Below are 230,686 nucleotides of genomic sequence, written 5' to 3' on the forward strand. Positions count from 1 at the left end.
CCGGAGGCGGCGTTTGCACAACCGCTTTTTTGGTTTTGCAGGCTTGGGTAGTGATAGCTAAAACAGCTATTGCAAGAGCTAATAAAGGTGTTTTTAGAGTTTTCATATCTAATGATTTGCGTAAACATAAAAAACGTTGGCATAATGTTTATAGTGCCTAACCATAATTTTATGGCTGAATAACGCTTTTTACATACTGATGTAGATTATTTAATCAATAGTTATGCCATTTGCCAATTATTGAGTTGAAACTTTATTCCCTTTACCTGGATTTAGATTGTTGTTAAGTATATTGTTAAACTTATCTGCACATTATAACGAGTTATTATGACCAAAGCAATCTATCTTTTTGAATCAATATCCGATGTTATCAATTATTTGAAAAGCCATTTAGATGAAACCGACATTACGTTATATGAGGGTGCAACCGATCACCAGATAGCAGAGCTTGAAAATAGTGCAGGTGTTAAGTTGCCCAACGATATTAAACAATTTTATAAGTTTAGTAATGGTTTTATATCTGACGAGGACCAGTTTCGTATCGTTCCGCTCAATGAACTTTTATCTCACGACAGAGGGCAAAATATACTATACATTGGCGAATATTTGTGTTATTGTGACACGTGGGCATTGATCATCAATCCTGAAAACAATTGTTATCAAATAAACTATCCGGACGAAAGGGGGTTTGTGTTAACCAATTCTTTTTCCGAATTTCTTTCAAGGTTTTTTATAGGAGGCATATTTGAACAGAATGGCCTTTATGATTGGCGGGATAAGATAAAATCAAAAGAAACTGAATAGCGCCCCCTTCAAATCCCCTACACTTCAAAAACAGCTACCCAATTTCATTGCCTATCGTTATCTTGTCGGCACCATTATAAACCATCGCCATGAAAAAATTATTTGCTGCAATTTTAATTGCTGTTACAACCTTAACGCAATTTGCTTTTACGCCCGTACAATCAAAACCAGATAAATCACCTGTAGAAAAAACTGCCGAACAAATCCTTAAAAAGCAAATAATGACCGAGGCCGCCTGGGCCATGCAGCAACAGCCGGTTACAGTTACAGCGTCATCTTCACCCAGGAGTGCGGGTGGTAAACACGACTTTTTTTCGGAAGCCGATTATTTCTGGCCGGATCCTAAGAACCCCGATGGCCCTTACATCAACCGCGATGGCATGACCAACCCGGATAACTTTGTAGAACACCGCAAAGCAATGATCCGCTTTAGCAAGATCATCGGCGCCCTGGCATCGGCCTATAAAATAACCGGAAATGTAAAATATGTTAACCAGGCTGTAATCCACCTTAAAGCCTGGTTTATTGATCCCGAAACGTTCATGAACCCAAGTCTTTGGTTTGCCCAGGCAGTTAAAGGACAGTTTACCGGCCGTAATTATGGTATCATCGACACCATTCATCTCATGGAAGTTGCGCAAGGCATTATCGTGATGGAAAAAGCTATGGACGCCGAAACTACAGCCGCCGTTAAAAAATGGTTTACCGATTATACCAACTGGCTCATGACCAGTAAACCCGGTATGCAGGAAAGGGATGTTAAAAATAACCATGCCACCTGCTGGGCTATGCAGGTAGCCTCCTTTGCCAAACTTTGCAAAAATGAAGTAGTACTTGATTCGGTACGCGTGCGATACAAAACTATATTGCTCCCCCGCCAAATGGGCACCGACGGCAGCTTCCCCTTAGAGATGGCACGTACCAAACCCTATGGCTACTCTATTTTTAACCTCGATGCCATGACCACGCTATGCCAGATCCTTTCAAGCCCGCAGGATAATTTATGGAACTTTGAAACACCGGATGGCAAATCCATCAAAAAAGGAATAAGTTATCTATATCCATTCGTGGCAGATAAAAGTAAATGGACTTTAAAACCCGACGTAATGTACTGGGACAACTGGCCAATTGCGCAGCCTTTCCTGCTGTTTGGCGCTAATGCCTACCATGAAAAAGTGTGGTTAACAACCTGGCAAAAACTGGATCATAACCCTCAGGTTGAAGAAGTTATCCGGAATTTACCCATCAGGCACCCGCTTATCTGGTTTTAAACCGGGTAAGCGATTTCCCCACTCAACGCTTTTCTCCGTCTATAATAATATGTAAACTGTGAGCTAAGCGTATCATCAAAATATTTTTTTGTCGGGAAGGCGGGTTTTCTCCGTATGCAATCACACTACAAAAGCACTACTACGCTTGTGATGGAATCGTATTGAAGTTATTATAAGGTATTTATAATAAGATGTTTATATAATTTTACCAATACAAAAACATCTATTACACCTATTAACGCGCCTTTCCTGGTATTAGTATATGATATTCATAAGTATCATGAATTTGGTTAACAGGTTTGTGTTTTATTGCCCGGCTTATTTATAAACCAAATAATACATCTAAAACCACTTAACAAATTTAACTTATGAGATCGAAACTTAACCCTTACCTCCTTGGCCTTTTTCTGGTCGCAATCGCAGCACTATCATCCTGTAAAAAGGATAACATGAACCAGTTTAAAACCGGCAGCGATTCAAACACTGATAACAGCAGCAAGCCGGTTACTGTTAACAATGCCGTACCTATTACCTCCTTTAAAGTAATAGGTTACCTGCCCAGCTGGCAGGGCGATGTGAATACAGTACAATACAGCAAACTAACCCATATTAATTATGCTTTTCTTACCCCCAACAACACCGGGGGGCTGAACCCGCTTGATAACCTTTCAAAATTCACCAGCCTGGTATCAAACGCACACAGCCATAATGTTAAAGTAATGATATCTGTCGGTGGCGGTGGTGGCGGCGATGCCTTCCATCCTATTGTAGCCAATGCCGGTTACCGTACCACTTTTGTTAATAATATGGTCAACTTTTGTAACCAGTACAATGTTGATGGTGTGGATATCGACTGGGAGTTCCCATCGGAAGGTACCGAAACCAATAACTTTTATTTATTACTGCAGGAACTATCAACTGCCATGCATAACAGCGGCAGGTTATGTACCATCGCCTCCATCTCGGTTGGGGCTACTTACGTTACCAACAATATGTTCTCTATCCTTGATTGGATCAACATCATGGATTATGACGACAACAACTTCCAGCACTCTACCTACCAATCGGCTGTTGATTGTTTAAGCTATTGGGCAAACCGTGGTTTACCTGCAGCCAAAACTATTCTGGGGGTTCCGTTTTATGCCAGGGATAACCGGTACGATTATTCGACCATGAACTATGTTGATGTTTTAGCGATAGGCGGTAGCCCCAACTCGGATACCTTTCAAACTTTTGGCTATAACGGTATCCCAACTATTAAAAGCAAAACCACCCTGGCCCTTAACCAGGCAGGCGGCATGATGATCTGGGATTTGGGCGGCGACGCTTCGGGTGCCAACTCCCTGCTTTCGGCCATGAACACTATTATTACCGGCGGAACTACCAATCCTCCGCCAGCTCCTCCAATAGGCACTGTAATATCGCTTAAAGGCTTTAATGGTAAATATGTAAGCGGCGAAAACGGCACGCAGGCTATGACCTGCACCCGCACCGTCGCCGGCGACTGGGAACATTTCACCGTTCTTGACGCAGGCAACGGCAAAATCTACCTGCGCAGCATGGGTAAATATGTTTCGTCCGAAAACGGCACACAAGCCATCACCTGTAACCGCACCACGCCAAGCGACTGGGAAACATTTGACTGGATAGTTACCACCGACGGAAAAATAACGTTGCGCGGCAACAACGGCAAATTCATTTCCAGTGAAAACGGTACGCAAGCCATGACCTGTAACCGGGCTACCGCATCGGGATGGGAAGCATTTGGGTTGAATCAGTAAACTATTAACTGCTTATACCAAAGGCCGGGGCTATGATTTTAGTATCATAGCCCCGGCTGTTTTTCAAGAGGATTGGTATATTCTTTTAATGTATTTTACTTTGCAAACCTGGGCAGCAGGTTAGTCGCGGCACCCATCATTTTTATTTTGTAGCGATAACCTCCTCCAAAAGAATCCTCCTCTTTTAAAAACTCATGATTCTTTTTACTGATCCAGTAGGTTTCGGTAAAATGGCGGCCATTGTAATCGCTTTCGTTATATAGCTTCCAGCAATCAACTTTGTTACCATCCAATGTAGTAATTAACTCGCTGCCGGTTACTTTGTATAAAACATAAAGCGGTGCAGGGATCCCGGCCTCATAAAAGGGGATAGCAAAACTTTTGCCTTCGGCAAGCGGTAACATCTCGAAGGTTTCAATGTCTAAATTCCAATTAAAGTTGGCGAAGGTAAAATCAAGCTTAAAATTCTTAGCCTCATTATTGGCAACGGTGTCGGCACTTATCACTTTATCGGCAGCCCAGTTAAAGGCTTTTGTTTTTTTGCCGATGGTTTCTGAATGATAAATCGGCGCGAAATCAGGCACTTTATTAATGGAATAAATGGAACGGTATGATAAGCTATCGCTGCCATACCAGTGCTGGGTTATAGTAAATACCTTTTCACCGTTACGGGTTTCGAGGTTTATATCACGCAGCCAAAGCCAAAATTTCAGGCTCCTGTTGTCCTTTGTATTTTGAAAATACACAAGGTATTGCTTTAGCCCGGGTTTAAGCGCCGATGTAAGCAGGCGTTTGTCTTTTACTCGGATGGTATCAGTTTGAGCAAATACTTTAGGCGTATGCGATAGCAGCAGCAACAAGCTAAGGCTTACAGCTACTAATTTTTCGGCTAATTGTTCGGTTTTCATGATAATCTGATGGTTTGATAAGGATACTTTTCTGTTAACAATTCAAAACTGCCTTTTATCAACCATCCTATCAAACCGGTTAAACCACTGCCGCGTTCTTTTTAGCCTACTACTGTATTTATTCAATAATATACCTGCAGACCAACTTATTGAACATTTAGTGCCATTTATTGAATAAATGCCGGCAACTATTTAAAACCGGCATCCACAAACAAAAAGCTTAGTAATTTTAAAAATGCAACTATTTAAAACCCGCCCTTCCATTACACAACTCCAGCTCTTGATATGGTTAGCGGTGTCGCTGTTACTGTTTTTTTCTTATCTGCCGATGGATGGAGCAGGCCAATCGGCTGTTTATACCATTGTTAACACTACGTTTTACGCGGCTATCATATATGGTAACATCCTCTTCCTGTATCCTGTATTTTACCAAAAGGAAAAATATGTTTGGTATGTATTACTTGTCATCATTTTTTTAGTGGCAACGGGTGTGCTCCGGGGTTATTCAACCCTGCTTATTTATAATACCTTTTTTGCAAAAACACCAGAGCATATCAGTCAAAAAGCCATCATTAATTATGTTTCGGGCGGAGTGCTCATTTTCATTATGAGCCTGATCTTTCGTATAGCAATAGCTTATTTTAAGCTAAAGCAGCAAACGGAAGAGATTATGATTCAAAAAAGCCAGGCGGAACTGAACCTGCTTAAATCACAAGTGCAACCGCACTTTTTGTTCAATACACTTAATAATATTTATTACGAAGCTTACCGTGAGGCCCCCCGTACCGCGGCATTAATTGAGCGGCTTTCGGACATTATGCGCTATTTTGTTGATGAAAGCCCCAAGGATGATGTAGCCATCGGTACCGAAGTACAGTTCATTGAAAACTACATCGCATTAGAAAAAATCAGGATCAGGCATGAGATGGTTGTTTTTTTTGAAAAAAACTTCAATTCAGATCTCCGCATCCCGCCTATGCTGCTCATGACCTTTGTGGAGAATATTTTCAAACACGGCATCGACAAATCGAGCGAACAAAACCTTATTGGTATATCTTTGGTTCAGCAGGGTGATTATCTCTTTTTTAAAACCAACAATGCTATCCATACCGAAGTAGCAAGCAAACGCGCTGCCGGTTTCGGCATTGTCAACTTAACCAAAAGGCTAACCATGCTGTACGGATCAAATTTTGACCTGAAAATTGATAAAAGCAACAACACCTTTGCCGCGTTTTTAAAGATCCCGATAGCATGAATTTAAGCTGTATCATAATTGATGACGAACCTAACGCGGTTAACCTGCTGGAGATGCTGGTGCAGCAAAGTACGCAGTGGCAGCTTAAAGCCAAATGTTATAATGCGCTTGAGGCACTGGCCTTTTTAAAAAACAATAAGGTTGATTTTATTTTCCTGGATATCAACATGCCGCAATTAACGGGTATGGAGTTGGCAGGCTTGCTTCCACCGCAAACCAAAATTGTGTTTACCACTGCTTATTCGGAGTATGCTGCCGAAAGCTATACCTATCAAACTATTGATTATCTGCTGAAACCAATCACACTGAAACGTTTCCTGGCAGCCATGCAAAAAATTGAAGCGTATTTTGGCAAGTCCGAACCGGTGATGCAACAAACCCCGGTTAATGATGAGGGCTATTTCTTTATAAAATCGGGCAAAGTATTACGCAGGATCCTACTGGACGAGATCTTATACTTTGAAGGCGAAAAGGAATATGTACGGCTTGTTACCAGTCAGGAACAGCTATTAATTTATCGCCGGCTAAAGGATATTGAAGACCAGCTTTCGCCCCCTTTTGTGCGGGTACACAACTCCTATATTGTAAATACCAAACAACTGGTAAAAATCCAGGATAATCATATCTATATTGCTGAAAAACACATCCCTGTAAGCGAAAAATTTAAAGATGGTTTTATGAAGCTTATTAATAGAAGGATATTTTAAGGTAAAAAACACTTGCTTTAATAGCGGATATACTTAATCTTTAAAAATCTTACCGGCAATCATATTTTCTCTTTTTAAAGCCAGATTATGCTCGCCATCCCAATAATAGTATTCGCTATCGCGATATTCGCCTAAATTTAGCGCATCAAACTCATCCATTTCCATATTGCGCTTCACGCCTATTCCGGCCAAAGCGATATTAATGCTATGCCCATGCCAGCAACAGAACCCGTTTTTATATAATGATGCATATTGTTCACCATTTCCGGCAAAATAATCTGTTTTGATCAGGACATAATCAGTAAAATTCAATTGGCTTGCAAAATAATGAATCAACTCACAATCCCAATCAAGGTCCTCGATGGTTGAATCACAACTCAAATTCAATTTCGTCGACCAATAAAAAACGGAATCCCAGTCAAGTATTACAATAACATAGCCTGCTTCATATACTAAAGCCAGACCATAAGTTTTAGCCTGTTCTTCATTGATAGGCGCCCTGCCAATAATTGCGTTTATGTGATGTCCCATGATTCCTAAAATACGCGTGTAAAAAATTACCAGGTAGCGCATTCTTTGGTTTAATATAAAAAATTAAAATATCCCAATAAGTAAATAAACATTTACATATAATATGGTATTCTAATTCAAATTAACCAATCCAGACTTACGAAGTTTTTGAAACTTCGTAAGTCTGGATTGGCCTCGCGTTAAAATCTGTCAAATTTTCATATTCGGTACAACACTAACCGATGAATTTACGATACCGTAATCTCGCCTCTCAAATCCGTTTCCAGCCATTCTTTTACCTGCAAGGGATCATCGCTTTGGCCCAGCAGGTACATCATTTTGGTAACAGCCGATTCAAAGGTCATGTCATAGCCGTTGGCTACGCCGATATCTTTGAGGTGTTTGCTGGTTTCGTAACGGCCGAGTTCAACCGTACCTACCTTACACTGTGAAATATCAAGGATTACCTTACCGCTGTCGATAGCGTTTTTAAGCAGATCGATAAACCAACTGTCGGTTGTGGTATTACCGGCCCCGAAGGTTTCCATTACTATACCCCGCACGTCGGCGCTTAAAATGTTCTCAACCACTTTAGGGCTTATGCCCGGGTATAACTTCAATACGCCAACATCATTCACCAGGTTGTTGTGTACAATTAACGAGCTTTCGTCTTCTGGCAGTCTGATATCGTTCGCGCTAAAGCGTAAATGAACACCCGATTCGGCCAATATAGGATAGTTTGGCGAGCGAAAAGCCTCAAACTTTGATGAATTATATTTAAAAGCCCTGTTACCACGGAACAGTTTATAATCAAAATAGATACAAACCTCGGGCACGCGGGCACGGTCATTCTTTTTGGCTTTGGCTATTTCAATAGCCGTCATCAGGTTTTCCTTTGCATCAGTACGGATGGCGCTTATCGGCAATTGCGAGCCCGTGAAAATAATGGGCTTGCCTAAGTTTTCTAACATAAAACTTAATGCAGATGCGGTATATGCCATTGTATCCGAGCCGTGTAAAATCACAAAACCATCATTATCATGATAGTTTGACTGGATCAAACCGGCCAGCTCGCTCCAGATTTCAGGGTTCATGTTTGATGAATCAATGATCTCATCAAACGAATGTACTTTGATACGGCAGTTAAGCTTTTCAAGCTCGGGCACGTTATCCATTATTTGCTCAAAGTTGATAGGCTTGAGCACCTTTGTAACCGGATCACTCATCATACCTATTGTCCCTCCGGTATAGATGATCAAAATTTGGCTCATTAATTAAGTTTATGCTGTATATAAATATTAAACAATTTTAAATTCCGAATACAAGCCTGGAATTTTCGGTAGTGACCTCTGCCACTTTTTCAATGCTTGTTTGGTGAAGCTCAGCCACCTTTTGGGCTATATATACCAGGTACGAGCTTTCGTTAGGTTTACCCCTGAACGGAACAGGTGTAAGGTACGGAGAATCTGTTTCTAAAACGATACGTTTAAGGTCAATTTCCGGTATTACTTTATCAAGCCCTGAGTTTTTGTAGGTAACTACCCCACCTATGCCCAGGTAAAAATTAAGGTCGATCACTTTTTGGGCTTGCTCAACAGTACCTCCAAAACAATGAAAAATACCCCGTAACTTTTCATCAGCTTCCTGCTTCAGCACCTCATATACCTCATCAAATGCATCGCGACAGTGGATCACAATAGCCAGATCAAGGCTTTTGGCCCAGTTGATCTGTTTCACAAACGCATCTACCTGTTCTTTTAAATGCGTTTTATCCCAATACAGGTCAATACCTATCTCACCTATGGCATAGATCCTGTTTTGCTGATGGGCATTCATGATGGCCGAAAGTTCTTCTTCCCAATTCTCCTTTACATCACAAGGGTGTAAGCCCAGCATCGGGTAGCAATATTGAGGATACTCATTCGCCAAACTATAAACCAGCGGAACGGAAGCCGCATCAACGTTGGGTAAAAACAAACGGGTAATGTTATTATCGATACAACGCTGCATTAACGCCGCGCGTTTTTCAGGAATGGTTTCGTAGTATTGATGGGTGTGCGTGTCGGTTAAAACCATGCTGCAAAAATAAACCTTGAATACTTAATAACGAATTTATAGCGGTAAAGTATCGATACTTTCAATTAATTACCTGACGACTACCAACAAAAAACCTCCTGTTTTTTCGCAGGAGGTTTTTTCCATCAGTTCTTTTTAGCGGCAGGTTTCTTTGCTCCGGCTTTTTTTAACGGGGCCTTACCAGCGGCCGGTTTCGGGGTAACCGCGGCATGTTTGCCTGGTTTTACTTTTACCAGTTCGATATCGAACACCAATGTGCTGTATCCGGGGATTTCCGATCCGTAAGGACGTTCGCCGTAGGCAAGGTTTGAAGGGATGATAAATGTTGCTTTTGAACCTTCATTTAATAAAAGCAAACCTTCATCCCAACCTGATATTACCCTATGCTCGCCCAAAACAACGCTTATAGGCTCATACGGACGGCCTGGTTGTTGTATACCTGCCGCTTTGGCGTTAGCTTCAATGCTGGTATCAAACAGTTTCCCGTTAAGCAACTTTCCGGTATAATTTACCAGCACGGTATCGCCATTAAGCGGCTTTCTTTTTGTTGTTGGGCTGGTTATCACGTATTTTAAGCCTGATGCTGTAGTAACAGGTTTAAGACCATGTGCCGTAATATAGCTTTCTCTGTCGGCTGTTTCAGCTTGTTTTAGTTTTTCAAGGCCCGCATTCCTTTCGGCAATGGCATCATTTAACGATTGCACCTTCTCTATCTTTAAAATAAAAGTAAGAAAGCTGCCTTTAGGCAAAAAAGGGGGACGGGCTTCTTCATGACCAACAAATACTGAATCGGTTGGAATTTTAACCAGGGCACTGTCTTTAGCTGCAAGCAGCGGGAATATTTCCATCAGGTCGCCTACATTTTGCGAGGCCTGTACCTGGGCTTGTACGGGATGCCCTGCCTTATAACTACTGAACAGTACTGAATCTTTATCTGTTTTTTGAATAAAGTTAAAAGTAAGTACATCGTTGATCTTAGCTTTGTTGCCCGGGTTAGCAGTATAGATCTGGTAAAGCGCGCCTTTAGCGGTTTTCTGCAAACCAGCCGTTTGCGCACCTGCATTTAAAGCAAGCGCGGAAAGCGCCGGCAATAAAAAAGAAAAAATATGTTTTTTCATAAGTTATAAATAAAAAAGCCTTTCCTGTTTTAAGCAGGAAAGGCCTTGTAAAACATAATAATTATTTCGTTGTCGGAGTTGGCATTTGCATTTGCGGCATAACCGGTTTTGGTGCATTTGGATTTGGGTGGACAATATTTACCAGCTCAACTTCAAATACAAGCGGCGTATAAGGCTGCATTTGCTGGCTTCCCTGATCGCCATAACCTAACGATGATGGAATAACCAACATCGCTTTAGTCCCTTTATTAAACAATTGAAAAGCTTCGTCCCAGCCTTTGATCACTTTACCTTCACCCACCGGAATACGGATTGGCTGATAAGGGTTCATCGGGTTGATCTGCATCTTTTCTTTTACAGCTACCGCTTTAACACTTGTTTCCAAAACTTTGCCAGTAACAAGCCTTAAAGTATAATTAATTACTGCTGTATCACCTACTGCTACGTTAGCACCACTGCCGGGTGTAGTAACTGCGTAATTTAAGCCTGATGCAGTTTTTACAAATTTCAGGTCTTTATGTGCATCCAGGTAACCCTGGATCTTAGCAGGCTCTTTACCTTTAAGGGCGTCGGTTTGACCTTTCATGTATTGGGTAACGCGATCGCGGAAAACTTGCTCGGTAAGTGCACCTTTAGCAACTACCTTTTCAATTTTAATAGTATAAACCAGGTATTTACCTTTAAAGCCCGGCGGGCGTTGCTGACCGCCTTTAAATACCGAATCGGCAGCTATTTTAAATGTGGCACTATCACCTTCGCCCAATAATGCTAAGCCAGAAACAATATCACCTTTCGTTTGGGGTTTAGGCATCAGCGTTGGTATAGGCTGGCCGTTATCATAAGAATTATTGATAATTGAATCCTTATCGGTTTTGAGGATCATGTTCAGTGTCAAAAAGTCACCTTCCTTAACTTTAGGATTGCCTTTTGAGGTGTGGATATTATAAAGCAAGCCGCCTTCGCCCTGCTTAAACCCACCGTTACAACTTGCAAATCCAATAGCCGCAAGTGACAGAAACATCAGTTTTCTTTTCATCATTACTTTTTTACTGTATTAATAGTTTTTTATATTCGGGTAAAATTTGTTTAAATTGTTGTATAACCTGTTCAAGGCTACCGTCAGAATGGCCGCCGGCTGCATTGCGGTGACCGCCGCCATTGAAGTATTTTTTGCAAATCTCGTTGGCCGGGAACTCGCCTTTTGAGCGTAATGAAAGTTTCACCCTGTCGCTTCGTTCAACTATGAAAGCAGCCAAACGGATGCTTGCAATCGATAATGCATAATTTACCACACCTTCCGTGTCGCCTGTTTCAACATCAAAACGCTCCAGGTCATGTTTGTTAACTGCAATTATAGCTGTATTAAACTCAGGCAATACCTCCAGGCAATTAGCCAGGCAATGACCTAAAAAGCGCAGCCTGTTTTCAGATGCGCTATTATACACCAGCTCATGAATGCGCCAGTTAACCGCACCGGCATCTATCAAATCGGCAACTATGCGGTGAACTCCGGATGTAGTGTTGGGAAGCCTGAATGAAGCCGAATCGGTCATAATGCCTGTATAAAGACAGGTTGCCACATTTTTATTTACAAGTTCTTTGTGGTGAAGCTCGTTTACTATAAAATCATATACCAACTGCGCAGTAGCACAGGCATTGATATCCCAGTGCCTGTAATCGTCAAAATCGGCAGGCTCCAGATGATGATCGATCATGATTTTATAGGCATTACTCTCGCCAACCAGCTCGCCCATATCATTGATACGGCTCAGCGCATTAAAGTCGAGGCAAAATATAAGTTTCGCATCTGCTATCAGGGCGGCAGCTTCTTCGCGGTGCTCGGTATAAATAATAACATTCTCGTTACCCGGCAGCCAGCTTAAAAAGTCAGGATAATCTGTAGGGGCAATAACCCTGGCATGATGGCCCTGCTGTATCAAATAATTATATAAGCCTAATGACGACCCCATAGCATCACCATCGGGTTTATGATGGGTAGTGATCACTATTTTTTGAGGTTTCGTTAAAAGGTCAGTAAGCGAAGCTAAATCTAACATCAATTCTTAAAAAAAGAGTTGCAAAGCTAAATAAATAAATGAAATACAAACCATCTAATTTAATTCAAAAAGCTTTATCTTACAGTTACAAAAGCCTATTTTTGCCGCAAATTTTAAATGTTATCATAAGCATCAGTAAGCTTATGTTTTAAAACCAACGTAACAAAGGCATTTAATCTATTAATAACCCAAAAAAGAAACAATTATTTCAATGAAAAACAACAGAACATTTACCATGATAAAGCCTGATGCCGTTGCAGACGGGCATATCGGTGCTATTTTAGACATTATTACAAAAAACGGCTTTAAAATCGTGGCGCTTAAATACACCAAATTATCTGCCGAAAAAGCGGGCCAGTTTTATGAAGTGCACAAAGAACGCCCTTTTTATAACGGATTAGTTGAATTTATGTCATCGGGACCTATTGTAGCAGCTATTCTTGAAAAAGACAACGCTATTGCCGAATTCCGTAAACTGATCGGGGCCACTAACCCGGCCGATGCCGCCGAAGGTACCATCCGTAACCTGTATGCAAGATCAATTGGTGAAAATGCCGTTCATGGCTCAGACTCTGACGAGAATGCCGACATTGAAGGAAACTTCTTTTTCTCGGCTTTTGAAAGGTTTTAAGTAACCTATTTCGGGTGTAATTATATAAACCAAAAGTTACACCCGAATTTTTTACGTTTTTTTTGTAATTATGGTTACGTTTTTTGTAACTTTACATTATCCGCCTAAACAATATTACATAATTTAATCAACCAATAATATCACAAAACATGAAACCATTATTCAAATACATCTTTTACGTACTTATACTGGTGATGTTGGTTATTGGATCGCTAATGCTTTACAGAACACACCCCGAAGCCCAGCTTGCGCTTACCATTCCCGGCCTGTTCATTCTTGCTTATTCAAAGCTTACGGATGATATCAAATTAAAGCATAACAGCTTACGTATGCTTAGAGGAAGATAATTTCCTCAACAAGCACACTTTTAGCTTCGTTATTAATCTTTTCAATTATCTGGCTGCGCATCAGCATCAATTCACTTTTTATTACTGATGATTCTATCCGCAGAAATAATTTCTTATCGCGCACAAATAACTCTTTGGTGCGATTGGCTACTGATTTGCCTACCAGGTTGGGCCAGGCAGTAATAACACCGGTTTCGTCAAAACGCCGCTTAATCTTATATACATTAAGCATTTGCTCAATAGCTTCTTTCAGTGTTTTGTCGTTGGTTTTACGCATCAATCGCTCCTCCTTTTACTTTAAATAGTTTAACAGGTATCCCTATTTTATTAAAAACGGTTTCAACCCGCTCAACCCCGGTATCGGTTATAAAAACCTGACCAAAATCATTGTTCGATACCATCTGCATTAATTTGGTAACCCGGCCGTCATCAAGCTTGTCAAAAATATCATCAAGCAAAAGCAAGGGTTTAAATCCTTTTTGCTGGTATAAAAAAGTATATTGTGCAAGCTTGAGTGCAATTAAAAATGACTTTTGTTGCCCCTGCGATCCAAACTTTTTCATGGCCATACCATGGATATTGAATTGCAGATCATCTTTGTGAATGCCGGCCGTGGTACGCTCCAACGCCCTGTCACGGTCAAAACTCTTTTTCAATAAATTATTTAAATCATCGGCAAGCAGTTGCGATTCATACACGAGGTCGACATGCTCGGCATTATCGCTCAAAAAACTGTAATGCTTGTTAAATATAGTAACAAAACCCTCCATAAAGGCCCGGCGCCTTTCAAAAATACGATTGCCCGAAGCGTTCAATTGCTCATCAATCACTTCAAATAAGCCGGCATCATATCGCCCTGTATCCGCTACCTGTTTTAAAAGCGCGTTACGATTGGTAAGGATTTTATTATAGGTGATCAACTCATCTAAATAATGGTTATCTGTTTGCGATATCACATTATCAATAAACTTGCGGCGTTCTTCGCTCCCTTCGGTTATGATACTGGTATCATTTGGTGATATCATTACAAGCGGTAACAATCCGATATGATCGGCCAGGCGCTGGTAATCTTTTTTATTGCGCTTAAACTGTTTCTTTTGATTGCGCTTTACAGAGCAGGCAACAGCTTCGGGCTGATTGTTTTTATTAAAGACGCCGGTGATGATAAAAAAATCGGCACCCTGCTTAATCTGCTGGCTGTCTATCGGGTTAAAATAGCTTTTGCATAAGGACAGGTAATGAATAGCATCAAGCAAATTGGTTTTGCCGGCGCCATTATTACCTGTAAAAGCGTTAACCCCCTCGCTGAAAACCAGTTCGGCCTCATCGTAATTTTTAAAGTTAATAACTGACAGCTGTTGCAGGTGCATGAGATGGCAAAGTTAATGTTTTTTGGTGAGTGGTTGATGGTTCATGGTTGATAGGCCATAGTCATTTATAAACAAAATTGCTCTTCCCTAAATCCTTAAAACTACAAACCCAAGACCATGAACCATAAACTATCAACTATGAACTACCCCTCGTTAAAGATTTAATACAAAAGGTATTGCCAGTAAATTTGAAAACCGTATTTTTGCAAACTTAATTTTAGAACAACAATGTCAAAAACCCAGGCGAACACCAAAGTTGCAGCACCAGAAAACAATTTTGGTCAGAGTGGCAAATTTGTACGCGAGAACCAGAAAAGCTTACTATTTATTGTAGGGGCCATTATTGCCCTTATTGCTATCTATTTCATTTACATTAAATTATACTTAGGCCCACGTGAAGTTACTGCCGCTAACCAAATGTACAAAGCGCAGGATTTTTGGCAGCAAAAAAACTGGGACAAAGCCATTAAAGGCGATGCCGGCTTCCCTGGTTTTGAAAAGATCATCAGCGATTACAGCAATACCAAAGCTGCTAACCTTGCTTATTTTTACCTGGGCACTGCTTATTTAAATAAAGGTGACTACCGTAAAGCCATTGATAACCTAACCAATTACCGCGGTGACGACAACATGGTAGCAGCCGAAGCTTTTGGTAGCACAGGCGACGCATATGTTGAACTGAAAGATTACGAAAAAGCAGAAACTTACTTCAGCAAAGCTGCTGATAAAGCAAAGAATAAATTTTTATCGCCGCTTTATCTTAAAAAGTTAGGTTTAACTTATGAGGCTCAAAAAAACAGTAAAGAAGCTGCTGAAGCTTATAAAAGAATAAAAACTGAATATCCTAAAAGCGATGAAGCTCAAAATATCGACGAGTATATAGCCCGCGCCGAAGCGAAACAATAATTTTAATTTCGGATTTGAGGATTTCGATTTCGGATTTATCAGGTAGCTAAATACCTTTAAATTCGGAATCGATTTTTTTTATAGGCAGATTTTGATCGCTGATCACAACACTTAACAAAATCCGAAATCGAACATCCGAAATTCGAAATAAAAACATCCGAAATCAAATGGCGACCCATCTTAAAAACCTTTCCGATTTTTCAAATACCGAAATACCATCAGCAGCACCGTACCGCTTCGGTATAGTTGTAGCCGAGTGGAATGCCGAAATTACCAATGCGCTTTACCAGGGTTCATACCAAAGCCTGATAAGCAATGGCGCACTGGCCGAAAACATTTTTTCATACCAGGTACCGGGCAGCTTTGAGCTTACATCGGGAGCAGATCTGTTATTAAAAAAAGGCAACCTTGACGCGGTAATTTGCCTTGGATGTGTAATACAGGGCGAAACAAGACATTTTGATTTTATTTGCGATGCAGTGGCAAACGGCGTAAGCAACGTTGCCATAAAGTACTCAAAACCTGTTATATTTGGGGTATTAACTACAGATAATCAGCAACAGGCTATTGACAGGGCTGGCGGTAAGCATGGTAATAAAGGCGACGAAGCAGCTATCACAGCCATTAAAATGGCAGCCCTTGCTGAAACATTAAACAGTTAAAACCCGTTAAAGCAATTAATTTTAGCTCAACATGAAAAAATTAGTTTACATAGCACTTATAGCCGCGGCAGTTGCAACAGCATCATCCTGCTCAAATAAATTATGCCCGGCTTATGGTTCATATCCTAAAACAGGCCGTTAACAGTTAATTGTCATTTTTAAACCTGTTTAAACACACTACACAGTTTTTGTGTTATAATTACGTTATAGCATTTTAACTATTAATAATATGAACTGGATTTCGTTGGAGACGGCCGATCAGCTAATGGCGATCAAACAACAAGAAGGATATAGCCTTATATTTAAACATAGCACGCGCTGCTCCATCAGCATGATGGCCAAAAGGCGTTTTGAGCTTGACTGGGATAATCTTCCCGAAAATATGCCCCTTTACTTTTTAGACCTGATCAAATACCGTGACCTGTCAAACCAGGTAGCGCAATTGTTCGAGGTACACCACGAATCGCCCCAACTGTTACTCATTAAAAATGGCGAATGCATCCTTGACCAGTCTCACAGCGGCATCTCTGTTGATGAAACTTTAGAGGTGCTGAATTAGATTTGATGACGATAGTCCATAGACCATGGTCGATGATTTCATTCTGGCGTATAGATATTCATCTTTTTTATCAAGAATATATCATATCTTCTATAGGCTATGGACCATCGTCCATGGACTAACAACTATAATCAGTTTTTAACTACATTTGTACCATGATTGAATTGCCGGTAGTTCCTGCTGTTAGCCAGCCTGTACGTAAGCCTGATTGGCTTAGGGTTAAGCTTCCTACAGGAAAAGAATATGCTCACGTACGCAGCCTTGTTGATACCCATAAACTGCATACCATATGCGAAAGCGGTAACTGCCCTAATATGGGCGAGTGCTGGGGTGCCGGCACAGCCACTTTCATGATCCTTGGTAATATTTGCACCCGTTCGTGTTCGTTTTGTGCAGTTGCAACCGGCAGGCCTTTAGCTGTTGATGTTGATGAGCCCAACCGCGTAGCAACTTCTGTAAAACTAATGCAGGTAAAACATTGCGTTATTACCTCTGTCGATCGTGATGATTTGAAAGACGGCGGCTCCATTATCTGGGCCGAAACCATCAATGCCATTCGCAGTGAAAGCCCCGATACTACTTTAGAAACCCTGCTGCCCGATTTTAAAGGCAACTGGGATAACCTTGCCCGCGTTTTGGAAACCAGGCCCGAAGTTGTATCACACAACCTGGAAACTGTAAGGCGCCTTACCAAAGAGGTGCGGATCCAGGCAAAATATGACCGCAGTCTTGAAGCCCTGAAACATATTTCAGAAGCGGGTTTGCGTACAAAATCAGGCATTATGCTTGGCTTGGGCGAAACCGAGGAGGACGTTTTAGAAGCAATGGATGATTTGCTGACAGCAGGTGTTCATATACTTACACTGGGGCAGTATTTACAGCCTACACGTAACCATCATCCGGTGATTGACTGGATCCATCCCGATCAGTTTGCACGTTATAAGGAATTGGGTCTTCAAAAAGGATTCAGGTATGTTGAAAGTGGGCCGCTGGTACGCTCATCTTACCATGCAGAAAAACACTTGTTTGAAATGTGATAATTCCTTTATATCTTCATCGGGTTGAGTAAGAAACGAAAAATATCGATGTCAGAAGAAGAACTGGTGTTGTCATTACGGCACCGGGAAAAAATTGCCGTCGAAGCTTTATATGATATGTATTCGGCCTCGTTATTCGGGGTTATATCACGCATTATAAATGACACCGCTATAGCCGAAGATGTTTTACAGGAAACTTTTGTAAAAATCTGGCATTCCTTTTCAAGCTACAGTACGGAAAAAGGCCGTTTATTTACCTGGATGGTTAATATCGCGCGCAACCTTGCAATTGATAAGACCAGATCGAAAGATTTTAAGAATCAGAATAAAAACCAGGATATTGAAAATAACGTAACTTTCATTGACGAGCAACGAAACACGGTTTACAAACCTGAGTTAATGGGGGTTAAAAATTTAGTGCAAACACTAAAACCTGAGCAAAGACTGATCATCGAGCTGGTTTATTTTAAAGGCTATACTCATGTGGAAGCTGCCGAAGAATTGGGCATTCCGTTGGGTACCATTAAAACCCGGTTAAGAATGGCTATACAGGAACTCAGAAAACATTTTAATTGAAGTGGAAGATTTAAAAGCATATATTGAAACAGGGATACTGGAGCTTTACGTATTAGGGGATGTTACCCCTGCCGAAAAGCTACAGGTTGAAGAACTGGCTTCAAAGCACCCTGCTATTAAGGCAGAGCTTGCCGAAATTGAACGCTCAATGGAATTGTATGCCGGAGAAAACGCGATTGAACCATCTGAATATTTACGTAGCCGCATATTGGGAAGTTTACTAACTAATTTTGGCGACGATAATGACTTTCCTACACAAACCCATACAGAAAGGGAAAGCGTTGTGGTTACACGGCCCTATAAAGAAAAAGAAATTAATTTTTATAAATACGCATTTGCCGCATGCCTTGTTTTATTGTTAGCAAGCGCAGCGGCTTTGTATAACCTTTACAACCGCCTTAATGATACCAATACCCGGCTAAATGCCATGCAGTTGCAAAACCAGCATTTTAGCACCACGGTTAGCGCAAAGGACAGCGAGCTGAACCTTTTAAGGGATACCTCATTTAAACTGATCCGTCTGAAAGGAACAGAAAAATCGTCTGAGTCGGTGATGACCGTAGCCTTTAGCCCATCCAAACAAAAAGTGGTGATTGACATGGAAGGCCTTAAATTGCCTGCAAATGACCAAGCGCATCAATACCAGCTTTGGGCACTGGTGGCCGGCAAACCTGTTGATTTGGGTGTATTTGACGCCACAGCAGATTCAAGCGGATTCAAAAATATGAAAGCGATAGCCTCGGCCGATGCCTTCGCGGTAACGCTTGAGCCAAGAGGCGGTAGTGAAAGTCCAACACTATCACAAATGGTGGTAATGGGTAAATATTAAAGCGAAACACCCTCCCAGAGCTTAATAATGATTAAAAGCTTACATTTTTTCGGATTTATTCCGAAATGATGTAAGCTTTTCGATTTTTATACGTTAATTACTTGTATTTTGTGTAAACCTAAACTACACTGGGTTAATAATTTAACATTTTTTTAACGAAAACCAAAACCAATTATTAGTTTTTTTGTAACTAATAGGAACATGTAAACGTCTTATGATTAGTTAGGACATAAACGAGAAACAGTGAACCTGATAACCCTAACCCCCAGATTTGAGTATTTAGTTCTTTATAAGATCAGTTAATAGTTAATTAAAACGGCTGTATGATACTTGCAGCCGTTTTTTTATGCCCTTAACTTTGCCATGGTAACGGGCAATTGCGCAATGAGCTTACTGGGCAAAACTACATGCATCCGGTTTGGCAATGCAAGTTCATCGCCGGCCTTACCGTGAATATAGGCACCAATGATGCAGGCTTGATCCGGCGGATGCTTTTGCCCAAGCAAAGCAGCTATTACGCCGGTAAGTACATCGCCCATACCTCCGCTTGCCATAGCAGCATTTCCTGATGAGTTAAAATATACTTTGCCATTGGGTGCTGCGATAATGGTATAATCATTTTTCAACAGGATACACAGGTTTAACTCCTTTGCCTTTTTTATAGCGGTTTGCAGCCGTTGCCACCAACTGGTATGTTCACCAAAAAGCCTGTCAAACTCTTTCATGTGCGGGGTTAAGATGCTCCCCGCAGGTAGCTGGGTTAATAATGCCTTATTTTCTGCAAGCAGGTTCAATGCGTCGGCATCAATAACCAGCGGTTGTTTATAGTTTTTGATGATTGCTTTTAATAATGTTAAGGCCTCGGCATCCTTGCCTAAACCAGGCCCCACAGCTATCGAGCTAAATTTATCCCATTCAATATCAGGCAGTTTATCACCGTTCCTGACTATGGCCATAATTTCGGGCTGATAACTGTTTAGTGCGGTTAAGCCACTTTCGGGGATACAGGCAGTCGTCAGCCCGGCACCTGCGTGTGCTGCAGCTGATGAGCTTAATAGCGCCGCTCCCATGGTTTTTGCCTGCCCTGCAATAATCAGCACATGACCAAATGTGCCTTTATTGCTGAAACGACGACGTGGTTTTAGTATTTGTCTCACATCTTTTTCTTCAACAAGCTGATACGGTGAACTTAACGACTGGATAAACTTTTCATCTATGCCAATATTCACAGCTTCCCAGCAATTGATATAAGGTGCCGATTCCGGTAACAGGAAATTGATTTTAGGCTGCTGAAAAGTAATTACAAGGTCGGCTTTTATAGCAATAGTATCCCTGACTACTTCCCCTTCCGAAAAAAAACCTGTGGGTACATCAACAGCAACAACTGTTCGGCCCAAATCATTAATGAACATAACAAGCCGTTCATAATCGCCGGTGAGCGGTTTGTTCAAGCCGCTGCCGAGCAGGGCGTCAATAATTACCGGGCTGCTATCCGCCGGGATCTCTTCATCCTTGGCAAGTTCTTTTATAGATACGCAAGTTTGTTTTAGCCTTTCAAAATTGATGTTAAAATCCTCCGATGTCTTATCAGAAAACCGGGCTATTACAACGTTGAGCTTATTATAATGATGATCACATAAAATACGCGCAATGGCAAGCCCGTCGCCGCCGTTATTCCCTGTACCACAGTAAAAAGTTATCGGCTCGTTTTTATCGGGGAAACGGTTAACGAACCAACCCACAAAAGCTTTTGAGGCGCGTTCCATCAAATCAATAGAAGCAACAGGTTCATTAGCGATAGTATAAGCATCGCCCTCGCGAATTTGTTCGGCAATTAATAAAGGAAGCATATATCCTAAAGTAAGGATTTAATGGTTTTGTTTTAAGAGAAATTATTGGCAGATCAACCGAACTGCACAACAAATAATAATATCCAAAAATCCGGCAGAAAAATTTATTTTAACAGACGGACAGGCAAGCTGTTTTACAATATTTAAGCGGTCGTTTCACGGGACTTTAGTTTGTTAGAAATACCGGTATTTAACCTTCTTCTTTGTTTTCATATTAGTTGCTTTTATAATCCAGCCCTTGCGAAATATTTGAATAGATAAAATCAATATTTATTACCTTTACATAGCATTTATCTATATTACATGACTATCACACAACTGGAGTATATTGTGGCTGTTGATATCTATCGCAGCTTTGTTTTGGCAGCCGAGAAATGTTTTGTTACCCAACCAACATTAAGCATGCAGGTACAAAAACTGGAGGACACGCTTGGCGTTAAGATCTTCGACCGCAGCAAACAGCCCGTTGTGCCTACCGAAATAGGGATTGAAATAATTACCCAGGCACGTGTAATGCTGTCTGAGAGCGAAAAGATCAAAGAAATTATATCCGACAGGCAAAAGGAACTTTCGGGCGAATTACGGGTAGGCATCATCCCTACCGTTTCGCCCTATATATTACCTAAAATCATCCATGGCTTTATTGAAAAATATCCACAGGTAAAATTGATTGTATGGGAACAAACTACCGAAGAGATCATTCAACAGCTAAAACTCGGTATGCTTGACTGCGGCATCCTTTCTACCCCGCTTCATGAAAACAACCTTACCGAAATCCCTGTATTTTATGAAAATTTTGTAGCCTATGTATCCAAAAACAGCAAACTTTCTAAAAAGAAGAATATTGTGCCGGATGATATAGATATGGAGGAGATCTGGATCCTGAACGAAGGCCATTGCATGCGCGAGCAGGTTTTGAATATTTGCCAGCGACGGAAATCAACCCGTGGCTTTCAGCATTTTGAATACAATACCGGCAGCGTTGAAACCCTAAAACGCATGGTCGACCAAAATAACGGGGCTACCATCCTACCCGAGTTGGCCCTGTCTGAGCTTAGCGAGAAACAACTGGATAAGGTACGCTATTTTAAATCGCCCGAACCTGCCCGTGAGGTAAGCATTGTGATACAGCGCAACTTTTTAAAACGCCGCATGATTGAAGCGCTGAAAGCTGAAATACTGGAATTTGTGCCAAAGCGGATGAAAAGCAAAAAGAAAAAGGAAGTGATGGATATTTAGTAATTGCCTATCTATCTACCAGCCTTACGAAGTTTGGGGGACTTCGCAAGTCTTCATCAGGTGATGACAGCCTTCAGGATTATAGAAGGCCCCCGTTTACATGATTCTTAAATTTAACTACTCTTTTTCTGAATAATTTCGGTGGTATTGCTTTCACAATCCCTTACCGGATTAGCAATCTTCCATTATTACATCCACAAGTACCTGAACAACAAGTACATTAAGTGCACTATTCAGATTTATTATAAATAATTTGCATCGTAACACCTGCCTGACTACTTTTGCACAGTTATTTATATTTAGTCTAAATAAAATGAATTATCCCAAACCATCTTTCTCAAAAATCTTTTCACTTTCATTTATACTGCTACTTATCGGCACCATCCCGGCCCTTGCTCAACAAGCCAGGGGAATCCTTAAGGGTAAAATTGTCACTATAAAAAATGGCCCCGCCGAAAACGTTTCAGCAGTACTTAAAGGCACCAGGTATGGTACCATAACCGATGAAAACGGCTTATTTGAAATTAAAGCCCCGCAAGGAGATTATACACTTGTAATATCTGAAGTTGGCTCAAAAGGACAGGAAAGATCAGTAACCGTAACAGCCGGGCAAACAACTGTACTGCCTGTTATTACTGTTGATCATACTATTCATGGTTTGCAGGAAGTAAATATAAATGCCAATAAAACCAATAAATTTAAACGCTCACGAAGCGAGGATGTTGCCAAAATGCCTTTGGGCAACCTCGAAAACCCACAGGTTTATAATACCATAAGCAGCCAGCTGATGCAGGAACAATTGATATTTTCTGTTGATGACGCAATTAAAAATGCCCCAGGGATCCAAAAAATGTGGGAAGCTACCGGTCGTGGCGGCGATGGCGGCGCTTATTATAACAGCAGGGGCTTTATTGTGCAAAGTACCATGCGTAACGGCATTGCAGGGATTATAACTAATGGCATTGACGCGGCTAACATCGACCGGATTGAGGTTATTAAAGGCCCCTCTGCCACTTTATTCGGAAGTTCTTTAACCTCATATGGCGGCCTGATCAACCGTGTTACCAAGAAACCTTATGATATATTTGGCGGAGAAGTAAGCTTATCTGGCGGCAATTTTGGTTTTTACCGGGGTAGCGCCGATATTAACACCCCGCTCGATAAAGATAAAAAGGTACTCTTCCGTTTAAATACCGCTTTTAATCATGACGGCAGTTTCCAGAACAACGGCTTTTCACGGAATGTGATTATTGACCCAAGCATTGTTTATAAGCCTACCGACAGGTTAACCATTAGTGCCGATGCTGAATTATCATATGGTACCAATATCGGAAAATCTATTTTCTTTTTCCCTTACGGACAAACCATTGATGCCCTGGGCTACAGTCGTGCCGATCAGCTCCAGCTTGACTACAAACAAAGTTATCATGGAGATGACCTGACTCAAACGTCACAAAACAGGAATTTTTATGGCGAAGTAAAATACAAGATCTCCAACGTTTGGACAACGCGTACCAGCCTGAGCCTCACCCATAGCTATTCGGACGGTTTTGGCCCTTACTATTACCTGTTGCCAGGTGATTCTATTTCCCGTAACGATCAGTCAACCCGTAAAAGTAAAGATGACATGATCGAGATCCAGCAGAACTTTAACGGCGACTTCAAAATAGGTAAATTCCGTAACCGGTTTGTAGGCGGCCTGGATTTCTTCAGGGAAAACTCGCAGCAATATTTTTTTGGCAGTACACTCGATACTGTATCTGTGACCGGCAATCAAAACTATAGCAATTTCAACAAAGCGGCGATGGACGCCCTGTATGCTACCGGCATTTATGGTTTTACCTACCCTTCCATGTTTAAACGGAATACCTACAGCGCTTATCTCTCTGATGTGTTTAATATTACGGATCAACTGATAGCATCGGCAGGTTTACGCGTAGACAGGTTTGACAACAAAGGCAACTATGACCCAACAACTCAAACCACATCTGGGGCATATAAGCAAACCGCCTTTTCGCCAAAATTTGGTTTGGTTTACCAACCCGTTAAAGACCACATATCGCTGTTTGCCAATTATCAAAACAGCTTTAACAACAAAACCGGTACTACCGAAAACAACCAACCGCTTAAACCCGAGCAAGCCAATCAAATTGAAGGTGGCGTAAAACTTGACCTGTTCGATGGTAAATTGAGCGGTACGGTAAGCTATTATGATATCAAAGTAAAAAATATCGTACGCCCTTCCACCATAAATCCCATTCTTTCGGTACAGGATGGAACCCAATACAGCAAAGGCTTTGAAGCTGAAGTAATAGCCAACCCAATAATCGGCCTTAACATCGTAGCAGGTTTTTCATACAATGATTCAAAGCTTACCAAAAGCGCCGATGCCAGCATTGAAGGTCTTCGGCCAGCAACCGCCTCATCGCCATATCTGGCAAACTTTTGGGTAAGCTACAAATTTCATCAAGGTGCGGTGAAAGGTTTTGGTTTGGGTTTCGGCGGCAACTATGCCAGCGATAACAAGATCGTAAACAGCCGGACCATTGGCGTATTTACCCTCCCGGCTTACACTGTATTAGGAGCATCAGCATTTTATGATACTAATAAATACCGGTTTGGTGCTAAGCTTGACAACCTTACCAATGAAAAATACTGGATAGGTTACACCACCATTAACCCTCAAAAATTAAGAAGTTTTGCATTAAGCGCAACCTATAAATTTTAAAACAGCCATTAAATAAAAAGCAGGAGTGTATTACAGTTCCGGCTTTAAGTTAACAACCAAATCATTCCTGTTAATCCTGAATAAAATGTCAAAATCCATACACTCTTTCTGTAAACTTCCTCCTCTTTTATTATGGGCAGTTTTGCTGCTCTTCAATATAAAACCCGCGCTGGCCGAGGTAAAACCCGGCACCATAACAGGCACAATCACGACTGCCGATGGCCAAACCGTTCCCGGTGTAACCGTAAGCCTTAACGGTAATGGGATATCTGCCGGCACAGTTACCAGCGAAAGCGGAAGGTTTACTTTCAACAAAGTAAAACCGGGCAGCTACACCATCAAAGTGACGTTTGTAGGCCTTGCTCCTGAAGAAAAAGCAGTTGAACTGGCCGATGGACAACGCGTTACCGTAAACTTTATGCTGCGCGAAAACGCCAACCAGATTGGTGAGGTCTTAATTTCGGGCAGGAAACAAAAATATAAGATCGATGCACCCTCACCCAGCCTGAGGCTAAACGAGCCTTTACTTGAAGTGGCACAAAATATCCAGGTGGTATCTTCCGACCAGATTAAGGACCAGCAGATCTTTAACATGCTCGAAGGCGTATCGCGCAACGTGAGCGGCTTAACCATGCAGGAGCATTGGGGCAATTATGCCCGTGTAAATGCCCGCGGCGACAGGCTTGCACCTTTCCGCAACGGTATGAACATCGAAGCTACCTGGGGCCCGCTAACCGAGGATATGTCATTTGTTGACAGGATTGAATTTGTAAAAGGCCCAGCTGCATTCATGCTGGCCAACGGTAACCCATCGGGCTTTTATAATGTAGTTACCAAAAAGCCCACAGGCACTACCAGCCGGGCATTCAGTTTTACTACAGGCAGTTTTAACAGCTACCGTGCCACTGCCGATTTTGACGGCGTACTTACTAAAGACGGTAAACTGCAATACCGCCTCAACCTGATGGGCCAGCTTTCAAAATCATGGCGCCCGTATGATTTTACTAACCGTACGGCTATCGCTCCCGTATTACGCTATAAATTCAACAGCAAAAATACCCTCACTGCCGAGTATACCTACCAGTACCAGCGCATGAATGCCTTCGGTACCGCGTACCTGTTCTCCACTGATGGCTATGCAACACTGCCGCGCAACTTTACTAATGCGCCTTCAAATTCGCCATCATCGGGCATCCGGGACCAAAGTGCGTTTTTAACTTATGAGCATACCTTTAACAGCAAGTGGAAAGTTACCGCGCAGGGTGCTTATTTTTATTATAAGCAAACGGCATATAGCTATTGGATAAACAGCATCAACAGCAACGGCGATGTTGACCGTAACCTTGGTTTATGGGATGCTGTTAACAAAAACAAATTTGCCCAGGCCTTTTTAAACGGCGAATTTAATACAGGCAAAGTTGTTCACCGCCTGTTAAGCGGCCTTGATATTGGCGACAAGTACTACATTCCGGATTATTTTCAATCAGGTTCGCTTGATCCTGATCCTGCAAACCCTTTCAATATCCACAATCCAAATAATGCCCCTGTTACTTTACCTGTGTTTGATAGATCGGTGCCGCTTAGCGAACGTGGTAAAAACGCTGTAAATACCGAAAAATATCAATCATTTTATGTACAGGATGAGTTGGGCTTTTTTGATCAGAAATTGCGTTTAACTGTAGCCGGTCGTTACACCCATGCCACTACTACCGATCCTTATGCCGGCGATACCAAAGGGCATAAATTTACGCCCCGTTTTGGGTTAAGTGTCAACATTGATCCTACTACAACTGCTTATGCGGTATATGATCAATCATTTGTGCCGCAAACAGGTAAAATATACGGCGGCCAAAAAGTTAAGCCCATTACAGGCAACAACATGGAGCTCGGTTTAAAACGCGACTGGTTTGATGGAAAGTGGAATACTACCTTATCTGCTTACCAGATCCTTAAAAACAACCAGTTGGTAACCGACCCCGACAAACATGGTGAATCTGCAGCAAATTACGTTTTGCAATTAGGTCAAACTAAAACAAAAGGTGTTGAATTTGATACCCGCGGCGAAATCATAACCGGCCTGAGCCTCATGGTTAACTATGCTTATACCGATTCGAAGATCTCTAAAGATACCGACCCCGCAAATGTTGGCAATCCTGTTCCCGGCTTTGCAAAACATGTTACCAATGCCTGGTTAACATACCGTTTACAGCATGGCAGCTTAAAAGGTTTGGGCTTTTCAACCGGCTATCAGTGGCAGCTTGACCGCCTGCCATGGAGCCTCGGCACAGGTACTTCTGATCTGCCAAACTACTTCCGTTTAGACGCAGGCGCATCCTACCAGATCAAGAAGATGAGTTTTGCGTTAAATGTAAATAACGTGCTTAACAAATACCTTTATTCAGGTGGTCATGAGGGGTTGAGCACCGACGGCAAAACTGTTTACAGCTGGCAGGCAGAAGCACCAACAAACGTACGTTTAAGTATCGGCTACAAATTTTAATGAATGACACCTTTTAAAAAAACACTGTTGTTTATACATCGCTGGCTCGGATTTATATCCGGGCTGGTAGTATTTATAGTGAGTATAACCGGCTGTATCTTTTGCTTTCAGGACGAGATCCAGGATGCGATACACAGTTACCGTAAGGTTGAAGTACAAAACAAACCCTACATAGCACCATCAATACTTAAAGCCGAAGCACTGAAAGGCCGTAAAGGTGCTATCGCCAGTTATGTTTACTATTACGGTATCGGTCGCCCTGCAGGGGTATTGGTAACGGACAAGAAAGAGGGCCTCCTTTTTGTATATCTGAATCCTTATACAGGTAAGATCACCCATATCGAAAGCCCCACCACGAACTTTTTTATTATCGTTGAATATATTCACCTGTACCTGTTGCTCCCGGCTAATATAGGTACCCTGATAGCAGGCATATCGGTAATAGTTTTTGTGGTGCTGATGATCACCGGCATAATACTCTGGTGGCCCAAACGTAAAAGCGACCGTAAACGCAGCTTCACTATTAAGTGGGGTGGCCGCTGGCGCCGTATTAATTACGACTTGCATAATGTTTTGGGCTTTTACGCCACCAGCGTGGCTATCATATTGGCCATAACAGGTCTATCAATATCATTTGACTGGATGCGTGAAGCTATTTACACAGCCGCTAATTGGGGCAAAGCACATCCCGAAGAAAAGGTAGTTTTCAAGTCCGATTCGTTGTTGAATGGTAAAATGGATACCACCCAGGTTATCAACAAAGCATATTTATCAGCCAAAGCCGCCTCGCCAAATGCCGAAATGTTTTTAATTTATGACGATGCTGCTAAAGCCGGTACCATAGGCGTAACCGCATACGCACAAGCCCTGCACTACTATAAAAGTGATAGCTATTCCTTCGATAAATACACCGGCAAATTATTGAACCGTACCGCGCATGAACAAAAAAGTACCGGCATGAAAATGAATAACATGAATTATGATATTCACGTAGGCCAAATATTAGGCCTTCCCGGTAAGATCATCGCTTTCCTGGCCAGTTTGATTTGTGCAAGCTTGCCAATCACCGGCTTTATCATCTGGCTCGGCAAACGCAAAAAATCCAAATCAAAAAAAGTAAAATCGGTGGCACACAGAAGGACGGCAAGGCAGCATTTGCCAACCGACCGTTGATTATTCTTTCGCTTCCTGGTATAACTCCCCCTTTTAGGGGGTTGGGGGGCCAATAACCACCTCATCATCCAACGGATGCCCGGTGCAGGTCAAAATCCATCCTTGTGCAAGATCCGCTTCAGTAAGTACATCATTCTTCACCATTTCAACTTTGCCGCCGGTGCATTTAAGCATGCAGGTAGAGCATATTCCTCCCCGGCAGCTATAAGGTAAGGGGATATTGTTTTGCAGGGCAGCCTGCAGTATGGATTGGTTTTCGCCTACTACAATATCGTGCAGCTCGCCCCGGTATTTTATTTTGATGTTTTTGGGTGGAAAATTAGTAAAGCTGCTTGTTACGGCAACTGTTTCGAGCACAAAATTTTCGCGGCGGATCTTTGCCTGATCAATCCCCATATACACCAGGTCGAACCGGATCATTCGCATAAAAGCAAACGGGCCGCAAAGATAAAACTCAGCATTTGCCAGATTAAAACTGGTGTATTGCTTAACCAGCTTTTCTACCTTATCGGGGTTGAGGCGGTTACCTTCGCTGCTAAGCAGGTGAATGATCGTCAACCTTTCGGGGTGTTCGGCTGCCAGTTTATCCAGCTCATTTCTAAACAAAATGGAGGCCGCATTTTGATTACTATAAATGAGGGTTAGCCTGCTTTTACCCTCCCGGTTCAAAATATATTTCAGTTGCGAAAATATAGGGGTAATGCCGCTGCCGCCCGCAAATAAAAACAGATCCTTTTCCTGCTGATGGTCACTGATGATAAAACGGCCAGCAGGGGTTAATGCTGTTAACTCATCGCCTTCCTTTATTTTAGTGAGCATAAACCTGGAGATTTCACCGTTGGTAATGCGCTTAATAGTTATTGCAGGGTATTGTTCATCGGGCGATGAGCTTAACGAATACGAGCGCCTGATCTCTTCCTGCCTGTGGTTAAATATCAGTGTGATGAACTGTCCTGCGGTATAAGGGATAAGATTACCATCAATACTGCTCAAATAAAAAGTAGCAGTATCTGAGGTTTCCCATTTTATGTGTTCAACTTTTAGTTTTAAAATCTCTTCGGTCATCAATTGATGGCGTTATTGTTTATCTGCATTTTGCGGATAACGCTGTTCTTTTTGCCGTAAGTATAGTAGATAACCAAACCAATTGCAAGCCAAATGACCAAACGCAACCAGGTATCGCCGGGTAGAAACGTCATCATGGCAAAACAGGTCAGGATACCCAGCACCGGCACCAATGGCACAAGGGGTGTTTTAAACGGCCGGTGAATATCAGGCTGCTGCTTTCGTAAAATAAGTACACCGGCGCAAACCATAACAAATGCAAGCAGGGTACCAATACTGGTCATTTCACCAACCACGCGTATCGGAACAAATGCGGCAAAGAGGGCTATAAAAGCGCAAAGCATAATATTCGATTTCCAGGGTGTGCGAAATTTGGGATGCACTTCCGAAAAAACCTTCGGCAGCAAACCATCTTTCGACATAGAGAAAAACACACGCGATTGGCCTAACAGGTCCACCAAAATCACCGAGGTATAACCTATTAAAATAGCCAGCACAATAGCTTTGCTCAACCACTGGTAATGCGTTTTTTCAATGGCGATGGCAACCGGTGCGCCCGAACCTATAAATTCCTTATAGTTGGCCATGCCGGTCATTACGTGTGCAAATACAATAAAGAGTACCGTACAGATCAGCAGCGAGCCGATGATCCCGATAGGCATATTTCGCTGTGGGTTTTTGGCCTCCTGCGCCGCGGTTGATACAGCATCAAACCCAATAAATACAAAAAACACTAACCCCGCCCCTCTCAATATGCCCGACCAGCCATAATCACCCCAAAAACCGGTATTTTGCGGGATATAGGGATGATAGTTTTGCGGGTTAATAAATGACCACCCAACCGCGATAAACACCAACACCACGCCCACTTTCAAAGTTACAATAATGGCATTAACCAATGCCGAACCTTTTGTGCCCCGGATAATGATACTGGTAACCAAAATCACAATGAGCGCAGCAGGCAAATTAATGATCCCGTTAATAATATTGCCATTGGCAGCCTTAGCTGTTTCAAAAGGCGAAAGCGTAAGCTGTGGAGGCAAATACAGGTCAAACCAGGATAAAAATTTAGTAAGGTATTGCGACCAGCTGATGGCCACTGTTGCTGCGCCAACGGCATATTCAAGCGCAAGGTCCCAGCCTATGATCCATGCAAAAAGCTCGCCCATGGTAGCATACGAATAGGTGTAAGCGCTCCCCGCAACAGGTATCATAGCCGAAAACTCGGCATAGCAAAGGGCAGCGAAAGCGCAGCCAACAGCAGCAATTAAAAAAGAAATAGTTACCGCGGGCCCCGAATGCTGGCCCGCCGCTATACCGGTTAACGAAAATAAACCGGCCCCTATAATGATGCCTATCCCAATTAAAATAAGGTTAACGGGCCCAAGCGAGCGTTTTAATGAATGTTCCCCTTCCTCCTTCGATTCGCGGAGCAGGGTTTCTATGGGCTTTTTGATCATAATATAAAAAAGTCCACAAAGTTAGTAGATTATTGCAGGGATTAAGCGTGGGTGTATAATTGGGAGGTAAATAAACAAACTTCTCGGGCTCGTTTACAAACGGGCGCAAGATTTATGACGTAAAACAGAAGCGGCAGGACCATCAGATCCTGCCGCTTTTGTTTATGAGCTTAAATAATATTAAGCGGTTGCTTTTGCGTAAAGCTCGGCAACGTGGTTCCAGTTGATCACATTCCAGATAGCTGCTAAGTAATCCGGACGACGGTTTTGATATTTCAGGTAGTAAGCATGCTCCCAAACATCGATACCTAAAATTGGGGTACCTTTAACTTCAGCGATGTCCATTAATGGGTTGTCCTGGTTAGGAGTTGAAGTTATAGCTAATTTTTTATCAGCAGTAACAATTAACCATGCCCAGCCAGAACCAAAACGGGTTGCACCTGCTTCAGATACTTTAGTTTTGAAATCGGCAAATGAACCGAAAGTGCTTTTGATAGCATCAGCTAAAGCGCCTGTAGGCTCGCCGCCACCGTTTGGTGATAACAGGGTCCAGAACAAGGTATGGTTGTAGTGGCCACCGCCATTGTTACGCACAGCAGCGGGGAATTTAGAGATATTTTTAATGATATCGTCGATATTGCTTTCAGCCTCAGGCTTACCTTCCAAAGCTTTGTTTAAGTTGGTAACATAAGCCTGGTGGTGTTTGCCATGGTGAATTTCCATGGTCAGTTTATCAATGTGCGGTTCCAGAGCATCAGTAGCGTAGGATAACGCCGGTAGGGTAAATGCCATAATTTTAGTTGTTTATTTTAAAGTTTACTGTTTGTTGTGACGTAACAAATATAAGCGTTGACGGAACTATTTGTTCTAAATAATTGTCATGTTTTCTTTAGTTCATAGTCGATAGCCCATGGACCATAGAAAACAATACTACTTTCATGGCCATGGTCTATGGACTATCGGCCATGGACTTATTTTTTTCTCTTCTCCTTAAAAAAATCTTTCACCAACTGGCTGCATTCAGCTTCGCGGATACCGCCGGTGATCACTGTTTTGGGATGGGTTATTTTTTGGTTGATGCGGCCGAACCCGAGTTTGTTATCATAGGCCCCAAAAACGATCTTACTCACCTGGAACCAGTACGAAGCCCCGGCACACATTACACAGGGCTCCATAGTAACGTACAGCGTACAGCCTTGCAGGTATTTGCCTCCAATTAAATTAGCGGCCGCAGTAAGGGCCTGCATTTCGGCATGGGCCGATACATCGTTAAGCCGTTCGGTAAGATTGTGCCCTTTTCCTATAATGCGGCCATTGTAAACCACAATTGCCCCTATCGGGATCTCATCCTCCTCCAATGCATAGCGGGCTTCTTTTAACGCTTCGCCCATAAAATATTCATCGGGCGATATAGAGGCCTCATCCTCGAAACTGATATATCTCATTTAAATAAGTTTGCTGCCGTTTGGCACAGGCTTTTCAACAGCGGTTAACACAATGTCTCCGTTCTCATCGGCAAAGCCGGTAACCAGGAACTCCGACATGAAATTGGCGATCTGCTTTTTAGGGAAATTTGTTACACCCACTATCTGCCGGCCAACCAATTCTTCTTTGGTGTAATGCTTCGTGATTTGCGCGCTCGACCACCGGATGCCGAAAGCGCCAAAATCAACCCTCACTTTAAAAGCCGGCTTACGGGCCTCGGGGAAATCAATTGCCTCCAATACAGTGCCTACACGCAGTTCTACTTTTTCAAAATCATGCCAGGTGATGGTTTCCATACGGGCAAAGGTAAAAAAATATGTCTCTCCCTCTCTCCCAAAAGCTACCCTTGCCTCAATTTTAAATAAAGGGTTTGATATGGACATTAGTGACCAAAATCAATGCGTCATGTATCATGAACTGATGAGTTATAACAATAAAACGTGACAATTCTGCTCATGGGGCCGGATGCAAAAGTCCTGTTCCAAGCCGCGTAGGCTTAGCCATTGCCTCTAACACCGTCAATTAATATCCGCTCCGTCCTTCACCTCATCGCTGGCATTTTTAAGAATGATATCGTTGGCCTTCAGGTTCCCAAACACTTCGGTTGAATCATGTCTGGATAATCCTTCCTTTATATCAATTAATGCTGCCTTGCCGTCTTTTACGGCTATTACATATTCCCTCTCGGTTGACCGAATGATGGCATTGTTGGGCACTAACAACGATTTGGCGCCCGAAAGCATCGGGATCTTTACTTCGGCATACATCCCCGGTTTTAGTATTCCATTTTGGTTTTGTATGTCTATTTCTATAGCTTCAGAACGCATACTCCCTAAAGCATTGGCCGAGCGACTGATTTTGGCTGTTTGTTCCTGCCCCGGCATAGCATTAAAAGTGAATTTTACCTGCTGCTTTAAGTCAACTTTGTCTACGAAATCTTCGGGGATGTAAACCTCTAAACGCAGCTTGCGGGTATCCTGCAAAATAAGCATAGGCAGGTCTGTACCTTTACCCGGGGCTACCAAAGCTCCCGGAGATACGTTACGCTGAATGATCATGCCATCAAACGGTGCACGAATGTTAAGGTAATCCTGCATGGTGCGAACAGATGCTACGATCGAGCTTTCTGAGCGGGCCATTGCGTCATCAGCTTTCATTTTTGCTAAAGCGTTATCCAATTCAAGCGGAGAAACCGATCCAGGTTCTTTTGCAGCCTCTTTTAAACGCTGATACTTTTCTTTACTGGCAACAGCATTTTCCTTAGCCTGCATATACCGCGAATCGGCGGCCTGCAGTTGCGATTCCATTTCCGGCGCTTCTAAGGTTACCAGTAATTGTCCCTTTTTAACCAAAGTACCACGATCAACAAAAACGGTTTTTACAAACCCGTTTACTTTCGGAAACAGGTTTACCTCGTTATAGGGCTTTAACTGGCCCGGAAGGCGGGCTTCGCTTGACAGAGCTTTTTCCGACACTTTGCCGGTTTCATATCCGCTTGCTTTTTGGGTGGTTTTTTGGGTTTCTGTAAGGTCCACAGGCTTTTGATTGCCTGCACATGCGGCCATCAGGCTGATACTGCTTAGCAGTACAATATATTTTAGTTTCATAATATTAGCTATTGGAGGTTTCAAGTTGTTGAGGTTCAGTAACATTTACGTCCTTCATTAAGGACGGTGAATCATAAGTGGTTTTCTGCTGTACCCAGGCAAATACTTGCGGTAGTATAAACAGGGCAGCTAATGTTGAGGCAAATAAGCCGCCTATCACAGCGCGGCCCAAAGGTGCGGTTTGCTCGCCGGCTTCACCCATCCCGGATGCCATCGGGATCATACCTGCCATCATGGCCAAACTGGTCATGAGGATTGGCCTTAACCTGATGGACGCACTGGTAACGGCTGCCCTTGTAGAGTCTTTATAATCCAGTCTCAGGGTTTCAGCATTGGTTACGATCAGGATGGCGTTTGCCACCGATACCCCTGTAGACATGATCATACCCATATAGCTCTGCAGGTTAAGTGTTGAACCGGTAAGCAGTAATACTGTTAGCGATCCCAATATTACTGCCGGTACGGTAGATAGTACTGTAAGGGATAATTTAAACGACTGGTAATTGGCGGCCAGCAATAAAAAGATCACCAAAATGGCGAACATCAAACCGTTCTGTAAGCTGTCGAGCGTTTCTGTCAATAAGCTCGACATACCCTTAACTTCAGCAATTAGGCCTTTAGGCGGTGCCCCGACAGATTTGATTACCTGCTGCACCGCGGCAGTAGCAGTGCCCAAATCCTTCTTGTAAATATTGGCGCTCACGGTTAAGAAGCGGCGCGGACCAGTACGGTCATATTCACCAGGAACGTAATTAACCTTAAAGCTGGCGATATCACCCAGTACAGGTGTACTTTGGCCTTTCACCAGTGGGATCTCTTTCAACTCATCCATTGTATTCATCACATACTCTGGAATTTGCACCTGTACCTGGTAGGTATAGGCCGATTTATCATCCAACCAAAGGTTTTTCTCAGTAAAACGGCTTGATGATGTACTTGCTGTAACCGAGCGGGCAACATCCTTAATATCCAGGCCTAATTGAGCAGCTTTCAACCTGTCGAGCGTTATTGCCACCACAGGAAACTTCAAAGGCTGACTGATCTGCACATCCCTCAGGTAGCTGATCTTTTTAAGTCCGGCCAAAACTTTGTTCGAGTAGCCTTCTATCTGCGCCATATCCTTACCCGCTACCCTTATTTCGATAGGTGTAGATGCACCCTGGCTCATGATCTTTTCGGTCATGTCGATAGGTTCAAAAGTGATGCGGAGATCGGGCATGCGCGATGCTATGTTTTTACGGAGCGCATCTTTAAGCTCATCCATATTGATGTGGTAATCTTCATCAAGGTTAACCTGTAATACCGCTTCATGTGTACCGGTATTAAATACATAAAGGTTGCTGGTGCCATAGCTGCTTGGCACAATGCCTACGTAAGCCGATGTAATAGCTACATGATGGTTCACCGTGCTGTCAATGATTTGCAAAACCTGTTTCAGCCCGTCTTCCGTACGTTCAAGTCTTGTGCCATCCGGCTCTTTGATCCTGATCTGAAACTGGCCGTTGTCGAGCTTCGGCATCATATCTTTTCCAATGGTGACAAAACACACACCGGCCAATCCCAAAACAACCACGAGATAAACAGGCACAATTAGTTTTTTGTTATGCATCCAGCGTTCAATGATGTGTATAAAACGGATCTTTATCCGTTCAAACAGATCATTCTTTTCGGGATGTTTTTGCTCCTGTTGCAGGTGATGGTTTACCTGCCCTTCTTGGGGCCGGTCTAAAGCTTCGCCGGCATGGGCATGCAATTTCCCATGTTCATAATGCTGATAGGTTTCGGCTTTGATAAGCCAGTTTGATAAAATAGGCACCAGTGTTTGCGCTATGATGTACGATACGATCATCGTTAAGCCAATAGATAGCGACAGGGGTAAAAACATCGCTTTAGGCACGCCGTTCATCATAAACGATGGCGCGAATACCGCAAGGATACACAGCAGGATGAGCAATAGGGGAAACGAGATTTCCTGGCAAGCATCATAAATAGCCTGTGCTTTGCTTTTGCCCATCTCCAGGTGCTGGTGAATATTTTCGATAGTTACTGTCGCCTGGTCAACCAAAATGCCTATGGCGAGGGCAAGCCCGCTCAATGTCATGATATTGATGGTTTGGCCGAATAAGCCTAAAAGTAATACACCTAACAAAATAGATACCGGGATAGTAATCACCACGATCAAACTGCTTCGCCAGTCGCGCAAAAACAATAATACCATCAGGCCGGTGAGCAATGCGCCCAGACCGCCTTCTGTCATAAGGCTTTTTACTGCGTTTATCACAAATATGGATTGATCAAACTCATATGAGATTTTAACGTCGTCGGGTAAAAGGCCCTGAATTTCCGGAATCTTCTTTTTCAAAGCCTGTACCACGCTCCAGGTACTGGCATCGGCGGTTTTTACTACCGGCAAATAAACAGAGCGCTTGCCATTAATCAATGCATAATCAACCGTAACATCGGTAGCATCGGCAACACGGGCAACATCTTTTACCAAAATGGGTACGCCGTTTTTGGTAACTACGGGGATATTGCCAAATTCATCTGTTTGGTTAATCAGCGTATTAACCGTAGTTACAAACATCGTGTTGCCTAACCTTAAATTACCCGAAGGCGACATCACATTGAACTTAGCCAACGCACTTACTACCTCATCGGGCGTCAAGCCGTAACTTCTTAATTTATTTGGATCAACGTTTAAGGTGATGGACCTGGCGTTTGAACCAAACGGCGGCGGGGCCGATAAGCCGGGAACAGTAGCAAACATCGGCCTTACTTTAGTAGCAGCCATATCATAAATATCCTTCAGGCTGCGATTGGGGGCGGATAGTACCAATTGTCCAACAGGCAACGATGAAGCATCAAACCTTACAACCTGCGGCGGCAGCGCTCCCGGCGGGAAAAAGCTCATTACGCGGCTTACCTGCAAAGCCACCTGGGCCTGTGCTTCGGCCATGTCTGTACTCTCATAAAAACTCAGCTTAACCATAGTTAAACCCTGGATGTTTTTACTGGTAACGCTTTTGATGCCGTTCACATACAGAAACTGGTCTTGCAAACGGGTTGAAAAGAAACCCTCCATTTGCTGCGGCGACATACCGCCATATGATTCAATAACATAAATGGTGGGCAGGTTTAATTTGGGGAAAATATCTATCGGTATTTTTATAGCACTAAGCACTGCAAAGATGAGCAGGCTCAAGGTAACCACCACCGTTGTGATGGGCCGTTTAAGTGCGGATGTGACCATTGACATAGCTAAATTATTTTAAAAGGTTTAATACAGTGTTTACCTGGTTGCCGGTAACGGCCTGCTGGAACAGGGCATTTGAATAGGCATATTTGGCCTGTACATAGTCAGTTTCGGCGCGGTAAAGGATATTGAGCGCGGCGTTAAGCTCAATGATATCGGTTAGCCCATTTTTGTATAATGACAGCTTTTGCCGGTACCCGTCAGAAGCCGCTTTAAGCTGATTGGGGATCTCAACCAGGCGTTCGCGGGCGGTTTGCAGCTCCACGCCCGACCGGTTTGCATTGACCGCCAGCAATTGCTTTTGCTCATCCAGCTTTTTCCGGGAGTAATCGGTATTGGCACGTTGTGTCCGTAATTTTAACTGGCGGCGACGGATATCAAACAGGTTATAGGAAACACCTATACCTACCAGGTAATTATTCCTGTCGAACCCCCATCCGCTGCTGAGGCTGTTAAAATGGTCGTTAGCATCAACACTTGATCCCCTGCCCCAAACGGCGCCTTCCAATAATATTTTAGGATTGTAGCTTTTTTTGACGAGTGTTTCCCGCTGCAAACTGTTTTGATATACCGATTTATAATAATTGATCAAGGGATGATTGGTGGTGTCGATAACCAAAGGGTCGAGGCCGGTTGCGGTATTGATAAGATTTGTTTCGGCAGCGGTATCGGGTACTATTGTCTGATAGGGTAAGCCGCTGACAGCCGAAAGCTGTAACTGTACCTGCTTCACCTGGTTGTTAAGTTCGATATAGTTCAAACGGGCTTTTGACAGTTCGGCCTCGGCAATGCTGGTATCAACGCCTGCCCTTACCCCACTTTTGGCGAGCGACTGTACCGACCGGCGGATCTCCTGATTGCGTTTTATGTTCCGCGCCTGGATGGTGAGGAAGTTTTCCAGTTCCGTCAGGAGCAGGTAATTGCCAATGGCATAAGCCTGCAACTGATATTTGGAATCAGCAAACTGGTTTTGCTGTACCTGAATATCAGAGTTGGCTACTTTATTTTGAGCGCTATAGGCACCAAAATTATAGATCTCCCAGTCGAGCGCGGCTACCCCAACGTTGGCTGAAACGGTGGTGGTATTGCTTTCCGGCCGTACCCCCCTGGAGTTTGAAGGAATGATACCAAAGCCAAAATACGGGCCGGCAACATTGTTGTTAGTGCCATAATCTGCCTGGTAATTTAGTTTCAGGTTAGGGAGCCAGCTGCTCCTGGTTTCAGCGGCCTGGGCTTGCCTAACCGCTATAGCTGCCGAATCGGTTAGCAATGTGGGTGCGTTTCGGTTCACGCTGTTGAGCAGCGTTTTTAAACTAACCGGTGTGTTACCTTGTTGCTGCGCATAAGTACAGGCTGTTATTAGCAAGCCTATAAACAGGCAGCAGGACTTCTTTGAAATTCGCATATCTTGATGTACGGAATATGCTTACCGGGAAATGCCCGCACACTGATCGCTACAGATCAGTAAGTACTGCAAAAAATGCCGGTAAACGATGGATAATTAATTGAAAAAATGATCGATGATGTATCTAAAGGCAGAGCGCCTTTAATCAGTCAAATCAAATGCGAAAAGTGCAAAGGGAAAGATAGGAGTATCGATACCCGGGTATAATCCTGAAGTTTCGGATTAATTGCTTCGGATTTAATTTCCATAGCTCCAATGCAAAAAACAGCAGGATAAAACTGCCTACAACAGCGCTGATCAAATCGGTAACAGACTTTTTCTCCTCAAGGGTTGATTTGTCTGGTCTTTGAACGTAGCTTGATTCGCTGAAGCTGCTGTGCAGGTTCTCCATCTTTCGTTTAAAAACCGAATTGAATCCTGTTGAACGTGTACGGCCCGACTGCGTTAAGCGGGGAAGAAAAAAAACATGACTGCTCGCGATGACCAAATAAAAGGCCATTACCGATAATATCCGCAACGATCTCAAAAATTCAGTATTTCGCTTATTCAACATATTGCTTATGCTGTACAAAAATGAAAAAAATAACTTAATTGTTTTGCAAAAGTATTGTTGCATTTATATTCTGCATACCGGGATGAGGAAACTTCACTACTATTAAGTTTAGGCAGGCCCCCCGCCAGGTCATTATCCTACCCTTGATGGCGAACCAAGCCTCAAACTTATTGCAGGAATGCGGTTGCATCAACCCTGACGAATTGCGGCTTTATTAACTACAGTGTGCCATTTCGAAAGCTTATTCATCAGTTCATCAAGCTTTACAGGCTTACTCAGGTAATCATTCATACCGGCCTGCAAGCAATCCTGTTCATCGCCGGCCATGGCGTTGGCTGTTAATGCAATGATAACAGGCTGCTTAATGTTTTCTTTACGGATTACACGGGTAGCCTCAAGCCCATCCATAACAGGCATCTGCATGTCCATTAAAATAAGCTCGTAATCGTTTTGGTACAGGGCCTCTATTGCTTCGAGCCCGTTTTGGGCCATACCCGGCTTATAGCCCATTTTGTTTAAAATGTGTTTAATAACGTGCCGGTTAACCTCATTATCTTCGGCAATGAGGATATTGAAGGGATATTTATCACTAAAATCAACCGAAAGCTTGCTCTTAATTTGTTTATCATCGTTTTGGACCGATTTATTCCTGAGTGCCATAAAAACCTGTTTGCCCAGCACCTGTTGTTTTATCGGCTTGCTCATAACAGAGGTAAACAGCATTCGCTGATCTTTTATAAATTCTTCGCCAACCGAGCTTAGCAGTATAATAGGAATGTGGCTGTACCCTTCCCTGATGATGCGGGCCAGCATAACCCCATCCATTACGGGCATATTCATGTCGGTAATAACCAGGTCAATGTCTTTGTTTCTCTGCAGGATCACTAAAGCCTCGGCGGCAGACTCTGCCGGTACCGATTTAAGGCTCCAGTTTTCAAACTGGCGGTTTAAAATAGACAGGTTGGTATGGTTGTCATCAACTATAAGAATCTTTTTGCCGCGCAGTTCCTCAAGATCAAAACTGGCAGGCTGCCGGTGGGAAATCTCGCCGGGATAGGCGTTTATGGTAAAGAAAAACCTGGTACCGGCACCAGGCTCGCTTTCAACGCCTATACTGCCCCCCATTAGCGCTACAAGCTTTTGGCAAATGGCCAAACCTAAACCGGTACCTCCGTATTTGCGTGTAGTAGATGAATCGACCTGCGAAAATGCCTTGAACAGCCGGTGCAGCTTATCATGCGGAATGCCTATACCTGTATCCCAAACATCAAATCTTAATTTCAGCAAGCCATCAGATTGTTTGTCAACACAGCTAACCTTAATACCAACCTCACCTTTCTCCGTAAATTTTATGGCGTTGCTTACCAGGTTTATAAGCACCTGTTTAAGCCGCAGCGGATCGCCGATGATACCCGGCGATATATCTTCGGCAATTTCATAAACCAGGTCGAGCCCCATTTGTCCGCCTTTAATGGCAAACATATCCATCACATCTTCAATACATTGCCTTAGGTTAAAATCATCCTGTTCAAGATCAAGACTACCTGCTTCTATCTTTGAAAAATCAAGAATATTATTGATCACATGGATAAGCGTTTCGCCGCAGCTGATGATGGTTTCGTTAAACATACGCTGCTCATCACTAAGCTCAGTTTCATTCAATAAAGCCGACATCCCGATAACCCCGTTCATAGGCGTACGGATTTCGTGGCTCATGGTGGCCAGGAAAATACTTTTTTCCTGGTTAGCCTGATCAGCCGCGAGGCGTGCCTTTTGAAGTTCCTGGTTTGAATAGTTTAATTCCTGGTTTGCAGCTGCCAAAACCTCCTCATTATGTTTGCGCTCGAGCGATAACTGGGCTTCCCGCTGCAGATCGGCCATTTGCAGGGTTTGTACTATTCTTAGTTCATTATACTTGCGCAACTGATAGGCCCAAAGTCCGCATATGAACATGATAACCCCGGTAAGCAACACATGTATTATAAACGTTTGAAGGTCAAAGTAATTGAGCTGGGTAAAAAATATGCCGCCATAACCAATATCCTGCAAATAACTAAAAACAGCATGGTGTACAATAACAACTAAAAGCAATGGCAATTGTAGCCTCCAGTTTTGGTAGGTGATCAGCAGCGCACTCGAAATAAAAGCAAAAAAGTGCATCTCAAACAAGCCGTGCATCTGGTAAATATACTGGGCCATAAAAATACCTAATACAGCTGCCAGCACATATTGGTATAAGGAAGAATTAGGCAGGGCTATTTTAGCAGTATAGTACGCCAACAGGCACAGGCCGCCAACGCCAAGGGCAATGAGCCATGTATCATAAAAATAGGCCAATGCTAAACCAACTACAAAATGCACAGGCAGGAAATAATCCATCAACCTGTCTGAGCGGTCTTTGATCTCGGTTTGAAAATTAATGTTTTGAACTATGTCTGCGGTCACTATGATTGATATTTAGGGGTAATATTAATTATGACAGTCGGGCAGTCGACAGCCGTATGAGGTTAATGCAAGTTTATTAAATGTTAAGCGTGTATTGTTGTTCAATAAACCGTTGATAGCTACTTTGGCGAAGCTTGTTTTTTCGTCGGTACAGTAACGGCTTACGTTATAATTGCCGCGGTAATACAGCTTGCTGCCTGTATCAATAAGGGCAGCCTGGGGTGTAGAGTAAACCCCGCAGGCTTGAGCAACCGAGGGATCAAATATCACGGGGAGTTTCATCCCAAACTTGTCCTGGATTTCGCTTTCAGTGAAGTGTTTATTGCTCATAATCACAATGGCAAAATTCACCTGTCTGCGATATTGCTGGGCAATAGCCTTAAACTGTTTGACATTAAATCTCGAACAGGGACAATCCGGATTAAAAAAGTGCAGAAACAGCGGTTTACTACGATCCTGATAGTGCCTGGGATTGATGGATACTACCGTACCCCGCTTTACTACTTTATAGTTTTTTGGTACAGGAGTAGGCAACTGGTATTGCAGCTCATTATACCAAAATAAAGCGCCAACAGCGATTAAAAGTATCATGAGCCAACCAATAACTAACGTTTTTTTCATTGTACCAAAGGTTGGCATACTTCAACAGAACAACTGAAAATCAGCACAAAACCATCTGTAAAAATAATTGTTTTTAGTGTATAAAAAACACTTTTTCAGTATTTTAAACATACAGGTTTTAATTTAACCGTTGGGTAAATCCTTCCTTAATCTTTAATTAAGCAAACGAATAGCCATTCAGTTATTTGACAGCCTGTTTTTTTCTTCTTTCGGTTAGGTAACGACGCAGGGGGATATCGTAACCTATCATAACCAGGTAAGCAAATGTAACTAATACAACTAATCCGGGTATAATGATATACGCCAGGTGAACAGCATCGGGTTTATTTGCCGCATAATAATTACCAAACATCCACATTACTGCATAATGGGTCATGTATAAAGGATAGGAGATATTCCCCGAAAAAACACATATTTTACGTAAGCTGTTGTTAAGAACAGCACCTGCTCCCAGCGAAACCATTAACGGGAAATAAATGATAACTATAAAAGGCTCGGAAAGCCAGTTCCATATTGAGAACGGAGACAAGAAAGCCAGCATCAATAAAATAGAAAGACCGATAAAACCAAGCTTATTTTTGACGATAAGGTTATAACGGTAAACCAGCAAACCAGCAGTAAAAGAATAAGCTATACGTACACCTCCATCCCAGAAAGTTCCGCCGCTCCAGCCACCCATTAAATTACCTGAGTGAGCTGCCACATAGCAAATACCTACAGCAGAAATTGCAGCAAGGACAATCAGGTAGCGTCGCTGAAGGCGACAAAGCACAAGTGCATAAACAATGTTAGCTACATATTCCCAAAACAATGACCAAGCAGGTGCATTAAACCCAAACAAGTTAAAATACCGTTCATTCATAGTCGGGTTAGGAATCATTAATATGGAGCTGAGAAATAATAGTAGTATACTGCCCGCACTACGGGCTATGGGTTGGGCATTAAATGGATCAAATATAAACCCTAACAAGCCCAATACCGAGCCAAAAACAACCAACGGGTGCAGCCTGATCAACCTCGATTTGAAAAATTCCTTTATGCCCATTTTACCGACCCTGTCGTCATAAGCATAGCCAATAACAAAGCCCGACAGGCAAAAGAAAAAATCAACCGCTAAAAAGCCATGACCTATAAAATCCTTACTGTAATCGGAATAAGCAATCTCCATAAAATGGAAAGTAACAACTGCTATAGCAGCTATGCCCCGCATGCCGTCAAGAATTTCAAAATGCTGTTTGGTTTTAAGGATGGCGGGATTTAGTTTTTCCATGCGCTATATCGATTTATCTGGTATCCAGGTAAAGAAAGGAAAATTTAACCGTATGTTCAAACTATGCGCTTAACAGCCAAACTGGGTGAGGTGATGGTCAATATGTTTATAAAACATATTGCTCCATTCGGTAATGGTTAAGGAGCCAAACGAATGCGACTCGCGGCCATCAAAAGCTTTTTCGCCCAGCTGCTGTGTTTTTTGGATGTAGGCTATCAACCTGTTTTTTTCGGTATTGAAACCCCTTTCGCCGGTAATGAGAAATGCAGGCGCTGTAGGGTTGTTGTGTTGATATGGTGTTTCGCTCACCACCTTGTTTTTAACCACCGTTTTCAGGATGAGTTTCATGAACAAGCCGGGTTTGGGGTGCTTATCTTCATACACCATTTCGTACGTTACACAGCAGTGTGCCAACATTTGTGCCACGTTCATTTTACCCCACCCCGGTGAGGTTTGAGGCGTGAGCTTGTTGATCCGGCTGATTACATCATCAGCTACCTGTGCAGTGAAAATATTGGGTAAGGCCATGAGAGAAAGATAGGTATTTTTATACAGAGACCTATTACATGTATATGTAGTTTAAACCGGAAAATCTGCGAAGCGGGCGATGCATTAGATGCCGCCCAACAAAAATTCCCGATATGAATTCCGATCTTAAAAAAAAATAAAAAATATTTTTTTCATTTTGTCCAATCTGCTAAGCACGGTTGTCATTGGGTTTTAACAACATAAATTTAAAACAAAATGGAACAGAGAATCAGCATGTGGGAAAAAGGCCAAAATGCCTTAAAACCATTATTTGGTATTAATACCTATCTTAAAAAGTCACCCCTTGAATTATCTCTTCGTGAGTTGGTAAATTTCAGGGTATCGCAGATCAATAAATGCGCTTATTGTCTTGACATGCACTATAAGGATGCACGTGCCAAAGGCGAAACCGAACAACGTTTATATGGCCTGAGCGCCTGGGAAGAATCACCTTATTATACCGACCGTGAAAGGGCCGCCTTCGCCTGGGCCGAAGCCGTTACCGCCTGCCATGTAACCGACGAGGTATACAACATAGCCAAGGCGCAGTTTAGTGATGAAGAACTGATAGACCTTACGCTGTCCGTTACCACCATTAACACCTGGAACCGCATCAACCTATCGTTCCCAAATACGCCCGGCACATACCAGGTTGGCCAGTTTGCATAAACAGCTTATATTAACGCCATTAAAACATAGCCTTATGAATGAGTTTTTGTTAGTGATCCACAGGGATCTGAAAAGTAAAGATGCCAGTCCCTCGCCCGAACAAATGCAGGCAGCTATAAAACCTTTCCAGGATTGGATAGGCGGCATCGCGGCCCAAAACAAACTGGTTGGTGCTCCCAAACGCTGGGATGGCGATGGCCGGACAATTAAGCAAAATACCGTGATCAATGGTCCTTATGCCGAAATTAAGGAATCGATAGGCGGGTTGTTTATAATCAGGGCCGAAGATTACGATGAGGCAGTTGAAATTGCCAAAGGCTGCCCCATATTGCAATGGGGGGCCACCGTTGAAGTACGAATGGCTGTGCCTGCCGTATAAAATAAAATGCCTTTGTACTTTTGCAAAGGCATTTTTATTTTAACCTATGCAACCCCAAGAACTTTTACCTCACCTGTTCCGCACCGAGTACCGGAAAATTGCAGCAGTGCTTTGCCGCCTTTTTGGTATTGAACATATTGAAATTGCCGAAGATATTGTGAGCGACACCTTCCTTTCAGCCACTGAAAATTGGAGCCTGAAAGGTTTACCTGATAATCCGACGGCATGGCTTTATACCGTTGCAAAAAATAAAACCAAAAATTACCTGAAACGGGATACGATTTTTAAGCAAAAGCTTTTGCCCGAAATAAAATATACTACCGACAGCACAGGCGAAATAGAGATCGACCTGTCTGCCAAAAACATAGCTGATAGCCAGTTGGCCATGATCTTTACGGTTTGCAACCCGGTTATTTCGGCCGAGTCGCAGGTAGCGCTTGCCCTTAACCTGCTTTGCGGTTTTGGCGTACAGGAAATTACCGATGCTTTTTTAGCAAACAAGGAGGTGATATACAAACGGATAAACCGCGCAAAGGAAAAACTGAAAGAAGCCGGAATCCAGATCCAACAGCCAAACCTTAGCGAGATCGGCAACCGGCTGGAAACTGTTTTAACAACCATTTACCTGCTGTTTTCTGAGGGATATTACTCAATCTCCCAAAATGTCACCCTCCGTCGTGATCTTTGTGCAGAAGCTATGCGGCTTAATTACCTGCTTATTGAAAATCCGGCCACCAATACCCCTGCCGTAAATGCACTTTTTGCGCTGATGTGTTTCCACGCGTCGCGGTTTGAGGCCCGCACCAATGATCATAGTGAAATGATCCTTTATGATGATCAGGATGAATCACTTTGGGACAGGGACCTGATCAACAAAGGTATCCATTACCTGAACCAGGCTTCAACCGGAACTTCAATAACTAAATATCACCTCGAAGCCGGCATTGCTTATTGGCATACCTTTAAGGAAGATGCTGCCGAAAAATGGGAAAATATATTACAGCTATACAATAGCCTCCTCATGCTGGAGTATTCGCCCATCGCCGCGCTGAACCGGACATTTGCCCTTGCCAAAGCCAATGGAAAACCGGCTGCAATAGCCGAAGCCGAAAAACTGAACCTAAGCAATAACCACTTTTATTTTTCGCTGCTGGGCAACCTGTATACCGGCATAGATAATCAAAAAGCCTTACAGCATTACGAAACAGCTATGAACCTGGCTACTTCTGCAAATGATAAGGCAACTATGGCGGAAAATGTTGAGCGGTTAAAAAACTTGCAGGAATAGCCTTTTCACAATAGTTGAAAGGGTATTGGTTCATGCATACCGCAAAGCTATTGGCATATTTACAACGATAGTGAATTTAAAGCCGACCGGACACCGAATGAATAATTGTCGTCATTTATGAGCTTTTAAAAACACACAATCCTTTTACAAAACAAACTTTGGTAAAATTCAATTAATCACCTATTTTTGCTGCAATCATATACATAACATCATGGGACACCATAAAGAAGAAAAAGAAAACTTTGATTACATATACTATTTGGTAGGATTAATCTCTGGCTTATTTGTAGGCGGTATTATTGAAAAAGGCTTTACCTGGATTTTTGTAGGTGGTGTTTTAGGGTTGTTAACTGCTGCTGCATATATCGCCGTGTTAGTTCGTGGCCGTAATGAAGAGGCCTGATCCTGACCTCCCTTCATTCATAAAAAATTGGAACCAGTTTTACGGCATTGTTGCCGCGTGGCTGGTTTTTTTAGTTTTAGTATTCTGGCTCATTACCAAATTCTTTGAATGAGTTTAACCGACTGGATTGTTTTAGGCCTTACCATATTTTCTATAGTGCTTTATGGCATATGGAAAAGCGGCAATAATAAAAATATCGACCAGTTTTTGATGGGCAGCCGCTCATTGCCCTGGTACCATGTAGGCTTATCGGTAATGGCTACCCAGGCAAGTGCTATTACCTTTCTTTCGGCGCCGGGCCAGGCTTATTCAGACGGAATGCGTTTTGTGCAGTTCTACTTCGGGCTGCCCCTGGCCATGATCGTACTTTGCATCACCTTTGTCCCCATTTTCCATCGCCTTAAGGTTTATACTGCTTACGAATTTTTGGAACAGCGTTTTGATCTGAAAACCCGTGCACTCACATCGTTCCTCTTCCTGGTTCAGCGCGGCCTTTCAACCGGCATTACCATTTATGCTCCGTCTATCATCCTCTCAACAATATTAAATATTAATACGGTTTACACTACACTGTTTATAGGCGGGCTGGTAATTGTTTATACCGTTTATGGCGGTAGTAAGGCTGTGTCATATACGCAGCTATTACAAATGAGCATTATTTTTACGGGGATGTTTTTGGCAGGAGTATTGGTTGTTTACCTGTTGCCCGGCAATGTAAGCTTCATGAGCTCGCTCAAAATGGCAGGTAAAATGGGCCGCATGAACGTGATAGATTGGAAATTCGACCCCAATAACCGTTATACCGTTTGGAGCGGATTGATCGGGGGCTTCTTTTTACAGCTTTCCTATTTTGGTACAGATCAAAGCCAGGTTGGCCGTTATTTAACCGGCAGCTCGGTAGGGCAAAGCCGCCTCGGGCTAATCATGAATGGCCTGATCAAGATCCCGATGCAATTCCTGATCCTGCTGATAGGGGTGCTGGTTTTTGCGTTTTACCAGTTTAACCGCCCGCCAATGTTTTTTAACCAGTATGAGGTTAAACAAATTCGAAAAAGCGTTTACGCTGCGGAATACGACCATCTCAATCAGCAATATGACCAGGCTTTTGAGCAAAAAAAGATCAAGGCTAACGAGTTGATAAAAGCCATCGACAGCAAAAATGAAGACCGGATCAGTTATGCCAAAGATCAATTAAAGGTGGCCGACACTAAGGCCCGCCTCATCAGGCAAAACGCCATTGAACTGATGAAAAAAAATAACCCCAAGGCCGATGATAACGATACCAACTACGTATTCCTTAGCTTTGTTACCCAGTATCTGCCTAAAGGCTTGATAGGATTACTGATAGCCATTATTTTTCTCGCATCTATGGGCTCAACCGCCAGTGCTTTGAATTCCCTGGCTTCAACAAGCGTGGTTGATATTTACAAACGAATTGTTAATCCCAACGCCACAGATAAGAATTATTTAAATGCATCGCGCCTGGCAACGGTGTTCTGGGGCCTGGTTTGCATTGGGATGGCCCTTTACGCCAGCCGCATAGGTAATCTGTTAGAAGCCGTAAACCAATTGGGCTCTTATATTTACGGAACCATCCTTGGAGTGTTCATAGTAGCCTTCTATCTTAAAAAAATAAAAGGGACTGCGGTATTTATAGCGGCAGTTATAACGGAAGCTATTATTTGTATCCTGGGCTATTTTGATGTAATCGCTTATTTGTGGCTCAATGCTATCGGTGCTGTTTTATTGATTGTGATTGCACTGTTAATTAGTGCAGGAGCCCCCTCTAAATCCCCCCCGGTTGGGGAGACTTTCTGAATATTATCAATTCATAAAAGAAAATCGCCATTTCGTATAAAAAACAGCGATTTTCTTTTTAAAGCCCTCCCTTCCGGGGAGGGTTGGGTGGGGCTTAGGGCTATCGCTTAGCCTGATCCAGGGCTTCCTGGTTTAAGCGGGCGTATTCTTCATCTTTGTCGGCGTTGGCCAAAGCGATACCGGCTTCGGCAGCGGCAATTGCGCCAGCTTTATCGCCTTTACGCAGTAACAAACGCGATTCCCAAAGCTTATACCATGGGCCTTTAGGCTCAATTTTTTCAGCTTCGTAAACCCAGCCAAGGGCTTTATCAACGTCTTTATGGTTTTCGTAGTAGTATTGTATGGCGTTGAAATAGTATGGTTTGCGGTCGCCTTTCATCAGCTCATCAATATTGGCTGTGATTTTGGCGTCGTCATCAGTTTCCATGTGGATATAGGCCGCGGTTTTGTCCCAAACCAAAACAAGGTCGGTTGATTTGGTAGTTGTATTAACAAAAGCCATAGTAAATGTTTCGCGTTTTTCGCTCACGCGGATTGGCTTGATATTAAAACGCAGAAAATCCTGGTCTTGCTTGTAGCTGTATGCACCCCATTGTTTTACAACTTTGTTTAAGATGATAGTCCATTCGCCTTTAGTTGGGATGCTGAATAGCGAATAAGTGCCTGCAGGTACAGGGTTACCTTCAATTACAACTTTTTCGGTAAAGGTAATGGTAGTAGCAGCGTTGGCACCGGTGCGCCAAACTTCGCCGTAAGGGATAATGCCCCCGAATATTTTGCGGTCTTTAACATTTGGACGGGAATAAGTGATGGTTATTTTCCCTAATCCGAAATCCTGGATGATGGTTTGAGTTGAGCTGGCCTCAGGTATGCGGGGAATCTGGGCGTATGATTTTGAGCTAAAACAACAGCACGCTATCAGCATACTGAACAGGAGTACGTAGGTTTTTTTCATGATTATAGTTTTCGAATCTAAGATACCAAATGTTTTAATGCAGATATTATTGTGTATGACGTAAAAATATTTTCAAGGTTTAGGCACCTTCAATGTAAATACGGAATAAATGAAGGCCGCGTTGCTGTAAAGCTAAAATTGCCAGCGCTTTATTACCTTTGCACTCATGATTGACGTTATATTAAAGAAGGGTAAAGAAAAAGCCGTACTTCAAAGGCATCCCTGGGTATTTTCAGGGGCGATTGAAAAAGTAAAGGGCAAGCCTGCCAATGGCGATGTGGTTCGCCTCATGAATACACAAGGCGAATTTATGGCCTATGGCTTTTATAACGACCAGTCGAGGGTGACTTTACGTTTACTGGAGTGGAATAAGGATGTGCAGGTAAATGAAGCCTGGTTTCGCGAAAAAGTAGCAACCGCGGTTAAAAGCCGTAATAACATATTGGCTAACGGTACCAATACCTGTCGCTTAATTTTTAGTGAATCGGATTATCTGCCGGGGCTAATCGTTGATAAATATGCCGGCCATTTGGCAGTGCAGGTACTTACCTCGGGTATTCAAAATGTAATGCCCGTTATTATTGATGAACTAAAAAAATTGCTCAATCCCGAAAGTATTTCGGATAAAAGTGATAATGCTTCACGTGCCCACGAAGGGCTGGCCGAAGCTGAAAATAAAGTACTTGCTGGCAGTCCGCCGCCTGAGCTGGTTGAGGTGTTAGAAAACAACGTTATTTACGGTATCAATATCACCGAAGGCCAAAAATCCGGCTTTTATTGCGATCAGCGCGATAATCGTCATGTGTTGGCTGTACATACTAAAGATAAAAAGGTACTGGACTGCTTTTGTTATACCGGCGGCTTTACGTTGAACAGCCTTAAAGAAGGCGCCGCATCAGTAACCAGTGTAGACAGCTCGGCGTTAGCTATTGAAACGCTGGCCGAAAATATCAGGCTAAATAAACTGGATGCAACCAAACACACGGCTATTAAATCCGACGTGAATGTACAGTTGCGCAAATTCAGGGATGAGGGCGAAAAGTTTGATGTTATCGTGCTCGATCCTCCTAAATATGCGCCATCGCGCTCGGCACTCACCAGGGCTTCGCGTGCTTATAAAGATTTGAACCGTTTGGGTATGCTGCTGCTTAACGAAGGTGGCTTGCTGGCAACCTATTCCTGCTCGGGTGCTATGGATATGGAAACCTTTAAACAGGTAATTGCCTGGGCCGCGCTTGATGCGGGTAAACAGGTTCAGTTTATCTACCAGTTCCATCAACCCGAAGACCACCCGGTACGTGCTTCCTTCCCCGAAGGCGAGTATCTGAAAGGTTTGCTTTGCAGGGTGTTTTAGTCGCCCCCTAACCCCCTAAAGGGGGAACTTTTGTGGAAGGCCTGTTTTGCTATGCAAAACAGGCCTTCGGCGTTTAACGCTGCCGCGGGCTTTTAAGTGCGAAAAATAAACCATGTCATTGCGAGGCGCGGAACGGGAATGAGCGAGGGTGCGACGTGGCAATCGCATGCTATACAGGGCGGCCTTGCTTTCGTGCGATTGCCGCGCTATCGCTCGCAATGACATGTTTTTTGTTCATTTCATAAACCGGTCATTATGCGCGCCACAGGCTACGCTATCGCTAAACCAGCGACAGTTTTCCTTTAGTTAACCTTCCAACCGCTTAAAAAAGCGGTTAATTTTTGTGCGGTTAATAAAATTTTAGCCCTATTAACCCCTTTTTTAACCCTTGTTTTAATACCACCCGCTATATCATTGCTGTGCCAAATGGAAAGCATGATATGTATTGAACGGGTTTAACCATCCCTGTTTAATGCTTTTGCTTCCCTTTTTGGCAAGAGTTATAAACCCATTAACCAATTATTTATGTACGAAAATTTTACCAATTATGATGGGTGCCATCGCATCCGTTATCGTGCTAAAATCAAAGGAGTATTGCAGTGCTGCATTACCGCACTTTTGTTTTTAGCCATGTGTACTTCGGCTTTTGCTCAGGGCAGCAAAATAACCGGTGTAGTAAATGACGAGCATGGGCAGCCCCTGCCCGGCGTAAGCATTAAGCTTAAAGGTACGCCTAATGGTACAACTACCAACGTTAACGGCCAGTTTAACATCAATGCCGAACCAAGCCAAACGCTGGTTTTCACTTTCCTGGGTTACGTTGCACAGGAAGTAAATGTAGGTAATCAGAAAAGCATCACCATTAAGCTTCAGCCAAACGCCACCAACATGAACGAGGTGGTTGTGGTAGGCTATGGCACCCAGCGTAAAGCAACGGTGACCGGATCGGTTGCATCGGTTACCAACAGCGAAATCGTAACTACTAAAAACGAGAACGTGCTGAATATGCTTGCCGGTAAAGTGGCTGGTGTTCGTATTACTCAGAACACGTCTGAGCCGGGATCATTCAGCAATGCCTTTGATATCCGTGGTTTTGGTAACCCGCTGGTAGTTATTGACGGTATCCCCCGCGATAATATCAGCCGCCTTGACCCCAACGATATCGAAAGTGTTTCGGTATTGAAGGATGCATCGGCCGCTATCTATGGTGTGCGTGCTGCAAACGGCGTGGTTATCGTAACTACCAAAAAAGGTAAAAAAGGCGCAGTTGACCTTAACTACTCTGGTACGTATGGCTGGCAGATCCCATCGTATATGCCAAAGCCTGTTGGCGCTGTTGATTTTATGACATTGGTTAATGAGCAGCTTTTGCACAACGTTAACGGCGGACAGGTAAAATATACCGATGCTGATTTTGCAGCTTACAAAAACGGCACAAAAACCAGCACCGATTGGTATAGCCCTGTTTTTGCTAATAGCGCTCCCCAGCAACAGCATAACCTGAATGCAACTGGCGGTACCGATAACAGCAGCTATTTTGTTAGTATGGGTATCAATGATCAGGACGGCTTTTTCAAAAGCGGCGACCTGAACTACAAGAAATACAACCTGCGCTCAAACCTTACCACCAAAATCAATAAAAACCTAACCATTGATGTAAACCTGAGCGGTACGCTTGAACAAAAAAATCAACCTTACCAGGATGCATGGTGGATCATACGCTCCTTTTGGAGGCAAGTACCTACTCAAAGCATCTATGCCAACAACAATCCGGCGTACCTGAATAATGGTGAAGTTGATGGTTCAAACCCTGTTGCAATGGCCGATGCTAATGTTGATGGTTACAAACAAATTGCCAATAAATGGTTACAGTCTTCGGTATCTGCAACGTACAATGTGCCTTTTGTACCGGGTTTAAGTGCTAAGGGCTTGTATAACTATGATTACTATTTCTCAAGTAATAAAATTTATCAGCGCTCATATAACCAGTATAATTATGATGCTAACAGCAATTCTTATCAGGCTATAGCTAACCAAACACCGGGCTCGCTTACCCGCCAGTTTTATGAAAAGCCAAGCACTTTAATGCAGCTTTCGTTAAACTATGCCAAGCAGTTTAAAGGTGGCCACAACATTAGTGCATTAGCACTTTATGAAGAAGGTGAACAAAAAGGCGATAACTTTAATGCGCAACGTCAACTATCGCTTCCTGTTGATCAGCTATCGGCAGGTAATGCCTTAAATCAAACTGCAACGGTTGATGGCGGCTGGCCTTATGATTATGTGAACAAATCATTTGTTGGTCGTGTAAACTACGATTACAAATCTAAATACCTGGTTGAGTTTAGCTTCAGGGATGATGGCAGTTCCAAAAATTCTCCCCTTAAGCGTTGGGGCTTTTTCCCGGGTGCATCGGCAGGTTGGAGAATCTCACAGGAAAACTTCTGGAAGAATACATCAGCCCTTTCTTTTATCGACGACCTGAAGATCCGTTTATCATATGCTAAACTGGGTGATGACGCCGGTCTTAACGCTTACCAATACCTTACCGGTTATAACTACCCTGCCACAGGTGACAATAACAGGTTGCCTCCGGGGTCGGTATTTGACGGTACTTTTGTTAACGGCGCACAAAGCCGTGGCATCGCCAATCCTTACATTTTCTGGTATGTTGCTAAAACTTATAACGCAGGTATCGACTTACAAGCATGGAACGGGTTATTAGGCTTAACTGTTGATGCTTTCAGGCGCGATAGAAGCGGCTTGCTTGATACCCGTGCCGATAACCTGCCGGGTGTAGTAGGCGCAGGTTTACCACAGGAAAATCTTAACAGCGACCGTGCTCAGGGTTTCGATATCGAGATAAACCATCGTTACCATATAGGCAGCTTTAACTATTTTGTTAAAGGCACATTCGGGTATACCCGTACACAATGGATTAGCAAGGTTCACTCTGCTTACGGTAACTCACAACTTAACTGGCATAACAACAACGACAATCGTTACAATAACATATTCTGGGGTTTTGGTGCCAACGGCCAGTTTCAAAACTACCAGCAAATCCTGAACAGTCCGCAGTTTGTATCACGCAACGCAGTAGTTGGTGATTATATTTTGCAGGACTGGAACGGTGATGGTGTAATCAACGATCAGGACGTGCACCCGATAGCACAAAACGTAAGTAACAATAACTACAGCGTACCTTCAACTACATTTGGTTTAACGCTGGGCGGTTCATACAAAGGTTTTGATATCAATACCGTATGGCAGGGAGCTGCGGGTATTAACGTATCCTACATCGAACAGTTGAACATCCCGCTATGGGGTGGCGGCAGTGCCCTATCTATGTTCATGGACAGGTATCACCCAACCGATCCTAAAGCCGACCCCTATAATCCTAACACCGTATGGACCCCGGGCACTTTTGCCCTTACCGGTACAACAGCTAACACCAACTCACTGTCAAATATCCACAGTGCGGCTTATGTGAGGTTAAAATCTGCTGAGATTGGCTACAGCATTCCTGCAGCAGCTGCCAAAAAGGTGGGTATTAAAGGTGCAAGGATCTTTGTTAACGGGTACAATATTTTAACCATTACAGGCTTGAAATATCTTGACCCTGAACACCCATCGGCCAACTATGGCTATTTATACCCCTTAGATAAAATTTATTCAATCGGTGTAAATGTTAAACTATAATCCATTACAGATCATGAAAAAATACACATATACAATATTGGCTTTTTTACTTTGCTGGACAACGGCATGTAAAAAGCTGGATACCCTGCCCCCAAGTATTGTTAAAGACGATGACGTTTTTGCAACAGCCGCGGGAATTCAGGCCTACATGTCAAGGCTGTACAGCGAATTGCCTATTGAAGACTTCAGATATTCGCCCGAAAGAGGTTTAAATATGTTCTGGATCATCAGCCCTACAAGCGCCACCACCGACGAGGCTTTAAGCCGTGATCAGAACGGGTCAATGCAGGAAAACACAGGCCTTTCAACCTGGGGCGATTGTTACAGGGTTATCAGGGATGCTAACTATTTTGCTGAAACCTTGCCTAAATATGCAAGCAACTTTACCAGCGATCAGGTAAATAACTGGTTAGGTGAAGCAAGGTTTGTGCGTGCTGCTACATACTTTGCATTGGTTAAACGTTACGGTGGTGTGCCGCTTGTTGATAAAGTGCTTAACTATCCGGAGCAAAGCATCGAAGAACTGAAAATACCTCGTTCGTCTGAAGAAAAGATCTATGACTTTATCGGTACTGATCTGGATTATGCTTATACCAATCTACCTGAAACTAACCAGACAGGCAGGGCCAGCAAGTATGCGGCTGCCGGCTTCAAATCAAGGGCAATGCTTTACGCCGGTACAGTAGCTAAATACAACCAGATTACATTGGTTGATGGCAGCGGCAACAGGCTTTGTGGTATCCCGGTTGCAAAAGCGGTTACTTACTTTAAAGCAGCTTATGACGCGGCGGCATTGCTTGATGGCAAATACAGCTTATACAAAAAAGCATGGGCTGCGGGCGATAAAAACGCGCAGTACCTAAACTACGTGAATATGTTTTTTGATGCATCAAGCCCTGAAAACATATTTGTTCGCCAGTATCACTATCCTGAATCGGTACATGGTTATGATGCCTACAACGTACCCCGCCAGTTAATGGGCGCTAATGGTTACTCGTCTGAAGTTAACCCTACGCTGGATTTTGTGGAGATGTTTGACGGTTTTCCTAAAAATGCTGATGGTACTATCAAAACTACAACCGGTGGCAAATACGATTTGTACACCAACACCATGGATATATTTGCCAATGCCGAGCCAAGGTTAAGGGCAACCGTGGTTTTGCCGGGTGATGTAATGAAAGGTGTAAGCATCGAAATCCGCAGGGGTATTTATACCGGTAGTTCAGCAGGTGGTATCAGTCCGCTGTTGCCTGCAGGCTCAACTGCTCATTATCCTACTGATAATATTGTTCAATCGGCCAACGCCAGCCAAACTCCGTATAAACTGCCAAATGGTACAACCATGAACCCTGCCGGTTTAAGCGGTTATTTCACCGGCGATGGTACCAATTCTGTTTCCGGGTTCTCTATCCGTAAATACATCGTACCGGATAAGCCAACATCTGAAGTATTGGAAAACCGTTCTGATCAAACCTGGATTGAGTTGCGTTACGCGGAAGTATTGCTTAACCGTGCCGAGGCTGCTGTAGAGTTAAACGCATTAGGCCAATCGGATAAAAGCTATTTACAGGATGCCTTTACCCAGATTAACGCTATCCGTGAACGTGGTGGTGCCGACCTGTTAACCGGTACAGCCAATTTAACTATCGACGTAGTTCGTAAAGAGCGTAAAAAAGAGCTTGGTTTTGAAAACAAACAATACTGGGATATGCGCCGCTGGCGGGTTGCCGATAAAGAGCAAAACAGTACAATATATCGTACGTTGATGCCTTTCTATTCGGCTAATGATGGTAAGTATTTCTTTGATGCCCGTTTAGACGAACGTAATTCAAGGTACACTTTTGACGTGCGCTGGTACTACGAGCAGATTCCACAGGGCGAGATCCAGAAAAGCCAGAATTTAATTCAAAATCCGGGTTATTAATTTAAAGAGAGAGATGAAAAAACTATTTTATAGCATAGCATTAAGTGTATTGGTTGCTGCAGGCAGCTCATGCAAAAAGGTTGATAATTATGCCGCTCCCAATGTTACCCTAAAGGGTACCGTAACCGATGCTGGTAATGGTAAAAGCCTGCAAACAGAGCAGGGTTCCGGCACCCGGATCAAATTATTGGAGATAAGCTGGAGCGCTAACCCAACCCCTTTTTATATATCCTCTTTTCAGGATGGTACTTATCAAAACACCAAACTATTTGCAGGTAAAAATGTAATTTCGGCCGAGGGCGCTTTTGTGCCATTGGTGCAGGTTGATAATACCGGCAAAACCATTGTTGATAAAAGCCAAACGATTGATGTTAAGGATGTAACTACCGTAAACTTTTCGGTTGAACCATTTTTACGGATAGAGTGGGTTGGCGATCCCGTTTTAAATGCTGATGGCACCATAACCACCAGCTTTAAAGTTACCCGCGGTACTGCCGATCCCAATTTTCAGCAAAACGTAAGTGATGTGGCTGTATTTGTTAATTCAAACAACTACGTAGGCAATAATAACTACGATAACCGCTACACACCTAAGCTGAGCGGTAATGATGCAAATAACTCGGTTGGTAAAACTCTTAGTCTTACCACACTTGGTGGCGCATTGCCGGGTAAAAGGAGTTATTTCATCCGCGTAGGTGCAAGGGTTTCCTATGGCCTTAATTACTATAATTATACCGACGTTAAAGAGGTAAAGGTTCCGTAAAAAGAAATAAATACCTGTGTGAGGGGGGATCCGGCAACGGTTCCTTCCAACACAGTTTTATAAAATATAACTATGAAAAACACGCTACTTTTTTATTGCGGACTTGCCTTTGCTACCGGTGCTTATGCGCAGGATACTAACCCAAAACCGGCTTCCCTGAAAGAGAAAACTGCTTTTCAAACCAGCAGTCCCTGGAGGCCCGAAATTGATGTACGATCGGACATTGCCATTGTTTATGGTACCAACGATCATCCAAACATGACCTTTGAGCAACGCGTTAAATCATGGCGCGACCGTGGTTATGATGTAAACTTCATGACCGGTATTGCCTGGGGCGATTATAAAGACTACTTTTTGGGTAAATGGGACGGTAAAAACCACCTTGGCGTAGGGCAGGTAACACAAAAAGGCGATACTATTTTCCACGGCAGGGATATGCCTTACGTGGTGCCCGATGATTCCTTTATTGAGTACATGAAAACCGCAGTGGTTAAGCGTGTGATAGATGTAGGTATCACCAACATTTTTTTAGAGGAACCTGAGTTTTGGGCACGTGCTGGTTATAGCGCAGGCTTTAAAAACCAATGGCAAAAATATTACGGCTTCCCATGGAAACCGCAGGATGCATCTCCTGAAAATACTTACTTATCAAACAAGCTAAAGTACAATCTGTATTATGAAACTATAAAACAGGTATCATCATACGCCAAAGAGTACGGCAAAAGCAAAGGCATGAACATTAAGGTGTTCATTGCTACACACTCACTGGTAAACTATTCATCATGGCAAATTGTAAGCCCGGAGGCCAGCCTGGCATCTTTACCGGGTATCGACGGATATATTGCCCAGGTATGGACAGGTACTTCGCGTGAGCCTACTTATTTTAATGGCAAGGAAAAGGAACGGGTATTCGAGAATGCATTTCTGGAATACGGTTCGGTAGTATCCATGACGGCCCCAACCGGGAGGAAAGTATTTTTCCTTACCGACCCGATTGAAGACCGTGTACACGACTGGAGCGATTACAAACGTAACTACCAGGCTACTTTTACCGCCAAACTGTTGTACCCGATGGTTGCCGATTACGAGGTAATGCCATGGCCCGAAAGAATCTATACGCACCCCTACCCGGTATTGGGTACTAATGAAAAAACACTGATCCCCCAGTTTTATTCAACGCAGATGCAGATCATGGTAAACGCGCTGAATGATATGCCTGTTTCAACCAACAAAGTATCTGGTGTTAATGGAATCGGTGTGCTGATGAGCAATACCCTGATGTTCCAGCGTTTCCCTACACATAACGGCTTTGAAGATCCGCAGTTCTCTAACTTCTATGGTCAAACGCTGCCACTGGTAAAGCGCGGTGTGCCGGTACAAACCGTACACATGGAAAACCTGGGTTATGCCGCATCGCTTAAGGATATTAAGGTTTTGGTGATGAGCTACTCCAACATGAAACCGGTATCAGCAGAAGTTCATGAGCATTTGGCCGAATGGATTAAAAATGGCGGTGTACTGATCTACACCGGTCGCGATGATGATCCCTATCAATCGGTAATGGAATGGTGGGATACCAAAGGCAATAATTTTAAAGCGCCATCACAGCACCTGTTTAAACTGCTGGGTATAAACTCAACCGGGAATGATCAGCGTTTTGCTGTTGGCAAAGGTACGGTTTATGTGTTGAGGCAAAACCCCAAAGAGTATGTAATGCAGGCTAATAATGATGATAATTTCATCAAAACTGTAAAGCAAGCTTATGAAAAAGATGCCGATGGTGGTAAGCTAAAATTTAAAAATAGCATGTACCTGGAGCGTGGCCCGTATGATATTATTTCGGTAATGGATGAAAATGCCGATAGCAAGCCATATATGGTAAAGGGCCCGGTTATCGACCTTTTTGATCCGCAATTACCTGTGTTGGATAAAAAAATCATCAATCCTAATGAGCAGGCCTTGTTATACGTAGTTAAACGTGTTGCGGATAAGAAACAGCCAAAAGTATTGGCATCGGCCTCAAGGGTTTATGATGAAGCTATAACAGAAAACAGCTACACTTTTGTAGCCAAAAGCCCGATCAACACATTAAACAGCGCCCGGATCTTATTACCGGCGCAACCGAAAGAAACAGTAGTTACCGATAATACAGGAAAAACCATTGCTGATGTAAAATCCTCGTGGGATAAATCATCAAAAACCCTGTACCTGGGCTTTGCCAACAGCCCCGATGGTATTAAGGTGAGCATTAAATGGTAAAAAGAGTCTTTTTTGAGAGAGAGTTGATTTATGCTTCCGTACGCGAAATTTCACGTGCGGAAGTTTTTTTGAAAAGAGATTCCGTAATTCGCGGGGAGGGGTTTGTAGGCTTTGCTAATGAATATGCATGGTGTTGAACCCCTCCCTACACCCTCCCGAGGGAGGGAATCGCGCAATCCCCGTTTTAAATTTCTTTGAGTACCGATAATACTGTATTGATTTGAAAATAAAGTCCCCAAATAATAAATGAAAAAATTACTTCTCCTGGCGTTTGCCTTTTTACCGGCAGCACTTTCGGCACAAGAAAAGGTGTCGTCACCTGTCGATCTGATCAATCCGCTCATGGGCACGCAATCAAAGCCATCCCTCTCCAACGGGAATACTTACCCGGCAGTAGCCCTGCCATGGGGTATGAACTTCTGGACACCGCAAACCGGTAAAATGGGTGACGGGTGGCAGTATACTTACGACGCCGATAAGATCCTCGGTTTTAAACAAACCCACCAGCCATCGCCATGGATGAATGACTACGGGATGTTTTCTGTTTTTCCGGAAACCGGTACGTTAAAATTGGACGAAAAAGATCGCGCCAGCTGGTTTTCGCATAAAGCGGAAGTATCTAAACCGTACTATTATAGTGTTTACCTCGCCGATTATGACGTAACAACTGAAATTACACCAACCGAACGCGCTGCCAGCTTCCAGTTCACTTTCCCTAAAAGTGAGAGTTCGCACATTGTAATCGATGCTTTTGACAAAGGCTCATACGTAAAGATCATTCCCGGTGAGCAAAAGATCATTGGCTACAGCACTAAAAACAGCGGTGCGGTACCTGCCAATTTCAAAAACTACTTTGTTATTTATGTAGATAAACCCTTTGCGCTAGCCTCTACATGGCACGATTGGAAACAGGATGCCGGACAACTGGAATACACCGGCGATCATGCAGGAGCGGTAATCACCCTAAAAACTGCTAAGGGCGAAAAAGTTCATTTAAAAGTAGCTTCGTCATTCATCAGCATTGAACAAGCTGAACTGAACCTGAAACGCGAGTTGGGTAATGATGATTTTGCAACAACCTGCCAAAAAGCAAAAGACACCTGGAACAAAACACTGAGCCGTTTAAATGTTGAAGGTGGTACTATCGATCAAACCCGTACTTTTTACAGCAGCCTTTACCGTATGCTGTTTTTCCCAAACAAAATGTATGAAGTGGATGCCAGCGGTCAAAATGTACACTACAGCCCATTCAATGGTAAAGTTGTTCCGGGTTATTTATTTGCCGGTACCGGTTTCTGGGATACCTTTAGGGCACTTTATCCGTTCCTGAATTTGATTTACCCGTCTATCAACAAAGAAATGCAGGAAGGCCTGATCAATGATTACAAAGAAGGTGGCTGGCTGCCTGAATGGTCGAGCCCGGGTTATGCGGATTGTATGATTGGTAACAACTCTGCATCGGTAGTTTCTGAAGCTTACCTGAAAGGCCTGCGCGGTTACGATATCGAGACTTTATACCAGGCCCTTAAACACGGTGCCAACAACGAAGGGCCTAATGCTACCGGTCGCCGGGGTGTGCAGTATTATAACACTTTAGGCTATGTGCCATACAACGTAAAGATCAACGAAAATGCTGCCCGTACCCTCGAGTATGCTTATGACGATTTTGCTATTTACCAGTTGGGTAAGGCTTTGGGCAAACCTAAAAAGGAAATAGAGATCTACAAAAAACGCAGCCAAAACTACCGTAATATCTTCGACCCGCAAACTAAACTGATGCGCGGTAAAAATCAGGATGGCACTTTTGAAACACCATTCAATCCATTTAAATGGGGCGATGCCTTTACCGAAGGTAACAGCTGGCACTATAGCTGGGGCGTGTTCCATGATATTCAGGGTTTAATAAACCTGATGGGCGGCAAGCAGCAATTTGCAGCCAAGTTGGATTCGGTGTTTGAAATGCCGCCCATGTTTGATGATAGCTACTATGGTGGTGTGATCCATGAGATCCGTGAAATGCAGATTGCAGGTATGGGCCAATACGCGCACGGTAACCAGCCTATCCAGCACATGATCTATCTTTACAATCACGCAAATCAGCCATGGAAAACCCAGTACTGGGTTCGTGAAGCAATGAACAGGCTTTACCGGGCAACTCCTGATGGTTACTGCGGCGACGAGGATAACGGTCAAACCTCTGCATGGTACATTTTCTCGGCTATGGGCTTTTACCCGGTTACCCCGGCCAGCGATCAGTACGTGTTAGGTGCACCGCTGTTTAAAAAAGTAACAGTTAATTTAGAGAACGGCAAAACCATCACTATCAATGCGCCAAAAAACAGCGACGATAACAGGTATGTAAACACACTAACTGTTGATGGCAAACCATACACCAACAATTGGTTAAGTCACAAAGGTTTGTTAAACGGAGCTGTGCTTGATTTTGACATGCAGGCAACTCCGAATAAAGACCGCGGTACAAAAGATGCCGATGTACCTTATTCAATGAGTAACGAGAAGTAAACACCCCTCCCAACCCTCCCCAATAGGGAGGGCTTTTTTGTAGGGACGCATCACATGCGTCTCCCGCCATGCTGATCAATTAGCTATGATAGGAGATACGGGTGATGCGTTTCTTATTTTAGATATTTTATCCGACGTGCTTTTTTGCCTACATTTAGCAATCAGCACTAAACCATGAAATATCTTTTACTTTTCATATTTATCACAACTACCTGTATTGTTAAAGCGCAGGATTTTCCGGCTTTAAAGGCGGGACAATCAAAGGCCGAACAGATCATATTGAATGGTGAAGACGAGAAGGTGATGATGGCATTTTATGATCCCAGCGCCAATAAAACTCAAAATAAACTTATTGCCTCTGTGCAGGCCAGCGCCAATAAACATATCCCTCCGGTATTATTTACTATGGCTATGGTTTTATTTGGGCAGGAAAAATATAGTGATGCCTGTTTTTGGTTTTATGTAGCGCAATTAAGGTCAAGATACGATGTAAACCGCAGTGTAGATAAAACGGTATCGGCAGCCAATTGGAACGGCCCAATCGGGATGTCGATAAACCAATATGCCTTTGAGCATCTGGATACCTTAGAAAAGGTTGTTCCCCAGGTTGTAGCCTATGTAACTGCAAATGACGAGTTATATGATCAGCGATGGATCAACGTTTTAACAGCACATGATAAGGTAAAAGACGAAGACATAGATAAGTTAAGCGTTGATAAAAGCCTTTGGCCCGGTATCAAGAAAGAAACAATAGATTCTTATTATGCCGATTTTAAAGAGGTTGTGAATAAAGCCAGGCAAAAGCAATAAAGAATATGGTTTTAAGCAGCTATTTAGGGTTTGTTTACGTTTGATTGGTGAATTTACTTTTATCTTTTTTGTAACTTGCCTTATCAATGAAAGGGCAAAAAACACATCATTCAGTACTACTCATATGTCTTTTGGTACTGCCTATGGTCTTTGCTTTTTCCATGCGTCCTTCAGGCAAATACAATCTTGATTTTTTTACTACCCATAACCAATTTTACCTGTGCGATTCGGCCTTTACCGGTACCACAGGTGATACAACTTTTTGGAACAGCGACGCCCAAAATGCGCGCTTAGGAACTACCGAAGATATCATCGGCATAAAAACAGCCAGTTATGGCCATATACGGGCCGAACTTAATGTGCTCAACACAGCCGACGCCGAGAAAGATTTCAGCAACTACGACCATGTTGTTGAGGGTAGTGTAAAACTAAGTTCGGGCATTATGGAAGTCCTGAATTTTCCGGATACAAAAATTATCTTAAAAGCCATTGTTACTCCGGCAAGATATCGCATACGCATTTATTCATATGCTGTAAAAAACGTGAATCCCGAAGAAGACGAAGGTACCGATCATTATAAGATCACCCTTTGGCCCGGGGAAGGCAGGGAAAGGAAAATACTGAAAGCCTACAGGGCGGACTAATCCATTTATGCCCGCCCAAAACAAGGTACATTAATCACGCACTATTTATCGCTGATCATTATCGGGTTGCCTCCCTTCCCGCCGCCAATAATAATCACCTTGGCATTGGGCGAAAGCGCTATTTCTTTTTGTGCTTTTATGGCTTCGTATTGCAGTTGCTTATCCGACAATCCCGTTGAAAGGATGCGCTGATAATCGGCAATACCCTGCGCTTCCACTCGTTTCCGCTCAGCTTCCTGGCGTTCCTTTTGCAATACGAACTCCATTTTTTGGGCGTCCTGCTCGGCGTTGATCTTTGATTCGATGCTGGCGCGTACCGAGGCGGGCAGGGTAATGTTGCGCACCAGGATCTGCTGCAGTTCGAGTCCGCGTTTTTCAAAACTGGCGGTAATGTAACGGTTTATTTTATCCTGGAACTCCTGCCGCTTGGTCGAATACAGGTCGACAGCGGCATAAGCAACCGCGTTATCGCGGATGGCCGTGCGCGAAACAGGGCGAACGATCTTATCCACATAGTTTTCGCCTATGTTCTGCATTATATAAGGGGCTTTGTCGGGCTTCACCTTATAAAGTACTGACAGGTCAATAGTAACCTCAAGCCCATCTGATGAAAGCACCCGGATAGCATCATCGCCTTCCTTTTGGCCTTCATTATTAACCGCACTCATGGTATAGGTTTGGGTCTGCACATCGAAAGTGGTGATCTCTACAACAGGGTTTATAATGTGTAAACCACTTTCAAGCACCTGGTCCTGCACCTTGCCAAAAAGGGTTTGAACTCCTACCTTGCCCGGCTCAATAACTTTAAATATATTGAGTAATAAGCCAAGTACCACCATGGCTATACCCACCGCCGTTACAACGCCGTTAAAGCGGCCGGCCGGTTCGGGCGAACGTTTGAGCACTATACCCACAATGAGTACAATCACTCCTAATACTGCTATAAACATGCAATGAAGTTAAGCTTTTTTTGCATGCTGCAAGCTTATTATAAAAGAATGTTTTTTAGGGGATTAAGGCTGTTATTGCCGGAATTAGATGGATGCGAAAGGGGGGGGGATTTTTTTTGCCGACAGCATAACGGCACAAGTTAGCCGGCGCTTGTTCCCTTTACACAAAACTTGCGCCATTAGAATTAGGTTCCAGACTTACGAAGTTTTGAAAACTTCGTAAGTCTGGAACCTAATTAATATCGGGTTACTTAGTCCCTTTGCCTTTTTTATTTTGCGGGGCTTGCTGGGTCTCTTTAACCTGTTTCAAAAGCCTCAGCTTCATGAAAATCACAACTACGCCAACAACCATGGCACCGGCCATGATCAGGTAGTTTTTTTCGGAGAACATTTTATAAGCAACAATAAAGCACAAAGCTACACCCATGGTGTAAAGCACATTGAGCACCAGTTTAAAGCCCATTATTAGTATACGTTTAATTCAGGGTCAATTTCGGCCTGCCATGCAAGGATCCCTCCTCTTAGGTTTGACAGATTGGTAAAACCCTGCTGTTCCAGTTGCATAATAGCAGCCGCGCTGCGTTTACCACTGCGGCACATTACTACTACCGGCTTATCTTTACTTATCTTTTCCGATTCTATCAGTACCCCGCCAAGCGGTATAAGCACACCGCCAAGGTTTGAAGTTTCGTATTCAAAATCTTCTCTAACGTCAATCAGTTGAAAGTCTTCGCCTTTGTCAATTTTTTCTTTTAGTTCCTGTACGGTTATCTCGTTCATGTTAAATGTAATTATAATTCAAAGGTAGTTTTTTTCTTAATCAAATATTTAGGCTTGTTATTTGTAACAATCAAAGTATATGAGCGTTTCATATATGTTTACACAATAATTACTTAATGAAAAAAGTTACACGCTTTTTCTGGTTCTGTTCAGGAGCACATATCGATACCTTAAAAAAGTACCCAATTGAGCATAATAAGTATGTTGGTATTGGGGCAACTATATTTTTCACGGCACTGTTCGCCGCGTTATCCGGCGGTTATGCCATGTACTTTGTTTTTAATGGCGATGCCTTTGCTGTAGGTTTTGCTATACTATTTGGTTTACTGTGGGGAACGGCCATTTTTAACATGGACCGCTACATTGTATCCAGTATCAACAAAGAAGGCACAACCAACCAGCAGATCCTGCAGGCATCGCCCCGTATTTTGCTGGCCATTATGATAGGTATTGTGATATCGCGCCCACTTGAACTCAAGATTTTTGATAAAGAAATTCGCCAGAAACTAAAAACCGCCTATTTAAAGGGGCAACGCAGTAAAATTGATACCCTCGAAAAAACCTACATGCAGAAGTATGCCATGGAACTGGGTAAAAACACCGATTTGAAAAAGGAGAAAGATTCATTGGAGCGGGATATTAACCGCTCACGTTATCAGCTTAACCAGGAAGTTTTCGGTGATAAAACCAACCAAACATCGGGCATTACCGGTTATGGCACTTATGCAAAGCAAAAGCAGGCCATACTGGAAGAAAAGGAAGCCCGGCTTAAATCCGTTACTGATAATTTAGGGCAGATGGACCAATACCTGAGTGCCCGTAAAGATTATGAGGGACTGAACAGCACCCGTTTGTTTACAGAGCATCAACTGGACAGCCTGGCCAGCATAGCCGGCTTCTCCGACCGTAACTGGGCATTAGGCCAGCTCACCTACACTGAAAACGGCAAGCGCGACCTCGATACCTATCTCGCTATTTCGTTTATCGGCTACCTGTTCATTTTGTTTGAATGTTTGCCGGTATTTGTAAAGCTGATGTCGCCCAAAGGGCCTTATGATACGGCTATCGCCAAAACAGCCGAAGCCAATATCCACCTTGCCGAACGGGATAAGGAACGGGATATAGCGGTTACGGATAATATTTACGATCACAACCTGGATACTGATATCGAGCGGCGAAAAAAGATCATTACCTCGCAATCTGATTATGATTTTGAACGGCATAGTTACGAGTAAAACCCTGCATTTTTCCCGTAGAGACGCATAATTGCGTCTCCCAACTATGCAGGGCCGATTTATAGGCGAAGACGCAATTATGCGTCTCTACAGTGGAATATTTTGCAATTACCAACCCAATCTCCCATCTTGCAAAACATAATATCAACCTATGTTTGAGCAATTTTCACATTCAAACTATCATTCCATTTGTGATCATCTTGCAGCTAATGATCCTGATCTGGCCCTGATTATTAAAAACCATGGTCATCCGCCTTTATGGTCAAGGCCCAATAGTTTTGAAACACTGGTGCATATTATCTTAGAGCAGCAGGTGTCCCTGGCTTCGGCACTATCGGCCTTAAATAAATTGCGCGAGCGGGTACAGCAAATTACCCCTGCACGGGTACTACTGCTTACTGATGAAGAATTCAGGGCATGTTATGTAAGTCGCCAAAAAAACATCTATATAAAATACCTTGCCGAAGCCATTGTAAGCGGGCAGATCAACCTTGCCGAAATGGAACAAATGCCGGATGATGTTATCCGTACCAAACTAACCGCCCTCAAAGGCATTGGCAACTGGACTGTTGATGTTTACCTGATGTTTGTATTACAGCACACCGATGTTTTCCCTATCGGGGATCTTGCCGCAGTGAATGCCCTTAAACGGGTAAAAAATCTGCCAAAAGATATTACCAAAGAAGAGTTGTTAACGGTGACCGAACAATGGAAACCATACCGAACGGTAGCGGCGATGATTTTGTGGCATTATTATCTGAGCCAAAGAGTACCGGCCCCACCCAAACCCTCTAAGCAAGGCGTTAAAAAATAAAGATCTTCGGAGGCTTAAATTTAATAACACCTCCCATAAGCTGAATATCTTTATCAGATCCTTCGCGCAACCCCTCCATTTTATTAAACAATTGGTATTCAGACTATTATACTGAAACATTCAAAATTGTGTTAACCCTGTTAACCCCTGTTGGTGCTGTCCATGGTAGGTGTTATTACACTTTAACCTACAAAAGTATATAAACAAAAAATGCGCTGGCTTCGCCAACGCATTCAAAATATGCTCATCAAAAGCCCCACTTTAGGGCTGTCAAACATTAAATAGTCCGTTCCTCTCCTGCTCCTGGTAATCCTGTACGGTTTCAATGGCATTATCAACCACATCGCTCAGGGCGGTAATGAATGTTCCGGGTCGGGCCAGGCTCATGGCGTGTTTAATAGCATCAACTTCTTTAGGCACTACCTCAACCTGCTTGTCAGGATCAACTGATTCAATTCCCTCTTTGAGTAAACCAATAATATTTTCGGCGGTGCGGCCGCGCAGGTGTTTTTCCTGGCGCAGGATGATATAATCAAACATTTCGGCCGATATTTTACCCAGTTCGCGGATATCGTCATCCCTCCTGTCGCCGGTGCCGGCTATGATACCAATTTTAAGCGGCGAATCGATATGTCTTAAAAACTCCTTGATGCCAGTGTATCCATCCGGATTGTGGGCAAAATCAATCATGAACCGGAAATCTTTAAACTCAAAAATATTCATGCGGCCAGGCGTTTGTGAGGCCGATGGAATAAAAGTTTCGAGCGAGATCTTGATATCTTCTGTCTTAAATCCCCATAAAAACGTAGCCAGTGTAGCGGCCAGCACATTCTCGATCATAAAGGGCACAGTACCGCCAAACGTAAGCGGAATCAGGATGGTACGCTGTACGCGGATCTTCCAGTCGCCTTTTAAAATGGTGATAAACCCGTTTTCGCAAATAGCGGCAATGCCTCCTTTTTTGCAATGTGATTTAATGATGGGATTATTTTCGTTCCGGCTGAAATAAGCGATATTACATTCGGCCTTTTTGCCAATGCGTACGCAATACTCGTTATCGGCATTCAAAACGCCCCAGCCATCCTTCTTAACCGAGTTAAGCACTACGCTTTTTACGCGCGATAGGTCTTCCAATGAATGAATGTCCGATAAGCCAAGGTGATCTTCCTGGATATTGGTAACTACCCCTATATCGCAAAAGCCAAAACCGAGGCCCGAGCGCAGGATCCCCCCGCGGGCTGTTTCCAATACCGCAAAATCAACTGTTGGGTCTTTCAGTATAAACTCCGAGCTTACAGGGCCGGTTGTATCGCCCTTCAGCATCATATTGTTTTGTACGTAGATCCCATCCGAGGTGGTGAAACCTACCCGGTGACCGTTATTTTTAACAATGTGTGCTATCAAACGGGTGGTAGTGGTTTTACCGTTAGTCCCGGTAATAGCTATGATAGGGATGCGGGCCGATTTACCGGCCGGGTAAAGCATATCAATCACATGTCCGGCTACGTTGCGGGGCAAGCCTTCGCTCGGAGCAATATGCATCCTGAAGCCCGGTGCGGCATTAACTTCCAGTATCACTCCCCCTGTATCAGTAAGCGGCTCGGTAAGGTTTTGCGCCATGATGTCGATGCCGCAAATATCCAGACCAATGATTTTAGAGATGCGTTCGCAAATGAAAATATTTTGCGGGTGTACATGGTCGGTAACATCAACCGATGTACCGCCGGTGCTTAGATTAGCTGTTGATTTTACATAAACCACCTCATCTTTTTCGGGCACGGTTTCAAGCGTATAACCTTTCTTGGCCAGCAGATCGAGAGTATCCCTATCTATTGTTATCTCTGTAAGCACATTCTCATGCCCGTAGCCGCGGCGCGGATCGGAGTTTTCAAGGTCTATCAATTCCTGGATATTCAGCCTGCCATCGCCGGTAACATGTGCCGGTTTACGAAGGGCAGCAGCAACCATTTTATTATCAATCACCAACACCCTGAAGTCGAAGCCTGTAACATAACGCTCCACAATTACGCGGCGCGAAATTTTGGCAGCGTGCTCATAAGCTTCAATAGCCTCTTCTTCAGTTTTTATGTTGATAGAAATGCCGCGGCCGTGGTTGCCATCAAGCGGTTTAAACACCAGCGGGAAGCCCACTTTGCGGATAGCATCCGGCACAGCCGATGCCGATGAAATAGTTACGCCTTTAGCAACAGGGATGGCCTGCTCCTGTAAAAGTCGTTTGGTTTCTTCCTTGTTGCTGGCAATATCAACGGCAATGCTGCTGGTTTTTTCGGTCATGGTAGCGCGGAAACGTACCTGGTTTTTGCCGTAACCCAACTGCACTAACGATTGGTTGTTGAGCCTGATCCATGGGATATCCCTCGCGATCGCTTCTTCCACAATTGACCCGGTACTTGGTCCCAGGCGGGTATTTTCCCTAATCTCGCGCATTTGCTGAATATCAGCATCCAGGTTGTAATCCTCGCCTTTTATCAAAGCTTCGGTTATGCGCACGGCCGATTCGGCTGCAAAAACGCCAACTTTTTCTTCCAGATAAGCAAATACTACATTGTATACGCCTTTTGTTTTGGTTTCTCGGGTGCGGCCAAAGCCGGTATCCATACCGGCAAGGGTTTGAATCTCTAAGGCTATGTGCTCAATAACGTGTCCCATCCAGGTGCCGGCAATCACCCGCTGAAAAAAACCGCCGGGTACACCGGGCGAGCAGCGGTGGCTATATAACGACGGCAGCAGCTTTTCAAGCCGTTCATAAAAGCCATCTATTTCGTTGGAGGGGCGGTGCTCCATCTCCTGCAGATCAAGCCGCATTTGTATTAATTTTTTGCGTCTGATGCTCCAAATGTTGGGTCCGCGTAGTACCTGAATATTCTCGATCTTCATTATGTAGGATGCTATTTTTTTGTCAGTCTAATTTTCCCCTTAAAACTATAAAACATAACACGGGAATAAAATTTTTGATGGCGAAAAGCCATTATTTATTATTAGTTCCTGTGTTTGTGCAGGTTTTTGTCGTAATTTGTATATAGTTGTATTAAGATATTGTGAAATAATCATGATTGTCCCGAAAGGTAAACTAATAATTATAGGTGGCGCAGTTGATATGGGGAGTAATGTTACTCTTCAGGAACACATTTTGCAACCAGATTATATCAAATTTTTTGAACAAGGCATATTAAGGCGCATTATTAATGAATCGACAAAGCATGAAGGCTCACAAATTGAAGTGATCACCACAGCTTCACAGATTCCGGAGCTTGTAGGCGCTGAGTATATCAAGGCGTTTGGCCAGCTCAACGTTACCAATGTTAACGTACTGCACATCAAAAGCCGCGAAGATGCGGGGAACAAGGCATACTTAGACAGGATCCGCAAAGCCGATGTAGTGATGTTCAGCGGCGGCGACCAGCTCAGGCTAACAGCCATTTTTGGCGGCACCGAATTTTTACAGATCCTTAAGCAGCGTTACCAAAAAGAGAATTTCGTTATTGCCGGAACATCGGCAGGCGCTGCAGCGGCTTCAACTCACATGATCTACCGCGGGCAAAGTAATGAAGCCCTTGTGAAAGGCGAAGTGCAGATAACCGCCGGCCTTGGCTTTATCGACTCGGTGATTGTTGACACTCACTTTGTACAGCGTGGCCGCATAGGCCGGTTAATGTATGCCGTTGCAACTAACCCCGGCATTTTGGGGATAGGTTTGGGCGAAGATACAGGCTTACTTATTACCGAAGGTTATATGATGGAAGCTATCGGCTCGGGCCTCATCATTTTGGTTGATGGGCGCAACATCGTATCAACCAATATTTATGATGTGGAGCTCGGCTCGCCAATATCTATCGAAAACCTGAGAGTGCACGTCATGTCGATATTTGATAAGTACGACCTGATACAACACCGTTTACTCATAAAAAAGAGCGTAAAAGTTGAAGAAGGTGTTTTTATACATGCACCCGGTAGCAATCTATTACAATAATTTAAACTGCATAAAGTTCTTATAAATAGCCTGGCCTTATTTATGCAGGTACATCTACTTTAATTTATAATTATGAAAATAATTATTCACGGCGGTTTTTTTAGCGAATCGCATACCAACCAGGAAGTAAAGCTGGCCAAACAGGAAGCCCTGAACGGCATAGTGCAGTTAGGATACAAACACCTGCAACATCACACTGCTGCCGAAACGGCCGTTTATACCGTAAGGCTGCTTGAAGATTGCGAACTTTTTAATGCCGGAACGGGATCACAGATCCAGAGCGATGGCAAGATTCGCCTCAGTGCCTCTTTGATGGATGGCAAAACCCAACGCTTTTCGGGCGTCATCAACATTGAAGACGTTAAAAACCCTATCTGTGTTGCCGAAAAACTTCAAGCCTATGATGATCGTGTATTGAGCGGCAAAGGAGCATGCGATTTTGCTATAGAAAACGGTCATAAATATTATAACCCCGAAATCCCGCAGCGACGTCACGAATACGAACAAAAACTAAGCGATTCTATCAGGCTGGGCACCGTGGGCTGCGTTGCATTGGACGTGCATGGAAACCTGGCGGCCGCAACGAGTACCGGGGGCAAAGGTTTTGAAATTCCCGGCCGTGTTAGTGATTCGGCCACTACTGCAGGAAATTATGCCAATGAGTTTGCCGGCGTTTCATGTACCGGCGTAGGTGAAGATATTGTAAGTGGCTCGGTAGCTGTTAAAATTGTTACGCGAGTAACCGATGGCATGCCCCTTATGGCCGCTACCGAAAAAACCCTCGATGAAATGAAACCTTACGATGGCTTTGCCGGTGTGATAGGCATTACTACTGATGGGCAGATCTATCACTCAGACACCCACCCTTACATGGTATGGGCCCTGCATGACGGAGATATTGAAGTTTTTAACTAAAACCTAAATTTATTTTTCCCGTAGAAAGGGTATAAGTTAAGCACCTATAAAATAACGGTGGCCTTTAGGCGTTTACGTATTTACTGCATTTTACGGGTATTGTTTTCCCGTTAACAAATAATTACATTTGTTAAGCTGATTAATTTAAAATAAACAGTTTAAACCCAGGAAAAAGATTAGATGAGATATTTCCTACTTATTATTTTATGCGCTGTTGGGTTCGATGCATCAGCGCAATGGTATTACAAGCCTTTCAATAAGCGTACCCGGTCTCCGCAAATGGCCTATGCACAAAGCCACTCTATTAAAAGACTGCCCGCTCCTGCATTGGCTAAAGTAAAGATTCGCCCGTTTACTATTGAACATACCCCATATGTACTGGCCATGATCGAGGAATCGGTTATGAAAACCGCGCAGCACAATATGCGTTTTCATGTGTACAATGCCGCCAGCTACAACTTTAGCGACCTGGCCCAGATGTATATGAAACAAAACCGCCTGGCCGAGGCCAAATGGTTCCTGCTGCAAAGTATCACCATATCGCGCCAGCAAAACGACGACAGGCATACCATAGCAAACCTGCTTGACCTTGCGACTGTAAAAGCTGATTACGGCGATTATACACAGGCTAAACAAGACCTGGCCGAAGCCCGACAACTGGCTGTTGCCCGCGGTTTAACTTTTGACCTGGCTACTGTAGAGAAAAAAACGCGCTATTTACAGGACAATAAATTCAACACGCTGCATACCGAAACCCATTTTGCCGAAACCGCCGATGCAGGTACAATTACCAAACCGGTTAACAAATAGTGTTTTTTTGTAACAAAAACGTAAAATGGTGCTGCCTGCATACTATTAGTAAAACATAATCGTATTATTGTTATTAGTAATTAAGAGACAGCATATTGACTGTCTCTTTTTTATTTTACATTAGCAAATTAATAATAGGCACAAGTATTGATGTTTTACACCAACCCCGATTTAACTACAGTAAAAGATATGTTTAAGAAAGTATATTTGTTATTGGTGCTGGGCGCAGCCCTCGCCTGTAAAGCATCACCATCCAAACCTGTTAAAGTAGCAGGTTCAAATGATTTACAGCCCGATGAACAGCAAAGCCTTGTTTGTAAACAGGTAGCATCATTAATCTCTAACTACAACTATAAAAAAGTTCCGCTGAACGATTCAGTATCCGCCATCATTTACGACCGGTATATCAAATCGCTCGACGAGAACCACAGCTATTTTTTAGCATCTGATATCAAAGATTTTGAAAAATATAAAACCGTACTTGATGATGATATTAAAGCCGGCAACCTGGCCGATGCTTTTTATATCTTCAACGTTTTTCAGAAAAGATATATCGAGCATGTAAAATATTCGCTTGAGCAGATCAATAAAAATTTCGATTTCAATAAAACTGAAACCTTTGTTTATGATCGCGATAAATTGCCATGGATTGCTTCGCAAAGCGAAATGGATGCGATGTGGACCAAGCGCGTAAAATACGATTTGCTAAACCTGAAACTGGCCAATGCAGATATGGCCAAAAACAAGGAAACACTTAAGAAACGTTACGAAAACCTGTTAACACAAACCAACAAGCTATCAAACCAGGACGTTTTTCAATACTTTATGGACGCCTTTACAGAGGCTATCGATCCGCACACCAACTACTTTAACCCGTCAAACGCAGCTAATTTCAATATCGAAATGTCGCGCCAGGTTGAAGGGATCGGTGCTTCACTACAGGTGGAAAACGAGTATGTAACCATTAAAACCATTGTACCGGGCGGCCCTGCAGATAAAAGCCACCAGATAAGTGTCGACGACCGTATCGTTGCAGTAGCACAGGGTAAAACCGGCGAATTCCAGAACGTGGTGGGATGGCGTGTTGATAATGCCATCGCTATCATCCGCGGTACTAAAGGCACAACGGTAAGGCTTGAAATATTGCCTGCCGGTGCAAATGCATCAAGCAAACCCAAAGTGGTTGAAATGGTACGTGAGAAGATCATCCTGAAAGACCAATCGGCCAAAAAAGAGATCCGCACTTATAACAGCAATGGTAAAACGGTTAGGATAGGTGTAATATCTATCCCTGCCTTCTACATTGATTTTAATGATTATAAAGCAGGTAATCCTAACTACAAAAGCACCACCCACGATGTTAAGGCAATCCTTGACTCGTTAAAGAAAGAAAATGTAGATGGCCTGGTGATCGACCTTCGTGAAAACGGTGGTGGTTCATTGATGGAAGCTATTGAGCTTACCGGTCTGTTCATTAAAACCGGCCCTGTAGTACAGGTGCGTGACACTAAAGACCAGGTGGAAATTGATAAAGACGAAGATGCGGACATCACCTATAGCGGCCCTATGGCGGTACTGGTTGACCGTTTTAGCGCTTCGGCCTCTGAAATTTTCTCAGGCGCTATCCAGGATTACGGCCGCGGTTTGATATTGGGTACCCAAACTTATGGTAAAGGCTCGGTACAAAGCGCTATCGATCTTGACCGGGTGATTGGTTCTTCACTTCGTGAAAAAATTGCAGGCGTTGTTGGCGGTGCCAAAAAAACAACCTCAACGGGTAGCCAAAGCACTTACGGGCAACTTAATCTTACCATAGCCAAGTTCTATCGTATCAGTGGTAATTCAACCCAGCACAAAGGGGTAACACCTGATATTTCATTCCCGTCGGTTATTCCACTGGATAAATATGGCGAAGATACCGAACCATCAGCAATGCCTTTTGACATCATTGCCAAAACAGATTATACCAAAACAGGCGATTTTACCGGCGTACTGCCACAGCTAAAAAAACTGCACGACCAACGCATGTCCGGCAGCGACAGCTATAAATACCTGCTTGAAGATATTGCTGATTTCAAAAAACATGATGCCGATGACAGCGTATCGTTAAAAGAGTCGGACTTGAAGAAACAGCGTGACGACGATGAAACCAAAGCGTTTGAACGTAACAATCTGCGTCGGGTAGCATTAGGTTTGCCAGCCCTTAAAAAGGGTCAAACCAAACCTAAAAACGAAGACCTTGACTTTGTAAAACGCGAAGCCGGCCAAATCATGACCGATTATATCAGCCTCGATAATAAGTATACAAGCGTATCGCAACCGGCTAACTAAGCAAATTATTAATAATATTGAGCGCCCGGTATCGAAAGATGCCGGGCGTTTTTATTTAAACACGAATGCTTTGCATGTGAAGAAATTAAATCGAATTACACGAATTTGTATTTAGAAACCTTACAGAGAAAATAAAACTTATGTGATTCGATTTAATTCGAGGAATTAGTGTCATATTATAAAACCCTCTCGGCTAATAACCTTGCATTTTGTAAATTTGGCCTCTTATTAAAAATCAATTCAAGTTGAAAAATAATATTCTAATTGTTGATGATGTGCATGCCATTTTCATGGAGATGGCCGAGGCCAAGGGTTACACCTGCGATTACCGTCCGCTGATTAAGGTTGACGAAGCCATGCAAATCATAGGCGACTATGCAGGCCTGGTGATCCGCTCAAAATTCAGGGTGGATAAAGCTGTGCTTGATGCTGCCACCAACTTACAGTTCATAGCCCGCGCCGGCGCTGGTATGGATAATATTGATGAAGATTATGCTACTCAAAAAGGTATAAAACTCATCAACGCACCCGAAGGCAATTCGGATGCCGTAGGCGAACATGCCATAGGTTTACTGCTGTCATTAATGAACAACCTAAACCGCGGCGACGCCGAAATTCGCGGGGGGAAGTGGCAGCGCGAGGCTAACCGGGGTTACGAGCTAAAAGGTAAAACAGTGGGTATTATTGGCTACGGCCATATGGGCAGCAGCTTTGCCAGGAAACTTTCGGGCTTCCAGGTAAATGTTATTGCTTACGATAAATACAAAACCGGCTTCAGTGATAAATATGCGCGCGAGGTAAGCATGGAAGAAATTGTAAAGCACAGCGATGTACTGAGCTTACATATCCCTTTAACTCCAGAAACCAACGGACTGGTGGATGATGAATACCTGTTCCATTTTAAAAAGCCTATCTTTTTCTTAAACACCTCACGCGGCAAAACTGCTAAAGTAAGTGCCGTGCTAAACGCCATACGCGAAGGCAAAATTTTAGGGGCAGGGTTGGATGTATTGGAGGTTGAAAAATTCCCGGCCCTTGCCGAACAACAATGGTTTGAGGAATTAAAACAAAGCGGCAAAGTGCTGTTAAGCCCTCACGTTGCCGGCTGGACATTTGATTCATACCGGAAGATCAGCGAGGTAATGGCCGAAAAGCTGGCTGATTTGAAAGGATAGGCAGATTATCGGAACCACACATATCTTTAATAATTACGACAGTGTAAGGAATGCCCCTTGTAAGTCACATGAAAGAGAAATCTCCTGCGCCATACATATTTTATAAGGCATGGTGCAGGAGATTTCTGTTTAGATACATTTCCGGGCTGGGTTGGCAGAAATGATAACTGATTTAATATATTCGTTACGCCGTTTCCTTGTACAATACCATGCCGGCATGGTAAAACACCCCGTCCCTGAAATCACCTTCGGCGGTAAAGCCTGTATCGTCAAGATATTCAACGTGGTTCCCTAATACGCTGTAATAACCTGTGTAGGCATTTTGTTTGTCGCCTCGGGCTTCGGTATAACGGCCGTTAGGCAAAAATTCGTGACGTATAAACCCATCGCGGGTAACCCATACACCTATATAATGATGAGCATTTATTGTTGTATTGCTGTTGAAAGTGTTAAATCTTTCCATGTTGCTAATTCGTTTTGAACGAAGGCAAGCTTCTTTTCAACCAGACCGTAAGCATCCTCGCCCAAAAATAAATTTAGCGGTGGGTTAGCTTCGTTAGTTATGCTGATCATAGCCTCGGCTGCTTTTTCAGGGTCGCCGGCTTGTTGCTTGTCCATGTCGTTTTGGTGAAAATTTACTGCATCGCGAACGTTTTGATAGTCGGCTATCTGGTTTTGAGGTACCGCCAATGAACCGGCCGACAGGAAGTTGGTCCTGAAATAACCCGGCTGTACAATGGTAACCTTTATGCCAAACGGTGCAACTTCGGCCGATAGGGTTTCAGAAAAACCATTAACGGCAAACTTGGTGGCGCAATAAATACCTCCGCCTGCAAACGCGCCGGTGAAACCACCTATCGACGACACATTTAAAATATGTCCGGATTTTTGAGCGCGCAGATAAGGCAACGCCTTACGGATCACATTCAACGATCCAAATACGTTGATCTCAAAGTTATCACGGGCCTCGCGGTCGGTCAATTCTTCAATACCGCCTAATAATCCGTAACCGGCGTTGTTGACAATAACGTCAATTTTTCCGAAAGTTTTTACAGTAAGCTCAACGGCTTCCTGCACACTGTCTTCGCTGGTCAAGTTAACAGAGAGGGGTAAAAACTGCTCGTTTTGCGTGTCAACTGCTTTGGTCAAATCGCTTAAATTGCGCGATGTAGCGGCTACTTTATAGCCTTCATTCAATAGTTTTTTTACTAAGGCAAGTCCCAGTCCTTTTGAAGCACCAGTTACAAACCATACTTTGTTGTTTTCCATATGTTGTATTTGATAGATTTTGATTTTACTTGTTACTATTTCAATGATTGTTTATGATTTTCACCTATTTTGTCTTTTGGGATTTCACCGATAGGCTATGATTCCACCGATTTATGATGAATTCAACCTGCTCTATCGTGTTTGTCCGAGCGGCCGTACCACCACCTCGTTAACGGAGATATTATCCGGCTGGCTTATAGCGTAAATCACCGCGTTGGCTATAGCCTCCTCATCAAGTTTTGGCATGTTGGCAAGGTTGCCGTACAAGCCCTTAATCTTAGGGCTGGTAATATCATGTCCTAATTCGGATTTAGTTGCGCCGGGGTAAATGGTGGTTACCTTAATGTTTTGGGCAACTTCCTCGCGCAGGGTTTCCATAATAGCCTTGACCGCGAACTTGGTACCGCTGTAAACGCCAATGCCCGGCGACGTTTTTAAACCACCAACCGATGACGTGGAGAGGATATGCCCCTGGCCGCGTTCAAGCATGCGGGGCAGCACAGCATTAATCCCGTACAATACACCCTTAATATTAATGTCGATCATTTTGTCCCATTCATCAACATGACCTTCTTCAAAAAAAGAGATGGGCATGATGCCGGCATTGTTCCACATTACGTCAACTCGGCCAAATTTGGCTATGGTCTGCAGAATGAGGTTATCCAGATCAGTTCGCCTGGCAACATCGGTTACTACATAAATTGCATTTTCGCCAATTTCCTGTGCCAGGTTTTTCAACTGATCTTCTCGGCGGGCAGCTAAAACCACTTTAGCGCCAAGTTGTGCCAGTTTGCGGGCAGCAGATGCGCCGATGCCACTGCTGGCACCGGTTATTACAATCACTTTATCCTTGATACTTTCCATTTGGTGTTTATATAGGTAGATATAGGGTAAACGGAATAAATTTAGAAATCAGTTGAGCAGGTTACATCCTCCCACTGCCTGATTTCATTGTGTAAAGTATCAAGCTTTGCCAAAGCACGATTGTACGCATCGCCACCTAATAAAAGGTATAACGGCGGGTTTTCTTCATAAACTGTGTTGATAATAGCAGTTGCAGCCTTTTCCGGGTCACCGGCTTGCTTGCCGTCCATTTTGAGGTATTTGTTATGAATGGCACGCACTTCTGTATAATCATCAATTTGGTTGTCAGTAATTGAAAGCGATCCTGCAGTAAGAAAACTGGTGCGGAAAGCGCCGGGAGCGACCACGGTTACCTTAATGCCCAATTCCTTAACATCCGCAGCAAGCACTTCCGAAATACCGATCACGGCATATTTGGCTCCTGCATAAACTGCCCAGCCGGTATTAGCTGTAATACCTGCGATAGATGAAATATTGATAATATGGCCTGAGCGCTGTTTGCGCAGGTATGGCATTGCCGCACGGATTACGTTCAGCGTACCAAATACGTTTACATCAAATGCCATACGGGTTTCGGCATCGCTAAGTTCTTCAATAGCTCCACCAATGCCATAGCCGGCATTGTTGATCACTACATCGATACGGCCAAAAGCCTCATAAGTGTGTTGCAATGCAAGCGATACACTGCTATCGTTTACCAGATCGACTTGTAGGGGTAAAAAATTATTGCTTGTTGTATTAACCGCAGCGGTTAATTCCTGTAAATTTCTGGAAGTAGCGGCAACAAGCTGTCCTGCATCCAGTAGTTGTTTTACTAAGCTGAGGCCAAAACCTTTCGAAGCCCCGGTAATAAACCATACTTTGTTGTTGTCCATAAAAATTGTTTGCTTTGTTTATTTGAGATAAAACAAAGTTACAGCAGCAACAAAGGGGGCACATTACATTAATCAAACCAAAGGTTACAAAATTCAAACATTTCGGAACGAGCTTGGCGTTTGTTGGGTTTGTTTCTTGAAAAAGTTATTAAAATGTGTCGGCTCCTCAAAGCCCAGGCAATAACCAATTTCAGAAATGTTCCAGTCTGTATGCCTTAATAATGATTTGGCTTCGCTCAGCAGCCTGTCGGCAATATGATCGGTAGTGGTTTTGCCGGTAGTTTCGCGGATTGCCCTGTTCAGATGGTTTACATGCACCGAAAGCCGTTGTGCAAAATCATTGGCGGATCGCAATACAAACCGCTGTGAAGGGGTTTCAATAGGGAACTGCCTTTCAAGCAGCTCGGTAAATACTGATGTTATACGCGATTTGGCATCAACATGTTTATAAACATTTTCGGATGGTTCCGTTTTAAGCGCATAATAAATTACTTCCGTAACATAATTACGTAACAGATCATACTTAAATGCATACTCGGTATTGATCTCGGATAGCATTTTCTGAAAAAGAGCGGTTACATAAGCGTCCTGTTCATCATTTAAGGCATAAACCGGCTTGGCATTAAGGCCAAACATCGGAAACTCGCTTAAGCCTGTCCTGAATTTCTCCAGAAAAAACTCCTCAGTAAATATACAGAAGAAGCCTGTGCGATCATCAGACATGTGCTCAAATGTGTAAGGCACCATGGCGCTGAAGAACATCAGCGTTGAGCCCGAAAGCTTGATACTTTTATCGGCATAATGAATGATATTATCGCCGCGCATAAGGCTGATCTTATAAAAGGTACGGCGGCTGTAGGTTACTTGCTTTGCGTTAGGGCCAATACAATCCTCAATCCTGAATACATTAAAGTGACCGATGCTTTGCTGAAGGTTACCGGGCAGCCAGTTAACCTTTCTTTGATAAAAATCTTGAAGTGTTTCTGCTTTCGACATAAAACAAAGTTACAAAAATCAAACCAAGGCTTCAAAACAGGGATAATTTAATATTTTGAGGCAAACAAAAAAACCTTTAAATCATATGATTTAAAGGTTTTTGAACATTTTTAAAATGTTTCTTAGCGGAATGGACGGGTCCGTCATCCCATATGCTTAATGCCTTATATTCAACGGTTTGGCGTTGTTTTATATGAACAGGTAACCGATAAGGTAACCGAACAAATTGATACGAATTAATCGCATTTGATTTGTTAAATCAAAGATATGATTTTGTCGTCATATCACAAAACGGAATCTTTGGTATGATACCGTGCTCCTAAGAAACACTCGCAGAGAAGATATAGTCGTTTCCCCTTACGCTTAAAAGTGCCTTATTCATTGTCTCCTATTGGGATATGATGTTCATGTTAATCATCAAACGTTTGACACTATCTAACATTAGGAGTATTATGTTTAGAATGACGAGGAAGAATAACAGGATAAGCAAACAGAAGAACAAGAACAGGAAGAGCAGCAAGAGCAGCAATAAGAATACAATAATGTCAAGTATACTGCGCAAGATACTTGACAACAACAAGAAAACAAGTTACATTTGTATAAATAGCAGCAGGAACAATAACAAACGTAGCACAACGAAACGTAGGAGCAGCAGGAACAATACCAATGAACGTAGCACAAAGAATAGAAAAAACAATAGCAGGAATGCCCGATGGTGCCGTGTTCAAGTACCAGGAACTGGGTATTGCGGCTACCGAATATGGTGCTGCGGCTAAGGCAATGGAAAGGCTCAAGAAGAAAGGGGTCGTAGACAGTGCCTCAGCCGGGGTCTTCTATAAACCAAAGAAAACGCTTTTCGGAACGCTTAAACCTTCGGAAGAAGAACTCATCAAGCCTTATTTATACGAAAACAACCAACGCATCGCTTATATAACCGGCACTGCTTTATATAACCGGATGGGACTGACCACCCAGGTACCGCAGAATATCAGTATTGCCAGTCGGGACAAGCGCATCGTTACGCGTATAGGGAATATACAGGTGAGGGCTGTAAAAAGCTACGCTGATGTGACCGATGACAACTTTACGATACTGGAAATATTGGATGCCATCAAAGATTTGAAGATCATCCCCGATGTTGACCGCAACCGCGCGGTCGAAAATTTGCTCCGGCAACTCACAAACGTTTCAGATAAAGCAAGCCTGGTCAAACTCGCGCTGAAATACCCACCCAGGGTGCGGGCACTGACCGGCGCTTTATTAGAGCAATTAAACGAAACAGCAATTGCCGCGCCGCTCCGCAAAAGCATCAACCCGCTATCAGCATACAGCTACGGAATCAGCGCAGAGGCTTTACCATCTTGCACGAACTGGAACATTGTATGATGCACCTGCATGAAAACCCCGAACTTTTCCGTGATGCTGTATTGGCTACTGCCCAACAAATAGGCATACCCGAAATTTATGTTGAGAAAGACTATTGGGTAACCGTAGCCCTGGAGGCTATCTTCAGATCAGGCATGGCCGGTGAAGCCGTTTTCAAAGGCGGCACAGCTTTATCCAAATGTCACCGGTTGATTGAAAGATTTTCGGAAGATATTGACATCGTGGTCCTTCGTCATGACGCTGAAGCCGACAACCAGCTTAAAAGCAAGATCACCAAAATATCAAAACTGGTCAGTGAAATAATTCCCGAGACTGACCTGCCTGGTGTCACTAACAAAAAGGGACAAATACGGAAAACCGTACACTATTATAACAGGGGGGAATTTAACGGGCTGTTCGGCCAAGTGAGGGAATATCTCGCCCTCGAAGTCACTTGGTTCGGTAATTTCGAACCGTTTGTTATCAGCGAGGTAGAGTGTTACCTGGCTCAAATGATGAAAAGAACCGGGCAGGAAGGCCTTGTCGAACAATATGAGTTGCAACCTTTTCAAGTCCAGGTACTGACCAAGGAAAGGACGCTTTGCGAAAAGATCATGAGTTTGGTGCGCTTTTCCACAACAGATCAACCCTATGAAGACCTTGCGAATAAGATCAGGCATATCTATGATATCTATATGCTATTAAGGGATGGGGAAGTTCAAGCGTTTTTCATGGATGGTGAGCGCTTCGGGGCTATGCTGAATCAGGTAGGCTTTGACGACATCAAAAGTTTTAAAAACAACAACGCCTGGTTAGCGACCTACCCGGCCGAGGCGGTCATATTTTCAAATTTTCCTGCAACCTGGGAAAAGATCAAAACACCTTACCGGACCACATTCCGAGATCTAGTTACCGGTCCCCTGCCGGATGAGTCTGATCTGATCGAGATAATGCAAATGATAACCGGCCGTCTGAGATCGATTAAGTGGGCCGTTATTCCTGAGCTGATCAAAAGCTGATTAGCATTCGTAAATAACAGCGAGGCGCTCATTTTGGAGCTAGGTCATCAAAGTCGAGTTAAAACTACTATAATTCCTGTGTAAGATCGGCTTGGCCGTATATAAACGTTCAATTAATATAAATCTAAATTTTATTCCTGCCTCCTAAGGTGCGTCCGGCCATTAGAATAGCTGAAGTCGTCACATTTGTATAAACATTTATCATATGGCGACAGAAATAATAACCAAGGAAGACCTAAACGAATTCCGGGAATTGCTTTTAGAGGACATTAAACAATTGTTGGGTTCTACAAATGCTACGCCTCAGGGCAAGTGGCTAAAAAGTTACCAGGTCAGAAATCTTCTGAAGATATCAGCGGGGACATTGCAGAACTTGAGGGTCAACGGTACTATCCCTTATACGCAAATCGGCAGCATTATCTATTATAAGTCAGAGGATATCAACCGCGTGTTACAGGACGGCTTTAAAACAAAACGTAGTAAGTGACCTACCGCATTTGGGTGCCTCATTGCAATAAGTTTCCTATTCATTTTTTGACTGTTCATGAAACATGAACAGTCAAAAAAAACGAACAAGCAGCTTTACTCTTTTAATTACCTTCTTATTTTTCAATCGTGGCTGGCAAATCGCCAACTTTTACCTATTAAGCATCTGCGTTGTACCCTTTTAGAACGGTACTATATTATTTTCCTATTCGTAATATTGCTATAAGGAAGTTTTAACCTACTTGCCTATATCGGAATACATTTAATATCACAGTTATCATAAACCTAAGCTGACATGAAAAAAGATGACCACTTAATGCGGGTAGAGCCCGTACATGCTTCTATCGGCAGTTTTTTCGGCCATAAGCCGATGTATCGAATTCCTAAATATCAAAGATCGTATGCTTGGGAACCCGAGCAAATTGAAGATTTCCTGCAAGACTTGGAATTATGCTATCAAAAACGAGAAAACCACACACCCATAAATCACTTCTTTGGTGGTATCGTAAGTGTCTTTAGCAGCGTGCCTGGCGTGGTTAATCAAAATGTTTATGAACTGGTAGACGGGCAGCAAAGAATGGCTACGTTCGTTCTGTTAATGTCTTGTGTAATTGCGGTTTACAAGGAACTTGACGCGGAAGCAAAAAGCTCGGGCGATGCTGCTAATCAAAGGATCGTAGAAAATAGAATAAGTGAGCTTAGCATAAGGTTCATCGAATTCGAACAAGAAGTCATGCGTGTGACTAATACTGTTGAAGTACTGATTCTTTCCAGGGCTGACCACCCCTTTTTCAGGGATCTAATTCGGCAGTTAAATCCTACGCCTGTAAGAGATTCGCATCATAAACTGTCCGCTGCATACAATACCATTTTGAAGAAAGTAAAAGCCTTAACGGGCACTTCAAGTCTGGTCGATAAATTAGATCGGCTTGAAATATTTGAGCAACTCATTGACGGCGATTTGTCATTAATTCATATCGTTACCTACAATAAACATGAGGCTTATACTTTGTTCCGGGTTTTAAATGATCGAGGGAAAAGCCTAACGGACGGCGACCTGCTGCGAGCAAGAGTATTGGAATTATTGGAGAACCATGCAACGCAACAACAATCCGCCGAGGCTATCTGGGATAATATATTAGCTGACCTTCCAAATGTAACAGAAGAGTACTTGCGCTGGGTTTATGCTTCTTACCAAGGTTCAAAGCCTGGAACCAACACATTATTTGACGATTTTCTGGACAAATTTTTCCCGGAGCATAAGAATGCTACCATATCGGCAACCGACGCTAATAAGATATTGCAAACAACTCAACAATTGTTAAACGACATAAAGACCTGTAAAACAATTAATGATGGCGCATGGCCATTTCAGTTAAGGTCGCCCGTGGTGCAATGGGATGCAAATCGCTTAGCATTGTTAGTTAAAGAATTAAGGATTACAGTGACCAACCCATTATTATTGGCTGCATGTAAACTGACACAGCAACAATTTTCCGAGGTTGTACAAATGCTTGAGCGGTTCATGTTTCGATTCAAAATCATCGGTAATCAACATGTTACCCCACTGATCAGCATCATACATGCACAGTCTTTGCAAATAAGGCTCAACCCGGGTGCATACAATGTTAATAGCCTGCAAACTGCTTTACATAACCTTCAAATTGCTAAAGTGCCTGATGCCATGTTTACCAATCTTTTGGATAGCATGAACTATAAAGAAGGTGGAAATAATCAGGCCATCAAGTACTTCCTGATTACGATCGAACATTACATTCGCTGGTATACTGCGGGGGCAACCGGGAAACCGGTTTGCATGGATAAAACCCGCTTGTACGATTTTACCAGCACAACGATTGAACATATTTATCCGCGAAATGCTCAACCTGGTAATATTGACAATAATATTGAACCTCTGAAAAATTCACTGGGTAATCTGACATTTATGGGCCCAGGTGATAATGGACTGGGGGGCAACGAAAATTTCGCATTTAAAAAACCATTATTTCAAGCGTCCTCCGTGAATATGAATCAAGAGATCGGTAAAAAAACACAATGGACTATTACCGAAGTTAACGCATGGTTGAATGAATTAAAGACAATAGCCGTTAAGGTGTTTGATATATAAAGATTGACTCACCGATCTGGTGCAACTGATTGTTTACAAAAGCGATGTTTTATCAATATCCTCCAATCGGCGATGAGCATGTATTTGAAGAGTTCTGTAAAGATCTGTTCAACACCATTTATAATACGACGCATTTTCAAACTTATAAAACTAAGGGCGCCAAACAGCACGGTATAGATATTTACTCTTTACCGGATCGTATTGTTATTCAGTCCAAAAAGAAAAAGCTTCTCAGATCTGACTATGAGATACAGAAGGAACTTGCGACTGAATTGGAAGAATCGATCAATTTAGCTTCGGGGTTACCCTTTACTTTCAAAAAATTCATATTAGCGACTACATCCAAAAAATATGGCGTCGTTGAAAATCTGGCCATTGAACTTACAAGAAAAACGGGGTTTGATATTTCCTTTTTATCATGGGAAGATATAGACCCGCTTATCACTCAATATCCAAACATCAGAAAAAAATACTTCTCTTCGCTTTTTCAGGAAACAGACGAATATCCTAAGATAATCACCTACATCCCAACCGTTGATTCTCAAACAATCATCGGGAGAGAAGATGACTATTTCAATCTCTCAACCAGTTTGGCAGAGACGTCTAAAATACTCTTACTAAACGGCATGGGTGGCGTTGGCAAGAGTACATTGGCGAAGCTGTTTGTTACCAAGACGATCGATACTTACACGCATATTTTATGGGTCGATTATGTAGATATAGCGCCAGACGCGCATGACGATGAAATGTTGTACCGACCTTTTACATCAAATGTCAACGTGTTTCGGAACCTTAAGATCGGCGAGATAACCGACTTTAATGAGAAAGAGCGATTTCACCTGATAACTAATAAATTAAGCAATCTTCCCGGACACAATTTATTAATCATTGATAACGTACCGAAAAGCTTTGCGTCCATAGAAGGTTTCTTGCCCGGTTCGCCCAATTGGAGAGTCATCGTTACTTCACGTCACCGGATTGGAGATCTTCCAACTATTGAGTTAACGGTTTTAAATATAGATGATGCGATAACTCTTTTTTATCAATATTACCGAATCGAAAGAAATGATCAATTGATTCGTGACATCTTGTCGCTGATCGGCAACCATACTTTAACAATTGAACTTTTATCTAAAACGGCAAATAAAAGACGGTTCGGCTTAATGAAATTAAGAGATGACTTAAATATTTATGGTCTAAATATTCCGAACTATGCGAAGGTGACAAGCGATCACGATCAGGCCAGGCTTCCCGTCAATCATTTTGAATATCTGTTAAAGATATTCTCCCTTGCTGAGCTGGACCACAATGAAAAGGAAATTTTGTCGTGTCTGTCCGTTCTTCCGTCAGAATCAATTGGTTATTCGAACTTGAAACTGCTATTTGGCATCCAGCAAGACGATAATGCCTTCTTTGAATCGATTACGAGTTTGGCTGAATCAGGCTGGCTTAAGCAAGTTGATGATTTATATCAAATGCATCAGGTTATTCAGGATGTGGTAAGGACAAAACTAAGGCCATCATTAAAATCTTCCCGAATAGTTTTTGAGCAATTGCATCAAATTCTTTCAATAGAATTTCATGAAAATCATGTAAAAATAAAAGCATTCCTAAATTATGCCGAAAGTTATTTATCCTTCATTGTAGAAGACTCCTTTCAGTTTGGTTTGTTTTTTAACATTGTCGGATTGCGCCACGAAGATTTTAATCATTTCGAGCGAGCGATTTACTATTATCATAAAGCTGAAGCCATTTTTGAAAAGCACGGTGCGGCAGCGTTACTTGATCTGTCGTTCTGTTATAACAATTTGCAGTCGGTTTTAAAAACTATCGGAAAGATAGATGAGGCTTTTCAGTATCAGTTTAAGGCAATTGGAATCCAAGAAAAGATCTACCCGTTTTTCCACCCCGACCTGGCCAGTTCCTACAACAATCTGGCTTTACTTTATGATATTTCGGACGATTACGCCAATGCGATAGAATATATGAAACGCTCCTTGGAGATCTGTGAGGCCACCCTGCCAGACGATCATCCGCATTTAGCTTCTACTTATGGTAACCTTTCGTTAGCCCTGCATCGAATCGGCGACCACCGGTCAGCGTTGGCATACCAGGAGAAATCATTCGCAATTCGATTAAAAACTCTGGAAAGCAATCATCCCGAGTTAGCTGAATCTTACAACAATCTTTCAGTAATGTACCAAGAAAACGGGCAATTGTCGCGTGCGGAAGAATTATTGTTAAAGTCGATTGAAATTAAAGAATTGATACACGGGCCAGAAGCGTACCAGTTAGGGACTGCGTACAGTAACTTAGGTGCCCTTTATATCAAAAAGGGGGATTACACACAAGCGGAAAAGTTTCAGCTAAAGGCAATCGAAATTGAAACCAAAGCGCTTGGCCAGGATCACCATGAAGTGGCTACTTCGTACGGTTCGCTGGCTGTTATCAAGTGTAATCAAGGGCATTATCAAGAAGCGATCCAATGTTGCCGCACTGCATACTCAATTACTGCCAAAAGTTTTCCGCAAGGTCATCCTAGCCTGGCCATGTATGTTGAATTTGAAAAAGTTATTAGGGGCAAAATGCCCTATGTGGTCAATAAGCCGGGACGGAATTCATTATGCAGCTGCGGGAGTAATAAAAAATTTAAATATTGTTGCGGCAAAGAATAGCAAAGCCTGATCATGTTACATAATTAAAATGAAGGCTTTTAAAGCAATCGAATAATTTGACAGTTCTATATTCATCCTTCTCTTCGTCGTACTCATCAGCCTCAACGTTTGCATCTTTAAAGGTTGCAAGCATCAAAAACTGTGCAGTAACTATGGTTATGTACGATGCGACTCTGATCATCTTATCTTCAATGACCCGCTTCATACTCCATTCTTCAGGGTCCGGAAACGAAAAAGAACCATGCGCGAAATTATTGCGTACCTGATAAACCAATTGAATTCCTTCACCTAATATTGAAAATGCTTCTTTGTTCTTAAATGGCGGAATGGACATTTCACTTTCGTCCAAGTATTCTTTAAAGTACTTACCAAGTTGAGATAAGCACACTTACAAAATTTTTCAGTTTCCAGTTTTTCCTTCAAAAGGTATGTAGCGGCATTGATCTTTCCTGCAAATTTAGGATGCTTGGGGATATTCATTCCCGTGATCAACGCCTCCAGACCAGACCAAATCAGCGTAAATGAAACAATATTTTCAACGACCGCCTGGTCTACCTTACCTTTCTCTTCATCGTATTCGTCAGCGCACTCGCATAAGGCCATGGAATCATTGTATTTCCAGATGTTATAATCAACAACCTGAATACGGGAAGCGATTGAAAACCAATCAAAAGCAGGAGCAAATTGATATAGTCCGAACTTTCCACATGCTTCACTAAAGGCGTTGCATAAGTCATCGAGTTTTACATATTTGTACTTTCTTCTTTTTTCTGCGCTCATTGTTAATGATCATTAAACTTCCTTTATAATCGTAGCCTGTCAAGTCGATATAAGTTTCCAAAACGGGTAGTCTTCGATCAGAATAGGCTTGGATCCCGCCAGATTCACTGCGCTATGATGCTTTTCCAGCTTCTTGATCAGTTGAGCCAGCTGTTCCTTTTGCTCTTTCTCAAAGACCGGAAATAAGGCCTCCACATCCTTGATCTTGATATCGTTCACGCGATGCACGATCCAGGTGAGGATGTATTGCGCGTATTCATTGTCCCCCGTCGAGAAATGATTCAGGAATTGTGTCGACAGTAGCGTGCCCACACCGAATTCGCGGCCTTCCTTCAGGATCTTTCTGATCGACATAAAATTCTTGCTCAGAAAATTATCCGCTTCGTCGACCAGGATCATCTTCGTGAGCTGGCGATAATTCCGGTCGATCCTGCTGTGCCCTTTCTTTTGCATTTGGGAATAAAAAGCGTCAAGTGTGATCGCCACTACCAGGTTTTGCAGGTCCGCGCTGTAGCCGGAAAGATTGATCACCGTCACCCCGTCGATTAGCTCGTAGAGGGATTTGGTTTTACTGCCGTCGGGCTGGAATATCTGGTACTCATAAAGCTGATTTAGCGCGGCATGCAGGCTGTCGGTGGTCATCCGCTCATCCTCCATATATTTTTCATAGACATCAGCGATCGTGGGAGCTGTTTTTGTCCAGCTTTCCCGCAGATGTTTGAAAATACCCTTGTCCTCGTAGGCCAGCATGATCATTTCCTTTAGCAGCGCCTTTTGCTTATTACCCAGATTGAAAGCCAAAGAAATGGTTTCCTGAAGGGTCGAGGCGATATGCAGCGGCAGCAGAGGAACAGATCGCGGCGTCACATCCACCGACAGGGGATTGTACGGCAGATCATATAAGGTGTAAACCTTGGCATCTGTCGCCTTTACAAATTCCTCGTTGATGTAATCACCCTTATAGTCAAAGATCAGGATGCCTATCGGTTTACCGGCAACATTATGCCGGCTTTCCTGATGGAGCTGCGTGACGAGCGACTTGGTAAACTGGGTTTTGCCGGTTCCCATGGTTCCGATGATACCGGTGTTGCTATGCATGACCTGGGTGGTATCGGTCGGGAACCAGTAAACTGGCTGACCGTTATTGATGTCATCACCGAAATAGATACGTACGGGTTGATTTTCAGTCACCTCAGTTTCGGGTTCCAGTTCAGTTTCGGCAGCCAGCAGTTCCGGGATCGGGATCGGCTCCGGTTCTGGCACTGATGCTAATGGAAATGGCTCGGTCTCGGTGGGCAGATCCGCTAGTTCCGGAACCTTTTTTACCAGCAATTCTGCGGTCTTTATTGAGTTGGGCATATCGAGCAGCCAATTCTTTATTTTAGGGACATCCTGGACCAGGTATTGGTAAGCATCTTCTTCAAAATGAGTGATCAGCACGCCATCCTCTTCCAATTCGTAAGAACGGATGATCGGCGATTGGGAGAATGCTACGACGCCATAATCCTTTATAACAGGACTGAGTGAACGGGTGATCACGAAATCATCGTTTAACAGCCGGCTCCGGTATTCCGCGGTCACAATCGACCAGTTCTTTTCCGGCCATACTTCATAAAGCTCCATTTTGCTGGCGTTCATGATCGCCAGCTTGGCGAAGAAGCCGCGGTAAAATGCAGCCTCGAATGGGTGGTCAGCCGAGGTGAGGTGTTCCCATACCAGGTCAAACGTCTTTTTGGCCTGCTTACGCGCCTTATCGAGCACATCGGACTTATTGAGCCCGATCTTTACTTCTACCGGATAAAGTTGAACCTGGAGGCGGCCCGCCCGTTCGAAAAGCCCGATCATTAACAGGTCGTCCGAGTGTTCATTTTTAGCGCCCAGGTTGGCCGTTGAGAAAAGCCCTTCGGAGCGGCTTAGTCCCGCACCGCCGGAAATCCGCAGGATCTCCTCCAATGATACCGGTACCCAGGTCACTTCGGGATGGTCGTAATAAGCCAGGAAAACTTTGGCCGCGGCAGGGATACTTATTTTTTCTTTGCGTGTACGTTCATCCTTTTTACCGATCATCTTGATAAGCCACTGCCCGTTGATGGCATTGTAAAGATTGATCAGCCGAGGAATATCCGGCGATGTGTAGGTAACACCTTTGGCGGTGAGGATCGTTTCCAAAAGGTGCCGGTATTGCACCGATTTGCGGCTGACGGTGATGGCATCAAAGCCGCTGGCGTTGCTGTACTGATCACTGTAATGGATGATGATCAGGTCGGTATCTTCCTTAAAGAAACTCAGATCGAAGTGCGGATCGACAAACACTACCCATTGTGAACGGTCATAAAGTTTATTGAGGCTTAGCTTGATCTCACTGTTTATGGTTGTACAAATGACCTTTTCTGCTTCGAAAGGGTCTTTGGAGAACGCCACTTTGGCCAGGCTGTTATAGCCCTTCGCAATCCTGATCAACGTATTTTCCTCCGCTGTGTGTTCCGTGCCGAAACCGGTAACATAAGTGCGGTCATGGTAATACGAAGGAAGATCGGACAGCAGCCCGTTCATCGACAACCCTGAAGGTATACGTGCATGGTCACGGTAGGTGACACTGGTAAATTGATTATCGAACTGATAGAAGGTGAGGTGCGCATATTGCGTTCCCTGTCCCGACTCGATCGCGAAATATTTGACTTTGCTGCGGAAAGCATTGATCAGATCCTCAAAATCTACCCTTTTACTATTGTTGAGCAGGTCGAAGGAACGTTCAATATCTTCCTGTTCGATCAGATGAGACATCCGCTCAAAGGTGGTCACATAATGGTCCGACCCGTGCAGGTAAAGATCGATCGGGCGAAGGTCATGCATCGCTGTTCCCTGGAGCACGCGCTCTTTATAGTAATCAAAGATCCCCTGCATGACCTGGAGACAATCGCCCATGTTGTAAACATTGATTTTGATGGGCGCACGCAGGTCGTAGGCAAAAAGGAAGGAAAAGTTCGTGATAAAATCGTGCAGCTTTTCGCTGACCAGACCGCGGATGAACTCCCGTCCGGAAAAGCGTTTGAAATGCAGGTCATGGCTATAATACAACCATTCCGGTGAGTGGCTGTTTTCTTTACTGGCATACAGCTGCCGTCCCTGCCCGGCCAGGCCGCCGCTCCAGAACATATAAGGCAATAGGTTAAGCGGGGTCAGCTTTTTCAGCATCGCCTCGTATAAGACATTTTCCTTTAACTGGTGATAGATCTCCAGCTGATAGGCGACCATCAGCGGATGCAGCGGTGTTATCTTGACGATCTGGTCCTTGTCTGCCTCGGTAATCGTACCTAAAAGCAGCAGGTCCGCCTTGCTGTCCTCGCTCAGCAGCTCATTGTTCCCGATGTTGCCGATCTCACGAAGGAAAGCAGCCACATATTCGCCGGCAATGGCCTTTGCCTCATCATCGTGGTAGTAAAGGCTGGGGAGATTACCCCGCGTCCGAATATGGCCGGCGTACCGGTCGTAGGCCGCCGTCATAGCGGCAGCGATACGCAGGGGGCGCACGGTCAGTTCACCTGATTCCTGCTGGAACCAGGCCGGGGCCGGCGTAGCCATCATTTGGATCTCGAGCAGTAAATTCTGCCGGTATTCCTGTTTAACGCCATATTCCTCATTTCCGAAAAGCAGCCGGAGCGCGTCCGTCTCGGCATTGTAAATGTGCTCAAAGCTTCTTCTTCCGACACGCTTGTTCTGCCAGATATCCCATCCTTTGATGGTTCTGGAGGTCCCTATCTGCTGCTTTACCGAAATATGCAAGGCTTGCCCGTCCTTGATCAGGGTAAAGGGAAAGATCTCCTCGTCTTCGTCGCGGATATGCAACAACAGTCCGCGGTCATGCTGCAGCGTATATTCCGCTTCCGGCAGCAGCTCATATTCATCCGCTTCCGGTGCGCCCGGGTCGATCCTGACCAGTTCTTCCACGTCCAGCAGGAGTTGCCCATCGGTACCGATACTGTAATTAGCGCGGAAATCACTGAGGAACGCCGGCGAGCTGTCAATCACCCAAACGCGAAACCGGAATTTTGCGCTTGTGACCTTTTGGTCAACATATTCGAAATATAAAGTATCGTCATTGCTGGCCGGGCCCTGGACGGTCAGCTGGATTTGTTTCCCGATCCGTTCCACTTTAGTTCCGCCTGTACCGAGCCTGGTCGCATTGAGCTGGCCCCGCAGCGTAGCGTTGAAAGCGAACTGTTGGGTAAACGGATAAACGGCATTCCTGTTGAAAATGATCACATGAAAAAGTCGCCGGTTATTCGTGTCCTTGCGTTCCCAAACCTCCAGATTAGCACCAAGCAGGTCCATTTCCGCTCCCTTATACTCGACCGGTTTCTCCTTATCGGGTTTGATGATCATTCGGGCCAGTTCCGCATAATCGATCAATTTCCAGGTCCCGTCAGCTAATCCGGCCTCAACGGCCTGAATACCGGCAGGCGTTAACAATTTGTCAAGGTCACTTTGAACATTGCCGTAATTGACCGCATATTCGATCGTCTCGAATACGCCATGGTTCTGTTCCAGCTTCTCGGTAATGCGGTTGACATCCATAATCGTCTCCAGCTCCCGGTGCGGGAAAAGGCCGAGTAGCTGGGAATCATCGCGGTCAAACCGCCGGCCCTGGACCACGGCAATGATGTGATTGAAGTCAAATATACTCAGATCACCTGCCGGAAATTCGCCGATCTTATTCTTTAAAGCCAGTTCCAGGATCGTCCGCTTATCGGTCTGCCCGGCGAAGTTCGCTGTGATCTTATCCAGGATATCGGTGTAAAAACTATCAAAACTTAAAGGCATACCTGATTTGGTCAGGTCCCCGCTGCCGCCGATCAAACTGTCGAGCTGCCCGTTGAATAAGATCAGGATGGCTGTATTCTTAAAAACACCTTCCTGCGCGGCGACCTGGTTGCGGAGCAGCGTCAGATAGTTCTCCGTCGCGTCTTTGTGGGAGGCGAGGATGAGCCGGATATCACCAAAGCGGATCACTTTGGTACTGAACAGCCCGGTCCCGTCATCGAAGCGGTAAGCGAAATCTTCGACCTGTTCGGCACGGTAACCAGCCAGTTGCGAAAAGCATTGCGTTACGTCTTCTTCGTTCTCGAAATGAATATAATAGCGGTCGCCGGGCTGGATCGGATTGATCGCCGTGAAATAACGGAACAGTACTTCCGCCAGGTAATTAAAGAACTTGTCTAATGTATTGTGCATCGCCGCTATCGCTTTTTTTCTCTATCAGGTTGATCTTTTCATAAATTTCAAGTATCACGCGCTTGCTCGCTTCATCGAACTGCAGCCCCCGTTCACGGAAAGCCTGCATCAGGTCATTTAGCCGGATCTTCGGCCGCTCACCGATACAGATCTTAGTGAGAAAGATGAGCATCTCATGGGAGAGGTTCAGTGAGTAACCGTTCCGGCCGCGGTTCTTGAGGAAGTTCTCCTTGCAGAAAAAGAGGAACCAATTGGCGAAAGATTGCCGCTTGGACTTCCTGCTGGAGTAATCGAACTGATATTCTATACGGTGGAATAGTTCAAATACTTTTCGTTCCTGCTCATTGCCGAACTGCCGGTAACGCGTTTTGCGTTCGAAGTCTTCGTCAAAGTCATCCCAGCTTGCTTTTTCCACGGGTACAACGCTGGTGTAAAAGGCATTAAGGACGCCGATATGGCTGGCCAGCGCTGCTGCTTCCTCCGGTGCCTGGCCCTGGAAAAGCTTTTTCAGGTCGAGGTAATCGTAGCCACCGGTCTTTGCAGGAAGCGGTAAGCGGTTCAGCATATCAAGGTTCACGGAGTGCGACATGAGGTTGACCAGCTTAGGTTCCAGCATTTTCCAGCCTTGTCTGATCGTCTTGCGGTTCTCGGATACCGTCTCACTCTCGATCGTAAAATACACTGGCGCAATGGCCTCGCCGGCGTCAAAGAACATATTGACCGTGAAGGCCAGCTGCGTAACGTAGAAAAAGTAATAGTATTTGAACAGCAGGTCGCTTTGCGCCAGAAAGCCCCGCTTGTCCTTATTCAGAAACTCGAAGTCTTTCCGGAAAAGCTCCACCACCTTTGGGTTGATCACATGGTATTCGGGATCTTTGGGGTCGTCAGGCTTCCGTTCACGCGGCGGCTTATCTTTCAGCCGCGGCAGCGACTGGTTGAGCAGCTGCTGAAAGATGTTCTCGGGTATGCCCTTTTTATCCTGCCAAAGCGCGGCGATATGCTCATTGACGAATATCTTGCAAATGAAGTCCGCAATGTTTTCAAGCCCTGAGTCTTTACGCTTCCAGTACAGGTAGGCCTGAGACTCCACACTGAATTTGATTAGCTCCTGGCCGTTGAAGAACAGCGACTCGGCAATATGAATGAATTTATCGCGCAGGTCCGCGCTGGTTTTTACCTCTTCCCGCAGATACCGGAGCACTGCTGCTTTCAGACCGGTTTTGAAGTGGGCGTCCTCCAGATCGGAAGGCAGGTCCTTTTGGATCATTTGACGGTAACAGTGCCCCATATAACCTTCAAAGGATCTGAAATCAAGCTTTTCGATATCCTTTGCTTCCAGTTTGGTGATAAACGGGACCAGGGGTAACCGGGTGGCCTTGTTATGCTTGAATTCATAGCCCTTTTTGGATCGGCTCACATAATATTTAAGGGCGGTCTCTACATCAAAGCTCATGCGCGGTGTAATTTTGAAAAGGTGAACTCCTGGTACTCTTCGTTAAATTCGAACTTATAGTCGAGCGGGAAGCCGAAGTTGATCTCGTCGATATATAAGGTTTGGCCCTGTATGTCAGCGAAGGTGACCTGCTCCACAAAGCGTGCGAAATTGATATAGGTATGCCGGTCGATCTTATTGGGGCGATAACCAGCGTTCACGTTCTGCAGCAGGACATAAAGCGAATAATCTATCGTGATCACAAAACTTTGATCCGGCGGGATCCCGAATTTCAAGGTGATCTCCTGGCTGAACTCATTGACGACCACCCGGTCCTTCTTATCCTCGCGGCGTGGAAGGACGGCCCGCAGGCCGAGCTGTTTAAATACGCGGTAGGAAGTATTTTTGACTGTTCCAGGCACGATCGCTTTGTTTTTTTCTGATGTACCACCGTTCCAGCTATAGGCGGCTTTCTTCACGAGTTCGATCATATTCCGCAAACCGGCCGCATCGTTATTGTTATAGGTGAATAACGCTTGGGTATATTCCAGGAAGTGGTCGTCGTGATATACAGGAGACGACGGATATTTGAAATAATTAAGCCGCAGGAAAGTCTTGATGATCAGTTCGTGCCGGATGCGCTCATTCGGTTTTAACTGCACGGGGCGGCCAAGCCATGGGGCAAACTCCGCATTTAACCATTCCAGCGGGTCGGCGTCGGTGAAGAGCATCACGGCGCGTTCGTCGAGCGCCTCATACCGCCTGACAGCAGGATCGAGCTGATGAAGGTTATAGAATATCTTGGACAGGTTGGGGTTCTCGAATAAATAATAAGGCGACAGGTATTGCAGACGATCTTCTTCGCTCAATTGCTGGATCAGCGCAAGATATTTGACAACATCCGGCTGGCTAAGCGGGTAAGGGACCAGCAAATCGTGCACGAAATTGAGCAGCTGACGGAAGGAAATGATCTGCTTTTCCTTGATCAGGCAGGCGACCAGCAAATTGGCGATCACTTTCTGGGTACTTTCATTCCGCAAAAGCTCGAAGTTCGTCTTGATCGGGCAAAGGGCCGACCATGGTTGTTCACAAACCCAATGGTAGGCCCTGGCAATGGGATTTCTGGGCGATTCATCAACGATCCGGTTGAGCAAGGTCTCGATCAGGTCTGTCTGGGGGCCGTCGGCGCGGAGACTGTAAAAGTGGTAGTTGGTAAAGTTAACATACCTGAATATATGATCATCACTGCCTGCCCCTTCCTCCAGGCCATCGGCTTCAATGATCCGGTGGCGCTCTACAAAACGCTTTAACCGGCTGAAATCTCCCTTTCGTTCTTCCAGAAAATTACTCAGGGTGCCCAGGTTGATCGCCAGGATGACCTTTTGATCTGTCGTTCCGAGAAAAGCGTCGCTGAAAGGACGGAGCACCTGACTCAGCGTGTCGTTGCATGTTTCTTCAGGGCTGTAGCTTTCGGTTGCATCGTTGTGAATGTGGAACCGGCTGAAATCCATGGCGGTCATTTCATTGCCCCGGAGCCGTGCCAACAAGTGCGATTTCCCGTCGCCTACGTTGCCGCAAACCAGGACGAGCGCAGAGCCCGCAGCACTCGCCGCCTCGCTGATGAGCGTGGTCAGTACCTGCTCCACCGGCCGGCTGATATGCAGGTAATTTTTGAGGTCGTCATCGATCGGCGTATTCGCGTTGGCGATGGCTTCCTTGGCAGACTCTTTAAGTTTGCCCAGTTGGGTGATCAGTTGATGTGTCTGCATAGGATCAATGGTCAAAGCCCTCGGCAAAGAATTCTGAAGCCGGAATATCCAGGGTCTTCAGCACCTTCATGAGTGTCAGGAATTTTAAGTTATCGCCGGTCTCGTATTTCCCATATTGCGTGCGCGAAATGCCGCTTTCATAAGCGAAATGCTCATAATTGGAAAAACCTTTCTGAATACGCAGTGTCTTAATGCGTTTACCGAGCTGCTCTAAAAGCTGGATCTCTTCGGCGCTGAATTTTTCATTCTGAGTTTTAGGCATTAGCAAAGCTTGCTAATAGAAAGCGCTTTTAGTACCTGTTTAAAACGGTACTTTTAAAAAGGCATCCGTGTCTTACGCCCATTGATGTTAGGCCGGCTGGCGCGAGAAAAACACTTACAATGCAAATTGCAATCCCTGGTCGATCTTGGTAGCGATGAAATCGAAGCCTGTGGTGCTTATGTTTCCTGCAAACTCCTTGTTAAGCAATTCCAGGCCGTCGTCAATATGCATCTTAATATAACGGCTAATGTCCTTATCCGTCTTATAAACCTGGTAATGGACGCAGATCAGTGCAATGTAGTAGTCGGTATAGTCGCCGAAAAGCACTTTGGCGCTATATTCCTTGCCGCCCGAATCCTGGATCTTGGCCAGTTCCATTTTCCGGTCCAGGTTGATCGAGTAGGCCAGGGCCAGGCGTGCGATTATATTCTCCGCGCCGAGGTTCAGTTTGCTCGTGAGGCCGCTTACGATATCTTTGTTCGCTTTCGAGGTTTTGATATTACTGAACATAGGTTTGGCTAAGGTTATAATTAATAAATAATTGGTCCGCCCGGACTGGCTGGAACACCGAATGGTATTTACCATTCTGGCTGATCAGGTAAGCTTTGCCCACACGCGGGCGCATCCACTCATATTCCTGCTCATTCAGTTCCTTTTGCAACAGCGGGAACAATACGACCTGGCCGGAAAGGAACGGATAGAATTCCTGGATAATGTTACGGGAATGCTGTTTGTCGAACTTCTGGAGCGGGCTGTCTATAAATACCGGGAAGCGGATATTCGACTCGTCGACCAGCGCTTTCAGCATGGCTGTGGCATAGAGCTGCTGCTCTCCTTTAGAAAGCAGTTCCTTGTCGATGAACTGCTTTTGGTGGTCGTACAGTTCGATATCGATCAGGTCGCCGGAGATGACCACGTTGACCTTGCTGACAAAATCATCCTTGTGCATAAGCCGGTTAAGCTCCCGAAGGATGCTTTTTTCCAGGTTGATCTTCTTTTTAAGCTTCAGCTGGTTGATGAATTTATCCAGCTTTTCGATAAGCCTTTCGGCCATCACATCTTTTTCTTTATCGGTATCTTCAAGATCCACCTTCTTGCTCAATTCCGAGATCTTACGGGAAAGGACCTGTATCTCCGTTTCGGCCGTTTGTTTTTTTGCCGTGATACCCGCGATCTCGCTTTCCAGAGATCTGATCTCTTCATCGATACGGTCTTTAGACTGGCGGATCTCCATAATCACCGGATCCCGTTCTTTTGATTCCGCATCCGAAAGTTTGCGCTGCACATTGCTGTACATGGTCTGAAGCCGCTTTTGCTCCATCACTAATTGGCGGAATGTTTTGCTATAGGCGTTCTTCAAGTTATCGTAGATCGCAAAAAAGCGGTTTTGCTGGTCCAGGGTAAAGTCAAGCAGCGTTTTCACCTCTTGCAGGCGATCCGGCAACAATTCGGCCCGGATCAGTCCGAGCAAGGTTTCCTCGGTTTCCCCGGTGAAATTGAACCTGGACCTGAAGCTTTCCATAGCGGCGCTGATCGCAGAGAATTTGTCCTGCAGCAAAGCCCGGGAAGCAACACTGTTGTTCATCTCTGCTTCCAGTTGCTGCTTTACCTGTGCAACCTTTCCGGCCAGCATCGCGAACGGCGCCAGTTCCAGCAGTTCGTTAAAACGGCTTTTCGTTTTGAGCAGATCATTGGTATATTGTATCTGTTGTTCCTTCAGCCTTTTTAATTCTTCCAGGGTGATCGAACTGCCTTCGCGGATCAGCTGTTCCTGGTATTTATCCGAAGCCACTTTTTTAGAGTGGATGATCTCTGCACGTTCTTCGAGCTGCTGGATGTAATGCTGCCCCAGCTTTTTGTTCTGGAGATGTTGCTTACCAAGCTTTTCCAGCAGATCGCGATCGCTCTTTACCGCGGACTTCTGTCTCAAGCGCAACCGCAGGTTTTGGAGGTTGCTCTTCAGGTCGGTGTATTTTTTGATCCCCAATACTTCGGCATATGCCTGGCTCAGGTATCTTTTTTCTTCGGCGGTGTTGATGTCGGCCAGGGCAACGATCTTTTCCGCATCGAAAAAGAAAAATTTGGCGATCTCTTTGGGCAGGATAAAATCGTTGATAAAGATCTCCGGGCCGACCCCTTTGGTCAGTTCATTGGCCTTGCCGTCGATCAGTATCTCTACGTTTTCCTGATGGGATTTAATATCATAGGTCCTTTTGACTTCCACAAATTCACAAGGCACTGAAGGGATCATCAGCCCGGAGAGCTGCAATCCTACACTGAAAGAAGATAAGCCGGCCAACTGCTTTTTGAGCGCCAGTTTTGCCGCCGAGTTCGGTGTATCAGCGATCTCCTCCTGAACGGCGGCGATCTTTTCCACTGATTCGCTCAAGGCAAGACGGTTCATCAATTTTTCGCAGTAACGTTTGTACCCGCCCGATTCCATAATATCCTGCCGGTAACGCTCATCCACATCCGTCATTAACTTACCATACAACCCCCAGACCAGGGCGGTTAAAAATGAAGTCTTACCAAAGCCATTGTTTCCGGCGATCACCGAGATATTATTATTGATATCCGTGGCCAGTTCGAGCTCATTGCTCCCGTAGTATACCCGAAAATTAGTTAAAGATATCTTATTAATGAACATCCTGTTTTCTGTTTTTAATATGGTATTCCAGGTGATTTTCAATGTCACTCTGTAACCCGTAATTGTTCACCATAATATATCTTGATTTTTGGATCTCCAGCAATTCGTTGATCAGTCCGAATTCGGTATCATCATGGCAGGCTTCCTGCAAGATCTCTTTTTCGAATATGGTATTGTCGCTAAAATCCGTCTTATTCAATTCTGTTCCATAGACCTCGTTATAGATCTCGGCTACGCTGTATTTAAAGATCGAATCCCGGTGCCAGGTTACCTGTATGGCCACCAATTCCTGGTAGTTGATCAGGACCAGGTCAGGTTCCGTGCGCTGGATCTCCCGCTGGGCTTCCAGCAGTACCTTTAGCATATAAGCGCGTTTTTCCGGGTAATAGGGCCCCCAAACATCCTCACCGGTGATATCGCTGTTGCGGCGGCGCTTCTCGCGCCAGTCGCGGTTGTTTCGTTCTTCCTGGAGCATATCCCGAAATTCCGAAAGGGGCTCCATCCATTCTTCGCCATTATCGATCAGCGCTTCCATGGATTTGTCTTTATTGACTACTGTACAAACCCAGCAGCCAAAACGGCTGTTCCCGCAGGATGGCGTCGTGTCATCGATCACCAGCGGGCAGTCGCCCCCATTAGCATTACGATATAAGGTAACCAGATCGCGGTTCGTGCCGCCCCAGGGTGGGTCGACCTGCAAAAGATAGGTCCAAACCTCATCGGTCAGGACATCTTTGATCAGGGCAAATACATAAGCGCTGGGTAAAATATGTTTGCGCAACCTTTCCCCTTTTACCTCGTAACGTTTAATGCTTCGTGCGCGGTTCGTGCTTTCTGCCGACCGGGTACCCAGCAGGATGATGACCTCCCCGGTCTCGCTGATCTTAGATTTGATAAACTCGGTGGTCGGATTGATCTTCAGGCGCTCGGTGCACCAGCGGAACATATTATTGGGGGCCGGATAACCTTTACCCAACAGGTTAACCCAAAAGGTCTCTTCCAGTGAAGGGGTCGTTTCGTGAACGGTGATGGGCATACTCTGGGCAGCGGCGGCCACCTGAAGCCGGTCCAGTGTACGGTGGACGAACTGAGCGATCTTGGGGTTTTCGACCAGGGTATCGTTACACACGACGTAGATATGCCGTGTACGCAGTTCAGCAGGTATTTTTTTGATCGCGATCCACACGAGCTGAAGCAGCATGGTCGAATCTTTGCCCCCGCTGAATCCAATGATCCAGGGCCGGTCGCTGTGATCGTTCAGGTACTGATCCTGTATCTCAGATTCTAAATATTTAATATCTAATGCCATAGATGATCGGGGTAAAAACAGATATTCACACTAATATAGCCTTTTGTCCGGCATTCGCCGAATCGGTTCAAAATTAACTTAATGTGGAAAATTTTGACGTATATTTTATGTCATACCCGCAAATATTACTTAACGATCAGGTACTCACGGCATAAAGGTTGCAGGGAGAGCAGGTGCAGGTTAAAGCCGCTTGCGCAGCAGCCAGCGGAAAAACAATACCCAGGCTGTGCCGCCCGCACCGATGAGGTTCACCGTTAGCGGGTTGGTCGGGTTCAATAAAGTTTTATCTACGAAATGAGCGGGCGTTTTCATCCTAATAGTTGTTTAAGGGTAAATGGAGTGGGTTTGAGTATATCCAGTGGAAAGGCGGTGTCGCTGCCGACCAATTTTTGCCATAACTGGACGATACATGGATATACCAATGATATTGATCCCTCTTCGCCAATCTAAAGTGACCCCTCTGAGTTAGGGTTTGAAAGAGAGTAAAGTGTTGTACGGATAGGCTCCTGAGAGCGGATGTTTTTGTCCGGTTTAACAACTATTATTTTTACAAAAATACATTTTCTGATTTAGAGTTTCTTCTCCTTAGTGATTCGCCGTACAATTCGACCCTTAGAGAGTGGTGAACAATGCGGTCAAGGATAGCATCAGCGATGGTTTTCTCGCCAATAATATCATACCATTCCTTGACCGGTATCTGCGAAGTGACTACCGTAGAGCGCTTCTGGTGCCGGTCTTCTATGATATCCAGCAAAGAGGCCCTGCTCTGCGCATCAAAAGGCTGTAAGCCGAAGTCGTCCAATATCAACAGATCGGCCCGTTCTATTCTTTTCAGTTCCGCCAGAATGGTACCCTTTGCTTTGGCCAGCTTCAGCTGGCCCATAAGCTTAGCGATATTAACGTACAAGACCTTGTACCCATTCTGACAGGCCTGATAGCCAAGCGCCGTTGCCAGGTAGCTTTTACCGGTACCGGTGGAACCTGTAATGAACAGGTCCTTATGTTCCTTAACAAAGTCCAGTGCGGCAAGCCTGTGGACCTGGTTCTTTTCCAGTCCGCGATCAATAGCATAGTCGATCTGTTCAAGCGAAGCTTTATACCTAAAGCCAGCACCCTTAACAGCTCGTTCTACGTTACGGTTTCGTCTGTCATCCCATTCGCTGGCGACCAGTAAGGCGATGAATTGATCGGCTGTAAGCGACTCTTTTACTGAAGTCTCCAGATTGGTTTTGAAGGCATCATACATGCCGTAAAGGCGAAGCTGACGCATCTTGTCTAATGTTTCATTATTCATTTGTTCTATGTTTTATGGGGTTTACTGGTAATATTCTTTGCCTCTGATGTTGTTATGGGCGGGGATCGACACGGGTTCGTCTTCGTGCTGTAACTGGTCCAGGCGTTTCTTAAGGATCTCTTCGATAACCGGGTAGTTGTACTGGCCGAGATTGTCGGCCCAGCGACAGGCATCAGCCAACCTTCCGGCACCGACACGCCGGGCAAAGCTCAAGATACCGGAACATGACTTGTAGGCCTGTTCCGGGTAAACCTTATGTTCGAGAACTTTGGTGATATAACGGGCCACATCATCGTGAATGGCCTCTGCCTGCTGGATAAACTTCTCCGGCGACCATTCGGTAAGGAAACGGTGCTGCGAGGCCAGATGGTTCTCGTCTGTAGTGTAGCGGTATTTGATGCGGATACGGCGATGAGAAGCGATCAGGGTGTATTGGTAATAGACCTTCACCGCCATAGAGGTATATAAGACCTTTACTTTCTTACCGATGTAATTGTAAGGCACACTGTAATAGTGAATGTCTTCTCCCAAACGGATATAACCGTTCTTCATCACGGTAACCATGACCTGTTTATTGACCTCATAACGTAATGGGTTAAGCGGGCCCAGTGCTTCGCGTTCAACTTCTTCGAACTGTTCCCTTCGGGAATAAGTGCGCCCGGAGAAAGGTTTGTTGTTATGGATCTCCAGAGCAGGACGTATAGCCGAGTTCAGTGATTCCAGATCACCGAACTTCCGGCCTTCCAGCCTGGCGTATATGCTGCGGTAGATCAGTTTGACCGCACCTTCCACTAAAGACTTGTCACGCGGCTTATAAACACGTGCAGGGATAACAGTAACCGAGTAATACTCCGCAAAAGATGCGAACTCATCGTTCAGGATAGCTTCGTACTTATTCCCCCTGGTCACCGCAGACCGAAGGTTATCCGGAACTATGGCGCCAGGTACACCGCCAAAGTAATGCAGCGCGTTCTCACAGGCTTTGATCAGGTCTTCTTTTCGCTGGCTTTCTACTGCTTCCACATACGTAAGCTGGCTACAGCCCAGAATAGCCACAAATACCTCCACATCATGTGCCGTATCATCCTGGGAGGTGGTCAGTTGCAGCTTACTTCCCGTAAAGTCAATATACATCTTATCTCCGGCCTTATGATCTACATGCATAACAGGCTTGGATAACTGAAGATAGGTATGCACTGCGTTATTGAACCGAGAGCGGCCATAGCCATCAGGATGCTTTGCTATATACTCCGCATGCAGCATCTCACGGGTCACGCCCTTCTTTTTAAGTCGTTTACTGATCTCGGGAAGCATTCCCTCCAATACCTGCATCCGTGGGCTGCCTGCGGTCTTGGCTACTGTAGTGGTGAACAGGATAGCGAGCTCACTGTCGCTTTTGGCGCAAAACTCTTCGTGTGTGATACCCAGCGTATGCCACACACGCACATACTTTTTAATGGTGTTTCGGGAGATCCCTACCATCCCATGGATCGTTTTGATCCCTGTACCCTGGCAGTACAGGCGGATGATCTGTCGTAATCTATTCATCTTGATCGGTTTATTGGACATGTATTCGCTGGTTTTGTTTATCTAAAAAGCTAAACAAAAACCTTGTCCGCAGAAACCTACAAGTACATTACTTTAATCTCTTTTAAGGGGTCACTTTCACGTGGCGAAGAGGGGTCACTTTGCTTTGGTGAACGTGGTCACTTTCAACTGGCAAAAGGGGTCTTTTTGAGCTGGCCGGATAGGGTCATTTTCATGTGTTTTATCCACATACAAGCGGGGGGCATCAATTTCGGGTATGAAATAATTATTCACTTAATTCATTAAGCTATGCGAGGTGACGAACATTATGTACCATGGGAGAACTATCCTAAATTCCTACTATTTAATGAAATCTGCGATCCCTATCGCGCGCTACGCGACGCTTTTTGGGGCGAACCCGAAAGGAATAAACGTCTGCTGGAACAATTAAAAACATTTGCGCTAAGCGATACGCATTACCAGTGCGGCAAAGAAAGCCCTGCTAAAATGGTTCAGGCGGTAAACGAGTGGGTTTGGATGATTGAAATCTGCTATATTTTGTGGCTCGACAGAAAAACGCCGGATGATTGGGATAAGGCTGAACTTGTTGAGGGTTGGGAATTGCGGTTTGCCAGAAATACCTGGGAATATTTTCCAGATGATTTGTCATTTTGTGCTGCTTCTCCAAGATTCATCGACTTTTAGCGATTTGACCGATGAGGGCCAATGGTGATATTTGTACAATCTGGACTACTACAACGATAAGCTACTCGTTGCGCTAATAATAATTTAGTACTGTTGCTGAAATTATCTCTGTTTGAAGCCATATAATTAGGCTAAAATAAATAGAAGAAGTATTGGCTGAAAGTAAAAAGTAGCATAGGCTAAGCTGGTAAAAACAGGTCCACAGTCATATCCGTAAATAAAGTCTTCATAATGTTGGAATCAGTTTGAATTGTCAACTAAGGTACTGGCTTTGGGGAAAGGCGAATAGAGTCATTTTTTCCATCAACTGCCTTACCCTCGATGTCATATGATTGCCAATAATGAGAATGCTAAAGTATAAGATCTCTTTAGATGATAATTTCAAAAAATGTTTATTTATTTTTCTGACGTTTTGTTAATCACTGTATATTAGCATCATTATACTTTGTATAGTTAAAAATATAAGCTATTTAATACAACCTTATCACTTCATAATGAAACGCATCCTATTGACGTTGTCGTCGCTGTTTTTGTATACTATTTGTTCAGCGCAATCATCCGCTCGTGAATTTCAAAATCTAATCAATGTTGCTACTGTTTCCCCTGATGTGGCGAGCCTTGGTAAATTCGGTAATATACCGGTAAGCTATCCAACAGGGGTCCCAAGCATTACAATACCGTTGTATGAAATTCACGCAGGTAAGATAGACCTACCGTTGTCTCTTGATTATAACTCAGCAGGTATCCGGGTGGACGAAATTGCGTCCGGTGTAGGGTTAGGTTGGGCGCTTAATGGCATTGGGGCAGTATCGAGGAACATGGTAGGTTTGCCTGATGAAGGTACCGGAGGATATCTAAGTGCCCCTCCTGTCAACCAGTTGTACAATTATTGGTGGGGACAAGCCTACGGTCCCACTACCGATATGGCATATGCCAGTTTCTACAGGGACATAATGATGAATCAAAGGGAAACGGAGCCGGATATATTCTCTTATTCGACTATCGGTAGTGGAGGCAAATTTATATACAGGCAAAACGGCACATTTATGCAAACTCCTGTAACCAGTAATCGGATTGAAAAAGTTGGGGCTGATTTTAAAATTACGGATGAAAGCGGTATGGTTTTCATTTTTGATCAGCAAGAGCTTACGCAGGCTATAAGCGGTTCGTCGAGCAGTTACACCAGTTCCTGGAGGTTGTCAAAAATCATAGATCCAAGTACGGCAGATACGGTGTACATAAAATACACTTCTCATAGTGGCACACTGGAAAGGACGTGGAATTATAGTTATACATCTGGTACCGCCTGCTCAGCGCCTGGTAGCAACGTCGATGTTACCGGCGAACATTCGATGGTTACAACAACGTCCCATTCTATAGAACTTACTCCATCGGAAATTAACTGGCGTGGTGGAAAAGTTGTGTTTGTCAATGCTTCAGACCGGACAGACCGGCAACAGGAACTCCGGCTTGACAGCGTGAAAGTGTATGCCAAGCTTAATAATGCTTATACCCTTGTAAAGAAAGTCAAGCTCCACCAGTCAAATTTTTTCAGCAATCCCATCCCTGGACAAACTGCCGATTACCGGAACTATCGCTTGCGTTTAGATTCTGTAAAGTTTTTGCCGATCAATACGACAGACCAACCGCAGGTGTTTAAAATGACCTATGATAACAGTAATATGGCACCTAATGAATCGTATGCACAGGATCAGTGGGGATTTAACAACGGCAAATTCAATAATACCTCTTTAATGCCAGTACAGACTATCCTTTATAATGGTGCATATATAACATTTGGCGAGGCAAACCTGGATCCGGATTCAACGGCAATGGGAGCTTGGATGATTAGATCGATTGAATATCCGACAAAGGGGAAATCAGTGTTCGAATTTGAGCCACATAAATACAAATACAACACTAATGCGTCTGAGATTCAACCGGTTTTGATAAGCCAGAATGTTGATCTCCATGACGGCGTGCATCAAACCATATCATCAACATTTACAATACCAAGCACAGCTTCAGCGTTTCGGTATTCAGTTGATATCTCGACATACACCGCCCAGCAAGGTGTTACCGACTACCCCCGAGCAATATTGACAGATCAGACATCGGGACAGGAAGCATTAAGGGTTACAAACATCAATGGTAGCCAGCAAGTATCTACCGGTACCAATCAGATAACGTTAACACCTGGCCACACCTATCAGTTAACAGCAAGTACTTATACGTTAAATCAGTCGGTTCGCGTAAATGCAACTATTTCGTGGTTGCAACCGCCTGATAGTGCGTCGCTTCCTAAATTTAAAATCGGAGCAGGAATGCGGGTGAAATCAATCACTAACTATGACAACAACGGCACGTTTATTAGCAAAGATTCCTATGAATACGGTTCGAATGGGATTGGAGACATGATCACTTATCCAGCTTATTTGCTGTTAAACTACGAGGATGTATTTTATCGTTGTTCCTCCGCTTATCCGGGATCTCCGACGGGTTGTATTGTAGGAGGCAGCGATTACGTTAGAACATATCATAGCAGAAGTATCTATCCCGCAACACAATTTAGCGGTAGCCCGGTAGTATACGGAGCTGTTACAAAATACAATGTTGCTGCAAATGGGCAAACGGGTAATGGAAAATCTCTTTTTCAATACGAAGTTGTTAACGACAATTCGGCATATGCATCTACGGACTATGGGATTGTCGGCGCTGTATTGGTAAATAATGGCTGGCTAAATGGTTTCCTCAAACGGGAATCGGTCTATAAATCGACGGGCAGTGGTTACACTTTGATAAGTGCGAAGGAAAATAATTACACTATTCGTCGGCAGGATACATTAGTCGGCCTTAAGATAAAAGTCAAATACCAGGACGTCGGCGGTTGCCAGGGCATGGCTGATACAGTTTTCTTCAGGTACAATATTGGACTTTCTAAACAGTATTTTGCTCCAGTTCAGATGCCGGTATATACGGGAGCAAAATTGCTGCAAAGTGAATCGGATACAACATGGGATGATGCCGGGCGAAAATTGGTTATGGTGAAGAATTTTTATTACGAGGATCCTACACACAATTTTCCGACGAAAAAAGAAACATTCAATAGCGGTAGCGATAACCTGACCGACGTGATAAGCTATCCTCATAGTCTTGCGTCTCCTGGCAATGTTTATCAAAAAATGGTCGACCGTAATATTCTTTCTCCAATTGTACGGTTTCAGCAATTAAAGAACGGCAATCAGATCGCTCTGGCTAATATTAATTATTATGATTGGTTCGGTAACAGTAAATTGCTGCTCCCCCAAACCGTAGATCAGCAGGTTCAGACCAATCCCATTATCACACGAGTCCGTTTCAATAGCTATGATGCCTATGGTAATATACTTCAGCAACAGAAAGTAAATGGGCCTTACCAAAGTTACCAATGGGGATATAATAAGCAATACCCGGTGACAATAATATCCAATGCAGCAAATAATGAGTTTTATGCCGAAAACTTTGAGGAAAGCACCATCACCAATGTAATTACGGGAACAGGCCACACCGGCACAAAATATTACAATGGCAGTTATACCGTTAACTGGACGCGTCCTAACAGCCGGAGTTATGTGATCAGTTATTGGTATCTCAGCAACGGCTCCTGGTTGCTCCAAAACGCCGTGCCCTACACAGGCAGTTCTTATGCGCTCACAGGAGGATCAGCTTATGATGACATCCGGATTTATCCGGTCGACTCACAAATGAGCACCTACACCTATTCGCCGCTGATCGGTATGACCAGCGCTACAGATGCCAAAAACCAGACTACTTATTACGACTATGATGGACTTCAGCGCTTAAAGAATGTCAAGGACAAAGACGGAAATATTGTTAAACATGCTGAATACCACTACAAAGCACAATAAAAGAAATCGCTGAATGAAAAGAATGATAATAGTCATCATAATGATGGCGGCAAGTATAGTGAAGAGCCATGCGCAACAAGCTGACAGTGTTAAAATAAACCGGATAGGTTTTATCAGGAACTTATTGAAAACGGATACTTCGACAGCGCGGAAGGCCAGTGATATCCAGGATAATTACAAGCAGGCTGTAAAGCTGGTGTTGGGCAATGGGGCATTAAGCGACCCGCAGAAACGTGCTGCTATTGACTCGCTGATGAATGAGAAGAACAGGCAACTGAAAGAATTGTTACCAGAGGCACAGCGGAGCCTGCTAATCCCGACGACGGAACGGAAGCGTAACTGGAAACGGGACACAACCGCGAAGGCAAACCAATAACATCATATAGTTACATTTCAAACTTATCAGAATGAGAAAGATATTTTGCCTGCTGCTGTTATTGGCGGGTATAACTAACCGGACCCTTGCCCAAGGAACTACGATGGGCACCGCTATTAATGCAGGCAGCTACAGTACATCAGGTAATTATTCGGATACAAAAAACAATTCAACGGGCTTTGTAAATAATTATGGCCAGGCATCGAACGATGTATGGTACACGTTTACAATTAGCGGGGCTACGAATACGGTACTTGTGTCGCTCTGTGGCAGCAGCTTTGATACTTATTTACATGTGCTAAACAGCGGCGGTACAGAGATCGCTACTAATGACGACAATGGTCCGTTATGTACCGGCACACAGTCCTCCCTGAGCCTTTCGAACCTGGCACCAGGCACCTATTATGTAGATGCTGAGGGGTATTCGAACAACACAGGCGCTATTGCTTTTTCCCTGAATGTGACAATTGTTACCCCGCTGTCAATTAGCTATGCAAGTCCGCAAACCTATTCTGTAGGCACGGCGATCACAACCCTAAGCCCATCGCTAAGCGGCGGTACTGTACCAGCGGCAGGTCAGACATCTACATTTGCAGGCATTACCGATAACTTCAACCAGCCGCTTGGCGCTACTGTTGATGCATCAGGCAATGTCTATATCGCAGAAGGAGGTTCACATGTTATTCGGAAGATAACACCCGCAGGACAGGTTAGTGTATTCGCAGGGAGCTATTCCCAGGGATTTACCAATGGAACCGGGACATCCGCGAGTTTCTATCACCCGGTAGGTCTTTCAGCAGATGCTTCCGGGAATATATACGTAGCCGACGAGGATAATAATGCCATCCGTAAGATAACGCCGGCAGGAGTAGTAACCACATTTGCCGGCAATGGGGCACAGGGCAGTGCAGATGGCGCAGCCGCATCAGCGACTTTTTATTATCCTTGCGGTGTAGCAGTAGACGGTTCAGGCAACGTGTATGTGGCCGATGCATTTAATAATAAGATTCGCAAGATTACGTCTGCAGGGGTGGTAAGCACACTTGCGGGCAGCGGTACAGCAAGTTCGGTAGATGGCACCGGTACAAGCGCTACATTCAACCAGCCCTTCAGTGTAGTGACAGATGCGTCAGGGAATATTTATGTGACAGACCGGGTCGGCGCAAAAATCAGGAAAGTCACCCCGGCAGGTGTCGTAACAACGCTTGCAGGTAGTGGTACGGCCGGTTTCGTAGATGGTACAGGGAGCGCAGCAAGTTTTAATGCACCGACGGGTCTTGCAATTGATAAGGCGGGGAACCTGTATGTTGCGGATGAGACAAATAACCGGATTAGGAAAATTACACCAGCGGGCGTTGTAACGACGTTGTCGGGCACAGGTGCCCAGGGCAGCAATAACGATGTGGGAACGGCTTCTACGTTTAATCTGCCTTTTGCAATAGCTGCAGATGCTGGAGGCCTGGTATATGTAGGAGACTTTACGACAAATCTGATTCGCAAGATCGTGGCCACGCCGTATACAGTGAGCCCTGCATTGCCTGCAGGACTATCGCTGAACAACGCAACCGGCGTAATCAGCGGTACTCCCTCAGCAGCGAAGGCACAAGCGACCTATACGGTCACCGCCAATAATAACAACAATTCTGCTACTGTGCCGTTGGTGATCACGGTCAATGCAGCACCAACACCAAGTCTAAGCCAGGATCAGAACTATGTTGTGACCTATATACCGAATAGATCTGGGATTAACACAGACGCAAGGCTTGACGGGCTAAAAACAAATAAAGATTCGGTACAAACAACTATACAATATCTGGACGGCTTAGGCAGGCCGTTGCAAACAGTACGACGGCAAGCTTCCCCAACAGCAAGGGATATCGTTCAACCTTTTGTATATGATCAATACGAAAGGGAAGCATTCAAGTACTTGCCATATGCTGCATCTTCGACAGCTTATGGAACATATAGAACAGATGCGCTGGCCACCGGAGCGGGCGATGCACAGTTCTACAATCCCTCAGGAAATCCAGCCACAACTGTAACCCAGCAAACGAATGGAGTGGTTAACACTGCTTATCCCTTCACGCAATCAATATTCGACGCGTCGCCGGAAAATCGTGTCATTGAAGAGGGAGCACCAGGAACTGCCTGGCAATTGAGCAGTACACCTGGCACCGGTAGCAGCAATCATTCCGTAAAAGTGGTGATCTCTAATAATACTGACAGCACTTTTACTACTTCCATCACCAACAATAACGGCAGCAGGCGGGTGGCGTTTTATACCGCTGCAATCAATACCAATCAAAGCCGAAAACTTGGACGGACAAATAACACAGCAGTCTATGACAATAACCAGCTAATGGTAACCATTACCCGGAATGAGAATTGGAAACCGGGTGACGGCTGCTTCAATACTATGGAAGAGTACAAGGACAAAGAAGGCCATCTGGTATTGAAACGCACTTATAACTTAAAGGTAACAGGCACAACAGCAGCCCCGGTTAAAACAGCAGAAATGTTGTCCACCTATTATGTATACGACGACCTGGGCAACTTGTCATTTGTATTGCCTCCAGGGGCGAACCCGGATGCTACAGCATCCCTGAGCCAGGCAACAATTGATAATGCTTGTTATCAGTACCGTTATGATACCAGGAACAGGTTGGTTCAAAAAAAGATACCAGGCAAAGGTTGGGAATACATCATTTACAACACGCTTGATCTGCCCGTTGCCACGCAAGATTCGGTACAGCGGATGAAGTCGCCGCAGGAATGGACAATCACAAAGTATGATGCTATGGGTAGAACAGTGTTGATCGGCCTATATCAGTATGGTTCTACAGCTGGCATGGACAATCATGCCACCATCCAAGGCTTCGCAGATGTACAAAGTGCACAATGGGAAACGCCGGTAGCTACCGGCAACGGCTATACGACGAATACGTGGCCTACAACATGGACTACAACCCTGGGCTTAAACTATTACGATAGCTATGCGGGGATACCCAGCTTTCCGGGCACTTACGACCAGACTGCCAATCCGACGTTTAGCAAGCAGACAAACGGTCTTTTGACTGCGTCCAAAACGCTGGTGCTGAATACTTCTGGCGACTATCTGTGGCACGTTCCGTATTATGACAACGAAGGACAGGTAATCAAGTCATTCACTCAGCACTACGTGGGCGGCGGTTCGGCGCTAAGTCTGTATAACTACGATGCCGATACCACGACATATAACTATCTAAAGCTGCCTACCCAGATAAAACGGTCACATTATCTGAAGAATACCGGCGGAACTACCGGGGTACTGACACTGACAGAGACAAATTACTATAGCTATGACCATGTAGGGCGTAAGCTGGGCACCAGTCACCAGATGAGGGACGGAAGCAATGCCTCGCAGGCAACTATTATACTGGCCAGGAGCGACTATAATGAAGTGGGACAGTTCCGGTATAAGCGCCTGCATTCCGTTAATAGCGGTGCAAACTGGCTGCAAACGATAGATTACCGTTACAATGCGAGGGGCTGGCTGAGCAGTATCAACAATGCTAATTTAAATAGTGATGGGGGACTGACGAACAATGACACGAACGACAAATTCGGAGAGGAGTTGAGCTATGACGCGACAACATCTGTAACAAAACAATACAACGGGAATATTGCAACGGCCGTGTGGAAATCTGCCCCTATTATTATTGGAGGGACAACTATAACACCTGTAAAACAAACTTATGATTATGGGTATGACAACCTGAACAGACTACGATCTGCCGTATCAACCAGCAGTACCACTGCCAAGGACAACCTGTATGGTGAAAATGTGACCTATGATAATATGGGTAACATTACAGGCCTGGGCAGGTATGACAATATCAGCGGCAAAACGCAGATTGATACGCTGACCTACACCTATAGTAATTATAAGGTGACCCAGGTTGACGATGCATCGTCTTATGCAGGGACAGCCGGTTTCCAGGACCCGGTAAAGCAGGCTAATGAATATACGTACGATGGTAATGGTAATGAGCTGAAAGATATGAACAAAAGTATCAGCAGCATTACCTATAACACACTGAACCTGCCGCAAACGATCACTAAAGCCGACGGCAGTACGATAACTTATGTTTATAGCGCATCGGGCAACAAGCTCAGGAAAATATTGACCGCAGGTGGTAATACAACAATCACAGAGTATGACAATGGGATACAATATGACAACAGCACTACGACGGTCGCATTTATTCAAACCGAAGAAGGCCGGGCAAGGAAAAGTGGTTCTGCCTATGTGTATGAATATGATCTAAAAGACCATCTGGGCAATACCAGGGTAATATTAACACCTGACCCGGCGGATGGCACACAGCAAACAGCGAAATTATTGCAAGAGAATGATTACTACGCATTTGGGTATGGCATTCAATCAACGCAGCAAACTATATCTCCTAAAAATGAATACCTCTATAATCATAAGGAATTACAAGAGGAAACGGGCCTGTATGATTATGGCGCAAGGTTCTATGATCCGGTGATAGGTAGGTTTATCAGTGTTGATCCGTTAGCTGAGAAAATGCGAAGATTCAGTACTTATGATTATGCTGACGATAATCCGATACGAAATATTGATCCGGATGGCAGACGTACAACCACACCCTCGAATCCTGGACCGGATAACTCCAAGGCCAAAATAATAAGGGAAATCTTACAGGACCAGGATTTGAGTGAAACATATTATGTCAATAGTAAAGGGAGGCTTTACATAAAAAAAGCTTGGAATCTTTTTTCATATCTTAGTAAAATAACAAGCACAGCAGCATTAGTTTTCTTGCCGCTCGAAACATCAGACCATGATGATATTCCAAAGGAGGCAACGCAAAACAGAATGGATGATGAGGCAGATCAAAAGGACTACAAAGCCAATCCGAAGGTCGCGACGGATGACGATGGATCAGGTCGTAAATATCTGACTTATACAAAGAAGAGGCTGAATGCGGACGGGTCGATAACAGTATATAGTGGCCGTACGTCCGGGAGGGCGGATGAAACAGATGATGCAATTTTAAGAAGACGGGACGCTACGCATCATATGAATGGTTTTGGAGATGCGGTTATAGACAGAAGTTCAAAAAATAGGTTCGCCATTCGTGGCAGGGAGCAACAACTGATCGATTTTTTTGGAAGAGCTCAATCAGATGGAGGAACTTCTGGCAATAGAATTCGCGGTGTTTCTAAGGTTAATCCATTGGGGCGAATATATCACGCGGCCGCTAATGCGAAATTTGGACAATTGAGTAAATTCACAGGTTATTAATAAAGTATAAAATGAGACAAAAAGAAGCAGTCGGAGCGTTTTTCAAGGTTCCTATTGACCATACTTACCATACTTATGGGCGAATAATAATGGATAACAAATTCGCTTTCTATGACTATAAAACGGATAAGGACGAGCTTGATTTAGATAAGATTGAACAAGCTAAAGTCCTTTTTAAAATCCTTGTTTCTGAAATTCCTATAAAAAAGGGTATTTGGAAAATAATTGGTATCAAAGAGCTTCCTGAAGATTTAAAAGAACCGGTACCTCTTTTTATCCAGGAAATCGGAAATCCAAAGGTTTGCTACATTGATCTAAGAGGAGATCGCAGACAAGTCAGCCCTGAGGAATGCATCGGGGTTGAACGTTTTGCGGCCTGGTCATATCAGAATGTTGAACAACGATTGGCTGATCATTATAATGGCGTGCCTAATGTTAGCTCTCGGCTATTACAGGTTGAATTGTAATTTGCTTCTAACGGATTAAACTAATTCAAAAATGAAATAGTCTGAAATATCTTTGGAGAGGCTTTTAACGTAAATGTGCCAGGACACAGCTATATCAATAATTTGTTAATAAAAACGGGTAATCCAGCTGCACCGGATTACCCGTTTTTATTAAATCTGCTGTGTGATCTTAGTAAGTTTGCTACTGTGGGTATCAATGATTATCTGGACAACTTTATGATTGTTCTTTCGGAGGCTCCATTAAATCAAAGGTAATTGTCCCAAATTTACCATTCTTCACGCCATTCTTCAGTTACATCTCCGTCATAAAATAATCCCGCCGCTTCTGCAGCCTTTTGAATGTATTCCGCTAATTCTTCTCTCTCAGTTGTCTCTATAAAATACTCGTGATTTAAATTCAATTGATTAAAGCCTTTTACAACGTTTTCAATTGCTTTCCAAACGGCAGTGTCGTTCTTTGAAGTTTGCAAAGCAGAAATATAGTCATCTAAAAGTTTGTCACTTTCAGCGATAGCTTCACTGGTAAAGAAATCACTGCCTTCATCTAATTGCTCCTGCCAATAAATAGTCGGTCTTGGTATTTTGATTGTCTCCATTATGGGTTGTTATATTCTTTCTTTTGTACAAGTATAAAACTACAAATTATAAGATAATTTGCCTATTGAAAGAGTAATAATGTGTATGTTATGGAGATGTTGACCACCCTGTTCCGGGCCAAATTGACCACCGGGTTAGCTGACTTTTGAGTTGCAGCAAATGCTATAAAAGCATGTACAAAAATAGTTATTTAAAAGGTAATTCCATTAGTGGCTGTTTTCCGGTTCAACACTACGTTTTCTTCTCATAGATTCTCCCTTCAGTTCGATACGGTGTGCATCATGAACGATCCTGTCCAGGATCGCATCAGCAATCGTTTTTTCACCAATTACTTCAAACCATTTACTGACCGGCAATTGTGAGGTGATGATCAGCGATGTCTTTCCATGCCGGTCCTCAATGATCTCCATCAGGGCAGCTCTGCTTTGTGCATCAAAAGGCTGTATACCGAAGTCATCCAGTATCAGTAGTTGCTGCCGTTCGAGTTTGGCGATCTCCTTGATATAAGAGCCATCTGCCTTTGCCATCTTCAGTTTAGCGAACAGTTTGGGCGTACTGGTATATAATACCCGGTAACCCAATATGCAGGCCTGGTGGCCTATAGCAGAAGCCACGTAGCTTTTACCGATACCTGTGCTGCCAGTGATCAGCAGGTTCTCGAAGCGGTCAATAAACGTACAGTCCGCCAGGCGCATGATCTGGTTGCGGTCGATGCTTCGGTCGGCATGATAATGAACGTCTTCTATAGCCGCTTTATAGCGGAACTTGGCATAAAGGATCGTGCGTTCGATACGCCTGTTTTGCCGGTCATCCCATTCGGCTTCTACCAGGTGGGCCAACAGTTCGTCCGCTGTATAATCATTCGTTTTACCGGTTTCTATGCTGCTTTTAAAGGCATGGAACATGCCGAAGAACTTCATCTTCCGCAGTTTGTCTAAGGTGCTTGTATTCATGTTATTGTTGTTTTAAATGGTTATTTGTAATAGTCTTCTCCCCGGATATTACCGTGATCTGGCATTGGCAACTCATTGGCAAATAAGCTTTCCTCATAGTTATCCATCTTGTTTTCGAGTATGGTTTGTATCGTTTTATAGTTATAGACGCCATAACTCAATGCCCGCTGACAGGCCACTGTTAATCGTTCATTCCCTGCTTTTTTAGCAAAGCCAAGTACCCCCAGGCAGGACTTGTAAGCCTGTTCAGGGTGTTGTTTACGCTCCAGTATTTGGAGGATATACAGCCTTACATCCTCGTGAATGGAGGCTGCCCAATCCAGGAACATATCTGGTGTCCAGTCACTTTTAAAGCGGTGGGTGCTGGCCATGTGCTCTTTGTCTGTGGTATAGCCATAAGGGTTTTTATTGCGCTTGTGCAAGGCGATACGCTCATAATTGGAGTAGATCTCTACGGTAGTGCGGGAGTATAACAGTTTGACCCGCTTGCCGATATAGCGATAAGGGACGCTGTAATAATGCTTGTCCGGGCCGAGGCTAACGTGGCCATTCTTAATTACCCTGGCCTGGAACTGCTTTTTGAACTGGTAGCGCAGGACAGGCAGTGGTGCCAGGGTTTGGCGCTCTATCTCTTCAAACTGTAGCCTGCGGCTATAGTTGCGGCCCTTGAGCATCTGTGTGTTGTGAACCTCCAGGGCCTGCCAGATCGCTGTATTGAGTTCTGTTAAAGAGTGGTAAACATGCTTGTTTAAAGGTGCATAGATCTTGGTATAAATGATCTTAACGGCACCTTCTACCAACGCCTTGTCACGCGGGCGGTACGCCCGCGCTGGTAGAATAGTTGTGCCATAATGGTCTGCAAAGTCTTCAAATGTTTCATTCAGTGTAGGTTCATAGCGGCTGCTTTTGGTTACTGCAGCCTTCAGGTTATCCGGTACAATGGCGGCAGGAACGCCGCCGATAAAGTGCAGGGTATTCTCGTAGGCCGCTATAAAGTCTTCCTTTTGCTGGCTCATAACGGCCTCTACATACGTTAACTGGCTGGCACCCAGAATAGCTACAAAAACCTCTACAGCCATGATCTCACCGGTTTCCTTGTCCGTATAGCTCATCTTTTCACCGGCAAAATCAACATATAGTTTATCACCGACCTTGTGGTCCATGTGCATGGTCGGATTTACCCTGGCCTTCCATTGGTTATAATAAAAGCAAAACTGGCTGTATTGGTAGCCGTCAGGAAACTCTTTAAAGTAAGCTTCCCATAGCATCTGCCGGTTAACGCCAGTTCGTTTGAGTTCTTTATCGACGTGGGGAAAGCAGCGCAGCATGGACTGCATACGTGCGTTAGGCGGGTGTTCTTTGCTCTTGCCGAACAAATCTTCCAGCTCTTTGTCGTTCAGTGCGTTAACCTCTTCAAAGGTAAAGCCGCTGTCATTAAAAGCTGCGATGTACTTTTTTACTGTGTTTCTTGATGCATCGGCCTGGGCAGCTATGGTCATTAGGGGCCGCTGCTGGCTGTACATCTTTAGTATCTTTCTGATCTTACTCATGCTGATTGTTAAGTTGGCCATGCTTTACGAAGGTGTCTTTGCCCTCAAAAGATGGTTACTTCTACAGCATTTGCTACGCGTTTGGGGTGGTCAATTTCCCCCGGAATGCACTGGTCAGTTTCGCCCGGAATGGGTGGTCAGCTTGCGCCGGAATGGAGTGGTCACATTCATCAGAATCTCCAAGAAAGCCGCAGAATGGTTTAGCAATTTTCCGTTGATGACATTTGCGCTATTAGAGAAACATAATATTAACGAACGCTGAAGATTAGCTACGCGATTTCTGATGAAAATAATATAAGGTTGACAGCCAGAGAGGCCGCGGCGAAAGTCGGGCCTTTTCTTTTTTGACCACTTTTTCATTAAAAAATGTTGCGACCTGACCTGTGAAATAGATACTGTAAATAAGGTATTCGATCATTGAGGATGCTTTAGAAATGCAAAGAATAGGTTAGCATTTTTTTCCTTTGGAGATTTGTATCGTCGGCCAATCAAGACCGGTATAAAGCAATTGAGTATGTATTGCGGTAAATATGCCCCATGGGAACACTACCCCAAAAATCTGCGTTTTTCTGAAGTACAGTACCCATTAACTGTGGTCAATCAGTTTTTTGATCTTGACTGGCCCAAAGGACATTTCGAAGGCCTTAAAACCTGGCGATATTATGTGATAAATTACGAAAGCTTTAAACATGAAAGATTTGGGCCAGGTAAATTATTTGACACCTACGAGGCTACACTAAAACTACTTGAAGCCCTCCATTTATTATATCTTGATAACGAGGATGACGACCGTTCGGTTGCAACCAGTGATAAGCAACTAAATGAAGAAAAACAGCTATGGCACTGGTTCCCAGAAAAGCTGTCACCGGAGGAATTGATGAATCCTTATATAGCAGTGAAACGCGTTTTTAAGGAGATCAAGCCTCAACAATTCAGAGATTACCTGAATGAATGGATACACTTTGCTCTTTCCACACATGCCGTTGAGGATAGTATGTCGATGAACGAAATTATACTCGTTTACAAATCGGTAAAAAAGCTATACTCCGCAGCGTGGATTATTAGGCAACGGGAAAGTGATAAACCCACTTTAAAAAAAGGGCCGGTCAATGAAGCTGACATCCGTCAAGCAGGTGGGACAATGATCGTGAAAAAAACAGAAGAGGGCATCATTCGTATAGAACAAACAGTAGCGGAAAAGTTGGCATTGAAAGAAGTAGCCGATGCCATACAAAAAGCTGTACCATCCATAAAAGCCGTCATCCATATCAAAAGCTTTAAGGATCCTGACACCTTCATGCTTTACATTTTAATAGATGATACTGGAACGCCAATAAACGAGGATCTTAATAAAGCAATTGAAAAAGCTGCCGAGCCGCTCATTCATATTATTACCGTAATCGAAAGCGAGTCAATTCTACGGTCGCAAAATGATGATGATAAAGCCTTCTTAAGATATGTTTTGGCCAGGGGCATGATCGTACAGAAAGGTGAAGGTGTAAAATTGAAAGAACAATTAAAGGTAAATCTTCAGCAGCCTGAGGACGTAGGCACACCGTATTTTGAGCAAAAATTAGCAGAGTCGAAAATGCTTTATGATAAAATCGACGATGAAATAGAAAAGGAGAATTTGCGTGAGGCTGTCAAGTTAATAACCAGTTCTTTAACCGCGTTACTTGAAGCGCTGTTATCCTATAAAACCGGGTACAAGACAGCAAATCCCGACATTGATCGATTATCCTGGTTAACCCAACTTTTTACTAATGAAATTGAAAGACGCTTTGACCATCTGGCTAATGCAGAACCTGAATTGTATGAGTTAATTATAAGTGGTCAACCAGATTATTCGGATGCGCCACTCGATGCTACCCTTCCTGAATTGCTCAATGAACTGGTCAACCAGCGTATGATCGTGCGCACCTTAATGTCTGGAATAAAAGCAAATGATGCATTAGAAAAAAGTAAATGATTGCAAAATGAATACTATACAAATCAAACTCACGGATATTCAGTATAAAGAATTGCAGGAGATAGCGAAAGCTTTAACCAATCAATATAAAATCGAAAAGATCATTTGTTTTGCTGCAATAAACAGATCAAGCGAGGAAACAACTGTTTTTGATCGTTCAAAAGTTGTTTCTGAAACCAACTACTATTTACTGGTAATAACTACTGACGTTACCCGCATAGAGCATGCAATGCAGGATTATATCAGTAAATTATTCCCAGGTACATTTGTGATCGCACACGGCCTTGAAACAGTGATGAACCTTGTTTACAAATACGACACTTTTTTTTGAATGCCTGTTTAAACGGCTCGTTAATTTATACATCCGACGGCTTTACGATGATTCCTGATTTTGACGAAGCGAAAGCTGAAGATGCCATTTTAAAAGATCGTGAAGCTTTCAAAAGGATCTACAACTTCGCATTGGGGTTTTTGGAAAGTGCTTGGATATGCCAGGAAAACGACTTTGACAATAATGTAATCTTTTTACTTCATCAGGCCGTTGAGCAAGGTTGCCGGGCATTAATCAGGTTATTTACGGGATACCGTTCTGATATCCATAATATCAACCGGTTAATTGATTTCTGCAATTGCTTTTCACCGGAACCGTCAGCATTGTTCCGGCGACATTTTGCAAAAGAGAAGCATCTGTTTAAGGTACTTTCCGCAAGCTACTCGGATGCCCGATATAAAGATAACTATCAAGTAGTTGACCATGAAGCTGATCTATTATGTACACAAGTGCAAGCCTTTCTTGATCTAATACTAGAACTGGCAAAAAAAGAGACCGCACCGGGTACTGCTAGGACCACAGTTGAGGCATCGGCAGAGGTCGTGGATTATTCCCCGGCCCTGCCTGCTTCGCTGTGATTATCGTTTTGCCGTTCGGTGAAAGATTTTTACCCGATGAACGAAAAATTAAAAATGATTCAATTGGCCTTCTATTCCAGCAGGCATTGGATAGAAAGCTAGCATCTGACCTGAGCAAGCATCACAAAAACAATTTGCGCTATGCTTTTAACCATTTCATGGATTTTCTCGGAGAAAGCGGGCGTGAAATGTCAATCAGGGAGTTAACCACCTCCAAGATCGAAGATTCACTATTTGCCATTGTCGTCTTTAAATTATCAGAACCTTATTATGAATTAAGAAACACGGGATAGCAGACTACCCCGTGTTCGATCACGTAGTCAACTTGCAGCTAATTTTTGCTTCAGCAGACTCATGTCTTCACTGATCTTATGATCCATTACCTTAGCATAGATCTGCGTGGTTTTGATACTGGTATGCCCCATCATTTTAGCAACGCTTTCTATCGGCACCCCGTTATTTAGCGTGATGGTAGTAGCAAACGTGTGCCTGGCAATATGGAAAGTAAGTACTTTGCTTATACCAGATAGATCAGCTATTTCCTTGAGGTAGGCGTTCATCTTCTGATTGCTTAATACCGGCAATACCCTGTCATCGCATTGACATTGCGGGTTTTCGTGGTATCGTTCCATAATTTCGAGTGCGGAAGGAAGCAAGGGGATGCGGGATAGCGTATCGTTTTTTTGCGGTTTGTGTAAATCCAACTTTCGCCGTCAATCCCCCTTAGTACTTCAGAACGTTTAAGCTTACTTACGTCTACATACGCAAGGCCGGTGTAGCAGCTAAACAGGAAAATATCCTTCACCAATTTCAGCCGCTCCATCGGCATCTCCTTTTCCGAGAGGGCTTTCAGCTCGTCTTTTGTTAGCGCTATTCGGTTAACCTTAGAAGTCTTCGGTTTGTAGTTGAGATAAGGATCGACGGTCAACCATCCATTGCCGAGGCATATTCTCACAATCTTTCCAAAATTTTTGATGTATTTGATCGCAGAGTTATTACCGCATTTGCGAATACTTCTCAGATAGTATTCAAAATCATTTAAAAAGGAAAAGCTAATTTTGGTAACAGGCAGGTCCGATACGTTGAATTGCCATTGCATAAAATCTTTGATATGCATCAGGCAAGTTTCATAGCGCTGCAAAGTGCTTTTCTCAAATTCCTGCCCTACCAGGTTTTGCATCTTTTGATTATGATCTGCGAATACTGCTGTAATTGTTCTTACCCTATCTGCCTTGCCGATAAATTTATTCCTCAAGGTTTCAGCAGTAATTAATTCATCGTGCAGAGTCATGATCCGGTGGCAATCAAATGCTTTGGATTGTAATCCATCGAGATAATTGTTTAAGGCGCGGACATCTTCTTTCGTTCCTGTAAGTCTTCCGGCTTTATTATTCCAGCGGGACGGCTCACAGACTCTGCCGGTAGTGGCTTCTGATCGTTTACCGTCAACAGTAAACCGGAGATAAACGGGCATTGGGCCTGATTGATAGTTCTTTGGCTTTTTCAAATAGAAAAGCAGATTGACGTTTGTTCTCATAGAAATGAGGATTAATAGTGAAACAAAATTAATTTTCTCATCACTTGAGCGCAAGAAGTTCATACACTGAACCGCTTGCATATCAAACAGTTGCAAAAGAATTGGTGAGTCGTTGAGCTACTTTGATTGACTCACCGCATTACTCACCAGAATTATGATTTCAGATGAATAATTTGGTGAGGTTTGAAAACAAAAAACCCTTCAAATGATATCATTTGAAGGGTTTTGCTCAATTTTAATATTGATTTAGCGGAATGGACGGCTCCGTAACCCTATCCACTTATATGCTGTTATTTAGTATTTTACCAATTTTCAACTACTGTACTCCCGAATTTTTTCTGAGCGATGACAATAGCATTCAATATCAAATGACACTAACAAAAATAAAAAAAACTGGCAAATATTAGCTATGGTAAAATTTCATCCTAACTGTTAAATGAAAGAGTACTTGCAAAAATTTCACCCTATCTACTTCTCCTCTACAAAAATTTCCCCCTAATTGTCATTTCTCTACAAAAAATTCATCCTAATTATGGATTTATGTCTTTATGCTTTTAATGAGATAGGGGCTTCAAATTAATTGACTTCTTCTTACTTGCCGCCATGCTATTGAACTCACCATTCCTTATTCAACACTTAAGCAACCAACAGCGCGAGCCGGGTAAAATGTCAAGGCCGGGGCGCAACCGCTGAAAGCGGACAACCCGCGCCGCGCTTGTGTAGCCTTGAAGTTTTATCCTGGCGGTGGGCTATTTTTGCGTTGGTGGTGAATAAGGAATATAGAATATAAAAAGTCGCGAAGGAAGGTATTTTGCAGGTTATTTGTTAATAGCCCTTGCCAATAAAAATGCGGCCCCGGCTGCCAAAGCACCAATCACAACCACTTTAATCGCACCGCTAACTGGTGGCTGCCCTGTTAGTTTGCTCTTGAAATAACCGAAAATAAATAAAGCAATCAGCGTAATTATGCATGAGCCTGTTAACGCTTCGGTTGCATTATGGATAAAAATATAGGGCGATAACGGTATAATGCCGCCAACGATGTAAGATACCCCAATGGTTAGCGCGCTTTTCTTGGCCCGTTTAGGATCTGGCCTTTCTAAACCAAGTTCATAGCGCATCATAAATTCCACCCACTTATCCTTGTCTTTCGACATCTCGTTGGCAATTTGCTGTTGCAGATCAGGTGATAAGCCAAAATCGGCAAATACCTGCTTAACTTCCTCTTTTTCCTGTTCGGGTACGCGTTCAACTTCATCATACTCTCTTTTCAGTTCGGAATGATAATGATCGGCATCCGTCTTTCCGGCTAAAAAGCCGCCGAGTCCCATCGCTATAGAACCTGCTACAATTTCGGCCATGCCTGCGGTAACTACAATCCCGGAGGCATTGACGGCACCGCTTAGTCCGGCGGCCAAGGCAAAGGGTACAGTTAATCCGTCAGACATACCAATTACAATGTCCCTAATAGTTTCCGAGCTGTTGATGTGGTGTTCGCGATGCATCTTCAAAAGTACCCGGTATGATGTGAAGTCCTTAAAATCATCGCAATTTATGATTGGTCTTAATATGCTGAACAAAACACACCGGCTTTGGTTATTGAATAATGAAACCTGACGACTTAGCAAACAAAACCATCAATCCCAGCGATCATCTGGCCAATGAACGCACTTTTTTGGCCTGGATAAGAACGAGTATTGCGTTGATGGGTTTTGGTTTCGTGGTTGTAAAATTCAGTTTGTTCGTTAAGCAGCTTTCTTTGGTTATTTCCACTAAAGTTCCAGTTTCGGGTAAAGGGTTTTCAGCGGCTATTGGCGTTACACTGGTTGCGATTGGGGCAGCAATCGCTTTGCTGGGCTATGTAAGGTATCGGCATATCGACAAGCAACTATTAAGTAAGGCTTATTATCCATCATTTCTTTTATTGTTATTACTTACAGTTGCCATTGTTTTAGTGAGCATTTTGTTGCTATGGTATTTACTTCCCAATATTTAAATCTGCAATTTCATAACTATAGGTTATCAATCATCACAAGTGATGATAAAACTTGCGCGTATTTCATCTGTACTTTTGGAGTATCAATCACCGAGCAGTATGAAACAGCAAGACGAAAATAAAGAATTAATTAACGCTTTGGTCCAAGTATCAAGAGCACTGATAGCCGTAAGTATTTTGTTTGCGGTTTGTGTAGCAATAGTGATCTTTACGTTACTTACACCAGCAGGTCATAAATTCGCTGATACGCCGAAGCAGGCAAGCGCCAAGCCTAATCAAATGGCTATCGTCCCATCCACTGAAGCCTCCGCCGGTACTACGCCGCGCCGTGTTCCGGCCGATGCCTGGAAAGCGCCTGAAGAAAGCACCATTCCGGTAGGTAAAGCAGGTGATGCCATTCGGTATGGCCGGGAGCTCATCGCGCATACCGCCCAATACTTCGGGCCTAAAGGAAGCGTAGCCATGATCACCAACGGGATGAATTGCCAGAATTGCCATTTGGCAGGCGGTACAAAAATCTTCGGTAATGATTATGCCGGGTTCATCAGCAGCTACCCCAAGATGAGCGGACGTAGCGGTAAGGTAGAACCAGCGTCAGAGCGTATTGCAGAATGTTTTGAGCGCAGTTTAGCGGGCAAGGTGCCCGATACCGCGGGTAAAGAAGTACAAGCTATTCTGGCCTATATGAAATGGATCGGAAAGGATGTAAAGAAAGGTCAGAAGCTATTTGGCAGTGCAACTGAAAAAATTGCTTTTATGGATCATGCGGCTGACCCTGAAAAAGGTAAAGAGGTATTTGTAATGAAATGCCAAAGTTGTCATGGCTCTAACGGTGAAGGCCTTTTAAACGCGGATCAAAAGACCTATGCTAACCCGCCACTCTGGGGAAAGCATAGCTATAATGATGGTGCCGGGATGTACCGTTTAACTAACCTGGCCGGATTCGTCAAAAACAACATGCCTTTTGGGGCAACCTATCAAAGCCCGCAGTTGACAGATGAAGAAGCTTGGAACGTAGCTGCCTTTATTAATACACAACCGCGGCCCCATAAAGATCAGCACAAGGATTGGACGAACCTGAAGAAAAAACCGATCGATTTTCCATTTGGCCCTTATGCCGATGGCTTCAGCGAGAAACAGCATAAACTCGGACCCTTTAAACCAATCAAAGACGCACAAAAAGAATTAACCAGTAAAAAATCATAAACAAATAGAAACCATGAAAAAGTACACTTTTCTTTTAGCAGCTTTCGCCCTGATGGCGTTTGTGAAACCTGCCATAGCGCAACAAAAAGATCCGGCCACCTTTACCGGTGCCGAAGCTAAACTTAAACATTATAATGCTTTATACATCCTTAACTCTAATGATGATAAAAAGATCAAAGGGACCCTGCGTAATATCGACAACGCGATTGAAGATCCACGGCTGAAAGGTAAACTGCATGTCGAATTGGTCGCTTTTGGCGATGGGGTAGCAGTTTTTATGAAAAACGGCGCTTACGAGCAGGCTTTAAAAGACTTGCAGGCTAAAGGGGTAGTTTTAGCGCAATGCAGCAACACGATCAGGGAACGAAAGATAGACAAAGCTGATCTGTTCCCTTTTATCTCTTATGTGCCCAGCGGGAATGGTGAGATCATTATCCGCCAATATGAGGGCTGGGCAACCGTACACCCGTAATTCTTATCACAACTTAAATTCAAAATAACAGATCATGAAATATCTTCATAAAATAGCATTTGCAATAGCAGCAATAACCGCCCTGGGCAGCCAGGTTAAAGCACAGGATCACCGATTTGATCCGCCATGGAATACGCCGCCGGAAAGTAAGGTCATGTTTACCGTGCCCGGCGTAGATAACGTACCCGATCTGTTTGGCGACATTAACGATCCGCAGTTAGTGGTATTCTTTGCCGGCAACCAGTTCATGTGCATAGATGACCTGATGGCAGCTTTTAAAAAGGAACACCCGCAATACCAGCGCATTTTCGCGGAAACCTTGCCGCCGGGCATATTAGCCAAACAGATTATGGGCAGCTCTATTACCATTGGGAACATGCGTATTACGCTTAAGCCTGATGTATATACCGCAGGAAAAAACCGCACGGATCAAATGCCGGAATATTTCAGCAAAACCGAAGCCTATGCTTATAACCGTTTGGCCATAATGGTGCAGAAAGGAAATCCGAAAAATATAAAAGGGTTAAAAGATTTGGGACAATCCGCTATCCGTGTTAGCATGCCGAATCCGGACTTTGAAGGAATAGGCAAGCGCATTGAGCAGGCCTACGTATTGGCCGGCACGGAATCTTTGCGTAAAACCATTATGGAAGATAAGGTAAAGGATAGTACCACTTACCTGACCCAGATCCACCACCGTCAATCACCGATGCGTATCATGTATAGTCAATCAGATGCAGCCCCGGTTTGGTATAGTGAAGCCTTTTACCAGGTGATGATCAAACACCCTGTTGAGATGGTAGAGATCCCATCCGATCAGAATATCAATGCGACTTACGTTGCAGGGCAACTAAAAAACGCGCCCCATGCTCAGGCCGCTAAAGATTTTATGGACTTCTTAGTTAGTCCAACAGCTAAAGCGATATACCGCAAATACGGTTTTACAACTAAATAATAAACTCATATTAAAATTAAAGATATGTCATTGCATTTAGGAGATTTAGCTCCAAACTTTACCGCACAAACCACCATCGGGGAAATTGATTTTTACGAGTACCTGGGCGACAGCTGGGGCGTTTTATTTTCTCACCCTGCCGACTATACCCCCGTATGTACTACCGAATTGGGTAAGACAGCCCTATTAAAAGGCGAATTTGATAAACGTAATGTAAAAGCGCTTGCTTTAAGTATAGACCCGCTTGATAAACATCTTGCCTGGATCAGCGATATTAATGAAACCCAAAATTGTAGTGTCGAGTTTCCGTTAATCGCAGATGAGGATCGAAAAGTGTCATTGCTATATGACATGATACATCCAAATGCGTCGGCAACAGCTACCGTTCGTTCCTTATTTATCATCGGGCCTGATAAAAAGGTTAAACTCATGATCACCTATCCGGCATCCACCGGTCGTAACTTCAACGAAGTATTAAGAGTGATCGATTCTCTACAGTTGACCGACGAATATAGCGTAGCCACGCCAGCGAATTGGGAAGCAGGCGATGATGTGATTATTGGCCTGGGTATTAAAACGGAGGATATCGCTGCCAAATTTCCGGGGGGCCACCGTATCATCAAACCTTATTTACGTTACACACCACAACCTGCCAAAAAATGAAATTTTTGATCACCACAATAATCGTTTTACAGGCAACCGTATCCTTTGCACAAACAAAGGATACGGTTTATGTTTATGGTCCAGGTGGCCCTTTATCAGCCATGCAGGATTGCGCGAAAGCATTCACCGCTAAAACAGGAATTCCGGTAAAAGTGACCGGTGGCCCCGAGTCTAAGTGGATTTCGCAGGCCCAGGCCAATGCCGACGTGATCTACGGCGGGGCGGAATATATGCTTACGCAGTTCATGCAAACCCATCCAGGGGTGATTGATGTTTCCACACGTGTCGAACTTTTTAAAAGGCGTGCGGCTATTCTCGTCAGACCGGGAAATCCAAAACAGATTACGAGTTTGAAAGATCTTGCCAAAACCGGCGTTAAAGTGCTTGATGTAAATGGGGCGGGTCAGTTGGGCTTGTGGGAAGACATTGCCGGTACGGAAAACCTGATCGGGGGCATTCAGAAAAATATCGGCGGCTCATTCGCCAATACCGCGCTGGGCATCGATGCCTGGAAGAAAGACCAAAGCTATGATGCTTGGATCACCTATGCATCGTGGCATGAAAACCTGAAAGATGTTACGCAGTTGGTGGAATTGCCTTTGTCATCGCGCTTGTATCGAGGTACACCGATAGCACTCACATCCAATACCAAACACGCTGCGCAAGCCAAACAATTCATTCAATTCTTGCAAAGTGCCGATGGCCACATGATATTTAAGAAATGGGGATGGGAATAAATTGTTCAACAACTTGTTTCTAAATATTAAACAGGCCGTTTGTACTGGCCTGTTTACGTTGGATACTTGAAACAAAAAGCATTTTTTCATAACTTTAGACTATCAACCATCTATTTTGATGATGAAAATGACTTGGTTTTATGATTGATCTTTGAGGTATAAACAAATAAGATCATGAAAACTATTCAACGTTACGTCCATTATGAATTTGATGACCAAACAATAATTATTGGCGACAAAGTTCTAAAAATCGCTGTACCTGTTATCGTATTGACAGCAGCTACTTTTCCATTTTTGTTGTTACTTTTCCGACTTAGCTAATAACCCTTTATCAATATGTTCGATTTCCGCTTACAGGTTTTTCATACGGTAGCCAAGAGGCTGAATTTTACCAAAGCTTCTGCTGAGTTGTATATCAGCCAGCCTGCGGTAACCAAGCATATTAAAGAGTTGGAAGAACAGTTCAAAACGACGCTGATAGAACGCAGTGGCAACAAAAAAATATCGCTCACGCCTGCTGGCGCAATGCTGCTGGCCTATGCAGATAAATTGGCGGCTGTCTATAACGAGTTGGACTTTGATATGAACCTGTTGGTTAAAAAACATTCCGGCATTTTGCGCATCGGCGGCAGTAATACGGTAGCACAATACGTTATCCCGCCGGTACTGGCAAGGTTTCATGAAAAGTTTAAAGACGTTCAAGTGAACCTGGTGCCAGGTAATACGGAGCAGGTGGAGCAGGCCTTACTGAATAAAGAGATCGACCTGGGCATTGTAGAGGGCATCCTCCGTAATCCGCAGCTCAGCTACCAGGAATTTTTGAGCGATGAACTGGTACTGATCTGTAGTGCCTCTAATACTTTTAAAAAAGACAGCATTAAACCGGAGGAATTAATAGAACTGCCTTTATTGCTCCGTGAACCCGGTTCGGGAACGTTGGACGTTATTGCTCACGCTTTAAAGCCTTTCAATATCAATTTATCAGATCTGAAAATAGAAATGCAGTTAGGCGGCACGGAAAGTATAAAGTCTTATTTGTTACACAGCAAATGTTTTGCATTTGTATCGGTGCAGTCGATCTTGAAAGAGCTGAAGTATAACGAATGCCGGATCATCGACATTAAAGACCTGACTATTGAGCGGCCATTTTATTTTATCCTGCCACACGGTCAACCTTCATCATTAGCAGAAATATTTATGCGATTCGCTAAAAGCTATAAGAGCCTATAAGCATCTGATATGACTGAAAAGAAGAAAAAAGTCATTATCATGTTTATTGCCGAAGCACCTGGCTCTACCAACAACCATTTTTATTTAAAAAACACCAATTTATTCCGGGCAATGCGCGCGGCCTTTGAACAGGCTTTTGGTAAATTTAGTTCTGCTGACGATTTTCTTGATTTTTTTAACAAGTCCGGCAGCGTCCTGGATCATCTATATCCTCTGGGTAAAGAAACCTCAGTTAACTTAACGCCTTATGCTGCCAGACAGTTGGCAGATCGTATGCGTTTGATTCAACCTAAACACGTTATCATTTTAATGAAGCGAATTGCTCCCGATGTCAAGAAAGCAGCTATCGATGCCGGGGCATCCCCCTCTGAAATTCTGACCACCGCATATCCCGCAGGAAGTGAAAGGAACAGGCAAGTCTTTATCAACGATATATCAACCTGGTTAAGACACATGATCGATAACCTTTAGCTATCGTTAAGTCGATTTTGTGATAAAAATATAGCCCAAAAGCTATCGATATTTGAATAATAAAATCAAATATCATGAAAACGTATCAATTGGTTATCGCCCCCAAATTCAAAGAAAACGGCAAGCAATGTAAATTCGATCACAGCCCTAAAAATGCTGTGGAGCACACCGCAGTAGAAGATATACCCGTGATCGGTGTCAAAACAAAGAAAGGTTGGTTCGACAAAGATGCTCCTCAAAACTTAACAAGCGAAGGTGCAGCTATCAGGGGAATTTTGGTAGTTTGCATGCCGCCATTATCTGCTATTGACTGGTACTGTGGGACGCATACCATGATCTTCATAGCCCCGCTCATTATGTATTTAGCAGTTACTGCACTGACAATGACATGCCCTATCAAATCATTATTTAGTAAATACAGACATACGAATTTTGCCTGAATTGTAATTTATAGTTAAATTCCATCACACTCAGCTTAACACAACATGAAACATACTGTTGAAATAATTTCTGTTAAACAGATCACTCACGATGTTAAAAGGTTCAGGCTAACAAAGCCAGCCGGTTATCGGTTTAACCCGGGGCAAGCCACCGAACTTTCGATCAACAGACCGGAATGGACAGATGTCCTCCGCCCGTTTACTTTTACAAGTTTAAACTCAGAGAACTTTCTTGAATTTACCATCAAGATCTATCCGGATCATCATGGTATGACCGAACAATTAGACAAATTGGGAAAAGGTGATGAGTTGATCATTAATGATCCATGGGGGTCAATTGAATATAAAGGCCCCGGATATTTTATCGCGGGTGGCGCAGGGATCACGCCTTTTTTAGCCATTTTAAAACAACTCCATCAATTTGGCCAGCTAAATGGGAACACTTTATTCTTTGCGAACAAGTCAAAGGGTGATATTATTCTTGAGGATGATCTTAAAGATATGTTGTGCAGCAAAGTGATATTTCTTATTAGCGGGAAAACAGAAGATTTATATTTGAATAAAAGAATCGGGTATGCATTTCTCAAAGAAAACGTCAATGACCTTAAGCAATATTTTTATATATGCGGGCCGGAGCAAATGGTGAACGATGTAAACGACATCTTATTAAGTATGGGCGTATCACCAGATAGATTGGTTTACGAGAAGTAAACATGGTGCATTCAACAGTAATACACAACTCTCTAAGATTTTATAATACGCCGCAAGCCTGCTAAATTTACCGCATGATACAGTTTGGGCCAGCATTGCAATCAGCGTTAGAAGAAAACAGCCAGCGTAAACAGTTGCCTGCCGGTACGGTGTTGATGTCGTCCAATAGTTATGTGCGATCATTACCGGTGCTTTTATCCGGCAGTATGCGGGTTATCCGGCAGGATGAGGACGGCCGCGAGATCCTTTTATATTATATCAAACCCGGCGAAAGCTGTATCATGTCATTCCTGGCCGGGATACATGAGGATACCTCGAAAGTGCGACTGGAGGTAGAAGAAGATGCCGACGTCTTGATGCTGCCCATTACCAAAGCCAGCGAATGGGTAAAAAGTTATCCCGAATGGGCCGACTTTATTTTTAAACTTTACCACCAGCGTTTCGAAGAATTGCTTACTGTGATCAATGAAGTTGCCTTTCAAAAATTGGATGACCGTATTGTAGAACTGCTCAAGAAGAAAGCCGCAGTATTCAATTCCCATGAATTTCAGATCACTCACCAGCAACTGGCAGAAGAGTTGGGCACAACGCGCGAAGTAGTATCACGCTTGCTTAAGCAAATGGAAAAAAAGGAAATGATCTCCCTTTCCCGCAATAAGATCACTTTAAATTTCTCTGTGTAACATAAGTCACCAATTGCCGGGCTGAAAGCGGATAGCTTTGTTCCATCAATCATCAGGTTTTGGAAATAGCAGGTTACGCAGCTTCGGTTTTAATTGGTTTGTCCCTTGGGTTAATAGGCGGGGGAGGCTCCATCCTAACCGTACCTATTCTCGTTTATTTTTTTGCTATCGACCCAGTGTTGGCGACCACTTACTCTTTATTTGTAGTTGGACTAACCAGTACCGCAGGTGCGGCCAGCCATTACCTAAAAGGCAATGTGGATGTTAAGACCGCGTTGATCTTTGGTTTACCATCCTTGGCCGCCGTATTTATCATGCGGAGATGGGTAATGCCAGTGATACCAATTCACTTATTTACGCTCGGACACTGGACTGTTACCAAAAGCATGCTGCTGATGCTTGTTTTTGCCGGTCTGATGCTGGCAGCATCCCTTTCCATGATCCGGAATAAAAAGGAAGATCGTGGTAGTTCCCAAGAGCTTAGTTATCCAAGATTAATTTTGCAGGCCATAGCTGTTGGCCTTATCACTGGTTTTGTAGGTGTTGGCGGTGGTTTTCTTATTATTCCATCGCTGGTATTGCTCGCAGGTTTACCGATGAAAAAAGCAGTGGGTACTTCGCTTATGGTAATGACTATTAGCTCGCTGCTGGGTGTATTGGGTGATATCACCGGGCATGTAGTAATAAATTATGAGTTTTTAGCCGTCTTTTCGGGTTTTGCCATTGCCGGTATCATCCTCGGCAGTTACCTCACGCGGTTCATCAGCGATACTCGCCTGAAGCCTGCCTTTGGCTGGTTTGTATTGGCTATGGGTATCTTTGTTTTAATAAGCACTTTAACTAACTCACATGGACATCATTAAACAACCGTGGCCCTGGTATGTAGCCGGGCCGTTGATAGGGCTCATCGTGCCGGCACTATTAATATTGGGTAACAAAACATTCGGTATCTCATCTACTTTGCGGCAGATATGCGCGGCTTGTATCCCGGCAAATATTTCCTTTTTTAAATACGACTGGAAGAAGGACACATGGAATTTGTTTTTTATTGCAGGCATCGTTATAGGCGGATCCATCGCCGCACATTTATTGTCCAATCCCGGGCCGGTGGGCATCAATCCTAAAACCATTGTTGCCTTGCAGCAGCAGGGCATTAAAGATTTCAGCGGTTTACTGCCACGGGATATTTTTAGTTTCAAGGCGCTTACCACTTTAAAAGGGTTTGTGTTTATTGTAATCGGCGGTTTCCTGGTTGGCTTTGGTACGCGCTATGCCGGTGGCTGTACTTCCGGCCATGCCATTATGGGTATTTCCTCTTTACAGTGGCCTTCCCTGGTAGCCACCTGCTGCTTTATGATCGGCGGCTTCGTCATGACCTGGTTGATCTTACCTTATTTATTACAGCTATGAAGAATCTGAAGTTTATACTGGTAGGGATGTGTTTCGGTATCATCCTGATCAAATCCGAGGTGATCTCATGGTTCCGCATACAGGAAATGTTCCGTTTGCAATCCTTTCATATGTATGGCATCATCGGCAGCGCCATTGTAGTAGCCATGATCTCCATATTATTAATTAAGCGCTTTAATATCAAAACGATCTATCAGGAACCTATTGTTATCCCAGACAAGAAATTTAACTGGGGATACGTTTATGGCGGATTGATCTTTGGATTAGGCTGGGCGCTTACCGGCGCATGCCCCGGCCCATTGTTTGCGCAGATCGGCAGCGGTATTTTGGTTACAACTGTAACGCTGCTGAGCGCTATTGCAGGAACCTGGGTTTATGGTTTATTACGTGAAAAACTCCCTCTTTAATATGAAGATCGAACAATTTGAAGATAAAGGCCTGTCGCATTATTCCTATGCGATATTAAGCGAATGCGAAAAAAAGATCGTGCTGATCGACCCTTCAAGGGATATTACGTCATACCTCTCTTACGCAAAAGCGCACGATGCAACAATAATTGGCATTATTGAAACCCATCCGCATGCCGATTTTGTAAGCGGGCACCTGGAGTTGCAGCAGGTTACCGGAGCGGTCATTTATTGCTCCAAATTATTGGGCGCTGAATATGCCCATCAAACATTTGACGATGGTAATGAGATATCCTTCGGTAAAATAAAATTAAAAGCCTTAAACACGCCAGGCCATTCGCCGGATAGTATCAGCATTGTTTTGGAGCATAATGGTCAGGATAAAGCCGTATTTACCGGTGACACTTTATTCATCGGCGATTGCGGCCGTCCTGATCTGCGGGAGCAAGCCGGAAACCTCACCGCCAAGCGTGAAGAATTAGCCAAACAAATGTATCATTCGCTTCGCGACAAATTGTTGCTGTTGGATGATGCGGTTTGGGTTTACCCGGCACATGGTGCAGGTACCCTATGCGGCAAAGCGCTGAGCGAAGCTAATCGCAGCATTATCGGCGCGGAAAAAGCAGGCAACTGGTCGTTAAAGGAAATTAGCGAAACTGAATTTGTGCAGGCTTTGTTGGCAGATCAGCCATTTATACCAAAATACTTTGCTTATGATGTTGCCCTGAACAAGCATGGTGCTATGGCATTGAATACTGTCCTGGCCGATGTCCCGACTGAGAAACCCGTTAAGCTGAATAGCAAACTGTTTATTATTGATGCAAGGCCTGAAGTCCAATTTAAAAAGGGACACCTACCAGGATCGATCAACATCCAGGATGGCGGTAAGTTTGAGACCTGGCTGGGCAGCATTATTGCTCCTGAAGAAGCATTCTACCTCGTAGCTGAAAACGAGGAGAAACTAAAGCAACTGATCAGCAAAACTGCAAAAATTGGTTACGAAGCTTTTATAGAAGCAGCATTTGTTGTTGAAACGGGTAATGAAAAGATGGCCGCACTAAATATTAACCAATTTAATAACGCAACCGATGATTTTACAATAGTTGATATTCGTAATATAGCCGAAATAAAAGCAAAGCCTATTTTTCAAAATGCGATCCATATACCTTTGTATGAACTACGAGAGCGCCTGGGCGAACTGCCTTATAACAAACCTATTGTTGTACATTGCGCCGGTGGCTACCGAAGCGCCGCCGGAAGCAGTATTGTTGCGAATGCTTTCGGCTCAAAAACGCAGATATATGATATGGGAGATAACATTAAGCAATTTATTCCGGCATGAGGAAACGGGTATTTACCTTTCGTAATATCTCCAACGTATTATTTTTTGGAGTGATCTTATTGGTATTATTTAATCCGGCTACGAAGGTGTTTTTTATACAAAGCCTGATGAAAATCGGTTTGTTTCAACCTGATATATCTGTTGATAAAGCTAAAGGTGATGCCGTTCCCGATATGGTCTTTTCGGATATCCATGGCAAAACGATCAGTCTCTCATCCCTAAAAGGAAAAGTTGTTTTTATTAACTTTTGGGCAACATGGTGCCCGCCCTGCCGCGCTGAAATGCCCGGCATTAGCCAACTTCATCAGCAATTGGCTTCTCAAAAAAATATCGTTTTCATAATGATTGATGCAGATGATTTTTCAAAAGGAGCGGAAGCTTTTGTAAGCCAGCATCATTACAGCTTGCCGCTATACAAATTATCCGCTTCGGTTCCGCAGGACATATTTAATGGCACTTTGCCGACGACAGTAATAATCGACCAGCAAGGCAACATGATATTCCATCATGAAGGAATAGCCGATTATAGCAATTCGAAATTTCAATCTTACCTGGTCAAATTAGCAAACCAGTAGCCTACCTATGGAAAATAAAAAGGAACACTGGGAAAACGTATATGCCCAAAAAAAATTAATCGAGGTAAGCTGGTATGAGCATACGCCAGAAACTTCTCTGTCTATTATATCAAACTTCAATTTACCAAATGAGGCCGCCATTATTGATATCGGAGGCGGCGACAGTTTACTGGTTGACCATTTGCTTGATCTTGGTTACTCGGACATTACCGTACTGGATATTTCAGATAATGCACTTGAACGGGCGAAGTTTAGATTAGGAAACAGCGCATCATTTGTTAACTGGATTACCAGTGATATTCTCGAACTGTCAAATGATGTTCAGTACGATCTTTGGCATGATCGCGCTGCTTTTCATTTTCTGACAGACGAAGCCGATCAAAAAAAGTACGCAGCTATAGCGGCTAATCATTTACATACGGGTGGCCTAATGCTCATCAGTACCTTTGCGTTAAACGGCCCTGAAAAATGCAGCGGCCTGCCGGTCGCCCGGCATTCGGAAACATCTTTAACAGACCTGTTTCTGTCCCGGTTTCAGTGGATAGGCAGTACAAATCATTCCCATTTAACACCATTTAGCACAGAACAAGTCTTTACCTACAATTGGTTTCGCAAAATTTGATAACATCAGGTTATGAACGATTGGCAATTGTGATAAAAAACATCTAAATAATTGATGGAAATTTGTGGTATCAAAATCAAAAGAACATGGATACCCAACATCAGTTAACCGCCCAAAAAAGCACTTTACTCAATCTGAACGATAATACACGTAAGGTAATTTTCATACTATGCGTTGTCCTTTGCCTAACACCATTTATTAGCCCTGCAATAGCCTTGTTGCTTGGATTGATCATAGCACAAGTACTAGGGCATCCATATCTGCATCTAAATCACAAAGCCACTCACCTTTTATTGCAAGTTTCTGTTGTTGGCTTGGGTTTCGGTATGAACGTGCATAGCGCTATGCAGGCAGGTAAAGAAGGTGTATTGTTCACCATCGCCTCTATAACCAGTACGTTGGTGTTCGGTTTTTTGATAGGCAAATGGCTGAAGATCGAGAAGAAAACATCTTACCTTATTTCAAACGGTACGGCTATCTGCGGCGGTAGTGCAATCGCTGCTATCTCGCCGGTTATCAAAGCTGAAGAAAAACAAATCTCTGTCGCTTTGGGCTGTGTGTTTATCCTCAATTCCATAGCGCTTTTTATTTTCCCGGTTATCGGTCATTATTTCAACCTGTCACAAACCCAGTTCGGTTTATGGTGCGCTATTGCTATTCATGATACCAGCTCAGTTGTTGGTGCTGCCAGCAAATATGGGGCACACGCATTAGAGGTAGCTACAACTGTAAAACTGGCAAGAGCATTATGGATCATTCCTGTAGCATTTCTTTCTACCTTTTTGTTCAAAAACAAATCTAAAAAAATAGCCATCCCTTATTTCATCGGATTATTCATACTGGCTATGATCGCTAATACTTATTTCCCCGCTGTTAAGCTTATCAGCCCTTATATGGTAAATATTGCCAAAGCAGGATTAACGCTAACACTGTTTCTAATTGGTTCAGGGTTATCGCGCCAGGTACTGGTTTCAGTAGGCTTCAAGCCATTAGTACAGGGCGTTGCACTTTGGATACTGATCTCTGTAAGTGCTTTGTATGCGGTGATGCATTTAGCGTAATTTCATAAAATAATCGCAGAATCAAATAATAGCTTGCTACTGCTGCAAGCTATTTTTGTATTTAAGCATATGTCAAATAATCACTGTACTAACTATTAAAATGCAAACTTTAAAATTCAAAACAAATATCAATTGCAGTGGCTGTATCGCTGCGGTTACCCCGGCGCTCATGTTTTGGTAATGCCCATTATTTGTATCGCAATGTTGCGATTAATTTTTAACCAGCAAGTTTTTTCAAAAGATAAATTTATTTCAATCAGGAGCATACTTTAATAACTATAACCTTGTCCTTTTTTCTTTTTCTTTTTTGGCCGGTCTGGATGTGGGGCGGCGGCAATAGGCGTTTGCTCCAGCAATACATCTAAAAACTTTCCGATGGTAGTACCAGTAGATGCCATCATTTTTTGTGGCGTGGCATATTGTTGCTTTGCAATTCCTTCGGCTAATTCCTTAACTTGATCTTTATTTGGGGCAAAGTATTCTCCCGCAGAGAGTATATCCATTTGGCGCCTTTGTTCAAGGCTGCCGTTTTTTATTACGTTGGCATACGCCATAGTATCATGTAAGTCACGGTCAAATTTAAAATGTTGATCAAAAATATGCTCGCCACATTGCTTGAAGGCTACCCTGTCAAATTCGCCCATCTTTTTAGAATGTTCGACATTTCGCCCTCGTGAATTGTTCATCGGGCTGAGCTTTACGGTATTACTGGCGTCCTTTCGACTGACAATTATTTGAATATGCATCTGTTCTCCCGGCTTTCGTTCTCCCCGCTTTTTAAAACCTTGTTTTACTTCCTTATCGTCATAGCTGTAATAGCGGTGGTTTTCCAGTTTGGCAAACCATATCAAGTCATTGCTATCCTTAATATTTGGCCGGTTAAAATTGTGCGCGTATTCATCCATCACCAAAACTGCATAATCCTTTAATAGTTCTTTAACTTGTTCCCGATTATGTTCTGCGAGTAGGTGATTGAGTTCCTTTTGACTTGGGCTGATATTTATGAGGAAAAATTTTGCATCATTGCGACCGAGTTTAGCGACATTACTATCAATCTTTTGCCTTACTTCATACGCGGCAAAACGATTATCTGTCTGATTAAACCAATATTCATGCTCAGCATTATCCAAACGGTTTTCCTTTTCCAGATAGTTAACTAAACCTCCCGCACTGCCTTTGTTGTCGGCAGTTTTACTGTCTGTTATGTTGATAAACATACCTTATCTTAATATTTCTATTTGTGCTTTTGTATTTGCTAACAGTTCTTCCTTTTCCCGACTGGTATTGAAACCACTGATATTTTCCCTGGCTTTGGCATAGCCGTCAAGTATGAGCGCGAATTGCTTTTTCAACTGTTCCTTACCCATTTGCTGAAGTTCTAAACGCTTTATAACATCAGCAATTAGTTTAAACCTGTCTGATTCTGTTTGCTGCCCGGCCAGTACTGCATTTAAACCTGGCGACAACGTTTCGTTAAAAAAATTTATCACATTCCTAAAAGCTTTTACCATGCGGTCTACTTCTCTACTCGTTGGTATCAGCAGATCATTTTCCTGGGTTTTAATAAATCCTATCAAATCCTTATGGTTCTTTACAAGTGCGTTCTTCAGCATTTCATCATTCAGGTCCATAGGGTCTTTCTTGCTTTTGTAGAAATAATCTACCATCTGAATAAATATTTGTCGTTTTGTCCTTCCTAGTTTCAAGGCGATCTTCTCAAACTTTTGATCAACCGCTTCGGGATACCTTACCGACCGTGTGTTAATATCTTGCATACATCACAATTTTATTTGTTAAAACTCTGCTGGTATATAACTTTATATCCAGATACATAGTTATATAGATAGCCAGTTATATGGAATACCCTGAAGTATCCTGAAAACGCCCATTTTACAGCCGTAGGCGCAGGTAAGTATCCCCGGAGGATACTTAAAACCCTTTTTGCAGCGCAAAAAGCAAGCAAAGTAGGGCTCTGCCCAACTTCCGCTTGCTCCCTTACGGGACAAGCCAGGTCGCCATCCATATTTGTACTGTTGATGTTTGAAGCGGTTGTCGCACTTCGCGCGAAAACCGCTGTTAATGGCCAAGAGAAATATTTGGGGGCGTGGGACTGGACTGGTGGATAATATCATTCTTGAGACAATTGAGTAATAAATTGATACACCGCTATATTGGTACACTGATATATGTTTATGCGGTTATCCCGATATAAAATAACTGGATAACTTTATATCCAGTTATAGGGTTATACTGTTACCAACATGGCTTGCAGTGTCATTTACTTTCCAGTTTTCCGGCCAGTCAACCGTACTTGCTTTTGTTGGGTGATAGGATGGTTGGTAAATGATATAGCCAAAGTCCCGTAACTCTTTAATGCACTTTTGATAAGTGGCGGTAGATGCAATTCTTGACGTCGCCATCAAGCCGCTTCTGCTTATTTTAAATGGACGTTGATAGCCTGAGCGCTGCCAAAAAATGAAAAGCCCTGAGAAAAGGCTGACGTGTGTTGGAAACAACCGCTCATCCTTACCCAACGATCTGAATAATTTTGAATAGCCCTTTAAATCCGGGGAGTATGACAATGCTTTCATTTTGTTCCCCCTTCTAATAATTTGTGAATGTCTTCCAGCTTGTAATAAAGTATTCCGCCTATTTTAGTAAACCTTAATGTACCATTGATACGCAGGTTTTGTAAGGTGCCTGGTGATATGTTCAAAAGCTTTCGTACCTCTATACTTTTAAGCCACTTTTTCCCCTGGCCTTCTTCAGGCCGTATCATTTGCCTGATCTCCTGGAGCAGGTCTTTTTTAAAATCGTTCAAATCATCTTTCGTGATCACTTCAATTGCCGTCATATTTGATTTGTTTAAATTGCAAACAGTAAAAATTATTTATCCATGCTCCCAACGACAAATCCTAACTTGCGTGGGAATAGTAAAACCCCTAAAATGAGGAAAAACAAAATTAAGAAATGTTTTGATAAAATAAAATAATATCAAAACATTTCCTAATTTTGTATCACTTCTTAATGAAGTTTAATTTACGGGGACATATAAATTACATTTGAAAATCATCATTTGGCAGATATTTAATAATGGGGAAGATTGCGTATAAAACATATTTGAATGACAGGCTTAAACAAGTAGATTTTCATGGTACGCCTACATTTCCCCTGTATATACAGATCACCTACGAGCGAAAAAGCATTTTTTTTAAAAGCTATTATTTCCAGTTACTCTCAAAGCGTAAGTACTTAATCGTTGTCCCAGGTATTGGTTCGAGGGGGCCGTCTTTAGAATTTGTAAAGAGCAGGGAAGAAGTGGTTATTGATTATTGTATCGACAAACTTGGTATTAACTTTTCACTCGATACTTTCAAAGAATTATATGATGGGATGAGCACTGATTTGTGTGATATGCTGGAAGGTGGTTTTTTTGAATACCTGTTTAATTTCTTTTGGGACGAGGGAAACCCGTCCATGCGGGATGCTATTCATAATGCAATATCTACAGTGAACCCGTATGACTTGCTTCATGATTTTAAACGCATGTTTAAAGCCGATTTTTATAATAAGTTGATAGAAAATTCCTTTTATTATGCGCCCCCATATTTGCCGCTATATGGTTTTAAAGATGGCCCGCAAAAAGGCGACCCAATCATTTTTTCTGTTATGGATTGGCAGGACAGCTCCATTAAAGAGAAATTTCAAATTTACGTGGAGAACACTTACCCGTTTGCGAAGGCTAATGATGTTGTAAAAGCTGTAGATACCTGGGCAGGAAAATATTTGTCCGTATCCGATGGGGAATAAAAAAGCCGCTTCATTTGAAGCGGCTAAAAGGATTTATTTTAACGACTGGGGCCTCTATAAGGTCGTAATTCTTGTGTAGGCGAAGGTGGTATGAATTTCTCGACTATAGCATTTATCCGATTGACAAACTTTTCAGGTATATTACTACTTTGATAAACAAGGCTCCGATTTTGTATGCTAAGCAAGGAACGTAAATGCTGATTACTTTTGGAAGCATCAGCGACCTCTACATTGTCAAAGTGATCGGCAAAACGTTCGATATACTCCAACCCTAAATCGTAGTTCTGTTGAATGTTTTTAATATCTACAAAATGTCCACCGTCCTTAACTCTTTCATTCACACGGAAAACAGATTGCTCGATACTCTCTAATGTCAAATAAATCAGGTGGGTAGCATAACCATGCGCTTTAAAATGAGCGACAACATCCATCAATGATTCATCTCTAAAATTAGTTTCTAAAGTAAAGTGCAGTCTATCTTTAACTGCGGCGTTCACCTGTTTAAAAAAATCTTTAGTCGCTTCCTCATATATGCTTCGTTTAGGCATACGGGGTGATTGGGCCTCTATCTGTGCAACAACTTTGTCAACATCAAAAATAATGGCACCGGGTTTCGACAAGTCTTTAGAGAAAGTCGATTTTCCCGCTCCATTTGGCCCCGCGACAAATAATAGTTGCGGGTTATTTGACATAAGATCAAAGGGTTTTTATGAAGTGTTCCTGATATTTATCGTCCATCCACATCAAGTCCTTGCGGTCGGCGTATTCGTGTACTGCATGGGACGTAGTTGGGCAAACTGAGGGATCGTAATAGGTAATGTAACCGCCTTTAGCAAATTTTTCCTTTTTCATGGCCTCATACGTTGGCCTAAGACGTTCTTGCAATTCTTCGTCTGTTAGATCAAAGACTGATTTTAAACGTAGGTCGATGGTGGTTGCGTTGCTCATGGTTTGATGAAATGCTCTCATACAAATATAAAGATTGAAATATTAAGAATTATGAATGTTGATATTTAGGCGGTCTTGGCTACACGCTTCTTTGGTACCAGTTTTGCCTCTAATTGCGACATGTCTTCACTGATCTTATGATCTAAAACTTTAGCATATATCTGCGTGGTCTTGATGCTGGTATGCCCCATCATCTTAGATACCGTTTCAATGGGCACGCCATTATTTAATGTAACAGTAGTGGCAAATGTGTGGCGTGCAATATGAAAAGTGAGTTCCTTTTCAATATCACAAATACCTGCAAGTTCCTTTAAGTAAGCGTTCATTTTTTGATTACTCATAACAGGCAATAACAGGTTTTCAGCGATACATTGCGGATGCTTATCGTAGGCACGAATAATACCTGCTGCCACAGGTAATACAGGGATACGGGAAAGTGTATCTGTTTTTTGGCGCTGAGTGTATATCCAGGTCTTGTTGTCGATTCCTTTTACCAGTTCGGAACGCTTAAGCTTTCGTGCATCAACATAAGCCAGTCCCGTGTAACAACTGAAAACAAAAATATCCCTTACCGTACGTAAACGTGCGTTCGGGATTTTCTTTTTTGTCAGCCGGTCAAGCTCTTCGGTGTCGAGTACCTGCCGGTAAACCTTTTGGGTACGTGGCTTATAATTCAGATATGGATCGATTGTCAGCCAGCCATTACCCATACAGATCCGCACGATCTTACCGAGGTTCTTGATATATTTTATGGCAGAATTATTGGCGCATTTACGGACAGTCCGGAGATAATATTCAAAGTCGTTTAGAAATGCAAAATTGATCTTACTAACCGGTATGTCACTGGTATTGTATTGCCATTGCATAAAATCTTTGGTGTGCATCAGAGCGGTTTCATAACGCTGCCAGGTGCTTTTTTCAAACTCCTGCCCAACCAAAGCTTTCATCTTTTCATTATGATCTTCAAAAATGGCCACAAGCGTTCTTGCGCGTTCCAACTTACCGGTATAGCGGTTCTTTATAGTTTCTACGGTTACCGTTTCATCGGCAGCAGTCATCTGCCTATGGATCTCGTAAAGCTGATGTTCAATACTGCTCATGAAAGCGTTAAGGGAGCGGGCATCTTCTTTATTACCGGTCGCTCGGCCGGTATCAATATCCCAGCGGTCAGGATCACATTTCCTGCCAATGGAAACTTCGGTACGTTTGCCATCTACTGTGATGCGCAAATAAATAGGGGCTGAACCTGATTCATAATTCTTTGGCTTTCTCAGGCAAAAAAGCACGGTGAGCATAGTTCTCATGTTGTTTTAACTTGCTTTTTAAGTGAACAAAATTGTTAATTAAGTCACTTGAAATCAAGATGCGCAATCATTGAACAGGTTGATATACAGATATATATCAGTTAATTCGGGAGTTGTTTTGCGGATCGGGAATTAACTCCCGAATTATTGTCATTTTCCTTGCGAAAACTTGAATAATTTGGTTTGGCCGTAAAACAAAAAACCCTTCAAATGATATCATTTGAAGGGTTTTGCTTGGTAATGTTACCTTTTTAGCGGAATGGACGGGTCATGAACATCGTTCATAACTGCCTATATTTCAAATAATTATATTTTCAAAAAATCAACTACTTTACGAATCACGCAATGGATAAATGATTCTAAATCGTTGGTTAAATATAGTAAATATTAGGATATAAACGAAAGGTTTAATAGCCTTCTAAATAATTATAAGAAGGGCTTGATGTTGTCGAATTTTTGATTTGCATTTTACTACGGATAGTGTAGTGTTATGCAAACTTAGTATTAAGATTGAATTTGCAATAGGTTATCGTTTATTTGCGAACAGCTACGGTTTTCGTAGTGGTTCGCAAATAAATAGCAGTTTTGCAATTATAAAACATATAAAAATGGGTTATTAAGCGATAGGGAGTATGGAAAGTTACGGCGATAAAGACTTCCATTAACAATGTCCTGGCTAACAGTTAATTGTGTGTCTTGGCCGTTATATAATAAATTAACAACCTTTTAAACCCACCGTCCCATATATTGAAACGCCTATGTCAACAAGGCGCTTTGAAATAAAACCAAATTAGCTGAATTGAGGAGCTGACATACCTGCTACGCAATATTGGCCTACAGATTTTAACACCTTTAAGGCTAATAAATTTTGTTAGATCTAAATTTGACTTCGATAAGTTATATTTGTGTTGTGAAAAACAGAGTGTTTAGCTTCTTTCTACTCCTGGCTGGTATTATTTACCTGTCATCTGTATTAGAATTTGACCATGAAGAAAGCAAAGCCAATTTTAAACAGGAACAACAATTTAAAATTGCAATAGAAAAGCCAAATGATGTTCAAGTCCTTGTTCATTTAGCTCTCCTACCTTTGTTATTTGCATTTAGCATCATTTCATTACACTACTGCACAGAAACTAATCCTAAAAAAATCTTTAATCTTTCCCGGTTTCTACCACCCGAAAGGTTGTTTCTGCAATACTCCGTTTTCCGTATCTGATTTTTGATTTCCTGCTATAATATGCGCTTGCCGTTCATACGGCAGGTATCTTCTGGAAATCTTAAAATCATCCTCTATGTCAGATTCAATATTTCTGCAATTATCTGCTGACGCGGGTATTGCAGCTACAATCATATTTACCGTCAATTACCTGTTCGGTATATTGATCAGTACTTCTTATCAACGGGCAACTCTTTATCAAAAACTACCAAAGGCCTTAAAAAGCATCAGTATTTATAACTGGCATAATTGGACAGCCTACATCGCATTATCCATTGTATTACTGCACCCGGTTTTATTGCTCTTTGACCCGGCAACAAAATTTTCGTTTGTTAATATTGTTTTTCCTATTCATGCGCCAACACAAAGGTTATATGTGGCGTTAGGCACTATCTCCATGTTTGCTATTGTTCTGGTTATTTTGACTACGCAAAAAGCTATCAAAAACCGGCTTGGTTTTCGCGCCTGGAAAAACATCCATTTAATATCTTATGCAACCGGGTTGCTTTTTATTATACACGGTATCGTGATGGACCCGGAATTAAAGAATAGGCCGGTTGATTATTTGGATGCGGAAAAATTGGCCAGTGAGGCCTGCTTTTTAATTTTATTGGCGGCAGTCTATTTCAGGGTTCGTTACGTGATCAAAAAAAGACAAACATCAAAATTTTATAAGCTGCGCATTTCAAAAGTAATTAGCGAAACAACCGATGCAAAAACATTTGTTTTGGAGATACCTGAGAACCTAAAAAATGTATTCAACTATATCCCAGGTCAATTTATACAGTTAGAATTAACAGTGAACGGTGACGAGTATAAAAGAGCTTATTCGCTTTCAAGTTCTCCTTTCACCGATGACGGCCTTTACTTTACGATCAAACGGGTTAAAGATGGCATCGTTTCTAATTTTTTAAACGATACTATTACGCCTGGCGATGAACTTCTTGTGCTTCCGCCATCAGGTAATTTTTTTAAAGAATATTCTTTAATCGCCCCAACCCATTTTGTATTTTTTGCTGGCGGAAGCGGTATTACGCCCATATACAGCATTATCAAATCTCTGTTACATCAACAGCCCGATTCCCACATATCCCTGATTTATGCAAACCGGGATTTAGATTCTATTATATTCCAAAGAGAACTTGAACTGTTAGAAGCGTCTTATCAGGAAAGATTGACTATCACCCATGTTTTAAGTGCCGCCTCTGTGGGATGGAGTGCACTAACGGGTAGGCTTGACCAGGATAAAATAGTTCAATTTATGCATAAATGGAAAATCATGCCGGTTGCGAATACCGTCTATTATGTGTGCGGGCCTTCGCCATTTATGGAATTAGTTGAACAGGAATTAGCTTACCATAAAATACAGCCCTCTAAAATTCATTTGGAAAAATTCATATCCATCAGTAATGCCGAAGATCTGTTAAAGGCAGGTACCGGCTTAGAAGATATTGATACCGTCGGAGCCAGTTTAAACGCGCAGTTAGATGGAAGCAACCATAAAACCAGTTGTAAAAAAGATCAAATCCTATTAGATGTATTATTAGCGAACGGGATCAACGCGCCATATTCCTGTAGAGAGGGTATTTGTTCAAGCTGTAAGGCAAAGCTCGTTGAAGGGATGGTTATGATGAAAAAGCACACATCTCTAAGCGATACAGATATTAAAAACGATCAAATTTTGACTTGCCAGGCCTTTCCACTGTCTGCAAAGATCAGGATTGATTATGACAACCTAAAATAATGGGAAGGTTCAAATATTGGATAGCAGTTGTGCTTTCGGTCCCCTTGCTATTTTTTAGTCTGCTGCTTCATGCGCAAACGGCAGATACTACTAAAAAAGTTACTTTTACTGATAGCGCAACCCGGCCACATCCTTTTCAATACGATAAGGATTCCGGTTTGCAGTATAAACAGGGGGATTTTACTTTAACAACCTGGGCTTATGCTGAAAGTTTGTTTTCACCTGGTGATTATCCCGCATTCAGGCGGGTAAGACAGGGTATGGAGTTTAAACTTCCGGCTTATAACTTTCGGATCAATGGCGAGAAGTATAGAACGGTATTATTTTATGAGGTGGACTTTACCGACAATAAGTTCTTCCAGGCGACCAAACGTTTTAAGGATTGGGAAAATTTATTTATTTCTTTTCAAAATGCGGACGACCCCAATAAATTCAGAATACTTTTTGGTGAAAACACGCACATCCTTTCTCGTGAAGATAACCTCTCGTCAGGCAATCTTCCCACCATTAATAGAAGTCTGATCTTAGAAGAACATGGCTCCGTAAATAATTTCGGCGTGCAGTGGGGCTTGCAAATACAAAAGCAAATTAATCCTACTATGCTTCTGCAATTTGCCATGCAGGATAACCGGGGTTCAATGAACACGGATACGCCACGGTACCAGTTTTGGAAAGATATAGCCGTTAAGGTAACAAAAACCTTAATCACCCCAACGGGTAAATGCCCCGAAAGATTAAACGTGGGTATTGCCATTGACCGGACAGCTGATATTACCAACAGAAGTTTTGTTTTTGCGTCCGCAATAAACCAGGTTTCGCTTGGGAGCACACCCGCTACCGGGAATAAATTCAGTTTTGAAAACAATTTGGATTATACCAATAGCCTTGGCGAGCATTTATATACGTTTGAATATGAAACGATTTATTCCCGTTATTCAGATCAGGGTTTAAATCTTGCAGGCGGCTATGCGATGCTGCAATTTCAGCTCTTTGATAAAGAAAGTACAGGCGATCTGGTTCCCTTTGCCATGTATGACCTTGTTAATTTGTCAAATAGGGTCCAGACCGCTACAGAACAGGCAATCAGGTTAGGATTCAATTATAACTTGCCTTTTACACATAAATTGGTAAACTTCCATGTCGAATACGCCAAACACTTTTTAAACGGTTCTTCACAAATAATTAGTCCGGGCCAGCGAAATTTTGATGAGTTTCGTTTTGAATTCCGGGTGAACGTTGCAAGATATTTAAGATTTTAAATTTATACCAAACGTTATTTGGATACTATCGCGCCTCACTTACTGCTTTTCCTTTGAATGAAGCTTTTTCGCCACTCAAAGCATATATAAATTATTTAATAAATTACTTACGGATTTATGAAACTGAAGTAAAAATTAATTTGATAATTGAATTATTAATCGTAATATTGCAATATAAAGTATGGGCTTAACTAAAACAGAAATATTCACCGAAAAACAGAACAGGTTAGCAGTGATGCTTAAAGCTATCGCGCATCCTGCCCGTATCGCTATCTTACAGGAGATCATTAAATCTAATACCTGTATTTGCGGCGACCTGGTAGATGAGCTGGGCTTGGCGCAGCCAACCATTTCGCAGCATTTAAAAGAACTGAAAAATGCCGGACTGATACAGGGAACGATTGAAGGCGTTAGCGTATGCTACTGCATCAACCCGCCGGTTTGGAATGAACTGCGTGAACAGATGAGTGGTTTCTTTGCGGCTTATGATCTGAAAGCGACCTGCTGTTAAAAAAATTTGATTAAATCCATCGCAATATTGCAATAATATAATAACCATAAAGCCATGAATAAAGTAGAAGCGATCAGCTGGAAAACCTTCAAAGACACCTTATCACAGCATCCCGACCTTGACCTGCAATTCCAATATGCAGAGGGCAAACTGGTAGATGCAGCCTATCATATTACCGAGATCAAACAAGCGCCGATCACTTCAGTAGATTGTGGTGGTGTGATGAACGCTTGGACGGAGATCATTGTGCAGTTATGGGTACCAGAGAATGCTGAACAACAGGAACGCTCCATGAAAGTAGGTAAGGCTTTGTCTATTGTTGATATCGTAGAAAAAATGTTGCCGCTTAATCCTAACGGCACGGTAAAGATCGAGTTTGGTAATTCAGCGTTTGATACCCGCCAGATGTTCCCAAATGAAATGATAATCGACGGCAACGCGTTGACTGTTGACCTGCGCCCTGATGCGGTACAATGTAAAGCTATCGGTCGTGGCGGTAGTTGCGGTACGACTGAAAAAGGTGAAGAGTGCTGCACACCTGCGGTAGTGGAAAAACCTAAAGTACAATTAGTCAACCTTGCTGCACCAGCGGAAGCTTGCTGCACACCGGGAGGGGGCGGCTGCTAAATATTATAAAATGATCATCGACAAGGCCCAACCCTATAAAGAAAAAATGATCGAATTGCTGGCGGCTGAAAAGCTGCCGGTAGCCGACCTACCCGAAAAGCTGGATAACTTTATTGTTGCCATCCAGGACGGTATAGTGGTTGGTGTAGCCGGTGTAGAAGTTTATGGAAATAACGGATTACTGAGGTCTTTAGCTGTGCATCCTGAACACAGAGGTGCCGGGATAGCAGGTAAACTATTAGCACGGCTGAACAGCATAAGTAAAAAGAATAGCCTTACAGCTTTATATCTGCTCACAGAAACCGCACCAGCTTACTTCGAGCGAAAGAAGTATAGCAAAATAACGCGCGAAGAAGTACCAGTCGAGGTTCAGCAATCATCCGAGTTCAGCCATGTTTGCCCGGTATCGGCCATTGTTATGAAAAAAGAATTATGAGTAAGAAAAATATATTAGTACTCTGCACCGGCAATAGCTGTCGCAGCCAGTTAGCCGAGGGTTACCTACATTATTTTGCAGGTGACAAGGCCAATGTTTACAGCGCGGGTATTGAAACCCACGGTGTCAATCCAAAGGCGATTCAGGTGATGGCCGAAGATCATATTGATATCTCGAAGCACACTTCTAATTATGTGGATGAGTATATCGCCATCCCATTTGACCAGGTGATCACCGTTTGTGATAACGCGAATGAAGCCTGCCCGTTCTTTCCCGGTAAGGTCGAACGCTTTCACGAGAACTTTCCCGACCCGGCCAAAGCTACCGGCACACCCGAAGAAGTAATGGCCGAGTTTCGCCGGGTTAGAGATATGATTAAAATTTACGCAGCCAACTTTGTAGCCGAACACGTTAACTAACCCTTTTTTACTCTTATATATCGTTAAATAGCAATAAACCAATTAAACCATAAAACTTAAAATCATGAAAAACTTATCCCTATTTTTCTTAGCAGGCTTACTGGTTGTAAGTTCGGCTTTCGCACCTGCCGGTGACCCTATTTATGCTGAGCTGGCACAGACTTTCAAATTGCTCAAAAAAAATACCCCTATTACAAATGACCGTCAGGATGAACTCGGTGGCATCCAGCAATTGGGTATTGTTACCAAAGGCAAAAAATTGCCGGTGATCGTCGAGTTTGTGGGCAATGATGGCTTTAGCGCACCTATTGCCAAGGCCGTGCTAAAAGCTGCGCTGGCTTCTTACGGTATAAATGATGTGAAAATCTTTGTTGTTGGCGCAGCCGCGTCTCCTAAAGTTGCACCGACACTCGCAAAACTCGGCTTTAAAGTAAGCGGCGATGAAGCCAAGTATAACGACCAGGGTGGTTCGGTTACCTTAGAAAGTTCGCCCTCAAATCCGCAGGCAATTCATATACTGGCACAGGAAAGCGCGGCATCGCTGCTGGCCAGCCCTGATAAGTTCGCCGTTAAATTGAAATATTCGCCCATTTCAGCAGGTGCGACCGATGAGCAGTACGAGGTACAGGCCAAACTGATCACAGCGGAAATGCTTTTTGCCGCTTCTAAATTCAAAGAAAACTGGAAGTAGTTTACACTCTATTCATATTAAAACACGATATACGCAATAAATTATGTCAGCAAACAACTGTACCCCGGTTGCCGAACGCAAAAAACTCAGTTTCCTTGACCGTTATTTAACGCTTTGGATATTCCTGGCTATGGCCATTGGTGTTGGCGTAGGTTACTTTATTCCCTCATCATCTGGCTTTATCAACTCGTTTTCCAGCGGAACGACCAATATCCCTTTGGCGATTGGTTTGATCCTGATGATGTACCCGCCATTGGCAAAAGTAAAATACGAAAACATGGGCGAGGTATTCAGGGATACCAAAGTATTGAGCGCCTCGCTCATCCTTAACTGGATCATCGGGCCAATACTGATGTTTATTTTGGCAATCACTTTATTACGCGACCATCCGGCTTATATGGTTGGATTGATCTTAATTGGCCTTGCCCGATGTATCGCCATGGTCGTGGTATGGAATGAATTGGCTGAGGGCAACCGGGAATATGCCGCAGGACTGATCGCATTGAACAGCATCTTTCAGGTATTACTATATAGTGTTTATGCCTATGTATTTATAACTGTGTTGCCGCCACTGTTCGGACTGAAGGGTTTAGCGGTGAACATCACCATTGGTGAGATCGCTAAAAGTGTCGGTATTTATTTGGGTATCCCTTTTGCCGCCGGTGTGATCAGCCGTTACTCTTTAATCAAACTAAAAGGCGAAGAATGGTTCCAAACGAAATATGTGCCTTTTATCTCACCGATAACACTCATCGCTTTATTGTTTACTATCGTGGTGATGTTCAGCCTGAAAGGCAACCTGATCGTTCAGATACCGTTTGATGTACTCCGTATCGCAATACCATTGGTGATCTACTTTACCATCATGTTCGTGCTGAGCTTTTTTATCGGCAAGTCGTTTGGTGCAGACTATTCCCGTTCAACATCGATAGCTTTTACAGCTACGGGTAACAACTTTGAACTGGCCATTGCTGTTGCCATTGGGGTGTTCGGCATCAATTCCGGCGAAGCCTTTGCCGGTGTGATCGGCCCTTTGGTGGAAGTACCTGCCCTGATCGCTTTGGTAAACCTCGCTTTTTACTTCCGAAAGAAATATTATACCGCTAAAACTTTAACGCCTGTTCAATAATGAAGATCGCCCTTTTTTCAGATATACATGCCAATTTACCGGCGCTGGAAGCTTTTTTTGCTGATGTTGAATTACAAAAGCCTGATGCCATTTATTGCCTCGGTGACCTGGTAGGCTATAACATCTGGCCGAATGAGGTTATTGATGAGATCCGTAAACGCAATATACCCTGCATCACCGGCAATTATGACTTCGGTATCGGACGACACAGCGATGATTGCGGCTGTGCTTATAAAACAGACGAGGAAAAAGCTTTAGGCAAAATATCTATCGCTTATACCAACGAGGTGGTGAAAGATGAGCAGCGGGCTTATTTGCGCACACTGCCAGCCCATATCCGTTTAGAGTTCCAGTTGAACAATGATAAATTGAATGTGCTTTTTGTGCATGGCAGCCCCCGCAAAGTGAATGAATACCTGTTTGAGGACAGGGATGAAAAAAGTATGCTACGCATTATGGAGCAGGCCGATGCGGATGTCGTGTGTTTTGGCCATACACACCAACCTTACCATCGGATACTGGAGGCGAACGACCAGTATTATCAGGCCATTAATATCGGTTCGGTAGGCAAACCGAAAGATAAAGACCCGCGCGGCGGTTATGTATTATTAAACATCAATGAAAGTAGCTCAAAAATGGATAAGGATAGCATACAGGTGGAATTTATGCGCTTTGACTATGATATTGAAAAAGCCGCCAAAGCGGTTGAAGATAGCCCGCTACCCAATGAGTATGCAGATATGTTAAGGAACGGCTAAGATGAGGATCGCACTTTTTTCTGATATACACGCCAACTTACCGGCGTTTGAAACATTTCTGGCTGATCTGGACAGCCGAAAAGTAGATGCGGTTTATTGTTTAGGCGATATGATCGGCTATAACATCTGGCCTAATGAAATCATCGCCGAAATACGTAGGCGCGGTATCGCTACATTGGCGGGTAACCATGACCAAAAAAGTAAAGGCTATGCTTATGAACTGGTATCGGCAAATAATCGGCAATATCTTAATACTTTACCGTCGCATATCAAACTGGAATATCAGCTCAACAATGACCAATTGAATATTGTACTGGCGCACGGCAGCACCCGCAGTATCAATGAATATGTCCTGGAGGATACAGACGAAGCCTATGTGCTGGATATGATGATCGAAGCCAAAGCTGACATTTTATGTGTCGGCCATTCCCACAAGCCCTACCACCGCATCATTGGTGAAAAGCATGTGATTAATATTGGGTCTGTTGGCAAACCTAAAGATGGAGATCCCCGCGGCTGTTATGTGTTGCTGACTCTTGAAAATGACATCCAGGTAGAATTTGTCCGATTCTGCTATAACATAGAAAAAGCGGTAAAGGCCATTGAAGGTAGTCCATTAGCAGATGATCTGGCTGACAGATTACGTAAAGCCAATTAATACACTTTTTAGGTAATCTCACCTCTTTATTTTACACATCATTTCCATTTTTGAATATCGCTTTTCTGTTCAACAAGTAAGCACCATTGAACCATGTGTTATAAACCTACTTCTGATCGTTCATATATTCGGTAATAACAGATTGTGAATGTTCACTCAAGAGTATCGATAAAATTTAGGGCATCCGCTTTTACGGATACCCTAAATTAGCAAAGTTTAATAGATCGCAGTGTTTTTGGCAAAGTAAAGCTTTTCTATAGATCCCTTACCGCTTTTATTCTTCTAACGATCTCTCCAGTTAGACCATCCTGGATGATCTCCCCGTTTACAATCTTATAATCATCTTCCTCGAAAACTTCCAAGTGAGCAACGATGGCTCCGTTGATATGAATGTCAAATCCTGGCCCATTCTGTACGATCCCGATCACGTTATCATCAGGGCCGAACAGGAAGTAAGGCGAGATATCATATAAGGGATGTTCCATGATCGCAGCAAGCTGCGCATCGCTCATGTAAAAGGCACTTTCCGGGTCATGCAGATCTTCTTCCTTTAAAACCGGTTGGTTATCTGCTTGGTCGAACCACTCTTCCACATGATCCTGAATGATCTTTACCAATTGCGCAACTTCCAATTCCTCAAGGATTTGTCCATCGTACCGCCACTCGAAAAAGTTTTCGTTAAAGAAGGTAATAGCGCCTGCAAAACCCATGTAAGTATCCATATCTAATTCTGCCGTTCTTGGGTTGCCATTGGAAAGGAAGTAAAACAATTGAAAAACGCCGGTGATACTGGTCCGGTTATTGAAACCGGGTATGGTTACGGGTACAATTTTGATCGCGGCAAGCCCGCCTGATTTCTTTTGAATTTTATAAACAATGTGCTGATTCATACTCCCAGGCAGTAGTTAAGGTTCGACCATGGGCTACTGCCGTTAATTAAAGAATATAAACGAGGATAATATACAGTTGCATCAGTTATATTTTTCCCAACTTGTTTTAAAAACGCAGGTATATAGGGCCAATTTTCCAACCGGAAATGAGCCGCAATTAAAATTAAATGTAAGGTCATGATAATAATTCAAGCTAAAAAATGAGATAATAGGTATCCTGGCCGGGAGCCCGGCATTAGCTTGGATCAGATCAAAAGAGCTTTGTTGGAAATATAGATCGGTTGGCTGTGCAGAAAAGGCGGCCCTGTGGGCCTTGGCCAGCTGATCCTACTCGTAATATGTAATGGGATATACAGAGCGGTATCAGCTTGCAGAATTGCAGTGGCCACATCTGCAGGTCGAAAGGTAAAATGAGCATGGGCTTTTGCATTTTCTTTGACTACATAGGTGCCATGGTGATAGCAGCAATTACAATCGCCCTTTTTGCAGTCCTCATCACTTTCCTTTTCATCATGAGTATGATCGTTGCCCGAAACAAACGCTTCACCATTCTTTGCTAATTGAACATAAAAATAATCCGTCGCGCAATGGAGCAGACATGCATAAGCGCCTGTTGAAAGCAACAGGTAAAATGATGTCATTATTAAAGCACAGATCTTTCTCATGAAGTACTTCCAGGCTAAAGGTATAAAAAAACAAATTCAGAATTTGATTCGTCGCACTTTTCGTTTTTAAAAGCTATGCCCTGTTGTTAGAAATTAAGAAATTTCATTCCATTTAGCAAACTCCCGGGAACGAAACTAAATGTGATATGGACAAAGCACCTGAATTTCCGCATAATAGCGTTGCAGCTTCCGCAATTTCATGTGTCTCCGCTTGTATTATCAAATGTTAAAATGAACTGTTTATTTGACGACCGAAGCTGAAATTCTGTTTAGCTTAAATGGGCTTTTCGGTAAGCAGAGGCGGTTTGACCATGGTTATTCCTAAACATCTTATTCAAATGGCTCTCATCTGTAAAGCCCATTTCGTCAGCAATTTCAGAAACCGTTAAACTGCTGTAACGCAGACGCGATTCTATAAGATTTAATCTGTATTGATTGATGTAAGCTTTTAATGTGTATCCGGTTTGCTGTTTAAAATTGCGGTTCAAATGATCAGGTGTTTTATGAAATGCTTTGGCCAGCATTTCTATTTTAAGCCGATCCTTATCATAAATATGTTGCTGAACATACGTTGTAACCTCATGAACAACATTCTTTAAACCTCTGTTTTTTAGTTCGCCCGCAATATTTTCCTGTATCCGCCTTGCGATCAGGTTAAGTAGTAGAAAAACGATATTCTGAATAATGATGCCACTATAAATTCGGTCGTGTTCTTTTTCAGCAGTAAGCTGGAATACCAATTTTTCGGTTAGCTCCGCTTCCTCGCTCGCCATTTCGATATGGCCTTTCGTGTTCTGGTGATTATGAAAAACATATTCCATATTGATAAAGAACTCACCAATTTCCGCCCGATCCATCTCCTTGCGCTTTCTTTTGGAAAACAGTTCTTTGGTGAAGTCTATGATACAACAGTATGTCCTTGTCTCTATTTTGAAGGTATGCGTATCCTCCGGCGTTAGCAGATACAGGTTTCCTTTCTGGTATTGATAATGATTATCATTGATGGTATGCACCCCGTTACCCTCCATGATATACAATAACTCAAAGTAGTGGTGACGATGTATCGGAGAGACTGATGAATGTATCTCTTTTGATATTATTTCTATATCCTGAAATAGTGGCATCAACAAAAGTACCGAAAAAAGCCGGTTTTTTACCTATGTAGGCATTTGTCTTAAAGATAATTTTGTACCTGTAAATTACATGGAAGAATCAATACAAACACCTTACGATACAAGACAGCTTAATGAGATCATTAAGCACAGGAGAAGTATTTATCCTTATCAGTACATTAAAGGCAAACAGGTGCCCGAAGAGATCGTCAGGCAGATATTAGAGAATGCTATTCGCGCGCCTAACCATAAACAGACCGAACCCTGGCGCTTTAAAGTGTTTTCAGGTGAGGGTTTGAAATATTTCGGCGATCTGCAGGCCAGCCTTTATAATCAGTTTGCCGGAGAATCTTTCAACGAGGACAGGCATCGTAAAATGCGGGAATATCCTTTGATGTCTTCTCATGTGATATCCATCGGTATGCGACGGGACGATACCGGAAAACTTCCCGAGAATGAAGAAATAGAAGCCGTTGCTTGCGCTGTGCAAAACATGTTCCTTTCTGTGACCGCCTATGGTTTAGGTTCGTATTGGACAAGTGCAGGTATCACTTATTTCGAAGAAGCCAAACCGTACTTTGACTTACAACGCAAAGATAAATTGCTTGGTTTTTTTTATATCGGATATCCTGCTAAAACCATAACTGGAGTATCGAAAAGAAATCCTTTGGAGGTTAGTACCGAATGGATTAGTGATAACCGGGACGATTTGCAGGAATTGCTGGCAAGGAACGAAACAGTGGCCCATACAAAATCAGTCAAAGAAACAATGGATGTACATGAGCATACCATAGACTATGAAAATACCAGCCGATGGGTTGTTTACTTAACGGTAGCTACCATGTTACTGGAGATCGGAGTCGGATACTATGCCAATTCTATGGCACTGACAGCCGAAGGCTGGCACATGTCTACCCACGTATTCGCCATTGGGCTTACCTGGCTCGCATACCTTTTTAGCCGCAGGTACGGGCAGTCGGGAAGGCATAGTTTCCAGCAAGACAAGGTGCTGTCACTTTCAGGGTTCACAAGCGCCATCGTTTTACAGATCATCGCCATTATTATGGCTATCGAATCAATTGACAGGTTGATACACCCGGTGCCGGTAAAATTCAGTGAAGCTATCATTGTCGCCGTGATCGGTTTGATCGTAAATGCAATTAGCGCTAGAATGTTGCATCAGGGAAACGGGCATCATGACGATAATATCAGGGCCGCCTATATTCATGTACTGGCGGACGGATTAACCAGCCTAACGGCTATTGTGACTTTGGGGTTTGGCTGGTATTACAATTTATATTGGCTTGACGCGGCAAGCGGATTGATCGGCGCTATCGTTATTACCAGCTGGGCTGTACAGCTAATCAAAAATTCCGGCGGCAAATTGATCGATTACGCCAAAGTCCTTAAATAGCCTGTGTTATGAACAAATATTTCTTTTACGCAACGAACCATATTTTGCCGCCTTTAGCCAAACGGTGCGATATATACTATATTTGTGGTATGAGGCTTTGGATCAGCAGATTTTTCTTAATGACAGGACTTGTCCTGCTGCTGTATCATAATATTTGTGCACATCATCATAACGAGGATCATCATGATCACATCGAACATCATGATAACGATGTCCTTGAACATGCGAAAGTAGACCATATATTTTCTTCCCAAACTTATCATTTAGACGGTCTACAAGCCCTCGTGCCGGTATTGATCTTTAAGCCGGATTTGGTTTTTGGAGGATTTCCGCTGACCCTGTATATCCAGCCGGTTGTCAGCCCCGATGAGCCTTACCCTCCGGGTTGGGTGACTAACGAAACTATACTTCGCGGCCCTCCTGCAGACTGTTAACATACGCTGTTTTTACAGCGAAAGGCTATGCCTTGTATTTTTTTCCGACCATTAACAGTAATCTTTTTCTAAATGTTAAATAAAATTATTGAGTTTTCCGTACGGAATAAACTCATCGTTGGCCTTTTTATATTCGGCCTGATATGTTTTGGTATCTACGAAGTGAAACGCTTGCCGATAGATGCCGTACCTGACATTACCGATAACCAGGTACAGATCATCACCCGTGCCCCCGCATTGGGCGCACCTGATGTGGAACGCTTCATCTCCTTTCCGATTGAACAATCCTGCCGTAATATTCCTGATGTAAAAAAAATCCGCAGCTTTTCCCGCTTCGGCCTTTCGGTGGTGACCATTGTGTTTGATGAAAAAGCGGAGATCTATTGGGCAAGGCAGCAAGTCTCCGAGCGGCTTAACGATATTGCCAGCCAAATCCCAACAGCATATGGCAAACCGGAAATGGCACCCGTAACCACTGGTTTGGGTGAGATTTACCAATACTCCGTCCGCGCCAAAGCCGGATACGAAAAGAAATATGATGCGATGGCCTTGCGCACTATTCAGGACTGGATCGTCCGTAAACAGTTGTTGGGCCTACCCGGCGTTGCTGATGTGAGCAGTTTTGGCGGCTACCTTAAACAATATCAGATCTCAGTTGATCCGGCACGCCTGAAAGCAAATAATATTTCCATCGGCGAAGTGTTCACGGCTCTGCAAAAGAACAACAACAATACGGGTGGTGCTTATATTGAACGCGGACCTACAGTGCTATTTATCCGTAGTGAGGGTTTAGTCAGTTCATTGGAAGATATAGGGAACATTGTGGTGAAAAACCTGCCCAACGGCACACCGCTGTTAATCCGTGATATTGGTGAAGTAGGTTTAGATCATGCGACACGTTATGGTGCAATGACCTGGAACGGCCAGCAGGAAGTGTCCGGTGCCGTCGTTATGATGCTGAAAGGTGCGAATAGCAACGAAGTGATCAAAAACATTAAGGATAAGGTAGTGCAGATCCAAAAGACTTTACCGCAGGGTGTCGTGATCGACGCTTTTCTTGACCGTACGAAGATGGTAGATAATGCCATTGGTACGGTAGAACATAATTTGTTAGAGGGTATTGCCATTGTACTAATCGTACTGATCATCTTTCTGGGCAATTTCAGGGCGGCTCTTATCGTAGCCTCAGTTATCCCGCTGGCCATGCTAATCGCGGTTATTTTGATGAACCTCTTTGGCGTATCGGGTAACCTGATGAGTTTGGGCGCACTTGATTTTGGCCTGATCGTCGATGGTACGGTCATTATCGTGGAAGCCATCATGCACGAAATTCACCTGAAAAAGCGGGCCGCGGTCAGTCATGAAGAAATGGATAACGACGTGATCAGCGTTTCGGCAAGGATGCGCAACGCGGCCATATTTGGAGAACTTATTATCCTGATCGTTTATATACCAATTTTCACCTTGCAGGGTATTGAAGGCAAGATGTTCAAGCCGATGGCACAGACAGTTGCTTTTGCTTTAATCGGGGCCTTTATCCTTTCCCTGACCTATGTACCAGTAATAAGCAGTTTATCTTTAAGCCGTAAGCAAAAGAATACGATGAACTGGTCAGATCAGATGATGAATTTTTTCCAGCGGCATTATCATTACGCGTTAGTAAGGGTTGTCAAACACCCTAAAATGACCATTGGCATTGCCGCTATTGCCTTCATCGTATCAGTATTTGTACTGACCCGATTAGGCGGTGAATTTATACCTAAACTTGAAGAAGGAGATTTTGCGGTAGAAACCAGGGTATTGACCGGCAGCGGACTACAAACTTCGGTGCAGGCAATTAAACAAGGTTCTAAAATACTGCTATCCAAATTCCCCGAAGTGGAACAGGTGGTCGGTAAAACGGGCAGTTCGGAGATACCAACTGACCCGATGCCCATTGAAGCCAGCGATATGATGGTGATCCTGAAGGATAAGAGCAAATGGACAAATGCCAAAAGTTTTGATGAACTCACCGAAAAAATGTCGAAGGAACTGGAAGCAGTACCTGGTGTTACTTTTGGTTTCCAATACCCGGTACAAATGCGTTTCAATGAATTGATGACCGGTGCTCGCCAGGATGTGGTCTGTAAGATCTTTGGTGAGAACCTCGATACACTGGCCATCTTTGCTAAGAAGTTGGGCACTATAGCCGGGGGTATTAAAGGCGCACGGGATATTTATGTGGAAGCGGTTACCGGTATGCCCCAGATCGTTATCCGTTACAAACGTGCCGCTATTGCCGAATACGGGCTGAATGTAGAAGACATTAACAGGGTGGTTAATACCGCATTTGCAGGACAAAGCAGCGGCACCGTTTACGAAGGCGAAAAACGATTCGACCTGGTCGTAAGGCTGGCGGGTGAACAACGTAAGCAGTTAAGCGATGTGCAGGATATGCTGATCCCTACACCCACAGGCAGCCAGGTGCCTTTACAACAGGTCGCCGATGTAAAGATCGAAGAAGGCCCGAACCAAATTCAGCGCGAAGACGCGCAACGGCGGATAATTGTCGGCTTTAATGTTTTGGGACGGGATGTGCAAAGTATTGTGGAAGAATTGCAACAGAAGGTAAACAACCAGATCAAGCTGCCGCCGGGCTATTATACCACCTATGGCGGTGCTTTCGAGAACCTGAACGCAGCCAAACAGCGTTTGATGATCGCCGTACCGGTGTCCTTATTGCTCATTTTCCTGATGCTATATTTCGCGTTCGGTTCGATGAGACAAGGGCTGCTCATCTTCTCCGCCGTGCCTTTATCGGCAATTGGCGGGGTGATCGCATTGGTAATAAGAGGAATGCCGTTCAGTATCAGTGCCGGCGTGGGTTTTATTGCCCTTTTTGGCGTAGCTGTATTAAACGGATTGGTGCTGATATCTGAATTTAACCGGCTTAGAAAAGATGGCTGGGATAATTTACGAAACATTGTATTTGAAGGTACAAAATTACGCTTAAGGCCGGTTTTGATGACCGCCGCGGTGGCCTCTTTAGGTTTTCTTCCAATGGCATTAAGTAATGGCGCAGGTGCCGAAGTACAACGTCCTTTAGCTACGGTAGTGATCGGCGGTTTAATAACCGCGACGTTCCTGACCTTATTCGTGCTGCCTATTTTGTATATCCTGTTTGAAAAAGGAAAATCCATGAAAATACCTGTTAAATCTGCGGTGATCGTCTTACTCACTTCTTTAGGGTTGTTCGCCGGAAGCACGAAAGCACAAACACCGATCAGCCTGAAGGCGGCGATAGATACCGCCTTTAAAAATAACCTGAACCTGAAAAGCGAACGGCTGAATGCTGATTATTTGAAAAGAATTACCGGTACGGGCGTTACGATTCCCAAAACCAATATTACTGGCGAATACGGCCAGATTAATAGCGCTTATAATGACAACCGCCTATCGGTAGTGCAGTCTGTTAATTTCCCTACGGTTTACACCCGGCAAAAAGCTTTGCTCCATGCGGAATACCAGGCCGGGGAACTGAATGTAAATGTCAGAAAAAAAGAACTGGAACGGCAAGTTACCGAAAGCTTTTATAACATTCTCTACCTGAAACAGAAATTGAGTTTGTTATTAAGTGCAGACAGTACCTATGCGCTATTTGTTAAAAACGCCAACCTACGCTTTGATAAAGGGGAAAGTAATATCCTGGAGAAAACAACGGCTGAAACGCAACGGGGACAGATCGCCCGCCAAACAGAAATGGTAAACGCCGATTTGCTAATTGCTGATGACCGTTTCCGTGTACTGCTCAATACAGCCTCGGATTACCAGCCGGAAGCCAGGGAACTGAAACTGCCCTTACCTTTGGCAACAGATACAGCATTTAGCAACCATCCGCAGGTATTGTTGTTAGGCCAGCAGCAACAGGTCAGCAAGGCACAAACTGCTTTAGAGCGTTCAAAACTCTTGCCGGATCTAAACATGGGTTACTATAACCAAAGCTTTAACGGTATACAAACCGTAAACGGGATAAACCGGACTTATGATGGTAGCAATCGCTTTTCATCCGTTCAGTTAGGTGTTTCGGTGCCTTTGTTCTTCGGTGCGCAAAAGAATAAAATCAGTGCGTCCCGTATTAAAGAACAACAGGCACAGATAGATTACCTTTCGGGATTACAGGCTTTGCAAAACCGCTATAAACAGGCGGCGGCGGAAGTCGTCAAATACCAAAAGTTGACCGCTTATTATGAAAAGACAGGTTTGCCCAATGCCACCCTGATCTTAAAAACGGCCAACCTGCAATTTACGGCCGGGCAGGTCAATTATCTTGAATATACCTTGCTCATTAACCAGGCAACAGCATTACGCAGTGAATACACTGATGCGGTCAATAATCTTAACCAGGCCATTATTCAAATTAACGCTCTTCAAAACAGAACCAATGAAACCAGCAACTAAAACATACCTTTATAAGACTACGGCGCTCATAGCAGCATTAGCGCTGTTTTCCTGCGGTGGCAAAACGGTCGACAAAACGGCAACCAAAACCATGGAGAAGCCAAAGACCGAAAACATGACCACTGTTACGCTCACCGACGCGCAGATCAAAACCGCCGGCATAGATACCGGCCACGCAGGTAATCGCCCGGTAGCGACCTCATTAAAAGTTACCGGTGCCATTGATGTGCCACCACAAAATATGGTAAGTATCAGTTTCCCAATGGGTGGCTACTTAAAATCAAGTAAGCTGTTGCCGGGTATGCACGTAAGCCGTGGCGAAACTATTGCAATGATGGAAGACCAGCAATTTATCCAACTACAGCAGGATTTTTTAACCGCCAAAGCCAAACTGAATTTTGCGCAAAAGGACTTTGAGCGCCAGCGTGATCTGAACGTCAGCAAAGCCAATAGCGATAAGATCTTTCAGCAGGCACAGGCGGATTATGAAAGCCAGAAGATCATGGTCAGTTCGTTGGCGGAGAAGCTGCGTTTAATCGGTATGAACCCGGCTAAAGTAACAGATGGCACTATTACGAGAAGCGCAGCTATCCATTCACCTATTGATGGCTTTGTGAGCAAAGTGAACGTTAACATTGGTAAATATGTTAATCCGAGCGATGTTTTGTTCGAGATCGTTGACCCAAGGGACATCCATTTAGCTTTGGATGTGTTTGAAAAAGATGTAACCTTATTGCACCAGGGGCAAACCGTGATGGCTTATACCAACAGCAACCCGGAAAAAAAATACCGCTGTAAAATTGTACTGATTGGCAAAGACTTGACCGATCAGCGTAAAACGGTGGTGCATTGCCATTTTAAGCAATATGATAAAGACCTCTTGCCGGGCACGTTCATGAATGCCGAAATTGAAATTAATGCCAATCGTCCGTTGACCCTACCGGAAGATGCCATTGTAAACTATGAAAACAAAAGTTACGCTTTTAAGGTAAAGGGAAAGAACGCTTATGAGATCGTAGAAATAAAACCGGGGATAGCTAAAGATGGCTATGTAGAATTACTGGCGAATAGTTCAGAATTGCGCAACCAGACCTTTGTAATCAAAGGAGCTTACAGTTTATTAATGAAAATGAAGAATACCGGGGAAGATGAATAACAGCAAAAGCCGTAACTGGCTCTCGGCTTTTGCCGACACTTTCGTGGCACTAAAGAATAAAGTATTCGCAGGCTTGTACTTCGCCCAGTCGGTCAGTTTATTGGGTGATGCGGTGACCTGGGTAGGATTAGCGTTGTTGTCTTACCAGTTTGGAAAAGAAAAATCGGCGATCATTTTGGCCAGCGCTTTGACATTGCGGGTAACCGCATTTATTATTTTCTCTCCGTTCGTCGGTGTTCTGGCTGATCGGGTAAGCCGAAAGACTATATTGGTCACGACCCACTTTATTCGTATGGGTATCGTAGCCAGCCTGCCATTCGTACAAGCCGAATGGCAGATCTATACCTTAGTATTTGCGTTAAACGTGTTCAATGCCTTCTTTACACCAACTTACCGCGCGGTGATTCCGCAGGTGGTAGACAAGGAACATTATCGGCAGGCTGTAGGTTTATCTACGGCAACTTTCCAAATATTAGGTGTATTAGGGCCCGGCCTAGCGGGCATCCTGGCAATTTGGTTCGGCGCAAGGGAGATTTTTTTTATCGATGCGGGTTCATTTATTATAGCTGGCGTATTGATCCTGATGCTGCCTGCAGGTAAGCTGCAAAAGAAAGTAGATAACACCCAGAAGACGTTTACTGCCTGGCAGGATGTAATTAAAGGGATAAAACTGCTATTCGGCAATCCTATTATACGCTTTGCGCTGATCATTGAGTTTGTTTCTGCACTTGCCGGTGCTCAAATACTGGTTAACTCGGTCGGTCACATCAAAAGCGGCTTGCATTTAGATGATAAGCATTACGGTTGGGTGATGGCCGCATTTGGCATTGGTGCCAGCATCGCGGCATTTGTAGCAGGAAGCCTGGACAAAACAAAGACAAGGCGCATATCCCTGATCTTAGGGGCCTTAATCTTAGCGATAACGATCTCCATTACGAATTTCGTTAGCTTTCCTATCATGATGGTTTTATGGGTCTTTGCAGGTTTGGGGCAAAGTTTGGCGGAAATGCCATCAGAAACACTGATCGGTGAAAATACCGCAGAAAATGAGCAGGGTAAAGTTTACGGTTCACATTTTGCGTTTTCCCATTTGTGGTGGGCTATTGCGTACCCTATAGCAGGCTACACCGGCAGCCATTTTGCAGGAAAGGATTTTTTATATGGCGGTCTTATTTCTATAGCATTTTTAGCGATAGCCCTGTTTTTTATGAAGCGCCATAAGAAAGATGGCTAATGAAAAAACGATGTGATTAAACTATTAAGAGCATTATTTCATGAATTCTTTCATTTAAAATTTATTTATGATTGATAAAAACGGCACGCTTTATTTCAAATAAAGTGCGCCGTTAATGATTAGATAACTATTGCCATTTTTTCTTAACTTTCCGCAGACTGGCGGCAACCAAAGTTGAATAACCAGCAGTTAAAAAGATTCAGTTCGATTAGACAATCTTTCGCTGTTGATTCCTTATTCGAGATTACATTTTCATACCAGCCATATTATCGCTACCATTTTTAAAAATAGCTTCACTATTCAACAAATAAGCACCCTGTGTAACGACCCTATCACCAGGATTTAAACCTGAAACTATGGGTAAATAAGTTTGGTTTCCCGAACCTGTTATAATCATTTTAGGTGAAAAACTGCCATCCGTATTTCTGACCCATACTTTGCTGCCCTTGCCATCAGTTAAAATAGCAGAAGCAGGTATAGCTAAAGAACGGTTACCTGTCCCGCCAATAGTGATATAGGCCAACATACCAGGCTTTATTAAGTCCTGCGGATTAGGAATACTGATCCTGATCAAATCCACTTTGGACGCATCAGATAATTCAGGGTTAATAAACTCAATCTTACCGGCAATAACCTGTCCTCCCAGGTCAGGAAATGAAACACTAACCTGGTCATTCACCTTATAATTCCCGGCTTCGCCAGCATACAATTGCGCTTCTACCCATAAGCTGTTTAACGCTTGTGTTTTGAGTATGGACATCCCTTCGGTTACATAATCTCCCTCATGAACGGCTATTTCACTAACGGTGCCGCTAATTTTACTTAAAATTGTTGTCGTCGCAGAAACTTTTCCGGGAGCCGCTAAGTTCCTGATCTGTGCGGGAGATAAGCCCCATAGCTGTAATTTATTTTCGGCAGCACTGATCAGTTGCTGATAATCCACATCCGGATTATGCAGTACTTTTTGCTGTTGTTTCGCCAATAGGTATTCCTTTTCGGCTTCCAGCAGGTCTTCGCTATAAATGGAATATATAGGCTGGCCCACCGATATTTTTTCGCTGGTAGTTCTCACAAATAATTGCTGTATCCTGCCTGCAATCCTGGCGCTCAATTCTGCTGCTGTATTTTCATTGGTGGTTACCGTCCCTGTCAGCGTTTTTTCATTTCCGACATTTTCATCCCGGACCGTATCTGTCAGGATACCGGCCAACTGGATCTGCGAAGCAGTTAACCTAATCGTGTTCATGTCGGTACTGCTATTGCCCCCGGCAAGTTCTACTTTGATCAGCTTCATCCCGCAGATCGGGCAATTGCCGGGATGATCTTCGTGTATCTGCGGGTGCATGGAACAAGTGTAATAAGCCTTACTTTGCGTTTTTGCCACCTGCTGGGGTTTTTGTTTACAGGCGGTAAACAGCGCAGCTATCAGCAAGGAAAAAGCTAACAAACGCAATGCTTTTAGCCATATATGTTGTTTGATCCTGTTATTCATTGCCTGATGTTTTAATAAAACTTTCACTGTCTGTTAAATATTGAGCATCTGATGCCAGGCTATCTGAAACAGATAAGCCTTTTACAATTTGTACTTCATTGCCATTTACAATCCCCGTATTTACCTGATGAGCCTTAAATAATGCGCCTTTTTTTAGCCACACTACCTGCGTTCGTCCCAGGTCTAGTAATGCGGATCTTGGTATCCATAAACCTTTTATTTCCCCGGTTTGTATGTTAGCTGTAACCAGGCTGTGTACCTTCAACGCATGATCCATATTGTCAATATAAACCCGAATGCTGGTGGTTTTATCACCGTTTTGCAAGGTTGGTTCAATAAAATTGACTTTGCCCCTAATCGTTTTTCCTGGCATATCCGGCAATGTTATCGTGACTGGCTGGTTTAATTTTAAGGCGGCAATTGCAGAGCGGTCGATCTTAATGATCGCCCATAACTGATGAGGGTTAACAACATTAAAAATGTTCTGCCCTTTTTCTACATACATACCTTCTTTGATGGAAAGCGGAGGATTGTTAGCGAAATCTGATGGAGATTCTGTACTTGCAGTATCTGTCATTTGACTATGCGGCATATCGTGTACGTGTCCGTCATAAGGACTGTACACCGGCAGACTATAAAACGGCCTACCGCTTTTGATGACCTGTTCCACCTGTGCTGTTGTCATTCCCAGTAACAAAAGTTTTTGCCTGGCCGCATTGATCAAAGCTGTTTCCTGGGATGAGTTCTTTATCAGGTAAATTAAGTCCTGCTGCGCGACAACCATATCCGGGCTGTAAATATCAAAGATCCGCTGACCTGTATGGATTTCCTGGAAAGCATATTTGATATAAAGCTTTTCGATACGTCCCGAAAAGCGTGCGGCAATGTTATTAAATGTCCTGTTATCAAAATCAAGATATCCCTGGGCCGCGATTTGGGTTGGGATTAACTTTTCTTCCGGGGTAATGGCAGTAATATTCGCTATTACGGATGAATTAACCGGTTGCAATACCGTATTCATGCTGATGCCTGCCTGCGCACCGGCCTGACCTGACTTTTTAACCAGCGCCATGCCGCAGATCGGGCAATTGCCCGGATGATCTTCGAGGATCTGCGGATGCATGGAGCAGGTATATTTAATATCGCTTGTAACCTGTACAGTAGCTGGGACCTTCTTTTTATCCGAGCAGGCACTGATCAGCATCGTAATTAACAGGAGGCCGGTCAATATGATCCTAATGGGTTTCATTTTCTTTTTCATAAGCTACCTGTAATTGTAAAAGTTCCTGTAAACGATCTAATGCATCCATCCTGGCCAACTGTAAACCTTTAATACCGTCCAATACTGATGGCAGATCGCCGGTATTCTGTTCATAAGCGAGCAAGGATGTTTTATAGGTATTTTGCAAGGCAGGAATGATATTTTGGTTATAGTTTTTGAGTTGTCTTTTTTTGCTGCTCATATCCGTTCTTAAACCGGCCAGCTGCCCTTCGGCCTGGTTCAGCATATCCAGTTTCTTTTGCTGTAATTCAGCTACCTCATACCGGATACCTTTCAGGTTGGCCTTGTATTCTTTGGATGCCCAGGGAACGATAGGTATGGTGACAGAAGCCATTAAAATATACTGGTTAGCCATTCCTCCGTAGCTAAACATATGCCCCGCCTGGATACCAAAATCGGGTTTGCGCTTGCTGTATTCCATTTTAGCATTCAATTGTTGTAAATCAATATTCCGGTCGATCCCTTTAATGTCGCTGCGCGCATTTGCGAGACTTGCCGTATCGGTAACGTTAGTTTCATAATCTTTCAGAACGACAGTAGTATCGACAGTAAACACCGTTTGCTTATCACGGTTCATCAGCGTGTTGAGCATAATGTTTTTTTGGCTGATCTCATTGTTTAATTGTTCTCGCGTATTATCCAGCTGATATAAGTCTGCTTTGGCTTTGTAAATATTCGGCAGCTTTTCCTTACCATAGGTGAGCCGGATATTCGCATCCTTGAGCATATATTCCAGCAGGCTTTGTGTGTTTTGCAATAAAGCCAGTTTTTTTTCCAGCACAACTCGTTCATAATAATATTGCCTGGCCTGGGCGATCAATTGATTTTTCATATAGTTCTTGTCTTCGGCGGTTACTTTAGACATTCCCTTCATGTAATTTTCTTTGGCCCGCAGTTTGGCCGGGTTAGTGAACATCTGCTCCGCCTGGATCATAAAGGACCCCGTGTTCGGATTGATCTGATAAGGGGTTTGGTATTGGCCTGCGCTGATCTTTGGTGCATCTAGGCTTTTCGCTCCTGTAGCATACGCATCCTGTGCCCTGATTTTTTCATCATACGCCTGCAAAGAAGGATTAGCAGCTATACGCGCCAGTACGCTGTCTAAAGGCAAGCGCTGAACCTGAGCTTCTGCTGTCAGGCTTGCAAAGCAGATAAGCACTATATAGGTGATGTGATATTTCGTTTTCATAATTATTCCTTTACCTCCAATACTTCCAGCTTGCCATGTTTCCTCAATTCGTATTCTTTGACCATCAGGAAGATCAATGGGGTAACCAGTAAAATATGCGTGGAAGAAGTTAATACCCCGCCAATCATCGGCAGCACGATAGGCAGCATGACATCGGAGCCGGTACCGGTTGCCCAAAGCACGGGTACCAGGCCAAACAAAGCCACACAAACCGTCATGAGTTTAGGCCGTAAACGTTTTACCGCGCCGTTCATCACGTAAATCCGAAGATCTTCTTTGGTTATGGTTACCTTACTATTTCCTTTCAATACGACCAGTTGCTGCATGGCATCATTGAGATAGATTACCATGACGATACCCGTCTCTACCGCTATGCCAAACAGGGCGATAAAGCCCACTGCTACTGCTACCGACAAATGCACGCCAAAGAAATACACCATGTAAGCGCCCCCGATAAGCGCAAACGGAATACTGATCAGGCTAAAAAAGGCCTCCCGGATGGAGTGAAAAGCAAAATACAGGCAGCCAAAAATAATAACCAGTACAATAGGAAGAATAAGCTTTAAGGTATGTTCAGCCCGGATCAGGTTTTCATATTGGCCGCTCCACTCGATAAAGTAACCTTTAGGTAAGCTTCTCACCATCGTGTTCAGCCTGTCCTGTGCCTCTTTTACCGTACTTCCCATGTCACGGTCACGAACATTAAATAATACCGTACCGCGCAATAAGGCATTTTCCGACTGGATCATTGCCGGCCCGTCGCTGATCTTAATATCTGCAACGGAAGACAGCGGTATCGGGCCATAATTCATCGTTTGAACCAAGGTGCGCTTGATTTCCTCCAGGTTACTCCGGTAGTCTTGTGCCAGTCTAAGGTTAACGCTGAAGCGCCTGCGCCCTTCAATCGTTGGTGTGATATTCATCCCGCCCAATGCGCTTTCTACAACCTCGTTCACGTCATCTACGCTTAGGCCATAACGTCCTATGGCATCTTTGTTGACTTGTATATCCAGGTATTTACCACCAGTGATCGGATCAACATAAAGATCCTTCACACCATTAATACCCTGCAAAGCCTGTTTCATCTGATTAGACAAAGAATAGATCGTATCCAGGTTCTGACCGTAAACTTTTAATCCCACATCGGTTCGGATACCGGTAGAAAGCATATTGATGCGGTTAATGATAGGTTGTGTCCAGCCATTCACTACACCCGGTATTTGCAATTTTCCGTTAAGTTCATTGATGATATCTTCCTTTTTGATGCCTTTGCGCCATTCACTGGTGGGTTTTAACAAGACGATGGTTTCCACCATATTTATCGGCGAGTTATCGGTTGCTGTATTCGCCCGGCCAGCTTTTCCTAGTACATTCTTTACCTCCGGTATACTTTTAATGATCCGGTCCTGTATTTGCAGCAGTTGCTTGGTTTCTGAGTTGGACACATCTGGTAATGTAACCGGCATAAACAGGATCGTTCCTTCATCTAACGGCGGCATAAATTCGCTACCAAGACTCAATAAGAGCGGTATGCTGATCAATAGCGCGATGATGTTGATACCTATAGTGGTTTTGCGCCAGGTAATGCACCAGTTGAGTATCGGCCTGTAAACGCGTTCCAAAAATCGGTTCAATGGATTACGGTCGTCTGAACTCAGCTTTCCTTTCAGAAAAAAGGAAATCAATACCGGGGCCAGCGTAACCGCAAGGACCGCATCTATAGCCAATATGAAAGTTTTTGTCCATGCTAAAGGGCCAAACAGTTTACCTTCCTGTCCTTCCAGCATAAATACCGGGAGAAAGGAAGCGACAATGATCAGCGTGGAAAAGAACACACCACGGCCCACCTGTTTACAGGATGCTTCTATAATTCTAATTCTTTCTGCTGTAGTCATGACTTTTCTTTTTCTTGTGCAGCGGATAAATTCCGGTGCGAGTTTTCGACCATAACGATCCCGTTATCTACGATCACCCCGATAGCTAATGCGATACCCGTTAACGACATGATATTGGAACTAATACCAAAGGCATTGAGCAGGATAAAGCTGGCCGCGATGGTAATCGGGATTTGAATAATTATACTGAGCGCACTTTTCAAACTCAATAGGAACAGGATCACAATGATTGACACCGTGATCATTTCCTCGATCAGCGTATGTTTGACAGATCCGATTGCGCTTTCGATCAATTCACTCCGGTCATAGGCAATTTTAAATTTCACGCCTGGAGGAAAGCCTTTTTGTATATCGGCCATTTTATCCTTTACGGCATGAATAACCTTATCGGCGTTTTCGCCATAACGCATCACGACAATTCCACCAACCGCCTCACCTTCGCCGTTCTGGTCGAATATGCCAAGGCGCAGATCGCCGCCCATTTGAACGGTCGCGACGTCTTTTACCCTGACCGGTACGGTTTTGATGGTTCCGATGGTAATATTTTCTACGTCCTGCAAGTTTTTTATATAGCCCAGGCCGCGGACGATATACCCGGTGCCGTTCATTTCAAACTTGCGGCCGCCCACATCATTGTTATTGCTTTTAACAGCTTTCAGCACCTGTGATAAGGGAATATTATAATAATTGAGTTTATGCGGGTCTATATTGATCTGGTATTGCTTTTCAAAGCCGCCGAAAGAAGCAACTTCGCTAACGCCCGGCACGGTTTGCAGCCCCAACTTAACATACCAGTCTTGCAAGGCCCGCTGTTCTCCGAGATCTATTCCTTTGGCATCGAGCGTGTACCACAGGATATGGCCAACACCGGTTCCATCAGGCCCCAATGTTGGGGTAATACCTTGCGGCAGCAAGCGCTGCGCATAGCTTAACCGTTCCAGTACCCGGCTGCGCGCCCAGTAAACATCCGTATTATCCTGGAAGACAATATAGACGAAGCTCATCCCGAACATGGAGGTGGCCCGGATGGCTTTAACTTTAGGAATCCCCTGCAGGTTGCTTACCAGCGGGTAAGTCACCTGGTCTTCCATGATCTGCGGGCTGCGGCCTCCCCATTCGGTGAAAACGATCACCTGGTTCTCGGATAGATCAGGAATAGCGTCGATTGGGTTTTCACGCACGGCATAAGTTCCCCATCCAAAAAGTGCGACGGCGACCAGCAATACGATATACCTGTTCTTTAAGGACAGGGTAATAAGTTGATTGATCATCTTAATGGTTTTAATCAATACTCCATCCTGATGGCTACCGGGATGGAGTATTGAAATGAATTACATCTTCATGGTTTCAGCTTTCTTTTTCGCCGGTTCTTTTTTTACCAGTTCCATGCCGCATTTAGGGCATTTGCCAGGTTTTTCACTTAATACATCCGGGTGCATACCGCAGGTGTATTGTACTTTCTCAGGTTTCGCTACAGGCTTTACCTTTTTTGTTTTAGTCGTGTCAGATACAGCTTTGACAGGCAGGCCAGCAGCAAACACCGTTGCACCGGAGAAAAGAATGGCCACAGCTATCAGGGTTACTTTTTTCATATATTTTTAATTCAAGATGGATAAATAGACGGGCATCCCTTAAGAATGATTGATTTTTGAGAGATAATAATTGATCCGGTACTGATGATGATAAGGGTCGTAAAAAAACAAATCATTATCCGTCCTAAAGTTGCCATCTATCAAGTCGAAAGCTTTACCGTCCCTGTATATATTTTTCAAATTTTCCAGGTTAAGCAAATATATCTTTTCAGAATCTTTCAAACTGAAGTAATAAGTTACAACGGGTTTAAAAAGATTTAGCTTACCTCCGGGCCGCTCACGTTCGTAAATGATAATGACGCCTCGGTCCACAACTTTATAATCAGCTAATTGATGCTGTTGAGCGACGGCAATAGCAGTATTATTGGAAAGAATTTTATTAGCATTGAAGCTATGAGCCTGAACAAGTGTTTTTGAAAACAACAATACAAGCAATGTTATTGAAAATGTGATAGTTTTCATTTTTTTAAATTTAAGTAAGTATCTCACTGCATGGGCTTGCAGCAAAATTTGATTAATAAAAAAAGAGATTGGTGGATTTAAGAGCTCTATGCTCAATTAAATCGAAAGAAATGAGGAGAAGGAAATCAGATTCTGTAGGTACAAAACAGCGTATAAAGCGCATCCCGAGTAGCTGGCGGCGCATGACTATTATAAGCCCTTGCATTTTTGATGCCTATACTTTCAGCAGGTATTTGGATAAAATACTCGGCAATTACTACGGCGAACTGTATATGCGCAATGGAACTTGCCTTTGCAAAAACATGATTGTCTTTTATCTTAAACTCTTGTTTAGTTGTTTTACAACAAGATGGATCGGACTTATTCGGACAATTCAGTTGTGTGATTTTAGCAATACTGACTGTTGAAAGTTGCCCGCAGCAATAAAATTTATTTACAGAAACCCCGTAAACAGAGATTGCATAAGCAAATACGAGCAATATGGAAATAATTTTTTTCAACACACAAATATAGATAAAGAATAAAAATATTGCCACACAATAAAGTAAAAAGTTTATACCAAGCGAACTTTTATGAAAGTTAATTATAGACGCACATCCGCTGAGCCAACTGCCAATTACACTGTATTTTTAATAAAACAATTGAGATGAACCAAGGCCATAAATGATTTTAAACTGGCCGCAACTAAACTATTTTTTGACCTGAACAACAACTATAAATAGCTTTCGTCAAACCGAGTGTAGCGGATTAACATCCATCGCACACGATTGGATCACACAATAGGAAATAAGATTACCCAAAAAATAGTCGAGATCGACTAGAAAGTCCGAGCTGAAGCGGCGAAAGGTATTATCACAAGACAGTAAGCAGAGATCAGATTAATGATAGCCAAGTTGAAAGAACTTAAAGACTCTCAACAATAGTGGTAGATAAAAAAGCCCCGTAAGCCGGGGCGTTTAAAACAGTGTTACAATTACATTTTCATTTTACCCATCGAGGTCCCTTTTTTCATTTTCATTGGCTTTTTTTTCTTATGAATAACTTTTTTCTTATGGGTTTGCAACACATCGGCTTTCACAGATGAGTTTATGTTTGGTTCCGCATAAACGCTGCTAAATGAGATTGCGGCTAGGGCAATCATACAACAAATTTTTTTCATGGTATTTTCAGTTTATTATTAAGGTAATCACTTATACAAACAATAGTCGTTCCAGTATTTAAGAATTTAACTGATAGGAATTTAAATAATCGTGTTAAGCTAATTGGCGATTTATTTGCAGGTAATTCTGGCTCACATTTAATGTTTAATAAAAGCCAAACTCTGCTGTCATTTAAATTAATATAAAAGGAATGGATGTGCCATTATTTCTATTACCGAACTCAGAAATACAAATCAATGATCCGGCAAATCTTTTTAGCAACATCAGGGGAATAAGTTCAACCTATATCAGTCAGGAAAGACAAACATTTGGAAACTTGCTTAAGAAAAGCCTGACGACAAAATGTCTATTTGATCGCTGATAAATTTTATAATGCGGTTATCAACAATTCCATCGTCGTTGTTATCGGCGTTAAATTCAAGCCGTAATAATATTTTTTACAAACAGGCTGTTTTGATTGGCAATTCCCCCTATCTTTTCTTTTTTGAAAATTGTTTTTTGGGCAACACTTTTTTCCTGTTGAGCAACAGGCCTTCCAGCCGAGCTATTGTCTTGTTTAACATAACAATAATGAGGAACGTAATAATCAAGGTAATAATTAGTGCAATAATTGGCCAGGTATTTTCTGCAGATAATTTTCTCTCACCGGTTTTTCCTTTACCTTGCATATCATTGTTAGCGGTTTGCATGGTTTGCCACTCGCTTCTTATATAGGAAATGATATCCTTAACGTCCTTATTCGTGAGGTTACTGAACACCGGCATCTGCTGCTGATTGAATTTATTATAAATCTTCAATGCCTCAGGGTTCTTTTTTTCAATAAGGGCCTGATTATTTTGTATCCAACTGATCAAATAATCTTCTTTGTGTCCCATTGTCACCATGGGGCCTAGAGCCGGCCCCACCATTTGCTCATCTATTTTATGGCAGGTGCTACAGTTGTTGGCTATGAATAATGCCTTACCTTTTACCGGGTCCTGCGCTAATGCAAATTTTATGGCCGATAGCAGAATTAAGTTAGTGATTAGTAGTCTACGGATGAATTGATCTGAATTCATAGCAATAGCTTTTAATGGTTTAAAAAGAGGCCGATGATATTGTACGTATTAGTTCGGCTATCATTTACTGAACTCAATGTTTACATCCCTATCGTGCAGATGAAAAATTATTTTTTCTATTTTCTGATCGGTCCATCGTACTGTCAATCCATAATCTGAATATCTACCTCCGCTCGGGTGAACCCCAAAACCTTTTAAGACGGTAATATATTTGTTGGTATGCACGATGCTCATAGGAATTGGCATGACAGACGTGTCTCCGGTAATATTCTCGTCAGACTTATTAATAAAAACACTATATCCCGGATTCGCAGGCATGTTAGTTTTGACCCTGATGGCTGTATTTTCTGCATGACGACCTGAGCTGTCCGTCTGGGGGCTTATTACAATTTGTTTGTCCTGATAACGAAGATAGCTTGAAGAAAGAAAATCTATGTCGACTGGCGGTTCAGCCCTCGCTTTTTTAAATAAATTGAAAATTTTTATCATTTTTATTTTAGCAAATAGTTAATGAGACAATTTAACTTGATGATCTTCTAAATCGACCGTAAGCTTTATAAAATTATTTTCGGCTAATCCAATTGCGATAAACCCACACCTTTTAAAAAGGGAAAGTGCAGGCTTATTTTCACTGTAAATTTTTGTGTAGAGGCGTTTTAATTTGAGATAGGAGAAGGCGTAGTCGCTGACCAGGGATAAGGCTTTACCCGCTATTCCTTTACCCCAAAATAGTTTTTCCCCGATAAGTACATTGCATTGTGCCTCTTGGTCGGTAATATTCGTTAATTCGATGTTCCCTATATGATGGTCAGGAAAATTCAGACATATGGCAAAACATTTATCTGTCGTATTTCGGAGCACATAAGACAACCAGGCGACTTCCAAATCCATAGATATGTATTTTTCCGGCCTTTCACCGGTTAATTTCCACAATTCCGGATCAATACTCCACTTCAAATTATTTTCCGCATCGCTGATCAGCAAAGGCCTGATGTAAATTGAATAATCCATGCCATTGTTCTATAATAACTTATGACTGTTTTACTTTTAGTAAGCTTGCATTAATGGCCACTACGACCGTGCTAACGGTCATCAATACAGCTCCCACTGCAGGGCTTAATACAATACCCTGGTTATAAAGCACACCGGCGGCAAGGGGCAAGGCCACCACATTGTAACCTGTCGCCCAAGCCAGATTTTGAACCATTTTACGATAGGTCGCCTTTCCAAACAGGATCAAACTAACGATGTCTTTGGGATTACTATTTACTAAAACGATCCCTGCGGTTTCCGCCGCAATATCGCTGCCGGAACCTACCGCAATACCTATATCTGCCTGAGCCAGCGGCGGTGCATCGTTCACCCCGTCCCCGGTCATGGCTACGAACTCACCTTTTTGCTGCAATTCCTTGATTTTATCTAATTTTTGATGCGGTAAAACCTCGGCAAAAAAGCCATCCATTTTTAACTGGTTGCTTACACTTTCAGCGACTTGACTATTATCGCCGGTTAATAGCAGTGATTTGATCCCGTTGTCATGCAGAGTTTGTATAGCTTCAGCCGACTCAGGGCGTATCGTATCTGATAAAGCGATATAGCCGTATAAAACCTCATTGATTATAACGAAGACCACCGTTTCGCTGCCGTTAGCCTCAAATCCCTCTGGTAAAGCGATATGCTTTTCATTAAGATAGCCGGGGCTTACTACCTTGAGGTGTTTACCCTCCACCATTGCTTCCACGCCCTTACCTGTTATCGCCTGAAAGTCTATTGCTTTGGGAACATCCAAAGAACGTTTCTTGATCTCGGCAAGAATTCCTGTGGCAATAGGATGCTCTGAATTTTGCTCCAGCGCGGCGACAATTCGCAGCATTTCATTTTCCCATTTTTGATGGTCATTGCTTTGATGGTCGATCACAAGTACCCGGGCCACTTCAAATTTTCCCACCGTAAGGGTTCCGGTTTTATCAAAAACAATCGTGCTGATCTTTCGGGAGTTTTCAAATGCGGTCCTGTTTTTAATGAGCAAGCCATGCTTCGCAGAAAGAGAGGTCGATTTTGCTACTACAAGCGGAACGGCAAGCCCCAAAGCGTGGGGACAGCAGATAACGATGACCGTAACCATTCTTTCCATGGCAAAGGCCAGGTCTTTACCATCTGCCAGCCAAAAGGCAAAAGTGCCGATACCTGCTATAAGCGCGATAATGGTCAGCCATTTTGCTGCTTTATCGGCTAATAGCTGCGTGTTGGATTTTGCATCCTGGGCATTTTTAACCAGGGTAATTACTTTGGACAAATAAGAATCTTCGCCACTATGAGTTACTCTTACCCGTAATGAACCGTTGCCATTTACAGAACCTGCGATGACGTCCTGTCCTTTGGATTTTTGCACCGGAGTAGACTCTCCCGTTAGCATAGACTCATTGAGGTAACTTTCCCCATCCTCAATAATGCCGTCAGCAGGAATTTTTTCACCCGGTTTGATTAAGATCAGATCACCCGACTTTAAACTATCGGTTTTAACTTCGCTTGTGTTTTTACCATCAATCAAATGCGCTTCAGCAGGCATCAACTGTACCAGCAACTCTAATTCCCTCGATGCCCCGGCAACTGAACGCATTTCAATCCAGTGCCCTAAGAGCATGATTAGGATCAGCGTTGTCAGTTCCCAAAAGAAGTCCATTCCTTTCAAACCAAATACGGTTGCTGCACTATAGATATAAGCTACGCTTATCGCAAAACCGATTAAGGTCATCATACCCGGATTTTTTGCTTTCAATTCACTAAACCATCCAGACAAAAACGGCCATCCACCATAAATAAAGACGACGGTTGACAGGCCAAACAGGAGGTAATTGGAACCGACAAAATGTAGATCAAGGCGCAGCCATTGTTGAATTTGCATAGAAAGCAACATTACGGGAATAGTTAACGCCAAAACAACATAAAACCGTTTCTTAAAATCAGCGATCATCATAGCGTGATGATCATGGCCCGCCATCCCCATACCGGCTTGCGCAGCGTGTTTGCCATGCCCCATAGGGTCTTTGTTTAATGTCGCTTCTGAGGCTTGATTTTCATGTTTATGGGGTGATGATATGTTATTCATATCCCCGGGATGATCTTTGTGAATATCTTTCATTGTTGACTTATTTTGTTAATAAACTCTTTAAATACTTGATAAAATGCTCATCGTTAAAGTCTAATCCCCCTTCTTGTTTGAAAACAATTTTGCCAGATTGATCTAAAATAACCGTTGCAGGGATTGCGTCACCTATAAAATCTGCAGGAATCTGAGTCTCTGCAACGTAAACAGGAAGCATCAATTGATTGCTGCTCATAAAAGCAAGAGACTTTTTCAAATTATGATCCATATCCACTGTGATGAATATTACGTTTGTATCTTCCTTGAAATGTCTGTACAATTTATCCAAGCCGGGCATTTCTTCTCTGCAAGGCGCGCACCACGGAGCCCAGAAATTAATAAGTACGATTTTCCCCTTTAAGTCGGTCAATTTTATCCTTTTACCATTTTTGTCTTCCAGCGTAAAAGATGGTGTTTCTTTATCTACAAAAGAATCTTTAAAGCCAGGTACCGGAAGGCTGTTTGTATATGAATAGAAAGGGCTAGCCGAACCATTGAGCGCAGCTGTTATTATCAGAAATAAGCCGATAGCTACAATTTTACAGGCTTTCATTTTCGTGATGGATGTTTGATGGCTCATTGTTTATTTGTTATTTAATATTTTTATATTTTGACCGCTATTAAGTGCCTATATTTTCAAGTAAACCCAATAAGTGGAGAAGCTATACTCAGACCATGACTTATAAAAATAATAGCCACCGCAGATACTGAACAATGTATCCGTGAACCTGTCGCCGTTAAATAAAAAATGCCGACTCATGAGCCGGCATTAGATAAAATTAATAAGTTACTGTTAAACCTGCACCCAATCCCATATCGCTATCATAATGACTCGATAAGGAAAAGTATTTGGTGACAATATATCTTAATCCTGCTGCATATTCCTTATCGGTATTGATCATGAAATTCATACGAAGGCGTTTTGATAATGGAATATCCTCACGTCCCAATTGGAACCGTAATTTACCATCACCGTCAATACGTGCATCCGCGATGACCAGCATCGGTAAGGTGTAGGCCATACCGGCTACCACTGTTCTACGGTGTTCCTTGTTGCTTACCTGTCCAAATAAGTTCTTATAATCGCTGCCAAAAATATTTTTTTCATCGGGATTAAATTGTTTATAATGGTAATCGAATCCTACATAAGGGAAAAACCATTGATTCCGCCCGATATAGCGACCAACCATGGTTTCACTTTCGTAACCCATCTTAGCATTTAAACCCAGGTGCCATATGGAGTTTGCTTTCCAACGGGTATTGGCGAACATAAGCTCTCCATCGGAGCCGCTACTTTCCAATCCGATACGCGCCATTGGGTGAGGCATTTGATCGTCAGCGTTTAAACGACGCTGAGCTAACTTAGGATTGGTGATGTCGGTTTTGTCAACCAGGGTATCCTGGTAGCTAAATACACGTCCCATTCCGCTCATCATGTGATACAGGATATGGCAATGAAAGAACCAATCGCCGCCCGGCTCGGTCGCGGCAAACTCGATAGTATCACTTTCCATAGGCATGATGTCCAGCACGTTCTTTAACGGGGCGTATTCGCCCTGCCCGTTCAACACCCTAAAATCATGTCCGTGCAGGTGCATGGGATGTCGCATCATCGTATTATTATATAAAATGATACGCACGTTTTCCCCCTTCTTGATCAAAATTTTATCCGCCTCGGAGACAACCTTATTATCTATACTCCAGACATAACGGTTCATATTACCGGTCAAATTAAATTTGAGTTCTTTTACCGGACCTGAACGTAAGGTTGTTTTTTCAGGTGCCCGGAGCATCGCATAGCTAAGGGTTACAATATCTGCATTGCTATTTCCCATATCCATACCAGCCATGCTTTGAGCCCCACCTTGCGGTTGCATTTTTTTGCTGCTATCCTTGGCCGGCACAGGGGATTTGTTCATATCACTGTTCCGCATATCCTGCTTACTTTTCATCGTGTCAGCAGGATTTTCAGGTCCCGAAATCTCCGGATACATGACGGTATTCATATCCATCTCCTGGTTTTTCATATCCATCCCGTCCATCTTTACCAGGTTGCCCTTCATGTCCATCATGTCATTCATCATTTTCATGCCGGCAAAGTATTTTAGCTTCGGCATTTTTGTAGCCGCAACCTTTTCGCCACTACCCAGCCAGAGCGAAGCATGTTTGGTACGGTCCTCGGGGGTCACTAAAAATTCATAACTTTTATTATCGGGTATCGTTACCACAACATCGTAGGTTTCTGACACCGCTATAATAAGCCTGTCCACTTCAACCGGTTCTACATCATTACCATCATTCGCAACCACGGTGATCTTACCACCTGCCCAGTTTAGCCAAAAATAAGACGAGGCTCCACCATTGGCTATCCGCAGCCTTACTTTATCCCCGGCCTTAAATTGCGACAGCGTCGATTGGTTTTTACCGTTGATCAGGAAATTGTCATAAGCCACATCGCTCACATCCATAGCGGTCATCCTTTTCCATTCATTGGTCAACTTAGTTTTCAAATGACCGGTACGAATCGCTTCAGCATAACTCTGAGTCGTTCCCTTAAGGATACTAAACCAGTCCGTTTGGTTGTGAAGACTTCTTTCCACTTCTTTAGGATTCATATCAATCCAGTCGCTTAGTACCACCGGGATCGACGGAATATTCCATTCCTGCCTTTTTTTCATAATGAAGGCTCCGTACATACCGATTTGCTCCTGCAATCCGGAATGGCTATGGTACCAGTGTGTACCATGCTGCACGATTGGGAACTTATAAAGATATTTGGTATGAGGCTTGATAGGCATCTGTGTAATGTAAGGCACGCCATCCATTTTATTGGGTAAAAACAACCCATGCCAGTGAAGTGAGGTTTCTTCATTCAATTCATTATGAACCCATATTTCCGCGGTATCGCCTTCGGTAAATGTCAGTGTGGGCATGGGGATCTGACCATTCACCGCAATGGCGCGCTTTGGTTTTTTTCCAAGCATTACCGTAGTATCCCTGACGTATAAGTCGTAACGAACGGTATGCGGAGGAGAAACAGCAGCAATCGTTTTTATAGGCCCTAAATTGGCCCTGGCGCTTTTAATTTCAGCCGAAGCAGCATCGTTATCACCCATTTTCATTCCCTCCATATTATCCGTTTTCTGACCATCGTTTTTCATGGACATGCCGCTTGATTTTTCCGGATTTGGGTTAGAATTTTCTTCACCCATTTTCATTCCATCCATACTACCTGCTTTTTTTGTAGTAGGATTCGCAGGCATTTGCATACCATTGTCCTTTTTTGCAACGGTTTTGTTTTTTTCTTTGACCAGCTTCATGCCGCATTTCGGGCAATTTCCCGGCTTTGAAGCATGAATTTCCGGGTGCATCGGGCAGGTATAGGTAACCGCTTGTTTTTTTTCCATACCAGCCATATTCTGCATATCGCCTTGAGCGAATGCCAGCTGTTTTAAACAAAGCAGTACCACAATTACTAATATTTTTTTCATCTTTACATGTTCATATTTAGGACAATATAGCCGGTCAGCCTTTCCGCGACTGACTGGCTATTTTAGTCATTACTTTATTCGTTGACTTTCCTGATCCAATTTTTGATCAAAGCCGTGTCTCGCGGGTTAAGTGCAGCATCACGGTGAATAATCAGGTATGAAGGCAGGGGCATAGTTCCTTCATCTAAACTTGTGCTGATTGCCCGCAACTTGCTTCTTTTCTTTCTCGCCGAATACGTTCCGAATTCATCGAAGTTCAATTCATCCTTGCCATTACGGACATGCCTGTCCAGCATAAGCCGCATTGGCTGCAAATGCGCGTAAAAGGGATAATTGGTGTTATTGCTATGGCAATCATAACAGTCTTTCTTTAAAATCGCCTGTACGTCCTGTGGCATACTATATACCTGAGCGATATTGTTCGCCGAGGTCTGTTTACTCTGGTTGTATTGCCCGGGTATGAACTGAATGACAATAAATAAAATGACGACGACACCCAGCCCAATTAAAACTTTACGCTTCATACTTTTATTTTAATTCTTCTTTGATCGAACCACAGGTAGGCATTGACGAACCCAGGTAAGGGTTTTTTATCTCTTTTGTTTCGCTTAGCCAGATTGCACCCTTTTTATCATTAAACATCGGGCAGCGGTCCACGTATAAAGGCATGCCCGCTCCAAATAATTTCACCAGATCGTACATATCTTTGCTCAGCATGTCAAAGTGTTCGCGTTGATGCGGTAATTTGCCTCCGCTTATGCCAATATGCTCAGCCATTTCTTTCGCGTCATCAGCTATGTCTGTATACGCCTTTTTTTGGTCTGCGGTCAATACCGATTTGTCGAGTTTTACGAAACCTTCCGATAATGCTTTGCCGGCAGTAGCCGCATCGTTAGTGTTGTCAGTGGTTAAAGCATTCTTCAGTTGTAAATAATTCGCAACCATCTCTTTAACCGAAGCACTCGTTTTAGCATCGACCCCGGATTTTGAAGAATTAGGTTCGGTAGTTGTTGCAGCTGCCGCAGCTGTAGTATCATTACCCGCTTGCGCAGTCGTTTTTTTTGAATTGTTATTACAAGCGGCTATAGATAAAGTGGTAAGGCCGATGGCCAAAACAATGATTATATTTTTCATATCGTTTAAATTGAAATTAAGATACACCCGGAACAAAAAAATGCTCCGGGTATATCAATTAAATAGTGGGAAATAATTTATTTATTTAAGGTTTCAGTAACCTTACCGCAGGTCAGCATCTGGCTACCGAAATATGGATTTTTGATCGATGCATCTGCAGACAACCAATAACTTTTCTTCATCGGGCAATAGTCGTAATAAACTGCCTGATCGGTCAGTTTTACCGCCTTGGCCAATTTAAAGAAGTTGGAAGAGAAGTTGGCGAAATGCTCGCGCTGATGGGCGATATCCTTACTTTCTGAAATATGCTTGGCATCGAAGGCTAACTTGTCCTGAAAGGACATAAAGGCATTCATATCAGCTGCGGGCAATGATTTCATATCAACAGCATTCACCGCTTTAAGAAAGTCAGCAGCATGTGTCGCTGCATCGGTGCTGTTGGATTTGATCAAGTCGTTCTTAACATCGTAATACGATGACAATAAAGAACCAAGTGCAGATGGCTTTGCGCTATTTTGAGCGAAAGTTTGGGTAAAAGTAGCTGCAACTAATGCAACTAAAAGAAATATTTTTTTCATTTTGATTTTAATTAATTTTTAATAAACAATTTGGGCATGGCTAACCATGTCAACAAGCAACTAAAATTAAAAAAAAATCAAATTTGAAAACTACGGATGATAAGCCGGATGCCCCGCGTCGGAGGCCGCTTTTGAGGTATCAGGTAATTGAAAGGCACATCCAAATCATATGCGGGTAGAAAACGGAAACCGTAGTATGATCCTGCAGAGATAAATGGAATTTGAATAGAAACCTTCTCAGTTTGCGGAATAAGCTTGGCCAGAGTCGCAAAATTATTGGACATTTCCTGACAGCAAGGATTTGCTTTTGACTCAAGTTGCGGACCATCGCTTTTGGGCCCTGGAGGAGCCATCATTGTCATGTGATCATGATGGGCGCCGTGCAAACTCTCTTCATGCAACATGCTTTTTCCCGTACCTTCCATATTCATATGGAGCGCACAACTGAACCCGGCAAGCGTGTTCAGTAAAAAAACAGTTAAAAGAAATAGTGCCTTACTTTTCATTTTCCGAACAAATCTACATAACTATTTTTATAAATGTTTACATAATTTGGTAAATAAATTACATAATTACCTCTGGTCACGCTTATTGCGATTAACAAACGCATTTCGCTATCTTTTTCATGCTATGATGATCCTCCCCTAATTTGCAGATTGCATCACAATATTGACGCAGATCAGAAAAACAGATATAGCTCATTTGCATATTCCCTTTCCGAATAGAGGGCCGCGAAAGCTGCATAATAACATCCTTTTCCCGCTGATCGGGGACAACTAAATATAATACTTCACCGCCGTCCTGTACACTACAGTTCAAATCTGTCAATCGTAATATCCCCGAATAAATACTTGTGCTCTTTTCAACTTCAAAAGCGGCGATCACCTTGGCCGTGCCTTTAGCGAACCACAGCACATCAATGAGTTTGACTGTGTTCAATACTTCTTTTTCAAGATTCAATCTCGGAAATTCTTCCAGGGAAATAAAAGTAAATTTATTTCCGTTCCATGATTTGGAGCGGTCATTAGAGGCGGCTATTACATCATACCCTAACGAATGCCCGATCTTGAGCAGGTGATATTGCATTTCGTTATGTAAATGTTCGTCCTCTGTCTCTGCCCTTTTGTCTTTGTGCCGCTTTTCAATTAATTTTTCCAGCCTGGTTCGTTCAGTTTCTGATAAATATTCATCCTTACCTAACAGCAGTTTTTGCGTTCCAATCTCAAACAACAAGCCGGCAAAAGCACCGGTGTCCATGGAAAGCTCATTACAATATTTACGGTTCATATCCATGATGACTTCCCGGATCTTCAGGTACTCGCTCCAACTTCCCAGTTTTTTTTTGTCTTTGAACAAATAATTAAATCCATTGATGATCGCCGTGTTGAACGGAGGAATAAGTGTTGGATGCAAAAAGTATAGGATACTGGCTACTGCCGGGCCGAGCCCTTTGATCTTTAAAGCATCCAGCTTTTCGATTTCCTGGATAAGTTGAATTTCATTCTTTGCATTGATACAATTTTCCAAAAACTGACCGAAAGCTACTTTATTAGCCTCGTTTTCGTAAATATCCGGTATTCGCAGCTTCGGTTTCCAATAAAAAGGATGCGAAGCACCTTCAAAAACTTGCTTCTGCTCCGTGATGCAACTCAACACAAATTCCAGGGAAGTGCCTTTAAAGTCATTGCCGAAACGTTTTCTCTTAATATCATCAATGACCTGCAAAACACCTCTGCGGATGGACCGGAATGCTTTAAGCCGATCTTCATTATTGATAAACCAGGTATTATAAACAGATTCCTGATCGTTCTTATACTGCGTAATAATAGATTGTAAATGTTCGCTCATGTTTAGAATTGATGCACTAAGATAGCAGAACTCTCTATTAAATGTCAAATGACATTATTCTTCTCAAAATATTGATCATCTTAATTGAATAAAACAAATGGGAATAGTGTTTACTTTAAGTAATAAGCGGTTTTTTGTATTGAACTAACACTTGATCATTACCCAGGGAAACTTGATCTTTTTAAACAAACGGTTGAATAATTTCCTGGGATTTGCTAAGATTTTATGATTAAATTCTAAGAGATCATTTATTGAATGATAATGGTAATGATGGGCCATTTCAGCATGTCCTAAGCCTGAAAAATATTTCTTTGATCTATTTGCAGCATCTGCTAGCTCGTCTGGCTTATAAAAAGGCGTATCTACTATGTGTATTTCACCACGCACTGTCAAACACTTAAATGCTTCATTTATAACCTCCGAAAAGCAGTTGAAATATTGTATCGAAGCTGCAAATACAATAATATCAAATTTCAGTCCTTCTAAATGCTCGGACGGAAAACGATCATATATGAATTTTAGATTTTTTTTACTAAAAACGTTTATCGCCTGATTGATTTCGACCCGATTAACATCTAAACCGGTTACTTCTGATTGTCCAATTTCTGATAACTTCGCAGAAAGCCAGCCATTACCGCAACCTACTTCCAGAATTTTTATGGGTTTTCTTTTCCTTTTAAGATAGGAGATCAATAAACTGCAGGATTGCTTTCTGATTTTCCACTCTTTATAGTGGACATGATCGCGAGCAATATGAGGTAACAACAAAACTTCTATATCAGAATAGATCCGTTTCTCTATTTGCCGCAAAGCGATGTAATTCTGCTCGAAACCTAAATTAGTATTCATGATAAGGTGATATCATCTATACATCCGGTTTGACTAATACTAAACAAATTGTAAAACCATTCACTTAAGGCAGGTTTGATAATCTGTTAAGTTGATTAGCAGTACGTAAAAATTATAGATTGGGTTGCTGTCGAACTAATGATAACTGTTGAAGTTAACGGCAACATTTTTTTATAAATAGGAATTTAAAAAGCCAAATAAGGCCGCTTTTAATCTTTTTCATTTCTATGGAATATATATTGAGACGTGTATTAAAGCTGTTTATTGTGCTTTTACAAGTTACAATAATTAATGTTTTAATTAATGAGATACCTGTTATAACTGCCGGGCATCGTTTCGTTTCGGAAGGATGGCCTCGGTAGATTATGAAACAATTTGTCAAGCCAATAGTTGTAACCAATTTTTACCTATGAATCAAGGAATTGAAGCCCCGCAAATCGTTGAATGGTTTCTTATATAAATTGTATCCAATACTAATATCTCCGCTGCCAAAAACGTATTTTTATGGAAAACCTATTATAGAGGTATTCGTTTTAATTTAATGGAGATGATATAAACTATTATTCAAAACACCATGGAAAATCATTTTTTTATTAAAGCGCCTTTATGTTTTAATACCTACTCCAAAACCCTCGAAATTAACCATGAAGGGGGAATATTTACGATTTCTTTGAATGGAAAAACCATAGGCGCTGTTACCAGTAATGAAGATAAAAGCTGGGACCTGGCAGGTGGAGAATTTGATCAGGAAACCGCAAATCTGATCGGGGAAGGCATTGAGAAATATTATGATGAACATTTCAGTTAATATTAGATTTTCAAATGCTTATTTCTATCTCGTCTCATGATTTAAAATTAGCTGTGAACGTGTTATGTCCCTTAAAAAATATATCTATTAAAAGTTCCATATTTCTCCTTTACCTTTCCTGTTGGTATACTTAAAACGATCAGTGCTACACCCGTGATGTTAGCATTCCAAAGTGGAAAAGGAGGTATGTACTTCATAAAATCCATGACTGTGATAAGCCATAATGCAAAAATAATATTTAACAACCTTAAAGCCCTACCAACTTCTGCCATAGAAATTATGGAAAAAGTGACCACTAACGCACCAAGCGTGGTAAAATAATTAGCGACTTTACCAGTTATATCAAAATTGCCCGGATAAAACATCCACCACAATCCAACTACTGTGCATAATAACAAACTCCAGGGCAAGTTTATTCCCCAGCCCATCGCCGGAAGCGTTTTGGAGATAGAATCTGTAAAAAGCGGGGTCCGGACATCTTTACTGCCGCCTTTGATGGTATCACCCATCCAGAAAGTACGCCAAAAAGGCTTTCCCCCTTTTACACGCTTACTCAAAAACTGAATCATAGCCACGACTTCATCCAAAGTAAGTGGTATCATTATGACCATAGCGATAGCAGTAACCAGGCAGATGGTACACCAGTGTCCAACCGAAACGGGCTGTAAAGTAATCAGCACGATGCTGACAACACCCAATGGAATAACCAGTATACCAAAGAAACTAACCATCCAGGGCATCGTTCGCCATCGGTTCGACATCCCCATATAACCCATGAGGGCTTCTATGGTGTAGGATAGGTTACCCAGCCCGGCATCAGAAATCGGAAAAGATTTGGAAACGGAGGAGGTTAAAACCTTTTCTGTTCCCATGCTAAAAAACGGGTCCCAGGCCTGATGAATATAACCTAATTGATAGGCCGTCAAATAGCGGGAACAAAAAAATCCGATCCAGCCCAATACAATGATGGGCGTGCGCTGCAGCCAGGTGGAAGGATTGTACGACCAGCCAGGAGGCGTATCTGGCCCGGATGGCATCGTCATCATCATTTGCATCATACCTGGCATTTCCGGAATAAGTACGGATAGGCCAATGGCGAAGATACCAGCTATGCTATCAGTTATATAAGCTGATGCGTCGGGTGACCAAAAAACCAACGGCGCGAACAGGAGCCATAAACCAACCATTGTAGAAGCCCATGGTGCCCAAAGCCGGAAAGGGTTAGCCGAAAGCAGACTAAAGACAATCAAAAGCACCCCGCTAATCAAATCGCTATAGGTCATTGCGGCGCTTTTATAACCAAAGGTAAAAGGCGCTGCCATAAGAAAAAACCCGAGCAGGACATTTGTAGCATGTGTCCAATATAAGTTATTGTAGTGTTCAACGATCATTTTTGTTTGATCTGCCAGCTGCTTATGGGAAAATGTTTCACCTTGCGGCGACATGGAAGAATGATCGTGCTGCTTCATATGATTAGTAATTGGTCAAAACTTATTGGATTTACTCTTTTAATTTATTTACCTTATAAAATTTCTCAGGGTCCGCTTTTAGATTTTTAACCATTTGTGGTAAAGTATTACGTAGTCCATTTTTTGGCCGCCAGCCTATCATTTTTTTTGCTTTAGTACTGTCCAGCTCGAAATGATCATCCGCCAAATCAATCATCCAGGGTTTAATAAATGCTTTGCCAAAAAGATTTAACATAAATGCGCCGGCTTTGGCAAACCACTTCGGTATATGAATGATTTCTGAATTTTTGCCATTAATTGCTTTACTGATAATATCCTGCAATTCCTGATAAGATAAGGTTTCGTCATCTCCGATATTCAGGATGACTTCTGGCGGCAACTCTTTCCTTTTGTTGATGACTTTAACAATGGAATCAACCAGATCATCAAGGTGAACATACGTACTGCCATGAGTTACATCGCCAGGGTAGAGCCGTGCACTGATCTGCTTTTCGTAAATGCGCTGTATCTGGTTAGTAATGGGTATTGAATTGCCCTGTTCATTATATACGCCGGCTATACGCATTGTCACGACCGGTATCTTGCCCCTTTTCTCATTCAGAACTTTTTCTGTTGCCACCTTTGATTTTGGATAGTCCCACTTGGGTTCAAGCGGCCATTCCTCGTCCATTTTTACACCAGGAGATGATGGTTTATATACAAGCATACTACTCGAAAATATAAACTGGTCTACCTTAAACTTCTGAAGGTTGTTTAACAACCTTTCCGTTCCCTTGACTGTCACTTTATCATACAAGTCAGAAGGCTTACCTAAAAAGTCGTAATACGCTGCCAGGTGTACTACAGACGCAATCCTGTTTCCGTAAGCATAGCGAATCCGGTCAAAAGCGAATTCAACGCTTTGGTCACTGGTAAGGTCAACACAGATACATTCAGCTTCGGCAGGTGGAAAAGGATAGCCGGCATTGTCTAATCCAGCAATAAGAAATTTTGAAGCCAGCTTTTCAATAAGCGCGGTACCTATCAACCCACTGGCACCTGAAACAACGATCAGTTCCTTTTGTATTCCGCCGGATTTGATTGCGGTTTCGCTTTTTTCCTTTTCCATTGTACTTCTGTTTTAAGTTTGAATAGGTTGTTCTTCAATTATGCTATCAGGTCGGGACAGAATTTGTTGACAGGTTTGCGCACATTGATAACAAGCTTTACTGCACTCACTGCAATATGCTATACCCATGCCGTCAAGCCTTTCAAGTTCTTCCCCGCAGGAGTTACAGATGAATGCACACACCTGGCATAAGTGTAAGGTAATGATGTCTTCCAGCGTCAGTTCTTCCGCCATTGCCTTGCAAACTGACGCACAATCCAAAGCCATGTGTATTCCCGTTCCCGTAACCCGGGAGGGGTCCTGCCCCAGATTTTGAGCAACATAGCATGCACAAAGCAGAGTACACCTTTCAAGCTTCTGAATAAATTCCTGTTGATATGGATTTGACATCGTTTCCTTTAAAAAATATGCTTTGCATCCCGGCAAAAGCTTATCCAGTTCATTTCGTTATCTCTGAAATATTTGCTGGTTAGCAGTACTCACGTAAGAATAAAATTGCTCACCTATTAAGCTAAAGGCGTGCTTCACAGCACACCTTTAGTTTAAAATTAAACGGCTGTAGCCATTTGTTCACAAGCTTCAGCGCATCTGCGGCAGGCTTCGGCGCATTCTTTACAATGCTCCATACCCATATGCGCATGTTTTTCGCATTCTTCGGCACAGGCTTTGCATGCATCGGCACAGATGCGGCACAGATGCGCGCTATATTCACTGCCTAAACTCATCAACTCGGCAGCTGACCGGCAAATGGCAGCACATTCCAGATCGAGTTGTATGCACTTAGATAGCATTTTGACATCTTCTTCTTTTAAACATTCGGTAGCGCAATGGCTACAGGAAACCGCACACGCTACACAAGCATCAATGCAATCTTTGAATTTTTGATGTGACATAATTTTTCGTTTATATAGTTAGTAGTTAGATTTATATGAATGATGGAGCTATTTGTTCCCATTTGCCAGCAACCAATCCTGGAACTGACTGATTTCTTTAGTTTGGCTGTCTATAATACTCTGAGCCATCGTCTTCATAGCACTTTCCGAGCCTTTCAAAAGTTCTAATCGTGCATTTTCTGTTGCCGTTTGATGATGCCCGATCATAAGGATGGCGAAATCGTGATCGATCCTTCCGTTAATGATCTGTAGATCGGCTTGTTTCATGCCTTTTTGCATATCCATCATTTGTTGCATGTCGAAATCCGGGTCGTTGCCGTGTGCCGGGTGTGATTTTAAAAACGATGTTAATTGCGCTATCTCTGCCTGCTGAGCTGTAATGATGGATTGAGCCATTTGTTTCATGGTCGCATCGGTTCCGCTTTGCAGTTCGAGGTTGGCCATATCTATCGCACCCTGGTGGTGAATGCGCATCATCAGCGCGAAATCATTATCCGGGTCTTTGGTCATTTTTAAGGTATCCATTTTCGCCATTGTAGCGTGCATGATGCCCATCATTTGATTTTGGTCATGCCCCTGTAGCTGCAATTGGTTACTATCTTTTTTACATGCGCTAAAAACGGCGACAAAGGCGGTTAAGATGGAAAGTTTAAATAGAATTTTCATGGTAGTGTATTTAAAATGAATTGCTGAATTTTATCCTTTATGATTGGTCTTCCACTGCTGAAACCCTTTGATATCCTGGCCTTGCTGTGGGATGGATTTTTGTGCCATCGAACGTAGCTTGTCTGTTTTGCTATAGGCTATTATACTTTTTGCCATTTGAATGCCGTCCGTATGATGTTTAATCATCATGTCTGCAAATTCATGGTCCACTGAGGACATCGACATATGGCCCGGTTTCATCATAGACATCATATTATCCTGCATCGCTTTTGCCGGTCCGGCACTTTTGTTCATAGGGTCATAGTTTTTGGGAGTGCTTTGCAACGAAGCGATTAACTGGTCCAAATCTGAAACTTCCTTCGTTTGGTCATCGATGATTTTTTGGGCCATTGCTTTCAACTTGGCATCTTTGCCGTCTTGGAGTTCGACCTTAGCCATATTAATAGCTCCCTGATGATGGATCTTTAACATAGACGCAAAGTCGAGGTCTACTATGCCTTTCATCGGCTGTGCCTCCATATCTTTCATCATCTTATTCATTACCTCCATCAGCTCCTCCCCATGAAAGCTTGTTTTGATTTCAGGTGCCGAAAAAATAATAACCGGTTTTGTTGCAAATGGACTGTTACCTGCAAACGCACCCTTAGTACTGTTAAAGCTAATGGCATTAGCTGCCAAAAGCGGGATCATTAAAATTGTTGTTTTCATAGCTTAGTTTTTATTTGTTTTATGTTAGATGTTAAATACTATAAGATGATGGTCAGGCCTCCGCCAAAACCATATTGGTTGTCGTAACTTGCCGAAACAGCGAAGTTTTTGGTAAGGATATAACGCGTATCGACCTGGAACTCATTATCTGTATTATAGGATGACCCCATGTACAGTCTCTTGGTCAACGGTATATCCTCCCGGCTGATCGTGAAGCGAAACTGCCCTTTGCTACTGATACGCGCATCTGTTTGTAAGAAAAGCGGAAGAAGGTAGCGCACACCGGCAACTGCGCTGTTATCCCCGTTACGACGAAACAGCCTACCTTTTTCTGTCTGCTCGAAGTTGCCGCCTACATAAGCAGCCAAATACTGGTTATTATCCAGATACCGCTGGAAACGCGGGTCAATTTCGTACCGTCCATCGTAGCTGAACCTGTAATTAGCGTTGAATTCATAACGGGTGTTCGATATGAAAATAGACCCTACACTTGTTTGCGAATGAAAAGAGGCCATACCCCAGGTATACCAGCGGCGGTCGTCTTTTAACAAGGGGTTATTTTTCTGATAGGGGGCAACCTCGTGGTTGCTTGGGTTATCTTCATAACGGACCACCCTGGCCATGCCGGACATCATATGGTATAAGGTATGACAGTGAAAAAACCAATCATGCGCTTCATCCGCTAAAAATTCAATGGTTTTTACCTGCATAGGCTCAATACTGACGGTATGCTTTAGCGGCGCAGAATCGCCCTTGGCGTTTAAAACCCGGAAAAAGTGCCCATGCAGGTGCATAGGATGCTCCATCATCGTGGTATTATGTAGAACAAACCTTACGATCTCACCTTTTCTGATCAATAATTTGTCTGCTTCCGATAAAGCCTTATTGTTGATCAACCACGTGTAACGGATCATACTTCCGGTCAGATATAAATGGTACGTTCTTACCGTATGAGAGCCTTCTATTACAGTTGAACTATTTGCCTGAAGCATATCGTAGGTCAGTATCTTCCCTTCACCACCTAATCCCAGCAACATGGAACCGCCCGGCCCCATCTTCGTGCCTTTGCCGTCATCAGTCATATTCATGCTTCCCATGCCCCCCATACCCATTTCGCCCATATCCATCTTACCCATGTCTTTCTGCTGGTCACCCATATCGGGTTTCATTCCTTTCACGGGCATTTTTTTTGTTTTATTGCCAGCCATGTTTTTCATGCTTGAGTCGCCCTTCATGTCAATTCCATTCATCTTCATTTCACTTTTATCAGGCGTAGGCTTATCTGCTTTTTTATCCATTTTCATATCACCCATATCCATGCCGTCCATTTTCATTTCGCCGGTACTCTTGCTGAACTGCAGGCCGTCATTTTTTACTTTTGAGCTGGGCACTGAATTCATAGGCATATTCATCTGGCTCATCATCCGGTTGAAGGTGTGGGTTAGTTTATAATAGGGTACGGGAGGAATGTCTTTAACTTTAACTTCAGCACCAGACCCTAACCAAGCCGATACTTTCCCTGATACGTCCTGATAGGTCGCGCGGAATTCGTATTTGCCTTTTAAGGGTATTTTGACAAGTACATCATAGGTTTCTGCTGTTCCGATCAGTATCTTGTCAACCGTCACAGGTTTTACTTCCAGGCCATCCGCCGCGACAACCGTCATTTGACTTCCCGCATAGTTCAACCAAAAATAACTGGATGAGGAACCATTAATGATCCGTAGTCTAACCGTCTCACCCGGTTTAAATTTGGACAGTTGCTGATCCGTGTAGCCATTAACCAGGAACCGGTCGTATTTGACATCCGCCAGATCCATTGCCGGCATACGCATCCAGTCCAGTTTTAGTTTGTCGCCCAGGTAACCTTTTGAGATCGCTCCGCCATAACTGAGAACGCTTCCTTTCTGAATGGAGAACCAGTCGGTTCCCCGCTTTAACATCCTTTGCACTTCTTTCGGTTTATAATCCGTCCAGTCGGAAAAAAGCATCACCTGTTCGGGGTAATCTTTGCTTTTTATTTGAGGATGTATTACAATGGAGCCATAAAGGCCGGACTGTTCGTCCAAATCTGTATGGGAGTGATACCAGAATGTTCCGGTTTGCCGGAGAGGTATAATAAAGGTATGGGTGGAATCCGGCATGATTGGCACAGTGGTGAGATAAGGAACGCCGTCGTACTGATTGGGTACTAAAACACCATGCCAGTGAATAGACGTTTCCGTTTTCATCCGGTTGTGAACACGGATATATGCTGTGTCTCCTTCCGTAAACGAAAGCGTAGGGCCTGGTATATGGCCGTTTATCGCCATCGCTTTTACCGGTTTTCCGGTATAATTTGCAATGGTATCCGTTATAAAGAGGTCATAGTTTACCCGTTTTCCGGCATGAATATAATGATCATTCAGGGTAGAGGAGGTACTGCCTATGGTGTCCTTTCCCTGTTTAGTCATCCCTTTCATATGCATACCCGGCATCCCTTCGCTCATTTTCATTTGATCTTTCATATCCATATGCTTCATACCGGTATCTTGCATGTTCATTCCAGGCATTGCAGTCTTTTCCTTCATATTCATTCCGGGCATCGTATTTTGTCCCGACATATCCATTCCGGGCATACTTTTCTTACTCATTTTCATTCCAGGCATTGCATTACTTCTTTTTTTAACGCCAGAAGCCTTAGCTGAACTGCCATCCATTTTCATCCCTGGCATTCCTGAGGTGTTTTTTGAGGGCATATGATGAGCAGCCGGAGTCGACTTGTTAGGTTTCTTCGTAACTTTCTTGGAGGCAGGCATCGGCATTTTCATGTGCATGGTGGTATCGGTCATGCGCATTTTTTTCTGCTGACAACTGGCTGAATGACTAAATCCAAGCAGACAGATGATTAATAGGTTAATGGTGATTTTCATGATGGTATTAAATTTTATCCAGTGGTTTCCTGTCATTTTTATCAATTGATTTATACTGACTGGGAGTCAAACCGGTAATGCTTTTAAATTGATTAGACAAATGTGCATTGCTGCTATAACCCATCATATGAGCTATTTCATTCATATTCAGCTCACCATATTGCAGTAGTTCCTTCACCTTCGCTATCTTTTGCTGTATAATAAACTTTTCAATGGTTACATCCTCGTGATCGGAGAATACACGGCTCAGATAAGAATAATCCATTTGCAGGGTTTCGGCAAGTATACTGCTGAGGGTTTGATAAACGCCGGTCAGGTCTGAATGGTGGACCAGCTTGATAACGGTGTTTTTAATTTTTTCTACCAGTTGGTCACGTTCCTTATCGATGATTTCAAAGCCCAGTATTTTTAATGAGGAGGCGATCTGTTGCATCTGTTCCTCATTTGGTTCGGGGTGAAATTGAACCTCGCCAAGGCTGATGTCAGAGACCAGAAAATTGTGATTATCTATTTGTTGTTTGACGACCATAATACAACGGTCGCAAACCATATTTTTTATATGAAGGATCATGTTCGAGTTTCAAGCGGTTAACGATTAAACATTAAAATACCATCCGCGGGGTGCGGCAGCTTGAACTCAAATGAGGATAGAACGATTTAAAATATATATAAATGGCTTTGAGGCATCAGGTGGTGCTTTAGCTATAGGCCATTTGAATTGCTCAGTAGTAGCTCGCACAACGCAATCCTGAAAATATATAATCTGATGAAGTTGAACTTTAAATACCTCTAACTGCAATTCCGTTGATCCATTAACATTTTCCTTGACCATCGACAAGTTTTGCTGGTTGCAGCAAGTGCAATGCTGACTTTTTATTTGAGAAGGGGAATCTCCCGAAGGCTCGTCACAGCAATGATCATCGTCACAAGAATCTGTTTTGGACAATGCGGAACCATGGTTAATATAACCGGGGCCGGCATCGGTACAGCAATGAAAAAAGCAGGCTGATACCCCTGATGTTAACATCAGGTATAAGGCCGCCAAAATCAATGCACTAAACTTTTTCATTATTATTACTACACAAAAAAGTTACAATTGTTCTTGACTAAATATTTTTCTTTAAAATTAAAATCCTGCTGGCATCGCAGCAGGATTTCTGTCTACACCTTTGCTAATCAATTCTTTGTGCAAAATAGCCTTTTGCCGTCACACTTTCGATGATCTGTTCGGCAGTTAAACCCTCTGCCTGTACGGTAAGTACCTTATCGCGATTAGCGGTATCTACCTCCCACTTATCTATACCCTTTAAATTGTCCAATGATGGGGTTACAGATGCTATGCAGCCACCGCAGTTAATATTGGTTTTGAATTTGAACGTTTCCATGTTATTTGATTTATATTAAATGTTAATTTTTGATAATTTCAGCCGGAGGCTATTGCTCACCACCGATACGGAGCTTAGTGCCATAGCCGCCCCGGCGATCATCGGATTCAATAAAAATCCGTTGATAGGATACAACAGTCCGGCCGCAATAGGTATGCCGATCAGGTTATAAACAAATGCCCAAAACAAATTTTGTCTTATCGTACGAACCGTTAACCGTGAAAGCTTTATCGCTTTAGCGATTTGCGTAAGGTCGGGGGATATCAACGTGATCTTCGCAACATCCATTGCGATATCTGAACCCTGCCCCATCGCGATGGAAAGGTTAGCCTGGGCCAGTGCCTGGCTGTCATTGATACCATCGCCAACCATAGCTACGACCTTTCCCTTGGCTTGCAATTGTTTAACAAAGTCTGCCTTATCTGAAGGTAATGCTTCTGCTATGACCTGATCGATCCCTGCTACAGCTGCAATGTTATTCGCCGCTTGCCGGTTGTCGCCCGTAACCATGTAAACTTCGATGCCTTGTTTTTTCAAATCTTCTACCGCCTGCGCGGAATTGCTTTTTAACTTGTCCTGTATACCGATGATACCTAAGACCGATGTATGGTCTGCAAAATAGATAACGGTCTTCGAGGCATTCTGCCACAAATCCTGCTGCTTTTTCAGATCATCCGGTATTTGGATGTTAATGCTGTTAACCAGCTTGGGGCTCCCGGCCAAATAAGGCTTTCCATCCTGCAAGCCTTCTACTCCGCGTCCGGTAAGGCTTTTAAAATAAGCTAAGGGAACAGGTTTTACGTCCATCTCTTTGAGGTATTCAACTACAGCCGCTCCCAAAGGGTGTTCTGATTCTTGCTCTAAGGACAGCAAAATTCCTGCAAGAAATGACCTGTTCTCTTCCGCCGGTTTTGTCCAGACCAGATCTGTTACTTTTGGTTTGCCCTCTGTTAATGTTCCGGTTTTATCGAGAACAACAGCGTTCACACGGTAGCCAAGTTCCAGGGCTTCAGCATCTTTAACAAGGATGCCGTTTTCAGCTCCTTTACCGATCCCGACCATAACAGCGGTAGGTGTTGCCAGCCCTAAAGCGCAGGGGCAGGCGATCACCATCACCGTTACCATAGCTAACAGGCCCTGGGTGAGGGCGTGCTGCCCGCCGAACAAAAGCCATGCTCCGAAACTCAGCAGCGCAATTAACATGACAACCGGTACAAACACGCCGGCAATTTTATCGACAAGTTTTTGAACCGGGGCTTTTGAACCTTGCGCCTCCTGAACCAATTGAATGATCTGGGCCAACATCGTTGCGCTTCCCACTTTTTCGGCCGTAAAGCGAAAACTGCCTTTTTGGTTTATTGTTCCGGCAAATACCTTATCACCTGCTTTTTTTTCAACCGGGACAGGCTCACCGCTGATCATACTTTCATCAACAAAAGAGCTCCCTTCAAATAAGATGCCGTCAACGGGGATCTTTTCACCTGGGCGAACCAGCAAACGGTTACCTACCTGAACTTCTGCAATCGGCGTTTCTATTTCTCCCTTGTCAGTGATGAATAAAACAGTTTTTGGTTGCAACCCGATCAATTTTTTGATAGCAGAAGAGGTATTAGACTTTGCCCGCTCTTCCAGAAGCTTGCCCAGCATAATAAAGACGATCACTACGGCAGCAGCTTCAAAATAAACGTGCGGCATCAGTCCCTGCCGATACCAGAATTCGGGATATACGGTATTAAAAAAGCTAAATGCAAAAGCGATTCCCGTGCTCATCGCGACAAGCGTATCCATATTTGCTCTGCCGTGACGGGCCTGTTTCCAGGCATTGATAAAAAAACTCCGGCCTGCAACGAATAATACGGGTGCAGTCAGGATCAGCATGATGTAATTTCCATACGGAAAATTCATGAAAAACATCCCGATCAATACAACCGGAACCGTTAATGTCCCGGCCCAAATGATATTCTTCTTTAATTTATTCAATTGACTTTGCTGGGCTTCTGCTTGTTTTTCCCGCCCGTTCACCGTATCAATGATTAAATCATACCCAACAGATTGTACAGCTTGTTGCAAGCTAAAGGGTTGTACTAAAGCCGGATGAAAGGCTACTTTTACCGACTGTGTAGCATAATTAACTTCCGCCTTTTCTACACCTTCCTGTGCATTGATCATTGATTCTACACTCGCTGCACATCCGGCGCAGGTCATGCCGGTCACAGGAAAAGTAAGTGTTTGGGTTGCTGCTGTCATTCTTGAATTAAATATATGGTTACAAAATTACGCCTCATTCTTTTATGACTATTACATAATTCGGGGAAAGAATTACATAATTTGTTAGGTACAACTCAATACTTATGTCATACCGCAATAAAGTGATGATCGGTGGAGTCTCGCCATGATCGGTACTGTTAATGCAAATGCGTATGGAATGCCGCCCATAAAACAGCAATAATACCCGCCAGGCTTAGCAAGAACACAAGCGTATAGATAATCTCTTTAAATATTCTGCCGGCTGTCCAGGGCTTTTTCTTTTTAGGAGCCGACTTTTTAATTCTTTGCTTTTCTGGAATTGGCATAGACAATAATTAAACTGGTAGTAATCTAAATGTCGGGCATTAGCTTTTAAGCCAAAAGCTGATGCCCGACGATGTTCTTGTCTGTTACTCACGAATGATACGCCATTAGAAATGTTCCAGTCTGTTTATGGCAGGCCTGCCGCTACGATGATAATAGCCTGATAATTCACCCATCTCCGCACGTAAATGCTTCCTGATCTTTTTGGCAAACGACCGCAGTTCCTTATCATTCCCATACTTCGATAATACCCTAATCATTTTTAAGCCTTGCTGATCGAGGTCGATCAGCAGCAGCACAAATTCCTCGTCGGTTGTTGGCCTGCTTGCGAAAGTCAGTTTTTTATGCTGGGGAAATGAAGCTATTTGGCGGCCTATGCAGCCGTCTTTATGTAAGGGATCGTAATTTTCCGGCAGATTCCCCTTGACCAGGAATTTATTTAATTCTAAAGTTTCATGGATTCGGACAGCAATCATTTTCCTGACATTCCGGACCAACCGGTCATTTTTTCCCTTTTGCATCTCCAGCATCTCCAACTCCACAGCACCAAGATTGATTACGATAATGGACATGACGATATCCCGGTCAGTATTGCCCGTCATGAGCAGCTGACCGAGTTGGATATTCATCTTATCAATAATACTGTTGAAACTTACCGTGGTATCGGGATTAACGAAACCCGCCGAAACGTAGCTATTCCTGCCATGACCATGAACGGTCACAGCATAAAATAGAAACAACGCAAAAAGTCCAGGTGTTTTGTGCATCATGGGGATTGATCTTTAGTTGGCTACATTCTGCCTGATTACCGGGCAAGCCCATTATTTCATGGTAGAATCCATTTTCATGAGGCTATCTGGTTTGCCGGGTTTAGCATGCTCCTTACCCATATCATCCTCTTTCATCAAATATCTGCCCATAGGCCCTACGCCGGCGATGTGCGTTAACCGTGCGCCGTGATGACCGGTAATTGATAAACAGATAGCAGCAAGAGTAGCCGATACCAAAACAACGGTATTATATGACCTGGAATAAAATTTTGCAAAAACGCCTATTGCCTTTAAAAGCAACGTGATGCCTGATAACCATAGTGTATACCTTGCATACTTCTCATGCGCTGCAAATATTGCCATAGCGGCCTTAGGCGTATTATCCGCCGGGTCAGCATGGAACAAAGTGCTGGCCGCTAATGCGGAAAGAAAAGCTGCGGCCATGATCGCCAATGTAGCCCACCTGATTTGATGCCATTGAGGTTTGGCTACAATTATGATCTGGAAGGCAAATGCCATTAAAATCAATACAATTGGAAAATGTATAATTAACGGGTGTAAAGAGGGAAATCCTGAAAACATAGTCTTAATATTAAAGATTTGATATTTTGACCGGTACAAAGCGATACCGAATTCCATAATAAACAAGCGAGGCATCGCTAAATGCAATGGTGCTTACCGATGACCTTTTTCCTGGCATTCAACAAACATTAACTGAGACCTGATGGACAGTAAAATGGCCAAAAACAGTCACGCGTCAATTATTCTTCGAATGATGAAAAGGAGAAAAAATATTGGAATTGATCAAATCTGGAAACGCTGGATAGCTATGCGCATCGTCCAGGATGGTGGCCATTGGGAAACCTTTTTACTATTCTTAATTGCTGGCAAAAAACTGGTAAACCTGACGATAAGTGGATTACAGGGAAAAAATATATTTTGAGGTGACTCAAATGAAACTTTGTTACCTTGAGGTGTTTCTTTGGCCAGCGAATTAAACCGGGCCGTACTGTTCTGACAGCATGCCTCATCCTCGTTTTGCAAAACAGGATGATTATTTTTTTCGGTTAAAAAGTGGTCAGCGTGATTACTATTATGCAGGGCATGAATTACAACTTCATGATCATTATGATGAGGCAGATCCTGAAAACTCTGGCGTAAAGTACAACCAAGCCCAACAAGAGAGTTGAGCAAAAAGATAAATAACAGAAATACCGCTTTTTTTCTCATTAAATATCTAAGTTAACATATTTTTTGTTTATGTTGTTTTTGGTCACATACAAAATTATATGTTAGCGGGTGCGTAACTGTAAGGTATAAAAATATAAGCAGCTTTTGAATTTACAACCATTTAGCCTCGCAGTTACGATATAAAAATTATTCTGAATCAGGATGAATTCATTTTTAATATGGTTAATACCTCATTCTTGTCATTATATTTTTTCATTTGTGCAATCCTTTTCCTACGCATCAATGATTTTCATGCACCTACTTGTGCGCAAATTTTACCCTCTTGTATTATATCGTATTGTTCAACGCTATCAGGGTAAAGGAATTGTTCTTAAAAACCACGCTGCTGGCCAGAAAAGAGGGGCTTTTATAGTTTTCAAAGCTTTGGTTTGTTAACAGGACATAGCTGACCCGGTATGCAGCAAATAATTTTTCAGCGGAAAGCGGCTGCGACGTAGACAGAAAGGAAAGCATATCATGCCGGTCACTTTCCCGCTTTTCATAGCTAATATAAGGATTGGAAAAGTATATCTCCACTGAAACCATTTTAATGCCGGTTGCCATTACCGGGAAAAGAGACTGATCATGGCCGCAAAGCATCACTTTATCGAGCGGTATATTCTTGCTGATGTAATTGTACACTTCTATTTCATCCGTCCGTTTTTCCTTAGCCAGCGCTTGCTGCCTCGGTTCAAGAAAATCTTTGCGCTTGCTGTAAATGGAATAATAACCCAGGGCAAAAAGTAAAATGAATAATACCATCAAATTACTATAAAGGATCAACGGGTTTTTAACTGTGAATTTCCGTACAAGGAGGTCACTTAACCATTGAATGACCGGGCCGGATAAGGCGATAAAACCAAAACCAAAGAAAACGGACTGCAGCGCTTTAAAGTAGAAAAAGTAATGGAAAGCCGGGATGGTATCAGGAAGCGTGATATGCAGCATGCGGTTCGCTGTAGGAAGAGCCGCCTCATACACATACATTATTAACGTAATCAACAATAAATTAAAAACTATCCGGCGAATAACAGGCTGCTGATACTTCCTATAAAACCATACAAACCCTATGACAGCAACAACCATAGAAAATGTAATATTTAGTTTCAGCAGTTCCAGGGTATTGTGCCTCGCGAAAATACCTGGTGCGCACTGTAAAATAACACGGTTGATAAAATGTAGGTGGTATTTGAATAGGACGAAATATAGAAAAGGGAAGCTCAGGATAAAAAACGGAATAATGGTTAACGCGCCCTGTAGGAAATAGGTGCCGACAGTACTAAATTGCTTGTTTTTTAAAGCCAATACCACTTTTTGGCCCTGCAAAGAAATCAGCAGCAAAATAATGATGATCGTCGGCGCGGAATGCCCCAAAAAGCTGATACCTAAGAAAGCGCCCAATACTAAGAACCAGTACATTTTCTGCGTCGAAAACGCCTTGTAGCAAAAGAAAATATTCAGATAAAATAAAAACTGTACGTATGAATCAGCGAGCGGCCAGGGTGAATAAGTGGCACCGCCCCAGCCGGGCAGATTACCGGAAGCCAAAAATAAAAAGGACAATAATCCCGCGAGAGCAACTTTATAATCAAACAGCCGGATCATCATGAAAAAAAAGAAAACTGGGCCAAGGAGGTTGAGAAAGGCCCCGGCCCTTGCAACCACAATATTTACCGGCAGGCCGGTGACATAAACAATGGCAGTTTCAGATAGGTACAACAGGGGGTTATACCACATATACTCACCGGCTATATTGGGGTCGGAACCAAAGTGTCCATCCAGCGTACTCCTGATATAGCCAATATCCCGGTCGAAATCCGGCTCAAAGGCCCAATGCAGGTCATGAACTGTCCTGTAACATTGTAAAAAAGCCAGGATCAGCAGGATCACACCCGCTGATATATATTTAACGTTTTCCTTTAATTGCATGGCCAAATTCAATTTAGACGTTGTTTAACGCAATTGACGCTATATGGTTACATGCTAAGTTGTTAGTTATTTGTGATAGCCGCGGTTGATCCCGGCATTGAGCACCGTAGCCTGATCCATAAAAAATTATTTATATTTAACGTTTATTTTATAAAGCATGAAGAAAAAGATCCTTGTGATGGAGAATGATCAGGCCATAATCGAAATTGTGTCCTTGATACTGGAAGATGAAGGTTATGAAGTAAAAGCATTAAACACGGAGAGCAAAGTATTAGAGGTGATCAATGATTACAAACCGGATGTCATCATACTGGATATTATCAGACCAAGTGAAGAAGGCACACTGTTATGCCTTACGCTAAAGAAAAACGTGAAAACAAAACATATCCCCGTAATTGTATTTTCGACGCATCCAAAAGTCCTGACCGCTATCAAAGAAGTTTGCGCGGATGACGTTGTGCCAAAGCCATTTGATGTTGCTGAATTGCTCAACGCGGTTGAAATGCAATTGCAATTATAGGCATAGGCTGCTTATTGACACGAAAATATTAACCTGTCCGGCAATTCAATAGTTTAGATGTTTTTAAATTTGATCATATGATCCTGCTCCCAGACACAAATGATCTTGTTGTTTGGCAATATGGCGGATCTTAAGAAGCTGCCATTCCCTACCACTTGTGTTTTTTTGCTTTGTAGCGACATTAATTTTACGGTATCGCTATTTTGATACGTAATAAAGCTGCTGGTACCACTTATCGCGATAGCACAGCTTCTGCCATTGCCGATAAAAGTTTCAGGCTGGCCGGGCTGGCAGAAATATACCATACCTTTTCGCTGCCAGGTAGTTTGAACGGTATTCGTAGGATCAATGACAATGCCGCCGCCATCCATCGGGCAACCATTGAGTTTCCAAGTATCCAGACCTAATTTTTGCGCTGCTGCAAATGTCTGCCCGCCATTTAATGACCGGGTTACATAAAGGTCCCGGGAACCATTCAGCCAGTTCCTGAACATAATAGCTACGTTATTTCCCTGTACAGCTATACTTGGCTTACAGCATTCGCAGACATGTTGATCAGGCGACTGGTAAGCCAAAATATTTTTTGTCCACTTCATAGCTTTGCCTGGTAAGGACGCAAAATAGATCTGATTGTGCTTTCCGGTTCGGTTATCGAGCCATACCGCGTAAAAATTATCCTTTTTGTCTGCTGCTATGCTCATCAGCCCTTCGGGTGCAGAACCTGTCAAATCATTAACGACACCCATCGTCTTCCAGTGCCCCGTAGCGTGACTAAGCTTAAACCAATGGATATTTCCGGATTTGTCCATAGCCGTGATCACTGAATAATTAGCAGAGCTTGATAATTGAGGCCCTCTCGACATGCCAAGGTGCATATCAGGCACCCGCGCTACCAAAACCCGTTGACTAAAAGATTTTCCATGATCATTTGAGGTTGCGCAGAATATTTTATCCTCTGATCCAAAAACAACCCTGATTACACCCTTAGTGTCGACGCTAACCTGGGGTTGCTGACCAATCCCTATATTGTCGCTATTGACAGCAGAAAGCGATGACAACGACAGGAATAATACAGCGAGTAATAGGTAGGATAGTAACTTTTTCATGGGTTTAATTTAATATTTCTGGCAAATTAACCAAAAGGGATGACTTATCTGTTGATGACCGTAGGAAAGTGCGTTGTTACACTTCGTTTCTATGCAGGGCTATGTTTCTTTTTTTCAAATAGAGATAAGCAAGTGTGGCTAAAATTACCAGACCCAGTAAGAAGCCGCCAAGCACATCGGTTAACCAATGCGCGCCCAAATAGATACGGGAAAATGGAACGATGAATATCAATAACATACAAATTGAGCCAACTGATGCCCGGATAAATTTGGGGACAGCGGCAATCTCAAACATCAGCTGAGCCAGGAAACCGAAAAAAACGACATAAAAAATTACATGCCCGCTTGGAAAGCTTTGCTGTCTTGTTTTTTCAATGATCCTAACTAAGGTTTCTGACGGCCTCGGACGATTAACAATAAGTTTAACGATAGAACTGATTATACCGGAGATCAGGGTTGACAGCAGGAATAAACCTTCCTTTTTATATTTATAAAGAAAAAACAGCAACGCTGTACCCAAAACGATGATAACCGAATTTGGCATATAACCAAACCAGCTAACCATTTTCATCGCCGTGTCCAACTGTGGGTTTTGATGTTCCTGTGCTTCTTCTGAAAATTCCCGGTCTAATAAGAATACTGGCATGAAAAAAACAAATGCTGTGAGCGCCAGAAAACCAATCATCATGGTTACCAGTACATACAGCATTATTCGTTTTTTTCGATCAGATAGTTGCACTGATACTTAGTCTTTTTTCAAAAAGCTACCATTTTCATCAAAGATCAGGTCGCCACCCTTTATTTCGGCCTCATACATGGTTTTCCCGGCGGCATCAGTTACTTTTCCGGCTTCTTTAATTTTCGCGCCCTTATAGTGCGCGGCAACATAGGGCGCAACAGTTTTTGGCAATTCGCTTATAGATATGGCCTTCACAATTTCGACAAATGCACCTGCCGGTGTAAATGTAACGGAATTGTCTTCACCAGATTTTCCACCCCAATTAGCCTCATAATTTCCTTTTTCCTTTTCCCAGGTGACTTTGGTAACCTGCGGATATTTATTAGCCAGCGCGGCTTTAACAACGGAGGGCACAGCGGAGCTTTTTAAGTCCTGTGCCATAACATTGCCTGCGATAAGGAAGGCGATAACGCCAAACAATAATTTCTTTTTCATTTTTTAAGTTTATATTCAATGATAAAAAATCATTCTGTAGGAAAATTGTGTTCATCAACGTGATTGACTTTACCCTACTATCTCTATAATACTTAAATCGGAACGTCAATGTCACTGCATTTGTCATATTGATGATAATACTTTTCTTAGTCAAAGGATACCCATTACCCATAACAATCGCATCCCGAAATCTCTAAAGGGAAGGTACCAGAGCTTCAGCTTTTAATTTACCAGAATAAAAAACTTATGTTTGTATATGGGTAATAGTAAATATAACAATGCAAATGTATTGCTTCTTCTCGTGGCCTACTTGTTTGTAGTACTTACCCATATTTTATTCCTCCCCCCTCACGGTCAAAGATCGCTCAATCCCCAAGGACATTATAACTCTATTTTTAAACGAAAGTTAGACAACGCCAACAATCACGCCCTCAGTTTGATGCACCGCACCGATAAGTCAGTTTTGAATAAAAATCAAAATATTCATCACTTATTTATTAAACTGGCTGGTTCTTTTTTTATCTTATTGTTGCTGGCACGAATCGGACGACGTGCAAAATTACTTACGCTCGTTCCTTTTCGGCGATACTTTTATCCTTACCCTCCATTCCGGCTCTCTCTGCGTATTTGATTTTCTAGACCATTTAATGCCTTACGAGCTGTAAAGCAGCGCTGTTTCTTTTTTTATTCTTCAAGAAATTCATCATGCATTTTTTATTATCAAAAAGTCTGAGCCGCCTGAGCCGTTTATATAGCCGCGCTATCACCAGGGTTCTTCCGGAACTTAAGTTCGAACATCATGCGGAGATCCTTCTCATCCTGGCATACACAAATCGCAGACTTACGCAAAAAGAGCTGGCAGAACTATACCAGGCCGACAAATCGCGTATAGCGGTATTGATCGAAGGGATGACTAGGGACGGGTTGGTCTATACCGAACAGAACAGTGCGGATAGAAGAGCACATTTCGTTTTATTGACCAGCAAAGGCGAAGCTATCATTCCCAAAATTCAGCAAGCGATTGAGCAGGTAAATTGCATGATCAATCAACAGTTGGATAAAACGCACCTGGATTATTTCTATGCAACGCTTTTTAAGATGCAATCTAATTTGGTTGAACTTCAGGTTTGACTGAGCAGGAGGGAAACTTTAACTTAAGGCGAGTCCTGCGGCCATTCTGAAAATTTTAACAGTCATTTATTATGTATCCAACACTCTCCGATCTCACTAAAGATATTTTTGGTTTTTCCATCCCATTACCTATTAAAATGTTCGGCCTGTTTGTTGCCATCGCGTTTCTTGTCGCAATGCTGCTCCTAAAGAAAGAACTAAAACGCCGTGAAAGTGAAGGTTGGTTACAGCCTTGCCGGGAGCTTACATGGGTCGGAAAGCAAATCAGCTCGTGGGAAATATTCTTTACAGGCCTGATTACCCTGTTAATGGGCCTGGCATTGATTGTTTTTGCCCGGAACCGCTTTTCGTTTGATGGCGATCCGTATGACGGCATTGTGCTGATGGATCTGGCCTTTGCGTTAATTCTTGCAGTGCTCGTCGCCTTTATAAGGTACTACTTCAAAAGCCTGAAAGCCGCAGGTAAGCCTGAATTGAAGGTAATTTCGCACTGGCCACATGAAAGAACCGATACCATTATCGGTATTGCCGCAGTCGCCGGCATCGTCGGCGCAAAGCTATTTGACGGATTAGAAAACTGGAGCAGCTACATAGCCCATCCGGCTGACTTCTTTGCTTTTAGCGGTTTAACATTTTATGGGGGACTGATCGTGGCGTCGATGGCCATTTTGTACTATGCACATCAAAAGCACATCGACAAATGGCAGTTGGCCGATAGCGCTGCGCCCGTACTCATGCTGGCTTATGGTATTGGCCGGATAGGATGCCATATGGCAGGCGATGGGGATTGGGGAATTGTAAATTCTTTTCAAAAACCAGTAAAATGGTTACCCGATTGGCTGTGGAGCTATACCTATCCGCACAATGTAAGTGACCAGGGTGTATTGATCCCAGGCTGCACAGGCGAGCATTGCTTTCAGTTACCTATTGGCGTATTCCCGACCTCCTTGTATGAATTTGTGGTATGCACCCTGCTTTTCCTGGTGTTGTGGAAACTGAGAAAGATTATTACTTCGCCCGGCAGGCTGTTTGGAATTTATCTGATAATGAATGGCGCCGAGCGGTTTCTCATTGAATTGATCCGTGTTAATAATAAATATGATCTCGGATTTGTAAAACCAACCCAGGCAGAATTGATTTCGATGGGTCTGTTTTTGACCGGCTGTCTGATCGTTTATGTGAGTTCGAGAAAGACAAAATATAATCCGGAATAAAGTACTAATAAATAATATAGTCAGTAATAGCAACACATTTATTGATTCAACTTTCTTGAGCAAGTGGCTGTTTGAACTTCCTTTTTCGGCCCTGATCATTGTAATCCTTATATTAATTTTAGGAAACGTAGTTGTCAGTCGACATAAATTTTCCAATTGATGGTTATATTAGCTCATCAAACCGATATGAGAGAAAATAAAAAAACACATTGGGAACAGGTATATCAAACCAAAAAACCGGATCAGGTTAGCTGGACACAATCTGTTCCTCAAACTTCGCTTGATTTCATTCATAGCTTTGATCTATCCAAAACTTCAAAGATCATAGATATCGGAGGCGGCGACAGTAAGTTGGTTGACTACCTTCTGCAAGAAGGGTTTGAAGATATTACGGTACTGGATATATCTACAGCCGCATTGCAAAAAGCACAAGAAAGACTTGGCAAAAAAAGTGAATTGGTCAAATGGATCATTTCCGATATTGTTGATTTTAAACCGGATGAATATTATGACCTTTGGCACGACCGTGCTACCTTTCATTTCTTAACAGGGCAAAACCAAATTGCTGCTTATTTGGACATAGCCGGAAGATCCGTTAAAAATTACCTGGTCATTGGCACTTTTTCGGAGAACGGACCAGAACAATGCAGCGGGCTGTCCATAAAACAATACACAGAAGAACAATTACAAAACCAGCTAACTAAAGATTTTAAAAAGATCAGGTGTATCCATGAAGATCATGTAACCCCGTTTCAAACCACCCAGAATTTTCTTTTTTGCAGCTTCGAAAAAAGTAGTTTGTAATATCTGGTACAATTTTATTTCATAAAGAGAATCTTTATAAGCTTCGCGGTACTCTGCAAAACATAGTAACTCTACTATCTTTGCGGAGATCTTAAAGCGAATCACCTGTTGTTTGTTAAAACTATAACAAGGGATATAAGGTAAAGTCTGATAAACAAACCGTATAAAACGTTGTTAAGTATTTGGTTATGGCAAAAGTCAAACTTATAAATTGTATTTTTAAATACTGATTTAATATCTTTGCACCGAAATGAAATGGATGTGCTTCATATTTGCCCTTTTTTTTCTTTGCCTGGACCTGGAGCCATGCAAGGATAAAGTCGGTGGTGTACCCGATGCATTCGCTTCATTGACTCTAACAAAGCAGCACCAGTCCAAAACCAACCAGGACCAGTGTCCGCCGATGTGCCATTGCAGTTGCTGTAACATGCAGGTGGTTATCCAAAGCAAAATGATCTTCCGACCGGTTGCCGGAACTTATACCCCTGTTGTAGCATTCATGATCCCTGAAAAGCCGGTTACCCGACCAGCTAACATTTGGCAACCGCCCAAGCTAAACGCATAAACTTTCCGAGTTCGCCGTTTTGCGTCATAGTTGACGCTGCTTTGCGGCAAGTTTATTATTTCATGTTTTACTTGTACCGGTATGGCAACAAACAGGATAAATCCTGCTAAGCGTACCTCTGTAACTCACAAGAAAAAAAAGAAGAAGAAATTCCAAAGGCCGTTATGGATGCGCATTATACGCACCATCGCTATCATCATCATGACCATTTTTATGGTCTTGGCAATGATCGGAATTGTACAGAGGTACTGTCATATCTTATCCAAGCATTAGATCATTTTTATGCTGAATAAGATCATTCATTTTTCCATCAACAATAAATTGGTGATCGGGATCTTCACACTCGGGCTCATTGCCTGGGGGATCTGGTCACTCAAAAAATTACCCATAGATGCCGTTCCTGACATTACGAATAATCAGGTTCAGGTGATCACGCTGAGCCCTTCACTGGCCACCCAGGAAGTAGAAAGGCTCATATCTTACCCGGTTGAGCAAACCATGGCGACCATACCCGAGATCGAGCAGGTGCGTTCTATTTCGCGCTTTGGCTTGTCGGTGGTAACTATCGTATTCCACGATGATGTAAATATTTATTGGGCACGTCAGCAGGTTAATGAAAAGCTTTCAGAAGCCAAAAATAATATCCCTGCAGGTTTAGGTAACCCAGAAATCTCACCCATTTCCACCGGGCTTGGCGAGATCTATCAATATGTTATTCATGCCAAGCCTGGTTATGAAAGCAAATACAACGCGCGTGAATTACGAAGTGTGCAGGACTGGATCGTAAGACGCCAGTTATTAGGCACACCAGGCATTGCGGAGGTTAACAGCTTTGGCGGTTTACTAAAGCAATACGAGATCGCACTTGACCCTGATAAGCTGCGTAGTTTTAACCTTGGTATCAACAATGTATTTGACGCGCTTGCCCAAAACAATCAAAATACGGGTGGCGCTTATATCGATAAAAAACCCAATGCTTATTTTATCCGAAGTGAAGGTCTGGTTGGTTCAACTGATGATATCGGCAAGATCGTCGTCAAAAACAATACGGATGGCACACCGGTGCTGATCCGGGACATCGCTACCGTCAATATCGGCAACTCTATCCGTTACGGCGCATTAACCCGTGCCTCTAAAGAGAACAGCGGCGAGGCCGTCGGTGGTATCGTGATGATGCTCAAAGGAGCCAATGCCAATAATGTCGTAACAGCGGTAAAAGAGAAAATCGCCCGCATCAACAAAACTTTACCTGAAGGTGTGGTGGTAGAGCCTTTCCTTGACCGCAGCGCTTTGGTGAGCCGGGCTATCGGCACTGTAGAAAAAAACCTGATCGAAGGAGCACTCATTGTGATCTTCGTTTTAGTGGTTTTCCTGGGCAATTTCCGTGCAGGATTGGTGGTAGCCTCCGTGATACCACTGGCCATGCTTTTTGCTATCTGTATGATGAACCTATTTGGGGTATCCGGGAACTTAATGAGCCTGGGCGCTATCGACTTTGGTCTGATCGTCGATGGCGCGGTGATCATCGTGGAAGCTACGATGCACTTGTTATATGCGAAACAACGTGCCAAAGCTTACACCCAGCAAGAAATGAATGAGCAGGTTGAAACTTCAGCAGTGCGTATGATGAGCGCTGCGGCTTTCGGTCAGATCATCATCCTGATCGTGTATTTTCCAATTTTGGCATTGGTAGGCATTGAAGGCAAAATGTTCCGCCCGATGGCTGAAACGGTAGCCTTTGCCATTATTGGCGCATTCCTGTTGTCACTGACCTATGTACCGATGATATCTTCGATGTTCCTGAGTAAAAAGCCAAAGAACGGAAAGAATATCTCGGACAAAATGATGGATGCCATCCATAAACGTTATGAGCCGCTTATCATTGGCGCGCTGAACCACCGTTTAAAGATCATTATCATTTCTGTGGTATTATTAGTGGCTGCTGTATTCACTTTTACCCGTATGGGCGGCGAATTTATCCCGACCCTGGAAGAAGGAGATTTTGCAGTTGAAACCCGCCTGCTAACCGGCAGTTCCCTTTCCCAAACAATTGATAAGGTTAACCAGGCTTCACAGATCCTGGTTAAAAAATTCCCGGAAGTAAAGGAGGTGATCGGTAAGATAGGTGCCGCCGAGATACCCACTGACCCGATGCCGATGGATGCCTGTGACCTGACCGTGATCCTGAAAGACAAAAAAGAATGGACCACTACCCACGACCGTGAAGAACTCGCTAACCTGATGGCGAAGGAACTGGAAAATGTTCCGGGTGTCACCTTTGGTTTTTCCCAGCCAATTCAATTACGTTCTAACGAGCTGATCTCCGGTGTACGTCAGGATATAGGTATCAAGATATTTGGTGACGACCTGCAAACCCTGGCCGACCTATCCCAAAAAGTAGGAAAGATCGTAAACAGTGTTTCCGGTGCGAAAGATTTGTATATCGAGCAAGCCACCGGTTTGCCGCAGATCGTAGTTAAGATCGACCGGGATAAAGTTGCCCAATATGGTTTGAGTATAGCAACGGTCAATACGGCTATTAATGCCGCGTTCGCCGGGCAGTCCGCTGGTTTGGTTTACGAGGGAGAGCGCCGTTACGATATGGTCGTGCGTTTATCAGATCAGAACCGCCAGGGCATTGATGATGTGAAAAACCTGTATGTGACCGCTCCTAATGGTAACCAGGTGCCGTTGGAACAGTTAGCCAGTGTGCAGTTCCAGGTTGGCCCGAACCAAATTCAGCGTGAAGATACCAAGCGCCGTATCGTCGTAGGCCTGAATGTCCGTGGCCGGGATATCCAATCAGTGGTGACCGAGATCCAGGGCAAGATCAATCAGCAGATCAAAATGCCGGCAGGATACTACGTAACCTATGGCGGTCAATTTGAGAACCTGAAAGAAGCTACTGCCCGCTTGTCTGTCGCTGTACCGGTAGCCTTGCTACTTATTTTGTTATTACTGTATTTCTCTTTCGGTTCGATCAAACAATCCATCCTGATCTTTTCTGCTATCCCGATGGCAGCCATCGGTGGTGTTTTCGCCTTACTATTAAGAGGGATGCCATTTAGTATTTCGGCAGGGGTTGGATTTATTGCCCTGTTCGGTGTGGCTGTATTAAACGGTATCGTACTGATCACTGAATTCAACCGCTTGAAAAAAGGCGGACTGACCGACCTGAAGAAGATCGTACTGGAGGGAACAGCGGAAAGGTTACGCCCGGTTTTGATGACCGCAACGGTAGCCTCATTAGGCTTTATGCCGATGGCGATTTCATCTGCCGCAGGTGCCGAGGTACAAAAACCACTGGCAACGGTGGTGATCGGTGGCTTGCTTACCTCCACCATATTAACCCTAATCGTTTTACCCGTGTTATATACCTATTTTGAAAAGTCCCGCAGTGACCGCAAGGGCGGTAAAGCGGCGAAGATCATAGCCACCCTGTTGTTATTCATGGGCTTCGGGCTATCGTCTGCTAAAGCGCAGACCCGTGTTGGAACAGGTGGCCCTATCAGCCTGGACCAGGCAGTTAACACCGCATTGACCAATAATTTCGGCGTGCGCTCTTCCCAACTTCAGATCAACCAGCAAACTGCCTTAAAAGGTAGCGCTTTTGATCTCGGAAAGACCAATATCAATCTGCAATACGGGCAGTTTAACAGCATTAAAAGGGATAACCAGATCAATATCCAGCAAAGCATACCTTTCCCCGGCTTGTTTAAAAGCCAGCGCCAGGTATTTGAGGCGCAGGAAAAAAATGCCCAGATCGGACTGACCTTAACACAGGCGCAACTGCGTTACCAGGTGCGACAAGCTTATGGGCAGTTATCCTACTTTACGGCTTTAAGCGACCTGTACCTGCGACAGGATTCTATTTATAACGAATTTTACCGGGCAGCTTCGGTTCGTTACAAAGCAGGTGCAAGTAATCTGCTGGAAAAAACCACCGCCGAAACGCAGTTAAATGAGATCAGGAATCAAACGACCCGCAATAACGGGGATATTGCTGCGGGCAGTGCCGAATTACAGCGACTGATGAATACTACCGATTCTGTGACCCTTTCCAAGGGCGCACTGAAAAGGGCCGTAGCCGAATTTAAGCACCTCGACAGCGCCATCAATCAGAACCCGCAGCTGGCCTACCAGCGTCAACAGATCATTCTGGCTGACCGCAACATTGACCTGGAGAAAGCGAAGTCGGGGCCGGATTTTACCATCGGTTATTTTAACCAATCGATTATGGGTATCCAGAATGTAAACGGTATTGACCGGAATTTTACCGGCGCAAATCGTTTCCAGGGTGTACAGGCCGGGGTTTCCATACCCCTGTTCTTTAAACCTTATGCGGCGCGTGTGAAATCGGCCCGTATTCAAAAGGAGGTATCGCAGACACAGCTGCAATTGTATGAGAAGAACTTATCCAGCCAATATGAGCAGGCCTATCACCAGTTACTGAAGAACGACCGCTCGGTGTCTTATTACGAAACCAGTGCCTTACCCAATGCTGACCTGATCCTTAAACAGGCGCAGATCGCTTTCCGGAATGGAGAGATCAGCTATGTGGAATTTGTCCAGGCCTTAAAAACAGCTTCGGATATCCGGCTGGCCTATTTACAGGCACTTAATCAATACAATCAATCTGTTTACGACTTGCAATACCTGACCGGTTTATAATTAAAGAAATGAAAAAACAAATCATAAAATTTACAGGGTTAATGATGATCGCTTCACTGGCCCTAACCTTCGGCAGCTGCGGCGGCGGTAAAAAAGAAACCCCCGAACAAGCTGATACAACCAAAAAGAAAGAAGAAAGTAATGTCGCTGAGATCAGCGAAGCGCAATACAATACACTCGGCGTGAAACTGGAAACAGTAAGCCCGAAAGCGTTGAGCGGGGTTTTGAAAGTGAATGGTTTTATAGACGTACCACCGCAGGACCTGGTTAGCATCAGTACCCAAATGGGTGGCATCGTTAAATCTATTCCGGTGCTGCAAGGCTCGGTAGTAAGTAAAGGGCAGGTGATCGCCGTTCTCGAAAACCAGGACTATGTGCAATTGCAGCAGGATTATCTAGATAGCAAAAGCCAGCATGACCTGAACTCGGAAGAATATAAACGTCAGCAAACACTGGCCTCACAGAACGTGACCGCGACCAAGGTCTTGCAGCAAGCCAAAGCCAGTTACGAAAGCTCGATGGCAAGAGAGGCAGCCTTGCGCCAGCGCTTAAAGCTGATCAATATTGATCCGTCAAAATTAACTCCCGCCGCTATCAGGAGCACGGTCAATATTTATGCACCAATTGGTGGGTATGTAACTAAGGTCAATACCAATGTAGGCAAATTCGTAAATCCGAATGATATCATGCTGGAGATCGTTAACAGCAACAACCTGCATGTGGAGCTCAATGTGTTCGAGCGGGATGCGGAAAAGGTGAAACCAGGCCAGAATGTCCGGTTCACCCTCACCAACGACTCTACCGAGCGCCGGGCCATCGTTTCGCTGGTTGGTAAAGAGATCAATACCGATAAGACCATCCGTATCCACAGCATCGCTAAAGGCAGCGTTAACTTCCTCCCGGGTACTTACGTTAAGGCATTTATTGAAACCGGCAAAAGTGAAACACCGGCATTGCCTGAATCGGCCATCGTAAATTTTGAGGGTAAACAATACGTATTTTTAATGTCAGGTACGGACACCGAAAAGCGTAAAGATGGCGACACCAAAGTTTATCGCTTTAAAATGGCGGAAATCACTACCGGCGTTAAGGAAGGCGGTTATATCGCGGTCGAATTACCGGCGGCGATCCCGGCGAACAGCCAGATCGTTACCAGGGGCGCTTATGACCTTTTGAGTAAACTAAAAAACAGTGAAGAAGAATAAAATCCAATAAACCATGAAAAAACAGGAAAGCAAAAACGCGGCGTCCCACAAAGGGCACAAGCACGAACATCCAAGGGTGGATATCAGCCGCCCGGGAGATAAAGAGGAAAAAAAGGGTCACGATCATGATGAAGAGGGGCATGAACAAGAAGAAGGTCACGACCATGAGCATGGTGGTATTTTCGGCAAGAATACCGAACTGATCTTTGCGATTCTCTGTGGTGTTGCGCTTGGTGCAGGCTGGGGTTTGCATTTCGTCAAATCGCTGCCGGAGTGGGCCAGTCTTTCCTGTTATATCATCGCTTATTTCTTCGGCGGGTATTTCACGGCGAAAGAAGCCGTGGAAACCGTCCTGAAGGGCGGATTTGAGATCGATTTCCTGATGCTGGTAGCGGCTGTCGGCGCGGCCATATTAGGCTCATGGCTGGAAGGGGCGCTGCTGCTTTTCCTGTTCAGTCTTGGCCATTCCCTGGAACATTATGCCATGGGCAAAGCCCGCAAGTCCATTGAAGCGCTGACCAGTTTAGCGCCGCCAACGGCCCATGTCATCCGTGACGGTAAGCAAACCGAAGTACGCATTGAGGAACTGAAACTGGGTGAGGTCATCGTGATCAAACCCAATAGCAAGATACCCGCTGATGGCGTAGTGGTCAAAGGTGAAGGCAGCGTCAACCAGGCACCGATCACGGGTGAAAGCGTTCCGGTGGAAAAGCGACCTGTTGCCGATATCGATAAGGATTATAGCGCTGAAAAAACCATCAAGCCCGAACACCGGGTTTTTGCCGGAACTATTAATGGCGGTTCGGCACTGGAGGTGAAAGTGATCCGGGAAGCTAAAGATTCCACCATTAGCCGCCTGGTTAAAATGGTGAACGAAGCGGAGAAGCAAAAATCGCCGACCCAGCTTTTCACTGACAAATTCGAGAAATACTTTGTTCCGGCGGTATTGGTGCTGGTTACCGCGTTATGTTTTGCTTTTTTAGTGATCGATGAGCCATTCAGCAAAAGCTTTTACCGGGCCATGTCCGTACTGGTAGCTGCCAGTCCCTGCGCTTTGGCTATCAGCACACCAAGCGCTGTTTTGAGTGGTGTTGCCCGTGCCGCCCGTGGCGGTGTGCTGATCAAAGGCGGTCGCCCGCTAGAAGATCTAGGTGAGTTGCAAGCCATTGCCTTTGATAAAACCGGGACTTTAACTGAAGGCAAACCTAAATTGACGCAGGTTATTCCTTTTGAAGGAACTACCGAGGAAGAATTACTGGAAACAGCCATAGCCGTTGAAAAGTTGAGTGACCACCCTTTAGCGGAAGCTATTGTTGTTGGTGGTCTGGAAAGGTTAAAGAGAAATCATAAAATACCGGAAGCCGGCAGCGTAAAAGGCATCGTTGGTAAAGGCGTTCAGGCCAAGATCGGCAGTCGTGAAATTCTGATCGGCAATCTCGCCTTATTTGGTAAAACCTTGCCTGATGAATTAAAAAAGCAGGTTGAAGAACTGGAAAAAGGTGGCAATACGACCATGACGGTAAAATCCGGGAAAGACTTTTTAGGCATCATCGCCCTGATGGATACGCCAAGAAAGGAAGCGAAGAACGTGATTGCCCAACTTAAAGAATTAGGGATCAAAAAAATGGTCATGCTGACCGGCGATAACCAACAGGTGGCAGAGGCGGTAGCCAAAGAAGTTGGTGTGACCGATGCCTGGGGTAACCTTATGCCGGAGGATAAAGTTGCCGCTGTTCAAAAACTGGATAAATCAGAAAAGAAAGTGGCGATGGTCGGCGATGGTGTTAACGATGCCCCGGCCATGGCGAAAAGTACGGTTGGTATCGCTATGGGGGCTGCCGGTTCTGACGTGGCTTTGGAAACGGCTGATATCGCCTTAATGGGTGACCAGTTGGAAAGCCTGCCCTTTGCCATCGGCTTGAGCCGCAAATCACGGGGTATCATCAAACAAAACCTATGCATCAGTTTGGGTATGGTCGCTGTGCTAATCCCATTGACCATTTTAGGTATCGCCTCTATTGGCCCGGCGGTTATTGCCCACGAAGGTTCAACCCTTTTGGTGGTATTTAATGCACTTCGCTTACTGGCTTACGACAGCGGTCACCATAATTCAGCAAAATCTAAAAAGAAAAAAGATGCTTAAAAAGGTAAAGAAATTTTTGGGGGCGCTCGGGCCTGGAATTGTGACCGGAGCGAGTGATGATGATCCATCGGGTATAGCGACCTATTCACAGGCCGGGGCTAAATATGGCTTAACTACCCTATGGACGGTGATCATTACATTTCCATTGATGGCAGCTATACAGGAAATGTGCGCCAGGATCGGCCTGATCACTTCTTCAGGACTGACCACCACACTGAAAGCGCATTACGGTAAGCCGGTATTATACCTGATGGTAATCTTTAGCGTTCCTGCGATCATCCTGAATATTGGTGCCGACATTGCTGCAATGGGTGCTGTGGCCAACCTGCTTCTACCATCAGTGCCCGCCATATACTTTAGCATCCTTTTTACAGGCCTGCTGTTATTTTTTATCGTTTACCTACCTTATCAAAAGTTCGTCGCGGTATTAAAATATCTCTGCCTTACATTATTGCTTTATATCGCTGTGCCTTTCTTTACGAAACCGGACTGGTGGGAAGTTTTGAAAAAAACCGTGGTACCAACCTTCCGTTGGGACAAGGATTTTATAGGTGTGCTGGTAGCCATATTGGGTACGACCATTTCCCCTTATTTGTTTTTCTGGCAAACCGCTATGGAAGCCGAAGATGTCAAAACGGTAAAGCGGCAATTGATCGTGAATAAAAGACGGCTGACCTTAAGCGATGCTTTCCCGGATAACGGCGAAAAAAGGGAGCGGAAATTATTGGGCCTGCTCATTCAAAAAATGAGTATTGATGTGAACCTGGGGATGTTTTTATCCAACCTGATCATGTTTTTTACCATCCTGGCTACCGGAACAGCTCTTTATTCGCATGGGGTCAGGAATATCGATACCGTTGAACAAGCTGCCAAAGCCCTTGAACCGGTCGCGGGCAGATCATCCTACCTGCTGTTTGCCGTTGGCATCATCGGTACGGGTTTTCTGGCGATCCCGGTGCTCAGTGGTTCACTATCCTATATCGTGACAGAAACTTTTGGGCTGAAAGGCAGCCTGGATAAAAAGTTCCACCAGGCTAAAGCTTTTTACGTGATCCTTATTATTTCCGTATTGCTGGGTTTAGGTATTAACTATTTTGGGATCAATCCGGTGGACGCGCTGCTTTATACAGCTATCCTTTATGGGGTTACCTGCCCGGTGATCATCGGGATCGTCCTGCATATCGCCAACAACGAAAAGATCATGGGTAGATACACCAATAAGACATTATCTAATGTGTTAGGGGGGCTTTGTTTGCTGGTGATGACGGCGGGAGCAGTTTTTTTGGTTTACCTCGAATTTTTCAGCAAATGAAATTGACCAAGTACAATTCCAGGACCTTCCAGATCGTGTGCTGGTCAACTTCGGTAGCCATGGTTTGCTTTTTGATTGCAGTTTGCTTAACTGTATTTCATGTCAATCTGAGTCAAATCAATGGTTGGCTGGAAAGTTATGTTCAGCGGATCAAATGGCTACCATTCATGGACCTGGCACCTCACCTGGTCAACGCGCCGTTCTGGATACCTTACTGGTGTGCGATTATTTTACTGTTCCTGTATAAAGAACGGGTCAGGTTTATGTTCTGGCTAAACCGCTTTTCCATGTTCGGCCTCCTATTGACCGCCATTCTGTTTGTGCTGAATCAAGCCATACGTTGGCTATGGCCGGAATTATGCGGCCGTTCCGATAACTTTCTGCATCCCCAACCTTATGAAGGCTGTTCATTATTTTTTGTCAGCGGGGCGGTAGTAGCCGGTATATGCCTGCTTGCTTTTCTTTGTCTACGCAAACGCCACTGGATGGTAAAGGTGATGCTGATCATTTGCGGCTTAAGCCTAAACCTTGCCGCGCTTTTACAGGCGAAGATTTTTCCGCTTCAGTTATTGGTTGCCATTGGAATAGCAGCTATCGCTGCCTCTATAGCTTATGTCCGTGTGGCGCTGGCCAATGAAGAACGGTTCCCTGAACTCTATAAATATTTAAAACCATGAACCATTTGAAGGAGGATGACCGGTTATGAAAACGAATACCTATAAGGCAAGCTATCTGATCATTGCCATCAACTTGTTCATCAATATCATAGGCTTATCAGCGGCAGTTACTTTCGCCTTTGTTAAAAGCATCTTTATCATCAACGCTTTTACCTATTGCTTACTGCTCTACGTAATTTATTGCTACCGGCAAACGGCATTGCATGAAACACGTGAACGTTTGGAGGATCTGCTTGATTTACAGCAGGACAATTTACAACGCCGTGATCTAAGTCATTATACTGAAAAGAACATCAATTTTCTGCTCCTGCAATATGCAGCTATGATGGATAATGTGTTGGTTCATCAATCGCAGTCCGGCATTGCTCCTGATCCAAAATTAAAAGACCAGGTTGATGCGCTGAACGTTTATTTAAAGGCACTTATTTAACCGTATAGCATTATGACCCAGTTTGAAAAAGAGATCCTGTTTACCCTAATCCCGGTTGTGTTATTGCTCGCAGGCGGCACCCTGGCTATTTTTCGAAATGCCAGCAGCGCATTCAAAAGTATGACCCTGCACTTCGCCGCCGGTGTCGTTTTTTCAGTGGTGGCCGTTGAACTGCTGCCGGATATGATCAAGATACACGACCCTATCATGATCGTGACCGGGTTCATTGTGGGTATCGCATCCATGCTGATCGTTAAGCGGGTCACAGAAAAAATAGAGGCGACCGAAGAAAATTCAACAAGCAAAGGAACATTGCCCTGGGCGGCTTTAGCTGCGGTGGGTATAGACCTGCTTATTGATGGTATCCTTTTAGGGATCGGGTTTGCCGCCGGGCAAAAGGAAGGCACTTTGCTAGCCTTCGCCTTAGCGCTCGAATGCTTTTCATTGGGCATCGCTGTAGTGACCACCATCAGGTCAGGAACCAACAGTAAACCTAAACTATACCAGATCTTGGTCGGCCTCGACCTGGTGTTTCTGATCGGTGCGGTCGCCGGTTTATTCCTGCTTCATAATGCGCCTGAAAAACTCATGGAATTTATTTTGTCGTTTGGAGCAGCCGCACTGCTTTACCTGGTGACCGAAGAATTGCTGGTAGAAGCCCACGAAGAAAAAGATTCACCGGTTTATACCGCCTTATTTTTTGCCGGCTTCCTGATCTTTTTGGTGCTGGGCATCATATTATAAAAATACCTATGGAAACAAATCATTCAGATCATTCACAAACCCCTTTAAAAGACCTGGAGCCTGAAGTTAAAGCTAAGGCATTGGAGATCGAAGGGCAGTTAAAAGACAGCGATATTCCCGAGGGCTGTACCCGAGAGGAAGAAGCTGTTAAACGGGCCCAGCAGTGGTTCTTAGACATGGAGGGGTGAGCCATGGATTTTCCCTTTAAGATTACCCAGGAAGCAGGTACCTACCAGTTCCTGCATGTTAAGGCAAACCCGGAACACCGGACGATCCAGGACAGTAATCTGCAATTACAGGTTTACCTGACACTGACGCGCAGGCTGTCGCTCGGGCTTGAGTGTTATGCGTTGTTGCCGTATTCACCAGTAATTTTAGAGTTATGGCCGGATGCGGTAAAGGTGGCCTTTGGTTACCATTTACTGGCGGATGACTTTAACGGCTTGGGCATAGATAAAGGTTTCCAGCCTGCAATAAATGACGGACCTGAGATGGTGCTGATTACTTTAAAAGATCTGATGACCCTGCGTAGTATACCCGAGGACAGTCTGGGCGAAAACGCTTCAGCGGTTTCCCTCTTTTTGTTACACCCGGGCCGGGAAATAGTATTAAAGAAACTTTTACAGGCGCAGATCGCCCCTTTCATGGCGCGTTTCCTGCAAAAAAATGAATTGTTCATTCACCTGACCTGTGGTAAAGAACAAGGGTATTATGATGGGATGCTGATCAGATCGCAAACGGACATTACCATGCATATCCAGGGAGCGATACAACTTACACAAACAGCCGGACTACTATGAGTATACTGATCATGATCGCACAATTTTTGGTTGGATTAAGCCTGCTGGTTTTTATTCATGAGCTGGGGCATTTTCTGGCTGCCAAGGCATTTGGGATCAGGGTTAAAAAGTTCTACCTGTTTTTCGACACTTTTAGTAAGCGGCTTTTCCGCTTTAATTACAAAGGGACGGAGTTTGGCATCGGCTGGCTACCGCTCGGCGGATATGTGCGTATGGCGGGAAGTATAGCTACGGCGGATGACAGTGATCCCGATGAAGATGCTGATGTACCCCCGGCTCATCGTTATGGCCATAAACCCGTGTGGCAAAGACTGATCGTTATGTCTGCCGGTATCTTTATGAACCTGCTGCTGGCATTACTGGTATATTGCGGGATGTTCCTGTATTACGGCAGGAACCAGGTTGCCGTATTTGGAAAAAATGCCATCATTCTACCGGGACAACTCGGTCTGCAGGCGGGCTTACAACCGGGCGACGAAGTGACCTCGATCAATGCGGACTCGGCATTGTATGAAGATGAATTACTGAGTACGCATTTGATGCACGGCAATACTGTGCTTTCCATTGTTCGCCGTCAGGGCAAAGAAAGGGTACACCTGCATGTGGCTGTTTCACCAAAGATTATGCAGTTGGTGGCAGATAAAGGGCTGACCCAATTCTTTTCCCTCAAAGCGGGGTTTCAGGTTGACTCATTTTTTACCAATGTCGATCTGCGCCGTAACCAGGCCTTTAAAAAGGCGCACATTATTGCCCTCAATGGGGATTCCGTGCGTTCCTACAATGATTTCATTATCCGGTTGAAAGAGAACGAGCAGCGGCAGTTATACCTGACTGTTATACATGATGGTAAAACCAGTACGATGCTGGCGCATAGAGATAAGGATGGCCATATTGGTTTCAGTTTGAATACCAATCTACCCGTGTTCAAACCTGAGCGTGTATCTATTGGTCAGTCACTGTCTGCCGGTTCCACGAAGGTTTGGAGCACCATTGCTCAAAACTCCAAAGGGTTGAGCCAGCTCGTTTCGGGTGAAGTGAAGGCAAAGGACGGGTTGGTAGGCCCGGTCCGTATCGCCACTTTATTTAGCGGCCATTTCGAGGCCAAACGATTTTGGGGGCTGGTCGCTCTCCTATCGACCGCGCTTGCATTACTCAATGTAATTCCCCTTGCCCCGATGGACGGCGGGGTTATGGCTGTACTGCTTTATGAAGCTGTTACCCGCAAACCTGTTAGCCGTACTTTCTGGGCCTTTTTTTATCTCGCCGGTGTGGTAGCGATCATGCTGCTTTCCGGCTATGTGCTATTCAACGATATCCGTGCACTTCATCAAGTTAGCTCATGAACGAACTTATCAAAAAAACCGAACAATATATAACCACGCTATTGACCGGAAAACTACCGGCAGGGATGGTTTACCATAACCTGGAGCATACCCGCCTAATGGTGGATGCTGTACAGGATTTGACTACGCACATGCTTTTTAATGAATGGGAACAAGACATCCTGCTGGTTGCCGCCTGGTTTCATGACAGCGGTTATTGTTATACCTACCATGGGCACGAAGCCATCAGCATGACATTAGCCGGGGACTTTTTGCGCAGCCTGGGCAAAAAAGAACTGTTCATCAACCCGGTGAACGATTGTATCAGGGCCACTCAAATGCCTCAGGTACCGCATACCCATTTTCAGGCGGTCATGTGTGATGCCGATATGCGCCATCTGGCGCTGTCTGATTACGCCACGCACGCTGAACGCCTCCGCACGGAATGGGCGAATGTATTACATAAAGAATATAGCGAAGGTGATTGGACCCGGCAGAACTTACAATTCATGACCGATCATTCCTATTTCACTGCGTATGCTAAAGCTCATTGGGAAACGGAAAAACAAAAAAACATTAATCACCTGCAAGCCCGGGTAATGGATCTTGAACAAAATGATTTTCCTAATGAACATTAAGCGTCTCCAACAACAGATGACCAGGGTAAAGGTGGCTATCGTATCCGGCTGCCTGTTAATAGCAGGCAGCCCTGTTATGGCCCAAACGTTGCCGGTTAAACGACAAGCGCCGAATTATATGGATTTGCTCCGGATGACAGCAGATTCCGTACTGCGCTTACCCGTTGAGAAAAATGCCCGGGAGTATTATTTTCGGGTTACCAGGACCATTTATAGTGAGGCATTGGTGATAACAAAAACGGAAGCGGCACACCAAAACGGCACTGTAAATGCCGCTTTTGTGCAAACGATGTTGCAACTGATCACCAAGCTGCGCAACGACCTGAAACCCCCAAGGGTCAACCAACCAACACTGCCGGTATCAACGTTCATCCAGCGAAATACGGATGCAGCGCTGGGAAATTTCCGAAGGTATCAGCAACCCGTTGGACTGGATCGTGAAAGGCAATACCTATGGGTAATGAACCAGGTGTTTGAGAACCTGAACCAGATCAACATCGGTTACCTGCAGGCCGGCCTGACACCGGAAGAAAAAAAACACGTTTGGCAACGCCTGCAAGTGCAGCAGCAGATCGCCTCCCAGTTAAGATCAAAGTATGAACCATAAAAAATGCTTGACATGACAAAACGCATGATTATCCCCGAAGCATATCCCCGAAACCCCATAGCCTGGCTATGGGGAGGGGTTTGCCATGTTATATTATTATCCCTTCTTTGCCTGTTCTTTCAGGCCAAGGGACAGTCCGCTGGTAGCGGGCAATATTCCCAAAAATATCGGCCAGCAGATTCATTACGGTCGGAAAAATTCCGGATAACCTATGCCATGGCCGCATTTCCTGTACGAACCACTCCGAGCGCTGACGGTCGTCTCTCCTGGATGAATTATGGGTTGCAACTTGGGGTTAATTATCGTTTACACCGAAACTTGTTTTTACAACTGGAGGGCGCAAAAAATTTCGGCACCGATCGCACCTATTATTCGCAGTATGGTTTGCATCTGGGTTATGATTATTATGTTACCCGCGAAACGAATGCTTTCATCATGACCCCATTTCTGGGCTATAATTTTTTCAACTTTCGTCAAAAAGAACGTGGTCTTAAAGGGCATGCCAACTATCTGATCGGCGGGTTGGGTTACAGCCTGGAAATCAACCAACGATTGTCCGTCTATGCTTCGACTGGTCTGAGCGATCTCAAACTTAGCGGTGACCCATTGTTATATCCGACCAATATTTCCGTTTCTCTTGGATTCATGGTTAAGCTGTTACCACATCAAAATTCTAAATGACAAGATCAAAAAAACTAAATATCAACCGGCTTGACGCCCACCATAAATTATACGTTGCACTAACGCTGGCGGCCATTTGCTGGATCGTGACAAGAGGCGAATTAGCTGCATCTACCCAGTTTATGGTGGTCTGGCTAACCTATGCGCTAATTTCATTAACACTTTCAGCGCTAACGATCTTCAACGTACACCCCGCTGTCATACATCAGGATGCCCACGCCCAGGATTCGAGCAAGACGCTGGTTTTCCTGTTCGCCATATTCGCTTCAGTAGCCAGCTTATTCGCCATCGTTCTTTTGCTTCGTAGCGGCTCGGGTAGCGATGCACGGCAGTTAACACTTCATGTGTTGTTGTCCCTGGCTTGTGTGGTCGCCTCCTGGGTATTGGTTCATACTATTTTTACTTTCCGCTATGCCCATTATTATTACTGTGATATAGAGGATGGCCAGGATTCTAAAACCTATAAACCTGGCGGCTTAGCCTTTCCGAACGAACCCAAACCTGACTACCTGGATTTTGCCTATTTCTCATTTGTTATCGGGATGACCTTTCAGGTTTCAGATGTACAGATCACATCCCGGAGAATCCGAAGGCTGGCTTTGCTTCACGGGCTGCTTGCATTTTCTTTTAACACCATTATCGTAGCCTTGAGCATCAATGTGATCGCAGGGCTGGTTCAAAAATAAACTTGTCTAAAAAACGCCCGAAATGAATACGAACGAACAAATGATAGCCGAGATGGAAGAGCATCTGTGTGCCGCGCAAGGACTTATGGGGCCTGAGTTTTTACTTAAAATAGAACAGGCAGCTCTTTTGGCCACTGATACGATCAATAACGGTAAAAAGCTATTGCTTTTTCGGTAACGGAGGCAGCTCGAGCGATGCCGGGACATTGCCGCTAAATTTACCGGCCGCTATGTAAAAGAATACTTCTGCGCTTACCGCGATCAGTAATGATTATGGATTTGCGTCGTATTTTCCCTTAAGGCGGAAGCGCTCGTCCTGGCCCTTGCACCTTTCTAACCCCAATTATGGCATCCCCTTCCGGGCCGGGCTTTCCGCTATATCTTCTATCGAAGGATGCCGCTCTAATCCCATGATGCGGAAAAGTGAATGGTGATCTTTTTGCTATTGTCTGAGATCATTTTTAGTTATTGTTTTTCCATCATTCCTGCTGCCGGAGATCTTTATCGCCTGCGGCTCCAATGGCATTTTTTTATTTAATCAATGAATATTTTAAACGAAACGGGTAAAAAGCGCAGCTAAAATCAAGCCCGGATCTGTCGTTGGGTTTGCAAAAGACTACGGCATAAACGGTTTCCTCCCCGCCTCTGGGCGGGTCCCCTCCAATTATTCCGTTTCCTTTTGCCCGTTGCCGGGCTTTAAGATTTGCTTTCTTTTTTCCCTTTTTCTTTTAAAAATAATCAATCAGGGCAAGGCGGCGAAAGGAAAAGCAAACAACAAATTATTCATTATTAAACATTAAAAATTATGCTATTCACAGGAAGATTAACCGCAAACGCAGAAGTAAATGCGGTCAAAGGGGACAAACAGGTAATCAATTTTACCGTAGCCATTAACCAAAAATGGAAAAACAAAGCGGGCGAAAAAAAGGAAAAAACCGCATTCGTTGACTGCGCTTACTGGCGCAACTCCGGTATTGCCGAATACCTCACCAAAGGGGCAGTAGTAGAAATTTCGGGATGGATGGAAGCACAAGGCTACCAAAGCAAAAAGGATGGTATCAAGGCAAGACTAATTTGTACCTGTGACACCATCAAACTGTTTTCATTAGTCGCAAAAACCGAAGCTAAAGCAGAACAAAAGGAAACCGCACCCTATACCACAGGCGCAGGGGCTGACGACGATGATTTGCCATTCTAACCGCTATTAACATTCATTTCAATTTTCAAAACAGCTAAAAAATAAAAATCATGGGACACAACTTAAATTATAACGAAGCAAATCAGGAATACAGCTTTTTCAGCGTAAAGGAAAGGGCATGGCACGGATTGGGTAAAATCGTAGAGCAATACCCGACCAGCGCCGAAGCCATCAAATATGCAGGGCTTGACTATTTCGTAGAAAAACGCCCTTTGTTTACCTATGACACCGAAAATCATACAGGCGACCCCGACAACGATATACTAATCCCTGAAATCGAAGTGCCTAATTACTTCGCTACCATCCGCACCGATAATGAGCAGGTATTAGGTGTAGTCGGCAAAGATTACGAAGTCATACAAAATGTAAATGCCTTTGAGTTTTTTGATGCCATCGTAGGTGGCGGGGACGGGATTTTATACGAAACCGCAGGGGCATTGGGCAGGGGCGAGCGCATATTTATCACCGCCAAACTGCCCGGCTATATCCGTGTAGGAAAGGACGATTTTATCGAGCAATACCTTTTCCTGACCACTTCACATGATGGTTTCGGTAGTATCACCGCAGCTTTTACACCGATTAGAATAGTTTGTAACAACACCCTTAATGCTGCTTTAGCCAACCATTCGGGCGCAATCAAAATCCGTCATACCGCATCGGCTAACGACCGCTTAAAACAGGCGAATACCTTAATGGGCATCAGTTCCAATTTAGGCGCAGATTTACAGGACGTGTTTAACAATTGGTCAAAGGTACGTATCACCGATAAGGAAGTGAAAAAACTAATACAGGTTGCTATGGCTCCTAATAAGGAAGTCCTTAAAAATCTCGAATTAGGCAAGGACGATGAACTTTCAACCACCTACACCAATATGGTTGACAAAGTATATGAGTATGCTTTAAGCAGTCCGACACAGCAAATGGAAACGACCGCAGGAACGGTGTTTGGTGCTTATAATGCCGTGACAGGTTACTTTCAAAATGTCCGCAACTACAAGGACGAAGAAGCCAAATTTAAATCCATTATAGAGGGAACAGCCAAACAAAGGGCGCAAACCGCCTTTAACCTTTGCCGTGATTTTTCCAAAAATGGCGCAAATGCCTTAATCCTTAATTAACCATCAGGGGGAGCAATCCCCCTCATTTAAAAAGCATAACATGACACGTTCAAATTTATATATCATCCTGACCAATGGCGAAGCGATAATTTGTGTTGCGGACAGTAGTAGCGCACCCGAACAAGGGTACATCGTTGAAAAACTTTTGCTCCCGCTATTATCACTCAACGATGCAGATGCGGAACTGGCTTTACTAACCGAGCATTGCGCACTAAACGAACTACGTACCAATGCGACCTACCGTTATGAAATCAATCTGCAAACTAAAAACGTAGCGTTTTTTGACGAGATATATTTCTTTAAAACGGACATCTTCCGAAAGGGCGAGAACCTGACCCGCAGGTACACCGCTTACCTGTCATCCATCGAAAACAAAACCTTGTAAAGCATGAAAACGATAACCTTAAAACTATACAGTTTTAACGAACTGGATAAGGAAGCCAAAGAAAAGGCATTGACAACTTACAGGGATTTGAATATCGATTTTGATTGGTGGGATGATGAACTGGAGGACTTTATAGAACTGTGTTCCTACTTAGGCATAGCGGTCAATAAGGATAGTATCAAATTCAGGGGTTTCTATTCCCAAGGCGATGGTAGCGGTTTCTCCGCAATAGTGGACATACCCAAACTGCTTATCGCAGTGGCTAACCAATCGTGGAAAGATTTTGCCCCGATGCAGGAGTTTGTATTTGGTATTCCAGAGATTAACCGCAGGGTGATTGCATTGGTCGCTAATGGCCTGTTGCCAAGCGAACCACAAATCATTTGCAGGTCAAGGCAGTTTGGCGTAGTAACGGATTTAGGCATTTCGGAAGTTATCAAGGACGGTAAAACGCACGACAACATCTTTGAGGAACTGGATAAACTCGAAGAATGGCTACGTTCGGTCGCTGAAATCCTGAACCGTCACCTGTACAAATCTCTCGAAAATCAATACGATTTTCTAACCAGTGATACCGCCATCAAAGAAAGCATTTTAACGAATGAATACCTGTTTACCGCAGACGGCAGGTCGGCAAACCACTTAATTGAACTCAATAAACGGACACCTAAAAATTAAAATCATGACAACGAACTTTTTTCAAAATATAGCAAGCCTTAATCTTCCCGGCACATGGAAGTTAGTCATTCAAACCGATGCAGACGGCAACATGACCGTATCTGAATTATTTAACGCTACCTGCGGGGATAAAGCGGTAAAGCTGATTATCCCTTATACACTCACAGGCACAGCGCAGGATTTAGACGAGGCATTTTTTACCAAGATTACCGAGCCTGTAGTAAAAACCGCCGAACTGCAAACCAATTTAGAAGCGCATTTAAAAAGCGTAGAACAGGCAAAAGCAGCTTCTAAATTGGTACAGGATGCAAAAGCTAAAGAAGCAAAAGATGCAAGAGAAGCCAAAACAAACACAGCGACTAAAAACACAGGGGATGCCGAAATTCCCGAACCAAAAATCAGCAAGGAGGACAAGAAAAAAGCTTACGATGAAGCGATGAGCAACGTAACAGAACTCATTAAAAAATTCAAGTTTTCCGAAGCCCTGACCATCCTGCCGAGCGTGGAAGAACACCCCAACAAAGAAAACGAACTAAAAAAGAAACGCCAGTATTTGGAGCAACAAGCCAACCTGTACGAGAAAGCATTATTGAATTACAACTCCTAAAAAAACACAGCCATGTTAGAAACGAAATTACTACCAAGAGTTTTTGTCCATACCGAAAACGGGCAAAAAATACACCTGACCGACCCTAACGAGGATTTTAGCCCCGAAGCAGTATGCAACTATTATGCGAACCTGTACGCCATTCTGACTACCGCCAAAATTTCAGGGCCTGAGTTTGTGGACGACTGCCGGGAATATGAATTTGTGTCCACCATAGGGGTGAAAGGATAGGCGATGACCACCATGAGCCTCCCAAAAAAACACATCGGCTCATGGTAGCTTCATTGCCATTAAAGAACAAATAATATGAATGAAAACACCAAAGAGAACAAAGGATTAATCAAAGAACGCAATCAGCAACAATGGAAACTACATCAGCAACTCGCACACTTCGTAAAAGACCTCGACAGGCTACCCGATGCGCAGGAAGCAAGGCTCAACCGCCCGAAATCCGCACCGCAGAACCTGTTACCAATGGTTTTTTAAGGCACAGCTTTATGCCCATGTACCAGACCGCAACAGACTTGCCAAAACAATCAGCAGTAGAGGGGGATTTTTTTAAATCCCTCTCCTACCTCACTAAACATTATGGGCTAAACCTGACCAAATACCGCCAGTTACCCTATCCCTATAATATCCTGATGGCGCAAAAGGAGGTCAACCGCCAACTGAAAAAAAAGGGCAGGTGTCGGGAACTGCTGATCGTGGAACAGGAAGACAATCATACCTGCCTGACCGTTAAGGAAACGTTTAATCAGGATTTTGGCTTGTTTTATATCCCGGTGATGCCCATTTATGACCTGTGGCAAAACCCTGAACATACCCATTGTGCCGAATTGATTACCGCCGTTTGCGCCTACCTGTATATCGAAGCGGATGTAACTTATTACCGGGACGAAGACACCTATATGTTTTACAATTATGAAATACTGGAAGAATGGATAACCGAGGGTAAGGACGACATGGAAGAAGACGATTATAACAGGCAAAAAACCGCTTATGACAACGCCCTGAAACAAGGGGATTTTATACAGGAAAAAATGATGGCAACAGGTTTCCGCCATAGTCTGGACAGCCTTATAGCCAACTTTAATGCCCTAAGCGATTTTGAGAAGGAATGCCTTACCGTTGCCCAAAAATGTTGGGACTTATGGCAGACCTTTCCCAAAATGAACCTTTTTAAACATGCCAGTTTACAGGATTATGAGGTGGAGGATTACGAGGATAATTATGTAGCCATGCACGAGTATTTCTCTTTTGTCGGGAGCGTGAACGATAGCGTAAGCGATACTTTGCGGGATATGGTGAACAACGATTTTAATGAGCGTGCCCGTTATCAGGAGCCTGAAGTCGTTACTTTTTTTAATCAGGCACAACCCCGCTATACAGATGAACTGGCCTATGAAGATAAGCTATACCTGCTTATCGATGATTTATGTACCCTTTTATACCACAAGCCATGAAAGACTTAACGAATACTTTTGGAAATTTATACCAGCCTGTAAAAGCCTTGCTTATCCTGCAAAA

The 230,686-nt window shown here is 43.4% G+C and carries 219 protein-coding genes (2 of these 219 running past the window's edge); 116 read left to right on the plus strand and 103 right to left on the minus strand.

Translation table 11 applies throughout. The features are described from left to right. On the minus strand, positions 1 to 106 hold the 5' end (the start) of the coding sequence (locus tag J3L18_RS20680; protein ID WP_129569882.1) for an OmpA family protein. Its footprint begins 428 nt before the window's first position; 106 of the gene's 534 nt are visible here — the first part of the coding sequence; it begins with the start codon at positions 104 to 106; its stop codon lies off the left edge, out of view. A gap of 221 nt (positions 107 to 327) precedes the next feature. On the opposite strand from J3L18_RS20680, the gene J3L18_RS20685 reads away from it, so the two are divergent. The 3 genes from J3L18_RS20685 to J3L18_RS20695 all read left to right on the plus strand — a co-directional run bounded on the left by J3L18_RS20685 (position 328) and on the right by J3L18_RS20695 (position 3,856). Beyond that, positions 328 to 804, plus strand: a complete 477-nt coding sequence (locus tag J3L18_RS20685; RefSeq protein WP_129569881.1) for an SMI1/KNR4 family protein — start codon at positions 328 to 330, stop codon at positions 802 to 804. Between the two features lie 89 nt (positions 805 to 893). Continuing rightward, positions 894 to 2,075, plus strand: a complete 1,182-nt coding sequence (locus tag J3L18_RS20690; protein ID WP_129569880.1) for an alginate lyase family protein — start codon at positions 894 to 896, stop codon at positions 2,073 to 2,075. A gap of 368 nt (positions 2,076 to 2,443) precedes the next feature. After that, the gene (locus tag J3L18_RS20695) at positions 2,444 to 3,856 is read left to right on the plus strand and encodes a glycosyl hydrolase family 18 protein (protein WP_129569879.1); all 1,413 of its coding nucleotides are present in this window, start codon (positions 2,444 to 2,446) and stop codon (positions 3,854 to 3,856) included. A gap of 95 nt (positions 3,857 to 3,951) precedes the next feature. Here the strand turns inward: J3L18_RS20695 and J3L18_RS20700 are convergent, their stop codons facing one another. Then, on the minus strand, positions 3,952 to 4,764 hold the full coding sequence (locus J3L18_RS20700) for a DUF3108 domain-containing protein (protein ID WP_129569878.1): 813 nt from the start codon (positions 4,762 to 4,764) through the stop codon (positions 3,952 to 3,954). 235 nt (positions 4,765 to 4,999) lie between these two features. On the opposite strand from J3L18_RS20700, the gene J3L18_RS20705 reads away from it, so the two are divergent. Both J3L18_RS20705 and J3L18_RS20710 read left to right on the plus strand, forming a co-directional pair. After that, the gene (locus J3L18_RS20705; protein WP_129569877.1) at positions 5,000 to 6,019 is read left to right on the plus strand and encodes a sensor histidine kinase; all 1,020 of its coding nucleotides are present in this window, start codon (positions 5,000 to 5,002) and stop codon (positions 6,017 to 6,019) included. Next, positions 6,016 to 6,726 (plus strand): LytR/AlgR family response regulator transcription factor, encoded by a 711-nt coding sequence (locus J3L18_RS20710; RefSeq protein WP_129569876.1) that lies wholly within the window; start codon positions 6,016 to 6,018, stop codon positions 6,724 to 6,726. The genes J3L18_RS20705 and J3L18_RS20710 overlap by 4 nt, the downstream gene beginning before the upstream one ends. Before the next feature lie 33 nt (positions 6,727 to 6,759). On the opposite strand, the gene J3L18_RS20715 is transcribed toward J3L18_RS20710, so the two are convergent. The 6 genes from J3L18_RS20715 to J3L18_RS20740 all read right to left on the minus strand — a co-directional run bounded on the left by J3L18_RS20715 (position 6,760) and on the right by J3L18_RS20740 (position 12,487). Then, the gene (locus tag J3L18_RS20715) at positions 6,760 to 7,257 is read right to left on the minus strand and encodes a hypothetical protein (RefSeq protein ID WP_129569875.1); all 498 of its coding nucleotides are present in this window, start codon (positions 7,255 to 7,257) and stop codon (positions 6,760 to 6,762) included. 227 nt (positions 7,258 to 7,484) lie between these two features. After that, complete coding sequence (locus tag J3L18_RS20720; RefSeq protein WP_090530955.1) at positions 7,485 to 8,507, minus strand: asparaginase; 1,023 nt, start codon at positions 8,505 to 8,507, stop codon at positions 7,485 to 7,487. Positions 8,508 to 8,544: 37 nt separating this feature from the next. Next, positions 8,545 to 9,312, minus strand: coding sequence for a TatD family hydrolase (locus J3L18_RS20725; protein WP_129569874.1), 768 nt, complete (start codon positions 9,310 to 9,312; stop codon positions 8,545 to 8,547). Between the two features lie 125 nt (positions 9,313 to 9,437). Continuing rightward, on the minus strand, positions 9,438 to 10,430 hold the full coding sequence (locus J3L18_RS20730) for an FKBP-type peptidyl-prolyl cis-trans isomerase (RefSeq protein WP_129569873.1): 993 nt from the start codon (positions 10,428 to 10,430) through the stop codon (positions 9,438 to 9,440). Positions 10,431 to 10,491: 61 nt separating this feature from the next. Continuing rightward, a complete protein-coding gene (locus J3L18_RS20735) occupies positions 10,492 to 11,469 on the minus strand; it encodes an FKBP-type peptidyl-prolyl cis-trans isomerase (RefSeq protein ID WP_091172720.1) in 978 nt (325 codons plus the stop codon). A gap of 7 nt (positions 11,470 to 11,476) precedes the next feature. Beyond that, positions 11,477 to 12,487, minus strand: a complete 1,011-nt coding sequence (locus J3L18_RS20740) for a DHH family phosphoesterase (protein WP_129569872.1) — start codon at positions 12,485 to 12,487, stop codon at positions 11,477 to 11,479. Between the two features lie 211 nt (positions 12,488 to 12,698). Here J3L18_RS20740 and J3L18_RS20745 point away from each other — a divergent pair, with 211 nt between their 5' ends. Together J3L18_RS20745 and J3L18_RS20750 are read left to right on the plus strand one after the other, a co-directional pair. Beyond that, a complete protein-coding gene (locus J3L18_RS20745) occupies positions 12,699 to 13,118 on the plus strand; it encodes a nucleoside-diphosphate kinase (RefSeq protein WP_091172728.1) in 420 nt (139 codons plus the stop codon). Positions 13,119 to 13,267: 149 nt separating this feature from the next. Continuing rightward, positions 13,268 to 13,465 (plus strand): hypothetical protein, encoded by a 198-nt coding sequence (locus J3L18_RS20750; RefSeq protein ID WP_091172734.1) that lies wholly within the window; start codon positions 13,268 to 13,270, stop codon positions 13,463 to 13,465. Here J3L18_RS20750 and J3L18_RS20755 read toward each other — a convergent pair. Then, positions 13,452 to 13,742: a DciA family protein gene (locus J3L18_RS20755; RefSeq protein ID WP_129569871.1), complete on the minus strand. Its 291-nt coding sequence runs from the start codon at positions 13,740 to 13,742 to the stop codon at positions 13,452 to 13,454. The two genes, J3L18_RS20750 and J3L18_RS20755, sit on opposite strands and share 14 nt — an antisense overlap. After that, entirely contained in the window at positions 13,735 to 14,835 is a 1,101-nt protein-coding gene (gene recF / locus J3L18_RS20760) for a DNA replication/repair protein RecF (RefSeq protein ID WP_129569870.1), read from the minus strand. Before recF ends, J3L18_RS20755 begins: the two co-directional genes overlap by 8 nt. Before the next feature lie 228 nt (positions 14,836 to 15,063). Between recF and J3L18_RS20765 the strand changes: the two genes are divergently transcribed. From J3L18_RS20765 to J3L18_RS20790, 6 genes are all read left to right on the plus strand, one after another. Continuing rightward, complete coding sequence (locus J3L18_RS20765) at positions 15,064 to 15,741, plus strand: tetratricopeptide repeat protein (protein WP_129569869.1); 678 nt, start codon at positions 15,064 to 15,066, stop codon at positions 15,739 to 15,741. Between the two features lie 167 nt (positions 15,742 to 15,908). Beyond that, complete coding sequence (gene ribH / locus J3L18_RS20770; RefSeq protein WP_129569868.1) at positions 15,909 to 16,403, plus strand: 6,7-dimethyl-8-ribityllumazine synthase; 495 nt, start codon at positions 15,909 to 15,911, stop codon at positions 16,401 to 16,403. A 229-nt stretch (positions 16,404 to 16,632) separates the two neighbouring features. Beyond that, the gene (ytxJ, locus tag J3L18_RS20775; protein WP_091172751.1) at positions 16,633 to 16,962 is read left to right on the plus strand and encodes a bacillithiol system redox-active protein YtxJ; all 330 of its coding nucleotides are present in this window, start codon (positions 16,633 to 16,635) and stop codon (positions 16,960 to 16,962) included. A 155-nt stretch (positions 16,963 to 17,117) separates the two neighbouring features. After that, positions 17,118 to 17,999: a lipoyl synthase gene (gene lipA / locus J3L18_RS20780; RefSeq protein ID WP_129569867.1), complete on the plus strand. Its 882-nt coding sequence runs from the start codon at positions 17,118 to 17,120 to the stop codon at positions 17,997 to 17,999. Positions 18,000 to 18,047: 48 nt separating this feature from the next. Beyond that, a complete protein-coding gene (locus tag J3L18_RS20785; RefSeq protein ID WP_311084057.1) occupies positions 18,048 to 18,575 on the plus strand; it encodes an RNA polymerase sigma factor in 528 nt (175 codons plus the stop codon). 1 nt (position 18,576) lies between these two features. Further along, the gene (locus J3L18_RS20790) at positions 18,577 to 19,404 is read left to right on the plus strand and encodes an anti-sigma factor (RefSeq protein ID WP_129569866.1); all 828 of its coding nucleotides are present in this window, start codon (positions 18,577 to 18,579) and stop codon (positions 19,402 to 19,404) included. Between the two features lie 344 nt (positions 19,405 to 19,748). Here J3L18_RS20790 and J3L18_RS20795 read toward each other — a convergent pair whose 3' ends face one another. Then, positions 19,749 to 21,254 carry an NAD(P)H-hydrate dehydratase gene (locus J3L18_RS20795; protein WP_129569865.1) on the minus strand — a complete coding sequence of 502 codons (1,506 nt, stop codon included), beginning with the start codon at positions 21,252 to 21,254 and terminating at the stop codon, positions 19,749 to 19,751. Positions 21,255 to 21,557: 303 nt separating this feature from the next. Here J3L18_RS20795 and J3L18_RS20800 point away from each other — a divergent pair, with 303 nt between their 5' ends. The 4 genes from J3L18_RS20800 to J3L18_RS20815 all read left to right on the plus strand — a co-directional run bounded on the left by J3L18_RS20800 (position 21,558) and on the right by J3L18_RS20815 (position 28,894). Then, positions 21,558 to 22,493: a hydrogen peroxide-inducible genes activator gene (locus J3L18_RS20800; RefSeq protein WP_129569864.1), complete on the plus strand. Its 936-nt coding sequence runs from the start codon at positions 21,558 to 21,560 to the stop codon at positions 22,491 to 22,493. Between the two features lie 313 nt (positions 22,494 to 22,806). Beyond that, entirely contained in the window at positions 22,807 to 25,221 is a 2,415-nt protein-coding gene (locus J3L18_RS20805; RefSeq protein WP_129569863.1) for a TonB-dependent receptor, read from the plus strand. A gap of 85 nt (positions 25,222 to 25,306) precedes the next feature. Beyond that, complete coding sequence (locus J3L18_RS20810; protein ID WP_129569862.1) at positions 25,307 to 27,721, plus strand: TonB-dependent receptor; 2,415 nt, start codon at positions 25,307 to 25,309, stop codon at positions 27,719 to 27,721. Between the two features lie 3 nt (positions 27,722 to 27,724). After that, complete coding sequence (locus tag J3L18_RS20815) at positions 27,725 to 28,894, plus strand: PepSY-associated TM helix domain-containing protein (RefSeq protein ID WP_129569861.1); 1,170 nt, start codon at positions 27,725 to 27,727, stop codon at positions 28,892 to 28,894. Between the two features lie 33 nt (positions 28,895 to 28,927). On the opposite strand, the gene J3L18_RS20820 is transcribed toward J3L18_RS20815, so the two are convergent. The 13 genes from J3L18_RS20820 to J3L18_RS20880 form a co-directional block, all read right to left on the minus strand. Beyond that, complete coding sequence (locus J3L18_RS20820; protein WP_129569860.1) at positions 28,928 to 29,959, minus strand: ferredoxin--NADP reductase; 1,032 nt, start codon at positions 29,957 to 29,959, stop codon at positions 28,928 to 28,930. Beyond that, entirely contained in the window at positions 29,959 to 31,419 is a 1,461-nt protein-coding gene (locus J3L18_RS20825; RefSeq protein ID WP_129569859.1) for an amino acid permease, read from the minus strand. The genes J3L18_RS20820 and J3L18_RS20825 overlap by 1 nt, the downstream gene beginning before the upstream one ends. A gap of 180 nt (positions 31,420 to 31,599) precedes the next feature. Then, on the minus strand, positions 31,600 to 32,211 hold the full coding sequence (locus J3L18_RS20830) for a superoxide dismutase (protein ID WP_090531021.1): 612 nt from the start codon (positions 32,209 to 32,211) through the stop codon (positions 31,600 to 31,602). Between the two features lie 179 nt (positions 32,212 to 32,390). Next, the gene (locus tag J3L18_RS20835; RefSeq protein WP_129569858.1) at positions 32,391 to 32,864 is read right to left on the minus strand and encodes a nucleoside deaminase; all 474 of its coding nucleotides are present in this window, start codon (positions 32,862 to 32,864) and stop codon (positions 32,391 to 32,393) included. Further along, positions 32,865 to 33,200 carry a tRNA-binding protein gene (locus tag J3L18_RS20840; protein WP_129569891.1) on the minus strand — a complete coding sequence of 112 codons (336 nt, stop codon included), beginning with the start codon at positions 33,198 to 33,200 and terminating at the stop codon, positions 32,865 to 32,867. A gap of 222 nt (positions 33,201 to 33,422) precedes the next feature. Next, the gene (locus J3L18_RS20845) at positions 33,423 to 34,511 is read right to left on the minus strand and encodes an efflux RND transporter periplasmic adaptor subunit (protein WP_129569857.1); all 1,089 of its coding nucleotides are present in this window, start codon (positions 34,509 to 34,511) and stop codon (positions 33,423 to 33,425) included. Positions 34,512 to 34,515: 4 nt separating this feature from the next. Beyond that, positions 34,516 to 37,761 (minus strand): efflux RND transporter permease subunit, encoded by a 3,246-nt coding sequence (locus tag J3L18_RS20850; RefSeq protein ID WP_243771448.1) that lies wholly within the window; start codon positions 37,759 to 37,761, stop codon positions 34,516 to 34,518. Between the two features lie 13 nt (positions 37,762 to 37,774). Beyond that, positions 37,775 to 39,169 carry a TolC family protein gene (locus tag J3L18_RS20855; protein ID WP_129569855.1) on the minus strand — a complete coding sequence of 465 codons (1,395 nt, stop codon included), beginning with the start codon at positions 39,167 to 39,169 and terminating at the stop codon, positions 37,775 to 37,777. 154 nt (positions 39,170 to 39,323) lie between these two features. After that, complete coding sequence (locus J3L18_RS20860; RefSeq protein WP_129569854.1) at positions 39,324 to 39,560, minus strand: hypothetical protein; 237 nt, start codon at positions 39,558 to 39,560, stop codon at positions 39,324 to 39,326. A gap of 351 nt (positions 39,561 to 39,911) precedes the next feature. Next, positions 39,912 to 42,167, minus strand: coding sequence for a response regulator (locus tag J3L18_RS20865; RefSeq protein WP_129569853.1), 2,256 nt, complete (start codon positions 42,165 to 42,167; stop codon positions 39,912 to 39,914). A gap of 24 nt (positions 42,168 to 42,191) precedes the next feature. Beyond that, positions 42,192 to 42,788: a DUF6436 domain-containing protein gene (locus J3L18_RS20870; RefSeq protein ID WP_129569852.1), complete on the minus strand. Its 597-nt coding sequence runs from the start codon at positions 42,786 to 42,788 to the stop codon at positions 42,192 to 42,194. Between the two features lie 181 nt (positions 42,789 to 42,969). Further along, complete coding sequence (locus tag J3L18_RS20875) at positions 42,970 to 44,058, minus strand: acyltransferase family protein (RefSeq protein WP_129569851.1); 1,089 nt, start codon at positions 44,056 to 44,058, stop codon at positions 42,970 to 42,972. 69 nt (positions 44,059 to 44,127) lie between these two features. Continuing rightward, positions 44,128 to 44,586, minus strand: a complete 459-nt coding sequence (locus tag J3L18_RS20880; RefSeq protein ID WP_129569850.1) for a DUF1569 domain-containing protein — start codon at positions 44,584 to 44,586, stop codon at positions 44,128 to 44,130. 216 nt (positions 44,587 to 44,802) lie between these two features. Here J3L18_RS20880 and J3L18_RS20885 point away from each other — a divergent pair, with 216 nt between their 5' ends. The 5 genes from J3L18_RS20885 (at position 44,803) to J3L18_RS20905 (ending at position 49,143) form a co-directional block, all read left to right on the plus strand. After that, positions 44,803 to 45,255: a carboxymuconolactone decarboxylase family protein gene (locus J3L18_RS20885; protein ID WP_090531050.1), complete on the plus strand. Its 453-nt coding sequence runs from the start codon at positions 44,803 to 44,805 to the stop codon at positions 45,253 to 45,255. A gap of 34 nt (positions 45,256 to 45,289) precedes the next feature. After that, the gene (locus J3L18_RS20890; RefSeq protein WP_090531052.1) at positions 45,290 to 45,634 is read left to right on the plus strand and encodes a YciI family protein; all 345 of its coding nucleotides are present in this window, start codon (positions 45,290 to 45,292) and stop codon (positions 45,632 to 45,634) included. A 46-nt stretch (positions 45,635 to 45,680) separates the two neighbouring features. Next, on the plus strand, positions 45,681 to 46,922 hold the full coding sequence (locus tag J3L18_RS20895; RefSeq protein ID WP_091172811.1) for an RNA polymerase sigma factor: 1,242 nt from the start codon (positions 45,681 to 45,683) through the stop codon (positions 46,920 to 46,922). 211 nt (positions 46,923 to 47,133) lie between these two features. Then, positions 47,134 to 47,325: a hypothetical protein gene (locus J3L18_RS20900; protein ID WP_090531057.1), complete on the plus strand. Its 192-nt coding sequence runs from the start codon at positions 47,134 to 47,136 to the stop codon at positions 47,323 to 47,325. 108 nt (positions 47,326 to 47,433) lie between these two features. Continuing rightward, entirely contained in the window at positions 47,434 to 49,143 is a 1,710-nt protein-coding gene (locus tag J3L18_RS20905) for a sodium:solute symporter family protein (RefSeq protein WP_129569849.1), read from the plus strand. Positions 49,144 to 49,243: 100 nt separating this feature from the next. Here the strand turns inward: J3L18_RS20905 and J3L18_RS20910 are convergent, their stop codons facing one another. Then, the gene (locus J3L18_RS20910) at positions 49,244 to 50,098 is read right to left on the minus strand and encodes a DUF2911 domain-containing protein (protein WP_129569848.1); all 855 of its coding nucleotides are present in this window, start codon (positions 50,096 to 50,098) and stop codon (positions 49,244 to 49,246) included. Between the two features lie 166 nt (positions 50,099 to 50,264). On the opposite strand from J3L18_RS20910, the gene J3L18_RS20915 reads away from it, so the two are divergent. From J3L18_RS20915 to J3L18_RS20950, 8 genes are all read left to right on the plus strand, one after another. Continuing rightward, on the plus strand, positions 50,265 to 51,452 hold the full coding sequence (locus J3L18_RS20915) for a class I SAM-dependent rRNA methyltransferase (protein ID WP_129569847.1): 1,188 nt from the start codon (positions 50,265 to 50,267) through the stop codon (positions 51,450 to 51,452). A 525-nt stretch (positions 51,453 to 51,977) separates the two neighbouring features. Continuing rightward, positions 51,978 to 55,151 (plus strand): SusC/RagA family TonB-linked outer membrane protein, encoded by a 3,174-nt coding sequence (locus tag J3L18_RS20920; RefSeq protein WP_129569846.1) that lies wholly within the window; start codon positions 51,978 to 51,980, stop codon positions 55,149 to 55,151. Between the two features lie 13 nt (positions 55,152 to 55,164). Next, complete coding sequence (locus J3L18_RS20925) at positions 55,165 to 57,075, plus strand: RagB/SusD family nutrient uptake outer membrane protein (protein WP_129569845.1); 1,911 nt, start codon at positions 55,165 to 55,167, stop codon at positions 57,073 to 57,075. A gap of 13 nt (positions 57,076 to 57,088) precedes the next feature. Then, the gene (locus J3L18_RS20930) at positions 57,089 to 57,838 is read left to right on the plus strand and encodes a DUF3823 domain-containing protein (protein WP_129569844.1); all 750 of its coding nucleotides are present in this window, start codon (positions 57,089 to 57,091) and stop codon (positions 57,836 to 57,838) included. Between the two features lie 72 nt (positions 57,839 to 57,910). Beyond that, positions 57,911 to 60,097: a type 1 glutamine amidotransferase family protein gene (locus tag J3L18_RS20935; protein ID WP_129569843.1), complete on the plus strand. Its 2,187-nt coding sequence runs from the start codon at positions 57,911 to 57,913 to the stop codon at positions 60,095 to 60,097. Positions 60,098 to 60,343: 246 nt separating this feature from the next. Beyond that, entirely contained in the window at positions 60,344 to 62,620 is a 2,277-nt protein-coding gene (locus tag J3L18_RS20940; RefSeq protein WP_129569842.1) for a GH92 family glycosyl hydrolase, read from the plus strand. A gap of 174 nt (positions 62,621 to 62,794) precedes the next feature. Next, the gene (locus J3L18_RS20945; RefSeq protein WP_129569841.1) at positions 62,795 to 63,430 is read left to right on the plus strand and encodes a hypothetical protein; all 636 of its coding nucleotides are present in this window, start codon (positions 62,795 to 62,797) and stop codon (positions 63,428 to 63,430) included. 86 nt (positions 63,431 to 63,516) lie between these two features. Next, on the plus strand, positions 63,517 to 64,074 hold the full coding sequence (locus J3L18_RS20950) for a hypothetical protein (RefSeq protein WP_129569840.1): 558 nt from the start codon (positions 63,517 to 63,519) through the stop codon (positions 64,072 to 64,074). 41 nt (positions 64,075 to 64,115) lie between these two features. Here the strand turns inward: J3L18_RS20950 and J3L18_RS20955 are convergent, their stop codons facing one another. The 3 genes from J3L18_RS20955 to J3L18_RS20965 form a co-directional block, all read right to left on the minus strand. Beyond that, the gene (locus tag J3L18_RS20955) at positions 64,116 to 65,024 is read right to left on the minus strand and encodes a prohibitin family protein (RefSeq protein WP_090531094.1); all 909 of its coding nucleotides are present in this window, start codon (positions 65,022 to 65,024) and stop codon (positions 64,116 to 64,118) included. 247 nt (positions 65,025 to 65,271) lie between these two features. Then, entirely contained in the window at positions 65,272 to 65,487 is a 216-nt protein-coding gene (locus J3L18_RS20960) for a DUF6358 family protein (RefSeq protein ID WP_129569839.1), read from the minus strand. Between the two features lie 2 nt (positions 65,488 to 65,489). Next, positions 65,490 to 65,804 carry a rhodanese-like domain-containing protein gene (locus tag J3L18_RS20965; protein ID WP_129569838.1) on the minus strand — a complete coding sequence of 105 codons (315 nt, stop codon included), beginning with the start codon at positions 65,802 to 65,804 and terminating at the stop codon, positions 65,490 to 65,492. 116 nt (positions 65,805 to 65,920) lie between these two features. Here J3L18_RS20965 and J3L18_RS20970 point away from each other — a divergent pair, with 116 nt between their 5' ends. After that, positions 65,921 to 67,039 (plus strand): DUF4407 domain-containing protein, encoded by a 1,119-nt coding sequence (locus tag J3L18_RS20970; protein WP_090531102.1) that lies wholly within the window; start codon positions 65,921 to 65,923, stop codon positions 67,037 to 67,039. A 151-nt stretch (positions 67,040 to 67,190) separates the two neighbouring features. After that, positions 67,191 to 67,853, plus strand: a complete 663-nt coding sequence (locus J3L18_RS20975; protein WP_129569837.1) for a DNA-3-methyladenine glycosylase family protein — start codon at positions 67,191 to 67,193, stop codon at positions 67,851 to 67,853. Positions 67,854 to 68,123: 270 nt separating this feature from the next. Here the strand turns inward: J3L18_RS20975 and cphA are convergent, their stop codons facing one another. Continuing rightward, positions 68,124 to 70,751, minus strand: coding sequence for a cyanophycin synthetase (gene cphA, locus J3L18_RS20980; RefSeq protein WP_129569836.1), 2,628 nt, complete (start codon positions 70,749 to 70,751; stop codon positions 68,124 to 68,126). 172 nt (positions 70,752 to 70,923) lie between these two features. On the opposite strand from cphA, the gene J3L18_RS20985 reads away from it, so the two are divergent. From J3L18_RS20985 to J3L18_RS21005, 5 genes are all read left to right on the plus strand, one after another. Continuing rightward, complete coding sequence (locus J3L18_RS20985; protein WP_129569835.1) at positions 70,924 to 71,844, plus strand: cyanophycinase; 921 nt, start codon at positions 70,924 to 70,926, stop codon at positions 71,842 to 71,844. A gap of 72 nt (positions 71,845 to 71,916) precedes the next feature. Then, the gene (locus J3L18_RS20990; RefSeq protein ID WP_091172868.1) at positions 71,917 to 72,759 is read left to right on the plus strand and encodes an isoaspartyl peptidase/L-asparaginase; all 843 of its coding nucleotides are present in this window, start codon (positions 71,917 to 71,919) and stop codon (positions 72,757 to 72,759) included. A gap of 180 nt (positions 72,760 to 72,939) precedes the next feature. After that, complete coding sequence (locus tag J3L18_RS20995; RefSeq protein WP_129569834.1) at positions 72,940 to 73,569, plus strand: tetratricopeptide repeat protein; 630 nt, start codon at positions 72,940 to 72,942, stop codon at positions 73,567 to 73,569. A gap of 189 nt (positions 73,570 to 73,758) precedes the next feature. Beyond that, positions 73,759 to 75,900, plus strand: a complete 2,142-nt coding sequence (locus J3L18_RS21000; RefSeq protein WP_129569833.1) for a carboxy terminal-processing peptidase — start codon at positions 73,759 to 73,761, stop codon at positions 75,898 to 75,900. A gap of 245 nt (positions 75,901 to 76,145) precedes the next feature. Then, the gene (locus J3L18_RS21005; RefSeq protein ID WP_091172874.1) at positions 76,146 to 77,075 is read left to right on the plus strand and encodes an NAD(P)-dependent oxidoreductase; all 930 of its coding nucleotides are present in this window, start codon (positions 76,146 to 76,148) and stop codon (positions 77,073 to 77,075) included. A 184-nt stretch (positions 77,076 to 77,259) separates the two neighbouring features. Here J3L18_RS21005 and J3L18_RS21010 read toward each other — a convergent pair whose 3' ends face one another. From J3L18_RS21010 to J3L18_RS21030, 5 genes are all read right to left on the minus strand, one after another. Beyond that, positions 77,260 to 77,538 carry an Atu4866 domain-containing protein gene (locus J3L18_RS21010; RefSeq protein ID WP_112651662.1) on the minus strand — a complete coding sequence of 93 codons (279 nt, stop codon included), beginning with the start codon at positions 77,536 to 77,538 and terminating at the stop codon, positions 77,260 to 77,262. Beyond that, the gene (locus tag J3L18_RS21015; RefSeq protein WP_129569832.1) at positions 77,499 to 78,344 is read right to left on the minus strand and encodes an oxidoreductase; all 846 of its coding nucleotides are present in this window, start codon (positions 78,342 to 78,344) and stop codon (positions 77,499 to 77,501) included. Before J3L18_RS21015 ends, J3L18_RS21010 begins: the two co-directional genes overlap by 40 nt. A gap of 132 nt (positions 78,345 to 78,476) precedes the next feature. Beyond that, positions 78,477 to 79,208, minus strand: coding sequence for an SDR family oxidoreductase (locus J3L18_RS21020; protein WP_129569831.1), 732 nt, complete (start codon positions 79,206 to 79,208; stop codon positions 78,477 to 78,479). A 41-nt stretch (positions 79,209 to 79,249) separates the two neighbouring features. Then, positions 79,250 to 80,083 carry an oxidoreductase gene (locus tag J3L18_RS21025; RefSeq protein WP_129569830.1) on the minus strand — a complete coding sequence of 278 codons (834 nt, stop codon included), beginning with the start codon at positions 80,081 to 80,083 and terminating at the stop codon, positions 79,250 to 79,252. Positions 80,084 to 80,176: 93 nt separating this feature from the next. After that, on the minus strand, positions 80,177 to 81,079 hold the full coding sequence (locus J3L18_RS21030; RefSeq protein WP_090531134.1) for a helix-turn-helix domain-containing protein: 903 nt from the start codon (positions 81,077 to 81,079) through the stop codon (positions 80,177 to 80,179). Positions 81,080 to 81,745: 666 nt separating this feature from the next. Between J3L18_RS21030 and J3L18_RS21035 the strand changes: the two genes are divergently transcribed. From J3L18_RS21035 to J3L18_RS21055, 5 genes are all read left to right on the plus strand, one after another. After that, the gene (locus tag J3L18_RS21035; RefSeq protein WP_208102405.1) at positions 81,746 to 82,465 is read left to right on the plus strand and encodes a DUF6088 family protein; all 720 of its coding nucleotides are present in this window, start codon (positions 81,746 to 81,748) and stop codon (positions 82,463 to 82,465) included. Then, entirely contained in the window at positions 82,462 to 83,463 is a 1,002-nt protein-coding gene (locus J3L18_RS21040; protein ID WP_311084058.1) for a nucleotidyl transferase AbiEii/AbiGii toxin family protein, read from the plus strand. The genes J3L18_RS21035 and J3L18_RS21040 overlap by 4 nt, the downstream gene beginning before the upstream one ends. Before the next feature lie 205 nt (positions 83,464 to 83,668). Beyond that, complete coding sequence (locus J3L18_RS21045; RefSeq protein WP_129569828.1) at positions 83,669 to 83,950, plus strand: helix-turn-helix domain-containing protein; 282 nt, start codon at positions 83,669 to 83,671, stop codon at positions 83,948 to 83,950. 294 nt (positions 83,951 to 84,244) lie between these two features. Further along, complete coding sequence (locus J3L18_RS21050; RefSeq protein ID WP_129569827.1) at positions 84,245 to 86,077, plus strand: DUF262 domain-containing protein; 1,833 nt, start codon at positions 84,245 to 84,247, stop codon at positions 86,075 to 86,077. Between the two features lie 44 nt (positions 86,078 to 86,121). Then, on the plus strand, positions 86,122 to 88,752 hold the full coding sequence (locus J3L18_RS21055; protein WP_129569826.1) for a tetratricopeptide repeat protein: 2,631 nt from the start codon (positions 86,122 to 86,124) through the stop codon (positions 88,750 to 88,752). Positions 88,753 to 88,762: 10 nt separating this feature from the next. On the opposite strand, the gene J3L18_RS21060 is transcribed toward J3L18_RS21055, so the two are convergent. The 13 genes from J3L18_RS21060 to J3L18_RS21120 all read right to left on the minus strand — a co-directional run bounded on the left by J3L18_RS21060 (position 88,763) and on the right by J3L18_RS21120 (position 105,298). After that, positions 88,763 to 89,086 (minus strand): hypothetical protein, encoded by a 324-nt coding sequence (locus J3L18_RS21060; protein WP_129569825.1) that lies wholly within the window; start codon positions 89,084 to 89,086, stop codon positions 88,763 to 88,765. Continuing rightward, positions 89,041 to 89,532, minus strand: a complete 492-nt coding sequence (locus J3L18_RS21065; protein ID WP_129569824.1) for a hypothetical protein — start codon at positions 89,530 to 89,532, stop codon at positions 89,041 to 89,043. Before J3L18_RS21065 ends, J3L18_RS21060 begins: the two co-directional genes overlap by 46 nt. A 39-nt stretch (positions 89,533 to 89,571) precedes the next feature. Then, entirely contained in the window at positions 89,572 to 94,764 is a 5,193-nt protein-coding gene (locus J3L18_RS21070; protein ID WP_129569823.1) for a helicase HerA domain-containing protein, read from the minus strand. Further along, complete coding sequence (gene dptG / locus J3L18_RS21075) at positions 94,736 to 96,217, minus strand: DNA phosphorothioation-dependent restriction protein DptG (RefSeq protein WP_129569822.1); 1,482 nt, start codon at positions 96,215 to 96,217, stop codon at positions 94,736 to 94,738. The genes J3L18_RS21070 and dptG overlap by 29 nt, the downstream gene beginning before the upstream one ends. After that, entirely contained in the window at positions 96,214 to 97,965 is a 1,752-nt protein-coding gene (dptF, locus tag J3L18_RS21080) for a DNA phosphorothioation-dependent restriction protein DptF (RefSeq protein WP_129569821.1), read from the minus strand. The genes dptG and dptF overlap by 4 nt, the downstream gene beginning before the upstream one ends. A gap of 4 nt (positions 97,966 to 97,969) precedes the next feature. Beyond that, positions 97,970 to 98,227, minus strand: coding sequence for a helix-turn-helix domain-containing protein (locus J3L18_RS21085; RefSeq protein ID WP_129569820.1), 258 nt, complete (start codon positions 98,225 to 98,227; stop codon positions 97,970 to 97,972). Positions 98,228 to 98,341: 114 nt separating this feature from the next. Beyond that, a complete protein-coding gene (locus tag J3L18_RS21090) occupies positions 98,342 to 98,737 on the minus strand; it encodes a DndE family protein (RefSeq protein WP_129569819.1) in 396 nt (131 codons plus the stop codon). Further along, on the minus strand, positions 98,727 to 100,922 hold the full coding sequence (locus tag J3L18_RS21095; protein WP_129569818.1) for a DNA sulfur modification protein DndD: 2,196 nt from the start codon (positions 100,920 to 100,922) through the stop codon (positions 98,727 to 98,729). The genes J3L18_RS21090 and J3L18_RS21095 overlap by 11 nt, the downstream gene beginning before the upstream one ends. Further along, complete coding sequence (gene dndC / locus J3L18_RS21100) at positions 100,864 to 102,183, minus strand: DNA phosphorothioation system sulfurtransferase DndC (RefSeq protein ID WP_129569817.1); 1,320 nt, start codon at positions 102,181 to 102,183, stop codon at positions 100,864 to 100,866. The genes J3L18_RS21095 and dndC overlap by 59 nt, the downstream gene beginning before the upstream one ends. Before the next feature lie 180 nt (positions 102,184 to 102,363). Next, positions 102,364 to 102,495 carry a hypothetical protein gene (locus tag J3L18_RS21105; protein WP_262511175.1) on the minus strand — a complete coding sequence of 44 codons (132 nt, stop codon included), beginning with the start codon at positions 102,493 to 102,495 and terminating at the stop codon, positions 102,364 to 102,366. A gap of 235 nt (positions 102,496 to 102,730) precedes the next feature. Next, positions 102,731 to 103,453: an IS21-like element helper ATPase IstB gene (istB, locus tag J3L18_RS21110; RefSeq protein WP_223266180.1), complete on the minus strand. Its 723-nt coding sequence runs from the start codon at positions 103,451 to 103,453 to the stop codon at positions 102,731 to 102,733. Positions 103,454 to 103,498: 45 nt separating this feature from the next. After that, positions 103,499 to 105,025, minus strand: coding sequence for an IS21 family transposase (istA, locus tag J3L18_RS21115; protein WP_223266179.1), 1,527 nt, complete (start codon positions 105,023 to 105,025; stop codon positions 103,499 to 103,501). A 135-nt stretch (positions 105,026 to 105,160) separates the two neighbouring features. Next, positions 105,161 to 105,298, minus strand: a complete 138-nt coding sequence (locus J3L18_RS21120; protein WP_189549251.1) for a hypothetical protein — start codon at positions 105,296 to 105,298, stop codon at positions 105,161 to 105,163. Positions 105,299 to 105,313: 15 nt separating this feature from the next. Between J3L18_RS21120 and J3L18_RS21125 the strand changes: the two genes are divergently transcribed. The 5 genes from J3L18_RS21125 (at position 105,314) to J3L18_RS21145 (ending at position 115,771) form a co-directional block, all read left to right on the plus strand. Continuing rightward, the gene (locus tag J3L18_RS21125; protein ID WP_129569814.1) at positions 105,314 to 105,709 is read left to right on the plus strand and encodes a hypothetical protein; all 396 of its coding nucleotides are present in this window, start codon (positions 105,314 to 105,316) and stop codon (positions 105,707 to 105,709) included. A 494-nt stretch (positions 105,710 to 106,203) separates the two neighbouring features. Further along, a complete protein-coding gene (locus J3L18_RS21130; protein ID WP_129569813.1) occupies positions 106,204 to 109,617 on the plus strand; it encodes a hypothetical protein in 3,414 nt (1,137 codons plus the stop codon). Positions 109,618 to 109,630: 13 nt separating this feature from the next. Continuing rightward, complete coding sequence (locus J3L18_RS21135; RefSeq protein ID WP_129569812.1) at positions 109,631 to 109,993, plus strand: hypothetical protein; 363 nt, start codon at positions 109,631 to 109,633, stop codon at positions 109,991 to 109,993. 31 nt (positions 109,994 to 110,024) lie between these two features. Next, positions 110,025 to 115,304, plus strand: a complete 5,280-nt coding sequence (locus J3L18_RS21140) for a DUF6443 domain-containing protein (protein WP_129569811.1) — start codon at positions 110,025 to 110,027, stop codon at positions 115,302 to 115,304. Positions 115,305 to 115,315: 11 nt separating this feature from the next. Further along, complete coding sequence (locus tag J3L18_RS21145; protein WP_129569810.1) at positions 115,316 to 115,771, plus strand: immunity 26/phosphotriesterase HocA family protein; 456 nt, start codon at positions 115,316 to 115,318, stop codon at positions 115,769 to 115,771. Positions 115,772 to 116,037: 266 nt separating this feature from the next. On the opposite strand, the gene J3L18_RS21150 is transcribed toward J3L18_RS21145, so the two are convergent. The 3 genes from J3L18_RS21150 to istA (J3L18_RS21160) all read right to left on the minus strand — a co-directional run bounded on the left by J3L18_RS21150 (position 116,038) and on the right by istA (J3L18_RS21160) (position 118,871). After that, complete coding sequence (locus tag J3L18_RS21150; RefSeq protein WP_129569809.1) at positions 116,038 to 116,367, minus strand: hypothetical protein; 330 nt, start codon at positions 116,365 to 116,367, stop codon at positions 116,038 to 116,040. Between the two features lie 207 nt (positions 116,368 to 116,574). Further along, positions 116,575 to 117,321 (minus strand): IS21-like element helper ATPase IstB, encoded by a 747-nt coding sequence (gene istB, locus J3L18_RS21155; RefSeq protein WP_129571990.1) that lies wholly within the window; start codon positions 117,319 to 117,321, stop codon positions 116,575 to 116,577. A 20-nt stretch (positions 117,322 to 117,341) separates the two neighbouring features. Next, the gene (gene istA / locus J3L18_RS21160) at positions 117,342 to 118,871 is read right to left on the minus strand and encodes an IS21 family transposase (protein ID WP_243771447.1); all 1,530 of its coding nucleotides are present in this window, start codon (positions 118,869 to 118,871) and stop codon (positions 117,342 to 117,344) included. Positions 118,872 to 119,385: 514 nt separating this feature from the next. Here istA (J3L18_RS21160) and J3L18_RS21165 point away from each other — a divergent pair. Genes J3L18_RS21165 through J3L18_RS21180 form a run of 4 tightly spaced genes read left to right on the plus strand, consistent with a single transcriptional unit; the run spans position 119,386 to position 122,042 of the window. Beyond that, entirely contained in the window at positions 119,386 to 120,840 is a 1,455-nt protein-coding gene (locus tag J3L18_RS21165; RefSeq protein WP_129567760.1) for a hypothetical protein, read from the plus strand. Positions 120,841 to 120,847: 7 nt separating this feature from the next. Continuing rightward, a complete protein-coding gene (locus tag J3L18_RS21170) occupies positions 120,848 to 121,171 on the plus strand; it encodes a hypothetical protein (RefSeq protein ID WP_129567761.1) in 324 nt (107 codons plus the stop codon). Between the two features lie 47 nt (positions 121,172 to 121,218). After that, positions 121,219 to 121,749 carry a HEPN domain-containing protein gene (locus J3L18_RS21175; RefSeq protein WP_129567762.1) on the plus strand — a complete coding sequence of 177 codons (531 nt, stop codon included), beginning with the start codon at positions 121,219 to 121,221 and terminating at the stop codon, positions 121,747 to 121,749. Further along, positions 121,746 to 122,042, plus strand: coding sequence for a hypothetical protein (locus tag J3L18_RS21180; RefSeq protein WP_129567763.1), 297 nt, complete (start codon positions 121,746 to 121,748; stop codon positions 122,040 to 122,042). The genes J3L18_RS21175 and J3L18_RS21180 overlap by 4 nt, the downstream gene beginning before the upstream one ends. A 27-nt stretch (positions 122,043 to 122,069) precedes the next feature. Here the strand turns inward: J3L18_RS21180 and J3L18_RS21185 are convergent, their stop codons facing one another. The 3 genes from J3L18_RS21185 to J3L18_RS21195 all read right to left on the minus strand — a co-directional run bounded on the left by J3L18_RS21185 (position 122,070) and on the right by J3L18_RS21195 (position 124,791). Next, positions 122,070 to 122,381, minus strand: coding sequence for a site-specific integrase (locus tag J3L18_RS21185; protein ID WP_375339170.1), 312 nt, complete (start codon positions 122,379 to 122,381; stop codon positions 122,070 to 122,072). Further along, the gene (locus J3L18_RS21190; protein ID WP_311084060.1) at positions 122,321 to 123,286 is read right to left on the minus strand and encodes a site-specific integrase; all 966 of its coding nucleotides are present in this window, start codon (positions 123,284 to 123,286) and stop codon (positions 122,321 to 122,323) included. The genes J3L18_RS21185 and J3L18_RS21190 overlap by 61 nt, the downstream gene beginning before the upstream one ends. A gap of 818 nt (positions 123,287 to 124,104) precedes the next feature. Further along, positions 124,105 to 124,791, minus strand: a complete 687-nt coding sequence (locus J3L18_RS21195) for a VIT1/CCC1 transporter family protein (protein WP_189549032.1) — start codon at positions 124,789 to 124,791, stop codon at positions 124,105 to 124,107. 101 nt (positions 124,792 to 124,892) lie between these two features. Between J3L18_RS21195 and J3L18_RS21200 the strand changes: the two genes are divergently transcribed. From J3L18_RS21200 to J3L18_RS21290, 19 genes are all read left to right on the plus strand, one after another. After that, positions 124,893 to 125,282 carry a YidH family protein gene (locus J3L18_RS21200; protein ID WP_129567765.1) on the plus strand — a complete coding sequence of 130 codons (390 nt, stop codon included), beginning with the start codon at positions 124,893 to 124,895 and terminating at the stop codon, positions 125,280 to 125,282. 99 nt (positions 125,283 to 125,381) lie between these two features. Beyond that, entirely contained in the window at positions 125,382 to 126,488 is a 1,107-nt protein-coding gene (locus J3L18_RS21205) for a c-type cytochrome (protein WP_129567766.1), read from the plus strand. 13 nt (positions 126,489 to 126,501) lie between these two features. Then, positions 126,502 to 126,960: a DsrE family protein gene (locus J3L18_RS21210; protein WP_129567767.1), complete on the plus strand. Its 459-nt coding sequence runs from the start codon at positions 126,502 to 126,504 to the stop codon at positions 126,958 to 126,960. Positions 126,961 to 126,994: 34 nt separating this feature from the next. Beyond that, positions 126,995 to 127,915, plus strand: a complete 921-nt coding sequence (locus tag J3L18_RS21215; protein WP_129567768.1) for a molybdate ABC transporter substrate-binding protein — start codon at positions 126,995 to 126,997, stop codon at positions 127,913 to 127,915. Positions 127,916 to 127,939: 24 nt separating this feature from the next. Then, positions 127,940 to 128,578, plus strand: a complete 639-nt coding sequence (locus tag J3L18_RS21220) for a peroxiredoxin (RefSeq protein WP_129567769.1) — start codon at positions 127,940 to 127,942, stop codon at positions 128,576 to 128,578. Beyond that, positions 128,575 to 129,315 carry an extracellular solute-binding protein gene (locus J3L18_RS21225; protein ID WP_129567770.1) on the plus strand — a complete coding sequence of 247 codons (741 nt, stop codon included), beginning with the start codon at positions 128,575 to 128,577 and terminating at the stop codon, positions 129,313 to 129,315. Before J3L18_RS21220 ends, J3L18_RS21225 begins: the two co-directional genes overlap by 4 nt. Before the next feature lie 174 nt (positions 129,316 to 129,489). Then, complete coding sequence (locus tag J3L18_RS21230) at positions 129,490 to 129,636, plus strand: hypothetical protein (protein ID WP_189549034.1); 147 nt, start codon at positions 129,490 to 129,492, stop codon at positions 129,634 to 129,636. 15 nt (positions 129,637 to 129,651) lie between these two features. Beyond that, positions 129,652 to 130,545 carry a LysR substrate-binding domain-containing protein gene (locus J3L18_RS21235; protein WP_129567771.1) on the plus strand — a complete coding sequence of 298 codons (894 nt, stop codon included), beginning with the start codon at positions 129,652 to 129,654 and terminating at the stop codon, positions 130,543 to 130,545. A 9-nt stretch (positions 130,546 to 130,554) separates the two neighbouring features. After that, positions 130,555 to 131,016: a hypothetical protein gene (locus J3L18_RS21240; protein WP_129567772.1), complete on the plus strand. Its 462-nt coding sequence runs from the start codon at positions 130,555 to 130,557 to the stop codon at positions 131,014 to 131,016. A gap of 74 nt (positions 131,017 to 131,090) precedes the next feature. After that, positions 131,091 to 131,456, plus strand: a complete 366-nt coding sequence (locus J3L18_RS21245) for a hypothetical protein (RefSeq protein WP_129567773.1) — start codon at positions 131,091 to 131,093, stop codon at positions 131,454 to 131,456. A 45-nt stretch (positions 131,457 to 131,501) separates the two neighbouring features. After that, complete coding sequence (locus J3L18_RS21250) at positions 131,502 to 132,167, plus strand: FAD-binding oxidoreductase (protein WP_129567774.1); 666 nt, start codon at positions 131,502 to 131,504, stop codon at positions 132,165 to 132,167. Positions 132,168 to 132,241: 74 nt separating this feature from the next. Then, positions 132,242 to 132,850, plus strand: a complete 609-nt coding sequence (locus tag J3L18_RS21255; protein ID WP_129567775.1) for a Crp/Fnr family transcriptional regulator — start codon at positions 132,242 to 132,244, stop codon at positions 132,848 to 132,850. A gap of 59 nt (positions 132,851 to 132,909) precedes the next feature. Further along, the gene (locus tag J3L18_RS21260; RefSeq protein WP_129567776.1) at positions 132,910 to 133,713 is read left to right on the plus strand and encodes a sulfite exporter TauE/SafE family protein; all 804 of its coding nucleotides are present in this window, start codon (positions 132,910 to 132,912) and stop codon (positions 133,711 to 133,713) included. Further along, entirely contained in the window at positions 133,700 to 134,260 is a 561-nt protein-coding gene (locus J3L18_RS21265; protein WP_129567777.1) for a YeeE/YedE family protein, read from the plus strand. Before J3L18_RS21260 ends, J3L18_RS21265 begins: the two co-directional genes overlap by 14 nt. Then, a complete protein-coding gene (locus J3L18_RS21270; protein ID WP_129567778.1) occupies positions 134,257 to 134,667 on the plus strand; it encodes a DUF6691 family protein in 411 nt (136 codons plus the stop codon). The genes J3L18_RS21265 and J3L18_RS21270 overlap by 4 nt, the downstream gene beginning before the upstream one ends. A 1-nt stretch (position 134,668) precedes the next feature. After that, the gene (locus J3L18_RS21275) at positions 134,669 to 136,009 is read left to right on the plus strand and encodes an MBL fold metallo-hydrolase (protein WP_129567779.1); all 1,341 of its coding nucleotides are present in this window, start codon (positions 134,669 to 134,671) and stop codon (positions 136,007 to 136,009) included. After that, positions 136,006 to 136,584, plus strand: coding sequence for a TlpA family protein disulfide reductase (locus tag J3L18_RS21280; protein ID WP_129567780.1), 579 nt, complete (start codon positions 136,006 to 136,008; stop codon positions 136,582 to 136,584). The genes J3L18_RS21275 and J3L18_RS21280 overlap by 4 nt, the downstream gene beginning before the upstream one ends. 7 nt (positions 136,585 to 136,591) lie before the next feature. Continuing rightward, complete coding sequence (locus tag J3L18_RS21285; protein WP_129567781.1) at positions 136,592 to 137,206, plus strand: class I SAM-dependent methyltransferase; 615 nt, start codon at positions 136,592 to 136,594, stop codon at positions 137,204 to 137,206. A gap of 86 nt (positions 137,207 to 137,292) precedes the next feature. Continuing rightward, the gene (locus J3L18_RS21290) at positions 137,293 to 138,267 is read left to right on the plus strand and encodes a YeiH family protein (RefSeq protein WP_129567782.1); all 975 of its coding nucleotides are present in this window, start codon (positions 137,293 to 137,295) and stop codon (positions 138,265 to 138,267) included. 269 nt (positions 138,268 to 138,536) lie between these two features. Here the strand turns inward: J3L18_RS21290 and J3L18_RS21295 are convergent, their stop codons facing one another. From J3L18_RS21295 to J3L18_RS21310, 4 genes are all read right to left on the minus strand, one after another. Then, positions 138,537 to 139,484, minus strand: coding sequence for a DUF5712 family protein (locus tag J3L18_RS21295; protein ID WP_129567783.1), 948 nt, complete (start codon positions 139,482 to 139,484; stop codon positions 138,537 to 138,539). A 3-nt stretch (positions 139,485 to 139,487) separates the two neighbouring features. Continuing rightward, a complete protein-coding gene (locus J3L18_RS21300) occupies positions 139,488 to 140,042 on the minus strand; it encodes a BfmA/BtgA family mobilization protein (RefSeq protein ID WP_129567784.1) in 555 nt (184 codons plus the stop codon). 462 nt (positions 140,043 to 140,504) lie between these two features. Further along, complete coding sequence (locus J3L18_RS21305; protein ID WP_129567785.1) at positions 140,505 to 140,858, minus strand: hypothetical protein; 354 nt, start codon at positions 140,856 to 140,858, stop codon at positions 140,505 to 140,507. Further along, complete coding sequence (locus J3L18_RS21310; protein ID WP_129567786.1) at positions 140,855 to 141,121, minus strand: helix-turn-helix domain-containing protein; 267 nt, start codon at positions 141,119 to 141,121, stop codon at positions 140,855 to 140,857. The genes J3L18_RS21305 and J3L18_RS21310 overlap by 4 nt, the downstream gene beginning before the upstream one ends. A 239-nt stretch (positions 141,122 to 141,360) precedes the next feature. On the opposite strand from J3L18_RS21310, the gene J3L18_RS21315 reads away from it, so the two are divergent. After that, positions 141,361 to 142,077 (plus strand): hypothetical protein, encoded by a 717-nt coding sequence (locus tag J3L18_RS21315; protein ID WP_129567787.1) that lies wholly within the window; start codon positions 141,361 to 141,363, stop codon positions 142,075 to 142,077. Positions 142,078 to 142,115: 38 nt separating this feature from the next. Here J3L18_RS21315 and J3L18_RS21320 read toward each other — a convergent pair whose 3' ends face one another. The 3 genes from J3L18_RS21320 to J3L18_RS21330 form a co-directional block, all read right to left on the minus strand. Beyond that, the gene (locus J3L18_RS21320) at positions 142,116 to 142,769 is read right to left on the minus strand and encodes a zeta toxin family protein (protein ID WP_129567788.1); all 654 of its coding nucleotides are present in this window, start codon (positions 142,767 to 142,769) and stop codon (positions 142,116 to 142,118) included. Between the two features lie 4 nt (positions 142,770 to 142,773). Further along, positions 142,774 to 142,929: a hypothetical protein gene (locus J3L18_RS21325; protein ID WP_208102402.1), complete on the minus strand. Its 156-nt coding sequence runs from the start codon at positions 142,927 to 142,929 to the stop codon at positions 142,774 to 142,776. Between the two features lie 161 nt (positions 142,930 to 143,090). Beyond that, complete coding sequence (locus J3L18_RS21330) at positions 143,091 to 144,329, minus strand: site-specific integrase (protein ID WP_129567790.1); 1,239 nt, start codon at positions 144,327 to 144,329, stop codon at positions 143,091 to 143,093. A gap of 1,292 nt (positions 144,330 to 145,621) precedes the next feature. On the opposite strand from J3L18_RS21330, the gene J3L18_RS21335 reads away from it, so the two are divergent. From J3L18_RS21335 to J3L18_RS21380, 10 genes are all read left to right on the plus strand, one after another. Continuing rightward, complete coding sequence (locus J3L18_RS21335) at positions 145,622 to 147,289, plus strand: 2Fe-2S iron-sulfur cluster-binding protein (RefSeq protein ID WP_112571279.1); 1,668 nt, start codon at positions 145,622 to 145,624, stop codon at positions 147,287 to 147,289. Next, a complete protein-coding gene (locus J3L18_RS21340) occupies positions 147,289 to 148,548 on the plus strand; it encodes a hypothetical protein (RefSeq protein WP_112571277.1) in 1,260 nt (419 codons plus the stop codon). Before J3L18_RS21335 ends, J3L18_RS21340 begins: the two co-directional genes overlap by 1 nt. 181 nt (positions 148,549 to 148,729) lie before the next feature. Then, on the plus strand, positions 148,730 to 149,059 hold the full coding sequence (locus J3L18_RS21345) for an ArsR/SmtB family transcription factor (protein ID WP_112571275.1): 330 nt from the start codon (positions 148,730 to 148,732) through the stop codon (positions 149,057 to 149,059). Between the two features lie 54 nt (positions 149,060 to 149,113). Continuing rightward, positions 149,114 to 149,686: a DUF6428 family protein gene (locus J3L18_RS21350; protein ID WP_112571273.1), complete on the plus strand. Its 573-nt coding sequence runs from the start codon at positions 149,114 to 149,116 to the stop codon at positions 149,684 to 149,686. Between the two features lie 10 nt (positions 149,687 to 149,696). Beyond that, complete coding sequence (gene arsN2 / locus J3L18_RS21355; RefSeq protein WP_112571271.1) at positions 149,697 to 150,122, plus strand: arsenic resistance N-acetyltransferase ArsN2; 426 nt, start codon at positions 149,697 to 149,699, stop codon at positions 150,120 to 150,122. Continuing rightward, positions 150,119 to 150,541: an arsenate reductase ArsC gene (locus tag J3L18_RS21360; protein WP_112571269.1), complete on the plus strand. Its 423-nt coding sequence runs from the start codon at positions 150,119 to 150,121 to the stop codon at positions 150,539 to 150,541. Before arsN2 ends, J3L18_RS21360 begins: the two co-directional genes overlap by 4 nt. Before the next feature lie 64 nt (positions 150,542 to 150,605). After that, positions 150,606 to 151,232 (plus strand): hypothetical protein, encoded by a 627-nt coding sequence (locus J3L18_RS21365; protein WP_112571267.1) that lies wholly within the window; start codon positions 150,606 to 150,608, stop codon positions 151,230 to 151,232. Positions 151,233 to 151,275: 43 nt separating this feature from the next. Further along, complete coding sequence (gene arsB, locus J3L18_RS21370) at positions 151,276 to 152,361, plus strand: ACR3 family arsenite efflux transporter (RefSeq protein ID WP_112571265.1); 1,086 nt, start codon at positions 151,276 to 151,278, stop codon at positions 152,359 to 152,361. Then, positions 152,361 to 153,119 (plus strand): metallophosphoesterase family protein, encoded by a 759-nt coding sequence (locus J3L18_RS21375; protein ID WP_112571263.1) that lies wholly within the window; start codon positions 152,361 to 152,363, stop codon positions 153,117 to 153,119. The genes arsB and J3L18_RS21375 overlap by 1 nt, the downstream gene beginning before the upstream one ends. Before the next feature lies 1 nt (position 153,120). Further along, positions 153,121 to 153,777 carry a metallophosphoesterase family protein gene (locus tag J3L18_RS21380; RefSeq protein ID WP_112571261.1) on the plus strand — a complete coding sequence of 219 codons (657 nt, stop codon included), beginning with the start codon at positions 153,121 to 153,123 and terminating at the stop codon, positions 153,775 to 153,777. 254 nt (positions 153,778 to 154,031) lie between these two features. On the opposite strand, the gene J3L18_RS21385 is transcribed toward J3L18_RS21380, so the two are convergent. The 3 genes from J3L18_RS21385 to J3L18_RS21395 form a co-directional block, all read right to left on the minus strand. Beyond that, positions 154,032 to 154,667 carry a hypothetical protein gene (locus J3L18_RS21385; RefSeq protein ID WP_112571259.1) on the minus strand — a complete coding sequence of 212 codons (636 nt, stop codon included), beginning with the start codon at positions 154,665 to 154,667 and terminating at the stop codon, positions 154,032 to 154,034. 245 nt (positions 154,668 to 154,912) lie between these two features. Continuing rightward, entirely contained in the window at positions 154,913 to 155,332 is a 420-nt protein-coding gene (locus J3L18_RS21390; protein ID WP_223818073.1) for an HYC_CC_PP family protein, read from the minus strand. A gap of 269 nt (positions 155,333 to 155,601) precedes the next feature. Further along, positions 155,602 to 156,456: an AraC family transcriptional regulator gene (locus J3L18_RS21395; protein ID WP_112571255.1), complete on the minus strand. Its 855-nt coding sequence runs from the start codon at positions 156,454 to 156,456 to the stop codon at positions 155,602 to 155,604. Between the two features lie 79 nt (positions 156,457 to 156,535). On the opposite strand from J3L18_RS21395, the gene J3L18_RS21400 reads away from it, so the two are divergent. The 5 genes from J3L18_RS21400 (at position 156,536) to J3L18_RS21420 (ending at position 165,119) form a co-directional block, all read left to right on the plus strand. Then, positions 156,536 to 157,858, plus strand: coding sequence for a cation diffusion facilitator family transporter (locus J3L18_RS21400; RefSeq protein WP_146749898.1), 1,323 nt, complete (start codon positions 156,536 to 156,538; stop codon positions 157,856 to 157,858). Between the two features lie 8 nt (positions 157,859 to 157,866). Then, positions 157,867 to 158,292, plus strand: coding sequence for a hypothetical protein (locus J3L18_RS21405; RefSeq protein WP_146750034.1), 426 nt, complete (start codon positions 157,867 to 157,869; stop codon positions 158,290 to 158,292). Positions 158,293 to 158,364: 72 nt separating this feature from the next. Then, a complete protein-coding gene (locus J3L18_RS21410; protein ID WP_112571251.1) occupies positions 158,365 to 162,729 on the plus strand; it encodes a CusA/CzcA family heavy metal efflux RND transporter in 4,365 nt (1,454 codons plus the stop codon). Next, positions 162,713 to 163,885, plus strand: a complete 1,173-nt coding sequence (locus tag J3L18_RS21415; RefSeq protein WP_112571249.1) for an efflux RND transporter periplasmic adaptor subunit — start codon at positions 162,713 to 162,715, stop codon at positions 163,883 to 163,885. Before J3L18_RS21410 ends, J3L18_RS21415 begins: the two co-directional genes overlap by 17 nt. Further along, positions 163,878 to 165,119 carry an MFS transporter gene (locus tag J3L18_RS21420; protein WP_112571247.1) on the plus strand — a complete coding sequence of 414 codons (1,242 nt, stop codon included), beginning with the start codon at positions 163,878 to 163,880 and terminating at the stop codon, positions 165,117 to 165,119. The genes J3L18_RS21415 and J3L18_RS21420 overlap by 8 nt, the downstream gene beginning before the upstream one ends. Before the next feature lie 244 nt (positions 165,120 to 165,363). Here J3L18_RS21420 and J3L18_RS21425 read toward each other — a convergent pair whose 3' ends face one another. The 21 genes from J3L18_RS21425 to J3L18_RS21525 form a co-directional block, all read right to left on the minus strand. Further along, positions 165,364 to 166,611: an efflux RND transporter periplasmic adaptor subunit gene (locus J3L18_RS21425; protein ID WP_112571245.1), complete on the minus strand. Its 1,248-nt coding sequence runs from the start codon at positions 166,609 to 166,611 to the stop codon at positions 165,364 to 165,366. Further along, entirely contained in the window at positions 166,604 to 167,872 is a 1,269-nt protein-coding gene (locus tag J3L18_RS21430) for a heavy metal-binding domain-containing protein (protein ID WP_112571243.1), read from the minus strand. The genes J3L18_RS21425 and J3L18_RS21430 overlap by 8 nt, the downstream gene beginning before the upstream one ends. After that, complete coding sequence (locus tag J3L18_RS21435; RefSeq protein WP_112571241.1) at positions 167,847 to 169,082, minus strand: TolC family protein; 1,236 nt, start codon at positions 169,080 to 169,082, stop codon at positions 167,847 to 167,849. Before J3L18_RS21435 ends, J3L18_RS21430 begins: the two co-directional genes overlap by 26 nt. A 2-nt stretch (positions 169,083 to 169,084) precedes the next feature. Then, positions 169,085 to 170,977: an efflux RND transporter permease subunit gene (locus J3L18_RS21440; RefSeq protein WP_112571239.1), complete on the minus strand. Its 1,893-nt coding sequence runs from the start codon at positions 170,975 to 170,977 to the stop codon at positions 169,085 to 169,087. Continuing rightward, complete coding sequence (locus J3L18_RS21445; RefSeq protein ID WP_112571237.1) at positions 170,974 to 172,248, minus strand: efflux RND transporter permease subunit; 1,275 nt, start codon at positions 172,246 to 172,248, stop codon at positions 170,974 to 170,976. The genes J3L18_RS21440 and J3L18_RS21445 overlap by 4 nt, the downstream gene beginning before the upstream one ends. A gap of 60 nt (positions 172,249 to 172,308) precedes the next feature. Then, positions 172,309 to 172,569 carry a heavy metal-binding domain-containing protein gene (locus J3L18_RS21450; RefSeq protein ID WP_112571235.1) on the minus strand — a complete coding sequence of 87 codons (261 nt, stop codon included), beginning with the start codon at positions 172,567 to 172,569 and terminating at the stop codon, positions 172,309 to 172,311. Positions 172,570 to 172,608: 39 nt separating this feature from the next. Beyond that, positions 172,609 to 173,031, minus strand: a complete 423-nt coding sequence (locus J3L18_RS21455; RefSeq protein WP_112571233.1) for a hypothetical protein — start codon at positions 173,029 to 173,031, stop codon at positions 172,609 to 172,611. Positions 173,032 to 173,156: 125 nt separating this feature from the next. Beyond that, positions 173,157 to 173,531, minus strand: a complete 375-nt coding sequence (locus J3L18_RS21460; RefSeq protein ID WP_112651672.1) for an HYC_CC_PP family protein — start codon at positions 173,529 to 173,531, stop codon at positions 173,157 to 173,159. Positions 173,532 to 174,004: 473 nt separating this feature from the next. Continuing rightward, complete coding sequence (locus J3L18_RS21465; protein WP_129567791.1) at positions 174,005 to 174,190, minus strand: hypothetical protein; 186 nt, start codon at positions 174,188 to 174,190, stop codon at positions 174,005 to 174,007. Between the two features lie 471 nt (positions 174,191 to 174,661). Continuing rightward, positions 174,662 to 175,249, minus strand: a complete 588-nt coding sequence (locus tag J3L18_RS21470; RefSeq protein WP_112571229.1) for a c-type cytochrome — start codon at positions 175,247 to 175,249, stop codon at positions 174,662 to 174,664. 60 nt (positions 175,250 to 175,309) lie between these two features. Further along, positions 175,310 to 175,738 (minus strand): hypothetical protein, encoded by a 429-nt coding sequence (locus J3L18_RS21475; protein ID WP_112571227.1) that lies wholly within the window; start codon positions 175,736 to 175,738, stop codon positions 175,310 to 175,312. A gap of 18 nt (positions 175,739 to 175,756) precedes the next feature. Next, a complete protein-coding gene (locus J3L18_RS21480; RefSeq protein ID WP_112571225.1) occupies positions 175,757 to 176,260 on the minus strand; it encodes a GNAT family N-acetyltransferase in 504 nt (167 codons plus the stop codon). 19 nt (positions 176,261 to 176,279) lie between these two features. Next, positions 176,280 to 178,391 carry a copper-translocating P-type ATPase gene (locus tag J3L18_RS21485; RefSeq protein WP_223266070.1) on the minus strand — a complete coding sequence of 704 codons (2,112 nt, stop codon included), beginning with the start codon at positions 178,389 to 178,391 and terminating at the stop codon, positions 176,280 to 176,282. Between the two features lie 7 nt (positions 178,392 to 178,398). Further along, a complete protein-coding gene (locus J3L18_RS21490) occupies positions 178,399 to 178,974 on the minus strand; it encodes a TlpA family protein disulfide reductase (protein WP_112571223.1) in 576 nt (191 codons plus the stop codon). 199 nt (positions 178,975 to 179,173) lie between these two features. Further along, positions 179,174 to 181,885 carry a multicopper oxidase domain-containing protein gene (locus J3L18_RS21495; RefSeq protein ID WP_112571221.1) on the minus strand — a complete coding sequence of 904 codons (2,712 nt, stop codon included), beginning with the start codon at positions 181,883 to 181,885 and terminating at the stop codon, positions 179,174 to 179,176. A 74-nt stretch (positions 181,886 to 181,959) separates the two neighbouring features. Beyond that, positions 181,960 to 182,409, minus strand: coding sequence for a heme-binding domain-containing protein (locus J3L18_RS21500; RefSeq protein ID WP_112571219.1), 450 nt, complete (start codon positions 182,407 to 182,409; stop codon positions 181,960 to 181,962). 4 nt (positions 182,410 to 182,413) lie between these two features. After that, a complete protein-coding gene (locus J3L18_RS21505) occupies positions 182,414 to 183,019 on the minus strand; it encodes a DUF3347 domain-containing protein (protein WP_112571217.1) in 606 nt (201 codons plus the stop codon). Between the two features lie 77 nt (positions 183,020 to 183,096). Beyond that, positions 183,097 to 183,597: a DUF3347 domain-containing protein gene (locus J3L18_RS21510; protein ID WP_112571215.1), complete on the minus strand. Its 501-nt coding sequence runs from the start codon at positions 183,595 to 183,597 to the stop codon at positions 183,097 to 183,099. A gap of 77 nt (positions 183,598 to 183,674) precedes the next feature. Then, positions 183,675 to 184,103, minus strand: coding sequence for a hypothetical protein (locus J3L18_RS21515; protein ID WP_112571213.1), 429 nt, complete (start codon positions 184,101 to 184,103; stop codon positions 183,675 to 183,677). Between the two features lie 91 nt (positions 184,104 to 184,194). Beyond that, entirely contained in the window at positions 184,195 to 185,445 is a 1,251-nt protein-coding gene (locus tag J3L18_RS21520; protein WP_112571211.1) for a type II restriction enzyme NmeDI-related protein, read from the minus strand. Between the two features lie 144 nt (positions 185,446 to 185,589). After that, positions 185,590 to 186,294, minus strand: coding sequence for a class I SAM-dependent methyltransferase (locus J3L18_RS21525; protein ID WP_112571209.1), 705 nt, complete (start codon positions 186,292 to 186,294; stop codon positions 185,590 to 185,592). Between the two features lie 574 nt (positions 186,295 to 186,868). Between J3L18_RS21525 and J3L18_RS21530 the strand changes: the two genes are divergently transcribed. Continuing rightward, positions 186,869 to 187,102, plus strand: a complete 234-nt coding sequence (locus J3L18_RS21530) for a hypothetical protein (RefSeq protein ID WP_112571207.1) — start codon at positions 186,869 to 186,871, stop codon at positions 187,100 to 187,102. A gap of 71 nt (positions 187,103 to 187,173) precedes the next feature. Here J3L18_RS21530 and J3L18_RS21535 read toward each other — a convergent pair whose 3' ends face one another. From J3L18_RS21535 to J3L18_RS21605, 16 genes are all read right to left on the minus strand, one after another. Continuing rightward, positions 187,174 to 188,571, minus strand: a complete 1,398-nt coding sequence (locus J3L18_RS21535) for a vitamin K epoxide reductase family protein (RefSeq protein WP_112571205.1) — start codon at positions 188,569 to 188,571, stop codon at positions 187,174 to 187,176. 31 nt (positions 188,572 to 188,602) lie between these two features. Then, a complete protein-coding gene (locus tag J3L18_RS21540) occupies positions 188,603 to 189,679 on the minus strand; it encodes an NAD-dependent epimerase/dehydratase family protein (RefSeq protein WP_112571202.1) in 1,077 nt (358 codons plus the stop codon). 12 nt (positions 189,680 to 189,691) lie between these two features. Further along, a complete protein-coding gene (locus tag J3L18_RS31150) occupies positions 189,692 to 190,069 on the minus strand; it encodes a four-helix bundle copper-binding protein (RefSeq protein WP_112571171.1) in 378 nt (125 codons plus the stop codon). Positions 190,070 to 190,227: 158 nt separating this feature from the next. After that, entirely contained in the window at positions 190,228 to 190,572 is a 345-nt protein-coding gene (locus J3L18_RS21545; protein ID WP_112571169.1) for a four-helix bundle copper-binding protein, read from the minus strand. 48 nt (positions 190,573 to 190,620) lie between these two features. Next, positions 190,621 to 191,238, minus strand: coding sequence for a DUF305 domain-containing protein (locus J3L18_RS21550; protein WP_112571167.1), 618 nt, complete (start codon positions 191,236 to 191,238; stop codon positions 190,621 to 190,623). A gap of 30 nt (positions 191,239 to 191,268) precedes the next feature. After that, positions 191,269 to 191,946, minus strand: a complete 678-nt coding sequence (locus tag J3L18_RS21555; RefSeq protein WP_112571165.1) for a DUF305 domain-containing protein — start codon at positions 191,944 to 191,946, stop codon at positions 191,269 to 191,271. A 38-nt stretch (positions 191,947 to 191,984) separates the two neighbouring features. Further along, positions 191,985 to 194,894: a multicopper oxidase domain-containing protein gene (locus tag J3L18_RS21560; protein WP_112571163.1), complete on the minus strand. Its 2,910-nt coding sequence runs from the start codon at positions 194,892 to 194,894 to the stop codon at positions 191,985 to 191,987. Beyond that, the gene (locus tag J3L18_RS21565) at positions 194,866 to 195,429 is read right to left on the minus strand and encodes a helix-turn-helix domain-containing protein (protein WP_112571161.1); all 564 of its coding nucleotides are present in this window, start codon (positions 195,427 to 195,429) and stop codon (positions 194,866 to 194,868) included. The genes J3L18_RS21560 and J3L18_RS21565 overlap by 29 nt, the downstream gene beginning before the upstream one ends. Before the next feature lie 66 nt (positions 195,430 to 195,495). Beyond that, positions 195,496 to 195,927: an HYC_CC_PP family protein gene (locus J3L18_RS21570; RefSeq protein ID WP_112571159.1), complete on the minus strand. Its 432-nt coding sequence runs from the start codon at positions 195,925 to 195,927 to the stop codon at positions 195,496 to 195,498. A 103-nt stretch (positions 195,928 to 196,030) separates the two neighbouring features. Further along, a complete protein-coding gene (locus J3L18_RS21575) occupies positions 196,031 to 196,243 on the minus strand; it encodes a heavy-metal-associated domain-containing protein (protein WP_112571157.1) in 213 nt (70 codons plus the stop codon). A gap of 15 nt (positions 196,244 to 196,258) precedes the next feature. Beyond that, positions 196,259 to 198,490 (minus strand): heavy metal translocating P-type ATPase, encoded by a 2,232-nt coding sequence (locus J3L18_RS21580; protein ID WP_112571155.1) that lies wholly within the window; start codon positions 198,488 to 198,490, stop codon positions 196,259 to 196,261. A 158-nt stretch (positions 198,491 to 198,648) separates the two neighbouring features. Continuing rightward, positions 198,649 to 198,816, minus strand: a complete 168-nt coding sequence (locus J3L18_RS21585; protein ID WP_167516251.1) for a hypothetical protein — start codon at positions 198,814 to 198,816, stop codon at positions 198,649 to 198,651. A gap of 105 nt (positions 198,817 to 198,921) precedes the next feature. Then, positions 198,922 to 199,584 carry a DUF305 domain-containing protein gene (locus J3L18_RS21590; protein ID WP_112571153.1) on the minus strand — a complete coding sequence of 221 codons (663 nt, stop codon included), beginning with the start codon at positions 199,582 to 199,584 and terminating at the stop codon, positions 198,922 to 198,924. Between the two features lie 51 nt (positions 199,585 to 199,635). Further along, positions 199,636 to 200,241 (minus strand): DUF2231 domain-containing protein, encoded by a 606-nt coding sequence (locus J3L18_RS21595; protein WP_311084088.1) that lies wholly within the window; start codon positions 200,239 to 200,241, stop codon positions 199,636 to 199,638. A 147-nt stretch (positions 200,242 to 200,388) separates the two neighbouring features. Further along, entirely contained in the window at positions 200,389 to 200,814 is a 426-nt protein-coding gene (locus J3L18_RS21600; RefSeq protein WP_129567793.1) for a hypothetical protein, read from the minus strand. 288 nt (positions 200,815 to 201,102) lie between these two features. Then, positions 201,103 to 202,743 (minus strand): glycosyltransferase family protein, encoded by a 1,641-nt coding sequence (locus J3L18_RS21605; RefSeq protein WP_112571147.1) that lies wholly within the window; start codon positions 202,741 to 202,743, stop codon positions 201,103 to 201,105. Positions 202,744 to 202,900: 157 nt separating this feature from the next. Between J3L18_RS21605 and J3L18_RS21610 the strand changes: the two genes are divergently transcribed. After that, positions 202,901 to 203,263, plus strand: coding sequence for a response regulator transcription factor (locus J3L18_RS21610; protein WP_112571145.1), 363 nt, complete (start codon positions 202,901 to 202,903; stop codon positions 203,261 to 203,263). A 53-nt stretch (positions 203,264 to 203,316) separates the two neighbouring features. Here J3L18_RS21610 and J3L18_RS21615 read toward each other — a convergent pair whose 3' ends face one another. The 3 genes from J3L18_RS21615 to J3L18_RS21625 all read right to left on the minus strand — a co-directional run bounded on the left by J3L18_RS21615 (position 203,317) and on the right by J3L18_RS21625 (position 205,543). Then, positions 203,317 to 204,369 (minus strand): hypothetical protein, encoded by a 1,053-nt coding sequence (locus J3L18_RS21615; protein ID WP_208057738.1) that lies wholly within the window; start codon positions 204,367 to 204,369, stop codon positions 203,317 to 203,319. A 76-nt stretch (positions 204,370 to 204,445) separates the two neighbouring features. Then, complete coding sequence (locus J3L18_RS21620; RefSeq protein ID WP_167516252.1) at positions 204,446 to 205,015, minus strand: phosphatase PAP2 family protein; 570 nt, start codon at positions 205,013 to 205,015, stop codon at positions 204,446 to 204,448. 99 nt (positions 205,016 to 205,114) lie between these two features. After that, positions 205,115 to 205,543 (minus strand): PepSY-like domain-containing protein, encoded by a 429-nt coding sequence (locus tag J3L18_RS21625; RefSeq protein ID WP_112571141.1) that lies wholly within the window; start codon positions 205,541 to 205,543, stop codon positions 205,115 to 205,117. Between the two features lie 705 nt (positions 205,544 to 206,248). Here J3L18_RS21625 and J3L18_RS21630 point away from each other — a divergent pair. The 28 genes from J3L18_RS21630 to J3L18_RS21765 all read left to right on the plus strand — a co-directional run. Beyond that, positions 206,249 to 206,674 carry a MarR family winged helix-turn-helix transcriptional regulator gene (locus J3L18_RS21630; RefSeq protein WP_112571137.1) on the plus strand — a complete coding sequence of 142 codons (426 nt, stop codon included), beginning with the start codon at positions 206,249 to 206,251 and terminating at the stop codon, positions 206,672 to 206,674. A 71-nt stretch (positions 206,675 to 206,745) separates the two neighbouring features. Beyond that, on the plus strand, positions 206,746 to 207,888 hold the full coding sequence (locus J3L18_RS21635; RefSeq protein WP_112571135.1) for a prolipoprotein diacylglyceryl transferase: 1,143 nt from the start codon (positions 206,746 to 206,748) through the stop codon (positions 207,886 to 207,888). 186 nt (positions 207,889 to 208,074) lie between these two features. Further along, positions 208,075 to 208,692 carry a class I SAM-dependent methyltransferase gene (locus J3L18_RS21640; RefSeq protein WP_112571552.1) on the plus strand — a complete coding sequence of 206 codons (618 nt, stop codon included), beginning with the start codon at positions 208,075 to 208,077 and terminating at the stop codon, positions 208,690 to 208,692. A gap of 250 nt (positions 208,693 to 208,942) precedes the next feature. Continuing rightward, positions 208,943 to 209,257 carry a DUF6660 family protein gene (locus J3L18_RS21645; RefSeq protein ID WP_112651674.1) on the plus strand — a complete coding sequence of 105 codons (315 nt, stop codon included), beginning with the start codon at positions 208,943 to 208,945 and terminating at the stop codon, positions 209,255 to 209,257. Between the two features lie 282 nt (positions 209,258 to 209,539). Then, a complete protein-coding gene (locus J3L18_RS21650) occupies positions 209,540 to 213,928 on the plus strand; it encodes a CusA/CzcA family heavy metal efflux RND transporter (protein ID WP_112571131.1) in 4,389 nt (1,462 codons plus the stop codon). Between the two features lie 8 nt (positions 213,929 to 213,936). Beyond that, the gene (locus J3L18_RS21655) at positions 213,937 to 215,133 is read left to right on the plus strand and encodes an efflux RND transporter periplasmic adaptor subunit (RefSeq protein WP_112571129.1); all 1,197 of its coding nucleotides are present in this window, start codon (positions 213,937 to 213,939) and stop codon (positions 215,131 to 215,133) included. Between the two features lie 13 nt (positions 215,134 to 215,146). After that, positions 215,147 to 217,276, plus strand: a complete 2,130-nt coding sequence (locus J3L18_RS21660) for a heavy metal translocating P-type ATPase (RefSeq protein WP_112571127.1) — start codon at positions 215,147 to 215,149, stop codon at positions 217,274 to 217,276. Next, positions 217,269 to 218,588: an Nramp family divalent metal transporter gene (locus tag J3L18_RS21665; protein ID WP_112571125.1), complete on the plus strand. Its 1,320-nt coding sequence runs from the start codon at positions 217,269 to 217,271 to the stop codon at positions 218,586 to 218,588. The genes J3L18_RS21660 and J3L18_RS21665 overlap by 8 nt, the downstream gene beginning before the upstream one ends. Then, positions 218,585 to 219,265: a hypothetical protein gene (locus J3L18_RS21670; RefSeq protein ID WP_112571123.1), complete on the plus strand. Its 681-nt coding sequence runs from the start codon at positions 218,585 to 218,587 to the stop codon at positions 219,263 to 219,265. Before J3L18_RS21665 ends, J3L18_RS21670 begins: the two co-directional genes overlap by 4 nt. A 25-nt stretch (positions 219,266 to 219,290) precedes the next feature. After that, positions 219,291 to 219,695 (plus strand): hypothetical protein, encoded by a 405-nt coding sequence (locus J3L18_RS21675; RefSeq protein ID WP_112571121.1) that lies wholly within the window; start codon positions 219,291 to 219,293, stop codon positions 219,693 to 219,695. A 12-nt stretch (positions 219,696 to 219,707) separates the two neighbouring features. Next, positions 219,708 to 220,439: a ZIP family metal transporter gene (locus tag J3L18_RS21680; protein ID WP_112571119.1), complete on the plus strand. Its 732-nt coding sequence runs from the start codon at positions 219,708 to 219,710 to the stop codon at positions 220,437 to 220,439. Between the two features lie 8 nt (positions 220,440 to 220,447). Continuing rightward, positions 220,448 to 220,627: a hypothetical protein gene (locus tag J3L18_RS21685; RefSeq protein ID WP_112571117.1), complete on the plus strand. Its 180-nt coding sequence runs from the start codon at positions 220,448 to 220,450 to the stop codon at positions 220,625 to 220,627. 3 nt (positions 220,628 to 220,630) lie between these two features. Then, positions 220,631 to 221,239, plus strand: a complete 609-nt coding sequence (locus J3L18_RS21690; RefSeq protein ID WP_112571115.1) for a hypothetical protein — start codon at positions 220,631 to 220,633, stop codon at positions 221,237 to 221,239. Next, the gene (rseP, locus tag J3L18_RS21695) at positions 221,236 to 222,582 is read left to right on the plus strand and encodes an RIP metalloprotease RseP (protein ID WP_112571113.1); all 1,347 of its coding nucleotides are present in this window, start codon (positions 221,236 to 221,238) and stop codon (positions 222,580 to 222,582) included. The genes J3L18_RS21690 and rseP overlap by 4 nt, the downstream gene beginning before the upstream one ends. Beyond that, a complete protein-coding gene (locus J3L18_RS21700) occupies positions 222,579 to 223,199 on the plus strand; it encodes an HD domain-containing protein (protein ID WP_112571111.1) in 621 nt (206 codons plus the stop codon). The genes rseP and J3L18_RS21700 overlap by 4 nt, the downstream gene beginning before the upstream one ends. Further along, positions 223,189 to 223,806 carry a hypothetical protein gene (locus tag J3L18_RS21705; protein WP_112571109.1) on the plus strand — a complete coding sequence of 206 codons (618 nt, stop codon included), beginning with the start codon at positions 223,189 to 223,191 and terminating at the stop codon, positions 223,804 to 223,806. The genes J3L18_RS21700 and J3L18_RS21705 overlap by 11 nt, the downstream gene beginning before the upstream one ends. 12 nt (positions 223,807 to 223,818) lie before the next feature. After that, complete coding sequence (locus J3L18_RS21710; protein ID WP_129567794.1) at positions 223,819 to 224,487, plus strand: hypothetical protein; 669 nt, start codon at positions 223,819 to 223,821, stop codon at positions 224,485 to 224,487. After that, positions 224,484 to 225,173 carry a DUF1345 domain-containing protein gene (locus J3L18_RS21715; RefSeq protein WP_112571105.1) on the plus strand — a complete coding sequence of 230 codons (690 nt, stop codon included), beginning with the start codon at positions 224,484 to 224,486 and terminating at the stop codon, positions 225,171 to 225,173. Before J3L18_RS21710 ends, J3L18_RS21715 begins: the two co-directional genes overlap by 4 nt. 22 nt (positions 225,174 to 225,195) lie before the next feature. Further along, positions 225,196 to 225,351, plus strand: coding sequence for a hypothetical protein (locus J3L18_RS21720; RefSeq protein ID WP_167516253.1), 156 nt, complete (start codon positions 225,196 to 225,198; stop codon positions 225,349 to 225,351). A gap of 627 nt (positions 225,352 to 225,978) precedes the next feature. Then, positions 225,979 to 226,371 carry a single-stranded DNA-binding protein gene (locus J3L18_RS21725; protein WP_112571103.1) on the plus strand — a complete coding sequence of 131 codons (393 nt, stop codon included), beginning with the start codon at positions 225,979 to 225,981 and terminating at the stop codon, positions 226,369 to 226,371. Positions 226,372 to 226,421: 50 nt separating this feature from the next. Continuing rightward, positions 226,422 to 227,489: a DUF932 domain-containing protein gene (locus J3L18_RS21730; RefSeq protein ID WP_112571101.1), complete on the plus strand. Its 1,068-nt coding sequence runs from the start codon at positions 226,422 to 226,424 to the stop codon at positions 227,487 to 227,489. A 40-nt stretch (positions 227,490 to 227,529) separates the two neighbouring features. Beyond that, positions 227,530 to 227,874 (plus strand): penicillin-binding protein, encoded by a 345-nt coding sequence (locus J3L18_RS21735; RefSeq protein WP_112571099.1) that lies wholly within the window; start codon positions 227,530 to 227,532, stop codon positions 227,872 to 227,874. Between the two features lie 3 nt (positions 227,875 to 227,877). Beyond that, on the plus strand, positions 227,878 to 228,552 hold the full coding sequence (locus J3L18_RS21740) for a DUF8835 domain-containing pootine (RefSeq protein ID WP_112571098.1): 675 nt from the start codon (positions 227,878 to 227,880) through the stop codon (positions 228,550 to 228,552). Between the two features lie 4 nt (positions 228,553 to 228,556). Further along, positions 228,557 to 229,159 (plus strand): PRTRC system protein E, encoded by a 603-nt coding sequence (locus tag J3L18_RS21745; RefSeq protein WP_112571096.1) that lies wholly within the window; start codon positions 228,557 to 228,559, stop codon positions 229,157 to 229,159. 12 nt (positions 229,160 to 229,171) lie between these two features. Next, on the plus strand, positions 229,172 to 229,390 hold the full coding sequence (locus J3L18_RS21750; RefSeq protein WP_112571094.1) for a PRTRC system protein C: 219 nt from the start codon (positions 229,172 to 229,174) through the stop codon (positions 229,388 to 229,390). A gap of 75 nt (positions 229,391 to 229,465) precedes the next feature. Next, entirely contained in the window at positions 229,466 to 229,645 is a 180-nt protein-coding gene (locus J3L18_RS21755; protein WP_112571092.1) for a hypothetical protein, read from the plus strand. A 17-nt stretch (positions 229,646 to 229,662) separates the two neighbouring features. Further along, positions 229,663 to 230,622 (plus strand): hypothetical protein, encoded by a 960-nt coding sequence (locus J3L18_RS21760; RefSeq protein WP_112571090.1) that lies wholly within the window; start codon positions 229,663 to 229,665, stop codon positions 230,620 to 230,622. Then, positions 230,619 to 230,686, plus strand: the start of a protein-coding gene (locus J3L18_RS21765) for a PRTRC system protein B (protein ID WP_112571088.1). The gene runs 652 nt beyond the window's last position; 68 of the gene's 720 nt are visible here — the first part of the coding sequence; the start codon lies at positions 230,619 to 230,621; its stop codon lies beyond the right edge, outside the window. Before J3L18_RS21760 ends, J3L18_RS21765 begins: the two co-directional genes overlap by 4 nt.

The sequence above is a fragment of the Mucilaginibacter gossypii genome, assembly GCF_017569325.2.
Classification (GTDB): Bacteria; Bacteroidota; Bacteroidia; order Sphingobacteriales; family Sphingobacteriaceae; genus Mucilaginibacter; species Mucilaginibacter gossypii.

Bases quoted from the DNA above. Each gene is read 5' to 3' on its own strand.
- J3L18_RS20830 (WP_090531021.1), bottom strand. From the start codon at position 32,211: ATGGCATTTACCCTACCGGCGTTATCCTACGCTACTGATGCTCTGGAA.
- J3L18_RS21415 (WP_112571249.1), top strand. From the start codon at position 162,713: ATGAAACCAGCAACTAAAACATACCTTTATAAGACTACGGCGCTCATA.
- J3L18_RS21045 (WP_129569828.1), top strand. From the start codon at position 83,669: ATGGCGACAGAAATAATAACCAAGGAAGACCTAAACGAATTCCGGGAA.
- J3L18_RS21350 (WP_112571273.1), top strand. From the start codon at position 149,114: ATGAATAAAGTAGAAGCGATCAGCTGGAAAACCTTCAAAGACACCTTA.
- J3L18_RS21660 (WP_112571127.1), top strand. From the start codon at position 215,147: ATGAAAAAACAGGAAAGCAAAAACGCGGCGTCCCACAAAGGGCACAAG.
- J3L18_RS21035 (WP_208102405.1), top strand. From the start codon at position 81,746: ATGAACGTAGCACAAAGAATAGAAAAAACAATAGCAGGAATGCCCGAT.
- J3L18_RS20910 (WP_129569848.1), bottom strand. From the start codon at position 50,098: ATGAAAAAAACCTACGTACTCCTGTTCAGTATGCTGATAGCGTGCTGT.
- J3L18_RS20895 (WP_091172811.1), top strand. From the start codon at position 45,681: ATGCAACCCCAAGAACTTTTACCTCACCTGTTCCGCACCGAGTACCGG.
- J3L18_RS20740 (WP_129569872.1), bottom strand. From the start codon at position 12,487: ATGTTAGATTTAGCTTCGCTTACTGACCTTTTAACGAAACCTCAAAAA.
- J3L18_RS21015 (WP_129569832.1), bottom strand. From the start codon at position 78,344: ATGGAAAACAACAAAGTATGGTTTGTAACTGGTGCTTCAAAAGGACTG.
- J3L18_RS20700 (WP_129569878.1), bottom strand. From the start codon at position 4,764: ATGAAAACCGAACAATTAGCCGAAAAATTAGTAGCTGTAAGCCTTAGC.
- J3L18_RS21300 (WP_129567784.1), bottom strand. From the start codon at position 140,042: ATGCAAGATATTAACACACGGTCGGTAAGGTATCCCGAAGCGGTTGAT.
- J3L18_RS21235 (WP_129567771.1), top strand. From the start codon at position 129,652: ATGTTCGATTTCCGCTTACAGGTTTTTCATACGGTAGCCAAGAGGCTG.
- J3L18_RS21255 (WP_129567775.1), top strand. From the start codon at position 132,242: ATGATACAGTTTGGGCCAGCATTGCAATCAGCGTTAGAAGAAAACAGC.
- J3L18_RS21645 (WP_112651674.1), top strand. From the start codon at position 208,943: ATGAAATGGATGTGCTTCATATTTGCCCTTTTTTTTCTTTGCCTGGAC.
- J3L18_RS21475 (WP_112571227.1), bottom strand. From the start codon at position 175,738: ATGATAAAAATTTTCAATTTATTTAAAAAAGCGAGGGCTGAACCGCCA.
- cphA (WP_129569836.1), bottom strand. From the start codon at position 70,751: ATGAAGATCGAGAATATTCAGGTACTACGCGGACCCAACATTTGGAGC.
- J3L18_RS21335 (WP_112571279.1), top strand. From the start codon at position 145,622: ATGTCAGATTCAATATTTCTGCAATTATCTGCTGACGCGGGTATTGCA.
- J3L18_RS21550 (WP_112571167.1), bottom strand. From the start codon at position 191,238: ATGAAAATTCTATTTAAACTTTCCATCTTAACCGCCTTTGTCGCCGTT.
- J3L18_RS21520 (WP_112571211.1), bottom strand. From the start codon at position 185,445: ATGAGCGAACATTTACAATCTATTATTACGCAGTATAAGAACGATCAG.
- J3L18_RS20750 (WP_091172734.1), top strand. From the start codon at position 13,268: ATGAAACCATTATTCAAATACATCTTTTACGTACTTATACTGGTGATG.
- J3L18_RS21325 (WP_208102402.1), bottom strand. From the start codon at position 142,929: ATGAAAAAGGAAAAATTTGCTAAAGGCGGTTACATTACCTATTACGAT.
- J3L18_RS21745 (WP_112571096.1), top strand. From the start codon at position 228,557: ATGACAACGAACTTTTTTCAAAATATAGCAAGCCTTAATCTTCCCGGC.
- dndC (WP_129569817.1), bottom strand. From the start codon at position 102,183: ATGGCATTAGATATTAAATATTTAGAATCTGAGATACAGGATCAGTAC.
- J3L18_RS20735 (WP_091172720.1), bottom strand. From the start codon at position 11,469: ATGATGAAAAGAAAACTGATGTTTCTGTCACTTGCGGCTATTGGATTT.
- J3L18_RS21595 (WP_311084088.1), bottom strand. From the start codon at position 200,241: ATGCCTCGCTTGTTTATTATGGAATTCGGTATCGCTTTGTACCGGTCA.
- J3L18_RS20840 (WP_129569891.1), bottom strand. From the start codon at position 33,200: ATGGAAACCATCACCTGGCATGATTTTGAAAAAGTAGAACTGCGTGTA.
- J3L18_RS21195 (WP_189549032.1), bottom strand. From the start codon at position 124,791: ATGCATCGCGAACACCACATCAACAGCTCGGAAACTATTAGGGACATT.
- J3L18_RS20965 (WP_129569838.1), bottom strand. From the start codon at position 65,804: ATGAACGAGATAACCGTACAGGAACTAAAAGAAAAAATTGACAAAGGC.
- J3L18_RS21385 (WP_112571259.1), bottom strand. From the start codon at position 154,667: ATGAATCAGCACATTGTTTATAAAATTCAAAAGAAATCAGGCGGGCTT.
- arsN2 (WP_112571271.1), top strand. From the start codon at position 149,697: ATGATCATCGACAAGGCCCAACCCTATAAAGAAAAAATGATCGAATTG.
- J3L18_RS20960 (WP_129569839.1), bottom strand. From the start codon at position 65,487: ATGGGCTTTAAACTGGTGCTCAATGTGCTTTACACCATGGGTGTAGCT.
- J3L18_RS21755 (WP_112571092.1), top strand. From the start codon at position 229,466: ATGAATGAAAACACCAAAGAGAACAAAGGATTAATCAAAGAACGCAAT.
- J3L18_RS21725 (WP_112571103.1), top strand. From the start codon at position 225,979: ATGCTATTCACAGGAAGATTAACCGCAAACGCAGAAGTAAATGCGGTC.
- J3L18_RS21490 (WP_112571223.1), bottom strand. From the start codon at position 178,974: ATGAGCCATCAAACATCCATCACGAAAATGAAAGCCTGTAAAATTGTA.
- J3L18_RS21690 (WP_112571115.1), top strand. From the start codon at position 220,631: ATGGATTTTCCCTTTAAGATTACCCAGGAAGCAGGTACCTACCAGTTC.
- J3L18_RS20950 (WP_129569840.1), top strand. From the start codon at position 63,517: ATGAAAGGGCAAAAAACACATCATTCAGTACTACTCATATGTCTTTTG.
- J3L18_RS21685 (WP_112571117.1), top strand. From the start codon at position 220,448: ATGGAAACAAATCATTCAGATCATTCACAAACCCCTTTAAAAGACCTG.
- J3L18_RS21630 (WP_112571137.1), top strand. From the start codon at position 206,249: ATGCATTTTTTATTATCAAAAAGTCTGAGCCGCCTGAGCCGTTTATAT.
- J3L18_RS20885 (WP_090531050.1), top strand. From the start codon at position 44,803: ATGGAACAGAGAATCAGCATGTGGGAAAAAGGCCAAAATGCCTTAAAA.
- J3L18_RS20875 (WP_129569851.1), bottom strand. From the start codon at position 44,058: ATGGAAAAACTAAATCCCGCCATCCTTAAAACCAAACAGCATTTTGAA.
- J3L18_RS20690 (WP_129569880.1), top strand. From the start codon at position 894: ATGAAAAAATTATTTGCTGCAATTTTAATTGCTGTTACAACCTTAACG.
- J3L18_RS21530 (WP_112571207.1), top strand. From the start codon at position 186,869: ATGGAAAATCATTTTTTTATTAAAGCGCCTTTATGTTTTAATACCTAC.
- J3L18_RS21220 (WP_129567769.1), top strand. From the start codon at position 127,940: ATGTCATTGCATTTAGGAGATTTAGCTCCAAACTTTACCGCACAAACC.
- J3L18_RS21625 (WP_112571141.1), bottom strand. From the start codon at position 205,543: ATGAAAAAGAAATTATTGTTTGGCGTTATCGCCTTCCTTATCGCAGGC.
- J3L18_RS21185 (WP_375339170.1), bottom strand. From the start codon at position 122,381: ATGGAACGATACCACGAAAACCCGCAATGTCAATGCGATGACAGGGTA.
- J3L18_RS21140 (WP_129569811.1), top strand. From the start codon at position 110,025: ATGAGAAAGATATTTTGCCTGCTGCTGTTATTGGCGGGTATAACTAAC.
- J3L18_RS21405 (WP_146750034.1), top strand. From the start codon at position 157,867: ATGAACAAATATTTCTTTTACGCAACGAACCATATTTTGCCGCCTTTA.
- J3L18_RS21135 (WP_129569812.1), top strand. From the start codon at position 109,631: ATGAAAAGAATGATAATAGTCATCATAATGATGGCGGCAAGTATAGTG.
- J3L18_RS20720 (WP_090530955.1), bottom strand. From the start codon at position 8,507: ATGAGCCAAATTTTGATCATCTATACCGGAGGGACAATAGGTATGATG.
- J3L18_RS21600 (WP_129567793.1), bottom strand. From the start codon at position 200,814: ATGAGAAAAAAAGCGGTATTTCTGTTATTTATCTTTTTGCTCAACTCT.
- J3L18_RS21410 (WP_112571251.1), top strand. From the start codon at position 158,365: ATGTTAAATAAAATTATTGAGTTTTCCGTACGGAATAAACTCATCGTT.
- J3L18_RS21485 (WP_223266070.1), bottom strand. From the start codon at position 178,391: ATGAAAGATATTCACAAAGATCATCCCGGGGATATGAATAACATATCA.
- lipA (WP_129569867.1), top strand. From the start codon at position 17,118: ATGATTGAATTGCCGGTAGTTCCTGCTGTTAGCCAGCCTGTACGTAAG.
- J3L18_RS21570 (WP_112571159.1), bottom strand. From the start codon at position 195,927: ATGAAAAAGTTTAGTGCATTGATTTTGGCGGCCTTATACCTGATGTTA.
- J3L18_RS20800 (WP_129569864.1), top strand. From the start codon at position 21,558: ATGACTATCACACAACTGGAGTATATTGTGGCTGTTGATATCTATCGC.
- J3L18_RS21575 (WP_112571157.1), bottom strand. From the start codon at position 196,243: ATGGAAACGTTCAAATTCAAAACCAATATTAACTGCGGTGGCTGCATA.
- J3L18_RS21525 (WP_112571209.1), bottom strand. From the start codon at position 186,294: ATGAATACTAATTTAGGTTTCGAGCAGAATTACATCGCTTTGCGGCAA.
- J3L18_RS21705 (WP_112571109.1), top strand. From the start codon at position 223,189: ATGAACATTAAGCGTCTCCAACAACAGATGACCAGGGTAAAGGTGGCT.
- J3L18_RS20970 (WP_090531102.1), top strand. From the start codon at position 65,921: ATGAAAAAAGTTACACGCTTTTTCTGGTTCTGTTCAGGAGCACATATC.
- J3L18_RS20835 (WP_129569858.1), bottom strand. From the start codon at position 32,864: ATGAGATATATCAGTTTCGAGGATGAGGCCTCTATATCGCCCGATGAA.
- J3L18_RS20925 (WP_129569845.1), top strand. From the start codon at position 55,165: ATGAAAAAATACACATATACAATATTGGCTTTTTTACTTTGCTGGACA.
- J3L18_RS21010 (WP_112651662.1), bottom strand. From the start codon at position 77,538: ATGGAAAGATTTAACACTTTCAACAGCAATACAACAATAAATGCTCAT.
- J3L18_RS21670 (WP_112571123.1), top strand. From the start codon at position 218,585: ATGAAATTGACCAAGTACAATTCCAGGACCTTCCAGATCGTGTGCTGG.
- J3L18_RS21040 (WP_311084058.1), top strand. From the start codon at position 82,462: ATGATGCACCTGCATGAAAACCCCGAACTTTTCCGTGATGCTGTATTG.
- J3L18_RS21735 (WP_112571099.1), top strand. From the start codon at position 227,530: ATGACACGTTCAAATTTATATATCATCCTGACCAATGGCGAAGCGATA.
- J3L18_RS21440 (WP_112571239.1), bottom strand. From the start codon at position 170,977: ATGACTACAGCAGAAAGAATTAGAATTATAGAAGCATCCTGTAAACAG.
- J3L18_RS20955 (WP_090531094.1), bottom strand. From the start codon at position 65,024: ATGTTTATAGCAGTATTAGGAGTGATTGTACTCATTGTGGGTATAGTG.
- J3L18_RS20725 (WP_129569874.1), bottom strand. From the start codon at position 9,312: ATGGTTTTAACCGACACGCACACCCATCAATACTACGAAACCATTCCT.
- J3L18_RS21190 (WP_311084060.1), bottom strand. From the start codon at position 123,286: ATGAGAACAAACGTCAATCTGCTTTTCTATTTGAAAAAGCCAAAGAAC.
- J3L18_RS21445 (WP_112571237.1), bottom strand. From the start codon at position 172,248: ATGATCAATCAACTTATTACCCTGTCCTTAAAGAACAGGTATATCGTA.
- J3L18_RS21450 (WP_112571235.1), bottom strand. From the start codon at position 172,569: ATGAAAAAAGTAACCCTGATAGCTGTGGCCATTCTTTTCTCCGGTGCA.
- J3L18_RS21290 (WP_129567782.1), top strand. From the start codon at position 137,293: ATGGATACCCAACATCAGTTAACCGCCCAAAAAAGCACTTTACTCAAT.
- J3L18_RS21210 (WP_129567767.1), top strand. From the start codon at position 126,502: ATGAAAAAGTACACTTTTCTTTTAGCAGCTTTCGCCCTGATGGCGTTT.
- J3L18_RS21400 (WP_146749898.1), top strand. From the start codon at position 156,536: ATGGAAGAATCAATACAAACACCTTACGATACAAGACAGCTTAATGAG.
- J3L18_RS21515 (WP_112571213.1), bottom strand. From the start codon at position 184,103: ATGAAAAGTAAGGCACTATTTCTTTTAACTGTTTTTTTACTGAACACG.
- J3L18_RS21065 (WP_129569824.1), bottom strand. From the start codon at position 89,532: ATGAGCGCAGAAAAAAGAAGAAAGTACAAATATGTAAAACTCGATGAC.
- J3L18_RS20745 (WP_091172728.1), top strand. From the start codon at position 12,699: ATGAAAAACAACAGAACATTTACCATGATAAAGCCTGATGCCGTTGCA.
- J3L18_RS21340 (WP_112571277.1), top strand. From the start codon at position 147,289: ATGGGAAGGTTCAAATATTGGATAGCAGTTGTGCTTTCGGTCCCCTTG.
- J3L18_RS21245 (WP_129567773.1), top strand. From the start codon at position 131,091: ATGAAAACGTATCAATTGGTTATCGCCCCCAAATTCAAAGAAAACGGC.
- J3L18_RS21650 (WP_112571131.1), top strand. From the start codon at position 209,540: ATGCTGAATAAGATCATTCATTTTTCCATCAACAATAAATTGGTGATC.
- J3L18_RS21200 (WP_129567765.1), top strand. From the start codon at position 124,893: ATGAAACCTGACGACTTAGCAAACAAAACCATCAATCCCAGCGATCAT.
- J3L18_RS21365 (WP_112571267.1), top strand. From the start codon at position 150,606: ATGAAAAACTTATCCCTATTTTTCTTAGCAGGCTTACTGGTTGTAAGT.
- J3L18_RS20920 (WP_129569846.1), top strand. From the start codon at position 51,978: ATGTACGAAAATTTTACCAATTATGATGGGTGCCATCGCATCCGTTAT.
- J3L18_RS21395 (WP_112571255.1), bottom strand. From the start codon at position 156,456: ATGCCACTATTTCAGGATATAGAAATAATATCAAAAGAGATACATTCA.
- J3L18_RS21510 (WP_112571215.1), bottom strand. From the start codon at position 183,597: ATGAAAAAAATATTTCTTTTAGTTGCATTAGTTGCAGCTACTTTTACC.
- J3L18_RS21090 (WP_129569819.1), bottom strand. From the start codon at position 98,737: ATGTTCAGTAATATCAAAACCTCGAAAGCGAACAAAGATATCGTAAGC.
- J3L18_RS21105 (WP_262511175.1), bottom strand. From the start codon at position 102,495: ATGAAAACGCCCGCTCATTTCGTAGATAAAACTTTATTGAACCCGACC.
- J3L18_RS20940 (WP_129569842.1), top strand. From the start codon at position 60,344: ATGAAAAAATTACTTCTCCTGGCGTTTGCCTTTTTACCGGCAGCACTT.
- J3L18_RS20845 (WP_129569857.1), bottom strand. From the start codon at position 34,511: ATGAAACTAAAATATATTGTACTGCTAAGCAGTATCAGCCTGATGGCC.
- J3L18_RS21420 (WP_112571247.1), top strand. From the start codon at position 163,878: ATGAATAACAGCAAAAGCCGTAACTGGCTCTCGGCTTTTGCCGACACT.
- J3L18_RS21730 (WP_112571101.1), top strand. From the start codon at position 226,422: ATGGGACACAACTTAAATTATAACGAAGCAAATCAGGAATACAGCTTT.
- ribH (WP_129569868.1), top strand. From the start codon at position 15,909: ATGGCGACCCATCTTAAAAACCTTTCCGATTTTTCAAATACCGAAATA.
- J3L18_RS21025 (WP_129569830.1), bottom strand. From the start codon at position 80,083: ATGGACAACAACAAAGTATGGTTTATTACCGGGGCTTCGAAAGGTTTT.
- J3L18_RS20695 (WP_129569879.1), top strand. From the start codon at position 2,444: ATGAGATCGAAACTTAACCCTTACCTCCTTGGCCTTTTTCTGGTCGCA.
- J3L18_RS21145 (WP_129569810.1), top strand. From the start codon at position 115,316: ATGAGACAAAAAGAAGCAGTCGGAGCGTTTTTCAAGGTTCCTATTGAC.
- J3L18_RS21085 (WP_129569820.1), bottom strand. From the start codon at position 98,227: ATGCCTAAAACTCAGAATGAAAAATTCAGCGCCGAAGAGATCCAGCTT.
- J3L18_RS21225 (WP_129567770.1), top strand. From the start codon at position 128,575: ATGAAATTTTTGATCACCACAATAATCGTTTTACAGGCAACCGTATCC.
- J3L18_RS21295 (WP_129567783.1), bottom strand. From the start codon at position 139,484: ATGTTTATCAACATAACAGACAGTAAAACTGCCGACAACAAAGGCAGT.
- J3L18_RS21590 (WP_112571153.1), bottom strand. From the start codon at position 199,584: ATGATGCACAAAACACCTGGACTTTTTGCGTTGTTTCTATTTTATGCT.
- J3L18_RS21130 (WP_129569813.1), top strand. From the start codon at position 106,204: ATGAAACGCATCCTATTGACGTTGTCGTCGCTGTTTTTGTATACTATT.
- J3L18_RS20985 (WP_129569835.1), top strand. From the start codon at position 70,924: ATGATTGTCCCGAAAGGTAAACTAATAATTATAGGTGGCGCAGTTGAT.
- J3L18_RS20710 (WP_129569876.1), top strand. From the start codon at position 6,016: ATGAATTTAAGCTGTATCATAATTGATGACGAACCTAACGCGGTTAAC.
- J3L18_RS21230 (WP_189549034.1), top strand. From the start codon at position 129,490: ATGAAAACTATTCAACGTTACGTCCATTATGAATTTGATGACCAAACA.
- J3L18_RS21640 (WP_112571552.1), top strand. From the start codon at position 208,075: ATGAGAGAAAATAAAAAAACACATTGGGAACAGGTATATCAAACCAAA.
- J3L18_RS20855 (WP_129569855.1), bottom strand. From the start codon at position 39,169: ATGCGAATTTCAAAGAAGTCCTGCTGCCTGTTTATAGGCTTGCTAATA.
- J3L18_RS21330 (WP_129567790.1), bottom strand. From the start codon at position 144,329: ATGAGAACTATGCTCACCGTGCTTTTTTGCCTGAGAAAGCCAAAGAAT.
- J3L18_RS21715 (WP_112571105.1), top strand. From the start codon at position 224,484: ATGACAAGATCAAAAAAACTAAATATCAACCGGCTTGACGCCCACCAT.
- J3L18_RS21265 (WP_129567777.1), top strand. From the start codon at position 133,700: ATGGACATCATTAAACAACCGTGGCCCTGGTATGTAGCCGGGCCGTTG.
- istB (WP_129571990.1), bottom strand. From the start codon at position 117,321: ATGAATACAAGCACCTTAGACAAACTGCGGAAGATGAAGTTCTTCGGC.
- J3L18_RS20755 (WP_129569871.1), bottom strand. From the start codon at position 13,742: ATGCGTAAAACCAACGACAAAACACTGAAAGAAGCTATTGAGCAAATG.
- J3L18_RS20850 (WP_243771448.1), bottom strand. From the start codon at position 37,761: ATGGTCACATCCGCACTTAAACGGCCCATCACAACGGTGGTGGTTACC.
- J3L18_RS21435 (WP_112571241.1), bottom strand. From the start codon at position 169,082: ATGAAAACGAAATATCACATCACCTATATAGTGCTTATCTGCTTTGCA.
- istA (WP_243771447.1), bottom strand. From the start codon at position 118,871: ATGAGTAAGATCAGAAAGATACTAAAGATGTACAGCCAGCAGCGGCCC.
- J3L18_RS21425 (WP_112571245.1), bottom strand. From the start codon at position 166,611: ATGAATAACAGGATCAAACAACATATATGGCTAAAAGCATTGCGTTTG.
- J3L18_RS21505 (WP_112571217.1), bottom strand. From the start codon at position 183,019: ATGAAAAATATAATCATTGTTTTGGCCATCGGCCTTACCACTTTATCT.
- J3L18_RS21205 (WP_129567766.1), top strand. From the start codon at position 125,382: ATGAAACAGCAAGACGAAAATAAAGAATTAATTAACGCTTTGGTCCAA.
- J3L18_RS21455 (WP_112571233.1), bottom strand. From the start codon at position 173,031: ATGAAAACTATCACATTTTCAATAACATTGCTTGTATTGTTGTTTTCA.
- dptF (WP_129569821.1), bottom strand. From the start codon at position 97,965: ATGCAGACACATCAACTGATCACCCAACTGGGCAAACTTAAAGAGTCT.
- recF (WP_129569870.1), bottom strand. From the start codon at position 14,835: ATGCACCTGCAACAGCTGTCAGTTATTAACTTTAAAAATTACGATGAG.
- J3L18_RS21150 (WP_129569809.1), bottom strand. From the start codon at position 116,367: ATGGAGACAATCAAAATACCAAGACCGACTATTTATTGGCAGGAGCAA.
- J3L18_RS31150 (WP_112571171.1), bottom strand. From the start codon at position 190,069: ATGTCAAATCCATATCAACAGGAATTTATTCAGAAGCTTGAAAGGTGT.
- J3L18_RS21285 (WP_129567781.1), top strand. From the start codon at position 136,592: ATGGAAAATAAAAAGGAACACTGGGAAAACGTATATGCCCAAAAAAAA.
- istB (WP_223266180.1), bottom strand. From the start codon at position 103,453: ATGCGTCAGCTTCGCCTTTACGGCATGTATGATGCCTTCAAAACCAAT.
- J3L18_RS21560 (WP_112571163.1), bottom strand. From the start codon at position 194,894: ATGACAGGAAACCACTGGATAAAATTTAATACCATCATGAAAATCACC.
- J3L18_RS20915 (WP_129569847.1), top strand. From the start codon at position 50,265: ATGATTGACGTTATATTAAAGAAGGGTAAAGAAAAAGCCGTACTTCAA.
- J3L18_RS20900 (WP_090531057.1), top strand. From the start codon at position 47,134: ATGGGACACCATAAAGAAGAAAAAGAAAACTTTGATTACATATACTAT.
- J3L18_RS21310 (WP_129567786.1), bottom strand. From the start codon at position 141,121: ATGACGGCAATTGAAGTGATCACGAAAGATGATTTGAACGATTTTAAA.
- J3L18_RS20820 (WP_129569860.1), bottom strand. From the start codon at position 29,959: ATGACCGAAGAGATTTTAAAACTAAAAGTTGAACACATAAAATGGGAA.
- J3L18_RS21360 (WP_112571269.1), top strand. From the start codon at position 150,119: ATGAGTAAGAAAAATATATTAGTACTCTGCACCGGCAATAGCTGTCGC.
- J3L18_RS21055 (WP_129569826.1), top strand. From the start codon at position 86,122: ATGTTTTATCAATATCCTCCAATCGGCGATGAGCATGTATTTGAAGAG.
- J3L18_RS21375 (WP_112571263.1), top strand. From the start codon at position 152,361: ATGAAGATCGCCCTTTTTTCAGATATACATGCCAATTTACCGGCGCTG.
- J3L18_RS20905 (WP_129569849.1), top strand. From the start codon at position 47,434: ATGAGTTTAACCGACTGGATTGTTTTAGGCCTTACCATATTTTCTATA.
- J3L18_RS21470 (WP_112571229.1), bottom strand. From the start codon at position 175,249: ATGAATTCAGATCAATTCATCCGTAGACTACTAATCACTAACTTAATT.
- J3L18_RS21585 (WP_167516251.1), bottom strand. From the start codon at position 198,816: ATGCCAATTCCAGAAAAGCAAAGAATTAAAAAGTCGGCTCCTAAAAAG.
- J3L18_RS21165 (WP_129567760.1), top strand. From the start codon at position 119,386: ATGTATTGCGGTAAATATGCCCCATGGGAACACTACCCCAAAAATCTG.
- J3L18_RS21680 (WP_112571119.1), top strand. From the start codon at position 219,708: ATGACCCAGTTTGAAAAAGAGATCCTGTTTACCCTAATCCCGGTTGTG.
- J3L18_RS20810 (WP_129569862.1), top strand. From the start codon at position 25,307: ATGTCAAAATCCATACACTCTTTCTGTAAACTTCCTCCTCTTTTATTA.
- J3L18_RS21655 (WP_112571129.1), top strand. From the start codon at position 213,937: ATGAAAAAACAAATCATAAAATTTACAGGGTTAATGATGATCGCTTCA.
- rseP (WP_112571113.1), top strand. From the start codon at position 221,236: ATGAGTATACTGATCATGATCGCACAATTTTTGGTTGGATTAAGCCTG.
- J3L18_RS21125 (WP_129569814.1), top strand. From the start codon at position 105,314: ATGCGAGGTGACGAACATTATGTACCATGGGAGAACTATCCTAAATTC.
- J3L18_RS20860 (WP_129569854.1), bottom strand. From the start codon at position 39,560: ATGGAGAACCTGCACAGCAGCTTCAGCGAATCAAGCTACGTTCAAAGA.
- J3L18_RS21320 (WP_129567788.1), bottom strand. From the start codon at position 142,769: ATGTCAAATAACCCGCAACTATTATTTGTCGCGGGGCCAAATGGAGCG.
- J3L18_RS21495 (WP_112571221.1), bottom strand. From the start codon at position 181,885: ATGAAAAAAATATTAGTAATTGTGGTACTGCTTTGTTTAAAACAGCTG.
- J3L18_RS21030 (WP_090531134.1), bottom strand. From the start codon at position 81,079: ATGTCGAAAGCAGAAACACTTCAAGATTTTTATCAAAGAAAGGTTAAC.
- J3L18_RS21465 (WP_129567791.1), bottom strand. From the start codon at position 174,190: ATGAAAAAAATTTGTTGTATGATTGCCCTAGCCGCAATCTCATTTAGC.
- J3L18_RS21555 (WP_112571165.1), bottom strand. From the start codon at position 191,946: ATGAAAACAACAATTTTAATGATCCCGCTTTTGGCAGCTAATGCCATT.
- J3L18_RS21070 (WP_129569823.1), bottom strand. From the start codon at position 94,764: ATGCACAATACATTAGACAAGTTCTTTAATTACCTGGCGGAAGTACTG.
- dptG (WP_129569822.1), bottom strand. From the start codon at position 96,217: ATGAGCTTTGATGTAGAGACCGCCCTTAAATATTATGTGAGCCGATCC.
- J3L18_RS21215 (WP_129567768.1), top strand. From the start codon at position 126,995: ATGAAATATCTTCATAAAATAGCATTTGCAATAGCAGCAATAACCGCC.
- J3L18_RS20890 (WP_090531052.1), top strand. From the start codon at position 45,290: ATGAATGAGTTTTTGTTAGTGATCCACAGGGATCTGAAAAGTAAAGAT.
- J3L18_RS21270 (WP_129567778.1), top strand. From the start codon at position 134,257: ATGAAGAATCTGAAGTTTATACTGGTAGGGATGTGTTTCGGTATCATC.
- J3L18_RS21175 (WP_129567762.1), top strand. From the start codon at position 121,219: ATGATTCCTGATTTTGACGAAGCGAAAGCTGAAGATGCCATTTTAAAA.
- J3L18_RS20935 (WP_129569843.1), top strand. From the start codon at position 57,911: ATGAAAAACACGCTACTTTTTTATTGCGGACTTGCCTTTGCTACCGGT.
- J3L18_RS21275 (WP_129567779.1), top strand. From the start codon at position 134,669: ATGAAGATCGAACAATTTGAAGATAAAGGCCTGTCGCATTATTCCTAT.
- J3L18_RS20870 (WP_129569852.1), bottom strand. From the start codon at position 42,788: ATGAAAAAAACGTTAGTTATTGGTTGGCTCATGATACTTTTAATCGCT.
- J3L18_RS20930 (WP_129569844.1), top strand. From the start codon at position 57,089: ATGAAAAAACTATTTTATAGCATAGCATTAAGTGTATTGGTTGCTGCA.
- J3L18_RS20730 (WP_129569873.1), bottom strand. From the start codon at position 10,430: ATGAAAAAACATATTTTTTCTTTTTTATTGCCGGCGCTTTCCGCGCTT.
- J3L18_RS21710 (WP_129567794.1), top strand. From the start codon at position 223,819: ATGACAAAACGCATGATTATCCCCGAAGCATATCCCCGAAACCCCATA.
- J3L18_RS21540 (WP_112571202.1), bottom strand. From the start codon at position 189,679: ATGGAAAAGGAAAAAAGCGAAACCGCAATCAAATCCGGCGGAATACAA.
- J3L18_RS21720 (WP_167516253.1), top strand. From the start codon at position 225,196: ATGAATACGAACGAACAAATGATAGCCGAGATGGAAGAGCATCTGTGT.
- J3L18_RS21170 (WP_129567761.1), top strand. From the start codon at position 120,848: ATGAATACTATACAAATCAAACTCACGGATATTCAGTATAAAGAATTG.
- istA (WP_223266179.1), bottom strand. From the start codon at position 105,025: ATGAATAGATTACGACAGATCATCCGCCTGTACTGCCAGGGTACAGGG.
- J3L18_RS20825 (WP_129569859.1), bottom strand. From the start codon at position 31,419: ATGATCAAAAAGCCCATAGAAACCCTGCTCCGCGAATCGAAGGAGGAA.
- J3L18_RS21240 (WP_129567772.1), top strand. From the start codon at position 130,555: ATGACTGAAAAGAAGAAAAAAGTCATTATCATGTTTATTGCCGAAGCA.
- J3L18_RS21700 (WP_112571111.1), top strand. From the start codon at position 222,579: ATGAACGAACTTATCAAAAAAACCGAACAATATATAACCACGCTATTG.
- J3L18_RS21250 (WP_129567774.1), top strand. From the start codon at position 131,502: ATGAAACATACTGTTGAAATAATTTCTGTTAAACAGATCACTCACGAT.
- J3L18_RS20945 (WP_129569841.1), top strand. From the start codon at position 62,795: ATGAAATATCTTTTACTTTTCATATTTATCACAACTACCTGTATTGTT.
- J3L18_RS21675 (WP_112571121.1), top strand. From the start codon at position 219,291: ATGAAAACGAATACCTATAAGGCAAGCTATCTGATCATTGCCATCAAC.
- J3L18_RS21390 (WP_223818073.1), bottom strand. From the start codon at position 155,332: ATGAGAAAGATCTGTGCTTTAATAATGACATCATTTTACCTGTTGCTT.
- J3L18_RS21580 (WP_112571155.1), bottom strand. From the start codon at position 198,490: ATGACAGCAGCAACCCAAACACTTACTTTTCCTGTGACCGGCATGACC.
- J3L18_RS20815 (WP_129569861.1), top strand. From the start codon at position 27,725: ATGACACCTTTTAAAAAAACACTGTTGTTTATACATCGCTGGCTCGGA.
- J3L18_RS21620 (WP_167516252.1), bottom strand. From the start codon at position 205,015: ATGCCAGTATTCTTATTAGACCGGGAATTTTCAGAAGAAGCACAGGAA.
- J3L18_RS21060 (WP_129569825.1), bottom strand. From the start codon at position 89,086: ATGTCCATTCCGCCATTTAAGAACAAAGAAGCATTTTCAATATTAGGT.
- J3L18_RS21280 (WP_129567780.1), top strand. From the start codon at position 136,006: ATGAGGAAACGGGTATTTACCTTTCGTAATATCTCCAACGTATTATTT.
- J3L18_RS20795 (WP_129569865.1), bottom strand. From the start codon at position 21,254: ATGCTTCCTTTATTAATTGCCGAACAAATTCGCGAGGGCGATGCTTAT.
- J3L18_RS21345 (WP_112571275.1), top strand. From the start codon at position 148,730: ATGGGCTTAACTAAAACAGAAATATTCACCGAAAAACAGAACAGGTTA.
- J3L18_RS20765 (WP_129569869.1), top strand. From the start codon at position 15,064: ATGTCAAAAACCCAGGCGAACACCAAAGTTGCAGCACCAGAAAACAAT.
- J3L18_RS20990 (WP_091172868.1), top strand. From the start codon at position 71,917: ATGAAAATAATTATTCACGGCGGTTTTTTTAGCGAATCGCATACCAAC.
- J3L18_RS20705 (WP_129569877.1), top strand. From the start codon at position 5,000: ATGCAACTATTTAAAACCCGCCCTTCCATTACACAACTCCAGCTCTTG.
- J3L18_RS20785 (WP_311084057.1), top strand. From the start codon at position 18,048: ATGTCAGAAGAAGAACTGGTGTTGTCATTACGGCACCGGGAAAAAATT.
- J3L18_RS21000 (WP_129569833.1), top strand. From the start codon at position 73,759: ATGTTTAAGAAAGTATATTTGTTATTGGTGCTGGGCGCAGCCCTCGCC.
- J3L18_RS21380 (WP_112571261.1), top strand. From the start codon at position 153,121: ATGAGGATCGCACTTTTTTCTGATATACACGCCAACTTACCGGCGTTT.
- J3L18_RS20995 (WP_129569834.1), top strand. From the start codon at position 72,940: ATGAGATATTTCCTACTTATTATTTTATGCGCTGTTGGGTTCGATGCA.
- J3L18_RS21020 (WP_129569831.1), bottom strand. From the start codon at position 79,208: ATGGAAAGTATCAAGGATAAAGTGATTGTAATAACCGGTGCCAGCAGT.
- J3L18_RS21635 (WP_112571135.1), top strand. From the start codon at position 206,746: ATGTATCCAACACTCTCCGATCTCACTAAAGATATTTTTGGTTTTTCC.
- J3L18_RS21665 (WP_112571125.1), top strand. From the start codon at position 217,269: ATGCTTAAAAAGGTAAAGAAATTTTTGGGGGCGCTCGGGCCTGGAATT.
- J3L18_RS20715 (WP_129569875.1), bottom strand. From the start codon at position 7,257: ATGGGACATCACATAAACGCAATTATTGGCAGGGCGCCTATCAATGAA.
- J3L18_RS20975 (WP_129569837.1), top strand. From the start codon at position 67,191: ATGTTTGAGCAATTTTCACATTCAAACTATCATTCCATTTGTGATCAT.
- ytxJ (WP_091172751.1), top strand. From the start codon at position 16,633: ATGAACTGGATTTCGTTGGAGACGGCCGATCAGCTAATGGCGATCAAA.
- J3L18_RS21480 (WP_112571225.1), bottom strand. From the start codon at position 176,260: ATGGATTATTCAATTTACATCAGGCCTTTGCTGATCAGCGATGCGGAA.
- J3L18_RS21315 (WP_129567787.1), top strand. From the start codon at position 141,361: ATGGGGAAGATTGCGTATAAAACATATTTGAATGACAGGCTTAAACAA.
- J3L18_RS21750 (WP_112571094.1), top strand. From the start codon at position 229,172: ATGTTAGAAACGAAATTACTACCAAGAGTTTTTGTCCATACCGAAAAC.
- J3L18_RS21500 (WP_112571219.1), bottom strand. From the start codon at position 182,409: ATGAAGCGTAAAGTTTTAATTGGGCTGGGTGTCGTCGTCATTTTATTT.
- J3L18_RS21760 (WP_112571090.1), top strand. From the start codon at position 229,663: ATGTACCAGACCGCAACAGACTTGCCAAAACAATCAGCAGTAGAGGGG.
- J3L18_RS21305 (WP_129567785.1), bottom strand. From the start codon at position 140,858: ATGAAAGCATTGTCATACTCCCCGGATTTAAAGGGCTATTCAAAATTA.
- J3L18_RS20685 (WP_129569881.1), top strand. From the start codon at position 328: ATGACCAAAGCAATCTATCTTTTTGAATCAATATCCGATGTTATCAAT.
- J3L18_RS21050 (WP_129569827.1), top strand. From the start codon at position 84,245: ATGAAAAAAGATGACCACTTAATGCGGGTAGAGCCCGTACATGCTTCT.
- J3L18_RS21605 (WP_112571147.1), bottom strand. From the start codon at position 202,743: ATGCAATTAAAGGAAAACGTTAAATATATATCAGCGGGTGTGATCCTG.
- J3L18_RS21565 (WP_112571161.1), bottom strand. From the start codon at position 195,429: ATGATCCTTCATATAAAAAATATGGTTTGCGACCGTTGTATTATGGTC.
- J3L18_RS21740 (WP_112571098.1), top strand. From the start codon at position 227,878: ATGAAAACGATAACCTTAAAACTATACAGTTTTAACGAACTGGATAAG.
- arsB (WP_112571265.1), top strand. From the start codon at position 151,276: ATGTCAGCAAACAACTGTACCCCGGTTGCCGAACGCAAAAAACTCAGT.
- J3L18_RS20805 (WP_129569863.1), top strand. From the start codon at position 22,807: ATGAATTATCCCAAACCATCTTTCTCAAAAATCTTTTCACTTTCATTT.
- J3L18_RS21610 (WP_112571145.1), top strand. From the start codon at position 202,901: ATGAAGAAAAAGATCCTTGTGATGGAGAATGATCAGGCCATAATCGAA.
- J3L18_RS21535 (WP_112571205.1), bottom strand. From the start codon at position 188,571: ATGAAGCAGCACGATCATTCTTCCATGTCGCCGCAAGGTGAAACATTT.
- J3L18_RS21615 (WP_208057738.1), bottom strand. From the start codon at position 204,369: ATGAAAAAGTTACTATCCTACCTATTACTCGCTGTATTATTCCTGTCG.
- J3L18_RS21545 (WP_112571169.1), bottom strand. From the start codon at position 190,572: ATGTCACATCAAAAATTCAAAGATTGCATTGATGCTTGTGTAGCGTGT.
- J3L18_RS21430 (WP_112571243.1), bottom strand. From the start codon at position 167,872: ATGAAAAAGAAAATGAAACCCATTAGGATCATATTGACCGGCCTCCTG.
- J3L18_RS20880 (WP_129569850.1), bottom strand. From the start codon at position 44,586: ATGGCCTTACCCAATATTTTCACTGCACAGGTAGCTGATGATGTAATC.